At 68.3% G+C, this 165082-nt stretch carries 143 protein-coding genes, 2 rRNA genes and 1 riboswitch (2 of these 146 only partly in view); of the genes, 47 read left to right on the top strand and 98 right to left on the bottom strand.

Features of this window, described 5'->3' with window-relative positions:
- A protein-coding gene (locus C4F17_RS17400; protein WP_106936071.1) for a tripartite tricarboxylate transporter substrate binding protein crosses the window boundary here: on the top strand, positions 1–750 show its 3' portion. It extends 216 nt beyond the left edge of the window; only the last 750 of its 966 coding nucleotides appear in the window; its start codon lies off the left edge, out of view; its stop codon occupies positions 748–750.
- Between the two features lie 16 nt (positions 751–766).
- On the opposite strand, the gene C4F17_RS17405 is transcribed toward C4F17_RS17400, so the two are convergent.
- From C4F17_RS17405 to C4F17_RS17480, 16 genes are all read right to left on the bottom strand, one after another.
- A complete protein-coding gene (locus C4F17_RS17405) occupies positions 767–1501 on the bottom strand; it encodes a GntR family transcriptional regulator (RefSeq protein WP_199851863.1) in 735 nt (244 codons plus the stop codon).
- Between the two features lie 29 nt (positions 1502–1530).
- Positions 1531–2202 (bottom strand): cysteine hydrolase family protein, encoded by a 672-nt coding sequence (locus tag C4F17_RS17410; RefSeq protein WP_106936073.1) that lies wholly within the window; start codon positions 2200–2202, stop codon positions 1531–1533.
- A 19-nt stretch (positions 2203–2221) separates the two neighbouring features.
- On the bottom strand, positions 2222–3808 hold the full coding sequence (locus C4F17_RS17415; RefSeq protein ID WP_106936074.1) for an ABC transporter ATP-binding protein: 1587 nt from the start codon (positions 3806–3808) through the stop codon (positions 2222–2224).
- A gap of 295 nt (positions 3809–4103) precedes the next feature.
- Positions 4104–4814 carry a biuret amidohydrolase gene (gene biuH / locus C4F17_RS17420; RefSeq protein ID WP_106937600.1) on the bottom strand — a complete coding sequence of 237 codons (711 nt, stop codon included), beginning with the start codon at positions 4812–4814 and terminating at the stop codon, positions 4104–4106.
- A gap of 5 nt (positions 4815–4819) precedes the next feature.
- Entirely contained in the window at positions 4820–5812 is a 993-nt protein-coding gene (locus tag C4F17_RS17425) for a formamidase (protein ID WP_106936075.1), read from the bottom strand.
- Positions 5813–5817: 5 nt separating this feature from the next.
- On the bottom strand, positions 5818–6741 hold the full coding sequence (locus tag C4F17_RS17430) for an ABC transporter permease (RefSeq protein ID WP_106936076.1): 924 nt from the start codon (positions 6739–6741) through the stop codon (positions 5818–5820).
- Complete coding sequence (locus tag C4F17_RS17435; RefSeq protein ID WP_106936077.1) at positions 6738–7814, bottom strand: ABC transporter permease; 1077 nt, start codon at positions 7812–7814, stop codon at positions 6738–6740. The genes C4F17_RS17430 and C4F17_RS17435 overlap by 4 nt, the downstream gene beginning before the upstream one ends.
- A 118-nt stretch (positions 7815–7932) precedes the next feature.
- Positions 7933–9054, bottom strand: a complete 1122-nt coding sequence (locus C4F17_RS17440; protein ID WP_106936078.1) for a BMP family ABC transporter substrate-binding protein — start codon at positions 9052–9054, stop codon at positions 7933–7935.
- A 63-nt stretch (positions 9055–9117) separates the two neighbouring features.
- Entirely contained in the window at positions 9118–9501 is a 384-nt protein-coding gene (gene hpxZ, locus C4F17_RS17445) for an oxalurate catabolism protein HpxZ (RefSeq protein ID WP_106936079.1), read from the bottom strand.
- Entirely contained in the window at positions 9498–10973 is a 1476-nt protein-coding gene (locus C4F17_RS17450; protein WP_106936080.1) for an AtzE family amidohydrolase, read from the bottom strand. Before C4F17_RS17450 ends, hpxZ begins: the two co-directional genes overlap by 4 nt.
- Complete coding sequence (locus C4F17_RS17455; protein ID WP_106936081.1) at positions 10970–11176, bottom strand: AtzG-like protein; 207 nt, start codon at positions 11174–11176, stop codon at positions 10970–10972. The genes C4F17_RS17450 and C4F17_RS17455 overlap by 4 nt, the downstream gene beginning before the upstream one ends.
- Positions 11177–11199: 23 nt before the next feature.
- Positions 11200–12033, bottom strand: coding sequence for an ABC transporter ATP-binding protein (locus C4F17_RS17460; protein ID WP_106936082.1), 834 nt, complete (start codon positions 12031–12033; stop codon positions 11200–11202).
- Positions 12030–12857, bottom strand: coding sequence for an ABC transporter permease (locus C4F17_RS17465; RefSeq protein WP_106936083.1), 828 nt, complete (start codon positions 12855–12857; stop codon positions 12030–12032). The genes C4F17_RS17460 and C4F17_RS17465 overlap by 4 nt, the downstream gene beginning before the upstream one ends.
- Before the next feature lie 129 nt (positions 12858–12986).
- Entirely contained in the window at positions 12987–13997 is a 1011-nt protein-coding gene (locus C4F17_RS17470) for an ABC transporter substrate-binding protein (protein ID WP_106936084.1), read from the bottom strand.
- A 12-nt stretch (positions 13998–14009) separates the two neighbouring features.
- Positions 14010–15746 carry an allophanate hydrolase gene (gene atzF, locus C4F17_RS17475; protein WP_106936085.1) on the bottom strand — a complete coding sequence of 579 codons (1737 nt, stop codon included), beginning with the start codon at positions 15744–15746 and terminating at the stop codon, positions 14010–14012.
- A 201-nt stretch (positions 15747–15947) separates the two neighbouring features.
- Positions 15948–16820: a M48 family metallopeptidase gene (locus C4F17_RS17480; protein ID WP_106936086.1), complete on the bottom strand. Its 873-nt coding sequence runs from the start codon at positions 16818–16820 to the stop codon at positions 15948–15950.
- A 77-nt stretch (positions 16821–16897) separates the two neighbouring features.
- On the opposite strand from C4F17_RS17480, the gene C4F17_RS17485 reads away from it, so the two are divergent.
- The 7 genes from C4F17_RS17485 (at position 16898) to C4F17_RS17515 (ending at position 25393) form a co-directional block, all read left to right on the top strand.
- Entirely contained in the window at positions 16898–18265 is a 1368-nt protein-coding gene (locus tag C4F17_RS17485) for an AmpG family muropeptide MFS transporter (protein WP_081268405.1), read from the top strand.
- A 120-nt stretch (positions 18266–18385) separates the two neighbouring features.
- Positions 18386–19594 carry a beta-ketoacyl-[acyl-carrier-protein] synthase family protein gene (locus tag C4F17_RS17490; protein WP_172839858.1) on the top strand — a complete coding sequence of 403 codons (1209 nt, stop codon included), beginning with the start codon at positions 18386–18388 and terminating at the stop codon, positions 19592–19594.
- On the top strand, positions 19591–20433 hold the full coding sequence (locus tag C4F17_RS17495) for a beta-ketoacyl synthase chain length factor (RefSeq protein ID WP_106936087.1): 843 nt from the start codon (positions 19591–19593) through the stop codon (positions 20431–20433). The genes C4F17_RS17490 and C4F17_RS17495 overlap by 4 nt, the downstream gene beginning before the upstream one ends.
- A 2-nt stretch (positions 20434–20435) precedes the next feature.
- Complete coding sequence (locus C4F17_RS17500) at positions 20436–22088, top strand: NAD(P)/FAD-dependent oxidoreductase (protein WP_106936088.1); 1653 nt, start codon at positions 20436–20438, stop codon at positions 22086–22088.
- Between the two features lie 53 nt (positions 22089–22141).
- Positions 22142–22864 (top strand): response regulator transcription factor, encoded by a 723-nt coding sequence (locus C4F17_RS17505; protein ID WP_081270008.1) that lies wholly within the window; start codon positions 22142–22144, stop codon positions 22862–22864.
- Positions 22865–22874: 10 nt separating this feature from the next.
- Positions 22875–24074 (top strand): ATP-binding protein, encoded by a 1200-nt coding sequence (locus tag C4F17_RS17510; RefSeq protein WP_106936089.1) that lies wholly within the window; start codon positions 22875–22877, stop codon positions 24072–24074.
- Between the two features lie 71 nt (positions 24075–24145).
- Complete coding sequence (locus C4F17_RS17515) at positions 24146–25393, top strand: O-antigen ligase family protein (RefSeq protein ID WP_106936090.1); 1248 nt, start codon at positions 24146–24148, stop codon at positions 25391–25393.
- Positions 25394–25456: 63 nt separating this feature from the next.
- Here the strand turns inward: C4F17_RS17515 and C4F17_RS17520 are convergent, their stop codons facing one another.
- The 3 genes from C4F17_RS17520 to C4F17_RS17530 all read right to left on the bottom strand — a co-directional run bounded on the left by C4F17_RS17520 (position 25457) and on the right by C4F17_RS17530 (position 28288).
- Positions 25457–26944 carry a hypothetical protein gene (locus tag C4F17_RS17520; RefSeq protein ID WP_159053674.1) on the bottom strand — a complete coding sequence of 496 codons (1488 nt, stop codon included), beginning with the start codon at positions 26942–26944 and terminating at the stop codon, positions 25457–25459.
- Between the two features lie 172 nt (positions 26945–27116).
- On the bottom strand, positions 27117–27326 hold the full coding sequence (locus C4F17_RS17525; protein ID WP_081270012.1) for a zinc-finger domain-containing protein: 210 nt from the start codon (positions 27324–27326) through the stop codon (positions 27117–27119).
- An 8-nt stretch (positions 27327–27334) separates the two neighbouring features.
- Positions 27335–28288: a branched-chain amino acid transaminase gene (locus C4F17_RS17530; protein ID WP_081270013.1), complete on the bottom strand. Its 954-nt coding sequence runs from the start codon at positions 28286–28288 to the stop codon at positions 27335–27337.
- 118 nt (positions 28289–28406) lie between these two features.
- Here C4F17_RS17530 and C4F17_RS17535 point away from each other — a divergent pair, with 118 nt between their 5' ends.
- Entirely contained in the window at positions 28407–29423 is a 1017-nt protein-coding gene (locus C4F17_RS17535; RefSeq protein ID WP_106936092.1) for a recombination-associated protein RdgC, read from the top strand.
- A gap of 15 nt (positions 29424–29438) precedes the next feature.
- Here C4F17_RS17535 and C4F17_RS17540 read toward each other — a convergent pair whose 3' ends face one another.
- A complete protein-coding gene (locus C4F17_RS17540) occupies positions 29439–30650 on the bottom strand; it encodes a M20 aminoacylase family protein (protein WP_081270015.1) in 1212 nt (403 codons plus the stop codon).
- 29 nt (positions 30651–30679) lie between these two features.
- On the bottom strand, positions 30680–31996 hold the full coding sequence (locus tag C4F17_RS17545; protein WP_106936093.1) for an MFS transporter: 1317 nt from the start codon (positions 31994–31996) through the stop codon (positions 30680–30682).
- A 192-nt stretch (positions 31997–32188) separates the two neighbouring features.
- On the opposite strand from C4F17_RS17545, the gene C4F17_RS17550 reads away from it, so the two are divergent.
- Positions 32189–33136 (top strand): LysR family transcriptional regulator, encoded by a 948-nt coding sequence (locus C4F17_RS17550; RefSeq protein WP_081270017.1) that lies wholly within the window; start codon positions 32189–32191, stop codon positions 33134–33136.
- Between the two features lie 6 nt (positions 33137–33142).
- On the opposite strand, the gene C4F17_RS17555 is transcribed toward C4F17_RS17550, so the two are convergent.
- Positions 33143–33580, bottom strand: a complete 438-nt coding sequence (locus C4F17_RS17555) for a glycerate kinase (RefSeq protein ID WP_106936094.1) — start codon at positions 33578–33580, stop codon at positions 33143–33145.
- 184 nt (positions 33581–33764) lie between these two features.
- On the opposite strand from C4F17_RS17555, the gene C4F17_RS17560 reads away from it, so the two are divergent.
- A complete protein-coding gene (locus C4F17_RS17560; protein WP_081270019.1) occupies positions 33765–34220 on the top strand; it encodes a hypothetical protein in 456 nt (151 codons plus the stop codon).
- A gap of 62 nt (positions 34221–34282) precedes the next feature.
- Here the strand turns inward: C4F17_RS17560 and C4F17_RS17565 are convergent, their stop codons facing one another.
- From C4F17_RS17565 to C4F17_RS17575, 3 genes are read right to left on the bottom strand one after another with little or no spacing between them, the layout of a single operon-like run.
- A complete protein-coding gene (locus C4F17_RS17565) occupies positions 34283–35797 on the bottom strand; it encodes a BCCT family transporter (RefSeq protein WP_106936095.1) in 1515 nt (504 codons plus the stop codon).
- 36 nt (positions 35798–35833) lie between these two features.
- Positions 35834–37228 (bottom strand): DNA repair protein RadA, encoded by a 1395-nt coding sequence (gene radA, locus C4F17_RS17570; protein WP_081270021.1) that lies wholly within the window; start codon positions 37226–37228, stop codon positions 35834–35836.
- 32 nt (positions 37229–37260) lie between these two features.
- Positions 37261–38289 carry a Bug family tripartite tricarboxylate transporter substrate binding protein gene (locus tag C4F17_RS17575; RefSeq protein WP_106936096.1) on the bottom strand — a complete coding sequence of 343 codons (1029 nt, stop codon included), beginning with the start codon at positions 38287–38289 and terminating at the stop codon, positions 37261–37263.
- Positions 38290–38396: 107 nt separating this feature from the next.
- Here C4F17_RS17575 and C4F17_RS17580 point away from each other — a divergent pair, with 107 nt between their 5' ends.
- The 17 genes from C4F17_RS17580 (at position 38397) to C4F17_RS17660 (ending at position 53023) form a co-directional block, all read left to right on the top strand.
- On the top strand, positions 38397–38903 hold the full coding sequence (locus C4F17_RS17580) for a MarR family winged helix-turn-helix transcriptional regulator (RefSeq protein WP_106936097.1): 507 nt from the start codon (positions 38397–38399) through the stop codon (positions 38901–38903).
- 148 nt (positions 38904–39051) lie between these two features.
- Positions 39052–39489, top strand: a complete 438-nt coding sequence (gene hpaR, locus C4F17_RS17585; RefSeq protein WP_081270024.1) for a homoprotocatechuate degradation operon regulator HpaR — start codon at positions 39052–39054, stop codon at positions 39487–39489.
- On the top strand, positions 39486–40118 hold the full coding sequence (locus tag C4F17_RS17590) for a fumarylacetoacetate hydrolase family protein (RefSeq protein WP_106936098.1): 633 nt from the start codon (positions 39486–39488) through the stop codon (positions 40116–40118). The genes hpaR and C4F17_RS17590 overlap by 4 nt, the downstream gene beginning before the upstream one ends.
- Positions 40115–40897 carry a fumarylacetoacetate hydrolase family protein gene (locus C4F17_RS17595; RefSeq protein WP_106936099.1) on the top strand — a complete coding sequence of 261 codons (783 nt, stop codon included), beginning with the start codon at positions 40115–40117 and terminating at the stop codon, positions 40895–40897. The genes C4F17_RS17590 and C4F17_RS17595 overlap by 4 nt, the downstream gene beginning before the upstream one ends.
- Positions 40894–42357, top strand: a complete 1464-nt coding sequence (hpaE, locus tag C4F17_RS17600) for a 5-carboxymethyl-2-hydroxymuconate semialdehyde dehydrogenase (RefSeq protein WP_106936100.1) — start codon at positions 40894–40896, stop codon at positions 42355–42357. The genes C4F17_RS17595 and hpaE overlap by 4 nt, the downstream gene beginning before the upstream one ends.
- 2 nt (positions 42358–42359) lie before the next feature.
- A complete protein-coding gene (locus tag C4F17_RS17605; protein WP_106936101.1) occupies positions 42360–43328 on the top strand; it encodes a tripartite tricarboxylate transporter substrate binding protein in 969 nt (322 codons plus the stop codon).
- 3 nt (positions 43329–43331) lie between these two features.
- Positions 43332–43667: an aromatic ring-opening dioxygenase subunit LigA gene (locus tag C4F17_RS17610; RefSeq protein ID WP_106936102.1), complete on the top strand. Its 336-nt coding sequence runs from the start codon at positions 43332–43334 to the stop codon at positions 43665–43667.
- An 85-nt stretch (positions 43668–43752) separates the two neighbouring features.
- Positions 43753–44580, top strand: coding sequence for an extradiol ring-cleavage dioxygenase (locus C4F17_RS17615; protein WP_106936103.1), 828 nt, complete (start codon positions 43753–43755; stop codon positions 44578–44580).
- A gap of 25 nt (positions 44581–44605) precedes the next feature.
- Positions 44606–45013: a 5-carboxymethyl-2-hydroxymuconate Delta-isomerase gene (locus C4F17_RS17620; protein ID WP_106936104.1), complete on the top strand. Its 408-nt coding sequence runs from the start codon at positions 44606–44608 to the stop codon at positions 45011–45013.
- A 13-nt stretch (positions 45014–45026) separates the two neighbouring features.
- The gene (hpaH, locus tag C4F17_RS17625; RefSeq protein ID WP_106936105.1) at positions 45027–45830 is read left to right on the top strand and encodes a 2-oxo-hept-4-ene-1,7-dioate hydratase; all 804 of its coding nucleotides are present in this window, start codon (positions 45027–45029) and stop codon (positions 45828–45830) included.
- A gap of 11 nt (positions 45831–45841) precedes the next feature.
- The gene (gene hpaI / locus C4F17_RS17630) at positions 45842–46663 is read left to right on the top strand and encodes a 4-hydroxy-2-oxoheptanedioate aldolase (protein WP_106936106.1); all 822 of its coding nucleotides are present in this window, start codon (positions 45842–45844) and stop codon (positions 46661–46663) included.
- A gap of 27 nt (positions 46664–46690) precedes the next feature.
- Positions 46691–47161 (top strand): nuclear transport factor 2 family protein, encoded by a 471-nt coding sequence (locus C4F17_RS17635; protein ID WP_106936107.1) that lies wholly within the window; start codon positions 46691–46693, stop codon positions 47159–47161.
- Between the two features lie 36 nt (positions 47162–47197).
- Complete coding sequence (gene ilvD, locus C4F17_RS17640) at positions 47198–48931, top strand: dihydroxy-acid dehydratase (RefSeq protein WP_081270037.1); 1734 nt, start codon at positions 47198–47200, stop codon at positions 48929–48931.
- A 36-nt stretch (positions 48932–48967) separates the two neighbouring features.
- A complete protein-coding gene (locus tag C4F17_RS17645; RefSeq protein ID WP_081270038.1) occupies positions 48968–49963 on the top strand; it encodes a Bug family tripartite tricarboxylate transporter substrate binding protein in 996 nt (331 codons plus the stop codon).
- A 141-nt stretch (positions 49964–50104) separates the two neighbouring features.
- Complete coding sequence (locus tag C4F17_RS17650) at positions 50105–50896, top strand: class II aldolase/adducin family protein (protein WP_081270039.1); 792 nt, start codon at positions 50105–50107, stop codon at positions 50894–50896.
- An 18-nt stretch (positions 50897–50914) separates the two neighbouring features.
- Positions 50915–51904, top strand: coding sequence for a 2-dehydropantoate 2-reductase (locus tag C4F17_RS17655; protein ID WP_106936108.1), 990 nt, complete (start codon positions 50915–50917; stop codon positions 51902–51904).
- Positions 51905–51997: 93 nt separating this feature from the next.
- Entirely contained in the window at positions 51998–53023 is a 1026-nt protein-coding gene (locus C4F17_RS17660; RefSeq protein WP_106936109.1) for a MerR family transcriptional regulator, read from the top strand.
- Between the two features lies 1 nt (position 53024).
- Here the strand turns inward: C4F17_RS17660 and C4F17_RS17665 are convergent, their stop codons facing one another.
- Positions 53025–53939 carry a DMT family transporter gene (locus C4F17_RS17665; RefSeq protein WP_106936110.1) on the bottom strand — a complete coding sequence of 305 codons (915 nt, stop codon included), beginning with the start codon at positions 53937–53939 and terminating at the stop codon, positions 53025–53027.
- Positions 53940–54033: 94 nt separating this feature from the next.
- Between C4F17_RS17665 and C4F17_RS17670 the strand changes: the two genes are divergently transcribed.
- Entirely contained in the window at positions 54034–54981 is a 948-nt protein-coding gene (locus C4F17_RS17670; RefSeq protein ID WP_106936111.1) for a LysR family transcriptional regulator, read from the top strand.
- Here C4F17_RS17670 and C4F17_RS17675 read toward each other — a convergent pair.
- Both C4F17_RS17675 and alr read right to left on the bottom strand, forming a co-directional pair.
- Positions 54935–55708, bottom strand: coding sequence for a hypothetical protein (locus C4F17_RS17675; RefSeq protein WP_106936112.1), 774 nt, complete (start codon positions 55706–55708; stop codon positions 54935–54937). The two genes, C4F17_RS17670 and C4F17_RS17675, sit on opposite strands and share 47 nt — an antisense overlap.
- Positions 55705–56808, bottom strand: coding sequence for an alanine racemase (alr, locus tag C4F17_RS17680; protein WP_106936113.1), 1104 nt, complete (start codon positions 56806–56808; stop codon positions 55705–55707). The genes C4F17_RS17675 and alr overlap by 4 nt, the downstream gene beginning before the upstream one ends.
- Before the next feature lie 178 nt (positions 56809–56986).
- Here alr and lplT point away from each other — a divergent pair, with 178 nt between their 5' ends.
- From lplT to C4F17_RS17695, 3 genes are all read left to right on the top strand, one after another.
- Complete coding sequence (gene lplT / locus C4F17_RS17685) at positions 56987–58291, top strand: lysophospholipid transporter LplT (protein ID WP_081270045.1); 1305 nt, start codon at positions 56987–56989, stop codon at positions 58289–58291.
- 112 nt (positions 58292–58403) lie between these two features.
- Positions 58404–59294 (top strand): DMT family transporter, encoded by an 891-nt coding sequence (locus tag C4F17_RS17690; protein ID WP_106936114.1) that lies wholly within the window; start codon positions 58404–58406, stop codon positions 59292–59294.
- A 12-nt stretch (positions 59295–59306) separates the two neighbouring features.
- Positions 59307–59798 (top strand): glutathione peroxidase, encoded by a 492-nt coding sequence (locus C4F17_RS17695; protein ID WP_106936115.1) that lies wholly within the window; start codon positions 59307–59309, stop codon positions 59796–59798.
- A gap of 15 nt (positions 59799–59813) precedes the next feature.
- On the opposite strand, the gene C4F17_RS17700 is transcribed toward C4F17_RS17695, so the two are convergent.
- The 9 genes from C4F17_RS17700 to C4F17_RS17740 form a co-directional block, all read right to left on the bottom strand.
- Positions 59814–60260 (bottom strand): carboxypeptidase-like regulatory domain-containing protein, encoded by a 447-nt coding sequence (locus tag C4F17_RS17700; RefSeq protein WP_106936116.1) that lies wholly within the window; start codon positions 60258–60260, stop codon positions 59814–59816.
- An 89-nt stretch (positions 60261–60349) separates the two neighbouring features.
- The gene (glcF, locus tag C4F17_RS17705) at positions 60350–61582 is read right to left on the bottom strand and encodes a glycolate oxidase subunit GlcF (RefSeq protein WP_106936117.1); all 1233 of its coding nucleotides are present in this window, start codon (positions 61580–61582) and stop codon (positions 60350–60352) included.
- Positions 61583–61599: 17 nt separating this feature from the next.
- A complete protein-coding gene (gene glcE, locus C4F17_RS17710; protein WP_199851864.1) occupies positions 61600–62712 on the bottom strand; it encodes a glycolate oxidase subunit GlcE in 1113 nt (370 codons plus the stop codon).
- 313 nt (positions 62713–63025) lie between these two features.
- Complete coding sequence (locus tag C4F17_RS17715; RefSeq protein WP_106936118.1) at positions 63026–64528, bottom strand: FAD-linked oxidase C-terminal domain-containing protein; 1503 nt, start codon at positions 64526–64528, stop codon at positions 63026–63028.
- 119 nt (positions 64529–64647) lie between these two features.
- On the bottom strand, positions 64648–65532 hold the full coding sequence (locus tag C4F17_RS17720; protein ID WP_106936119.1) for a LysR substrate-binding domain-containing protein: 885 nt from the start codon (positions 65530–65532) through the stop codon (positions 64648–64650).
- Positions 65533–65558: 26 nt separating this feature from the next.
- Complete coding sequence (locus C4F17_RS17725; RefSeq protein ID WP_106936120.1) at positions 65559–66491, bottom strand: SMP-30/gluconolactonase/LRE family protein; 933 nt, start codon at positions 66489–66491, stop codon at positions 65559–65561.
- Positions 66492–66675: 184 nt separating this feature from the next.
- Complete coding sequence (locus tag C4F17_RS17730; protein ID WP_106936121.1) at positions 66676–68112, bottom strand: ammonium transporter; 1437 nt, start codon at positions 68110–68112, stop codon at positions 66676–66678.
- A gap of 29 nt (positions 68113–68141) precedes the next feature.
- Positions 68142–68480 carry a P-II family nitrogen regulator gene (gene glnK, locus C4F17_RS17735; protein ID WP_007833403.1) on the bottom strand — a complete coding sequence of 113 codons (339 nt, stop codon included), beginning with the start codon at positions 68478–68480 and terminating at the stop codon, positions 68142–68144.
- A gap of 67 nt (positions 68481–68547) precedes the next feature.
- Positions 68548–69414, bottom strand: a complete 867-nt coding sequence (locus C4F17_RS17740) for a TorF family putative porin (protein WP_081268199.1) — start codon at positions 69412–69414, stop codon at positions 68548–68550.
- 216 nt (positions 69415–69630) lie between these two features.
- On the opposite strand from C4F17_RS17740, the gene C4F17_RS17745 reads away from it, so the two are divergent.
- Positions 69631–71175 carry a YifB family Mg chelatase-like AAA ATPase gene (locus C4F17_RS17745; RefSeq protein WP_106936122.1) on the top strand — a complete coding sequence of 515 codons (1545 nt, stop codon included), beginning with the start codon at positions 69631–69633 and terminating at the stop codon, positions 71173–71175.
- A 25-nt stretch (positions 71176–71200) separates the two neighbouring features.
- Here the strand turns inward: C4F17_RS17745 and C4F17_RS17750 are convergent, their stop codons facing one another.
- The 6 genes from C4F17_RS17750 to tssJ all read right to left on the bottom strand — a co-directional run bounded on the left by C4F17_RS17750 (position 71201) and on the right by tssJ (position 81185).
- Positions 71201–73153: a serine/threonine protein kinase gene (locus C4F17_RS17750; RefSeq protein ID WP_106936123.1), complete on the bottom strand. Its 1953-nt coding sequence runs from the start codon at positions 73151–73153 to the stop codon at positions 71201–71203.
- Positions 73154–73184: 31 nt separating this feature from the next.
- Positions 73185–73898 carry a type VI secretion system-associated protein TagF gene (gene tagF / locus C4F17_RS17755; RefSeq protein WP_081268130.1) on the bottom strand — a complete coding sequence of 238 codons (714 nt, stop codon included), beginning with the start codon at positions 73896–73898 and terminating at the stop codon, positions 73185–73187.
- Positions 73899–74028: 130 nt separating this feature from the next.
- On the bottom strand, positions 74029–77697 hold the full coding sequence (gene tssM / locus C4F17_RS17760; protein WP_106936124.1) for a type VI secretion system membrane subunit TssM: 3669 nt from the start codon (positions 77695–77697) through the stop codon (positions 74029–74031).
- On the bottom strand, positions 77697–79064 hold the full coding sequence (locus C4F17_RS17765; RefSeq protein ID WP_106936125.1) for a DotU family type VI secretion system protein: 1368 nt from the start codon (positions 79062–79064) through the stop codon (positions 77697–77699). The genes tssM and C4F17_RS17765 overlap by 1 nt, the downstream gene beginning before the upstream one ends.
- An 8-nt stretch (positions 79065–79072) precedes the next feature.
- Positions 79073–80368 carry a type VI secretion system baseplate subunit TssK gene (gene tssK / locus C4F17_RS17770; RefSeq protein WP_234382947.1) on the bottom strand — a complete coding sequence of 432 codons (1296 nt, stop codon included), beginning with the start codon at positions 80366–80368 and terminating at the stop codon, positions 79073–79075.
- Between the two features lie 244 nt (positions 80369–80612).
- Positions 80613–81185, bottom strand: coding sequence for a type VI secretion system lipoprotein TssJ (gene tssJ, locus C4F17_RS17775; RefSeq protein WP_325002768.1), 573 nt, complete (start codon positions 81183–81185; stop codon positions 80613–80615).
- 73 nt (positions 81186–81258) lie between these two features.
- Here tssJ and C4F17_RS17780 point away from each other — a divergent pair, with 73 nt between their 5' ends.
- The 3 genes from C4F17_RS17780 (at position 81259) to C4F17_RS17790 (ending at position 84437) form a co-directional block, all read left to right on the top strand.
- A complete protein-coding gene (locus C4F17_RS17780; RefSeq protein WP_106936126.1) occupies positions 81259–81666 on the top strand; it encodes a TssQ family T6SS-associated lipoprotein in 408 nt (135 codons plus the stop codon).
- Between the two features lie 64 nt (positions 81667–81730).
- On the top strand, positions 81731–83641 hold the full coding sequence (gene tagH, locus C4F17_RS17785) for a type VI secretion system-associated FHA domain protein TagH (RefSeq protein ID WP_106936127.1): 1911 nt from the start codon (positions 81731–81733) through the stop codon (positions 83639–83641).
- Complete coding sequence (locus tag C4F17_RS17790) at positions 83634–84437, top strand: PP2C family protein-serine/threonine phosphatase (RefSeq protein ID WP_106936128.1); 804 nt, start codon at positions 83634–83636, stop codon at positions 84435–84437. Before tagH ends, C4F17_RS17790 begins: the two co-directional genes overlap by 8 nt.
- Positions 84438–84449: 12 nt before the next feature.
- On the opposite strand, the gene C4F17_RS17795 is transcribed toward C4F17_RS17790, so the two are convergent.
- The 28 genes from C4F17_RS17795 to C4F17_RS17935 form a co-directional block, all read right to left on the bottom strand.
- Positions 84450–84830: a DUF4150 domain-containing protein gene (locus C4F17_RS17795; RefSeq protein ID WP_106936129.1), complete on the bottom strand. Its 381-nt coding sequence runs from the start codon at positions 84828–84830 to the stop codon at positions 84450–84452.
- Between the two features lie 15 nt (positions 84831–84845).
- Entirely contained in the window at positions 84846–85490 is a 645-nt protein-coding gene (locus tag C4F17_RS17800) for a DUF3540 domain-containing protein (RefSeq protein WP_106936130.1), read from the bottom strand.
- A gap of 52 nt (positions 85491–85542) precedes the next feature.
- Positions 85543–86592: a pentapeptide repeat-containing protein gene (locus C4F17_RS17805; protein WP_106936131.1), complete on the bottom strand. Its 1050-nt coding sequence runs from the start codon at positions 86590–86592 to the stop codon at positions 85543–85545.
- Positions 86589–89300 (bottom strand): DUF2169 family type VI secretion system accessory protein, encoded by a 2712-nt coding sequence (locus C4F17_RS17810; protein ID WP_106936132.1) that lies wholly within the window; start codon positions 89298–89300, stop codon positions 86589–86591. The genes C4F17_RS17805 and C4F17_RS17810 overlap by 4 nt, the downstream gene beginning before the upstream one ends.
- A gap of 18 nt (positions 89301–89318) precedes the next feature.
- A complete protein-coding gene (locus C4F17_RS17815; protein WP_159053675.1) occupies positions 89319–89750 on the bottom strand; it encodes a hypothetical protein in 432 nt (143 codons plus the stop codon).
- 11 nt (positions 89751–89761) lie between these two features.
- Positions 89762–92131, bottom strand: a complete 2370-nt coding sequence (locus C4F17_RS17820; RefSeq protein WP_106936134.1) for a type VI secretion system Vgr family protein — start codon at positions 92129–92131, stop codon at positions 89762–89764.
- Between the two features lie 20 nt (positions 92132–92151).
- A complete protein-coding gene (gene tssH, locus C4F17_RS17825; RefSeq protein WP_106936135.1) occupies positions 92152–94869 on the bottom strand; it encodes a type VI secretion system ATPase TssH in 2718 nt (905 codons plus the stop codon).
- Positions 94866–96038 carry a type VI secretion system baseplate subunit TssG gene (tssG, locus tag C4F17_RS17830; RefSeq protein WP_106936136.1) on the bottom strand — a complete coding sequence of 391 codons (1173 nt, stop codon included), beginning with the start codon at positions 96036–96038 and terminating at the stop codon, positions 94866–94868. Before tssG ends, tssH begins: the two co-directional genes overlap by 4 nt.
- On the bottom strand, positions 96035–97906 hold the full coding sequence (gene tssF / locus C4F17_RS17835) for a type VI secretion system baseplate subunit TssF (protein ID WP_081268114.1): 1872 nt from the start codon (positions 97904–97906) through the stop codon (positions 96035–96037). Before tssF ends, tssG begins: the two co-directional genes overlap by 4 nt.
- A 127-nt stretch (positions 97907–98033) precedes the next feature.
- Positions 98034–98579, bottom strand: a complete 546-nt coding sequence (gene tssE / locus C4F17_RS17845) for a type VI secretion system baseplate subunit TssE (protein ID WP_106936137.1) — start codon at positions 98577–98579, stop codon at positions 98034–98036.
- Complete coding sequence (locus tag C4F17_RS17850) at positions 98576–99439, bottom strand: type VI secretion system accessory protein TagJ (protein ID WP_106936138.1); 864 nt, start codon at positions 99437–99439, stop codon at positions 98576–98578. The genes tssE and C4F17_RS17850 overlap by 4 nt, the downstream gene beginning before the upstream one ends.
- 98 nt (positions 99440–99537) lie before the next feature.
- Positions 99538–100020 (bottom strand): Hcp family type VI secretion system effector, encoded by a 483-nt coding sequence (locus tag C4F17_RS17855; RefSeq protein ID WP_081268111.1) that lies wholly within the window; start codon positions 100018–100020, stop codon positions 99538–99540.
- 47 nt (positions 100021–100067) lie between these two features.
- On the bottom strand, positions 100068–101576 hold the full coding sequence (gene tssC, locus C4F17_RS17860; protein WP_081268110.1) for a type VI secretion system contractile sheath large subunit: 1509 nt from the start codon (positions 101574–101576) through the stop codon (positions 100068–100070).
- Positions 101577–101602: 26 nt separating this feature from the next.
- A complete protein-coding gene (gene tssB, locus C4F17_RS17865; RefSeq protein ID WP_081268109.1) occupies positions 101603–102178 on the bottom strand; it encodes a type VI secretion system contractile sheath small subunit in 576 nt (191 codons plus the stop codon).
- Between the two features lie 87 nt (positions 102179–102265).
- Positions 102266–103357, bottom strand: a complete 1092-nt coding sequence (tssA, locus tag C4F17_RS17870; RefSeq protein WP_106936139.1) for a type VI secretion system protein TssA — start codon at positions 103355–103357, stop codon at positions 102266–102268.
- 132 nt (positions 103358–103489) lie between these two features.
- Entirely contained in the window at positions 103490–104683 is a 1194-nt protein-coding gene (locus tag C4F17_RS17875; protein WP_106936140.1) for a fumarylacetoacetate hydrolase family protein, read from the bottom strand.
- 74 nt (positions 104684–104757) lie between these two features.
- Positions 104758–108528 (bottom strand): molybdopterin cofactor-binding domain-containing protein, encoded by a 3771-nt coding sequence (locus tag C4F17_RS17880; protein WP_106936141.1) that lies wholly within the window; start codon positions 108526–108528, stop codon positions 104758–104760.
- Positions 108525–109025, bottom strand: a complete 501-nt coding sequence (locus tag C4F17_RS17885) for a (2Fe-2S)-binding protein (RefSeq protein WP_106936142.1) — start codon at positions 109023–109025, stop codon at positions 108525–108527. The genes C4F17_RS17880 and C4F17_RS17885 overlap by 4 nt, the downstream gene beginning before the upstream one ends.
- Positions 109003–110172: an ABC transporter substrate-binding protein gene (locus tag C4F17_RS17890; protein ID WP_234382151.1), complete on the bottom strand. Its 1170-nt coding sequence runs from the start codon at positions 110170–110172 to the stop codon at positions 109003–109005. The genes C4F17_RS17885 and C4F17_RS17890 overlap by 23 nt, the downstream gene beginning before the upstream one ends.
- 43 nt (positions 110173–110215) lie before the next feature.
- A complete protein-coding gene (gene pncA / locus C4F17_RS17895; protein WP_106936144.1) occupies positions 110216–110941 on the bottom strand; it encodes a bifunctional nicotinamidase/pyrazinamidase in 726 nt (241 codons plus the stop codon).
- Between the two features lie 28 nt (positions 110942–110969).
- Positions 110970–111704, bottom strand: a complete 735-nt coding sequence (locus tag C4F17_RS17900) for an ABC transporter ATP-binding protein (protein WP_081268102.1) — start codon at positions 111702–111704, stop codon at positions 110970–110972.
- Positions 111701–112483, bottom strand: a complete 783-nt coding sequence (locus C4F17_RS17905; RefSeq protein WP_106936145.1) for an ABC transporter ATP-binding protein — start codon at positions 112481–112483, stop codon at positions 111701–111703. Before C4F17_RS17905 ends, C4F17_RS17900 begins: the two co-directional genes overlap by 4 nt.
- A complete protein-coding gene (locus tag C4F17_RS17910; protein WP_106936146.1) occupies positions 112480–114411 on the bottom strand; it encodes an ABC transporter permease in 1932 nt (643 codons plus the stop codon). The genes C4F17_RS17905 and C4F17_RS17910 overlap by 4 nt, the downstream gene beginning before the upstream one ends.
- A gap of 131 nt (positions 114412–114542) precedes the next feature.
- A complete protein-coding gene (locus tag C4F17_RS17915; RefSeq protein WP_081268099.1) occupies positions 114543–115748 on the bottom strand; it encodes an ABC transporter substrate-binding protein in 1206 nt (401 codons plus the stop codon).
- 139 nt (positions 115749–115887) lie between these two features.
- Positions 115888–116472 (bottom strand): amino acid synthesis family protein, encoded by a 585-nt coding sequence (locus C4F17_RS17920; RefSeq protein WP_081268098.1) that lies wholly within the window; start codon positions 116470–116472, stop codon positions 115888–115890.
- A gap of 41 nt (positions 116473–116513) precedes the next feature.
- Entirely contained in the window at positions 116514–117155 is a 642-nt protein-coding gene (locus tag C4F17_RS17925; RefSeq protein ID WP_081268097.1) for an amino acid synthesis family protein, read from the bottom strand.
- 21 nt (positions 117156–117176) lie between these two features.
- On the bottom strand, positions 117177–118094 hold the full coding sequence (locus C4F17_RS17930) for a UPF0280 family protein (RefSeq protein WP_106936147.1): 918 nt from the start codon (positions 118092–118094) through the stop codon (positions 117177–117179).
- Positions 118095–118102: 8 nt separating this feature from the next.
- Positions 118103–119722 (bottom strand): 6-hydroxynicotinate reductase, encoded by a 1620-nt coding sequence (locus C4F17_RS17935; RefSeq protein WP_106936148.1) that lies wholly within the window; start codon positions 119720–119722, stop codon positions 118103–118105.
- A 323-nt stretch (positions 119723–120045) separates the two neighbouring features.
- Here C4F17_RS17935 and C4F17_RS17940 point away from each other — a divergent pair, with 323 nt between their 5' ends.
- The 3 genes from C4F17_RS17940 to C4F17_RS17950 are packed head-to-tail and all read left to right on the top strand — an operon-like array spanning position 120046 to position 122748.
- The gene (locus C4F17_RS17940) at positions 120046–120819 is read left to right on the top strand and encodes a ferredoxin--NADP reductase (protein ID WP_081268094.1); all 774 of its coding nucleotides are present in this window, start codon (positions 120046–120048) and stop codon (positions 120817–120819) included.
- Between the two features lie 19 nt (positions 120820–120838).
- Entirely contained in the window at positions 120839–121594 is a 756-nt protein-coding gene (locus C4F17_RS17945) for a TetR family transcriptional regulator (protein WP_081268093.1), read from the top strand.
- Positions 121549–122748, top strand: coding sequence for an amidohydrolase family protein (locus tag C4F17_RS17950; RefSeq protein WP_106936149.1), 1200 nt, complete (start codon positions 121549–121551; stop codon positions 122746–122748). Before C4F17_RS17945 ends, C4F17_RS17950 begins: the two co-directional genes overlap by 46 nt.
- 9 nt (positions 122749–122757) lie before the next feature.
- Here C4F17_RS17950 and C4F17_RS17955 read toward each other — a convergent pair whose 3' ends face one another.
- The 4 genes from C4F17_RS17955 to metH are packed head-to-tail and all read right to left on the bottom strand — an operon-like array spanning position 122758 to position 128725.
- Positions 122758–123159 carry a GtrA family protein gene (locus tag C4F17_RS17955; protein ID WP_081268091.1) on the bottom strand — a complete coding sequence of 134 codons (402 nt, stop codon included), beginning with the start codon at positions 123157–123159 and terminating at the stop codon, positions 122758–122760.
- Positions 123156–124130 (bottom strand): glycosyltransferase, encoded by a 975-nt coding sequence (locus C4F17_RS17960; RefSeq protein WP_106936150.1) that lies wholly within the window; start codon positions 124128–124130, stop codon positions 123156–123158. The genes C4F17_RS17955 and C4F17_RS17960 overlap by 4 nt, the downstream gene beginning before the upstream one ends.
- Positions 124127–125956, bottom strand: coding sequence for an ArnT family glycosyltransferase (locus C4F17_RS17965; RefSeq protein WP_106937602.1), 1830 nt, complete (start codon positions 125954–125956; stop codon positions 124127–124129). The genes C4F17_RS17960 and C4F17_RS17965 overlap by 4 nt, the downstream gene beginning before the upstream one ends.
- A 54-nt stretch (positions 125957–126010) precedes the next feature.
- On the bottom strand, positions 126011–128725 hold the full coding sequence (metH, locus tag C4F17_RS17970) for a methionine synthase (RefSeq protein WP_234382162.1): 2715 nt from the start codon (positions 128723–128725) through the stop codon (positions 126011–126013).
- A gap of 79 nt (positions 128726–128804) precedes the next feature.
- Positions 128805–128880: riboswitch (S-adenosyl-L-homocysteine riboswitch) on the bottom strand.
- 187 nt (positions 128881–129067) lie between these two features.
- Between metH and C4F17_RS17975 the strand changes: the two genes are divergently transcribed.
- Together C4F17_RS17975 and C4F17_RS17980 are read left to right on the top strand one after the other, a co-directional pair.
- On the top strand, positions 129068–130024 hold the full coding sequence (locus C4F17_RS17975; RefSeq protein ID WP_275892588.1) for an esterase/lipase family protein: 957 nt from the start codon (positions 129068–129070) through the stop codon (positions 130022–130024).
- A 16-nt stretch (positions 130025–130040) separates the two neighbouring features.
- Entirely contained in the window at positions 130041–130976 is a 936-nt protein-coding gene (locus C4F17_RS17980) for a lipase secretion chaperone (RefSeq protein WP_106936153.1), read from the top strand.
- Between the two features lie 12 nt (positions 130977–130988).
- On the opposite strand, the gene C4F17_RS17985 is transcribed toward C4F17_RS17980, so the two are convergent.
- Positions 130989–131426 carry a PACE efflux transporter gene (locus C4F17_RS17985; protein ID WP_081268086.1) on the bottom strand — a complete coding sequence of 146 codons (438 nt, stop codon included), beginning with the start codon at positions 131424–131426 and terminating at the stop codon, positions 130989–130991.
- Positions 131427–131548: 122 nt separating this feature from the next.
- On the opposite strand from C4F17_RS17985, the gene C4F17_RS17990 reads away from it, so the two are divergent.
- Positions 131549–132478, top strand: coding sequence for a LysR family transcriptional regulator (locus tag C4F17_RS17990; RefSeq protein WP_106936154.1), 930 nt, complete (start codon positions 131549–131551; stop codon positions 132476–132478).
- 7 nt (positions 132479–132485) lie between these two features.
- On the opposite strand, the gene C4F17_RS17995 is transcribed toward C4F17_RS17990, so the two are convergent.
- The 15 genes from C4F17_RS17995 to C4F17_RS18065 all read right to left on the bottom strand — a co-directional run bounded on the left by C4F17_RS17995 (position 132486) and on the right by C4F17_RS18065 (position 147896).
- Positions 132486–133166, bottom strand: a complete 681-nt coding sequence (locus C4F17_RS17995) for an SH3 domain-containing protein (RefSeq protein WP_106936155.1) — start codon at positions 133164–133166, stop codon at positions 132486–132488.
- A gap of 167 nt (positions 133167–133333) precedes the next feature.
- Positions 133334–134386 carry a homocysteine S-methyltransferase family protein gene (locus C4F17_RS18000; RefSeq protein ID WP_081271405.1) on the bottom strand — a complete coding sequence of 351 codons (1053 nt, stop codon included), beginning with the start codon at positions 134384–134386 and terminating at the stop codon, positions 133334–133336.
- A 40-nt stretch (positions 134387–134426) separates the two neighbouring features.
- Positions 134427–135251: an N-formylglutamate deformylase gene (gene hutG / locus C4F17_RS18005; RefSeq protein WP_106936156.1), complete on the bottom strand. Its 825-nt coding sequence runs from the start codon at positions 135249–135251 to the stop codon at positions 134427–134429.
- A 7-nt stretch (positions 135252–135258) separates the two neighbouring features.
- Positions 135259–136641 (bottom strand): formimidoylglutamate deiminase, encoded by a 1383-nt coding sequence (locus tag C4F17_RS18010; RefSeq protein ID WP_106936157.1) that lies wholly within the window; start codon positions 136639–136641, stop codon positions 135259–135261.
- Positions 136638–137864 carry an imidazolonepropionase gene (gene hutI, locus C4F17_RS18015; protein ID WP_106936158.1) on the bottom strand — a complete coding sequence of 409 codons (1227 nt, stop codon included), beginning with the start codon at positions 137862–137864 and terminating at the stop codon, positions 136638–136640. The genes C4F17_RS18010 and hutI overlap by 4 nt, the downstream gene beginning before the upstream one ends.
- Positions 137865–137891: 27 nt before the next feature.
- Positions 137892–138464 carry a HutD/Ves family protein gene (locus C4F17_RS18020; RefSeq protein ID WP_106936159.1) on the bottom strand — a complete coding sequence of 191 codons (573 nt, stop codon included), beginning with the start codon at positions 138462–138464 and terminating at the stop codon, positions 137892–137894.
- Positions 138465–138612: 148 nt separating this feature from the next.
- Positions 138613–139281 (bottom strand): amino acid ABC transporter permease, encoded by a 669-nt coding sequence (locus C4F17_RS18025; RefSeq protein ID WP_081271409.1) that lies wholly within the window; start codon positions 139279–139281, stop codon positions 138613–138615.
- 7 nt (positions 139282–139288) lie between these two features.
- Positions 139289–140050 carry a transporter substrate-binding domain-containing protein gene (locus C4F17_RS18030; RefSeq protein ID WP_106936160.1) on the bottom strand — a complete coding sequence of 254 codons (762 nt, stop codon included), beginning with the start codon at positions 140048–140050 and terminating at the stop codon, positions 139289–139291.
- A gap of 45 nt (positions 140051–140095) precedes the next feature.
- Positions 140096–140830, bottom strand: coding sequence for an IclR family transcriptional regulator (locus C4F17_RS18035; RefSeq protein ID WP_106936161.1), 735 nt, complete (start codon positions 140828–140830; stop codon positions 140096–140098).
- 131 nt (positions 140831–140961) lie between these two features.
- The gene (gene hutU, locus C4F17_RS18040) at positions 140962–142689 is read right to left on the bottom strand and encodes a urocanate hydratase (protein ID WP_106936162.1); all 1728 of its coding nucleotides are present in this window, start codon (positions 142687–142689) and stop codon (positions 140962–140964) included.
- 30 nt (positions 142690–142719) lie between these two features.
- Positions 142720–144279 carry a histidine ammonia-lyase gene (gene hutH / locus C4F17_RS18045; RefSeq protein WP_106936163.1) on the bottom strand — a complete coding sequence of 520 codons (1560 nt, stop codon included), beginning with the start codon at positions 144277–144279 and terminating at the stop codon, positions 142720–142722.
- A 61-nt stretch (positions 144280–144340) separates the two neighbouring features.
- Entirely contained in the window at positions 144341–145078 is a 738-nt protein-coding gene (hutC, locus tag C4F17_RS18050) for a histidine utilization repressor (protein WP_106936164.1), read from the bottom strand.
- 229 nt (positions 145079–145307) lie between these two features.
- Entirely contained in the window at positions 145308–146102 is a 795-nt protein-coding gene (locus tag C4F17_RS18055; protein WP_106936165.1) for an ABC transporter ATP-binding protein, read from the bottom strand.
- Positions 146087–146944: an ABC transporter permease gene (locus C4F17_RS18060; RefSeq protein ID WP_172839971.1), complete on the bottom strand. Its 858-nt coding sequence runs from the start codon at positions 146942–146944 to the stop codon at positions 146087–146089. Before C4F17_RS18060 ends, C4F17_RS18055 begins: the two co-directional genes overlap by 16 nt.
- Positions 146925–147896, bottom strand: a complete 972-nt coding sequence (locus C4F17_RS18065) for an ABC transporter substrate-binding protein (RefSeq protein ID WP_081271417.1) — start codon at positions 147894–147896, stop codon at positions 146925–146927. Before C4F17_RS18065 ends, C4F17_RS18060 begins: the two co-directional genes overlap by 20 nt.
- 290 nt (positions 147897–148186) lie before the next feature.
- Here C4F17_RS18065 and recQ point away from each other — a divergent pair, with 290 nt between their 5' ends.
- Both recQ and C4F17_RS18075 read left to right on the top strand, forming a co-directional pair.
- A complete protein-coding gene (gene recQ, locus C4F17_RS18070; RefSeq protein WP_081271418.1) occupies positions 148187–150079 on the top strand; it encodes a DNA helicase RecQ in 1893 nt (630 codons plus the stop codon).
- 20 nt (positions 150080–150099) lie between these two features.
- Complete coding sequence (locus tag C4F17_RS18075; RefSeq protein WP_081271419.1) at positions 150100–150981, top strand: LysR family transcriptional regulator; 882 nt, start codon at positions 150100–150102, stop codon at positions 150979–150981.
- A 2-nt stretch (positions 150982–150983) separates the two neighbouring features.
- Here the strand turns inward: C4F17_RS18075 and C4F17_RS18080 are convergent, their stop codons facing one another.
- From C4F17_RS18080 to C4F17_RS18100, 5 genes are all read right to left on the bottom strand, one after another.
- Positions 150984–151976 (bottom strand): tripartite tricarboxylate transporter substrate binding protein, encoded by a 993-nt coding sequence (locus C4F17_RS18080; RefSeq protein ID WP_106936166.1) that lies wholly within the window; start codon positions 151974–151976, stop codon positions 150984–150986.
- Positions 151973–152812 carry an amidohydrolase family protein gene (locus C4F17_RS18085; protein ID WP_106936167.1) on the bottom strand — a complete coding sequence of 280 codons (840 nt, stop codon included), beginning with the start codon at positions 152810–152812 and terminating at the stop codon, positions 151973–151975. The genes C4F17_RS18080 and C4F17_RS18085 overlap by 4 nt, the downstream gene beginning before the upstream one ends.
- 127 nt (positions 152813–152939) lie before the next feature.
- Positions 152940–154124 (bottom strand): nucleoside hydrolase, encoded by a 1185-nt coding sequence (locus C4F17_RS18090; protein WP_106936168.1) that lies wholly within the window; start codon positions 154122–154124, stop codon positions 152940–152942.
- Between the two features lie 153 nt (positions 154125–154277).
- Complete coding sequence (locus C4F17_RS18095; protein WP_106936169.1) at positions 154278–155900, bottom strand: S41 family peptidase; 1623 nt, start codon at positions 155898–155900, stop codon at positions 154278–154280.
- 120 nt (positions 155901–156020) lie between these two features.
- Positions 156021–158345 (bottom strand): ATP-binding protein, encoded by a 2325-nt coding sequence (locus tag C4F17_RS18100; protein WP_081271423.1) that lies wholly within the window; start codon positions 158343–158345, stop codon positions 156021–156023.
- A 115-nt stretch (positions 158346–158460) separates the two neighbouring features.
- On the opposite strand from C4F17_RS18100, the gene C4F17_RS18105 reads away from it, so the two are divergent.
- The 3 genes from C4F17_RS18105 (at position 158461) to C4F17_RS18110 (ending at position 161952) form a co-directional block, all read left to right on the top strand.
- Positions 158461–159660, top strand: coding sequence for a threonine ammonia-lyase (locus C4F17_RS18105; protein WP_199851866.1), 1200 nt, complete (start codon positions 158461–158463; stop codon positions 159658–159660).
- A gap of 114 nt (positions 159661–159774) precedes the next feature.
- Positions 159775–159927, top strand: a complete 153-nt coding sequence (locus C4F17_RS33145; protein ID WP_172839973.1) for a hypothetical protein — start codon at positions 159775–159777, stop codon at positions 159925–159927.
- 153 nt (positions 159928–160080) lie between these two features.
- Positions 160081–161952 (top strand): phosphoenolpyruvate carboxykinase (GTP), encoded by a 1872-nt coding sequence (locus tag C4F17_RS18110; protein WP_106936171.1) that lies wholly within the window; start codon positions 160081–160083, stop codon positions 161950–161952.
- 139 nt (positions 161953–162091) lie between these two features.
- Here the strand turns inward: C4F17_RS18110 and rrf are convergent.
- Positions 162092–162204 (bottom strand): 5S ribosomal RNA (rrf, locus tag C4F17_RS18115).
- 131 nt (positions 162205–162335) lie between these two features.
- A 23S ribosomal RNA gene (locus C4F17_RS18120) occupies positions 162336–165082 on the bottom strand; it runs 124 nt beyond the window's last position.

Consider the following 165082-nt stretch of genomic DNA (forward strand, 5'->3'; position numbering starts at 1 on the left):
GGCAGCGAGCGCGTGGCGCGCGCCAAGCCCGACGGCTACACGCTGATGGTGCAGGTCAACACGCTGGTCATGAACCGCAGCCTCTACCGCTCGCTGAGCTACGACCCGGTGGCCGACTTCGCGCCGGTGTCGCTCACTTCGTGGGGCACGCTGCTGCTGGTGACGAACCCGAACGTGCAGAAGGCGACGACCGTGTCGCAGATGGTGAGCGCGGCCAAGGCGGCGCCCGGCAAGCTGACGTACGCCACGCCGGGCGTGGGCACGCCGCACCACCTGTCGATGGCGCTGTTCATGCAGGGCACGGGCACCGAGATGCTGCACGTGCCGTACAAGGGCACGGCCGGCGCGGTGACCGACCTGCTGGGCGGGCGCATCGACTACATGTTCCTGCCGGTGCACGTGGCGCTGCAGCACATCCAGGTCGGCAAGCTCAAGGCCATCGCCACCGGCAGCAGCAAGCGCCTGCCGCAGCTGCCCGACGTGCCGACGCTGGCCGAGGCCGGCGTGACGGCCGACAACGTCGACATGTGGTACGGCGTGCTCGCGCCCAAGGGCACGCCGCCTGACGTGGTCGCGCGGCTCAACAAGGAAATTGCTGCAGTGCTCAAGCAGCCCGAGGTGGCGACGTCCTTCGAGTCGCAGGGCATGGTGCCCGCAAGCTCGACGCCGGCGGAGTTCGGCGCGTTGATCAGGAAAGACGCGGACCGCTGGGCCGCGGTGGTGAAGCGCGGCAACATCACTGCCGACTGAGGCCGCAGCAGCAGGCTCAGCGCGGCGCCGAGGCCTTCCCCGCGTGCCGCGCCAGGTGCACCTGGTGCAGCGTGATCTTGCGCACCTCGGCCTGGCTGGTCTCGATGTGCGCGCGCAGCAGCATCGCGGCCTGGTCGCCGCGGTTCGCGCGCACGGCCTTCAATATCTTCGCGTGCTCGTCGTAGGTGGCGTCGATGCGCGGCTGCTTGGTGAAGTCGAGCCGGCGGATGATGCGGATGCGGTCGGTCACGTCGCCGTGCACGCGGGCCATCTCGGCATTGCCTGCGGCTGCCACCAGCGAGCAATGGAAGGCCTCGTCCCACTGCGCCACCTGCGCCATGTCGGCGCTGCGCTGCGCCGCCGGCACGAGCCAGATGCCGGCCAGCGTTTCCAGCAGGCCGCGGTCGATGTGGCGGTCGGTCTCGCACAGCCGGTGCACGGCGGTGGTCTCCAGCACCATGCGCAGGTCGTAGAGCTGCTCGAACTGGTCGAAGTCGAACGGCAGCACGCGCCAGCCGCTGCGGAACAGCACTTCGACGAATCCCTCCTGCTGCAGCCGGAACAGCGCTTGGCGGATCGGCGTGCGCGACACGCCCAGGCGTTCGCTGATCTCGTTCTCGGTGAAGCGGTCGCCGGGCACGAGGATGAAGTCGGCCACGTCGCGCTTGAGCTGCGCGTAGACCTCGTCGGCGCGCGTGCGGAAAACGGTGGGGTCGGCGGGAGCGGCGGGGCTGGGTCGAACGGTAGACACGGAGGGGATGTTAGTCGCAGGAAGGCACGTCACGACGGGCTGTGCAGCACCGCGAGCAAGGCGGCGCTCGGCGCGGTCCAGCCGACGATGCCGCCCTGGGCGCGCACCATGTCGAGCGTGGCCGCCTTGAACGCCGGAAAATAGCTTTCGGTGCAGTCTTCCAGCAGCAGGCTGTCGTAGCCGCGGTCGTTGGCTTCGCGCATGCTGGTCTGCACGCAGACCTCGGTCGTGACGCCGCCGAACAGCAGGTGGGTGATGCCGCGCTGCTGCAGCAGTTCATGCAGGCCGGTGGCATAGAACGCGCCCTTGCCGGGCTTGTCGATGACGATCTCGCCGTCGATGGGGGCAAGTGCTTCGATGATCTGGTTGCCGGGCTCGCCGGCCACGAGGATGCGGCCCATGGGGCCCTGGTCGCCGATGCGCAGCGTGGGGTTGCCGCGGTTGCGCTTGGCGGGAGGACAGTCGCTGAGGTCCGCTGCGTGCGCTTCCCGTGTGTGCACCACGAGGCCACCGGCTTGCCTCCACGCCCGCAGTGCTTCCTTGGTTGCGGGGACGATGGCTTCGAGCAGCGAGACATCGTTGCCCAGCGTTTCGCCGAAGCCGCCGGGCTCGATGAAGTCGCGCTGCATGTCGATCAACACCAGTGCGGTGCGGGCCACTTCGAACCCGTAGGGGAAAGGGTTTGCCTGTTCTATGCGCATGTGCTTGCTCGCTGTTTATTCATGCCGCTGTCTTCAACGGCTCGTGGTGCCCGCCGCCCATGTGCGCCCCGATCACATGCCGTTCGGCTCCGGCAGCCGGCGTCTCGAACACGATCTGGCCTTCGCTCATCACGACGATGCGGTCCGCCAGTTCGAGCAGTTCGTCGAGGTCTTCGCTGATCAGCAGCACCGCTCCGCCCTTCTCGCGCACCTGCACGATGCGCGAGTGGATTTCGGCGACGGCCGCGAAGTCGAGGCCGAACACGGGGTTCGCGGCGATCAGCACGTTGATGTCGCCGGCCAGCTCCCGCGCCAGCACCGCGCGCTGCACGTTGCCGCCCGAGAGGCTGCGAATCGGCGCGCCCTCGCCCTGGGTCTTCACGCCGTACTCGGCGATCCATTCGCGTGCCCGGCTGCGCCAGTACGGAAAGCTCAGCACGCCGCCGCGCGACAAAGGCGGTTGGTCGAAATCACGCAGCGCCATGTTCTCGGCAACGCTGAGGTCGCCGACACAGGCGTTGCGCAGCGGCTCTTCCGGGAGGCTGCGGACCTTGAGCTTGCGGTTCTCGGCGCGGTGCGCACCGTAGGGCTGCCCCATCACCGTGACCTTGCCCGCAAGGCGCGGACGCTGGCCGACGAGGGCCTCCACAAGTTCGCGCTGCCCGTTGCCGGACACACCGGCCACGCCAAGGATCTCTCCCGCGCGCACGGACAGGCTCAGGTCGTGCAGCGCCAGCGTGCCGCGATCACCTTGCGCCTTGAGTCCTTCGACCTTCAATGCAACCGGCGCATTGGCGGGCACGGGCTTCCTCGCGATCGGCGTCGATGCCGTTGCCTGCTCGCCACCCATCATGGCCTGCGCCAGCTGCGCCGGGCTGGTGTCGGCCACGCGGCAGTGATGCACCGCCTTGCCCCGCCGCAGCACGGTGACGCTGTCGGCATACGCCATCACCTCGCGGAACTTGTGCGTGATGATGAGCACCGTGCACAGCCCGCTGCGCGCGAACTCGCGTACGTGGCCCAGCACCTCGTCGGCCTCCTGCGGCGTGAGCACCGAGGTCGGCTCGTCGAGGATCAGCAGGCGCGGCTTCAGGTACAGCTGCTTGAGCAGTTCGAGCTTCTGCTTCTCGCCGGCCGCAAGCTCGGACGGACGCACATCGAGGTCGAGGCTGAACGGCGTGGTCGCAAGAAATTCCTTCAGCTCCGCGCGCTTCGTCTTCCAGTCGATCAGCGCCGGCGTCTTGCCACCCGCGAGCAGCAGGTTTTCCGCCACCGTCATGCCCGGCGCCAGCGTGAAATGCTGGTACACCATGCCGATGCCCAGCGCGCGCGCCACGATGGGGTTGGCGATGTCCTGCTCGCGTCCGTCGATCAGGATGCTGCCCTCCTCCGCGCGCTGGAAGCCGGCCACGCACTTCACCAGGGTGCTCTTTCCCGCGCCGTTCTCGCCGAGCAGCGCGTGCACGGTGCCGGGCTCGACGCGCATGGTCACGCGGTCCATGGCGGTGAAGGCGCCGAAGCGTTTGGTGAGCTCGTAGGTGTCCAGCGCGAGCGCGCCTTTGCCTGCGGGGAGGCCACCGATTGCGTTAGGTGATGTGGCGCTCATGTGTTTTTTCCTTCGCGTCTTTGCATGTTCGGGGTGCGTGCACAGGCCACCGGGTACTCCCCTCCGCGAATGTCCCCCGCCCTTCGGGCTCCTCCTTTATTTCGCTGCGGGGAGCACCCGGCACCCTGTGCACATCGAGCGCGGCTCTCGTGTTGGCCGATCAACGACGGCTCTGAATGCTCACGCTGGCGGGGTGCCTTGCGCAGCGAAATAAAGGAGGAGGGGCGAAGCCCCGGGGGACGTTCGCGGAGCAAGGCACCCCGTCGGCGTGAGCAGCGCCCTGAACAAAGGCAACTCATACAACCGCCAGCAAAGCCTGCGAAGTCGCATGCGCCCCGAACACGCCACCCTGCATCGTGATCATCTTCAGCGCCGCAAGATGATTTCCGTAGTCCGTCGCAGCCGTGCAGTCCGACAACAGCAGGCACTCGAACCCTCGGTCGTTGGCGTCACGCATCGTCGTGTGCACGCACACGTCGGTGGTGATGCCCGCAAGGATGATGTTCTCGATGCCGCGCGTACGCAGGATCAGTTCGAGGTCCGTCGCATAGAACGATCCCTTGCCCGGCTTGTCGATCACCACCTCGCCCGGCAGCGGCGCCAGCTCAGGAATGATCTCCCAGCCCGGCTCGCCGCGCACCAGGATGCGCCCGCACGGCCCGTCGTCGCCGATGCCCACGCCGTTCGCGCCGATCTGCCGCGAACGCCAGCGCTTGTTGGCCGGCAGGTCGCCGAGGTCGGGCCGGTGCCCTTCGCGCGTGTGGATGATGTGATAGCCCAGCGGCCGCAGCGCCGCCAGCGTGCGCGCGATCGGCTTGATCGGCGCCTGCACCAGCGACAGGTCGTAGCCCATCACGTCGACATACCCGCCCTTGCCGCAGAAGTCGGTCTGCATGTCGATGACGATGAGCGCGGTGTTGTCGGGCCGCAGCGCGCGGTTGTAGGGCCAGGCATAAGGCTCGGCGGCCACGTGGCGTTCGGTGGTGTTGGCGATGGTGGCGGTCATGGTCGTCATCCTGCGTAGTTGCGCTGCGGCGGCGCGAAGCCGCAACTCGTGCCGTCGGTCACCTTCACCTCGGCGCTCCACGGCAGCCTGTAGGTGCCGGCGGCCATGTCGTGCATGTAGGTGTAGGGGCAGTCCTGCGCGCCGCCCTTCACCGCCACGTACCCGCGGTGATAGAGCTGGTAGATGTTGTTCTCCACGCCCCAGCCGGTGCGGGCCTCGCGCACGAGGTCGGGGCGCAGCTCGGCGGTGATGATCTCGTCCGCGCGGCCGCCGCCCTCTACCAGCACCGTGCCGTCGAAGTTGCAGAACATGCCCTCGCCCATCGAGTCGAAGCTGCCGTCGCTGCCGCACAGGCACACGCTCGCGGTGTAGGCGAGGTTGCAGAAAGCGTTGGCCTGGTTGGTGATCTTCCACGCATGGCGGATGGGCGCGGTGTAGCCGGCCGTGCGCAGGATGATGTCCGCGCCCTTGTATGCGGCCTCGCGCGCCATCTCGGGGAACATGCCGTCGTGGCAGATGATGAGCGACAGCTTGCTGCCGTTGGGTCCGTCGCACACCGGAATGCCCAGGTTGCCGGGCTCCCAGGGTTCGACCGGCACCCACGGGTGCAGCTTGCGGTAGTAGAGCCTGATCTCGCCGTGGTCGTCGATGATGAGCCCGCTGTTGTACGGGTTGCCGCCGGGGTTGGCCTCCATGATGGAGAAGCAGCCCCAGATGCGGTGTTCGACGCAGGCCTGTTTGAAGGCCGCCACCTCGGGACCGTCGAGCGTGCACATGATCTCGGGGTTGGTGTCCATCGAGAGCCCGTGCAGCGCGTATTCCGGGAACACCACGAGGTCCATGGTCGACTGGTTGCGGCGGGCCTTGCCCACCATCTCGCAGATGCGCTGCGTTTGTGCGGCGAGTTCGGCCGGCGTCTTCACGCTCGGCAGTTGCAGCTGCACCAGACCGACGACGACGCCGTGCGCCGATTTGTTGAGGCCTCCGAGACCGCTCATGACATTCAGCTCCTTGTGGAAGAGAGTTCGCCGGGGCTGCCGACGGCCGCGCTGCCCGGCTTGCAGGTGAACACCAGGATCACCAGCGTGAGCACATAGGGCACGGTGTTGAAGAGGTGGTAGCCCCAGCCGATGCCGATGGATTGAAGCGCCGGCCCGATGGCGCCCGCGCCGCCGAAGAGCAGCGCCGCGCCCACGCAGCGCAGCGGGCTCCAGCGCGCGAAGATCACGAGCGCCACCGCGATCAGGCCCTGCCCGCTGGAGATGCCTTCGTTCCAGCTGCCCGGATAGAAAAGCGTGAGCGACGCACCGCCGAGCCCCGCGATGAAGCCGCCCGCCGTGGTGGCCGCGATGCGCAGGCCCGAGACCGAGTAGCCGAGCGCGCGCGTGGCCTGTGCCGAATCGCCCGCCATGCGCACCAGCAGGCCGGCACGCGTGCGCGCGAAGCCCCACCACAGCAGCACCGCGAGCGCCACGCCGATGGGCACCAGCGCATTGAGCTGCAGCGCCGAGCGCACCACCGTGTTGTCGCTCCAGAAGCCCAGCGGAATCGCGGGAATCTGCGGTGCCTGCGGCTGGATGAGCGGCTTGCCCAGATAGAACGCGAGGCCGGTGCCGAGCAGCATCAGCGCGATGCCGGTGGCCACGTCGTTCACGCGGTCGAGCGAGCACAGCAGGCCGTGCAGCAGCGCGAGCGCCGCGCCGGCCACCGCGCCGACCAGCACGCCGAGCCAGGCCGAATCGGTGAGGTACGCGCCGCCGAAGGCCGCCATGGCCGACAGCACCAGCACGCCTTCGAGCCCGAGGTTGATGCGGCCGGATTTTTCGGTGAGGCACTCGCCCAGGCTCACGAACAGAAACGGTGCACCCACGCGCAGCGCGCCGCCGACGATGCCGGCCACCAGCGCGATCCATTGGTCGGCAGTCATGCGATGTGGCTCCTGTCGTAGTGCTTGGCCTCGGGCAGCATGCGGTCGCCGAACTTCTTCCAGTTGACCGTGCGCAGTCCCTCGCTCGCGAGGATCAGCACGAAGGCGATGCCCTGCAGCACCAGCACCGATGCATCGGGCAGGCCGAGGCGCCGCTGCAGCAGGCTGCCCGCCGCGCCGAAGCCGCCGAACAGGATCGCCACCGGCACGATGGCCACCGGGTTGTGCCGCGCGATGAACGACACCAGGATGCCTGCGTAGCCATAACCGGCGATCAGCGAGGCGTTGGCGTTGGTGTGCACCGCCGCCACCTCGACCGCGCCCGCGAGCCCCGCGCAAGCGCCGCCGAGGCCGCAGGCCGAAAGAATGAGCCGCGTGGCCGGCAGCCCCACCAGTTGCGCGGTGCGCGGGTTGCCGCCCACCACGCGCACCGAGAAGCCCGAGGCCGTGGCGCGCAGCCACCAGCCGAGCCCCAGGCAGGCCACGACGCCGATCACCAGGCCCCAGTGCACGTCGGAACCGCCGATGCCGCCTATCAGCAGCCCGTCGTTCAATGCATGGGTCGAAGGCTTGTTCAGGCTCGCCGGGTCGCGCAGCGGCCCTTCGACCAGGTGCTTGAAGATGCCGATGGCGATGTAGGCCAGCAGCAGGCTGCTGATGGTTTCGTTGATGCCGCGAAACTGCCGCAGCCAGCCCGCGAGAACGATCCACACCGCGCCGGCGATGGCGCCCGCGATGCACACGATCACCGTGCCGGCGGCATTGGCGGGCAGCGGCACCGCATGCGCCAGCGCCGCGCAGGCCAGCCCGCCCAGCACCAGCGCGCCTTCGCCGCCGATGATGATGAGCCCCGCGCGCGCGGGCAACGCCACGCACAGCGCGGTGAGCATCAGCGGCGCGGCGCGCTGCAGCGTGTTCTGCCACGAGAACCAGTCGCCGAACGCGCCCTTGAACAGCGTGGCCCAGACCTCCACCGGGTCGACGCCCGCGAAGGCCACCAGCAGGCCGAACACCAGCAGCGCCGCCGCGATGGCGAACACCGGCAGGGAAAACTCCTTGAGGACACTGCGCATGATGAAGTCTGCTTTCAGGTCAGGGCCGTCGCGCAACCGGCTTCGCCGGGCCGCTGACGGCGCCCCCTTGCCAAGGCGGTGGGCGAAGCGGCATGCAGTGCGCGAAGCCTGGGGAATGTCATCCGATGCTTCCGACGACGCCTTCGACGAGGTAGTTCATCTTCTCGAGCTCCAGGTCGGTCTGCTTGAGCACCTTGCCGGCCGGCACCACCACCGCGCCCTTGTTGTCCTTGATGCCGTCCTTGAAGATGTCGAAAGTGCCCGCGATCATCTTCGCCTTGATGTCGTCGGCCTGCTTCTTCGCGGCGTCGGGCACCATGGGGCCGTAGGCGGACATCTTCACGTAGCCCTCCTTCAGGCCGCCGCGCAGGAAGTTCGGATGCGGCTTGCCGGCCTGGGCGGCGTCGATGATGGTCTTGTAGGCGGTGAGCCAGTTCCACTCGGCGCCGGTGAGGTACGCGTTGGGCGCCAGCTTGGCCTGGCTCGCGTGGTAGCCGCAGACCATCTTGCCGCGCTTGGCCGCCGTCTCGACCACCACCTTGGGGCCGTCCACATGCATCGTGAACACGTCGCAGCCCTGGTCGGCCAGGCTGTTGGTGGCTTCGGCTTCCTTCACGGCCATCGACCAGTCGCCCGTGAAGATCACGCTGCAGGTGATGTTCGGCTTGACCGAGCGCGCGCCCAGCGTGAAGGCGTTGATGTTGCGCAGCACCTGCGGAATGGGCTTGGCCGCGACGAAGGCGATCTTGTTGCTCTTGGTCATGTGCGCGGCGATCACGCCGTTCAGGAACTGGCACTCGTCGATGTAGCCGAAGAAGCTGCCCACGTTCTTCGGGTGCTTGCCTTCGGTCCAGAGGCCGCCGCAGTGCGAGAAGCGCACGTCGGGGTTCTTGGGCGCCACCGCGAGGATGTGCGGGTCGAAGTAGCCGAACGACGTGGGGAACAGCAGCTTGGCGCCGTCCTGAGAAATCATGCCGGCCATGGTCTTCTGCACGGCGGCGGTCTCGGGCACGTTCTCTTCTTCCACCACCTTGATGCCGGTCATCTTCTTGACTTCGGCGGCCGCCTGCGCGTGCGCCTGGTTGTAGCCGTAGTCGTCGCGCGCGCCGACGTAGATCACGCCGACGGTGAGCGGCTTGGCCTGTGCGCCGGCAAGGGCGCTCCAGCTTCCGAGCGATCCGGCGGCGCCCAGCGCGGCCAGGGTCTTGAGGGAATCGCGGCGATTGAGAGGGCTGGTCATGACGTACTCCGTTGCTGGAAAACAGGTTGAAGGATCGAAGGAAAAAAGAAGTGCCTGGGGGTCTCAGCCCAGCAGGCTGACGTGGGCCGAAACCACGCGCCAGCCCTCGGGCGTGCGCATCCAGGTCTGGCTCTGGCGGCCGGTGCGCTCGGCGCCTTCGCGGCGGAACTCGCAGTTCGCGGTGGCGAAGTCGCGCCCGTAGGTGGTGATGACGGTGACGAGCAGTTCGCGCGCAAGGCCCTGCGAGGGGCGCGACGCGCGAAAAGCCCGGATCTCGTCGTAGCCGTAGAGGTTTTCGGTGGCGCCGTAGCGCAGCGTGGTCGGGCTGTTCCAGAACAGTTCGTCGAGCACCTCGACCTTGTTGTTCACCAGCGCGTCCTCGTAGCGGGCGAAGGCGGCCTGCACCTCGGCGAGCACGTCGGGCAGGTTGATGTCGCTTGCGTTCATGCGGGTGTCTTCTCCACATTCAGTGCGGCGACGGGCGCATGCGCCACGCCTGCGGCTTCGAGTGCCGCGGCCACGCGCAGCACGAGGTCTTCGCGCCAGGGCGCGGCGATCACCTGCACGCCGATCGGCAGGTCGGGAAGATCCGGCAGGTTGGCGTGCGCGCTCCATACCGGCACCGCGCACACCGGCAGGCCGATGCATGAGAAGGGCTGGGTCAGCAGCCCCATGTTGGGCCGCACCGGCAGCACCTGGCCGTTGACCTCGAAGGTCTCCGCGCCGATCGGCGTGGCCGCGCTGGGCGTGGCCGGTGCCAGCAGGATGTCGTAGCGGGCGAACAGGCGCGCCACCGCCTCGGCATACACCCGGCGCACGCGCTGCGCGCGCGCCACCCAGGCGGCAGGCAGCAGCGCACCGGCCAGGAAGCGGTCGCGCGACAGCGGCTCGAAGTCGTGCGCGCGGCGGCGCAGGTCGTCCAGGTGCAGCGCGGCGCCTTCGGCGTTGGTGATGAGGAAGGCGGCGGCGCGCCCGGCCTCCACCAGCGGCAGTTCGACGCTGGCCCGCGAGACGCCCGAGCCCAGCGCATCGGCGACCAGATCGACGGCGGCCAGCGCCTGGGCGCCGGCGCGCTGGTGAAAGTAGCCGCCGAGCACGCCGATGCGCAGGCCCCGCGCGCCCTGCGCCAGCACGCCAGACACCGGTTCGACGGCCCGCTGGGCGCAGCCGGGGTCGTGCGGGTGGCCCGCGTCCTCGGGTCCCTGCAGCGCGTCGTAGACCAGCGCCAAATCGCGCGCCGAACGGGCGAAGGGGCCGAGATGGTCCAGGCTGGACACGAACGGAAAGCTCCCGGTGCGCGGCAGCCGCCCGAAGGTGGGCTTCAGGCCGAACACGCCGCACAGCGACGCGGGCACGCGGATCGAGCCGTTGGTGTCGGAGCCCAGCGTGAGCGGCACCTGTCCCGCGGCCACCGCGGCGCCCGAGCCGCCCGACGAACCGCCCGCGATGCGCGTGAGGTCGTGCGGATTGCGCGTGGGGCCTTCATGGCTGTTCTCGGTGGTGAAGCCGTAGGCGTACTCGTCCATGTTGAGCGCGCCCACCAGCACGGCGCCCGCGCGCTCCAGCCGCCGCACCAGCGCTGCGTCTGCGCGTGCGGGCGCGGTCTGGTGCTCGATCTTCGAGCCAGCGAGCGTGGGCAGGCCGGCGATGTCGAACAGGTTCTTCACCGCGAAGGGCACGCCGAGCAGCGGCAGTTCGCGGGTGCGCGCGCCGTTCGACGACGCCAGCGAGGCATCGACCTGCGCCGCGCGGCGCAACGCGCGCTCGGCCAGCACGGCGGTGAAGGCGTTGACCCGGCCATCGGTGGCGTCCACGCGCTCGAGGCTGGCCTGCACCAGCGCAGTGGCGCTCGCGGCGCCGGAGCGCACCGCTTCGGCCATGGCCGTCGCGTCGCGCCCGAGCAGATCCGCCGCGCTCATGCTTCCTTCTCCTCGGGCTCCACCGGCGAGAAATGCACCGCCGGCTCGGCCGACATGGGCAGCGGCACCGACTCCACCACCGCGGCGAACTCGGCCGCGAGCGCGAAGTAACGCAGCACGCCGGGGCGGTGCGCGGGCGACAGGGGCAAGGCGAGCGCCGCGGCGGCGGCGTCGACGTAGCTTTCGGTCTGCGTGGGTGTCATGGTCGGCTCCTTGTGTCGATGCCCTAGCGGCGGACTTCGCGCTGGAAGATGTCGAGGCTGAGCTTCTTCATGGCCACGAAGCTCTCGGTGCTCAGCGTTTCCACGGTGCGCGGGCGGGCATCGCCATAACGCAAGATCTCGGCCACCCGGGTGGGCCGCTTGGTCAGCAGCAGCACTTCGTCGGCCAGGTACACCGCCTCTTCGAGGTCGTGCGACACCAGCAGCATGGTGGTGCCGGTCTGCATGAACACCTCCTGAAGCTTCTCGCGGATGAAAAGCGTCATCTCGAAGTCCAGCGCCGAGAAAGGCTCGTCAAGGAACAGCACCTCCGGGTTGGGCGCGAGCGCACGCATGATCGACGCGGTCTGCTGCTGGCCGCCCGAGAGTTCGTACGGAAAGCGCTTGAGGTCGAACTTCACGTCGAAGGACGCCACCAGCTCCTCCATGCGCCGGTCGACCTCGGCCTTGCTGCGCCCTTCGAGCTTCAGCGGGTAGGCGATGTTGTCGATGGTGCGCATCCACGGGAACATCGCTTCGCGGTAGTTCTGGAACACGTAGCCGATCTTGGTGTCCTTGCGTTGCTTCCCGTCGAACAGGATCTCGCCCGAATCGATGGGAATGAGCCCCGCGATCATGTTGATGAGCGTGGACTTGCCGCAGCCGTTGGGCCCGAACACCGACACGATGGCGTGCTTGGGAATGTCGAGGTCGAAGTTCTCGTACAGCGGCCAGCCCGCGAAGTACTTGGTGAGGCCGCGGATGGTGATGTGCGTGCCGGCCGGGCCGGGCCTGAAGGCCGGCCTGGGCACGTCGGCATACACCGGGCCGTTGATGACGATGTCCTGCGTGACTTTCATCTTCCGCTCCAGTGCACGATGCGGCGTTCTGCGATGAGGAAGAGGATGTTGAGCGCGTAACCCAGCGCACCCGCCGCAAGAATCGCCGCGTACATGCTCTTCACGTTGAGCACCTGCTGCGCGTCGATGATGCGGTGGCCCAGCCCCGTGTCGGAGCCGATGAACATCTCGGCCACGATGACGATCACCAGCGCCATCGACACCGCCGAGCGCAGGCCCACGAAGCTGGGCTGCAGGCTTTCCCACACCAGCACGTCCTTGAAGATCTGCCAGCGCGAGGCGCCCATGACGCGCGCCGCCATCACGCGCTGCTTGCGTGCGTTGATGACGCCGTAGGCGCTGTTGAACACCACGATGAGCAGCGCGCCGAAGGCCGCGATGGCCACCTTGTTGACGTCGCTCACGCCGAAGATCAGCAGGAACAGCGGAATCAGCGCGGACGACGGCGTGGAGCGGAAGAAGTCGATCAGGAACTCCACGCTGCGGTACGCCTTCTCGTTGCTGCCCAGCAGCACGCCCAGCGGCACCCCGATGGCCGCCGCGATGACGAAGGCCTGCACGGTGCGCCACACGGTCATGGCGAAGTCGGTGAGCAGCGGACCGCCGGCCAGGCCGGTGATGAGCGCGGCGATGGTGTCGGCGGGCGTGGGCAGCAATATCGGCTTGATGAAGCCCAGGCGCACCACCAGGTCCCACGCGATGAACAGCACCACCGGGCCGATGAAGGGCAGCATGCGGTCGCGCAGCGGCGGCCTGGGCGCGGCAGTAGCGGCACTGGCCGGCGGGGTCCACGGCGCGGCCGTGGTGACGTTGGCTTCACCCATTGGGAACTCCTTCAGGATTGCTTTTTCGGGAACACCGAGGAACCGGCTTTGCCGGGCCTCAGGTGTTGCCCCCGGTAGGGGGTTGACGAAGCGACACGAAGTGCGCGAAGGCTGGGGGCGAGCCTCATGTCAGGCCTTGTAGAGCAGCGCGTCCACCGGCACCTTCTTCTCGAAGATGCCTTTCTCGGTGAACAGGTCGTAGAACTTCTGGAAGTACGCGACGTCGCTGGGCTTGAACTCGTTGTAGAGCATGTAAGACGCGAGCGGCACCTCGGCCGTGAGCTTGCCTTCGATGGCGGTGTAGCCCTTCATGAACTGGCGTGCCTCGTCGGGCTTGGTGCGCACCAGCTCCACGCCGCGCGCATAGGCGGCGATGTACTTCTTAGCGATCTCCGGGTTCTTCTTGATGAACTCGGTGGTCAGGCTGGCTGCACCGCCGTGCCAGGGCGCCATCGGGTCGCCGAGGATGTACCTGGCAACCACGCCGGCCTCGATGACGCGCGTGGTGCCGTTCATGCGGCCCACGGTGCCGGTGGGCTCCAGCGTGTAGCAGGCGTCGACCTGGCCCGCGACCAGCGCTGCCACGTGCTGGCCGATGGGCAGCTCGCTCACGGTCGCGCCCTTGGCGCCCGCGCGCTCCAGCATGGTCTTGCACAGCGTGACGTTCTGGATGCCGGGGCCCGAGGCGACCTTCTTGCCGGCCAGCTCGGCCATGGTCTTGATGGGGCTGTCCTTGGCGACGATGAATTCGTCGAGCACGTATTTCGCGTTGCTCGGGTTGGTGCAGAAGATCTTGAACAGGCCCGGCTGCGCGATCTCGCCGATGGCGAGGTTGGCCGAGCCGGTGCCGTTGGCGCTGCCGTCGCAGCGGCCGGCGAGCATGCCTTCCATCACCTGCTGCGCGCCGGCGAACTTGAGCGGCTCGACGTCGAGGCCGGCTTCCTTGAAGTAGCCCTTGTCGACCGCCGCGAAGAACGGCAGGCCGGCGGCCACGGGCCAGAAGCCGATGCGCAGCTTTGCCGCACCCTGCGCACGCACGATGGCGGGCGCGGCCAGCACGGCCAGCCCGGCGGCGCCGGCCTGCAGCAACTGGCGGCGGCTGCCGCGGTTCGACGCGGGAGGTTTTTCTTGGTTGCTCATCGGAACTCCTGATCAGTTGGAACTCGGGGTGGCGCGGCTCGCGACGTATGCGCGCCAGCCGCCATGGAGGGTCACGTCCTGCGCGCCGGCCAGGGCATGGCCCTCGCAGATGAAGCCTTTGACCCAGCTGCCGTCGGACAGCTGGACGCTGCCCAGGCCCAGGGGCGGCGGAATGAGGGCGAGAAAGCTGCCGACCTGCGCCAGGGGCACGGCCCACACTTCGAGCGCGATGGCGGCGCCGCCCGCATCGCCTTCGGCCACGCGCTGCAGGCCGGGCTTGGGCGGCACGGTGCCCGGCAGCGCGTAGAGGCGGTAGAAGGGCGAGGTCGTCGTGGCACGCAGCAGCGTGGCTCCACGTTCAGCGAGCTGGCTGTTGAGCGGCATGCCCGAGAGATGCGCGCCGACCACGGCGATGGACAGGGTGTCCGCGCCTGGCGCGGCAAGGCCGGGAATGGCGCGCGGCGCGGGCAGCGGCTCGCCGGTCGCGCCTTGCGCGAGCCCGGTGGCGTGGTGGTAGCGCTGGCCCAGGTCGGCCAGGGCGAGGTCGCTGCCGCAGGGGCCGATCAGCGTGATGCCGAAGGGCAGGCCGTCCGCGCGCAGGCTGCTGGGCACGGAGAGCGCGGCGTAGTCGAGCAGGTTGACGAAGTTGGTGTACGCGCCGAGGTTGCGGTTGAGCGCCACCGGGTCGGCGCGCATCTGCTCGCGGGTGTAGTGCGTGGGCGCGGTGGGCACGAGCAGCACGTCGATGTCGCGCCACATCGGCTCGACCTGCTGCGCGATGGCGCGCAGCCGTGCCTGGGCCTCGAACACGTCGGCGGCGCCGTAGTTGCGCCCGCTCGCGAGGATGCCGCGCACGGGCTCGATGACCTCGTCGCCGTGCGCATCGAAGAACTCGCGCACCGCGGCGTAGCGCTCGGCGACCAGCGCGCTTTCATAGAGCAGCGCGGCGGCCTCGGCGAGCGGGGCATAGGAAATAGTGACGGGCGAGCCGCCCATGGCCAGCAGCCGCGCGGTCGCGTCGTTGAACGCCCGTTCGGCGGCGGTGTCGCCGAAGAAGCTCAGCCTGTCGGGCACGCCGAAGCGGAAATGCGCGGGCAGCGGCTTGCGGCTCAGGGGAATGTCGCGGGAGTAAGGGTCGCGCGCGTCATGGCCCGCGGCGGCCAGCAGCACGTCGACCGCCGTGGCGACGGTGCGCGCGAAGATGGAGACGCAGTCGGCGCTCTGCGCCGCGGGCACCACGCCGAAGGTGCTCAGCAGGCCGCGCGAAGGCTTGAGGCCGACGATGTTGTTGAGCCCGGCCGGCACGCGGCCCGAGCCCGCGGTGTCGGTGCCCAGCGCGAAGTCGACCTCGCCGGTTGCCACCACATAGGCCGAACCCGAGCTGGAGCCGCCCGAAACGTACCGTGCGTCGAAGGCGTTGGGCACCTCGCCGTACGGCGAGCGCGTGCCGTTCAGGCCGCAGGCGAACTGGTCGAGGTTGGTCTTGCCGGCCAGCGATGCACCGGCTTCGAGCAGGCGCTGCACCACGGCCGCGTGGACCGTGGGGAGCCGGTCGAAGGCCGGGCAGGCCGCCGTGGTGGGCACGGCGGCCACGTCGATGTTGTCCTTGACCGCGAAGCGCAGTCCGGCGAGCGGCAGGGCGAAGTCCAGGGCCTTGCCGGCCGCCGCATCCGCCAAGGGCGCGGCGAATTTCGCGATCCAGGCGGCGTCGGGCGACCCGCTTTCCCGGTTTTCTTCATGCACCATCATTAGGCATCCAAACATGTGTACAAGTTGAGATGCAAACGGCGTGCCAGCGGCTGCCGAGGTCGCGCAGCCCGCTCGATAGGTATCAGCCGTTGGGTGTCATGTCGTGAAACACCGCGGAACCGGCTTCGCCGGGCCGCAGGTGTTGCCCCCCTGCAAGGGGGTTGGCGCAGCGACACGAAGTGCGCGAAGCCTGGGGGTGAGCTATTTCCTTGCGTCGCGGTAGAGCTTCTCGACCTTGGGCAGGTTGGCTTCCAGCTTCGTGATGCGGTCCGGCCCGCTCGGGTGCGTGGAAAGGAAGTTCAGGCTCCCCTGGTTCTTCGACGCCGCGGCCATCTTCTGCCACAGCGACACCGAAGCCTTCGGGTCGTAGCCCGCGCGCGCCGCGAGTTCCAGCCCCACGAGGTCGGCCTCGGTCTCGTCGCTGCGGCTGAACTTGAGGGTGATGAGCTGCGTGCCCGCGCGCGCCGCCAGGTCGCCCACCTGGCCCCAGCCGAGCATCTGCGCACCCAGCGAGAGCACCGCGCCGGTGCCCGCGCTCTTGGCCATGCGGGCGCGCGCGTGTTCGCGCAGCGCGTGAGCCATTTCGTGGCCCATGACCATCGCGACCTCGTCGTCCGTGAGCTTGAGCTGGTCGAGGATGCCGGTGAAGAAGGCGATCTTGCCGCCGGGCATGCAGAAGGCGTTGATCTGCTTGCTGCCGATCAGGCTGACCTCCCACTTCCAGCTGCGGGCGCGCGAGTTCCACGGCGTGGCAAACGGAATGAGGCGGGTCGCGATGGCGCGCAGGCGCTGCAGCTGCGGGTCGTTGTCGCCGGCGAGCGCGCCCTTGGCGCGGGCCTGTTCGAGCAGCTGGCCGTATTGCTGCACCCCGGCCGCCTCGATCTTGTCGGCGGGCACGAGGTTGCGCGCCACCGATGCCTTGCCCACGTCGACCTGCGCCAGCGCCGGGCCGCCCAGCGCCGCGCCGGCGGCGGCCAGCAGGAAGGCGCGCCGGGGATTCCAGGGCGACGCCGCGGAAGGAAGGGCGGAGACGGCGGCGGTGCCGGAGGAAGAGCGCTCGCATCGTATGCACATAGGGGCCGGATCATAGGAACAAATGAAGACAAAGGGGCCGCCCGAGGGCCTGCGCCGCTCATGGACAATCCGGGCACATGTCCGCCTCGCCTGCCGAAACCCCCACCCCCCCTTCCCCGCCCTGGCGCGACGCCCTCAAGGTCTACCTGGAGCCCGCCACGCTGCGCATGCTGGCGCTGGGCTTCTCGGCCGGGCTGCCGCTGCTGCTGGTGCTGGGCACGCTGAGCTTTCGCCTGCGCGAGGCCGGCATCGACCGCACCACCATCGGCTACCTGAGCTGGGTCGGGCTGGCCTACGGCTTCAAGTGGGTCTGGGCGCCGCTGGTCGACCGGCTGCCGCTGCCGCCGCTGACCACGCTGCTGGGGCGCCGGCGCGGCTGGCTGCTGCTGGCGCAGGGGCTGGTCATCACGGGGCTGGTCGGCATGGCAATGAACGACCCGCGCCTGGGCCTCACGCCGCTGATCTGGTGCGCGCTGCTGGTGGCCTTCGGCTCGGCCACGCAGGACATCGCGCTCGACGCCTTCCGCATCGAATCGGCCGAGCCGCGCAAGCAGGCCGCGATGGCCGCCGCCTACCAGACGGGCTACCGCCTGGCGATGATTTGGGCCGGTGCCGGCGTGCTGTGGGTCGCGGCCTGGGCCGAGGTGGCGCCCGCCGTGGCCGCCACCGGCGCGGCCGCCTACCAGGACGGCGCCTGGAAGACCGCCTACCTGGTGATGGCGGCTTCGATGGCGATCGGCGTGTTCACGGTGCTGCTGTCGCCCGAGCCGGTGCCGCGCCTGCTGCCCAAGGCCCGCAACGCGGCCGAGTGGCTGCGCAGCGCGCTGATCGAGCCCTTTGCCGATTTCATCGGCCGCTACAAATGGCACGCGGTGCTGATCCTTTCGCTGATCGCCGTCTACCGCATCAGCGACGTGGTGATGGGCATCATGGCCAACCCGTTCTACGTGGACATGGGCTTCACCAAGGACGAAGTGGCCACGGTCAGCAAGATCTACGGCGTGGTCATGACGCTGGCGGGCGCCTTCGTGGGCGGCGTGCTGTCGATGCGCCTGGGCGTGATGCGGGTGCTGATGATGGGCGCCGTGCTCAGCGCCGCGAGCAACCTGCTCTACGCCTGGCTGGCGACGCGCGGGCACGACACCACGGCGCTGATCGCGGTGGTGTCGGCCGACAACCTGGCCGGCGGCATCGCATCGGCGGCCTTCATCGCCTATCTGTCGAGTCTCACCAACATCAGCTATTCGGCCACCCAATACGCGCTGTTCAGCTCTCTCATGCTGCTGCTGCCGAAATTCATCGCCGGCTATTCGGGTGCCTTCGTCGACGCCTACGGCTACAGCAACTTCTTCGTCGCCACAGCGCTGCTGGGCGTGCCGGTGCTGGTGCTGGTGGCGCTGGCCTCGCGGCTCACGATCATCACGAGCCCCACGGAGCGTCAATAGGGCCCGGGCCTTATAGGAATCCGCCGACGCGCCACGGCGCCTGCTACTGTTAGGCTGTTCCACGTTTACATTCGCTTTTTCCTTGGTTGTTTCCAGTTGTCAGCAAGCCCGCAAAAGATCGTGCCGTCCCGAATCCCCCCTCTTCAAATCAGCGCCTACACGGCGACCTCGGCCGTCGGCGTCGGCAAGGAAGCGCTCGCTGACGCGCTGGCGCAGTCGCGCAGCGGCCTGCGCGCCAACGATTTCGGCGACGACCCGCTGCCCACGTGGATCGGCCGCGTCGACGGCCTGGAAGAAGTCCGCCTGCCCGAATCGCTCGCCCACTGGGACTGCCGCAACAACCGGCTCGCCTGGCTGGGCCTGCATGCCGACGGCTTCATCGAGGCGGTGGCGGCTGCGCGCGAAAAGTACGGCGCGTCGCGCGTCGCGCTGATCCTGGGCACCTCGACCGCGAGCATCGGCGAGACCGAGCTGGCCTACACCCAGCTCGACGCCGAAGGCATGTTCCCGCCCGACCAGCGCCGCAGCGCGGTGCACACGCCGCATTCGATGGCCCTGTTCGTGCAAGAGGTGCTGGGCATCAGCGGCCCGAGCGAGACCATTTCCACCGCCTGCTCTTCGAGCGCCAAGGTGTTCGCCTCGGCCGAGCGGATGATCCGCCTGGGCCTGGCCGACGCGGCCGTGGTCGGCGGCGCGGACACGCTGTGCGGCAGCGTGCTGTTCGGCTTCAATTCGCTCGAACTGGTGTCGAGCGAACCATGCCGGCCCTTCGACGCCGGCCGCAAGGGCATCAGCCTGGGCGAGGCCGCGGGCTTCGCGCTGGTGGAGCGCGTGCAGGCGGGCGCCGATGCGTCCCCGCTGCACCTGCTGGGCTACGGCGAGGCGAGCGACGCGCACCACATGTCCACCCCCCACCCCGAGGGCCTGGGCGCCGAGCGCGCGCTCGACGAGGCGCTGGCGCGCGCCGGCCTCGCGCCCGAGGCCATCGACTACATCAACATGCACGGCACCGCGAGCCAGAAGAACGACGAGGTCGAGGGCGCGCTGGTGGCGCGCCGCTTCCCGGCCGGCACGCACGCCAGCTCGACCAAGGGCTTCATGGGCCACACGCTGGGCGCGGCGGGCATCGTCGAGGCCGTCATCAGCCTGCTGGCGATCGAGCGCGGCCTGAAGCCGGGCACGGTCAACACGCGCACGCTGGACGAGGGCTTCGGTCCGCAGATCAAGCTCGAGCCGGCGCACGGCGAGGTGCGCTACGCGCTGTCCAACTCCTTCGGCTTCGGCGGCAACAACTGCTCGCTGGTGTTCGGCAAGGCGGCGGCAGCATGAGCACGAGCACGACCGCCACCATGCCGCCGACCCTGTACATCGAAGGCCCCGCCTTCTGGACCCCCACCCTGCCCGGCTGGGATGCCGCGCGCGCCGCTTTCCGCGGCGAAGGCGCGCTGGCCGACCCGCCCGCCAAGCGCCCCGCGCCGCAGGTGCTGGCGCCGGCCGAACGGCGCCGCGCGCCCGACACGGTGGCGCTGGCCCTCGAAGTGGCCGCCGCCGCCATGGCCGGCGCGGGCCGAAACGCGGCCGACGTGCCCTGCGTGTTCACCTCGGCGCACGGCGACCTGTCGATCAACGACTACATGTGCGGCACGCTGGCCTCCGACCCCAAGATGCTGTCGCCCACCAAGTTCCACAACTCGGTGCACAACGCGGCCGTGGGCTACTGGACCATCGGCACCGGCTGCATGGCGGCGAGCAACGCGGTGTCGGCCTTCGAACACAGCTTCGCCTCGGGCCTGCTCGAGGCGGCGGTGCAATGCGCGGCCGACCAGGAGCCGGTGCTGCTGGTGGGCTACGACACACCCACCGTCGGCGCGCTCACCTCGGTGACCGACAGCCGCGGCCTGCTGGCGGTGGCGCTGGTGCTGGCGCCCGCGCCCAGCGAACGCACGGTGGCGGTGCTGCAGTGGTCGCTGGACGGCAGCGCCACGCAGGCCACACCGCCGCAGTCGGACGCGGCGAAATCGCTGGCCGGCATCAACCCGATGGCCGACGCGCTGACCCTCTTCGAATCGCTGGCACGGCTGGACGCGGGCACGCCCGCGCCGGTGGCGCTGCCGTTGTCCCCCACCCTTTCACTTCGGCTGCAGCTGCAGCCCATCGACCGGAGCTGACCATGACCGACACTGCGCCCGACACTTTTGACGCAGTGATCATGGGGGGCGGGCTCGCGGGCCTCACGCTGGCGCTGCAGCTGCGCCAGCGCTTTGCCGACCTGCGCGTGCTGGTGCTGGAGCGCCGCGCGCACCCGGTGCCGCACGCGGCGCACAAGGTGGGCGAGTCGTCGGTGGAGATCGGCGCGCACTACTTCGACACGGTGCTGGGCCTGAAGGCCCACATGGACGCCGAGCAGCTGCGCAAGTTCGGCTTTCGCTTCTTCTTCAGCGAGGGCCGCAGCGACATCGACAAGGTGACCGAGATCGGCGCGAGCCGCTACCTGTCGGTGCCCAGCTACCAGATCGACCGCGGCATCTTCGAGAACTTCCTGGCCGAGGAGGCCGTGCGGCGCGGGGTGCAATTCGTGGACGGCGCGCTGGTGCGGCGCATCACGCTGGCCGACGACCCGGCCACGCCGCACAGCATCGAATGGACCCGCGGCGAGCACACGCACCACGCGCAGGCCCGCTGGGTGATCGACGCCTGCGGGCGCGCCGGCATGCTCAAGCGCAAGCTGGGCCTGGCCGAGTCGAACGCGCACGACGTCAACGCGGTGTGGTTTCGCATCGGCGAGCGCATCGCCATCGACGAATGGAGCGGCGACGAAGCCTGGCGCACGCGCTGCGACCCGCAGGCGCGCTGGCTGTCGACCAACCACCTGGTGGGCGCGGGCTACTGGGCCTGGCTGATCCCGCTGGCCTCGGGCTCGCACTCGGTGGGCATCGTGGCCGACCCGAAGCTGCACCCGCTGGACACCATCGACACCTTCGACAAGGCGATGGCGTGGTTCGCCACCTACCAGCCGCGGCTGTTCGAGGCGCTGGACGGCAAGCGCCACCTGCTGCAGGACTTCGCCTTCCTCAAGCACTTCTCGCACGGCTGCAAGCAGGTGTTCTCGGGGCGCCAGCGCTGGGCGATGACCGGCGAGGCGGGGCTGTTCCTCGACCCGTTCTATTCGCCGGGCAGCGACTTCATCGCCATCGGCAACACCTACATCACCGACCTGATCGCGCAGGACCGCGCGGGCCGCCCGATCGACAAGCGCGCGCAGCTGTACGACCAGCTCTACCACTCGTTCTACGAAAGCACGCTGGCGCTCTACCAGGACCAGTACCCGCTGTTCGGCGACCCCGAAGTGCTGCCGGTGAAGGTGATCTGGGACTACGCCTACTACTGGGGCGTGCTGTCGCAGATCTTCTTCCAGCACCGCCTGACCGACCTGCACGCGCTGGGCAGCCTGAAAGCCGAGCTGCAGCATTGCCAGCGGCTGAACCTCGAGGTGCAGGCGCTGATGCGCCGCTGGTCGGCCAGCAGCCGGCGCGCCAACCCGGCCGTGATGCTCGACCAGGCCGCGATGCCGTGGTTCGCCGAGCTCAACCGCAGCCTGCGCGACACGCTGGACGACGCGGCCTTCCGCGCGCGCATCCGCGCCTCGACCGCGCAGCTGCGGCAGCTGGCCGGCGAGGTGCTGGCGCGCGCGCGCGCCGCCGACCCCGGCGTGGACGCCGGCGCCCTGCCCGCGCTGCTGGAGGAGAACCTCGGCCTCCCTCCCGTGAGCGCCGAAGCCGGCGCCATGCTTTTCGAAGCCGATACGGTTGACGCCGCCGGCTGAGGTTTACCCAACTTTACGGAGCGTTCAAGCCTGCTTGCCGCCCGTGGACGACCATGAAGCGCATGAGCACCCCCCAACTCCTGATGATCGAAGACGACACCCGCCTGGCACACATGGTGGGCGAATACCTGACGCAGTCGGGTTTCGGCTTCAACCACGCAGGCGACGGCGCCACGGGCCTGGAGCAGTTGCAGCAGCACGCGCCCGACCTCGTGATCCTCGACCTGATGCTGCCCGACACCGACGGCCTGGAGGTCTGCCGCCGCATCCGCGCGCTGCCCGGGCCCATCTCCAAGGTGTCGGTGCTGATGCTGACGGCCAAGGGCGACCCCATGGACCGCATCATCGGCCTGGAGATCGGCGCCGACGACTACCTGCCCAAGCCCTTCGAGCCGCGCGAGCTGCTGGCGCGCATCCGCGCGGTGCTGCGCCGGCGCAGCGAGAACGCCACCGAGGCCGAGGTGTCCACCGTGATGCGCTTCGGCACGCTGGAAATCGACCGCAACGCGCGCACCGTGTCGGTGGCCGGCGCGCTGGCCGACCTCACCTCGTACCAGTTCGACCTGCTGGTGGCCATGGCCGAGCGCGCGGGCCGCGTGCTCACGCGCGACCAGATCATGGAAGCCGTGCGCGGCCGCGAGCTGGAAGCCTTCGACCGCTCCATCGACGTGCACATGGGCCGCATCCGCGCGGCCATCGAGGTCGATGCCAAGAACCCGAAGCGCATCCTCACTGTGCGCGGCGTGGGCTACGTATTCGCCAAGCAGCAAGATTGAGCGGCAATAGATGCTGCGCAGCCTTTATTCCCGCCACCTCTACGTGCGCATATGGCTCGCGGTGGTGGGCGGCGTCGTCATCCTCACGCTGATGGCCAACTGGATCGTGCGCGAAGCGGCACAGGCCGAGCGCGAACGGCTGGCACCCGTGCCGCGCGAGGTGATCGTGCTCGACGCGCAGGACCGGAAGATCGGCACCGGCACCGCGCTGCGCGTGCCGGGCCAGGGGCTGGAGTTCGACGTGACGCTCAGCGACGGCAAGGACATCACGCTGCGCGTGGCGCCGCGCGAGCGGCCGACGGGCGCATCCGGCTTCGCGCCGTGGCGCACGCCGTTCGGGCTGGGCTGGATGATCGCGCTGGTGGGGGTGGCGGTGGCGCTGGGCGTCTACCCGATCGTGCGGCGCATCACGCAGCGGCTGGAATCGCTGCAGCGCGGCGTGCAGCGGTGGGGCGAGGGCGATCTCTCGGTGCGTGTGACCGAAGAAGGGCAGGACGAAGTGGCTGATCTCTCCAAACGATTCAACGCGTCGGCCGAGCGCATCGAACAGCTGGTGCGTTCGCACAAGTCGCTGCTGGCCAACGCCTCGCACGAGCTGCGTTCGCCGCTCACCCGCATCCGCATGGGCCTGGAGCTGATGGGCGAGCGCCCGAGCGCCACGGCGCGCGAGGAAATCTCGCGCAACATCGGCGAGCTCGACCAGCTCATCGACGAGATCCTGCTGGCCAGCCGGCTCGACGCCAGCGAAGCCGACATGGGCACCATCGAGCCGGTGGACCTGACCGGCCTGGCGGCCGAGGAATGCGCGCAGGTGAGTGCCGAGCTCGACCTGGCCGAAGGCACCGACAACGCGAACCTCACGGTGCCGGGCGTGTCGCGCCTGCTGCGCCGTGCCATCCGCAACCTGCTGGAAAACGCCCGCCGCTACGGCGCGGGCGAAATCGCGGTGGAACTGGGCAGCGCCGACGGCTTTGCCACGGTGCGCGTCAACGACCGCGGCCCGGGCGTGCCGGCCGCGCTGCGCGAACGCATCTTCGAGCCCTTCTACCGGCTGCCCGGCGCCAGCGAGCGCAACGGCGGCGTCGGGCTGGGGCTGTCGCTGGTGAAGTCGATTGCCGAGCGGCACGGCGGCACGGTGCGCTGCGAAGACCGCCCGGGCGGCGGCGCGAGCTTCGTCATCCGCCTGCCCACCACAGCGCGCGGGCACTGAATCCATTGAGCCCGGCACGGCCGGGGCGAAGTCAGGCTCGGCTGGCGGGGGCCACCTAAAATCCCGCCCCTATGCAGAGATCGCACATCGTTCGGCCCGCGGCCATGTTCTGGGGGCTGGTGGTGTTCATGCCGGTCGGCGTCACCTATCTATCGGCCTTGCTGCTGCTCGCCACCATGCTGGTGGCCGGCGGAGGGCGGGAGCGCCTGGCGCGGCTTCGCGCCAATCCGCTGTGGTGGCCGGTCATGGCCTACCTGGCCTGGATGCTGATCGTGCTGGCCATCAGGCCGCACTACCCTGAAACCCCCTCCAACCTGTTCCACGGGCTGCGCATCGGCGTGACGATGCTGATGGCCATGGCGCTCACGCGCGAGGAAGCCCTCTGGGCGCTGCGCGGCTTCCTGCTGATCGCGGCGCTCAACGTGCTGCTGGTCATCTTCTTCTATGCGGTGGGCGGCTTCCACATCTGGTTGCCGCTGCGCGCGGTGGTCATGGAAGTGGGCAACAAGTCGATCAGCAACGCGCTGCTGTTCAGCGTGGTGGCCTCCACGGCGGCGGTCTGGGGCATCGCGCAGATCGCGGCGCACCGGCCGCTGCGCGCCATTCCCGCGTTCGTGCTGGTGCTCGGGCTGGGGCTGGTGGTGGCCTTGCCGCTGACCTCGCGCACCTCGGTGCTCGCGCTGCTGCTGGTGATTCCGGCGGTGTGCGTCCACCAGTGGCGCAACCACCTGAAGATGCTGGTGGGCGCGCTGGTGCTCGGCACCGTGGTGCTCGGCGCCGGGCTCTACCAGCTGCCGCAGCTGCAGAAGAAGGTCGAGACCGGCGTGCAGGAACTCGAAGAGGCGCAGGCCGGCGCCGTCTTCAAGGGCAGCTGGGTCATCCGCTACTACATGTACCGCGACACCGGCCTCATGATCGCCGACCGCCCGCTCGCGGGCTGGGGCATCGGCGGCTGGACCGAGCAGTGGCACAAGCGCGGCCCCGCGCTCTTCGCCGACTCGAACATGCCGCACAACGACTTCCTCTGGGTGGGCGCGCAAGGCGGCGTGCCCGCGCTGCTGAGCCTGCTGGTCATCATGATGGCGGCCGTGTGGCAGGCGTGGAAACGGCCGGACATGGCCGGCCGCTACGCGCTGGGCGCCACGCTCATCGCGCTGATCGCGTCGAGCGTCAACTCGGCGCTGCGCGACGCGCAGATCGGCCTGGCGCTGCTGTGGATCGCGATGGTCTACCTGCGGCTCGCGCAGGAAAGGCAGGACCCGGATCCGTGGCGCGGCCTGTGGCCGCGGCGGCTGCCGAACCCGAGCGAAACACCGTAACCCATCCGAGTGCTCCCGCCGCCCTCCCGCGGCAAGCACGGGATTCGGCCGGCCGGCAGTTCGCTACCCAAAGCGGAAGGTCTGCTTGCGCGTCGCCTCCACCTTCACGCGCTTGAAGCTCCATAGCGACGCGGTGGTGCTACTGCTGTCGCCCAGGACCAGGATCGGCCCCGTGTAAGCCGCGCCGCACACCGCAGGCGCCGACCCCGGCAGTGCCGCGTTGGTGGCGCAGCTGGCGTCCGCCGAGGCGTTGCGCGGCATGCCGCCATCCCCCGTGATGCCGTCGACGATGCAGGCGTCCGGGTAGGCCGTGTAGTCGAAGCCTTCGAGCGTCTCGCTGCCGTTGTAGGCAGGGTTGACCGCCACCGTGCCCACCGGCGTGCCGCCGGAGATGCGCCAGCCCGGCGTGGCCGGCGTGATGGCGATCGAACTGAACTCGCTGGTCGAGATCGCGTTCGTCGCCTGCATGAAGTGGTAGTACGTGTCGAAGATCAGGATGCGGCGGCGCGCGCGAACGTCCGCCAGCGTGGCGTTGGCCGGCAGGGGCGTGGCGTCGCAGTGCAGGTCGACCGTGAAGTTGAGGTATGCATACGGCAGCCCCTGCCCGATGCCGCCGGCATCGCCCTTGAGCTCGAGCTCGATGCGCTTCAGATCGCTCACTTTCGTGCCCGCCAGGCCCGGCAGTTGCAGCACGGCCTTGTTGCCCGCGCCGCCGCCTACAAAGGCACCGACCGCGTTGGAACCCGCGTCCAGCCTCATCGACAGCACGCCCGCGGCGCTGGCCAGGTGCGCCTTGTTGAGCTGCGGCTGCGCCGCGAGCTCGGCCGGCTTGAAGGTGTGCGTGAGCGGCAGGTCGAAGCCGTCGTCTTCGGCTGCGGCGATCAGCGCGGCGACGAGGCCGTCGAGCGTGGTGTCGCCGTCGGCCAGCGATTGCGCCAGGTGCTCGAGCAGGTCATCGTAGGCGTCGCCCGCAACGGCCTTGAATTCGCCCGTGAAGGGGTTCGGCGCGAATGCGCCGTAGCCCGACTCGTTCAGCAGCGCGACGATATCGGCCTGGGCCGCGTCGAGCTTGCCCGCCAGCGCTGCCAGCGCGGCGAGCCCGGCCTGTTCGATGCCGCCGGGCGCCATGCCGGCCGCGCGCGCCAGGATCAGCTCGGTCAGCGGCGTGATGTTGACGTAGCCCGCCGCGCGCAGCATGGAGTGCAGCTTCTGCCCGGCGGCCAGCGAACCGCCCGAGGCCGTGGCCAGGCAGGGGAACTCGGGTGCATCGAGCTTGGCGGACCACTTGCCGTCGGCGGCCGTGTTGGCCGTGCCGGAGGTGCCGTTCGCGCAGCGCAGCGCCACGTTGCTGCCGGATGCCGGCGCGCCCGTGGCCACGGTGCCGGAGACGGCGACGCTGGTGTCGGCCGCAGGCGGCGTGGTGGGGGAGCCACCACCGGAAGGAAGCAGGCTGAAGCCGCTGCTGCCGCCGCCGCCACCGCCTCCGCAGGCCGAAAGGCCCAACGCGAGCACGAGCGTGCCAGTGGCAAAACTGAAAGATCTGATCCCCACAATCGACTCCTCACCTGGTCTGAACGCCAGTGGGTCGATGCTAGAAACGGGCCCCGCAGGGCACCATCACCGGGATCCGTAGTTCGAAGGCGGGAACACCCGCGGTTCAAACCGGAGAGTCACCAGGCCGGAGCCGGCGCGCCGTGCGGCGGCTCCGCGCGAGCGTCAGGCGTCAGTGCCGCGCCGACACCGTTTCGCCGGCCTTCAGGCGATACACCGTGCCGCAGTACGGGCACTTGGCTTCGCCGGTGCGCGCCACGTCGAGGTAGACCTTCGGGTGGCTGTTCCAGAGCTTCATGTCGGCCTTGGGGCTGGGGCAGAAAACACCGCCCTGATGATTGAGCTCCTTGGCCAGGAGTTCGACAACTGCATTGGTGGACATGGTTTCTTTCAGACTTTCGTGAGCCAGTGGGCGTACTTGGGGTTCTTGCCGTTCACGATGTCGAAGAAGGCAGACTGGATTTTCTCGGTGATCGGGCCACGGGCGCCGCCGTCGCCGCGGTTGCCGATCTCGACGCGGTCGAGTTCGCGGATGGGCGTGACCTCAGCGGCCGTGCCTGTGAAGAAGGCCTCGTCGGCGATGTAGACCTCGTCGCGCGTGATGCGCTTTTGCACCAGCTCGAGGCCCAGGTCCTTGCACACGTGCAGGATGGTGTTGCGGGTGATGCCGTTGAGCGCGCCGGCCGACAGGTCGGGCGTGTACACCACGCCGCCCTTGACCACGAAGATGTTCTCGCCCGCGCCTTCCGACACGAAGCCGCTCGCGTCGAGCAGCAGCGCTTCGTCGTAGCCGTCGTCCAGGGCTTCCATGTTGGCCAGGATCGAGTTGGTGTAGTTGCTCACCGTCTTGGCCTGCGTCATCGTGATGTTGACGTGGTGGCGGGTGTAGCTGGAGGTCTTCACGCGGATGCCGCGCTTCATGCCTTCTTCGCCCAGGTAGGCGCCCCAGGACCAGGCCGCGACCATGGCGTGGATCTTGTTGCCCTTGGGGCTCACGCCCAGCTTCTCGGAGCCGATCCAGATGAGGGGGCGCAGGTAGCAGCTCTCGAGCTTGTTCTCGCGAACCACCTGTTTCTGGGCCTCGTTGAGCTGTTCCTGCGTGAACGGGATCTTCATGCGCAGGATCTTGGCGCTGTTGAACAGCCGCTCGGTGTGCTCGGCCAGGCGGAAGATGGCCGTGCCGCCGTCCGCCGTCTTGTAGGCGCGCACGCCCTCGAAGGCGCCGCAACCGTAGTGCAGCGTGTGGCTCAGCACGTGGATCTTGGCGTCGCGCCAGTCCACGAGTTCGCCGTCCATCCAGATCTTGCCGTCACGGTCGTCCAGCGAGGGGGGGATCGAGCTCATTTCCTGATTCCTTTGGGAGCGATGGGGGAAGTCGCAAAAGCTTTCGATTTTACGGCCGGCCCCGGAACGGGGTGCCCGACAATGGTTGGTTGTCCAAACCAGTGGAAAAAGGGTTTCCGTGTCCGTATTCAAGAACGTCATCGTCTATCGCATCGAACCTGCCTGGTCCCAAACACTGGCCGAGGCGGAAGAAGGGCTAGGAAAGCAGCGCTTCGTGCCCTGCGGCCCCTCGCAGGAAAAGTCCGCCGGCTGGGTCGAGCCCCGCGGCGAGGCCAACGGCCCGCTGGTCGAATCCATCGACGGCCAGTGGCTGGTCGAATACATGATCGAGAGCAAGCAGGTGCCCGGCTCCGTGGTGCGCCGCAAGCTCGACGAGCGCTGCGCCCACATCGAGGCCACCACCGGCCGCAAGCCCGGCAAGAAGGAAAAGAAAGAGCTGAAGGAAGACATCACGCTCGAGCTGCTGCCGATGGCCTTCACCCGCAGCGCGCGCGTGACGGTGTGGATCGACAAGGCGGAGAACCGCCTGGTCATCAACAGCGGCAATGCATCGCGCGCCGACGAGGTCGTCACCAGCCTCGTGAAGTCGCTCGACGGCTTCGCGGTGGCCCTCATCAACACGCAGATCGAGCCGGCTGCGGCCATGGCCAACTGGCTGCTGACGCAGGAGCCGCCGGCCGGCTTCACCATCGACCGCGAGTGCGAGCTCAAGGCCTCCGACGACTCCAAGGCCGTGGTGCGCTACGCCAAGCATCCGCTGGACATCGACGAAGTCAAGCAGCACATCACCGACGGCAAGCGCCCCACGCGGCTCGCGCTGACCTGGGACGACCGCGTGTCCTTTGAGCTCACGCACGGGCTGCTGATCCGCAAGATCACCTTCCTCGAAGGCACGGGCGACGGCGCCGCCGGCGGCAAGAAGGAAGACAACTTCGACGCCGACGTGGCCATCGCCACGGGCGAGCTGGGCCAGCTGGTGCCGGCGCTGCTCGATGCGCTGGGCGGCGAGGCCGCGTTCTCGGCCGCGCCGCCGGACGACACGGTGAAGCCTGCAACCGCGCCTGCAGCAGCGCCCGCCACGACGGCACCGGCAGACGCAGCAGACTCCGCAGAGGAAGAAGACGCGCCCTTCTGACGCGGCGCGGAAAGCTCAGGCGACCAGGTAAGTCTGCGCGAGGCGCACCCAGCAGGCGGCTCCCAGCGGCAGCACCTGGTCGTTGAAGTCGTAGCCGGGGTTGTGCACCATGCAGCCCCCGAACTCGCCCTCCCCGTTGCCGAGCATGAAGTAGCAGCCCGGCAGCGCGGCGAGCATCCAGGCGAAGTCCTCGCTGCCCGCGAAGCCGCGGGGCACCTGCGTGAGCACGTTCGCCTCGCCCACGATCTCGGTGCACACCTGCGCCATCAGCCGCGTCTCGGCCGCGGTGTTGACCACCGGCGGCACCAGCTGGCGGTAGTCGATCTCGGCCTCCACGCCGTGCGCCTGCGCGGTGAGGCTCACGATCTCGCGGATGCGCTGCTCGACCAGCGCGCGCGTCTCGGGCCGCGCCGCGCGCACGTTCAGGCCCAGCGATACGGATTGCGGGATCACGTTGTGCGTGGCGCCTCCGCGGATGAAGCCGACCGAGACCACCGCCGTGTCGTCGGGCGCCACGTTGCGCGCCACCACCGTCTGCAGCGCCGTCACCACCGCCGCGGCGGCGGCGACCGGGTCGCGCGCGCGATGCGGCATGGCACCGTGCCCGCCCACGCCCTTGATGGTGACGTCGGCCACGTCGGACGACAGCGTGACCGGGCCTTCCACCGCCAGCACCGTGCCCACCGGCACGCCGGGCGCGTTGTGCAGTGCGTACACCGCATCGCAGGGGAAGCGCTCGAACAGGCCGTCCTCGATCATCGCGCGCGCGCCGCAGAGGTTTTCCTCGTCGGGCTGGAAGATCAGGTTCAGCGTGCCGTCGAAGCTGCGCGCCGCCGCCAGCGCCTTGGCCGCGGCCAGCAGGATGGCCGTGTGGCCGTCGTGCCCGCAGGCGTGCATGCGGCCGGGGTTGCGGCTCGCATACGGCAGGCCCGTGGCCTCGACGATGGGCAGTGCGTCCATGTCGGCGCGGATGCCCAGCCGGCGCGTGCCGCTGCCGAGCTTGAGCTGCGCCACGATGCCGGTCTTGCCGATGCCCGTGTGCACCTCGTAGCCCCAGCTGCGCAGCAGGTTGGCCACCAGTTCGCTGGTGGCGCTCACCTCGAAGCCGAGCTCCGGGTTGGCGTGGATCCGGCGGCGGATGTCGACGAAGGCCTGCGTGTCGACATCGGCCTGCGGCAGCAGCCGGGACAGCAGCCTGGTGGTCTGGGGGCTGAGTTCGCGTGTCATGTGATGGAAGTCGTTGTTCGTGGGGAGGGTCAATCGGCCTTGTGCTCGCGCAGGCTCAGCAGCGCGCCGAGGCTCAGTAGCCCGCAGGCCATCATGTAGAAGGCCGGCGCCATCGGGCTGCCGGTGCTGGCGAGCAGCCAGGTCACGATGAACTGCGACGAGCCGCCGAACACCGTCACGCCGATGCTGTAGACCACCGAGATGCCGCTGGCGCGCACGCCGGCCGGCAGCATCTCCAGCAGCATGAGGAACATGGGCGTGGTGCCGATGTTCACGCTCGCGGTCAGCAGCGCCGACAGGCACAGCACCAGCGGCACGCTCGGGTAGTGGCTGATCAGCCAGAACGCGGGGTACACCGCGACCACGCTGAACAGCAGCGAGCCGACGACCAGCGGCTTGCGCGCCGGCAGCCGGTCGGCCAGCCGCCCCGCCACCAGCGACACCAGGAACAGCGTGATGCCGGTGACGCAGCCCGACAGCAGCGACAGCGACGGCGGCATGTGCAGCACGCGGATCATGTAGGTGGGCATGAAGAACACCACCAGGTACATCGTCGCCGTGCCCGCCGTGGTGGCCAGGATGCCCTTGAGCACCAGGCCGCCGTGGTTGCGCAGCAGCCGCCCGATGGGGCTGGACTCGTGGCTTTCGGCAACGTGCGTTTCCTCCAGCTGCGAGCGGATGTACAGCCCCACCGGCGCGATCAGCAGGCCGAGCAGGAACGGCAGGCGCCAGCCCCAGCTCTCGAGCGAAGCCTGCGGCAGCGCCGCATACAGCGCCGCGCCGGTGAGCGCGCCCAGCAGCGCCGACACGCCCTGGCTCGCGAGCTGCCAGCTGACGCGGAAGCCCCGGCCCTTCACGCCGCCGGCCTCCATCAGCATCGAGGTGGCCGCGCCCACTTCGCCGCCAAGCGAAAAGCCCTGCAGCAGGCGGCCCGCCACGATCATCAGCGAGCCGAACACGCCGGCCGAGGCATAGCTGGGCGCCAGCGCGATGCACAGCGTGCCGATCACCATGAGGCCGATGGTCAGCGTCATCGCTGCCTTGCGGCCCTTGCGGTCGGCGTAGTTGCCGATGATCACGCCGCCCAGCGGGCGCATCACGAAGCCGATGCCGAAGGTGGCCACGGCCAGCAGCAGCGAGCCGTAAGGGCTGTCGGAGGGGAAGAACAATTTGCCGATCAGCAGCGCGAAGAAGCTGTAGACGGTGAAGTCGTACATCTCCAGCGCGTTGCCCAGCGAGCAGGCGGCGATCAGGCGGAACTGGCTCTGCTTTTTTCCCGTGCCTTGCGCAGCGGTGGCCGGTGAATGGGCCCGGATCGGGCTTGCGGGCAATGCGGCTTCGCTCATCTAATGTCACTCCACGAACAGGTTGCTGGGGGTCGGACCGGCCCCTTGGCGGCGGAGTATTCAGGCAAAGCGCCCTGGCAAAGAATCACAAATTTTCATGCTGATAACCAAATGGCATCCCCGTCATAAACAGGCACGAGAAGCCATCGGGACAACCACCAAGACGCACTTTTCCATGAGACCGGCACCACGATGAAGCTGCAACAGTTGCGCGTTTTGCTGGCGGTGGCGCAGCACGGCAGCATCCACGAGGCGTCGCGCAGCCTGCACACCACGCAGCCGGCGCTGTCGAAGGCCATCTCCGAGCTGGAGCGCGAACTGGGCGTGACGCTGATGTCGCGCTCCACGCGCGGCGTGAGCCTCACGCCCTACGGCGTGGCGCTGGTCAAGCGCGCGAGCCTGGTCGAGCAGGAGCTGCGGCATGCGCTGGAAGACATCGAGGCGATCCGCGGCCATGACGAGGGACAGCTGCACATCGGCTTCACCGCGGTGGCGTCGAGCGGGCCGCTGCCCGACGCGATGGCGTCGTTCCGTCAGCGCTTTCCCAACGTGACGATGCGCGGCTTCGAGCTGCGCCCGCAGCAGATCTTCGAGGGCCTGCGCGAGGGCCGGCTCGACCTGGGGCTGATTTCCACGTGCAACGGGCCAGGCACCGGCGCCTTCCAGTGGGAGCCGCTGTTCTCGGTGGCGATGCACCTGTCGGTGCGCGCCGGCCACCCGCTGCGGCGCGTGCGCCGGCTGCAGCCGCTGGTGGACGCCGACTGGCTGGTGCTGGACCCGATCGACGACGCCGGCAGTCCGCTGGTGAGCATGATGAACATGCACGGGCTGCAGATGCCCCGGCGCATGGTGCACAGCGCGTCGAACCTACTGGGGCTGCAGCTGGCCACGCAGACCGACCTGATCAGCATGTGGTCGGACTTCGTGTTCCACGGCGCCGGGCCGCTGCGGCTGCAGCCCGGCCTGCTCGAGAAGCTGCCGATCACCGACGAGGTGCCGGACTTCGAGGTGTTCCTGGTCTACCGATCGGCAGACCTCATGACGCACGTGTGCGCCGAATTCGTGAAGGAAGCGCGCCACCACGCCAAGGCCAATCCCCCGTGGCGGCAGCCCAGTCGCAAGGGCGGCGCGGGTGCTTAGGCGTGGTCAGGCCGCGGGAGTGGCGCCGTCTTCCCCGTCGACCGGGTTCTCGGGCCGCGTCATGGCCCAGCTCTGCAGCTTGCCGCCGTTGAACACGGCATCCACGTACGAGCCGCCGCCGTCGGTCCAGCGGTACACCTCGGGCTGCGTGTCCTTGGGCGAGCGCAGTTCGCCGAGGGCGCGGGTCATGGCAATGACGTGCATCAGCGTCACGTTCGGCTTGAGCTTGGCATTGAGCATCACCGCGCTGCCGACGTAACCCACCGGCCGTTCGGCCGCACGCTTGAGCACCTGCATCGCGCGGTTGAAGTGCAGCAGCAGGAACATCACGATCGCGCCGCCGGCCAGGGCGACACCGCCCCAGCCACCGCTGCGCCAGGCCAGCCCGAGAACGACGATGGCGCCCACGGGCACCAGAAATTTCTTGAAATTCATGGCGCGCATTGTCGCCGCCCGGCCGGGGGTGTCGGGCAAAAGGCCTCAGCCCGCGCCGCACGGCCCGATGCGGTAGCCGCCCTGGCTACCGCCAGGCGCGCAAGGCGGTACTCGCCGCGAAAAGCGCGCGCGGCGATGGCCGGCGCCGGCACATTTCACCGCACGGGCATCTGCCCGGGCCGCTGAAAAGCATATGAACATTCCGCGCTCCGTCACTTTCGTTCGTCTCTCGCTCGTCACCGCGCTCGCGGGCACCGCGCTCAGCGGCTGCTACGTGGTACCGCTCGGCCAGCCCGCACCGGTGGCGCCGCCCTCGCAGGCGTATGCCGTGCCGCCGGGCCCGGTCGCGCAGACCTTCAGCGCGCGGCTGTATCCGTCGAATGCCGAAGCCGCGCGCTACGGGACCATCGCCGGCACCGTGACCAACGACATGAACGGCCGCGGCCATTTCAGCGCGCAGATCGGCAATGAACAGTTTCAGGGAGAGGCAACACGGGTCGCGGGCTCACGGGGAGCAGGCCTGGCGAACGCCGCCGGCAGCCGCGGCGGCAACCTGAGTTGCCAGTACACGATGAACTCGGCCACCTTGGGCAGCGGCCAATGCGTGCTCAACGGCGGACCGGCGTTCACGATGCACATCGGGGGTTAGGGAGGGTAGGCCCGGCGCGCCTCGCTGGCGCGCCGGGCGTTTTTTCCGGCCGCAGGGCCGGGTCACGACACGAGCTGCCGCATCTTGCGCCTCAGCTCGCGTTCGCGTTTCTGCTCGGCGTTCCAGTCGTCGCGGATGGCCAGCGTGACCGACAGCGCCATCAGCAGGATCACGAACGCGAACGGCAGGGCGAACACGATGGTCGCCGTCTGTATGGCCTTGAGGCCGCCCGCGAACAGCAGGCTCAGCGCGATGGCCGCCACCAGCACGCCCCAGGTGATCTTGACGCGGGCCGGCGGGTTCGGGTTGCCGCCGGTGCTCATGGTGCCCAGCACCAGCGTGGCGGAGTCGCCCGAGGTCACGAAGAACACGAACACCAGCAGCGTCGCGACCATCGACAGCAGCGCCCCCATGGGCATGGCCTTGAACATCACGAACATGGTGGTCGACACGTCGGCCTTCACCGCCTCGACCAGCGGCACGCCCTGGAAGATCTGGAAGTTGAGCGCCGCGCCGCCGAACACCGAGAACCATGCGAAGCCCACCAGCGTGGGCGCGATCACGGTGCCGAGGATGAACTGGCGGATCGTGCGGCCGCGCGACACGCGCGCGATGAACAGGCCCACGAACGGCGACCACGCCAGCCACCAGGCCCAGTAGAAGAGCGTCCAGTCGCCGACCCACGAGCTGTTGCGGAACGGGTTCATGCGCAGGCTCATGCGGACGAACTCGGCGATGTAGGCGCCCAGCGTGTTGGTGAAGGTCTCGACGATGGCCACCGTCGGCCCCAGAACCAGCACCACGAGCGCCAGCAGCGCCGCCAGCACCAGGTTGCCCATCGACAGCCACTTCACGCCGCGCTCGACGCCGGAGACCGCCGAGGTGACGAACAGCACCGTGGTCACCACGATGATCGCCGCCTGCGTTCCCCGCCCGATCGCCGTGCCGAAGGCCGCGTGCAGGCCGCTGTTGATCTGCGTGGCGCCCATGCCCAGCGAGGCGGCCACGCCGAAGGCCGTGGCCACCACCGCCAGCACGTTGAAGGCCGGCGAAAGCCGCCGCACGAAGCGCCAGGGCAATGCCTCGGTGGCCGAACTCACCAGCGCCAGCGTCTTGCGGCGGAAAGTGAAGAAGGCGATCGACAGCCCCACGATGCCGTAGATCGCCCAGGGATGCAGCCCCCAGTGGAAGAAGGCATAGCGCATGGCCACGCCGGCGGCATCGGGCGTGCCGGCGACCACGCCCGGCGGTGGATTCGCATAGTGCGAGATCGGCTCGGCCACGCCCCAGAACACCAGCCCGATGCCCATGCCGGCCGCGAAGAGCATCGAGAACCAGGCGCCGAGAGAAAACTCGGGCTCGTCGTCTTCCTCGCCCAGCTTCAGGTCGCCGAAGCGGCTGAACGCCAGGAAGAAAGCCAGCATCACCAGCCCCAGCACCACCCACAGGTAGAACCAGCCGAAGTTGCGTGTGATGCCCGACAGCGCGGTGCTGAACACGCTGTCCAGCGAAGCCGGCGAGAGCAGCCCCCACAGGACCACCGCGGCGATCAGGCCGGCGGAAACGACGAGTTGCATGACGTTTTCTCCTCTCAGGGTTGGCCGGCGGATGAATCAGTCGAGGCGGCGGACCACGTCCATGGCCTCTTCGATGCGCTCGACGGCGTGGATCGTCAGCCCTTCGATTTCCTTGGTGCCTTTGCGCGGCGCATTCGCCTTGGGCACCACGGCCACGCTGAAGCCCAGCTTGGCCGCTTCGCGCAGGCGCTCCTGCCCGCGCGGCGCCGGACGCACTTCGCCGGCCAGGCCCACTTCTCCGAATGCGATGAAGCCCTTGGGCATCGGCTTGCCGCGCAGGCTGGAGGTGATGGCCAGCATCACCGCCAGGTCGGCCGCCGGCTCGCTGATGCGCACGCCGCCCACCGCGTTGACGAACACGTCCTGGTCCATGCAGGCCACGCCGGCATGGCGGTGCAGCACCGCCAGCAGCATGGCCAGGCGGTCGCGGTCCAGGCCCACCGACAGGCGGCGCGGGCTCGGGCCGCCGTTGTCGACCAGCGCCTGGATCTCGACCAGCATCGGCCGCGTGCCTTCGAGCGTGACCAGCACCACGCTGCCGGGCACCGGCTCGGCATGCTGGCTCAGGAAGATGGCGCTGGGGTTGGTCACGCCCTTCAGGCCGCGCTCGGTCATGGCGAACACGCCGATCTCGTTGACCGCGCCGAAGCGGTTCTTGATGGCGCGCACCAGGCGGAAGCTCGAATGCGTGTCGCCCTCGAAGTACAGCACCGTGTCGACCATGTGCTCCAGCACGCGCGGGCCGGCCAGCGCGCCTTCTTTCGTGACGTGGCCCACCAGCACCACGGCCGTGCCGCTGGTCTTGGCAAAGCGCGTGAGGTGGGCCGCGCATTCGCGGACCTGCGCCACCGACCCCGGGGCCGAGGTGAGCTGGTCGGAGTACACCGTCTGGATGGAGTCGATCACCGCGATGGCCGGGCGCGTGGCGTCGAGCGTGGCGATGATTTTCTCGAGCTGGATCTCGGCCAGCACCTGCACCTGCGAGTGGTCGAGGCCCAGCCGCCTGGAGCGCAGCGCGACCTGCGAGCCGCTTTCCTCGCCCGTCACGTAGAGCGCGTTCTGCCCCGCCCGCTGCAGCGCATCGACCGCCTGCAGCAGCAGCGTCGACTTGCCGATGCCCGGGTCGCCGCCGATCAGCGTGACGCCGCCCGAGACGATGCCGCCGCCCAGCACGCGGTCGAGTTCGTCGAGCCCGGTGGGCGTGCGCGCGACATCGGTCGCCTCGATTTCAGACAGCGTGGCGAGCTCCGATGCGCCCGCGAGCGACGCGAACTGCGTGCCGAAGCGGTTGTTGGCCGTGCCGCCGCCGGCGGGGCCCGCGACCTGTTCAATGAGTGTGTTCCACGCGCCGCAGCTCGGGCATTTGCCGAGCCACTTGGGGCTGGTGCCGCCGCATTCGCTGCAGACGAAAGTTGTTTTGTCCTTGGCCATCCTTCGAGTTTAGGTGGCCGGACAGTCGCGGCTCAGTCGTTCGCCTGGAAGTTCACCGCCTTCATGATCGCCGCCCAGCGCGCCGTGTCCTCGCGCATCGTCTTCAGCAGTGCCTCCGGCCCGTCGCCCACCGGGTACATGCCGTTCTGAAGCAGTTGCTGGCGCACCTCGCGGGAGTTCACGGCGCGCATGAATTCGGCGCGCAGCTGGTCGACCACCGGCTTGGGCGTCTTCGCCGGCGCGTAGTAGGCGAACCATGCGGTCGCGACCACGTCCTTCAGGTCGGCCTCGACGAAAGTGGGCACGGCGGGCATCAGCGGCGAGCGCTTCTCGCCGCTGGTGGCGATCACCTTGACGCGGCCGCTCGGCAACATCTGCAGCGCACCGCCCACGGTGTCGAAGTAGGCGGGAACGGTGCCTCCCATCACGTCCTGGCGTGCCGGCGTGGAGCCGCGATAGGGCACGTGCACCATCGACAACCCGGTCGCGCGGTTGAGCATCTCGCCGAGGAAATGCGAAGGCGTGCCCGCGCCGTACGACGCGAAACTCGCTCCTCCCGGCTGCTTCCTGGCCCAGGCGACGAACTCGGACAGCGTGCTGGCCGGCACGTCCTTGTGCACCACCAGCGCGAGCTCGAAGCGCGCCGCATTGACGATGGGCTGGAAATCCTTGATCGGGTCGTACGACAGGCTTTTGTAGGCGCTCGGGAACATGGTCATCATGCTGGCCGTGCCCAGGAGCAGCGTGCGGCCGTCGGGCGCCGAGGTCTTCACGGCTTCGACGGCAATGCGCCCGGCGGCGCCGGAGCGGTTGTCGACGATGAGCGGGCCGAGCGACTCGCGCACTTCCTGCGCGATGGCCCGCGTCAGCACGTCCTGCGTGCCGCCGGCGGGCACGCCTATCAGCACGCGGATGGGGGTTCCCGGCGCGATCGCCAGTTGCGCCGGTTGCGTCTGCTGCGCCCATGCCGCGGGGGCAAGCGGCGCGAGCGCCACGCCGCCGAGCGTGGCGAGCACGCTGCGGCGACTCGGGTGATACAGGGGCTGTGGGGTTGCTCTCATCCGTCTTGTCTCCGTTGTCGTCGGCAGTAGGTCTGCTGCAGTGGGCGCGGCCACTTTAGAGCGCCGACAATTGATTCATCAAATCAATCATCGCCGGGACAAACCCTATGCACGCACCGCCGCGCACACTCGACGACCTGCTGCTCTACCGCACCAGCCGGCTGCTTTCGGTAGCGGGCAGCCTGGTCATCCGGCTGTGCGAAGGGCGCTTCGGCATCACGCGGCGCGAATGGCGGCTCATTGCCACGCTCGCGGGCCACGGTTCGCTGGGCTCGTCGCAACTGGCGGAGCAAGCGCAGCTCGACCGGGCACGCACATCGCGCGCGGTGACTTCGCTGGTCGGCAAGGGGCTCGTTTCGCGCGAGCAGCCCGCGGGCGACCGGCGGCACGTGCTTCTCAGCCTCACCGCGCCGGGCAGGAAGCTCCACGCGCAGCTCTATCCGCTGGTGTCGTCAATCAACGCAGAACTGCTGGGCGCGCTGAAGGCCGACGAGGTGGCGCTGCTCGACGACATGCTGCAGCGCCTGCACGCGCGCGGCGAGGCGATGGTCGCAGCCGCGGCCGACCTGCCCAGGGCCGACCGGCGCCGCCGCGAGGCATCCGCCCCGCGCTGAAATGCCGCGCGATGCACGGCGCCGGCGGGCGTGCAATCTGCACGCCTCATCCGTGCATACCCTAGGTTCTTCGAATCGACGGAACCAGCCACTAGGAAAGCGCCGACCAATCATTTAACATGTTAAGTAATTTCGGAAGAGACAAGCCTTGAGCACGACTTTCACGCACCGCAATTTGCCGCGCCTGCTGCTGCAGGCCCGCGAAGCCGTGATGGCCCACACCCGGCCCAGCCTGCGCGAGCACGCCCTGTCCGACCAGCAATGGCGCGTGCTGCGCGTGCTGGGCGAGCACGGCGCGGTCGACACCGGCCGCGTGGCGCGCGAGGCCTTCATCCTCGGCCCCAGCCTCACCGGCGTGCTCGCGCGCATGGAGCGCGACAACCTCATCACCCGCGCCCGCGACCCGGCCGACCAGCGCCGCACCGTGGTCGAGGCCACGCCGCACGGCATGAAGCTGGTGAAGCGGCTGTCCACCAGCATCGAGGCGCACTACGAGTGGATGGAAACATCGCTCGGCAAGGCCAAGCTCACGCAGCTCTACGGGCTGCTCGACGAACTGATCGCACTGGAGCAACCCTCGCCATGAGCACCCCTCATTTCCTGCCCGCGGGCACGGTGTACGGCACGCTGCTGAACTTCCGCGCCGAAGCCGAGGCGCTCGCGCCGCAGATGACCCAGCCGCCCTACAAGGCACCGCCCAAGGCACCCGTGCTCTATGTGAAGACGGCCAACACCTGGAGCCCGCACGGCAGCGCCATCACGGTGCCCGCCGGCGTGCCCGAGGTGGAGATCGGCGCCAGCATCGGCATGGCGATCGGTGCCGAGGGCGACGTCGAAGGCTTCGTGCTGCTGAACGACCTGTCGATTCCGCATGCCAGCTTCTTCCGCCCGCCGGTGAAGTTCAAGTGCGTCGACGGCTTCCTCGGCATCGGGCCGGCACTGCGCGACGCGCAAGAGGTGGCGGACCCCGCCAACTTCCGCGTCGAGGTCCGCATCAACGGCGAGCTGAAGCAGTCGGTCGACTTCTCTCGACTCGTGCGCCCTGCCCGGCAGCTGCTGGCCGACGTCGGCAACTTCATGACGCTCGCGCACGGCGACGTGCTGATGCTGGGCTGCGGCCCGGGCCGCCCGCTGGCGCGCCCCGGCGACCGCATCGACATTTCCGCGCCGGGCTTCGAGACCCTGAGCAACACGCTGGTGAAGGAAGCCGCATGAAGCACGCACGCGTCATCTTCGAGGGCCGAGAACACACCGGCACCGCCCACGAACTGAACGGCCAGCAGGACGCCGCCGTGCGCCTGGAAGACGGCCGCATCGTGCCGCAGGAGCAGCTCACCTGGCTGCCGCCGCTCGCGCCCACGGCGCGCCCGCGCACCATCCTCGCGCTGGGCCTGAACTACGCCGACCACGCCAGGGAACTCGAGTTCAAGGCGCCCGAGGAACCGCTGGTGTTCGTCAAGGGCCAGAGCGCGCTCATCGGCCACCGCCAGCACACGCATCGTCCGGCCGACGTGCAGTTCATGCACTACGAATGCGAGCTGGCCATCGTGGTCGGCAAGACCGCGAAGAACGTGAAGCGCGACGACGCCTACGACTTCATCGGCGGCTACACCGTGGCCAACGACTACGCCATTCGCGACTACCTCGAGAACTGGTACCGCCCCAACCTGCGCGTGAAGAACCGCGACACCTGCACGCCGCTGGGCCCGTGGTTCGTCGATGCGGCCGACGTGCCCGACCCCATGGCGCTCGCGCTGCGCACCACCGTCAACGGCACGGTCACGCAGCAGGGCAACACGCGCGACATGATCTTCGACGCGCCCTTCCTCATCGAGTACTTCAGCCGCTTCATGACGCTCTCGCCGGGCGACCTGATCCTCACGGGCACGCCCGACGGCGTGGTCGACTGCAAGCCGGGCGACGTCGTCGTCACCGAGATCGAGCGCATCGGCGCGCTCATGAACACCATCGAGACAATCCAAGGAAAAACATGAGAGTCGATCACCTGATCAACGGCAAGAGCGTCGCCGGCACCGACTACTTCGAGACCGTCAACCCCGCCACGCAGGAAGTGCTGGCCGAGGTCGCCTCCGGCGGCGAAGCCGAGGTGAACGCGGCCGTGGCCGCCGCCAAGGAAGCATTCCCCAAGTGGGCCGGGATGCCCGCGCCCGAGCGCGCCAAGCTCATCCGCAAGCTCGGCGACCTGATCGCCAAGAACGTGCCCGAGATCGCGCAGACCGAGACCAACGACTGCGGCCAGGTCATCGCGCAAACGGGCAAGCAGCTCATTCCACGCGCGGCCGACAACTTCTACTACTTCGCCGAGATGTGCACGCGCGTCGACGGCCACACCTACCCCACGCCCACGCACCTGAACTACACGCTGTTCCATCCGGTGGGCGTGTGCGCGCTCATCAGCCCGTGGAACGTGCCCTTCATGACGGCCACCTGGAAGGTTGCGCCCTGCCTGGCCTTCGGCAACACGGCCGTGCTGAAGATGAGCGAGCTGTCGCCGCTCACGGCCGCGCGGCTGGGCGAACTGGCGCTGGAGGCCGGCATTCCGCCCGGCGTGCTGAACCTGGTGCACGGCTACGGCAAGGAAGCCGGCGAGCCACTGGTGGCCCACCCCGACGTGCGCGCCATTTCCTTCACCGGCTCCACGGCCACCGGCAACCGCATCGTGAAGAGCGCAGGCCTGAAGAAGTTCAGCATGGAACTCGGCGGCAAGAGCCCCTTCGTGATCTTCGACGACGCCGACCTCGACCGCGCGCTCGATGCCGCGGTCTTCATGATCTTCAGCAACAACGGCGAGCGCTGCACGGCCGGCTCGCGCATCCTGGTGCAGCAGTCGATCTACGCCGACTTCGCCGCCAGGTTCGCCGAGCGCGCCAGGCGCATCACCGTGGGCGACCCGCTGGACGAGAAGACGATCGTCGGCCCGATGATTTCGCAGGCCCACCTGGCCAAGGTGCGCAGCTACATCGAGCTGGGCCCGAAGGAAGGCGCGACGCTGCTGTGCGGCGGCCTCGATGCGCCGTCGAACCTGCCCGAGCGCGTGAAGAAGGGCAACTACGTGGTGCCCACGGTGTTCGCCGACGTGGACAACCGCATGAAGATCGCGCAGGACGAGATCTTCGGCCCCGTGGCCTGCCTGATTCCGTTCAAGGACGAGGCCGATGCCATTCGCCTGGCCAACGACATCCAGTACGGCCTGAGCAGCTACGTGTGGACCGAGAACATCGGCAAGGCGCACCGCGTGGCCGCAGCCGTGGAAGCCGGCATGTGCTTCGTCAACAGCCAGAACGTGCGAGACCTGCGCCAGCCCTTCGGCGGCACCAAGGCCTCGGGCACGGGCCGCGAAGGCGGCACCTGGAGCTACGAGGTGTTCTGCGAGCCGAAGAACGTTGCGGTGTCGATGGGCTCGCACCACATCCCGCACTGGGGCGTGGCGTGAGCATGCAACGTCGCACGCTGCTGCAAGGCGCGGCGGCACTCGCGGCCCTGCCCTCGCTGGCGCGCGCGCAGGCGTCTTGGCCCGCCAAGCCGATCCGCGTGATCGTGCCCTTCACGCCCGGCGGCACCACCGACTTCGTGGCGCGCCTGGTGGGCACGGAACTGTCGAAGACCCTCGGCCAGCCGGTGATCGTCGACAACAAGCCCGGCGCGGGCACGGTGATCGGCGTCGATGCCGCGGCCAAGGCCGCGCCCGACGGCTACACCTTCGTCTGCGTGGCCAACAGCTTCACGGCCAACCAGACGCTGATCCGCAAGCTGCCGTACGACACGCAGAAAGACCTGCGCCCGGTCGCGCTCATGGGCATGTCGGAGCACGTGCTCGCCACGCATCCGAACAGCGGCCTGAAGACCCTGGCCGATATGCGCAACGCCGCCAAGGCCAAGCCGGGTACGCTGAGCTTCGCCTCCTTCGGCAACGGCACCTCGGCGCACCTGTCGGGCGAAATGCTCAAGCAGCAGATGGGCCTGGACATCGTGCACGTGCCCTACAAGGGCCAGGGCCCGGCGCTCACCGACCTGCTCGGCGGCCAGGTGACGATGATGTTCGGCAACTGGCCCGAGTTCCGCAGCCACGTGCAGAACGGCAAGCTCATCGCGCTGGGCATGGCGACCGCGCAGCGCTCGCAGTACGCGCCCGCCATACCCACACTGGCGGAACAGGGCGTGGCCATCGAGTCCAATTCATGGAACGGCCTGCTGGCGCCCGCCGGCACGCCCGATGCCATCGTGCAGCGCATGAACGCCGAGGTGAACCGCGCGCTCGCGGGGCAGGTGGTGACGGAGGCCTTCCACAAGGGCGGCATCGCGTCGCTGTCGGGCACGCCGGAGCGCTTTGCGGCTTTCATCCAGAGCGAGATCGCGAAGTACGGCGACGTGATCCGCAAGGCCAACATCCAGATCGAGGGCTGAACCATGAGCCTCTATGCGATGCAGAAATTCCTGTTCGCGCTCAACCGCGACCAGGACGTGCAGCGGCGCTATGCCGAAGGCGGCGACGCGCGCACCGCGCTGCTCGCCGGCTACGAGCTCGACGGCGAGGAGCGCGAAGCCATCGACACCGGCGACATCGGCAAGCTCTACGTGCTCGGATGCAACGGCCAGCTGCTGATGCACTTCGCGCCGCTGCTGGGCATTGCATGGGCCGACTACCTCGAAGCCATGCGCGAAGGCGTGCGCAAGTACGGGCCGGTGCGCGCCGGCATCTACGCAATGACGACAGGAACCGACGAGAAGGTGGCAGGAATATGAAGACCCCCACGCTCCCCACCTTGTGTGGTTCGCTGCCCCCCGAGGGGGCGCTCGATGCCCTCCGGGCGGCCGGGCGGGCATCGAGATGAGCCTGGTTTTCGCAGGCGTGTGCAGCCACGCCCCCGGCATCACGGGCCGCGCCCATCTGGCCGACCCTGCCGTGAAGGACGAGTTCCACGCGCAGTTCCACCGCTTCGGCGAGGCGATGCGCGCCACCAGGCCCGACGCGGTGATCGTCATCGCCGCCGAGCACTTCGCGAACTTCTTCATGAACAACATGCCGGCCTATGCCATCGGCATGGCCGACAGCTACGAAGGCCCGATCGAGGACCCGAAGTGGCTGGGCATCGAGAAGACGAAGGTGCCCGGTGACGCCGCCCTCTCGCAGCGCCTGATCCGCGAAGTGATGCAGACGGTGGACGTGGCCTACGCGGAAGAATGGAAGTTCGACCACGGCATCATGGTGCCGCTGAACTTCCTCACGCCGAAGTTCGACACCAAGGTCATCCCCGTGAACATCAACTGCCAGGGCCCGCCGCTCACGCCGCTGCACCGCGCGTGGGCCTTCGGCGAGGCATTGCGCCGCGCCTGCGACAAGGCGCCGGAACGCATCGCGCTGGTGGGCACGGGCGGCATCTCGCACTGGCCGGCCACGCCCGATTCGGGCAAGGTGAATGCCGCGTGGGACGCCGAGTTCATGCGCCGCTGGTGCGCCAACGACCGCGAGGCGCTGCTTTCGCAGGCCGACTACAACGACGAGGCCACCTACCGCGAAGCGGGCCAGGGCGGCTTCGAGATCCGCACCTTCCTGAGCGTGGCCGCCGCCGCGCGCGGCAAGGGCGAGATCTTCCACATGAAGGCCATCCCGATCTTCGCGGTGACCTGCACGGCCGCCGTGATGTCGGTGGAATGAACAACAAGAACAACGGAGCCACGACATGCCGCACCTGGTGATCCTGTACACCCCCAACATCGAGGCCGAGACCGACATGTCGGCGCTGTGCCGCACGCTGGCCGACACCATGCTCGAGCAGCGCGACGAGGCCGGCAAGCCGGTGTTTCCCGTCGGCGGCACGCGCGTGCTGGCCTACCCCGCCGCGCACTACGCCGTGGCCGACGGCAAGGCCGACTACGCCTTCGTGTACCTGAACATCCGCATGGCCGCGGGACGCTCCGAAGCGGTGAAGAAGAAAGCCGGCGACGCGCTCCTGGCCGACGTGCGCGCGCATTTCGCGCCCATCTTCGACAAGCGGCACCTCGGCATCACGCTGCAGATCGACGAAAGCCCCGGGCAGGTGTACGACGGCAAGCACAGCAACCTGCATCCCCTGTTCAACAAGTCATAAGTAGCGAGCCGACATGCTGTCCAAAGCCACCATCGCCCAACTGGCCGCCGAACTGCACGAGAGCGAGAAGTCGCGCGTGCAGGTCGAGCATTTCTCCAAGCGCTTTCCCGAGATGACGATCGAGGACGGCTACGCCATCTCGCGCGAATGGGTGAAGAACAAGATCGCCGAAGGCCGCGTCGTGCGCGGCCACAAGATCGGCCTCACGTCGCGCGCCATGCAGCAGGCCAGCCAGATCACCGAACCCGACTACGGCACGCTGCTGGACGACATGTTCTTCGAGCAGGGCGGCGACATCCCGTTCAAGCGCTTCATCGCGCCGCGCATCGAGGTGGAGCTGGCCTTCATCCTCGGCAAGCGGCTGCAGGGGCCGAACGTGACCATCTTCGACGTGCTGGCCGCCACCGACTACGTGGTGCCCGCCATCGAGATCATCGACGCGCGCATCGAGCAGTTCGACCGCCACACCAAGGCCATGCGCAAGGTGTTCGACACCATCGCCGACAACGCGGCCAATGCGGGCATCGTGATGGGCGGACGGCCGGTGAAGCCCGATGCGGTCGACCTGCGCTGGGTGAGCGCGCTGCTCTACAAGAACGGCGTGATCGAGGAATCGGGCGTGGCCGCGGCCGTGCTGAACCACCCGGCCACCGGCGTGGCCTGGCTCGCCAACAAGCTCGCGCCCTGGGACGAGTGCCTGGAAGCCGGCGAGGTAGTGCTGGGCGGCTCGTTCACGCGTCCCACCAACGCGGTACCGGGCGACACCTTCCATGCCGACTACGGCCCGCTGGGCTCCATCGCCTTCCGCTTCGTCTGAAAGCCATCTTCATGCAAACACCCACCAACACCTTCAAGCAGGCCCTGCAGGCCGGCAAGCCCCAGATCGGCCTGTGGGTCGGCCTGGCCGACGGCTATGCGGCCGAGATCCTGGCCGGCACCGGCTACGACTGGCTGCTGGTCGACGGCGAGCACGCGCCCAACGACGTGCGCTCGGTGCTGCAGCAGCTGCAGGGCATCTCGAGCGCATGGTCGGCGCAGGCCGAGTCGGAGCGCTCGCACCCCGTCGTGCGCATTCCGGTGGGCGACACCACGCTGATCAAGCAGTACCTGGACATCGGCGCGCAGACGCTGCTGGTGCCGATGGTCGACACGGTCGAGCAGGCGGCGCGGCTGGTGCAGGGCATGCGCTATCCGCCCGAGGGCATCCGCGGCATGGGCAGCGCGCTGGCCCGCGCCTCGCGCTGGCAGGCCTACCCCGACTACCTGCACGAGGCCAACGCACAGACCTGCCTGCTGGTGCAGGCCGAGACGGTGGAGGCGATGAGGAACCTCGACGCCATCGCGGCCACGCCGGGCGTGAACGGCGTGTTCATCGGCCCGGCCGACCTGTCGGCCTCGATGGGCTTCGTGGGCCAGCCCAACCACCCCGAGGTGCAGGCCGTGATCGCCGACGCCATCGCGCGCATCCTCAAGGCCGGCAAGGCGCCGGGCATCCTGTCGACAACCGAGGAGCAGGCGCGCAAGTGGCTCGCGGCCGGCGCGCTGTTCGTGGCGGTGGGCGTGGACACCATCGTGCTGGCGGCTGCGGCGAAGCAGCTGCTGGCCAAGTACAAGACCGCGCCGGGCGCGGCCTCGCCCAACGGCTACTGATTTCCCTCACGCACAGGAGCACCCTCGATGCAACGCATGACCTTGGCGGCCGTGGCCGCGGCAGCCACCCTGTTCCTCGCCGCCTGCGCCCCGATGGGCGCCGGCAAGCCAGGCCCCACCGCCCAGCAGGAAGCCAACCGCCAGGCCGTGCTCGCCTTCTACGAGAAGGGCCTGAACCAGAAGGACGCCGACGCGGCGCTGCAGTACGTGGGCAACCGCTACGTGCAGCACAACCCCACCGCGGCCGACGGCCCCGAGGGGTTCCGCAAGTTCGTCGCCTTCCTGCGCGAGAAATTTCCTAAATCGCACAGCGACATCAAGCGCAGCTTCGTCGACGGCGACTACGTGATCCTGCATGTGAACGCGGTGCGCGAGCCCGGCACGCGCGGCAGTGCCATCGTCGACATCTTCAAGCTGGAGAACGGCAAGATCGTCGAGCACTGGGACGTGGTGCAGCCCGTACCCGAGACCGCCGCGAACAAGAACGGCATGTTCTGACCGCATCCTGCAACCCAGCCAGCCCACGCCAGCCGAATGACCACGCCCACCGACCCGACCAAGCGCTTTCGCTCCGCCACCATCCGCGAGGGCACGATCCGTGCGACCACGCGCAGCTTCCTGCATGCGCTGGGCCAGGACGACGAGGACATCGCGCGCCCGCACATCGGCGTGTTCCACACCGGCGGCGAGATGAGCCCGTGCAACCTCAACCTTCGCGAGCAGGCGCAGCACGCCAAGACCGGCATCTACGCCGGCGGCGGCACGCCGCACGAATGCCCGGTGGTGTCGATCAGCGACGGGCTGACGATGGCGCACTCGGGCATGCGCTTCTCGCTGGTCTCGCGCGAGCTGATCGCCGACAGCGTGGAGGCCTCCACGCGCGGCCACCAGTGGGACGGCATCTTCGCCATCGGCGCGTGCGACAAGAACCTGCCGGGGCTGATGATGGGCATGGTCCGCTGCAATGTGCCGAGCGTGTTCGTGCACGGCGGCTCCGCGCTGCCGGGGCAGATGCCCGGACCGGACGGGCGCGACCTGAACGTGGTCGACACCTACGAGACCATCGGCAAGGTGCTGGCCGGCACCGCCACGCACGACGAGCTCGACGCCATGAGCCGCGCCTGCCTGCCCACGGCCGGCGCCTGCGCCGGGCAGTTCACGGCCAACACCATGGGCATGGTGTCGGAGGCGCTGGGCCTGGCGCCCATCGGGTCGAGCATGGTGCCGGCGGTGTTCAGCGAACGCGCGCCGCTGATGCGCCGCGCCGCGAAGAACCTCATGAAGGCGGTGATGGGCGACAGCCCGCTGCCGCGCGACATCGTCACGCGCAAGGCGCTGGAAAACGCCTGCGCGGTGGTGTCGGCCACGGGCGGCTCGACCAATGCCGCGCTGCACCTGCCGGCGATCGCGCATGAGGCCGGCATCAAGTTCCACCTCGACGACGTGGCCGAGATCTTCGCCCGCACGCCGCTCATCGCCGACCTGCGCCCGGGCGGCCAGTACCTGGCGCGCGACGTGTTCTACATCGGCGGCGCGGGCGTCATCCTGCGCACGCTGCTGGAGCAGGGCTTCCTGCACGGCGACGTGCTCACCTTCACCGGCCGCACGATGGCCGAGGAACTGGCCGGCGCCCTGGCGCCCGACGGCCGCGTGGTGCGCGAGGCCGGCAACCCGATCACGCGCGACGGCGGGCTGGCGGTGCTCAAGGGCAACCTCTGCCCCGACGGCGCGCTGCTCAAGACGGCGGGGCTGAAGGGCCTGGTGTTCCGCGGCCCGGCGCGCGTCTTCAATTCGGAAGAAGAAGCCCAGACCGCCGTGCAGAACCGCCTGTACGAGGCCGGCGACGTGATCGTGATCCGCAACGAAGGCCCCAGGGGCAGCCCCGGCATGCGCGAGATGCTGGGCATCACCGCCCTGCTGTACGGCCAGGGCATGGGCGACAAGGTGGCGCTGCTGACCGACGGGCGCTTCTCGGGCGCCACGCGCGGGCTGTGCATCGGCTACGCGGGGCCCGAGGCGGCGGACGGCGGGCCGATCGCGGCGCTGCGCGACGGCGACGTGATCGCCATCGACGCGCGGGCCGAGGCACGCTCGATCTCGGTCGAACTGGGCGCGCAGGAAATCGCCGCCCGGCTCGCCGGACGTGAGGTAAACGCGGGGGTCGCGCGAGGCGGCGTACTGGAAAAATACGCACTCACCGTGCGTCCTGCCCATCAGGGCGCCGTGACCCACTCGGGCGCGGTCACCTGGCTGCGCGACGAGTCCTGACCGACCCTCCACAACCAACGTCCGGAGAGAGACACCATGAGCTTCACGCGCCGCCAGATCCTGCAGACCTCCAGTGCATCCGCCCTGATGGCCAGCCTTGGCCAGAACGTCTTCGCGCAGGCGACGACACACATAGAGACCGCGACCATCGTCACCGGCTTCGCGGCCGGCGGCACGTCGGACACCACCTGCCGTCGCCTGGCGACCAAGCTCAGCCCCGAGTACGCGAAGACCGCCGTGGTCGAGAACCGCACCGGCGCGGGCGGCCAGATCGCCGTGGGCTACGTGAAGGGCCGCCCGGCCGACGGCAGCACCATCCTGCAGACGCCGACCTCGATCCTCACGATCTACCCGCACATCTACAAGAAGCTGCCGTACGACCCGGTGACCGACATCACGCCGGTGAGCCTGGCCTGCGTGTTCGACTTCGGCTTCGCCGTGGGCCCGGCCGTGCCGGCCAGCGTGAAGACCGTGCCGGAGTTCCTGGCATGGGCCAAGGCCAACCCGGCCGGCGCCAACTACGGTTCGCCGGCATCCGGCTCCACGCCGCACTTCATCGGCGCGCTGCTGGGCAAGAAGGGCGGCGTCGAGCTCAAGCACGCGGCCTACCGCGGCACGCAGCCGGCCATGCTCGACCTGCTGGGCAGCAACATCTCCGCGGTGTCGGGCCCCATCGGCGACATCACGCAGCACCTGCCCACAGGCAAGGTGCGCATCCTGGGCGTATCGGGCGCCAAGCGCAGCCGCTTCGTGCCCGACGTGCCCACCTTCGGCGAACAGGGCCTGAAGGACATGGCGCACAGCGAGTGGTTCGCCTTCTTCCTGCCGGCCAAGGCCTCGCCCGAGCTGGTGGCGAAGCTGAACACGGCGATGAAGAACGCGCTCGCGCAGAAGGACGTGATCGACGGCCTCGGCACCTTCGGCCTGGAAGCGATGTCTTCCACGCCCGCCGAGCTGACGGAACTGTTGAAGAAGGACACCGCCAAGTGGGGCCCGATCGTGAAGGACGTCGGCTTTACAGCGGAGGGATAGGACCACCCCGTTTCTTGCTCACTTCGTGTAGCCGAATCCCCCTCAAGGGGCAACACCAGCGGCCCGGCAAAGCCGGTTCCGCGGTGTTCCCCGCGAAAGCCTCGGAAAGCACAACGAGCAAGCCATTTAAAAGGAACTGCCATGAACACTCTCGCCACCCCGGCCGCCTCGGCGCTGGTCCATCCCTCGATCCACCCCGACGAGCGCGCCGCGCGCGAGGAGCTCGCGGCCTGCTACCGCGTGTTCGCGATGCTGGGCTGGGTCGAGATGATCTACAACCACATCACGGTGCGGCTGCCCGACAGCGTGACGGGCGGCGAGAAGCAGTTCCTCATCAACCCCTTCGGCCTGCACTACAGCGAGGTCACGGCCAGCAACCTGGTGAAGATCGACCTGCGGGGCAGGGTGCTCGACGGTTCGTCTTACCCGGTGAACCCGGCCGGCTTCACGGTGCACGCGGCCATCCACGACGGCCTGCCCGGCGCGCACTGCGTGATGCACACGCACACCACCGCCGGCGTGGCCGTGGCCTGCCTGCAGGGCGGGCTGCAGCAGACCAACTTCTATACCGCCCAGCTGCACGGCATGGTGGCGTACCACGACTTCGAGGGCATCACCATCCATGCCGACGAAGGCCCGCGCCTGCTCAGGAGCATCGGCGACCGCAACGCGGTGATCCTGCGCAACCACGGCCTGCTGGCCTGGGGGCAGACGCTGCCGCAGACCTTCGCGATTTTGTGGACGCTGCAGCGCGCCTGCGAGATCCAGATGGCCACCTTCTCGATGGGCGCGGCCATTCCGGTGAGCGAGGAGATCGCGCAGCGCTGCACGCGCGACGCGCTGCAGTTCAGCCCCGAGCACGGCGCCGGGCAGGATGTGTTCAATGCGCTCGTGCGCCAGGTGGACCGCATCGACCCTTCGTACCGCAACTGAACTGAGGCGAGCTTTCCCATGAAGATTTGCATCTACGGCGCCGGTGCCATCGGCGGATGGATCGGCGCCGGCCTGGCGCAGGCGGGCCAGCGGCTGAACGTGGTGGCGCGCGGCGCGACGCTCGAGGCGCTGCGGCGCGACGGCCTGTCGCTGATGCGCGGCAGCACGGGTGGAGAGGTGCGCACGCGCGTGCCCGTCAACGCGGTGGCCGACCCTGCCGACCTCGGCGTGCAGGACCTGGTGGTCATCGCCGTGAAGGCGCCCGCGCTGGCCGGCGTGGCCGAGCGCATCGGGCCGCTGATCGGCGCCGACACCATCGTGCTGGTGGCGATGAACGGCGTGCCGTGGTGGTTCCTGGAAGGCGGCTTCGGCGGCGAGATCACCGGCCACCGGCTCGCGGCGGTCGACCCCGAAGGCGCCATCGCCAAGGCCATTCCGTCGCGCAACGTGATCGGCTGCGTGGTGCACGCGAGCTGCTCGCTCGACGGGCCGGGCGTGGTGCGGCATCACTTCGGCAACGGGCTGATCGTGGGCGAGCCTTCGGGCGAGGCCACGCCGCGCGTGCGGAAGCTGGTGGAGCTGCTCAGCGCCGCGGGCATCGACACCACGCTGTCGCCGCAGATCCAGAAGGACGTGTGGTTCAAGCTGTGGGGCAACATGACGGTGAACCCGATCAGCGCGCTGACGGGCTGCACCACCGACCTCATCATGGGCGACGACTATGTGCGCGGCTTCATCTCGGCGGTGATGCTGGAGGCCAAGGAAATCGGCCGCCGCATCGGCATCGAGATCACGCAGAGCCCGGAAGACCGGCACGCCGTCACCATGAAGCTCGGCGCGTTCAAGACGTCGATGCTGCAGGACGTGGAAGCCGGCCGCTCGGTGGAACTGGACGCGCTGGTGACCGTGGTTCGCGAGCTGGGTGAACTGACCGGCGTGGCGACGCCGTTCACCGACGCGCTGCTGGGGCTGGCGCGCCTGAGGACGCGGCAGCTCGGCCTGTACTGAGCCGATCCGGGCCCCCGTCGCAAGATCGCTTGACCCGGCCCCTGCGGCCGCCTCGATAAAGGCGCTGTCCGTTCCAAGCCAAGAGGTGATCTCGTGAATTCTCCAGCCGCCCGATTCCTGAACCCTGCCGAGGCCGCCCGGCGGCTCGGTGTTTCCGCCAAGGCGCTGCGCCTGTACGAGCAGCGCGGGCTGTTGAGGCCGGCCCGCACCGAGGCCGGCTGGCGCTCCTACGGACCCGGCGAAATGGCCCGGGGCGCGGAGATCGCCGCGCTGCGCAAGCTCGGCCTGAGCCTCGCGCAGGTGGCGCGCGTGCTGCAAGGCGACGCCGCGGGGCTGGAGCCGGCGCTGGCGGCGCACCAGGCGATGCTCGAGGGGCGCGTTCGCCAGCTCGGCGACACCATGGAGAAAGTGCGCGGCCTGCGTGCCGGCCTCGCGCGCGGGCAGGCGCCGGCAGCCGGCGAGCTGGCGCGCCTGCTGAAGCCGGCCGAGGGGCTTTGCATCGCCTTCGAACTGCCGTGGCCCTGGGGCGGCGAGCGCTTCGAGCTGCGCGGCATACGGCCGCTGAACTACATCGTCGGCCCGCTGGGCAGCGGCAAGACACGGCTGGCGATGCGCCTGGCCGAGACCATTCCGGGCGCCGCGTTCCTCGGGCTGGACCGGACGGCGAGCCCCGGCGCAGCCCTCGCACCGGCTGTCGCACCGGCCGTCGCCGAAGCCCTGGCGTGGCTGGTGGAGGACGGCGCCACGGCCTCCGACGCGCTGGCCGCCCTGCTGGCCGGGCTGGCGGCAGAAGGGCCTTCGGCGCTGGTGGTCGACCTGGTGGAACAGGGGCTGGACCCTGCGACCCAGCAGGCGCTCATCGCGCACCTGCGCCGGCGCGGCCCAGGCGGCAGGCCGCTCTTCATGCTCACGCGCTCCTGCGTGATCCTCGAGCTGGCCGCGGTGGGCGACGACGAATCGATCATCCTCTGCCCCGCCAACCACAGCCCGCCGACGCTCGTCGCGCCGTACCCTGGCGCCGCCGGCTACGAAGCCGTTGCCAGCTGCCTCGCCACGCCGGAAGTGCGGGCGCGCACGGAAGGCGTCATCGCCTGGCGGCCGGAAAGGGAAGCGGCCTGAATCAACGGCGATCGGGTTGGGGCAGCGTCACCCACCATGCCGCCGCCACGATCAGCAAGCCACCGGCCCATCCCCACGGCCCGATGCGCTCGCCGAACCCGTGCACCGCGATCAGCGCGCCGAACACCGGCTCGCTGCCCATCAGCAGCGACACCCGGCTCGGGCTGGAGCGCGAGGCCGCATGGTTCTGCGCGAAGAATGCGAACACGCTGCACAGCAGCACCAGGTACGCCATGCCCCACCAGAACGCCGCGGTGGCCGGCGGCATGTGCCACGCGCCGTTGGCTGGCGAAGCGACCAGCGCGATCGCCGCCGCGCCGAGCGCCATCACGCCGGCCTGCACCGCCGTCAGCGTCAGCGCCGGCAGCGCGTGGCGGCCGGCCAGCCGGCGCGTCAGGCACACCATCACCGCGCGCAGGAAGGCGGCGGCCACCATGAGCCCGTCGCCCCAGCCGAGCGACAGGTCGGCGGGCGAAGTAGCCGACAACATCGCCGCGCCGAGCGCCGACAGGCCCGCCGCCCAGAACACGCGCCGCGCCGGCCGCCGGCCCAGCAGCCACCATTCGACGAAGGGCGTGATCGCCACGCACAGGCTGACGAGGAAGGCCGCGTTGCTCGCGCTGGTCAGCGACACGCCGAAGGTCTCGCACACGAAGATCGCCAGCAGGTTGGCGCCGAGCAGCCCGCCCACCGCCAGACCCTGGCGCCATTGCGCCCCGAACAGCGGCCCGAGCGCCGGCAGCAGCACCACGAAGGTCAGCCCGAAGCGCAGCGCGATGAACTCCAGCACCGGCAACTGCTGCGTCGCCTGCTTGGCCACCGCGTAGCTGCCGCCCCAAACGGCCGCCACGAGAAGCAGCATGATTTCGGCCGAGCCGATGCCCGCTCCGAAGCCCGCCCGCGTCTTTGAATCCATACTGTCGGCCCGCCATCGATGAACAACACAGGGGGAATTGTTCCGGGCATCAACCGGGCCGCACAGCCATCGGCCGGAACAGGACTATTGCGTCGTGGGAACGAATTCATTTCTCAAAGTGCTGCCGGAGATGGTGACCTTCCTGCGGGTCGCCGAGCTGGGCAGCTTCTCCGCGGCAGCCGACCTGCTGGGCATGACGCCGTCGGCCGCGAGCCGGCAGGTGAAGCGTCTGGAAAAGGAGATCGGCGTGCAGCTGCTGCAGCGCACCACGCGCCAGCTGAGGCTGACCGAGCCTGGCGCCGAGGCCTTCGCGCGCTGCCGAGAACTGGTGCTGGCGGCGCAGGGCACGATGGACATCGCGCAGCGCTTTTCGAAGACGCCGGCCGGGCTGGTTCGCATCAGCGCGCCGAAGGCCTTCGCGCGGCGCGTGCTGCATCCGCACATCCTCGACTTTCTCGGGCGCTACCCCGAGGTCGACGTGCAGCTCGTGGTGGCCGACCGCGACGTCGATCCGATCCGCGAGGGCGTGGACCTGGTGGTACGGCTGACCACCGAGCCGCCCGAGGGGCTGGTGGCACGCCGGCTGATGGCGGTCGAGCACATCCTGTGCGCGGCGCCGGCCTATCTGGTGCGGCATGGCGCCATCGCGCACCCGCTCGATCTGCCGGCGCACAGCTGCCTGTCGCTGGGCGAGCACGAGCGCGACAACCACTGGCGCTTCAGGCAGGGCGACGAAGAGGCCGAGGTGGTGGTGCGCGGGCGCTATGTGTCGAACCACAGCGAGGTGCGGCTCGACGGCGCGCTCGCGGGGCTGGGCGTGGCCTGCCTGCCGGCGTTCATCGCCCGGCCGGCACTGGACGACGGCCACGTGGTGCGGGTGCTGGCCGATTGGGAGTTCCAGGGCAACTATCGCGGGCACGCCTACATCCTGCATCCGCCCGACCGCTTCATGGCGCCCAAGTGCCGGGTGCTGATCGAGCACCTGCTGGGCGCGCTCAGTGCGTCTTCGTCAGGACGCGAACGGCCTCGGGCAGCGAGTTGACCTGCGGCATGAAGCGGTCGAGCAGCGCGCCGAGCGCGACCGCGCAGATCACCGCGCCCAGCAGCGGCTTCCACGTCAGCCGCACGGCGGCCATGAGCCAGCCTTCGCGCGCCACGCGCACCGCGGCGCGCGCCGACACGTAGGAGAACGCGATCTCGATCGCCACCGCCAGCAGCGCGTCCCAGCTGAAGTACAGCAGCACCAGCGACCCCGCGCCGAGCACCACGGCCACGCAGATCAGGAAGACCGCGACGATCGGCACGACGATGATCGCGCCCTCGTCGGCACCGCCCGCGACTTCGAGCGCGCCGCCGGCCATGTCGGAAAGGCCGCCGTCACCGCCACCACCACCTCCTCCTCCTCCGTCCCCCAGGTTCACGTGGCCGTGCGAACCGCTGCCGCTGCCACCGCCGCGTCCGCCGCCGAACTCGACATCGGGCGCATCGAGGTCGACATCCAGCGCCCGCCCCTCGACCAGCCGCTTCGCCCACCAGCGCAGCACCAGCAGGTAGCCGAGGTATCCGATGCCCAGCGTGAGGAAGTAGCGCACCGCCAGCGAATCGACGTGCAGCAGGTGCATCTGCAGCGCCGACACGCACCACATGAGCAGCAGCGTGAAGCTGCCGATCAGGATGCCGTGCGTGCGCAGGCTGTAGTTGCGGTGCAGGTCGCGTTCGACCTGCGTTTCCCAAAGGCGCACGGAGCGCCAGTTGGAAAGAACCTTCATTCGCCTTCGGTGGCGGCGGCGAAGGGCACGCGCTGGGCCACGGCGCACATGAGCTCGTAGCCGACGGTGCCGGCGGCCCGCGCGACTTCGTCGATGGGCAGCACCGCGCCGGTCTTCGCCGAGTTGCCCCACAGCGTGACCTCGCTGCCGAACCCGGCGTCGGGCACCGGCGTGAGGTCGACGGTGATCATGTCCATGCTCACGCGCCCGACCATTCGGGTGCGCACGCCGTTCACCAGCACCGGCGTGCCGGTGGTGCAGTGGCGCGGATAGCCGTCGGCATAGCCGACCGCCGCGACGCCGATGGTGAGCGGCCCCTCGGCGGTGAAGCTGGAGCCGTAGCCGATGGTGTCGCCGGCCTTCAGCGTCTGCACCCCGATGAGCTGGGTCGACAGCGTCATGGTCGGCTGCAGCTGCCAGTGCGCGGCGTCGTGTTCGGGGTAGTCGGGGGCGCTGCCGTACAGCACGATGCCGGGGCGCACCCAGTCGCCGCGCGTCAGCCTGGCATGGCGCAGCGTGGCCGCGCTGTTGGCAATGGAGCGCTCGCCCGGCAGGTCGCGCGTGAAATGCTCGAACACCTCGAGCTGGTGGGCGATGCCGCGCGGGCCGTCGGCGTCGCTGAAGTGCGTCATGAGCGAAATCTCGTCGACCTGGGTCAGCGCATTGAGGCGGGTCCAGGCGGAGCCGAAGCGCTCGGGCGTGAAGCCCAGGCGGTTCATGCCCGAATTCATCTTCAGGAACACGCGCTGCGGCTTCAGGGTCTTGTGGGCGGCGAGCATGTCGATCTGCTCGTCGCAGTGCACCGCGTGCCACAGGTCCAGGCGCGAGCACAGCTCCAGGTCGCGCGCGTCGAACACGCCTTCGAGCAGCAGCACCGGGCCGCGCCAACCGAGCGCGCGCACGCGTTCGGCCTCGGCCAGGTCGAGCATCGCGAAGCCGTCGGCCCCGCGCAGGCCTTCATAGACCCGCTCTATGCCATGGCCATAGGCATTGGCCTTGACGACGGCCCATACCCGGGCTTCGAGGGCCGAGCGGCGTGCGCGCTCGAGGTTGTGACGCAGCGCGTCGGTGTGGACGGTGGCGAGAATGGGGCGCGGCATGGGGGCTCTGGCAAGTCGGAGAAAATGCAGACCACGTTTTAGCACCTTCGGGAATGGGGTCGAACACCGTGGGGATGCGCAATTGCGCGCCGCACCCCCGTGCTATAACCGCCCATTCGCCTCGGACGCGACACTTTTTCACTACCGCCAGCAGACCCTCTGGCCAGCCAGCCCATCGATGAAGCGCGGTTTCTACACGATCATGTCGGCCCAGTTCTTTTCGTCGCTGGCCGACCAAGCGCTCTTCGTTGTTGCGGTCGACCTGATGCGGACTTCGGGCGCGCCCGAATGGCAGCGGGCCGCACTGGTACCGATCTTCGCGGTCTTCTACGTGGTGCTCGCCCCGCTGGTGGGCGCCTTCGCCGACGCCTTGCCCAAGGGCAAGGTCATGTTCATCAGCAATGCGATCAAGGTGCTCGGCTGCCTGATGATGCTGTTCGGCTCGCACCCGCTGCTGTCCTACTCCATCGTCGGGCTGGGCGCGGCGGCGTATTCGCCGGCCAAGTACGGCATCCTGACCGAGCTGCTGCCGGCCTCCCAGCTGGTCAAGGCCAACGGCTGGATCGAGGGCCTGACCATCGCCTCGATCCTGCTGGGCATCGTGCTCGGCGGCGCGCTGGTGGGCCATGCGGTGTCCAGCAAGCTGCTGGCCTTCGACTTCCCGTTCATCGACACCGGCATCAACTCGCCGGCCGAGGCGGCGATCACGGTGCTGATCTTCGTCTACGCGCTGGCCGCGTGGTTCAACACGCGCATTCCGCACACCGGTGTCGAGATGCGCCCGCTGCGCTCGAACCCCGAGCACGGCCTGGCGCGCAACATCGCCGCGTTGCTGCCCGACTTCTGGCACTGCAACGCCCGCCTCTGGCGCGACCGCCTCGGCCAGATCTCGCTGGCCACCACCACGCTCTTCTGGGGCGCGGGCGGCAACCTCAAGTACATCGTGCTGGCCTGGGCCGCGCTGGCGCTGGACTACAACACCACCCAGGCCTCGGCGCTGACCGGCGTGGTGACCATCGGCACCGCCGTGGGCGCCATCGTGGCGTCGATGCGCATGCGGCTGGACATGGCCACCCGCGTGATCCCCATGGGCATCGCGATGGGGCTGATGGTGATCGCGATGAACTTCATCGGCAACGTCTGGCTGGCGGTGCCGTTCCTCATCATGCTGGGCGGCCTCGGCGGCTTCCTGGTGGTGCCGATGAACGCGCTGCTGCAGCACCGCGGCCACAACCTGATGGGCGCCGGCCGCTCCATCGCGGTGCAGAACTTCAACGAGCAGGCCTGCATCCTGCTGCTGGGCGCCTTCTACAGCGTGTGCACCGGCCTGGGCCTGTCGGCCTACGGCGCGATCAGCGCATTCGGCCTCGTGGTGGCCGGCTGCATGTGGATCATCAAGCGCTGGCACGAGAACAACCTGAAGAAGTACCCCGAGGAAGTCGAGCACCTGCTGGCCATCGCCCGCAGCGACAAGCATCATTGAACTCCCCCAGGCTGCGCGCACTTCGTGTCGCTTCGCCTACCCCCTCGCCGGGGGCAACACCGGCGGCCCGGCAAAGCCGGTTCCGCGGTGTTCCTGAAAAATACGCGCCGTCATGCCCGCCCTCGCACTGATGTTCAATGCCTTCGTCTGGGGCGTTGCCTGGTTTCCGTTCCGCCAGATGGCCGGCCATGGGCTGCATCCGCTGTGGACCACCTGCCTGATCTACCTGGCCATCGCGGTCGTGATGGGTCTCGTGCGGCGCCACGCCTGGCGGGGCTTCGCGGCTTTTCCGGGGCTGGTGCTGCTGGGGCTGGCGGCCGGGCTCACCAACGTGGGCTTCAACTGGGCGGTGACGCAGGGCGACGTGGTACGCGTGGTGCTGCTGTTCTACCTGATGCCGCTGTGGAGCGTGCTGCTGGGCTGGCTGCTGCTGGGCGAGCGGCCCACCGGCGGCGCGCTGGCGCGGGTGGCGCTGGCGCTCACCGGCGTGGTGGTGGTGCTGAAGGCGCCGGGCACCGACTGGCCGGTGCCGTCGAGCCTGCCCGACTGGCTGGGCGTGGGCGCCGGCTTCAGCTTCGCGGTGACCAACATCGTGCTGCGCCGCTTGCGCGCGGCGCCGGGCGAATCGCGCGCGCTCGCCATGTTCTGCGGCTGCTCCGCGGTGGCGGGCGTGGCCGCGCTGGCGGGCACGGCCTTCGGCGCCATCGATTCGCCGATGCTGGCGTCGCCCGGCTGGCTCGGCTGGGCCGCGCTGCTGGGCACGGGCTTCATCGTCGCCAACGTGTGCCTGCAATACGGCGCGTCGCGGCTGGCGGCCAGCGCCACCTCGGTGATCATGCTGTCGGAAGTGCTGTTCGCGAGCGTCTCGTCGGTGGCGCTGGGCGCGGCCACGCTGGACTCGCGCATCCTGATGGGCGGCGCGCTGATCGTGCTGGGCGCCCTCTGGTCGGCGTTTGCGCGAACGCCCGTGCCGCGCGATGATCGCGCTCCCGCTCCCACCTGAGGAAAAACCCGCATGACCAGCATCTACGACTTCGAGGCCAACCAGATCGACGGCAAGCCGGTGAAGCTCTCCGCCTTCAAGGGCAAGGTGCTGCTGATCGTGAACACGGCCAGCAAATGCGGCTTCACGCCGCAGTTCGCCGGCCTCGAGGCGCTGCACGAAAAATACGCGGACCAGGGGCTCACGGTGCTGGGCTTCCCGTCGAACCAGTTCGGCTCGCAGGACCCGGGCACCAATGAGGAAATCGGCGCCTTCTGCACCAAGAACTACGGCGTGAGCTTTCCGATGATGGAGAAGATCGACGTCAACGGCAGCAATGCCGCGCCGCTGTACCAGTGGCTCACCAAGGAAAAGCCGGGCCTGCTGGGCAGCACCGCCATCAAGTGGAACTTCACGAAGTTCCTGGTCGGGCGCGACGGCACCGTGCTCAAGCGCTATGCGCCGCTGGACACGCCGGCTTCGCTCACGCGCGACGTGGAAGCGGCATTGGCGGCGGCGGGCTGACCCCGCCGCAAGCCGTCAGAAGCGGAAGTCGGCGGTCTTGGAGCCGCCGCTGCCCACCGTCACCGTCTGGGACTTCGCGGCGCCACCGGCCGTGGACGCATCGATGACATAGCGCCCGGCGGGCACGTCGACCAGGCAGACCGGGCCGTTGGCGCGGAACGCCAGCGCCGCGGCGTTGCTGGCGTCGCCGCCCTTGATCGTGACGTCCACATTCGCCAGGTAGGCGCCGTCGGCACGTGCGAACAGCAGCGCCAGCGGATGTTCCTTCATGGCCGCGCGCATCGCCTGCGATTCGTCCGAGCCGATGCCGCCGCACACATAGCGTGCCGAGCCGGCGCCCTGCCACGCCGGCATGGCGCCCTGTGCCTGCGCCGCCACGGCGCCGGCTGCGCAGATGCCCGCGAGCAGCGCGCGCCGCAGCAGCCTGGAAGAAGAAACGAGGGGGGCGGAAACATGGGACATGGCACTGGCTCCTTGCGAAATCGGTGCCGCCATGATGCGCCGCCACGCGCCTTCGCGCGAGTCGGACCGCGCCCTCCCCTGCTGTGCGATCAGGCCGCGTCCAGCGCGGCGTCCAGCAGCTCGATCCAGTGCCGCACAGGCGTGTCGCCGCTGCCGCTTTGCAAGTGCGTGATGCAGCCGATGTTGGCCGAGGCGATGACCTTCGGCTGCAGCTGCTTCAGGTGCCCGAGCTTGCGGTCGCGCAGCGGGTAGGCCAGCTCGGGCTGCAGCACCGAGTAAGTGCCGGCCGAGCCGCAGCACAGGTGCGATTCGTTCATGGCCACGCGCATGTCGAAGCCCAGCGCGCGCAGCTGCGTCTCGACGCCGCCGCGCAGCTTCTGGCCGTGCTGCAGCGTGCAGGGCGGGTGATAGGCCACCACGCCCGCAGGCGCCTTCACGCGGGCCTTTAGCAAGGGCACGAGGTCGGGCAGCAGCTCGCTCAGGTCGCGCGTGAGTTCGCTGATGCGCGCGGCCTTCAGCGCGTAGGCCGTGTCGTGCTGGAGGATGTGGCCGTACTCGCGCACGGTGACGCCGCAGCCCGATGCGTTCATGACGATGGCCTCGACCTCGTTGCGCTCCACGAAGGGCCACCAGGCGTCGATGTTGGCGCGCATCTGCGCCTTGCCGCCGTCCTGGTCGTTCAGGTGGAACTTCACCGCGCCGCAGCAGCCCGCTTCGGGCGCAATCAGCGCCTGGATGCCGGCCGCGTCGAGCACGCGCGCGGTGGCGCTGTTGATGTTCGGCATCATCGACGGCTGCACGCAGCCCGCGAGCATGAGCACCTTGCGCGCATGCGTGGCGGTGGGCCAGGCACCGGCTTCCTGCTTCGCGGGCACCTTGGCCTTCAGGGCCTCGGGCAGCAGGCCGCGCACAGCCTGGCCGAGCTTCATCGCGGGGCCGAAGAGCGGCGACGGCAGGCCTTCCTTCAACAGCCAGCGCTTCGCAGATTCGGCCGCGGGGCGCGGCACTTTCTCGTCGACGATCTTGCGGCCGATGTCGACGAGGTGGCCGTACTGCACGCCGCTCGGGCAGGTGCTCTCGCAATTGCGGCAGGTGAGGCAGCGGTCGAGGTGCAGCTGCGTGCTGCGCGTCGGCGCCTTGCCTTCGAGCACCTGCTTGATGAGGTAGATGCGCCCGCGCGGTCCGTCGAGCTCGTCGCCGAGCAGCTGGTAGGTCGGGCAAGTGGCGGTGCAGAAGCCGCAGTGCACGCATTTGCGCAGGATGGCTTCGGCCTCGCGGCCCTCGTCGGTGCCGCGGAATTCGGGGGCGAGTTCGGTTTGCATGGTTGTTCTTGTCGTGCTCAGGAGGACGCGAGCAGGCGGCCGCGATGGAAGAGGCCGTGCGGATCGAACTCGCGCATCAGCGCGCGCTGGATGCGTTCGATGGGCGCGCTCATGCTGTCGAACCGCGGTACGTGGGTTTGCGCGGCAGCGGCAGGCAGGCGGAACAGCGTGGCATGGCCGCCCGCCGCGCGTGCGATCTCGCGGATGCGCACGGCCTGCCCGGGCGGCGCCTTGTACCAGCGCTGGCCGCCGTGCCATTCGATGAGCGGCGCGGCGGCGCCGTCGAGCGCCAGCACGGGCGCGGTCTGCGGCACGCTGAGGCGCCATAGCGCATCGCCGCCTTCGTCGGCGGAGAACCACGGCAGCTGCTGGTCGCGCAGCGACTGCCAGTCGGCGGCCGCGCGCAGGTCGTCCTTGCGCTCGCCGCCCAGATGCGCGCATGCGGCCTCCACGGCGGCGACGGCGCCGCGCAGCCGCAGGTACAGCGCGCCCGCGCCGGCGTATTCGAACCAGCAGCTCGCATTCAGCGGCAGCGGCCGGCCGCCCCACTCGTTGAGCAGCCGCAGCGCATCGGCCTGGCCGCAGGCGAATTCGAGCGTGGCTTCGGCCGGCGGGACAGGCAACACCTTGAGGCTCACCTCCGCGATCACGCCCAGCGTGCCGAGCGAGCCCGCGAGCACGCGCGACACGTCATAGCCCGCGACGTTCTTCATCACCTGGCCGCCGAAGCTCAGCACCTCGCCGCGTCCGTTGACGAGCGTGGCGCCGAGCACGTAGTCGCGCACTGCCCCGACGCTGGCTCGCGCAGGGCCACTGAGCCCCGCCGCGACCATGCCGCCGACGGTTCCGTCGTTGCCGAAGCGCGGCGGTTCGAAAGGCAGGCACTGGCCTTTGTCGGCGAGTGCCGCTTCGAGTTCGGCAAGCGGCGTTCCGGCCCGCACGGTGACGACCAGTTCGCTCGGTTCGTAGCTGGTGATGCCGGTGAGCGAGCGCGTGTCGAGCACCTCGCCTGGCGGCGTTTCGCCGTAGAAGTCTTTCGTGCCACCGCCGCGAATGGACAGGGGCGTGGCTTGTGTCGCGGCGGCACGGATGCGCTCGACTATCTGGTGGAGGGCGGTGTCGATGCTCATCGGGCTTGTTGTCTTTGATGTTGTTGTTCGGGGCGAGTGCACAGGCCACCGGGTACTCCCCTCCGCGAATGTCCCCCGCCTTCGGCTCCTCCTTTATTTCGCTGCGGGGAGCACCCGGCGCCCTGTGCACATCGGGCGCTCTCCCCGTGCTGTCGGATCAACCGCTGCGTCCATCGATCACGACGGCGGGGTACCTTGCGCAGCGAAATAAAGGAGGAGGCCGCAGGCCGGGGGACATTCGCGGAGCAAGGTACCCCGTCGGCGTGAGCGCGCCCCGAACGAGCCCGACAAGAAAAAACAAGACAACCCTTCATCAGAACCTCGGCAGATCCGGATGCGACAACTTCCCCCCTCGCACCACCTGCTTGCCGTACTCGGCACAGCGCTGCAGCGTGGGGATCACCTTGCCGGGGTTCAGCATCCCTTCGGGATCGAACGCGCGCTTCACCCCGAACATCTGCTCGTTCTCCGCCGCAGTGAACTGCACGCACATGCTGTTGAGCTTCTCCACGCCCACGCCATGCTCGCCCGACACCGTGCCGCCCATGGCTACGCTGGTCTCCAGGATGTCCGCGCCGAAGAGCTCGCAGCGGTGCAGCTCGTCGGGGTCGTTGGCGTCGAACAGCACCAGCGGGTGCAGGTTGCCGTCGCCCGCGTGGAACACGTTGCAGCAGCGCAGGTTGTATTTTTTCTCCATCTCCTGGATGGCCAGAAGAATGTCGGCGAGCCGCTTGCGCGGAATCGTGGAGTCGAGGCACATGTAGTCCGGGCTGATGTGGCCCGATGCGGGAAACGCGTTCTTGCGCCCGCTCCAGAACTTCATGCGCTCTTCCTCGCTGGTGCTGCAGGCGATGGCGGTGGCGCCGCAGCCGCGCAGCACGGCGGTCATGCGGCCGATTTCTTCTTCCACCTCCTCGGGCGTGCCGTCCGATTCGCACAGCAGGATGGCGGCGGCGTCGAGGTCGTAGCCCGCGCGCACGAAGTCTTCGACCGCGGCGGTCATGGGCTTGTCCATCATTTCCAGCCCCGCCGGGATGATGCCCGCCGCAATCACCGCGGCCACCGCGTCGCCGGCCTTTCGCACGTCGTCGAAGCTGGCCATGATGCAGCGCGCGAGCTGCGGCTTGGGCACCAGCTTGACGGTGACCTCGGTGGTCACGGCCAGCATGCCCTCGCTGCCGATGACCAGCGCGAGCAGGTCGAGCCCCGGTGCGTCGAGCGCGTCGCCGCCGAACTCGATGGGCTCGCCCTCGGCCGTGAAGCCGCGCACGCGCAGCACGTTGTGCAGCGTCAGGCCGTACTTGAGGCAGTGCACGCCGCCCGAGTTCTCGGCCACGTTGCCGCCGATGGTGCAGGCGATCTGGCTGGACGGATCGGGCGCGTAATAGAGGTTGAAGGGCGCGGCAGCCTCGCTGATGGCCAGGTTGCGCACGCCGCACTGCACCACCGCCGTGCGGCTCACCGGGTCGATCTTCAGGATGCGGTTGAACTTGGCGAGCGACATCGTCACGCCCATGGTGTGCGGCATGGCGCCGCCCGACAGCCCGGTGCCCGCGCCGCGCGCCACCACGGGAACGCCGAGCTGGTGGCAGGTCTTGAGCACGGCGGCCACCTGCGCCTCGGTCTCGGGCAGGGCCACCACCAGCGGACGCGCCCGGTAGGCGGTGAGGCCGTCGCACTCGTAGGGCGTCGTGTCTTCGTCGTGCCAGATCAGCGCGTGGGCGGGCAGGTGCGCCTGCAGCGCGCGGACCACCTGGGACTGGCGCTCTGTTTTCTGTAGCGAATCGTGGTGCGTGGGGGTGAGCGGCGCGTTCATCGGCGGGCCTCTTTTCTTCTGTTCGCGGATGTCTCGGGTGTACCGCACTCTACGGACATTCCGGCAGCCCCGGGTTGATGGATTTTTGCCGGGTGCTTGAGAGAACTTTGCCGGCGGCGTCAGCGCAGGCTCTGTTCGAGCCAGTCGGCGAAGGCCGCGCACTCCCAGCGTTCCAGCGTGCCCGGCTGCCAGCAGATGTAGTGCCGGTGCGGCGACGCCACCGCCCGGTCGGACAGCGCCACCAGCCGCCCCGACTCGAACCACGCCGCGCCCATCTTCTGGCGCACCAGCGCCACGCCGAAGCCGCTGGCAGCGGCGTCGTACACCAGCCCCAGGTCGTTGAACTGCGAGCCGACGTGGGGCTCGGGCTGGTCGAGCCCGCAGCTCGCGAACCAGGTGCCCCAGGGCTCGAGCGGGCTGCGGATCAGCCGCGCGCTTGCGATCTCGGCCGCGCTGCGAAAGCCGTGGAACGGCCCGAACTCGTTGAGGTAGCTCGGGCTGCAGGAGGGCACCACCTGCTCCTCGAGCACGAGGCGGTGCTCGCAGTCGGCGTACCCGCCGGGGCCGTAGCGCACCTCCAGGTCGGCCTGCTCGGCCGTCACGTCGAGCAGCGGAATGGACACCTGCAGCACCAGTTCGATGTCGGGATAGATGTTGCGGAACAGCTCGAGCCGGGGCATGAGGAACTGCCGGCTGAAGGTCGGCGTGACGGCGATGCGAAGGCGCGTCGCGCGCTGAGCCGCGCCGCCGCCCAACGGCGTGGCCTGCAGTGCGGCAAGCCCGGTGCGCACGTTCGCAAGATAGGCCGCGCCGTCGGCCGTGAGGCTGAAGTCGCTGCGCCCGAACAGCTTGAAGCCCACGTGCGCCTCGAGCTGGCGGATGCGGTGGCTCACCGCGCTGGGCGTGACGCACAGCTCGTCGGCCGCGCGGCCCGCATGCCGCAGCCGCGCCACCGCCTCGAAGGTCAGCAGGCACTGGATCGGCGGAATGTGCTGCAGAGCCATGCGCGCCTGAGAACCCTCTTCGGCCTTCAGTCTTCGAAGAAGCTCACCGGCAGTCCCGGCGTGTCGACCCGCATCGCGATCACCATGCCCGAGGCCGGGCGCTGCGCGATCTCGTCAGCCGGGCGGCCCTTGCGGGCGCTGGTGACGAACAGCGTCTTCAGGTCGTCGCCGCCGAAGCAGGGCATGGTCGGGCACTGCACCGGTACTGCGACGGAGGCCACGCGCTCGCCCGAGGGCGAAAAACGCAGCAGCTGCGCGCCTTCGAACATGGCCACCCAGTAGTGGCCCTGCGCATCGATGGTGGCGCCGTCGGGGCGGCCGTCGTAGTGCAGCGGCGACGCGGGCGTCCAGCCTTCGGGCTTGGCGCCGAACTGCTGGAACACTCGCACATGCGAGAGCGAATTGGCCTCGGCGTCCCAGTCCCATGCATGCACCACGTGCGCCGCGGTGTCGGCCCAGTAGAGGGTGCGGGCGTCGGGCGAGAAGGCGAGGCCGTTGGCGGTGGTGGCCTGGTTGGCCATCTGCGTGATGGTGGGCGAGATGCCGGTGTCGCTGCGCGCGTCGAGGCAGTAGAGCGCGGCGTTGGGCCGGTCCTTGGCCTCGTTGAGCGAGCCGCCCCAGAAGCGGCCCAGCGCGTCGCACTTGCCGTCGTTGAAGCGCATGGTGCGCACGTCGTGCTCCACGCGCGCCATCGCGGCCAGCTCGCCGCCCCATTCGCGCGCACGGTAGATGCCGTCGCGCAGCGCAATGACGAGGCCGCCGCGCCGCGCCGGTGCCATGCAGCCGGGCTCGGTGGGCAGGGCCCAGCGCTCGACCGTGGCGCCCGGCGTGCCGATGTCGCCGCGCGTTCGCAGCACGGCGCGGCCGGGAATGTCGAGCCAGTAGAGCGATCGTTCCTGAGGGTGCCAGAACGGCGATTCGCCGAGCTCGCAGAGGCTGTCTTCGATGGAGGTCCACATGGTGGGCCGATTGTGCTCCCGCCCATTGCGCCTGCGGCCAAAAAAAAGCCCGCCGGCGCCGGAGCGCTTGCGGGCTGAACATCCAAAGGAGACCTCGCTTGAAAAACTTGTTCTTCAGTTCAGTAGCACCGCGGAACCGGCTCTGCCGGGCCGCAGGTGCTGCCCCCTGCAAGGGGGCTTCGGTTTACCTGTTGTATGCGGTTTCGCCGTGGGAAGAAATGTCGAGGCCTTCGCGCTCTTCTTCTTCCGACACACGCAGGCCGAGGGTCAGGTCGGCGATCTTGTAGGCGATGAAGGCCACCACGCCGGACCACACGACCGTGAGCGCCACGCTCTTGATCTGGATCCAGACTTGCGCGCCCATCGAGAAGGTGTCGGGCGTCGCGCCGCCGGTGCCGCCGAGGCCCTTGGCCGCGAACACGCCGGTCAGGATGGCACCCAGGATACCGCCCACGCCGTGCACGCCGAACACGTCGAACGCGTCGTCCGCACCCAGCATGCGCTTCAGGCCGCCGACACCCCACAGGCAGACCAGGCCGGCCAGCAGGCCCAGCACGATCGAACCCATCGGGCCGACGAAACCGGCGGCGGGCGTGACGGCCACGAGGCCGGCGACGGCACCGGATGCTGCACCCAGCATCGAGGCCTTGCCCTTGTGCAGGCTCTCGCCCAGGATCCACGACAGCGCGGCGGCAGCGGTGGCGAGCACCGTGTTGATGAAGGCCAGGCCGGCCAGGGCGTTGGCGGCACCAGCCGAGCCGGCGTTGAAGCCGAACCAGCCGACCCACAGCAGCGAAGCGCCGACCATGGTGAGCGTGAGCGAGTGAGGCGTGAACGCTTCCTTGCCGTAGCCGACGCGCTTGCCGACCATGTAGGCACCCACGAGACCGGCCACACCGGCGTTGATGTGCACCACGGTGCCGCCGGCGAAGTCCAGCGCGCCGTCCTTGCCCAGCAGGCCGCCGCCCCACACGATGTGGGCGATCGGCACGTAGCTGAAGGTGAACCACAGCACCGAGAACAGCAGCACGGCCGAGAACTTGGCGCGCTCCGCGAAGGCGCCGACGATCAGCGCCACGGTGATGGCCGCGAACGTGCCCTGGAAGGCGACGAACACGTATTCGGGAATGGTGGTCAGCGCACCGAAGGTTTCCTGCGTGATGCCCTTCATGAAGATCTTGTCGAATCCTCCGAAGAAGTTGCCGTCACCCGAGAAGGCCAGGCTGTAGCCGTAGACGGCCCACAGGATGCTGATGAGCGAGAAGATCACGAAGACCTGCATCAGCACCGACAGCATGTTCTTCGAACGGCCCAGGCCGCCGTAGAACAGCGCGAGGCCGGGGATGGTCATCAGGATCACGAGGAGGGTCGAAGTCAGCATCCAGGCGGTGTCGCCGGAGTCGATCTTCGGAGCCGGGGCAGCGGCGGGTGCGGCCGCGGGCGCCGCTGCGGCGGGTGCCGCGGCTGCATCGGCCGGAGCCGCCGCGGCGGGCGCTGCCGCTGCGGGAGCCGTTGCGGCCGGTGCCTCGGCAGCAGGCGCTGCCGGGGTCTGTGCGAAGCCGGAAGTACCGGCGGCAAGCACGCTCAAGCCGAGCGCAAGAGAGACAAGCAGTTTTTTCATAATCGTTGTTCTTTCGGGCCAGGACTCGATCAGAGGGCTTCGCGGCCCGTTTCGCCGGTGCGGATGCGAACGACCTGCTCGAGGTTGTAGACAAAAATCTTGCCGTCGCCGATCTTGCCGGTACGGGCGGCGCCTTCGACGGCTTCGATCACGCGATCCACGAGGTCGTCGGAGACGGCCGCCTCGATCTTCACCTTGGGCAGGAAGTCGACCACGTACTCCGCGCCGCGGTAGAGCTCGGTGTGGCCCTTCTGGCGTCCGAAGCCCTTCACCTCGGTGACGGTGATCCCCTGCACGCCGATGGCCGACAGTGCTTCGCGCACCTCGTCGAGCTTGAACGGTTTGATGATGGCTGTGACCAGCTTCATGAGTTTTCTCCTTTGGATGGAAATGAAACGATGCGGCAGCTTGGGCCGCATCTCGTTGTTCTGCTGCTTACAGCGTCTTCGTCAGCGTGAGGATGAAGCGCGCCTTGTTCGGCGAGTAGGTGGTCTGGCCGATGGGGCCGAAGCCGAGGTCGATGCCCGGGTTGGACACCGCGAGGTACGAGCTCTTCTTGTTGGCGCCCTGCACCGAGCCGGTCAGCGACAGGCCGTTGCCGAAGTCGTAGCTCGCGCCCACGTTGTAGTCCACGTAGCTCTTGTAGCCCAGGCTGCGGATGTCGCTGGACATGTTGGTGTAGCCCACGGCCGCCTTCAGCGTGACCTTGGGCACGATTTCCTTGCTGTACGACAGGTTCAGGTAGCCGGTGTTGGTGCCCTTCAGGCCCGAGCCGGCCTTGTTGCCGGCGTAGCCGAAGTAGTCCTTCGACACGGTGTGCGAGTACTTGGCGGTGAACGAACCGAAGGTTTCGTTGGCATAGGTCGCGCCGACGTACAGCTCGGTGGTGTTGCCCGCCGAGTTGCCCGGGTAGATGTAGGTGAGCGCACCCACGTCCATGTCGAGCGGGCCGGCCTTGAACTTGTAGCCGCCGTAGATGTCGCTCTCGATGCTGTTGCCCTTCTGCCAGTTGACGCTGGAGTTCCAGTTGCCCACGTAGAAGCCGCTGCTGCCGAAGGCGTAGTCGAAGCCGCCCTGGATCGCGGGCTTGAAGCCCTTGGTCTTGGCGTAGTCGTTCTTGCCGATCATGTCCTGGTCCTGGCCGCGGAACTTGTAGTTCGTGGTCAGCGAGACGTTGCCCGTGAAATCCGGGGCGGGCGCGGCGGCCGGGGCATCGGTCGTCGCCTGGGCCAGGGCTGCGCCCGAAGCGGTCAATGCAGCGGCCAGAACGATCATCGCCTTGGCGGCGGTACGGTGCGTCATCGGGAAACTCCTCGCAAGTGTGTTGTTGGACCTGAGAGGCTCAAAGCAGGGAGCGTGCCAAACTGCACAAATACCTGTGCCCCATGCGACTCGCCCGCGTCGTGTTGTGAGCGAAATCGTTACAACGCTTGTTTCGAGCGGTTGCGGCTTTCAACAGGTTCGCACCACCGCGGACACACCACAGATGGACGCACCATCTTGGGGACAGGGAGAGAAATGAGTTTGTCTTTGGTGCAGGGCCGAGCCTTGCTGGGGCTGGAAGCGGCCAGTGTCACGGTCGAGGTGCATCTGGCCAACGGCCTGCCCAGCTTCACGCTGGTCGGCCTGGCGGAAACCGAGGTCAAGGAAGCCCGCGAACGCGTGCGCTCGGCTATCCAGAACGCGGGGCTCGAATACCCCAACAACAAGAAGATAGTGGTGAACCTGGCCCCCGCGGACCTGCCCAAGGACTCCGGGCGCTTCGACCTGCCCATCGCGCTGGGCATCCTCGCGGCCAGCGGGCAGATCGACGGCGCCAGGCTGGCCGGACACGAGTTCGCGGGCGAACTGTCGCTCTCGGGCGAGCTGAGGCCGGTGCGCGGCGCCCTGGCCATGGCGCTGGCCCTGCACACGCGCGGCGTGGCGACGCGGCTGGTGCTGCCCCTGGACAGTGCGCACGAGGCCGCTCTGGTGCCCGACGGCGAGGTCTATGGCGCACGGCATCTGCTGGATGTGGTGCGGCAGTTCGTGGTCGACACCGAGGCAGCCTCGCAATGGCCCGATCCGCCGCCCGACGGCTGGGCGCGGATCCGTGCGGCGCCCGGCGCCAGCGCACCGCGCTACGCCGACCTGGCCGACGTCAAGGGGCACGCGGGCGCCAAACGCGCGCTGGAAATCGCCGCGGCCGGCGGCCACAGCCTGCTGATGATGGGCGAGCCGGGATCGGGCAAGTCGATGCTCGCGCAGCGCTTCGCGGGGCTGCTGCCGGCCATGAGCATCGAGGAGGCGCTCGAGAGCGCGGCGGTGGCCAGCCTGGGCGGCCGCTTCGCGACGGAGCGCTGGATGCTCCGGCCCACGTCTGCGCCGCATCACACGTCCAGCGCGGTGGCACTCGTAGGTGGCGGTTCTCCGCCCCGGCCCGGAGAGATCTCGCGCGCGCACCACGGCGTTCTCTTCTTGGACGAGTTTCCGGAATTCGCCCGCTCGGCGCTGGAGGCGCTGCGGGAGCCGCTGGAAACCGGCACCATCACCATTGCCCGCGCCGCCCGGAGTGCCGAATTCCCGGCCAGATTCCAGTTGATCGCCGCGATGAACCCCTGCCCTTGCGGCTACCTGGGTTCCGCTTCAAAAGCCTGCCGCTGCACGCCCGACCAGATCTCGCGCTACCAGGGCAAGCTCAGCGGCCCGCTGCTCGACCGCATCGACCTGCACATCGAGGTGCCCGCGGTGTCGGCGCAGCAACTGCTAGACGCGCCCCCCGGCGAATCGACGGAGAGCATCCGCGGCCGGGTGATCGCCGCGCGCGAACGTGCGATGCAGCGCCAGGGGTACGCCAACCAGTCGCTGCAGGGCAGCGCGATCGACCAGCACGCCGGCCTCGACGATGCGGCCCGCAAGTTCATGTTCAACGCGGCGGCCAAGCTGGGATGGTCCGCGCGCAGCACGCACCGCGCGCTGAAGGTGGCACGCACGATCGCGGACCTGGGGTCGGCGCAGGCGGTGCAGGTGGAGCATCTGGCGGAGGCGGTGCAGTACCGGCGGGCGCTGCGGGGCAGCGCCTGAAGAATCCGGAGGCAGCTGCAGCCCGCTACTTGAACTCGTGACTCACCACAGGCGCCGACTTGCTGTCCTGCACGGTCACCCGTTGCCGATACACCTCGAGGTCGCCGTTGCGCACCTCGATGTTGTAGATGCCGGGACGCAGCGGCAGCGACTTGAGCGGCGGGCTCACGCCGCGGTCGGCGCCGTCGACGAAGACCTGGCCCCAGGGGCGGATGTTGAGCACCACGCGGCCCATGCCCGGTGCGGCGGCGGTCGCGTCGGGCGCGGCCGGCACCGTGGGAGGAGACAGCCGGTTCAGCTCGGCAATGGCGTTGCGGGCGTCGCGGGCGTGCAGCCCTCGGCGGTAGCGGCGCAGGTAGGCCTCGTAGCCTTCGCGTGTGTTCTCGGCCTGGGCCAGGCTCCAGTCTTCCGCCTCGGCGGTCGCAAGCGCCGTATCGGCCGGTGTCGTGGCCGGCGGATTGACCGGCACGTTCTCGATCGGCGTCAGCGGTGCGCCGGCCGGCGTGGCAGGCGTTGCGGCCGGCGCACCGGCGACCGTGGTGCCGGCGCTGCCGCCAACAGCGGCCGGGGCCGTCGTCGGGCCTCCATCGGTGACAGGCGGAGTGGCTGCTGCCGGCGTGCCCGATGCGGCACCGGCATCGGTGGCCGGCGGAGGCATCACCGCGGGCGGCGACATGTTGCTCGACATCGGCGAAGCCGGCGGCGGCACCGGCACCATCGCGGTGGAGGTCTGCTGCGGCTTCATGCCGGAGGTCAGGCGCAGCCCGATCCAGCCACCCACGGCCACGAGCGCGAACACCAGCACACCCACCATGACCCAGGGCGGACGGCGCGACGACGCAGCTTTCTGCGTCCTGGTCTTCTTCACTGCCGGCGCCGGTGCCGGGGCCGGCGCCTCGACGGCAGCCACCGGCAAGGGTTCCAGCGGCACCGGCCCCGACATCGGCGAGAACTGCTGCGGCGCGAGCGGCGGAGGCGGAGGTGTCGACGACACGGGCGCCGCAGGAATGATCACCGCCGGCACGCCCATGCCGCTCACATAGATGTCGCCCAGCTTGACCAGCCCCAGTTCTGCGGCGAAGGCGGCCACGGTCTGCGTGCGGTCCTTGCTGTGCACGGCCAGGGTGTGGTCGACCGCGGCGCAGAAGCCCGGGCTCAGGTCGTCGCGGCCCATCGAAGACAGCGGCACGTAGGCGTCCTGCACGCTGCGCACCACGGCCGAGGGCGGCGGATGGCCGGTCACCGCACGGTAGAGCACGGCGCCCAGCGCGTACAGGTCGGTCCAGGGGCCCTGCAGCAGGGTGTTGTCGTCGGCGTACTGCTCGATGGGCGAGTAGCCCGACTTCACCATCACCGCCACCTCGTCGACCAGGTCGGCGATGGACTTTCGCGCCGCGCCGAAATCGAGCAGCACCGGCAGGTCGTCGGGCTGGATGAAGATGTTGTCGGGCGCGATGTCGCGGTGGAAGCACTGGCTGCGGTGCAGCGTCTCCAGTGCCCCCAGCAGCGGCCCCAGCATGCCGAGCAGCCAAGCCTCGTTAATGCGGCCGGGTTCGTCTTCGGCAAGGCGCCTCAGGGTGCGGCCCTTGTAGAGCTGGATCGCCATGTAGGCGGTCGAGTTGGCCTCCCAGAAACGATGCACGCGCACGAGCGCGGGATGGCTGAACTGCGCGAGTGTGCGCGCCTCGTTGATGAAACTGCGCAGCCCCGCCTGGAAGGTGGCCGCGAGGCGCTCGGAGCGCACGAGCACGCTGTCGTCGCCCACGCGGCGCGCGAGCATCGACGGCATGTATTCCTTGATGGCCACTTCGCGCTGCAGCGAGTGGTCGTACGCGCGGTAGACGATGCCGAAGCCGCCCTCGCCGATCACCTCGAGCAGTTCGAATTCATCGAGCCGGTGGCCCGGCTCCAGCGGATGCGGGCGTTCATCGGCTGGCGTATCGGCCGCCGCGCCTGCGCTGCCCTGCGTGGTGCTCATGCGTCTTCTCCTCCCTCGGGATGTCGGCTTTTCATGCCCATGGCACATGCCCCTGCGAAAACAACTTGGAAAACAGCGGTGTGTTGAGCCCGCCGCCATGGGCCGCGGTGCGCAACGGCGAACCGTCGGCCTGGTTGGTCCACCAGTAGCTGGTGCTGCCGAGCGGGTCGAAACACAGTGGAAGCTCCGGCCAGCCGAGCCGCTGCTGGGCGCTCGCGCCACCCGCTGTAGGCCCGAGGATCGAGAGAATGTCGTCCGAGCCGCCGCTGGCCGTGTGAAAGCCGGCGCGGCCCGCGGCCAGCACCTGGCCGTCGAACTGGTCCGGCGCCACGCCGTGGCGGATGGCCTGCAGCAGCGCGCTGCCGCATTGCCAGTACCACGCTGCCGAGCCCTCCAGCACCGACGGCCGGTAGTTGCGCGCGGCCACCTGCAGGGTGACGCACACCGGGTAGTAGCGGCCCACGCGGTCGCAGCTCGGCGCGAGGCAGCCGAACTGCACGGCATCGACGCCCTGCGTGGCGGGAATCGCGAAGTTCCACACCGGCGCCACGGCGTAGTGCCGCGTCATGGCGTCGGGCCAGCGCTTGAAGCTGCCCAGGCCGTTCTGCATCCAGCGGTCCCACCACGCCTGCAGTTCGCGCGGCATGCGGCGGTAGAGAAAGTCGCCGGCGGCGGGCAGCTTGCCGTACCAGCCGATCTGTTCGTCGACGGGCACCCAGGCCTGCGGGGGAATGCTGCTGTTCATTGCGTATGCCTCCCGACAACCTCGCGGCATATGCCAAGAGCACCGCGGAACCGGCTTTGCCGGGCCGCCGGTGTTGCCCCCTGCACGGAGGGCGGAGAAGCGGCACGAAGTGCGCGAAGCCTGGGGGTGCTCATGATTTCCCGGGGCACGAGAAGCTGTTCATCTGCGCAAGGCGAAGCGGGTTGTAGACGCTGTTGGCCGTTACCGCCAGCACCACCTTCTTGCCCTGCAGGTCGAAGGTCGCGGTGAAGGATTCGGGGGATCTGCCCGACGAAATGGAGGCCTTGTCGAACAGGCGGTGCAGCGCCCACGGCCCCTCGGTCACGATGCCGCCGGCGGGCGTGCCGTTGGCGGTTGTCACCTGCAGGCGCACCTGGTTGCTGTTGCGCGGCCCGGGCCACTTGACGGTGCTGGGCGCCTGCGGGCCATGCGCATAGCGCACTGTCTGGCCGTCGACGTCGAGCGTGAACTGCGTGAGCGCGGCGTCCATGTCCTCGGGACGGATGTCGAGCGTGAACGACGGCGTGCGCCCGCCCGCCATGCCCGAGAAGAACACGTCGCGGATCGCCTGCGCCTTCTGGAACGAATCGAGGTAGGCCGAGCGCCCCGCGGCGCTGCCGTCCACGCCGCGCTTGAAGGCCCACGGGTTGACCGAGGTGTCGACCTGGGTGATGAGGTTCTTCTGGAAGAAGTCGTCCATCATCCCGCCCGGCGCGAACAGCTGCGCGAAGTCGCCCGAGGCCACGTCGCGGCTGGAGCCGCGCGAGAACGGGTAGCGCCCCGCGATGGCCTGGTTGCAGAACGTGCCGATGCTGGCGGCCGCGCTCTGGCCGATGTTCTGCCGCGTCACCGCCGCCGCCTTCGACGACGCGGTGGCCGACAGGTCGTTGAGCATGCCCTGGAACGGCACCGGCAGGCGCCCCGCTTCCGCCTGCACCTTGGTGACGGCGTCGCTCGACGGCGGGATGTTGCCGCTGCGCAGCGCGGTGTCGGTGGCCGTGAGGAAGGTGTAGAGCTCGTTGATGAGCGCGGCGGTCGCGTCGATGGGCGCCTGCCCGCCCTGCTTGGGTGCCGTCACCATGCGGCGCAGCGGCTCGAAGTGGTTGTCGACCAGCGACTCGGGCCTGTCCACCTGCGCATTGCGGCGCTGGCTGCCATCGGGCTGGCCGATGAGCTGCTCGATGCGCTCGCGCGTGCTGGCCACGCGGTTCTGCGCCTGGTCGAGCAGGCTGCGCGCGGCCTCGTCGTGGTTGCGCAGCAGGTCGGTCTCGCGCGCGGCGCCGCGGATGATGCGCGACATCGGCGACTCCGAGGTCGAGAGCACGCGCGTCATCTGGATGCTCTGCAGCAGCGAGCGGCTGTCTGCCAGCCGGATGTCGGTGAGGTACTCGTCCCACACGCGGATGTAATCGGTCAGATAGAGCCTGCGCACTTCGCGCAGCAGCAGTTCGCGCGAGGTGATGTCGGCAATGCCCGGCGCGCGGATCTGCAGCACCCAGCGGTCTTCCTGCTCGAGCGACAGCGTGGTCTCGGCCATGCGCTTGTCGAAGATGTCCCAGTAGCCGCGGTAGGTGAAGAGCGTGGGAATGCCGTCGGTCAGCGGCTTGCCGCTCGCGCGGCGGATCACCAGCGCCGATTCGGCGCCGCCCGCCTCCGCGATGGTGAAGGCGTTGGGCGGGCTGGTCTGCAGCAGGATGCGCCGCAGCCGCGCATAGGAGCGCTGCGCCAGCGGCACGCCGGCCAGGCGCTCGCGCGTCTGGGTGATGAGGCGCTCGTCCTTCGCGAAGGGCGAAGTCAGCACGCGGCCCGCGAACAGCGCCTTCAGGTGCGACTCGAGGTTGGTGCGCTGTTCGCGCGTGAGCGACGCGCCGATCTTGCGGTCCACGTCGCTCAGCAGCCAGGCCTGCAGGAAATCGGCGTCGTAGCGCTCGGCGTCGAACAGCATCAGGTAGGCCTTGAGCGCCTCGTAGCTGTATTCGGCGTCGTTCTTCGAGGCCTCGCGCAGCGACTGCTCCACGCGCTGCGCGGCCTGCGGCAGCAGCACGGTTTCCAGGGCACGCTGGTAGACGCCGTCGGTGGCGGCCTGCAGCTTCTCGCCCTGGTAGAGGCCGAAGCGGTACGACAGCGGCGGATCGCCGACGTCGAAGTGGCTCGACTTCGGCAGGTCGCGCAGCCGGTCGAGGATCAGCAGCGAACTCGCGATGTCGCCGCCCGAATCGACCACCGTCGGCAGCTCGCCGCGCGCCGCCGCCTTGTTGAAGGCCTTGGCGTTGCCGTCGACCTCGGCCACGTAGTCCTTGTTGTTGCGCCAGCTGTTCACGCACGCGCCCAGCAGCACCACCAGCAGCACGCCGATCAGGCTGTAGCCCGCGATGTCGATGGCGCGCTTGCGCCGGTACCAGCGCAGGTTGGTGCCGGCCACGCCCGCGTCGCGGAAGATCACCTGCTGCAGCAGTTCCTTCAGGAAGTAGCTCTTGCCCGGGCCCGGCGGCGGCGCGGGCGGTGCGTTGACCTGCAGGTAGCGCTTGATGGCGCCCATCACGCGGTCGAAGGCCGTGCCTTCCTGCGTGCCGCTGGTGAAGTACACGCCGCGCAGCATCGACGCGGCCTCGAACTTCGACGGATTGAACACGTCGGCCAGGAAGGTGCCGAGGATGTCCTCGAAGCTCGCGAACTGCTGCGGCAGCAGGTAGGCCTGCGCGCGCCGCATCGGGTCGGGCTCGGCCGCCAGCAGCTCGGGCAGGCGTTCGTCCAGGCGCTGGTGCAGCAGCCTGTATTCCTGGTGGAAGCGCTCGCGCAGGTCGCCGCCCTTCAGCGGGGCCGCGCCCTTGCCGGCCTTCGCGTTCCTGTTGGCGGCATTGCCTTCGATGGGGAAGGTGAAGCCCCACACCTGCTGGCGCTCGGCGCGGCCCAGCGAGCCGAAGTATTCGTTGAAGCCCGCCAGCAGGTCGGTCTTGGTGACCAGCACGTACACCGGAAAGTCGATGCCCAGGTCGTTGCGCAGCTCCAGCAGCCGCTTGCGCAGCGCCATTGCGTGGCGCGCGCGCTGCGCGTCGTCGGCCAGCGGCAGGTCGGCGATGCTGATGGTGAGGATCGCACCGTTGATGGGCTGGCGCGGGCGGAACTTCTTGAGCAGTTCGAGGAAGCCCTTCCACTCGCTCTCGTCGGTCTCGCGGTTGCTCTCGTGCGTGGTGTAGCGCCCGGCGGTGTCGATGAGCACCGCCTCGTTGGTGAACCACCAGTCGCAGTTGCGCGTGCCGCCGATGCCGCGCACGGCCGCCTTGCCGAGTTGGTCGGCCAGCGGGAAGTCGAGGTCGGAGTTGACCAGCGCCGTGGTCTTGCCCGAGCCCGGCGCGCCGATGAAGATGTACCAGGGCAGCTGGTACAGGTACTGCCGGTCGAACACCGAGAAGCGGCTGGCGGGCTTGCCGTCCGCCCCCTGCCCGAAGCGCATGTTCTTGAGGATGGCCGTGGCGTCGGTGAAGCCGCTCTGCAGCTCCTTGATCTCGGGCGCGTCCTCGGGCTTGGCCTCTTTCTCCTTCTTGGAAGGCGTGCGCAGCTGGTTCAGCAGCTGCGCATTGAGGCGGTGCTCGCGCCACTTGCGGTAGACCAGCCGCGCGAGCCACACCACGAACATCAGCGCGATGACGGCGATGCGCACGATCTCGTCTTCGAGCGGGCGGTAGCGGCCCACCGCGATGGCTGGGCCGATGATCCAGATCAGGAACGCGAGCGCGACCAGCCCCAGGAACACCCAGAGGTCGCGGCTGATGAGAAAACGGAAGATGGCGCGCAGCATCAGCGGGCTCCTCCCGGCTGTTGTGCCGCAGGCGCGGGTACGCCTGCCACCGGCGCCACCAGCAGCGTGACCTCGACGCGACGGTTGCGCGCGCGGTTGGCCGGCGAGTCGTTGGGCGCGATGGGGTCGGCGTCGCCGCGGCCTTCGGCGCGCAGGCGCTCGGGCTTCGAAAGGCGCGTGGCGATCATCTTTTTCACCGCGTCGGCGCGGGCCTGCGAGAGTTGCCAGTTCGACGGAAAGCGCACGCTGCGGATCGGCTGGTCGTCGCTGAAGCCGCTGATGAGCACATTGCCTTCGACGGCGTTGAGCGCATCGGCCACGCGCGCGAGCACCGGCGCATAGCGGTCGAGCACGCGGTCGGAGCCCGATGCGAACAGGCCGTCGCCGCGCAGCACCACCACGCTGCGGTCGGCCTCGTCGCGCACCGTGAGCAGGCCGTCGCGGATTTCGGGCTCCAGGAAGCGCTGCAGGCGCGGCGTGGGCGCGGGCATGACCACGGCGCGCGCGGTCTGCGGCAGCCGCACTGCGTTGACGGCCGCGAAGGCGCCGTCGGACGTGCCCGCCAGGTTGAACGTGAGCAGCGCGAACGCCACCAGCAGCAGCACCGCCGCCACCGCGCCCACGGCCCACACCGGCAGCCAGTTGCGCGCGCGGCGCACCGGCGCGCTCGCGTCCTGCCAGTGCGGCGACAGCGGCACCGCGATCTCGCCGCGCGTCTGCCGGATGATCTGCAGCAGGCGCTGCTTGAGCGTTTCGAGCTGCGAGCGACCGTTGTCGATGACGCGGAAGCGCCCCTCGAAGCCCAGCACCAGGCAGAAGTAGATGAGCTCGATCAGGTGCAGGTGCTGCTGCGGGTTCTGCACCAGCCGCGACAGCAGCTGGAAGAATTTCTCGCCGCCCCAGGTTTCGTTGTGGAACATCACCAGCAGGCTCTGCGACGACCAGATGCTGCCGCCCCACGGTGTGAGCGCGGCGGCCTCGTCCACCGCCGTGCACAGGCAGTAGCGCGCGCCGATGATCACCTCGGGCGCGATGCCCGCCTGCTGCGCGCGCGTCTCGAAGCGGCGCACCTCGTCGACCAGGTGCTCGCGCAACTGCGCCGGCGCGGGGTGATGGCCGGTTGCGCGGATCTGCGGAATCAGGTCGAGCAATGGATTGGCGGCCGCCACCAGCGGGTTGTTGCCCGCGAGCGCCGTGTCGCCCGCATGCGGACGCCGCGCGTCGTGCCATGCGGTGAATGACTCGGGCTGCGCGCCCATGCCGCGTTGCGCCGCGGGCATGCCGCCCGGGTCCGCAGCGCCCCCACCCCCTGGATTCGGCGGCACGAAACCTCCCGCGCCGACGGCCATGTCGTTCACACCGTTCATAGAGTCCCTCACGGACGGATGGCCCAGAACTCCATGGCCAGCCCGGGAAAGTCACCGGCCAGGTGCATGGCCACGCCGCCCGACTTCTCGAGCTGGCGCCACATGTCGCCGCTCTTGTCGAGTTCGAAGTAGTGGTAGCCCGCGTTGTACGGAATCTGCCTGGGCGCCACCGGCAGCGGGCGCACGGTCACGCCCGGCAGCTGCAGCTGCACGAGGTCGCGGATGCGCTCGACAGAGCCGATCTTCACCTGCGTGGGGAAGCGCTGCTGGATGGCGTCGGCCGGCAGGTCGGCATGCACCGCAAGCACGAAGCCCGCGTTGCGCACCAGCACCGGGTCGGGCATGCGGCCCACGCGCACGCCGTGGCTGCGCTCCTCGAGCTCGATGGCGATCGCGCTCTGCTCGAGCACGGCCGACAGCGAACGCCGCAGCTCTTCCATCAGCGGACGAATGCTTTCGTTGAGGTTGTCGTGGTCGTACACCGGCCACAGCACCGGGCGCCGCGTTGGCGAAGTGTGCGTCGCCAGGTGGCAGGCCAGCTTGAGCCAGTCGATGAACAGCTGCTCGGGGTGCACCTGAACCGCCTGCTGTGCATGCCACGTGAGCGCGAGATAGCGATTGACCAGCTCCAGCAGCAGGAAGTCGGACACCTCGCTCACGCCGCCGCGCCCGGGCTGCGACAGCCGCGAGGCCAGTGCCTCGGACCGCTGCGTGAGCAGGCCGTGCAGCTCCGCGATCATGCTGCGCAGCATGGTGTGCGCGGAAGCATCGAGCACCGGCGGAATGTAGTTGGCGTCGACCACCAGCTTGTGGTCGGTGCGGCGTTCGATCACGCGCACCGCGCCGATGGCCTGCCATTCGGCAGTGAGCGATGACGCGCGCGCAAGGCGCAGGCGCGGCGCGGCAAGCTGCAGCACCGCCGGCCCCAGCGCGACCGCGTTGCCGTCGTTCACCTCGCGCTCGATCACGCCGAAGCGCGCGGCCGAACCTTCGTCCTCCGCGAAGATGATCTCTTCGCTGCCCGGCCTGCGCAGCGGCAGTGCGAGCACGATGAGCTCATCGGTCAGGTCGTTGGGCACTTCATAGGGCAGCGGTGCGTCTTCGGCACCGAAGGAGAACGGCGTGCCATCGGGCAGTACGCCCGCGCCGCCGAGCAGCGACACACGGCCCAGCGCATAGGCATCGCGATCTATCTCGAGATGCAGCCAACCCCAATAAGCGCCTTGCAGGCCGGCGGTGCGACGCGTCACGTATTGCTCGACGTAACGCTCGAGCTGCTGGAAATGCTGCGGCCGCAGGTACATGCCCTCGGACCACACCACCCTATTCGCCAACGCCTGCGGATGAACGCCGTTTCTTCCAGCGCCCTGATTGCGAACTGTCACCAAAGAACCTCCTGGGAGTGCTCACATGGAAGCGGAAGGCGCATGCACGGACGCCCTCCCATCGAACGATTTTTTTGCTCCGATGCTACACGGCGCGTCTTACGATTTGCACCGCTTTTCAAGCGCGGATTTCTCGCACTTTCGTACTAGGGAGCACAGAAAATTAACGACTTGGTAGCACCTCGATGCCACTCTTGCGCACCACGACCTGTACGGCCTGCTCGCTCGGCGAGAACTGCCAGACCTTGTACAGGTTCGTCTGCTTCGGCTCCTTGAGCGGCAGCACGATGCGCCAGCGCGCGGCTTCCAGCTTGCGATAGCCCGCGATGATGCCGATGGCGCGCGAATCGAGACCCGCCTCGCGCTTGAAGACGCGCTCCTCGCCGCTGCGCATGATGGCCTGGTCGGCGTTCACGAGTTCCGTTGCCAGCGTCTCGCGGTCGCGGTCCTGTAGTGCAAAGTAGTCTGCCGTCTCGAAGTTGCCGGAAGATTTCAGCTCGAACACCTTCACCAGGATGGGCGCTGCCTGGCCGCGTCCGTCGGGGTTCACGCCGTCGTCGATGCGCACGGTGACGGCATACGGTGTGGGCAATGACTTTGCCGTGGAAGCGCACCCACTGAGGCCCGCCAACAACGGTGTGGATGCAAGTGCGCCTTGCAGCAGGCTTCGTCGATGCATTGATATCTCCCTGGCTGGTTCGCGGCCTATATTATCGAAGTCATGCGCATTCACCATGCGCATCAGCGTCGCTGTCGCAACACTGCGGCACACTGCCTCGAACATTGCTTTCGCAAAGTAGGAGAGAAGATTGAAGTCATGTCTGCCTGCTCTGGCGTTCACTCTTTGCGTGATCACGGGTTGCACGACCCCGCCGCCGCCCGAGCCCGCACCGCAACCCGAGCGCCTGAGCCAGCAGGTTGCGCGCACCACCCTCGAGCGCGCGCAACAGGCCTATGACGAAGGCGACTACGCCAAGGCCATCAGCACGCTCAAGAGCGGAGGCGTGTCGGTGTTCGACGGCGCGGAGCCGGCCACGCGCCTCGACGCGATGAAGCTCGAGGCCTTCAGCTACTGCGTGGCCAACCAGGTGCCCGAGTGCCGCGCGCAGTTCCGCAAGATCCTCGACGCCTTCCCGAACTTCGACCTCAACGTGGCCGAGCGCAAGCACCCCGTGTGGGGCCCGGCCTTCGAAGCCGCGAAGCGAATGAAGCGTTGACCGGCCACGCCGGTCCCCGCGCCCTGCGCACCTTGCGCGGGCGCCACAAGAACATGGAGATGCCATGCGTTGGACGGTGATCGAACATGCCGGCAAGCCGGTGGCCTCGGGCCCCTCGGCGCTGCTGGCCGCACCCGGAGGAACGATCGGGCGCAGCCCCGACAACCACCTCGTGCTGCCCGACGAGCAGCGACAGATCTCTCGCCTGCAAGCCACGGTGCGCTTCGACGAAGACGGCTCGGCGGTGCTTCGCAACATGAGCGCGGTGCTGCCCATCAGCGTCAACGGGCAAACACTGGTGCACGAGCAGGAGGCCCGCGTGGCCGACGGCGACCGCGTGGCGATCGGCAGCTACGTCCTGGAGGCCGCGAGCGCGCAGCGCGCAGCGCCGGCCGTGGTGGCTGCGCCGCCGCCGCCGCCGCCATCGCCACCGCCCTCTCTCCCTCCTCCTGCTTCGATGCCGGCGCCACAGCCGTTCGCGCCGGCGCCGGCTTCGTCCGCGCCCATCGACGCCTTGCTGCCGGCTTCTTCAGGCTCCGACGTGTTCTCCGACCTGTTCGGCGAAGGCGCCCTGCCCATCGGCGAAACGCAGCCCACCGTGGCAATGCCGCCGCCCATGCCGATGCCGCGCGCGCCGGTGCCACCGCCTCCCTCGCCTGCCGTTCAGGTGCATGTGCCGGTACCGCCCCCGCCACCCATGCCCGCGCAGGTACCGCCGAAGTCGGCAGCCCCGGCCTCGTCGCAGATTCCTTCCGCCGAAGACTGGGACGCCATCCTCGCGAACGCGCCGCGCCGCATCGACACCACGCCCGCGCCCATGCCCGACCCGATGGCGCACGAGCCCTTCGAGCTGCCGTCGCAGGCGCGCCGCAACCCCATCGACCCGCTCGCGGAAATGAACCCGCAGGCGACCCAGGACATGTCCGACATCGCGCTCAGGCGCGGGGTCGACCCGCTCTCTTTCTTCGCGGCCGACGACAGCGCGCATTCGCCGCTGTCCGACCCGCGCCCGACCGCGCTGACGCAACACGACGCCGGGCTGCCCGGCGACGTGCACCCCGCGCTCGACCTGCTGCAGAACAACAAGCCGGCCGTGCCGGGGTACAGCCATTCGAACCATGCGCGAGAGGTGACGGCGCAGTTCCGTCCGCCGTTGCCGGTGGCGCCCGCGCCCGTGCCTGCACCCCCTCCCGCGCCTGCGCCGGCACCTGCCGTCGCCGTGGAGACGATCGAGCAGGCACCTCCTCCTCCACCGCCTCCTCCACCGCCTCCTCCACCGCCTCCCGCGCCACCGCCAGTGGTCGCCGCACCGGCCACGCCACCACCGCAGCCGCAACCCCCTGCACCCACTGCACCCACTGCCGACTCTTCGTCCGAAGCCCTCTTCAAGGCTTTCCTCGAAGGCGCGGGCGTGCCCGAGATCGCCGGCCAGCAGCCGCTCGACATCGAGGCCATGCAGCGCCTGGGCCGCATCATGCGGGCCTTCACCGACGGCACCATCGAGCTGCTGTCATCGCGCGCCATGCTCAAGCGCGAGGTCCGCGCCGAGATCACGATGATCGTGGACGAGGAGAACAACCCGTTCAAGATCCTGCCCAACGGCCGCGCGGTGCTGATGCAGATGTTCGGCGCGCGCATGCCCGGCTTCCTGCCGCCCGAGGCCGCCGTGCACGACGCGCTCGGCGACCTGCAGTCGCACCAGCTCGGCATGGTCGCCGGCATGCGTGCCGCGCTGCTCACGCTGCTGCAGCGCTTCGATCCCGCGGCGCTCAGCCGCGACACGCCGCACGACGGCGGCATCGGCGAGAAGTTGCTGCCCGGTGGCCGCGAGGCGCGCCTGTGGCGCCAGCTGCAGGCGCTGCATGCCGAGACCACGTCGGCCGTGGAGGACGATTTCCAGGCCGTGTTCGGCCGCGCCTTCCAGCAGGCCTACGACAAGGAGATGGAACGGCTGAAGGAGGCGCGCCGTGGTTGAAGCCGCCCGCTCTTCCTCGTCGTCCTTCGCCGTGCCGATCTCGACCTCGCAGTTCTCCTGCGTGGGCGAGCGCAGCGGCAACCAGGACGCCATCGGTTACCACCTCGACGAGCGCAACGGCTGCTTCGTGGTGAGCGACGGCGTGGGCGGCAACGCGGGCGGCGAGCTGGCCTCGCGCATCGCGGTCGACACCGCGCTCGACACCTTCGTCGACGACCCCTCTTTGGCCGCCGGCAACATCCAGCGCTGCGTGAAGGCGGCGAACGACGCCATCCTCGCGAAGCAGCGCGAACTCGCCGACCGCAGCCGCATGAGCGCGACCTTCGTTTCGCTGTTCGTCGACCGCGCGAGCAACCAGGCCTGCTGGGCCCACGTGGGCGATAGCCGCCTCTACTGGTTCCGCCGCGGCGCGCTGATGCAGCGCACCGAAGACCACAGCCTGTCGGAACGCTCGGGCGACGCCGCCGCGAGCCAGCACCACGGCGGCGAGCGACTGGTGAAGACCAATCTGCTGTACCGCGCGCTCGGCGCGCGCGCCGCGGCCGAGGCCACCATCACCGCGACGCAGCGCCTGGCCGACGGCGACGCGTTCCTGCTGTGCACCGACGGGCTCTGGCAGCTGATCTCCCAGCAGGTGATGGAGCGCTCGCTGCAACTGGCCGACAGCGCCGAAGAATGGCTCGCGCTGCTGCGCCGCGCGGCCGAGGCCAAGGCCGACGAGACGCAGGACAACTACTCCGCGCTGGCCGTGTGGGTGGGGTTTCCGCAGCAGGTGACGCTGGCGGGGCCGGTCTGAATCGATGCGCCTTCAGGGCGCCAGCATCAGCACCTTGAACTGGCTCGGCACGACGCGCATGCCGACGATGTTGCAACGGTTCTGCACCGTGATGCTGGTGACCCGCGTGGCCGGCGTACCCTTGAGAAGCACGGTGAATGCGCCCGTCACATGCCGCGATTGCTGCATGAACGTCTGGGACACGACCCCGCCCAGCACCCCGGGCTGGTCCCCCAGGGTGATCGGCGTGGTCGTCGCCATGTTGTGCGCCGGCATCGCCATGAAGAGGATGTTCCAGGCATTCGGAATGGCCATCGGCCCCAATGCCATGTTCGGGTATGGAATGGGCACCGGCGACTTGCAGACGTCGGGGAACGCCATGTCCATCCCCATGAGCTGACAGTTGGCAAACATCTGGTACCTCCTTGCCTAGCCCATGTGGATCTGGGCCGCGTCCACTTTCACCAGCTCCTGGCCGGTGACCACCGTGTGGTGGCCGTGGATGCGCACCGTCTCGCCGGCCTTGTAGTCCATGTGGCCGGCTCGCACCTGGTCGACTTCATCCGTCAGGCGCAGCGTCTGGCGCGCCATTTGCACGATGCGGTCGGCCACGGTCTCGAAGACCTTGCCGACCAGCCGGACGCTTCCGGCCGCCGCCTGCACAGAGCGCGTGACCAGCCGCAGTTCGCCGATTTCGCACTCGCCCTCCTCCGTCTTGAGCACGAAGCGTTTCTCCGCGCGAAGCCTGAGCTCCGAAGCGCTCGCGATGGTCACACGGCCGTTGCCGCTGGGCGCGAAGGTGACATCGCCCGCCGCCTCGATGCAGCTCGATGACGCGTCGGCCTGCTCGATCACGGCGATCAGGTAGGCGCGCGCGCTGTCGGGACCGGACACCAGCACGGTGTCGCCGCTGGCCGGCTTGAGCAGGCAGCTGGCCGCGCGACGGCAGATCCAGGCGGCACCGTCCTCGTCGTCGACGGTGACGCGCCCGTCCGGCAGCAATGCGGCGACCACCCCCTGGAAGTGGACCGGAGCCGTCAGCTTCGAGGCTTTGCGGAGTGAGACGACTGGCATGGAGATCTCCTTGTTTGATGGATGAACAGTGGAACGTGCAGGCCTGGCGACATCAGCCCGGATGCTTGATCTCCTGGGCCCTGAACAGCTCCGGATCGTTTTCGACGATGCCGCCGCTGCCCGAAAAACGCGCACCCGTGCGCTCTGCGCGATGAAAGCGGGTGCGCAGAAAGCGCGCATCGCGCAGATCCGCGCCGTGCAGATCGGCATACGAAAAATCGGCGTCGTGCAGGTCCGCCTCGCGGAAGCCGGCATTGCCTGCCTTTGCGCGATGGAACACGCTCAGCGGCAGGCGCGAGCGGCTGAAATCGGCTCCCTCGAGCTTGGCGTCGGCCCAGATCGACTGATCGAACACGGCGTCGCTGCAATTCGCTTCACGCAGATCGGCCTCGGGGAACATGGCCTGGGCGGCATCCGCGCCGCTGAAGTTCGCCCTGGTCAGCGTGGCGCCCTTGAAGTTGCTCTGCGTGAGCACGGCGCGGCTGAAATCGACGGCCGCCATCGCGCTGTCGGTGAACTGGCAGCGCAGGAAGGCCGTGTGCTGCAGGCGCTGACCTTCGAGATTGCACTCCATCAGGATCGAACCGTCGCATTGGGCCTGGGCGAACTGCACCGTGCGCAGATCCATGCGGAAGAACATCAGGTGCAACAGCCGTGCCCCACGGCAGTCGAGCTGGTCGACCGTTGATTCGGTGACGACGATCTGATCGCAGATGCTCGGCTTCAGCACAGCATGCCCGAGCTCGCACCGGGTGAAAGCCACGCGCTCCAGTTGCGCGTTCCCGAAATCCGCGCGGCCCAGCGAGGATTCGAAGAAGTTGGTGTCCTGCATGAACACGCGCCCGAGCTGCGCGGCCTCCAGCCGGCACCGGAACACGCGCGCGCCCTTCAGGCTGGCGGCCGACAGGTCGGCCTGGTCGAGATTGCATTGCGTCAGCGCACTGTCGTCGAGGCTGGCACCGCGCAGATTCGCGCGGCTCAGGTCGACACGCTCCAGCTGGGCGCCCGACAAGTCGATGCCGCCGAGATCCTGGCCCGCGAAACTCGCCCCCACCACCGGTTCGCCATGCCGGATCTTGTCCAGAAGTTCCTCGACTTTCATCGAACCGGCTCAGTCTTTCTCGCGGGCAAGGTCTTGGCGCCCTGGGTGTAGGCGCCGATGAAGGTGGTCGAGCCGTCGATGGCGGCCTGCGACACGTCGGCGCGGAACAGATTGGCGTCCTGCAGGCTGGCAAAGCGCAGATCGGCCTTCGAAAGATTGGCGTCGATGAGGCTGGCACCGCGCAGCGAAGCTTCGCGCAGGTCCGCGCGAATGAACAGGCTCTCGCCGGCATGCAATGCCTCCAGCCGCGCGCGCCGCAGGTCGCATTCGGAGAAGTCGCAGCCTTCGAGCCGCGCCCCCGCGAGATCGGCACCGACCAATATGGCGCCGCGCAGGCCGCACTGCCGCAGCGAAGCGGCGCGGAACACGGCCTGCACCAGGCTGCAGCCATGCACGAAGGAACAGGTGACGAAGCTGGCCTCGGTGAAGTCGACGCCCTCGTGCGCATCGACGGTGACGAAAGCACAGGCGTCCAGCGAGGCTCGCACGAAGGATGCCCCCTTGAAGCGACACTCGATCCAGCTCACCTGCTTGAACGCGGCGTCGTCGAAAGCGATGTCTTCCAGTGCCAGCTTGACCATCGCCATCTGCTCCCACCGGGAGCCGCGCGCATCGCAGCGCGCCCATTCGCTTTCGAACAGGTCGGCCTGGTCGAACGCGGCACGCGCGAGCAGGCAGGAATGAAAAACGGTCTTGTTGCATCGCGTGTTCACGAAGCTCGCACCCGTGAAGTTCACGCCTTCGCATTGCGCCCCACCCAGGTTGGCCTCGTCCAGCCGCGCATCGGTGAGCGACGCCCGGACCAGCCGCGCGCGGGCGAGCACCGCGCGCGTGAAGTTGCAGCCATCGAGCCGCGCGTCGCTGAAGTCGACGTCTTCGAGGTTCGCTCCGGTGAAGTCGGCGCCTCGCAGATCCATGCCCGATAGATTGGCGCCGACGAAGTTCATGCCCGCGAAACGACGCTCGCCGCTGGCCGCGGCCTCGAGGCGCCGCCGCAGCCGCCTGGAGCGCAAGCTGCTGGCCGGCGGCGCCGGCTCGAGCAGGTGCGCGCCATGGAGGTGGCCCAGGCGCACACTGCGCCCGGCCTGTTCGCGCAGACGCGCGCTTTCGGCGGCTTCCTCGGCGGTACGGGGTGTCGGGCGCTCGCGCGCCGCGTCTTCCTCCATGCGCGCGAGGTCGCGCAGCAGGCTGTCCGGGTCGAATCGGCGCTGCACGGGCTTGCCGGTCCGCGAAGCCACCTCGGCCATGGCCTTGTCGATGCTCGCCTTGATCTCGCCGGACAGCTCGCGCGGATCCATCTGCGACAGCGGCGGGATGTCGACATCGGGATGAGCGGCAGCCGGCATGCCCTGCGCGACGGCCTGGGCGCGGCCCTCGGCGCCGCGGGCGAGCGCCGTCTGGCGCATCTGCTCGAAGGCTCGATCGGCCTTCTCGGCGAAATCGGGCAGATCGTCGATGGAGGCCGGTGGCTGCAGGTCCGGCTCGGCCAGGGGCGGCAGATAGCGTTCGGGATCCAGGCCCTGTTCCATCAGACGGGCGCGCAGGCGTTCGCGCTCGCGCTGACGGCCCGCGCGCAGGTTGCGCACCATCGGGAGCGAGGCGATATCGGGCATCTGCTCGCCTGCCCACGGCCCCATGACCTCCTTGGGCACCAGGTCGCTGTCGCGCAGGACCAGCACCGCCTTGGCTGGGTCGATGCGCTGCTGCAGCACCTGCTGGTAGTGGGCGATCGGCCGCGGCTGTCCGCGCAATTCGAGCGCGGGCATGATGTGCTTGACGTCGGCCGCGTCGTCTTCCGCGATGGGCGATGCACCGTGCCAGACCAGGATGACCCGCTCGGCGTGCGGAAAAAACCAGGCCGTGCTCAGGCGCAGCGCGATCTCCGACAGCGCACCGCCGTCTTTCTGGAGGCTGGCGAAACAGCGCGCCTGCCAATCGGGCAGCTGGCCGCGCATCACCGGCTGCCGCGGGTGCATGTTCCACAGTTCGTAGGCGGCGCCCGGCGGCAGTTCGCTCTGGCCGGGCAGGCGCTGGTCGGCGGGCGCGGCATTGAAGTAGCGCCAGTCCATGTCATCGGCGAAACCGGGGTAGTCGTGCTGCAGCCACTGCTGGTCGTAGGCGCGCCCCATCAGCCCGAGCCGCTGCGGCCGATCGGGGGGCACCGCGCCAAAGCCCGCGGCCACTACGCGCCGCCCGGGTGTGTCCTGGCGCGCGCCGGGCAACTCGACATTGGGAAGCCGGCGCGTACGGACGCCGTTGATCACTTCATCGAAGCTGCCGATGCCTTCCGGGTTTTCGGCCTCGCCCGGTCCGCCATAGGCGTGCGCCCAATCCAGCCTCAGGCGCTCGAACGGCTGTGCGGCCGTCGCCCGGCCGTCGAGCCAGTAGCGGTCACCGCTCACCAGCAGCGACTTGGCCTGGCCATGGAAGACGGCCTGGGCCGCGCACAGCGTCTTGTCGTCCTGGTGCGCCGTGTACGCATAGCCGCTGACCAGCCACTCGGGCTCGATCTTCGGCACGCCCATGTCCAGCACGTTGCCCGGCCCGATCTCGTCGGCCGCCAGCTTCCAGAGATCCTGGTCGGGCATCAGCAAAGGCTCGGGCGCCAGGCTGGCCATGGCGAAGACCGACACGCCCAGGAAGTCGCGCCGCTGCCGTCGGAAGGGCCGCGTGATGATGCTCAGTCGGAAGGGCTTGATGGTCTTCATGGCGGCGGCGCACCCGCTTCAGCGCACCGGCTGGTCGATGGCGATCTCTCGCGAGACCGGGTCGAAGCGCAGCTTCACGGAGCGCCCCGGCGCGAAGTCGGCAATCTTTACCGGGCTGATCGGGGCGACCAGTTCGGTCTCGTAGGCGGGCGATCCATCCCCGGGCTGCACCTGCAGCTTGAGCCGCACGAGGATGTAGATGCGCTCGACCCGCGTGGCGGTGTCATGGCTCTCGAGCACCACGCCCACGGCCGGCTGGCCGGTACGAAGCACCCGCTCGGCGCGATCGGTGCCCATCACCTGGCGGTTGACCGTGCTCTGCGTGCCCATCACGCGAAAGACCTGGCGCTTGGCCACCGTGGTCAGCACGAACACGATCAGCGCGATGACGGCGATGGGAACGATCAGGTACCAGTACTTGGTGAACCACACGGCGAGAAGATCCAACACGTGCCCCGGTTTCAGAGATAGACGGTGATTCCCCTGGGGTTCACCTTGATCTGCGACAAGTCGATCTTCATCGCCCTGTTGTCCGCCGTGAAAACCGTCTGGGTGGTGGTGAACAGGCCCATCGCACCACTGGAGGAATACACGTCGAACTTGTTGATGGCGCCCGTGAGCGAGTAGGCATTGAACCCCAGGTTCAGCCCGGCAATGCTGGTCACCAGGCCGTTCACGAACAGCGAAGTGCCGTTGAGGCTCACGTTGATCCCGTTGATCCCCATGTTGAAGCCCTTGAAGGCAATGCCCCAGTCCGTGAAGGTCACCTTCTTGGCGGACTTGTCCTCGACATGGGGCGCATCCAGCACGATCTTGGTCGGCGACTTGACCGTGATGTCCGCCGCGGTGCTCTCCAGGTTCATGGGGCCATCGGTCGTCGCTTTCAGCGAGGTGGTCGCATGCACCTTCTGCGCGCCCTTGACGAGATAGTCCTCGTCGCCGTCGACCGTCACCTTCTTGCCCTTGGTTTCTTCGGTGTACAGGCCGACCACCTTGGTGGTCTGGGGACCGGCGATGTCTTCCTTGAGCGAGGTACCGATGATCCGCTCTTCACCGCTGTCGACCGTGTCCTTGCGCTTTCCGGTGACATGGATGGTCTGGTTGCCGATGACGTCGACCTGCTGGTCGCCGCCATCCACCTTGATGAACTGGTTGCCGCCGTTGACGGTGATCGTCTGCGGCCCGCCCTTGTTCACCGTCAGCGTGTGCGGCCCGTTGACCGTCTCGTCGAGCGAGGTGTTGGTCGTGTAGGTGTCCGCGCCTTCGATCAGCGTGTCGCGCGTGCCGTCCACGGTGTGGGTTTCGTTGTTCTCCACGCTGAGGCTGAAGTCCTTCTGCGCGTGCATCTTGATCGACTCGCTGCCGGGGTCGTCGTCGATCACGAAATGGTTGGCCAGCTCGCCGTCGCCCTTGATGGTGCGGCTGATGAAGCCGCTGACCGTCGCCTTGGCCGGCAGTTCGAGCGGCGGCATCTGGTCGGCGTTGTAGACACGGCCGATGATGATCGGCCGGTCGGGGCAACCGGCGATGAAGTCGACGATCACTTCCTGCCCCACGCGCGGGTGGTTCACCGCGCCGAAGTTCGAACCGGCCCAGGCGCTGGACACGCGCACCCAGCATGAGCTGTCCTCGTTGCGCTGGCCGTAGCGGTCCCAGCGGAACTGCACCTTCACGCGGCCGTACTTGTCGATCCAGATGTCTTCACCGGGCGGGCCCACGACCGTGGCGGTCTGCGGGCCATGCGTGGTCGGCATCCGCGTGACGCGCGGCGCGCGGAACGGAAACGACGTGGGCTGCACGTCGAAGTCGAAGCTGTAGAAACCGTCGGGACTGCCCGTCGCATAGCCGCCCTCGCGCAGGTTGTACGTGACCGAGACGATCAGGTATTCCTTGTTGTCCTCGTCACGCGGCGCGTTCTGCATGTCGAAGCGGTAGCCGGGCGCCATGCCGCGCACGTTGCAGTGGCCGGTGTCGACTTCGGCCTGCGCCTGCGCTTCCTCGAGCCGGATGCGCGCGTAGTGCTCGCCCTGCCCCGCGTCGCTGTAGCCGCCGAGCCACTCGTACATCTCGTAGCGGCCGTGGTCGTTCTCGCGCGGCTGGCTGCGCGTGTTGAGCAGGTCGGCCTTGGGCTTCTTGAAGTCGAAGTCGTCGACCACGTAGGTGCCCGGGCGAATCTCCTCGGTCACCTCCCACTGGTCGATGACTTCGCGGCCCGTCTCGCCCGCGCGATCGCTGGCGAGGTAGCCGATGCGCGGATAGCCCGGCAGCGTGTCGTGCGCACCCATGTCGTCGGCCAGCACCAGCGTGTGCTGGTTCTCGTCGTGCCTGAAGTAGTAGTAGATGCCTTCGTGTTCCATCAGCCGGCTCACGAAGGCGAAGTCGGTCTCCTGGTACTGCACCGAATAGTCGCGCTGGCGGTAGGTGGCGCTGAGCTTCTTCTCGAACGCGAACCCGTACTCGCCGAGCACTTCGTCCAGGATGTCGACCACCGACTTGTTCTGGAAGATCTTGCAGTCGCTGGTGCGCGTGAGGTACCAGAGCCACGGCCGCACGAGCGCCCGGTACACCACATAGCGCGACGAACTCTCTTCGCGCCCGATCATCGTGAAGCGCGTGATCTGCCCGTTGAGATAGCGCGGCGTCCCGTCGATGGTGACGATCTCGAGCGTGAGCGGCTTGCCGAGCACCGCCTTCATGTCGACGGAGGTGTTGGGGCTCAGCAGGTCGACTTCGAACTCGAAGAGCTCCGACAGCGCTTCCTTGCCGTGCATCGAACGGAACAGCAGCTGGTCCGGTGGAAGCGGCGTGTGTGCGGTGACGACTCTGGCCATGCGGTGCTCCCTTTCTTCGCTCAGTGTTCGGAAAATTCGTAGTGGAAGTCGTCTCCCGCCGCGCCCAGCCGCACGGCGGCGAGCTTGCGCGCACTGACCGTGGCGCCGATGACTTCCTCGCTCAGCCGCGGGAGGATCGTGTGCGTGAGGATCGCGTCGATCATCCGGCCACCCGACTCAATGGCCGTGCAGCGCCTTGCGACCAGTTCGACCGCGCTGTCGTCGTAGGCCAATGCAATGCCGTGGTTCGCCTGCAGGCGCGCAGCGATTCGATCGAGCTGAAGGCGGATGATGCGATGCAATGCTTCCGCGTGCAACGGGTAATAAGGCACTACAACCAGGCGGCCGAGCAGCGCGGGCGCGAACACCTTCAGCAGCGGCTCGCGCAGCGCGGCGGCCAGCGGCTCGGGGTCGGGCCGCAGGGTGGGGTCTTCGCACAATTGCATGACCAGGTCGGTGCCGACGTTGGAGGTCATGATGATCACGGTGTTGCGAAAGTCGATGTGCCGGCCTTCGCCGTCTTCCATCCATCCCTTGTCGAAGACCTGGAAGAAGATCTCGTGCACGTCGGTGTGCGCCTTCTCGATCTCGTCGAGCAGCACCACGCTGTAGGGCCTGCGCCGCACGGCCTCGGTGAGCACGCCGCCTTCGCCGTAGCCCACGTAGCCCGGAGGCGCGCCCTTGAGCGTGGAGACGGTGTGCGACTCCTGGAACTCGCTCATGTTGATGGTGACGAGGTTCTGCTCGCCGCCGTAGAGCGCCTCCGACAATGCCAACGCGGTCTCGGTCTTGCCCACGCCCGAGGGGCCGCACAGCAGGAACACGCCGACGGGCTTGTTGGGGTTGTCCAGCCGCGCGCGCGCCGTGCGGATGCGCCGCGAGATGGTCTCCAGCGCATCGGGCTGCGCGACCACGCGGGCCGAGAGAATCTCGCCGAGCTTGAGCACCGACTGCGCGTCGTCGCGCACCATGCGGCCGATGGGAATGCCGGTCCAGTCGGCCACCACGGTGGCAATGGCCTGGGCATCGACCGCCGCAAGAATGAGCGGCGACTCGCCCTGCAGCTGCACGAGCCTGTCTTGCGCCTGGGCAAGTTCGGCGCGGATCTCCTGCGCGGTCATCGCGGGCTCGGCATCCGACGTCTGCGCATCTTCCTGGGCATCTCCCGGGGCGTCGTCGGCCTGCGCCGGCACCGCCGCGGGCGAGAGTTGCTTGCGCAGCGCCACGATGCGCTCGACCAACGCACTTTCTTCCACGCGCCGCGTCTCCAGCAGCGCAAGCTCGGCCTGTGCCGCCGCCACCTCCGCCGCGATGTCTTCCACGCGCTGGTGCTCGCCCACGCCGATGGCCGCCTCGCGCCCCGCAATGCCCGACTCGATGCCCAGCACCTCGATGCGGCGTTGCAGGTCTTCGATGGCGGCCGGCAGCGCATGCTGGCTCAGCGCCACCCGCGCGCATGCCGTGTCGAGCAGGCTCACCGCCTTGTCGGGCAGCTGGCGCGCCGGGATGTAGCGGTGCGACAGGCTCACGGCCGCCTCGAGCGCGGCGTCGAGGATGAGCACGCCGTGGTGCTTCTCGAGCTCGGCCGAGATGCCGCGCAGCATCACCACCGCCTTCGGCTCGGTCGGCTCGTGCACCTGGATGGTCTGGAAGCGCCGCGTGAGCGCCGGGTCTTTCTCGATGTATTTCTTGTACTCCGACCAGGTGGTCGCGCCGATGGTGCGCAGCCGCCCGCGCGCGAGCGCCGGCTTGAGCAGGTTGGCCGCGTCGCCGGTGCCGGCGGTGCCGCCCGCGCCCACCAGCGTGTGCACTTCGTCGACGAACAGCACGATGGGCTTCGGGCTCTTCTCGACCTCGTCGATCACCTGCCGCAGCCGCTGCTCGAACTCGCCCTTCACGCCCGCGCCCGCCTGCAGCAGCGTGGGGTCGAGCACCCACAGCGACACGTCCTTCAGCGAAGGCGGCACGTCGCCGGCCGCGAGGCGAGAGGCCAGTCCCTCGACCACCGCCGTCTTGCCGACGCCGGCCTCGCCGGTCAGCAGCGGATTGTTCTGGCGCCGACGCATGAGGATGTCGATGATCTGGCGGATCTCGTCGTCGCGGCCGTACACCGGATCTAGCTCGCCCGCGCGGGCCTTGGCCGTGAGGTCGCTCGCGTACTTGGCCAGCGCGGAGCCGCCGGCCTGCGCGCCATCGCCCTGGTGCGCATTCGCCGAAGCCACGGCCGGCACGCCTTGCGCGGCGGCCGCGTCGTAGTCGTCTTCGGGCGAACCTTCGGTCCACGCCGCGAGTTGCGCCACCAGCACGTCGGGCACGATCTTGTCGAATTCGCGCGAAATGCCCGAGAGCACCTGCCGCAGCCCCGGCGTCTTGATGATGCCCGCGAGCAGGTAGGCGCCGCGGATGGATGTGGCCTCGAAGCGCAGGCTCGCATACACCCACGCGCGCTCGACCGCGTTGTCGACGTGCTCCGAGATGTCGCTGATCGAGGTGGCGCCGTGCGGCAGCCGGTCGAGCGCGCGCACCAGGTCGTTCTCGACCGCGTCGAGGTTCAGGCCCGCGCGCTTGATGATGCGCAGCATGTCGCTGTCCTGCAGCTGCAGTATCTGGTGCAGCCAGTGCACCAGCTCGACATAGGCGTTGCCGCGCAGCTTGGCGAAGGCGGTGGCGGTTTCCAATGCCTTGTAGAGCATCGGGTTGAGCTTGGAGAAAAGCGAGACGCGTCGGATATCTGTCATGAACTTGAGTCGGAGGGAGCCGCCGATGCGGAACGGGAAAACAATGCCTCGGGCTGGAACACCATGTCGCCCGCGTCGGTGTCCTGGAGGCGCGTGCCGAGCCAGCTGCCCCAGCCGAGTTGCTGCCCGCCGCCGAGCTGCATGCCGCGGGCGTCCTGCTTGCGCAGCAGGAGCCGAAGCTCCCACGCGAATTCGATGCCCACGTACTGGCGTACCCAGTCGACCACCTGCTGCAGGCGCCTGGTGCCGGGCAGAAGCTCCTGGAACTCCTGGTGCGACAGCGGGCCGAGCTCGACGCGGAACTTGCTCTGCGCATCGCGCACCGCGATGCCGACAGTGGCGCCGCCGCCCAGCCTGTGGTTGCGGCCCGAGTGGCCGAGCGTGCTGAGCTGGCGCTCGTCGATGCGCACCCAGTCGCTCACGAATTCCTCGATGCGCACGGGCACGTCGAAGTACAGCCGCAGGATCTGGATCAGGCCCTCGGGGTTGCGCGTCTGGCGCACGAGGTGGCCGGCCATGAACGTGCGCGCATGGTCGGCGATGCGGTCACGCCCCTTGAGGCCCGGCTGCCCCATGTTCATGAGGCTGGCGACGTAGTCGACGAAGCGGTGGCCGTCGGGGCGGTCGAGGCTGTTGACCGACTGCGCGTCGGCCCAGGCCCGGTAGAACAGCAGGATGAGCCGGTGATGGAACAGGTCGGCGAACGCGCTCAGCGTGTCGTCGGCATGGTGGCGCTTGCGCTCGCGCGCGTACTCGGTCATGTGCAGCGGCAGCGGGCCGTTGGGACCGAACAGGCCGAAGCCGTAGATCGAGATGCGCGGCGGACCGTCCTGCGATGCATCGACGCCCGCCACGTTCGACGGCGCGAAAGCCATCGAGGGTTCCTGCCCCAGGCGCAGCGGCTCGTCGATGGGGCGCGGCGCGCGGCCAAGCAGCGGATGGTCGCTGCGCGCATCGAGCCGGCGCAGCAGCATGAACAGGTCGTGCCCGAAAGGCTGGTCTACCAGCTGCGCCCAGAGCTCGGGGTCGGCCTCGGGCAGGCCGCGCGACACCGGCGTGGCTTGCAGGGGCTGCGGGACGCTGTAGCAGACATCGGTCGAGTCCTGCCCGGCCTCGCCGTCCCGCACCGGCAAGGCCCCCACGTCGTCGGTGAAGCCCTCTTCGCTCATACGGCGGGGCGGCGTCCGATGCGCGGGGTCCAGCGCGCGATTTCTCCGCGCTGCAGGCTGGACAGCGCGAACTCGGTGAATGCATTGAGCGACACGTGGCGGCTGAAGAACTGCTCCAGCACCGCGCCGAACAGGTACGGGCTCGCGCCGGAGAACGCGACCTCGTCGATCTTCAGCGCGATCTCCACGCCGCGCCCGAACACGATCGGCCCCGGTTCGGGCAGGCGGCGGAAGACCGGCGCCAGCGCCATCGAACGCACGCCCTGGATCTGCCGGCGCACGGCCGGATCGGCCAGGTTGCCATAAAGGTCGAGCATCTCGCGCAGCGCGGCTGCACCCTGCGTCGCGTCGACGTCGGTCAGGCTCAGGTAGTTGAGGCCGAGATGGCTGATGAGCCGCCAGGTGAGCGCGCCCTCGGCCAACGCCGGATAGGGTCGCGACGGCCCGCGCAGGATGCGTATCGAGCGCACCGGCGCCGACACGCGCAGCGTGAAATCGGACTCCAGCCCGGTCGGCAGCAGCAGCGGCAGGTCGCGGTTGGTGCACAGCGCGTCGAGCGTGATGTGGCGCAGGCTGTGCGGGAACGGCGCGTCATGCTGGTCGACCAGCGACACGTACACCTCGCTGCCGGTGTAGCTGGTGCGCGTGCCCTGTGCGCGGGCGCGGTCCGACACCAGGCGCGGCTCGCGGCGCAGCGAGAAGTAGGCGCCGAAGTCGCCGTCGTCCGCCGCGAACGAACCCAGGAAGGGCCGGAACTCGCGCTCTTCCGATCCGTTGGCCATGTGGCCGGTCACGCGCTCGACGGTGAAGATCTCGAAGTCGCGCGGCCGCGTGCGGTCGATGACCGCATGGTGCTCGTGCTGGCCAGGCCCGACCGGAATGCGGTCGCTGCGGCGCGGCACGAGGTTGATGATCGGCGTGCAGAACAGCGAGAAGTGCCTGGCATCGACCAGCCGCTCGAGGTCGGCATCGGCGCGGTCGAGCAGGATCACGATTTCCATCGTGTTGCCGCCCATGGCCTGTGCCGCCGCGCGCAGCTTGTTGACGCTGAAGAACAGGTAGCGGTCGGGGAAGGCGAAGTACTCGTGCAGCAGGCGGTAGCCCTGGAACGAGCGCGCGTCGTAGGGCAGCAGCGCCTGGTCGGGCGCGAAGCCTTCGTGGCGGATGGCATCGTCGCCGAGCGGCACGATGCGCGCGGTGCTGCCCGGGCCGCTGCGGCATACGGTGCCCACGGCATGGTGCGCCACGAGTTCGAGCACGCGCAGCGCATGCAGCTCGGCGCCCGACAGGAAGAACTCGAGCCGCTCCAGCGGCATCTCGGAGAAGCGCGCGCCGCCCACCGCTTCGAGCCGGATGGTGAGCGCGCTCTTCGCCTGGCGCGCAACCGCCGGCATGGCATGAGCGATTTCCGCCGGCACCGGGCCGATGCCGGCCTCGGCCACGCGCACGGGCCACAGCGTGACGGCGTGGCCGGTGCGGAACTCGCAAGCCGTCTGCTCGCCCTTGATCATGCGCCCGCGCAGGATGGTGTGGCGCGGCAGCTCGTAGCCGGCCTTCAGCGAGCCTTCGTTGAGGTTGCCGTCGATCTGCACCACGGCCATCGCGGGCAGCGGCGCGAGGAAGTTGGGGTACACCACCTCCAGCAGCCGCTGCGAGAAGCGCGGAAATTCCGCGTCCATCTTGAGCTGGATGCGCGCGGTGAGAAAGCTGAAGCCTTCGAGCAGGCGCTCGACGTACGGATCGCTGACCTCGATGCCGCGCATGCCCAGGCGGCCCGCGATCTTGGGATAGCGCTGCGCGAACTCGGCCCCGAGCTCGTGCATGTAGGTGAGCTCGCGGTTGTAGTAATCCAGCAGCCGCGCATCCATCAGTAGCTCACCCCCAGGCTTCGCGCACTTCGTGTCGCTACGCCTCCCCCCTCACCGGGGGCAACACCAGTGGCCCGGCAAAGCCGGTTCCACGGTGTTTCTTGAACAGAAGGCAAGAGCCACTGCATCACAACCCTCCCGTGGGCCGCAGCACCATGTGGCCGCTCTCCAGGTCCAGTTCGGAACGCAGGATGAATTCGATCGGATAGGGCACCGACCACAGCGTGCCGCGGATCTCCAGCGCAAGCAGGTTGTGGTGCTCGAGGTCGGTCGCGTCGGTCACGCAGCGTACGTCGATGCTGTCCTTCATGATGCGCGGCTCGAAGTCGATGATGGCGGCGCGGATGGCGGCCTCGACATCGGCGAAGTCGACCTCCGACATGCGCCCGCCGGCCCAGCCGCGCACGCCGTAGTTCACCACCGAGCGGCGCGCGCGCGGCATGGCGTTGATGTCGTGGTCGGCACCGAAGTTGGTGGTGTTGAGCAGCCACTGCAGGTCGCGCAGAACCGAGTCGCGCAGCAGCTTGCCGCTCATGAGGAACGCGCCGGCGCGCTCCTGCCGGCTCTGCGGCGCCTTGTCGGTCAGGCGGTCCAGCAGCACGGGCTGGAGACGGTCGCGCGCAACGCTTTCCTGCGACTCGCCGTCGATGCTGTTGTCCATCAATGCGCTCATGCGGTGGCGTCCTCGCGCGTGATCTCGATCAGCCGCAGGTCGAGCAGCGAATGGTCGCCGGCCTCGCTGATCAGCGTGCGCTGGCCGACGCCCGCGTATTGTTCTTCGCCGGCCAGCGGCAGCCAGTCGGTGCGGCGGCCCAGCGTGGTCTCGTCGTCGAGCCCTTCGAGGCTGCCCGGGTAGCGCACGGGCACCAGCCCGTTGAGCGCGCGGCCGTCCTGCAGTTCGATCTCGGCCGGCGCCCACAGCAGGTCGACCAGGTGCTGGGGACGCGAGAACTTGATGCGGCGTACCTCGGGAAGCGGCAGCCATGCGTAGCCCGAAGGCGTGAGCAGTTCCAGCACGGGGCCGATGCGGACGTCGCCGTCGCACAGCCATTCGAAATCGCTGCGCTGCACGGGCTCGCCGTCGAGCGCCTGTACGGCGCGGGCGTCGGAGCGGTCGACGCCGGTCAGGGCGCCGCGCAATGCGGGTGCGTCCTGGCGCGCGCTCTCGCGCAGGGCCGCGGCCTCCTCGGCGCGCTCGGCCGGCAGGGCGGCGGCGGCAACGAGCTGCTCCACCCATTCCGCGTTGCCGCCGACGATGGCCGGCGCGCGTCCGCCGGCCCAGAATTCGGCGCGATGCCGTTCCCCCGCGAGCGCCATCGAACATGTGACGCTGGCGGGCGTGAACGTGGGATCGAGCTTGGTGGCGAGCTTGAGCTGGTCTTCGGCCCGCTGCCACTCACCGCGCAGCGCAAGGAAGTGGCACAGGGCGAGCCGCAGGCTGGCGTTCTGGGGATCGGCGCGGATCTGCCGCTGTACCCATTCGGTGTGCTCGGCCACGGAACGTTCGCCAAGCACTGCAAACCCATCGCCCATGAAGTGTCCTCATTGACTGACCGGCACCACGGCGCAGGGCCGTGGCGCGAGAAAGAGGGAAAGGGAAAAAAGGCGGCCGCGCGGGCCGCCGAAGGAAATCAGGCTTCCTTGTTTTCCTTGATGTTCCAGCCCAGCACCGTCTCGGCGCCCTTGCCGCCCTTGTCGGTCTGTTCCCAGTACTGCTGCTTCACCTTCGCGGCCTGGAAGGCGTACTGCACGAACACCGCGTCGGAGCCCTGCTCGGCCGTGTACTGCACCGAGGTGACGAGCACTTCTTCGAGCGTGACGCGCGTGTATTCGATCTGCGAGCCGCCGGCCTTGCAGACCGACACCTCGACCTTGCTCAGGTGCTTGCCGCTGGCGCAGTTCTTCATGACCGAAGGCGCCGCCTTGTCGATGCGCGCGAGCACCTGCAGGTCGTTGAAGCTCGCCTTGCCCACGCCACCGCCACCGCCGCTGACCATGTTTCCAGGCTGCGTCGCTCCCCATGCAAACGACTTGATGTCGGTCCAGTCCTTATGGTTCGAATCCTTCGATTCGCCGTTTGCACCTTCGACGCGCATGAACATGTCTACTGCCATGATTAACCCCCAAAGTTATTTGCGCCCGGATTCGGGACGCTGTTGAATTAGCTGCTGTCCTTCTTGTTGGATGGCAGCTTCGAAACCAGCCGCAACGACACCGTCAGCCCTTCGAGCTGATAGTGCGGCCGGAGAAAAAACTTGGCAGCGTAGTAGCCGGGGTTGTCCTCGATGGCTTCCACCTGGACCTCGGCCGCCGCCAGCGGCTTCATTGCCTTCGTGTCCTGCGACGAGGTGCCGGGGCTGCCGTCGACGTAGTTCATGATCCAGTCGTTGAGCCAGCGCTCCATGTCCTCGCGCTCGCGGAACGAACCGATCTTGTCGCGCACGATGCACTTCAGGTAGTGCGCGAAGCGGCAGCAAGCGAACAGGTACGGCAGGCGCGCCGCAAGGTTGGCATTGGCCGTGGCGTCGGCGTCGTAGTACTCGGCCGGCAGCTGCAATGACTGCGCGCCGATGAAGGCCGCGAAGTCGGAGTTCTTGCGGTGCACAAGCGGCATGAAGCCGTTCTTGGCCAGCTCGGCTTCGCGACGGTCGCTGATGGCGATCTCGGTCGGGCACTTCATGTCCACGCCGCCGTCGTCGGTCGGGAAGGTGTGGGTGGGAAGGTTCTCGACCGCGCCACCCGATTCGACGCCGCGGATGGACGTGCACCAGCCGTACTGCTTGAACGAGCGGTTGATGTTCACGCCCATCGCATAGGCCGAGTTGGCCCAGGTGTAGCGGTTGTGCGCGGCGGAGTCGGTCTCTTCCTCGAACTCGAATTCATCGACCGGGTTGGTGCGCGCACCGTACGGCAGGCGCGCCAGGAAGCGCGGCATGGCCAGGCCGATGTAGCGCGCGTCTTCCGAATCGCGCAGCGAGCGCCAGGCCGTGTGCTCGGTGTTCTGGAAGATCTTGGTCAGGTCGCGCGGGTTGGAAAGCTCCTGCCAGGAATCCATCTGCATCACCGTGGGCGACGCGCCCGCGATGAACGGGCAATGCGCGGCGGCGGCGATCTTGGCCATTTCGCCGAGCATCTCTACGTCGGGCGGGCTGTGGTCGAAGTGGAAGTCGCCGATCAGCGCGCCGAAGGGCTCGCCGCCGAACTGGCCGTACTCGGCCTCGTAGATCTTCTTGAACAGCGGGCTCTGGTCCCAGCCGATGCCCTTGTGGCGCTTGAGCGAGCGCGCGACTTCCCGCTTGGAGGCGCACATCACGCGGATCTTCAGCTGCTCGTCGGTCTCGGTGTTGTTGACGAGGTAGTGCAGCCCGCGCCATGCGCCTTCGAGCTGCTGGAAGTCTTCGTGGTGCAGGATCTGGTTGATCTGCTCGGACAGCTTGCGGTCGATCTCGGTGATGATGGCCTGCACCGAACGGTAGGCGTCGTTGGAGATGGTGACCGTGTTCTCCAGCGCCTGCACGGCGAGCGTCTTGACGGCGTTTTCCACCGCCTCGCGGGCCTGGTCGGTCTTGGGCTTGAACTCGCGCTGCAGCAGGTCGGAGAACTCGTTCGGCTCGAGCGCCTCGACGGTGGCCTGTGCGCGGGCGGCGCCTTGCTTGGGTGCGGTACTCATGGTGGCGATGTCCTTGCTGCGAGCGCTTATTCGGAAGAGTTGCCGGGCGTGGCGGTGCCGACCTTTTCATTGGCAGCTTCCACGGCCTTGGCCACCGCGGGGTTGGGCGCGGAAGCCAGCGACTTCAGCAGCGCCGGGTTCTGCAGCGCCTGCGCGATGAGCTGCTCGGCACCGTTCTTGCCGTCCATGTACGACAGCAGGTTGGACAGCTCCGTGCGTGCTTCGAGCAGTTGCTGCAGCGCGTCCACCTGCCGCGCGATGCGCGCGGGCGAGAAGTCGTCCATGCTGTCGAAGGTGATGTCGACGTTCATCTGGCCCTCGCCGGTGAGCGTGTTGGGCACCTGGAAGGCGACGCGCGGCTTGATGGACTTCATGCGGTCGTCGAAGTTGTCGATGTCCACCGGCATGAACTCGCGCTCGGCGAGATCGGGCATCGGGTCGATCTGCTTGCCCGCGAGATCGGCGATGACGCCCATCACGAACGGCAGCTGGATCTTGCGCTCGCTGCCATAGATCTCGACGTCGTACTCGATCTGCACACGCGGCGCGCGATTGCGCGCGATGAACTTCTGACCACTGTTCCTGACACGGTTGTCTGCCATAAGCGTCCTCTTGAATCTGAAATGCGTGCGGATCTCACCCTGCCGCGCGCCGGCACACAGCCGCGCGGCACCCTTGCCTTTTTCCTCTTACTGCGTGCCGCTCCCGCCGTTGAGCGGACGCCCCGCGAGGCTTTCTATTTTTTGCAATCCCTCGGGCACGAGTTCTTCGATGATCTGGAAGAAGTTGAGCTCCAGCAGCCGCTGTGCGCGACGTATCAGCATGGGCGACGGATGGCTTGGCTCCGTTCGCTCCAGGTACTGGCAGGCTTTCTCCAACAGCACTTGCACATCATCACGACTGGATATTTCAATATCTTTAATGCGGACGGCGCGTAGTCCTATGCCGACATTTTCGGCAGTACCGTTCGGCATCGGCTGCAACTGCTCATTCGCCTGCGTACCCGCTGTGGAGTGGGACGCAATGGGGTCGGCCTGGTCTGGCTGCGACTGTTCGGGCAACAGCTGGACCACGGTACGCAGCGATCGTTCGAGCCGCGAGAAGTCGGGCGCCCAGCTCTGGCCGAGCGCACGTTCGGAGGTCTCTCGAATGCGCTGCAGCAGTTCGAGCGCCTCGCGCAATGCCACCACGGGCGGCGCCGCCTTCTCGTGCGCGCGGCGTGCGGCGTCGCGCAGGCGGCCGATGCCGCCGGGGTAGTCGATCTGATCGGTCTTGCTCGAATCGAGCAGCGCTTCGACCTGCCGCAAGGTCATGGATGCGCCACCGTCGTCGAGCAGCCGTGCATCGCGCACGCTACGCCCGAGCCCTTCGGCCTCGGTCAGCGCGGCCAATGCGTTCATGCGCGGCAGAGGATCTTCGAAGCCGTCGTCGATCACGCGCGGATGCACGTCGTCCCAGAATTTCTGCAGTACCGCATCGACGAGCTGCAGGCCTTCGACATAGCCGGGCAGGCCGCGGCTCTCGGTCCAAGCCAGCGTGAGCGGCACCAGCACGCGAAGGTCTCGCGTCCGCGTGCACAGCTGCCTGGCGATGCGCTCCACGCGCGCCCAGTCGGGCGGCTCGGCGGGAATGATGGTCGTGCCGAACTGCTGCTCGCGCTTGCCTGTCGTTGCCTGTTGCAACGCCATGAAGTCGGGGTCGTACTCCAGGTCTTCACCGCACGGATGCGGGCCTTCCACAGGCGACTGCAATAGTTCGATCTCGCTTTGCGACAACCTCAACTCCCTGTTCAACCATTCTTAAGGCTCGGTATCTTGAGGGGAAGCCAACGCGTGGTCAACAACAACGGAGTGCAACGTACTGTCTCTGAATCACAAAGGAGTACAACTTCTCGAAAACATCAAACAGAACGCCTACAACTCCGAAGACAGCAACCCACGCGCACCCAAATTGCGCATCAACGCACTGATACCGAAAGTCCACATCGGCGCCTGGTCCGCATGAACCACGCGATTGACCAGTGCACCCAGCTCCGGCGCGGCAATGCGCACACGGTCGCCTACGACATGGGTGAATCCTTGCCCGGGCCCGTGACGATCTTGTGTCGGAGCGAACATGGTTCCCAGAAACAACATGAATCCGTCGGGGTAACCGTGATTTTTTCCCACTGTTTGCGAAACAAGATCCAGCGGGTCTCGGCTGATCTTCGACAACGAACTCGATCCCTGGAGCGTGAAGCCTTCGGGGCCCGTCACTTCCAGCGCAACGGTGATGCGCCGCACGTCGTCGATGCCGAAGTGCGCATCGAACAGCCGGATGAAAGGACCGATGGCGCACGACGCGTTGTTGTCCTTCGCCTTGCCGAGCAGCAGCGCGCTGCGGCCTTCGAAGTCGCGCAGGTTGACGTCGTTGCCCAGTGCGGCACCGAGCGTTTCGCCGCGGCTGTTCACCGCGAGCACGACCTCGGGCTCGGGGTTGTTCCACACCGAGCCCGAATGGACGCCGACGTCGGCACCGGTGCCCACGGCCGCAAGCACCGGCGCCTTGGTGAAGATCTCCGCGTCGGGGCCGATACCGACCTCGAGGTACTGCGACCACACGCCCTGCGCGATCAGTACTTCCTTGACCTTCATCGCTTCGGGCGAACCGGGCACGATGTCGGCAAGGTTGTCGCCGAGCACGCCGCCGATGGCCGCGCGCGTGGCCTCGGCCTTCGATGCATCGCCGCGCGCCTGTTCCTCGATCACGCGCTCCAGAAGGCTTGCAACAAAGGTCACGCCGCTGGCCTTGATGGCCTGCAGGTCGCAGGGCGCGAGCAGCCAGGGCTTGGCCGCGTCGCGCACGCTCTCGTCGCTGTTGGCAATGGCTTCGTCGAGCGATGCGATGCGCGGCGCGCCCTGCAACGCACGGCGAACGGCCTCTGCAGGCGATCCCTTGGCTTCGAGCAGGTCGCTCATGGTCGGCGCGAGCTTCGACAGGTCGTACAGGCTGCCGTCGTGCACGCCCACGAGCACGGGGCCGACGCCCGGTTGCCAGAGGCGCCCGACGAGGGTGGCGCGCTCGGCGTCGCTGGGGAGGCTGGAAGAAGCGGAGAGGTTCAGTGGCATGGCGTGATGTCTCTTTGGATGGTGCTACGTGGCATCGTAGCGGCGCATCCGGGAAACGGCAGCCAAAGCCCCTGTCAGTGCCCCGCGCGGTGTGCCGGGGCGGCGCGCACGCGTGCCACCTGCGCTGGCAGGTCGGTCCACGCGGGCTCCTGCGGCGCGAAGCGCGCGCGCATGTAGCCGGCCAGCTCGGCGATCTGCCGATCGTCGAGCGCTTCGCGGAACGCCGGCATGAAGCCGATGTCGCGCGTGGCGGGCTCGCGCACGCCGTCGAGGATTGTGCGCAGCAGGTTGTCGGGCCGCGCGCTCGTGAGGTTGCTGTTGAGCGCGAGCGGCGTGTTCACGCCGAGCAGCGTGGGGCCGTTGCCGTCGTGGTGGCATGAAGCGCAGGCGCTGTCGAACATGCGCTGCGCGGGGCCGAGCAGCTGGCCCTGCGTGCGCGCCGCGTTCTCGACCGCCTGCCGTGCCACGGCCTCGGGCGCAACCGCAGGCTCCGGGTTGAAGGAGCCGAGGTAGGTGGCCATCGCGCGCACGTCTTCGTCGGGCAGCTGCTGCATCTCGCGCACCACGTCGGCCATCGGTCCGCCGGCAATGCCGTGGCGCTGTGTGTGGCCGTGACGCAGGTAGCGATAGAGCTCGTCGGCATCCCACGGCACGGCGGATTTCGACAGATGCGTGAGCGCCGGCGCTTCCCAGCCGTCGACCATCGCGCCCGAGAGGAATGCGCTGCCGCCCTGCTCCGCGCCCAGCGCGTTGCGCGGCGTGTGGCAGGCGCCGCAATGGCCCAGGCCGTTGACGAGATAGGCGCCGCGGTTCCACTCGGCGCTCTGCGTGGCCACGGGCTGCATCGGCGTGGGGTCGTGGAAGAGCGCGTTCCAGCCGGCCATCAGCGGCCGCATGCTGAACGGGAACCTGAGCTCGGACTTCGGCGTTTCCGCGCGCACCGCGGGCATGGACATGAAGTACGCATAGAGCGCCTGCAGGTCGTCGTCGCTGGTCTTGGCGAAGGCTGTGTAGGGGAAGGCGGGGTACAGGTAGTGCCCGTCGCGCGAGACGCCTTCGCGCATCGCGCGCTGGAAGGCGCTGAACGACCAGCGGCCCAGGCCGGTGTCGGCATCGGGCGTGAGGTTGGTGGTGTAGAGCGTGCCGAACGGTGTGTCCATGGCGCGGCCGCCCGCGTTGGGCACGCCGCCGGGCGCGGTGTGGCACACGGCGCAGTCGCCGGCTGCGGCGAGCACCCGGCCGCGCTCGATGGTGGCCTGGCTGTAGACCGGCGCGGTGAGCGACACGGGCGCGATGGCCGAACGCCAGCCGAGCAGGCCCGCAATGACGCCGATGCCGCCGACGACGAGGGCTGCGCCAGTCGCCCACACGCCCTTGCGGTGCGGCCAGGCTGCATTGCTCCTTGCCTCTCTGGGGGAAGGCCGGGATGGGGGTACGGCAGCGTCACCATCGGAGCGCCGCATGCCCCCACCCCCGCCCTCACCCGGAGGGGCAGCGAGCAGACCCCGGTTCAATTCAGCCAGCACCGTCTCCGGCGTGAACGGCGGCGAGCGGAACCGCACCCCCGTCGCATCGAAGATCGCATTCGCGATCGCCGCCGTGCCCGGCACCGACGACGACTCGCCCGCACCCAGCGAAGGCTCGCCCGGCCGCGGCATGTGCATCACCTCGATCACCGGCACTTCGCGGAAGTTGATGATCGGGTAGCTGCCCCACTCGCGGCTCGCGACCACGCCCGAAGGCAGCACGCCCGGCAGCTGCGCACCGGGCTGCCCTTGGTGGTGCTGCTGCTGTTGCTGCTGCGGCGCGAACTGCACCCGCTCCTTCAGCGCCCGGCTGGTGGTCTGGATCACGTTGCCGTGCACCTGGTGTTCCACGCCCGCCGGGTTGATCATCAAGCCCGCGTCATGCCCCACCACCACGCGGCGCACATGCACCTCGCCGGTCTTGCGGTTGACCTCCACGTCGGCCACCCATGCGGCCCACGCCGCGCCGAAGCCCGGCCACTTGCTGTGGATGTAGCGCGCATAGGCAAAGCCCTGGCCGAACAGGATGTCGCCGCCCTCGCCCAGCCCGCCGTCGGCGTTCTCCTGCGGGCCGGTGCGCATGCGCCAGCCGGCCTTCTGCGCGGTGGCCTGCGCCAGCTCGGCCGCGCGCGGGTCCTGCAGGTAGCGCAGGCGGAACTGCACGGGGTCGACACCCGCCGCCGTGGCAAGCTCGTCGATGTACGACTCGTGCGCGAACGAGCTCGGCAATGCCGACACGCCGCGCAGCCATGAGGCGCGCACGATCGGCGCCATGTCGTTCACCTTCACGCGCAGGTTGTCGTAGCTGTACGGCGGGCGCGCGGTGCGGTCGCCCATCTCGTAGGCCTGCGCCACCGGCTCGATGGTGCGCGTGAGCAGCAGCGCCAGCGTGGGCGCGCCGTTCGACGGATACGAGGTCTCGAAGTCGTAGGCGGCGACGCGCCCGTCGGCCATGAGGCCGCCGTCGATCTCCATCAGCTGCGCGGCGCCCTTGGGCTCCCACGCATGCTCCTGCTCGCGCGTGAGCTGCACCCGCACGGGCGCACCCACGGCGCGCGCGAGCAGCGCGGCATCGGCGGCCACGTCGTCGGCACCGTTGCGGCCATAGCAGCCGGCCGCCTCCATGCGGACCACGTCGACCTGGACGTCTTCCACGCCCATGAGCTTCGCGAGGTCGGCGCGCAGCACGTGCGGGTTCTGCGATCCGGCCCAGCAGCGCAGCTGCATGCCGCTGCCGTCGGCGGGCTGCCACTCGGCCAGCGCGCACGACGGGCCGATGGACGCGTGCATCTGGTACGGCCACACGTAGGTGCGGTGCATCGGCTGCGCGGCGGCGGCGATGGCGCCATCGACATCGCCTTCGTCGACCAGCAGCCGCTGCGTCGAGGGGTTGTCGCGCAGCGCCTGCGCCACGTCGCCCAGGTCCGGCATGCCGGGCCACGGCTTCCAGGTGACGCGCAGCTCGCGCAGTGCCTGTTCGGCATGCTCTTCGCGCTCGGCCACGATGCCGACGAAGTCGCGGATGACCACCACCGCGCGGATGCCGGGGATGTGCCCGATCGACGACTCGTCGACCGCCTCCAGCGTGTTGCCGATGAACTCGCCGTGGTCCGCGCCCGCGTAGGGCGGGCGCACCACGCGGCCGTGCAGCATGCCCGGCACGCGCATGTCGTGCACGAACACCAGCTCGCCGGCAAGCTTGGCCGGAATGTCGACGCGCGCCTGCCGGGTGCCGACCACGCGATAGTCGGCGGGGTCCTTGGGCTGTGCCTTGGCATCGAGCCGCAACACGGTGCGCTGGCCCGCGACGAGATCGGCGTAGCCGACGTGGCGGTCCGGCGCTTCGGCGACACGCACGATGCCGTTGCGCACCTGCAGCGCATCGGCAGGCACGCCGAGCCGTTCGGCGGCGCGCGCCAGCAGCCATGCGCGCGCCTGCGCGGCCGCAAGGCGCAACGGCTGCGCATGGATCTGGATCGACGCGCTGGCGATGGTCGCGCCCTGGTTGGGCGCGCGCGCGGTGTCGCCGAGCATCATGCGCACGCAGGGCATGCCGAGGTCGAGCTCCTCGGCCACGATCTGCGCGAGCGCGGTCTGGATGCCGGTGCCCAGGTCGACGTGGCCGTTGAGCGCCGAGGCGCTGCCGTCGTCCCACACGGCGAGCAGCACCTCGTCGCCTTCGACGGGGTTGCTGGCGATGAAGGCGGGCTGGCCCTTGGCCGGTGGCGGCGGTGGTGGCGTCTCGCGCAGCACCAGCAGCACGCCGCTGGCAGCGAGGAACTCGGCGCGCGTCCGAGGCAGGTCGGCGCGGCGCGTCATGGCGCTTGCCCGATGCGCATGCGCAGCGCCGCGCGCTGCACGGCATCGAGGATCTCGATGTGCGTGCCGCAGCGGCACAGGTTGCCCGACAGCTCGCCGCGGATGCGCGCCTCGCTCGCGTGCGGATCGCGCGCCAGCAGCGCCGCGGCCTGCATGACCATGCCGTTGAGGCAGTAGCCGCACTGCGCGGCCTGCGCGTCTTCGAAAGCAGCCTGCACCGGGTGCCAGTCGCCGCGCGAGCCCAGCCCTTCGAGCGTGGTGACGGCGCGGCCCGCCACGCCGTGGGCGGGAATCACGCACGAACGCGCGGCCACGCCGTCGACGTGCACGGTGCAGGCACCGCACTGCCCCAGTCCGCAGCCGTACTTGGGGCCGTTCAGCCCCAGGTCGTTGCGCAGCAGGTGCAGCAGCGTCGCCTCGCGCGGCAAGCCTTCGATCGACTGCGCCTGGCCGTTGACCAGCAGGTGCAGCGGCTCAGCGCCGCAACTGGCCGTCACGGGTGTACATCTCCAGGTCCACGAAGGTCGAGCCGTTGTGGTTCTTCGCGCTGTATTCGACGGGGAAGTCGCCGAAGCGCGTGCTGCCGATGCTCTCGAGCCCCGCGATGAAGCCGTCGCGCGTGAGCGCCCTGCCCGCGCGGCGCAGGCCCTCGACCATCACGCGCGCGGCGATGTAGCCTTCCAGCGCGGTGTAGCTGTCGATCTTCTCGCCGAACTCGGCGCGGTCGTGCTGGTAATCGGCCACGATGGGCACGCGCAGCGCCTGCGGCGGCGGCACGATGCTGGCCGTGACCAGCCCCGCGAGCTTGCCGTCGAGCCGCTTGGCCGAGCCTGCCGCGTCGGTGATGCCGACCGACAGCGTGTACAGCGGAGCGCCCGCGCCGCTGGCACGGTAGTCGCGCATGAACACCTCGACCATGCGACCGGCCATGATCATCAGCACGGCGCCCGGCTTCGCATCCGCCAGGCCCGCGACGACCGGCTTCGCGTCTTCGGCGGCGATGGCCAGCGGGAAGGTCTTCACCACCTTCACCTTGTGGTCGGCCGCCAGCTCCTCGCAGGTAGCGAGGTTCGACTTGCCGAAGGCGCTGTCCTGGTAGACCACGGCGATCGACTGGATGCCGATGGTCGACAGGTGGCTGATGATCTTGCGCAGCTCGAGGTCGTAGCCCGCGCGCACATGGAACAGGTAGCGGTTGGTCTTGGTGCGGAACGACGTGGTGCCCACCAGCGGCGCGAACATCGGCACGCCGGCCTTCTCGGCGAGCGGCATCGCCGCGGCCAGGTTGCCGGTGGCCACGTAGCCGGCGAGCGCGAAGACCTTGTCCTCGTCGATCAGCTTCGCGGTGTTGACGGCGGTCTTCGCGGGGTCGTATGCGTCGTCGTAGGTGACGAGTTCGATCTTGCGGCCGTTCACGCCGCCCGACTTGTTGACGCGATCGAAGTACAGCTTGATGCCCGCGCGGTAGTCGACGCCGAAGTCTTTGGCCGGCCCGCTGAACACGGCCGACTGGCCGATGCGGATGGCGGTGTCGCTCACACCGTTCGTGCCGTTTTCCGCGCGTGCCGGCCGCAACAGGCCGGGGCCGAGGGCCATGGCAGCGCCGCCCGCCACCATGGCGCGCCTTGAAATGGAAAGCTTCATGCGTCGTGGGTCTCGTGCTTTTGTTGTTGTTCCCGGTGCGGGCTCAGGCGGCCTGGATGTCCGCGGACTGGATTCGCTTCACGCCCTTGGCCGTCATCTGCTTCCACGCGGCGGCCAGCGAGCCGTTGAGGTCGATGCCGCGCGTGGCGTCCTCGATCACGTAGGCCTCGAAGCCGGCCTTGCGCGCGTCCATGGCGGTCCAGGCCACGCAGAAGTCGGTGGCCAGGCCGGTGACGAACACGGTCTTGATGCCGCGCGCCTTCAGGTAGCCGGCCAGGCCGGTGGCCGTCTTGTGGTCGGCTTCCTCGAAGGCGGAGTAGCTGTCCATGCCCTTGTGGAAGCCCTTGCGGATGATGAGCTGCGCGGTGGGCACCTTCAGGTCCTTGCCGAGCGCGGCGTCGTCGGTGCCCTGCACGCAGTGGTCGGGCCACAGCACCTGCGTGCCGTAGCTGAGCTTGGTGGTCTCGAAGGGCTTCTTGCCGCTGTAGGTGCTGGCGAAGGAGGCATGGCCCGCCGTGTGCCAGTCCTGCGTGACGACGATGTTCTGGAACGCGGGCGCCAGCGCGTTGATGACCGGAATGACTTCGTTGCCGCCCTTCACCGCCAGCGTGCCGCCGTCGAGGAAGCAGTTCTGCACGTCCACCACGATCAGCGCGGCCTTGTCGCCGGGCTTGATCTTGCCCGCCGCGAAGGCGTTGAAACCGACACTGCCGAGGCCGCCTGCCAGCCCGAGGGCGGCGGCGGATTTCACGAGGGTTCTGCGATGCATGGCGTGGACTCCGGGGGTTGAAGAAAAATCAGACGCTCAGGTAGGCACGGCGGACTTCGTCGTTCGCCGCCAGCTCGGCCATCGTGGCGTGATAGCGGATCTGGCCCTTCTCGAGCACATAGGCGCGGTCGGACACCAGTTCGGCGAAGTGCATGTTCTGCTCCGACAGCAGGATGCTCACGCCCTGCGCCTTGAGCTCCAGGATCATGTTGGCCATCTGCTCGACGATCACCGGCGCCACGCCTTCGGAGGGCTCGTCCAGCAGCACGAGGTAAGGGTTGCCCATGAGCGTGCGCGCCACGGTGAGCATCTGCTGCTCGCCGCCGCTCATGCGCCCGCCGGGGCGGTTGGGCATCTCGCCGAGATTGGGGAACAGCTTGAACAGGCGCTCGGGCGTCCACAGCGGCGCGTCGGTGCCGTCGGCCCAGCGGCGCGCGGGCTGCTTGCCGACCTCGAGGTTCTCCATCACCGTGAGGTCGGTGAACACGCGCCGGTCTTCGGGCACGAAGCCCAGGCCCAGGCGCGCCGCGTGGTGCGGCTCGCTCTTCGAGATGTCGTGGCCCAGGAAGCGCACCGCGCCGCGGCGCTTGGCGAGCATGCCGATCAGCGCCTTCAGCGTGGTCGACTTGCCAGCGCCGTTGCGGCCCATGAGCGCGACCACTTCGCCGCGCCGCACTTCGAGGTCCACGTCATAAAGAATCTGCGCGGCCCCGTACCAGGCGCAGAGGGCCTTGGCCTGCAGGAGGGGTTCACGGTCGCTCATGCAGCTTCTCCAACGGCCGCAGCCTTCTTCTCGAATGTCTTGCCCGTGCCGAAGTACACCTCCTGCACCTTGGGATGGTCGCGGATCTCCAGCGGCTTGCCCTGCGCGATGAGCCGGCCGCGCGCCAGCACGATCATGCGGTCGGCGTACGCGAACACCACGTCCATGCTGTGCTCGGTGAAGAGCACGGCCATGCCGCGCTGGATGACCAGCTCCTTGGTCAGCGCCATGAGCGAGTTGCGCTCCTTGGGCGCCATGCCGGCGGTGGGCTCGTCCATCAGCAGCAGCTTGGGGCTGTTGGCCATGGCAATGGCGAGCTCGACGCGCTTCACGTCGCCGTACGCCAGCACGCTGCAGGGCCGGTCGGCCTGCGACTTCATGCCGACCTGGTCGAGCAGCGCCAATGCCTCGTCGCGCTTGTGGTCGGCCGCGCGGCGCCACATCGAGAACAGCTTGCGGTCATGCGAGAGCAGCGCCATCTGCACGTTCTCGACCACGGTGAGCGAAGCGAAGGTCTCGGCGATCTGGAAGGTGCGGCCCACGCCCATGCGCCAGATCTCGCGCGGCTTGCGCCCCACGAGTTCCTGGCCGTCGAGCGTGATGGAGCCCTGGTCGGCCTTGAGCTGGCCGTTCACCATGTTGAAGGTGGTGGACTTGCCCGCGCCGTTGGGGCCGATGAGCGCGAGCAGTTCTCCCGGCGGCAGCTCGAAGCTGATGCCGTCCACGGCCTTGACGCCGCCGAAAGACTTGCCGAGATTGTTGACTTTGAGGAGGCTCATGCCTTCACCTCCTCGAGCTTGGCTTTGTCGGCATCCGCGTCGTGCCGGGGTGAGCGCCAGCGTTCGGCCAGCTGCTTGATGGAGCCCGCGATGCCCTGCGGGAACAGCAGCACCAGGATGAGGATGATGGCGCCGAGCATCGCGCGCCAGTAGTCGGTGTTGCGCGCCACGGTGTCGTGCAGCCAGGTGAAGGTGACGGCGCCGACCACCGGGCCCGCCAGCGTCTGGATGCCGCCCAGCAGCACCATCACGAGGCCGTCGACCGACTTGCCGACCGACAGGCTCTCGGGCGAGATGCTGCCCTTGGAGAACGCATACAGCGCGCCGGCCAGGCCCGCCACCGTGCCCGCGATGACGAACGCCGCCCACTGCATGCGCTTGACGTCGATGCCGATGGCGTCGGCGCGCAGCACCGAGTCGCGGCCCGCGCGCAGCGCATAGCCGAAGGGCGAGAACAGCACACGCCGCAGCCACCACACGCCGGTGCCCACGAGCACCAGCGTGAGCCAGTAGTAGGCCTGCTTGTTCGACAGCCATTCCGAGGGCCACACGCCCGTGAGGCCATTGCTGCCGCCGGTGAAGCTGTCCCACTGGTAGGTGATGGCCCAGGTGATCTGCGCGAAGGCCAGCGTGAGCATGGCCAGGTACACGCCCGACAGCCGCACCGCGAACCAGCCGTAGACCAGCGCGCCGAGCGCCGCGACGACCGGCGCAACCAGCAGCGCCACTTCCATCGGCAGGTGCAGCGAACGCACCAGCAGCGCCGCGCCGTAGGCGCCGAGGCCGAAGTACGCGGCATGGCCGAACGAGTGCATGCCCGCCGGCCCCATGATGAAGTGCAGGCTGGTGGCGAACAGCGCGGCGATCAGCAGGTCGATCATCAGCACCATCGTGTAGGGCGAGTTGACGGTGAGCAGCGGCAGCGCGGCGAGCATCAGCGCGAGCACCGCCGCGGCCACGAGGTAGGCATTGCCGGGCCGGCGCAGCGGCTCTTCCTGCATGCCCACGTAGCGGCTCGGCGCCTGCGGCCGGCCGAACAGGCCCCAGGGGCGCCACACCAGCACGATGGCCATGACGAGGAAGTCGACCATCAGCGTGAGCTTGGAGAACGACACGTCGATGCCGAAGATCTGCACCACGCCGAGCCAGATGCACACCGCCTTGATCTCGGCAATGAGCAGCGCGGCCACGTAGGCGCCGGGCAGCGAGCCCATGCCGCCGACCACCACCACCACGAAGGCGGCGCCGATGGTGTTCAGGTCCATTTCGAGCGTGGCGGGTTCGCGCGGCAGCTGCAGCGCGCCGCCCAGGCCCGCGAGCAAGGCGCCGAGCGCGAACACGGCGGTGAAAAGCCATGCCTGGTTGACGCCCAGCGCGCTGACCATCTCGCGGTCTTGCGTGGCGGCGCGCACCAGCGTGCCGAAGCGCGTGCGGGTGAGCAGCAGCCACACCAGCCCCAGCACCAGCGGGCCGACGACGATCAGGAACAAGTCATAGGAAGGAAACTGCCGCCCGAGGATTTCGACCGAGCCCTTGAGGCCGGGCGCGCGCGGGCCGAGCAATTCGTCGGGCCCCCAGAGCCACAGCACCGCGTCCTTGATGACGAGCACCAGCGCGAAGGTCGCGAGCAGCTGGAACAGCTCGGGCGCCTTGTAGATGCGGCGCAGCAGCACCACCTCGATCAGCGCGCCGAGCACGCCCACCGCCACCGCCGCGATCAGCAGCGCGGGCCAGAAGCCCAGGCTCGAACCCAGCTTGTCGACGAGCGTGTACGCGACATAGATGCCCACCATGAAGAACGAACCATGGGCGAAGTTGACGATGCGCGTCACGCCGAAGATCAACGAGAGACCGGCCGCCACGAAGAAGAGCGAGGACGCGCCGGCCAACCCGTTGAGCAACTGAACAACAAAACCTGAAAAACTCATCAAGAATCCTTGGGGACGCGGTATTCAAGCGCGAGGGCCGCCGCGCACGGCCGCCCGAAGCGGCCGGCCCGCCCCCGGCAGGGGGTTGGCGAAGCGACACGAAGTGCGCGGAGCCTGGGGGCGAGCAACAATCAGTCCGCAGGGCGCATCTTTTTCACTTCTTCGTCCGAAGGCTGGAACTTGGCGCCGTCGAGGTAGACATAGTCGACCATCACGCCCTTGCCGCCGTCGTTCTTGGTCTTGCCCACGTACGCGCCCATGGTGGACTGGTTGTCCTGCGCGCGGTAGTTGATCTTGCCGAAGGGCGTGTCGACCTGCAGGCCCTTGAAGGCGGCCACCAGCTTCTCGGTGTCGGTGCCGCCGGCCTTCTGGATGCCGGCCACGATCGAGTGGATGGCGCTGTAGCCCACCACCGAGCCCAGGCGCGGGTAGTCCTTGAACTTGGCCTGGTAGGCGTCGAGGAAGGCCTTGTGCTCGGGCGTCTTCACGCCGTTCCACGGGTAGCCGGTCACGATCCAGCCGTTGGGCGCCTCGTCCTTCAGCGGGTCGAGGTACTCGGGCTCGCCGGTCAGCACGCTGACGACTTCACGGTCCTTGAACAGGCCGCGCGTGTTGCCTTCGCGAACGAACTTGGAGAGGTCGGCGCCGAACAGCACGTTGAAGATGGCGTCGGGCTTGGCGTCGGCCAGCGCCTGCACCACGCTGCCGGAGTCGACCTTGCCCAGCGGAGGCGCCTGCTCGGCGACGAACTCGACGTCGGGCTGCGCGGCCTTCAGCAGCGTCTTGAAAGTGGCGACCGACGACTGGCCGTATTCGTAGTTGGGGTACACGACGGCCCAGCGCTTCTTCTTGAGCTTGGCGGCCTCGGGCACCAGCATCGCGACCTGCATGTACGTGGAGGGGCGCAGCCGGTAGGTGTACTTGTTGCCGTTGCTCCAGACGATCTTGTCGGTCAGCGGTTCGGCCGCCAGGTAGAAGAACTTCTTCTGCTTGGCGAAGTCGGCCAGCGCCAGGCCGGTGTTCGACAGGAAGGCGCCAGCCAGCACGTCGATCTTCTCGCGCGAGATGAGTTCTTCGGCCACGCGCACGGCGTCGCCGGGGTTGGCGTTGTCGTCGCGGCTGATGAGCTCGATCTTCCTGCCGTTGATGCCGCCCTTGGCGTTGACCTCGTCGACCGCGAGCTCCATGCCCTTCTTGTAGGGCTCCAGGAAGGCGGGCTGCGCCTTGTAGCTGTTGATTTCACCGATCTTGATCACGCCCTGCGCGTGCGCGGGGACGAGGGCCGTGGCCAGCGTGACGACGGAGGCGGCGCAGAAAACATGGCGCAATGGATTCATCGAGAAGCTCCTGGAAGGGACAAGAAAAACGGGGTCTTTGCGGGAAACACCGCGGAACCGGCTTTGCCGGGCCGCTGGTGTTGGCCCCGGCGAGGGGGTTGGCGAAGCGACGCGCAGTGCGCGAAGACTGGGGGTGTACTCATCTGAGGCCGTCTTCGCCCTTGATCTCGCTGGCCTGCAGGCCGCCGATGCGCGGCAGCGGTCGGCCGCTGTCGGTGACGGCAACCGCCACCACGATCTCGTTGGCGCGCGGCGCGTCGCTCACGCGGGCTTCCACCGCGTCGAAATGACTGCGCACGAAGGCCGCGTCCTTGTGGCCCAGCGGCACGTCGATGGCGGTGCCCAGCGAGCCGCGCTTCTTGGCCGAAGGCACAAGCGCCGCGCCTTTCTCGACCGCCACGCGCAGCGGCGCGCCGAGCTTGGGATGCAGGATGGCGGCGGCATGCTCGAGCTCGCCGTTCTCGCCGACGATCGCGGCCTTGCCGTAGCTCTGTGCCTGGCCGGGCTCGATGCCCAGCGCCTTCACGGCCTTCTGGCCCAGCAGCGCGCCAAGCTCCTCGCCGATGGCGATCAGGTCGTCGAGGTTCTCGCTGTAGCGGCCGGCGTAGGGGTTCTCGATCACGGCGATGGCAACGGCGCGGCGCGTGGGTGGCGTGATGTCCTTGCCCATTTCGCGTCGGGTTTCATCGACCTGGACGACGAGCTTGCGGATGTTGGCAGTCATGTTCTGTGTTCCTTGTCTTGTCTCTGTATGGATGCCGCGGCTCAGCGCAGGCCGTCCCACTTGCTGATGTCCTTGGCGAGCAGGCCACCGACGCGTGCGTGGATGCGATACCCGGTGCTCATCGCGAGGATGAAGACGATCTCGTCGGCCGCCGGCGCGCCGGGCACGCGCACCTCGATGGCGTCGAACTGGCCGCGCACGTAGCTGGCGTTGATGTTGGTGAGCGGCACGTCGAGCGCGGCGCCGGGCGGGCCGACCTTCTTGGTCGAGGGCACGATCGACAGCGCGTTGCCGGGCTGGCCCGTCTTTTCCTCGGGCTTGCCCGCGGTGTAGGCCGCGCGGTCGCCCTTCCAGCCGAGCAGTTCGCGCATGGCATAGCCGCCGGGCACATGCCACAGCGCGCCGTGCTCCAGCTCGCCGTCGGCGCCGACGATGGCGCCCTTGCCGTAGGTGGCGATCTGCTCGAGCGGCACGTCCATGGCGTCGTGCAGGCGGTGCGCCATGTCGACGCCCACGGGGTCGAGCAGCGCCATCATCGGCAGGATGTCGGGCTCGTAGCGGCCCGCGAAGGGATTGGCCAGCACCGCGCCGATGGCACCGCGCACCAGCGGGGTGTCGGCGCGCGGTCCGAACTCGTGGTGGATGTGCTCGACATGGGTGAAGACGCGGCGGATTTCGATCATGAAAAAGAACCTTGCTTTTCGTTAAGCAAATACTGAACCAACTGTTCTCGGCAGCTCTGTCTCGAGCGCCTTCGAGCATAAGGGTTCGACAAGACGCCACTGCCCCTGGCAAACGAGTAGAGCGGCCCATACGAGCCCGCCTTTTTGCAGGACTTTGGCGCACACCGCGCCCGTATCGAGTGCGCTGCGCACCTGCGCGGGGGGCAGCGCGGGCACGTCGACGGTGACGAGGGTGTCGCCTAGGTCGCTGTCGTCCTTGCATTGGCTGGCGGGGCGGCGCGCGATGGCGGCGTCGTCGACATCGACCGCGTTGGCGATCACCGTGGCGGCGGCATCGGCCTGCGCCGCGGTGGCGGCCAGCACCGTCACGCTGTCGGCGATACCCAGCGAGAAGCTGCGCCCGCGCCAGCCGCTGGTGGCGACGCCGCGCACCGGCTGCTCGGCGCGCAGCTCGAACCGGCCGTCGGTGGTGAGCAGGCCGCCCTCGCCGGCCATGTGACTGCGCAAGTCGAAGCGCGCGAGGTCGGCGTACACGCCCACGCGCGCCGACTGTCCGGGCGCGAGATGCAGCGCGATGTCGCCGCCGTTGTTGATCCATGCGCGCTCGATGCCGGGGCGCTCGTAGAACGCGATGAGCTCCTGCGCAACGGAGCCGGCCACGGCCGCCATCGGCGTGATGAACATCGGCGAGAAGGCGGCGCACGCGTCCCACATGCGGCGCGCGACCACGTTGCGCGGCCGCATCCTGTCGGTCACGGGCAGGCGCAGCAGCGGCAGTTCGCGCACCAGTTCGTCGAGCACGTGGACGAAGCGCGCCCAGGCCGCGTCGTGCGCGGTGGCCACGGCGTACGGGTCGCCATGCGCCTCGGCCACGATGTCGATCGGGCCGTGGTTGAAGTGCCAGCGCCCTTCGCCGAGCGCGCTGCGTTGGGCGGTCATGGCTGGCCTCAGCCGAGCATCGGTGCGTGGCCCAGGGGCCACGGGTTGGCGTCGTCCATGGCGAGCCATTGGCGCGCGAGCGGCGCGCCGTCTTCCTGCCAAGCACCGCGCGCGAGCGCCTGCTCGAGCGAGAAGATGTGTTCCATGTGGCCGCCAAGCGCCTCGTAGTCGTCGCGCCGCATGCTGAATTCGATGGGCGCGACGATGGCCGGCGTGGGCACGGTGCCAAAGCTGTTGTCGGGCATGCGCATGACGTCGGCCATCACGGTGATGCCGCCGCCGGGCCACACATAGGCCGGCGCGCCGCCGCAGGTGACGTTGACCAGCGCGCGCTTGATGGCGCGCGTGAGCAGCACCGGGTTCTCGGTGACGCCGGCGCGCAGGCTGCCGCCCGCACCGCCGAGGAACAGCACGGTGCACAGGGAAGGCTCGCAGTTCTCGCCGATGCGCTCGACGATGCGGCGCACCTCGGGCGGCATCGGCTGCTCGACGGGCTGGAGCGCGTCGTCGAGCACGTACCACTGCGCGTGCTCGCCGGTGGTCGAGGTCATGAGCAGGCGCAGGCCGGGCCGGGCCACGCCCTCTTCCCAGCCTTCGATGATGGCGAGCGGATCGGCGATGTCGGTGCCGCCCCAGCCGTTGCCCGGGTTCGCCACCTGGAAGTAGCGCCCCGGCGTCGACTTGCGCCCCAGCATCTGGATGCCCGAAGGCGCCATGTCGAGGCAGCGGCCGGCCTGGTGCTCGGTGAGCACGCCGGTGATGTGGTCGTCGACCACCACCACCTCGTCGGCCACGCCGGCGAACTGCCGCGCGAAGATGCCCACCGCCGCGGAGCCGCAGCCCACGCGCATGCGCTGCTCTTCCACACCGTTGACGATGGGCGCCTTGCCGGCCTGGATGACGAGCGTGGAGCCGCCGTCGATGGTGCACTCCACCGCCTTCTTGTTGCCCAGCAGCTGCATCAGCTCGGCCGTCATGCGGCCTTCCTTCTTGCTGCCGCCGGTGAGGTGGTGCACGCCGCCTAGCGACAGCATCTGCGAGCCGTACTCGGCCGTGGTGACGTGGCCGACCACCTCGCCGCGGTAGCGCACGTTGGCCTGCTCCGAGCCGAGGAAGCGGTCGGTGTCGATCTTCACCTTGAAGCTGCAGTAGCTGAAGATGCCTTCGGTGACGACGGTGACCATGTCGACGCCCTTGGCCTTGGAAGCCACGATGAAGGGCGCGGGCTTGTAGTCGGGGTAGGTGGTGGAGGAACCCACGCCGGTGACGAAGACTTCGTCGGCGTGCAGCAGGTCGCCGTTCCAGTCGGGCTCGGCCGGGGCCTCGGCGGGCGTTGCCCCGGGGCGGTCGAAGGGCACCAGCACCGGAGCCTCGCTTTCGACCGCGCGGCGCAGCAGCACCACGGGGTCGACGCGCACCAGCACGCCTTCGCGGTTGGCGTAGCGGTCGCAGGCGCCGGTGCGACCGTCGGAAATCTGGCACAGCACGGGGCAGGCGTTGCACTCGACCTTGGCCGTGCTCATGCGTTCGTTGCGCGGAGGCGCCTTGCCGAAGGCGCAGCTGCCGGCGTCGGCCACCACGGGCATGTCGATGCCGGGCAGTCCGTCTGTCTTGGTGTGTTCCGTCATCGGGGCGATCTCGTGGGCGTGTCGGTCGTGTGCGAAGGTGCAACCAGGAAGCCGGTCTTTGCAACAAACGTGCCGTCCGCCCGCTTGTGCGCCGAGTTCCGTTTGTGTAGCATTCCCTACACTTTCATGTTGCGTTCACTACATTCGAGGGCAATGTAGCAAACAGGCCCGATGCTTGCAATGGTGTTTTCTCGCGATGTTCATCGGGGTTTTTCCGACCAACGACAATGGAGGGTTCGAAGCCGGCCGACGGCCGCATGCCCCACAGGCGTGCATTTCGGCTCAGCCACCTTCCTCCGTCCCAACCAACTCTTGAGTTTCGTATGAGTGCATTCAGCGAAGAACGCGTCCTGAGCGTCCACCACTGGACCGACCGCCTGTTCACCTTCACCACCACGCGCGACCCGTCGCTGCGCTTCTCGAACGGTCATTTCACGATGATCGGCCTGAAGGTCAACAACAAGCCCCTGCTGCGTGCCTACAGCATCGTGAGCGCGAACTACGAGGAGCATCTCGAGTTCCTGAGCATCAAGGTGGAAGACGGCCCGCTCACCTCGAAGCTGCAGCACATCCAGGTGGGCGACACCATCATCGTGGGCCGCAAGCCCACCGGCACGCTGCTGATCGACTACACGCTGCCGGGCAAGCGCCTGTACCTGTTCGGCACCGGCACCGGCCTCGCACCGTTCATGAGCATCATCCGCGACCCGGAGACCTACGAGAAGTTCGAGCAGGTCATTCTGGTGCACGGCGTGCGCCAGGTCGACGAACTGGCGTACCACGACCTGGTGACCGACCACCTGCCCAAGCACGAGATCCTGGGCGAGATGATCGCCAACCAGCTGCTGTACTACCCCACCGTCACGCGCGAGGAGTTCCGCAACCAGGGCCGCATCACCGACCTGATCGAAAGCAACAAGCTCACCGACGACCTCGGCCTGCCGCCGCTCAACGTCGAGGAAGACCGCGTCATGCTGTGCGGCAGCCCGGGCCTGCTGGTCGACCTGAAGCACATCCTGGAAAAGCGCGGCTTCAAGGAAGGCAACACCAGCACGCCGGGCGACTTCGTCGTCGAACGCGCCTTCGCCGAAAAGTAGGCAGGACGTCGCGCGCACGATGGCCGACAGCCGCTCCACCGCCAAGCCCAAGCCGCAGCGCCGCACGGGCGTGCGCGAGGCGGCCGCGCAGGCCACGCGCGACAGCATCCTGAAGTCGGCGACCAAGGTGTTCGCCAAGTACGGCTACGACGGCGGCAGCGTGGAGAAGATCTCCAAGGCCGCCAAGTCGTACGACCGCATGATCTATTACTACTTCGGCAGCAAGGAAGGCCTCTTCATCGCGGTGCTCGAAGGCATCTACCAGCGGATGGACGACGCCGAGGCCGCCATTGCGCTCGACGCTTCGCGGCCGGTGGAGGCGCTCACCGAAGTCATCCGCTTCGTGCTGGGCTACTACCGCAAGAACCCCGAGTTCGTCACGCTGCTGAACACCGAGAACCTGCACAAGGGCCGGCACATCTCCAAGTCGCTGCGCGCTCGCGAGTATTCGTCGCGCGCGGTGGCGATCATTGCGGAAATCCTGGCCAGCGGCGCCGCGCAGGGCCTGTTCCGCAAGGACCTTGTGGCGCGCGACATCTACCTGCTGATCGCGTCCACCGGCTATTTCTACACCTCCAACCGGCACACGCTCACCGCCTTCCTCGGCGAGCCGCTGGAGTCGCCGGAGGCGATCACGCACTGGGAAGACTTCGTGATCGAGACCGTGCTGCGCACCGTGCGCGCGGACGACGTACAAGACAACACCCCACCCCACGAGGAAAACACGAAATGGCAGAAATCGCAGCCGGCGGCAAGTCGGGCAAGGTCGTCATAAAGAACATCGGGCTGCTGCTCTCGGGCGACATCGACAAGCCCATCCTCGATGCCGACACCATCGTGGTGAACGACGGCCTGATCGTCGCGGTCGGCAAGGAGAAAGACTGCGACCTCGAAGGCGCGAAGACCGTCATCGACGCGAAGAAGACCTGCGTCGCGCCCGGCCTGATCGACAGCCACGTGCACCCGGTGTTCGGCGACTGGACGCCGCGCCAGGGCCAGCTCGGCTGGATCGACTCGACCATGCACGGTGGCGTGACGACCATGATTTCCGCCGGCGAAGTGCACCTGCCCGGCCGCCCGAAAGACATCGTCGGCCTGAAGGCCCTGGCCATCACGGCGCAGCGCGCGTTCGACAACTTCCGCCCCGGCGGCGTGAAGGTGCTGGCCGGCGCGCCGGTCATCGAGAAGGGCATGGTCGAGAGCGACTTCAAGGAACTCGCCGAAGCCGGCGTGGGCCTGCTCGGCGAAGTGGGCCTGGGCTCGGTCAAGGCCGGCTATGAAGCGAAGGAGATGGTGGCCTGGGCACGCAAGTACGGCATCCAGAGCACCATCCACACCGGCGGCCCGTCGATTCCCGGCTCGGGCCTGATCGACAAGGACGTGGTGCTCGAAGCCGACGCCGACATCATCGGCCACATCAACGGCGGCCACACCTCGCTGCCCGAGGCGCACGTGTGCGAGCTGTGCGAGAAGAGCTCGCGCGCCATCGAGATCGTGCACAACGGCAACGAGAAGGTGGCCATCGCCGCGGCCAAGGCAGCACTCGAGCTCAAGTGCCCGCACCGCGTGATCCTCGGCACCGACGGGCCCGCGGGCTCCGGCGTGCAGCCGCTGGGCATCCTGCGCATGGTGGCAATGCTGTCGTCCATCGCGAACATCCCGGCCGAACTGGTGTTCTGCTTCGCCACCGGCAACACCGCGAAGATCCGCAAGCTCAACTGCGGGCTGGTCGAGGTGGGCCGCGACGCCGACTTCGTCTTCATGGACCGCGCGCAGCATTCGCCCGCGCCGGGCCTGCTCGAAAGCGTGCAGCTCGGCGACATTCCGGGCGTGGGCATGGTGATGATCGACGGCATCGTGCGCTGCGGCCGCAGCCGCAACACGCCGCCTGCGACCGAGATCCCGGTGGTGGTTTCAGGCGCGCACTGACCGGCGGCCTCAGCCGCCGCGGTGCGAGCGAAACACCAGGTAGCGCGCCGACAGGAAATTGGCGCTCATCCCGGCAAGGCTGCCCATGGCCACGCCGAGCGCGGCGGCCCAGCGGCCTTCGACCCAGTGCAGGGTCAGCACGTAGGCGCCGTAGTTCAGCACCGCGCCGGCGGTCATGGTGGCGAGATAGCCGAAGTACTCACGCCAGATGGAACGGCTGGCCGCCGCGCCGGCCGCGAAGGTGTAGCGGCGGTTGAAGGCCCAGGTGGTGGTCGCCGCCGCCAGGAACGACACCACGCGCGCGACGTACCAGCCCAGCAGCGGCGCCAGCAGGTACAGCACCACCACGTCGACGACGAGCCCGATCACGCCGATCAAGGCGAACGACAGGAACTCCCGGCCGATCTTCATCGGTGGACAGCCGCGCGCACGCCCGGTATCGCTAGGTAGCGCAGCCGCTTGGCCTCCCGCCGCCCGAGCGTGATGGCGTGCATCACGATGCCGCAGACGAAGGACAGCATCGCGGCCAGCATGGCACCCGTCACCAGCACCGCCGTGGGAAGGCGCGGCACGAGGCCGGTGTGCATGTAGGTCATGAAGAGCGGCACCGCCAGCACGACCGACAGGGCCACCAGGAAGGCCCCGATGATCGAGAAGAACTGTAGCGGCCGTTCGCTCACGAACAGCTTGCAGATGGTCTTGAGGATGCGCCAGCCGTCGCGGTAGGTCGAGAGCTTGCTCTCGGAGCCTTCGGGCCGCGTGCTGTAGGCGGTGCTTTCCTCGGCGTAGGGCATGCGCAGCTCGAGCGCGTGCACGGTGAGTTCGGTCTCGATCTCGAAGCCGCGCGACAGCGCCGGGAACGACTTGGCGTAGCGCCGCGAGAACACGCGATAGCCCGAGAGCATGTCGGTCAGGCCGCCGCCGAAGAGCTGCACCACGGCGCCGGTCAGCAGCCGGTTGCCGAAGCGGTGGCCCGCACGGTAGGTGAGCGCGTTCCGGCCGTCGTCGACGCGGTTGCCGACCACCATGTCGAGGTTGCCCTCCACCAGCCGGTCGATCAGCCGGCGCGCGGCGGCGGCGTCGTAGGTGGCGTCGCCGTCGGCCATGACGTACACGTCGGCCTCGACGTCGGCGAACATGCGCCGCACCACGTTGCCCTTGCCGCGCGCGGCCACGTGCGTGACGACGGCGCCGGCCGCGCGCGCGACGGCGGCGGTGCCGTCGCTGGAGTTGTTGTCGAAGACGTGGACTTCGGCCTCGGGCAGCGCTGCGCGGAAGCCCTCGACCACCTGCGCGATGGCCAGCGCCTCGTTGTAGCAGGGGATGACGACTGCGATGCGCAAGGGATGGCGGGCGTGGGCGTGGGGGTCGGCGTCGGTCATGGTGCGACGGGGAGGATACGGTAGACGCGGCTGCCGTCCTGTTCGAACTGCACGGCGAAGTACTTGTCGAAGTCGACCCGGGCGCTGAACACGGGCACGACGGAGTCCGGCAGCACCACGGCGACGAAGCCCAGCCCCGTGAGCTTGCGCGCGAGGTCGCCGCCCGACAGCTTGCCGAAGTCGGTGTAGCGCCAAGGGCCGAGGGTGTCGCCCCAGATCGGGTTGGGGCCGTAGTAGATCGCCTCGTTCAGCGCGACCTGGTAGACCCGGCCGGTGGCGTTGCGGCGCAGGTAGTCCATGGCGGCATAGCCCGGCACGTGCTTGCGCAGGAAGGCTTCGCGCGTCTCGGGCGTGACGGAGATCATGCCGACCTTGACCGCGGTCTGGCGCACCGCCACGGCCGCCAGCACGGCCAGCAGCAGCACGGCCACCCAGTCGCCCATGCGGGCGCCGGCGCGGGCGGTGTCGCGGCTCATGGCGCCTGTCGCGACCGCAGCACCGGCCTCGCGCTCGTCCTTGCGGCCGAACAAGCGGCGCAGGCCCGACGAGATCCATCCGAACAGCACCTGCCAGCCGACGGCCGAGACCAGGGCCAGCAGCGGGAACGACGCCATCAGGTAGCGCGGGTAGCGCGAGGTCACGACCCACACGGCCACCGAGTAGAGGCAGAACCAGCCCGCCGCGCGCACGGCGGCAGAGCGCTTCCACAGCACGCCGAAGGGCGCGAGGAAGAACGACCAGATCAGCGCATTGGGCATCTCGGCGTGCACGCGCACGTCGGCCACCTGCTGCACGTAGTCGGCCGGCGTCCATTCGGTGAAACCGAACACACGCGCGCCGATGGGATTGAAGGGATCGCCCGTCATGACGAAGTTGCGCGCGTACCAGTAGATGCACGGCAGCAGGAAGCACACCAGCGCCAGCGCCCAGGCCTTGGGGCTGCGCTCCTGGCGCACCACGAACAGCGCCACCAGCGGCATGAAGACCAGCGCCTGGTACTTGGAGCCGGCGGCCACGCCGAGGAAGAAGGCCGCGAGCCCCAGCCAGCGCATGCCGCCGTGCACCGGCCTGCCGGGCTGCGACTCGCGCCACCACCACAGCGCCACGCACGCCGACAGCACGAACAGCGCGACGCCCATGTCGATGAGCGCGTTGGAGTAGTCGCCGAGCCCCAGCCAGATGGCCGCGCCGATGCAGGCGGTGAGCCGGTTGGCATGCTGCATGCCGAGGCGGTAGAGCATCACCACCGACAGCGCACCCGCCAGGGCGTTGAGGAAGTGCGGCAGCACGTCGTCGCCCAGCTGCAGCGCGGCGGCATACAGCAGGTTGTAGTTGTACGGGAACCAGGGGTAGCGCAGCCAGTCGTGGATGCCCAGCGTGCCCTGCTGCGCGACCTGCCGCGCATAGGGCAGGTGGTACATCAGCTCGTCGAAGGCGAAGGGCGGCGCGAGCGGCGCCACCAGGGCGGGCAGCGCGACCAGCGCCAGCGCGATGGCGGCGATGCGCTCATAACGGGTCCAGGGCGCCGCGGCCTCGCCGGAACGCATGGCACGCCGCTCGCGCAGCCAGCCGGGCAACTGGATCGCGGCGGCCGCCACGCCTGCCAGCACCAGTGCCAGCGTGGCCCCGGGCCGGAAGGCACCGAAGATGGCCAGCGCCTGGAACGCGCAGATGAAGAGCCCCATGCCCAGCGCCACGGCCATCGCGGCCTCCAGCCAGGCGTCACGCCGGGGCGGCGGAGCCAGGCGGCCGAGCAATGCGCGGCCGAAACCCCAGCTGCTGGTGATGAAGACCGCCAGTGCCGCGTAGTGCGCGGCCGCGAATATCAATTTCTGAATAGCAACTCCCGGTGCCGGTCGGCTGGGGACCGGCCGGCGGGTTCAAAGATTGGGTGCCAGCAGGCGCTCCAGGTCGGCCTCGCTCTCCTTGCGCCGCGCGGCCTGGTCCTGCAACTGGTCATGCCCGATCTTGCCGACGTTGAAGTAGGTGGAATCGGGGTGACTTAAGTAAAAACCACTCACGCTGGCGGCGGGCATCATAGCGAGGCTTTCCGTCAGGGTCATTCCAATGTCCGCGCAACCCAGAAGGTCGAACATCGGCCGCTTCACGCTGTGGTCGGGGCAGGCGGGATAGCCGGGCGCGGGGCGGATGCCGCGGTATTTCTCGGCAATCATGTCGTCGTTGCTCAGGCTTTCGTCGCTCGCGTAGCCCCAGAGGTCGGTGCGCGCGCGGTGGTGTAGCGACTCTGCGAAGGCCTCGGCCAACCGGTCGGCCAGGGCCTTGAGCATGATGGCGGAGTAGTCGTCGAGGTCGTCGATGAAGTACTTCTCTTTTTTCTCCACGCCCAGGCCGGCCGTCACGGCGAACACGCCCACGTAGTCCTTCAGGCCGCTCGCCTTGGGCGCGACGAAGTCGGCCAGGCAGCGGCTCGGGCGCATCACGCCGTCGATCACCTGCTTCTCGGTCTGCTGGCGCATGCCGTACCAGGTGAGCGCGACCTCGCTGCGCGTCTCGTCGGTGTAGAGCTCGATGTCGTCGTCGTTCACCGTGTTGGCGGGCCAGAAGCCGACGATGCCGCTCGCGCTGAGCCAGCGGCCTTCGATCAGGCGCTTGAGCATGCGCTGGCCGTCGGCGTACACGCGCACGGCCTCGGTACCGACGATCTCGTCCTTCAGGATGGCCGGGAACGGGCCGGCCAGGTCCCAGGTCTGGAAGAACGGCCCCCAGTCGATGTACTTGGCAAGCTCGGTCAGGTCGAAGTTCCTGAACACGCGCCGGCCGATGAACTTGGGGCAAGGCGGCGTGTAGCTCGACCAGTCGATCGGCGTCTTGTTGGCGCGCACCTTGGCCAGCGGCCACAGCGGCACCTGCTTCTTGTTGGCGTGCTGCTGGCGCACCTTCTCGTAGTCGGCGTTGATCTCGTCGATGTACGCGGTCGCCTGGTCGCTCAGCAGGCTTTGCGCCACGCTCACGCTGCGCGAGGCATCGGGCACGTAGACCACCGGGCCTTCGTAGTGCGGCGCGATCTTCACGGCCGTGTGCACGCGGCTGGTGGTGGCGCCGCCGATGAGCAGCGGGATCTTCCTGATGCGGAAGTGGTCGTCCTTCTGCATCTCGCCGGCCACGTACTGCATCTCTTCGAGGCTGGGCGTGATCAGGCCCGACAGGCCCACGATGTCCGCGCCCTCGACCTTCGCCTTGGCCAGGATCTCGTGGCACGGGACCATCACGCCCATGTTCACCACTTCGAAGTTGTTGCACTGGAGCACGACGGTGACGATGTTCTTGCCGATGTCGTGCACGTCGCCCTTCACGGTGGCGATGATGATCTTGCCCTTGGTGCGCACGTCGCGGCCTGCGGCCTCGTCCTGGCGCTTTTCTTCCTCGATGTAGGGAATGAGGTGGGCCACGGCCGACTTCATGACGCGCGCCGACTTCACCACCTGCGGCAGGAACATCTTGCCCTGGCCGAACAGGTCGCCCACGATGTTCATGCCGTCCATCAGCGGGCCTTCGATCACGTGCAGCGGACGGCCGCCCTTGGCGAGGATCTGCTGGTAGGCCTCTTCGGTGTCCTCGACGATGAAGTCGGTGATGCCGTGCACCATGGCATGCGACAGGCGCTGGTTGACGTGCACCGGGTTCTCGGGCGTGCCGCGCCATTCGAGTTTCTTGCTGTCGTCCTTGGCGCCGCTCTTGGCGGTTTCGGCCACCTCGACGAGGCGCTCGCCGGCGTCGGGGCGGCGGTTGAGCACCACGTCTTCCACGCGCTCGCGCAGGGTCGGCTCCAGGTCGTCGTACACGCCCACCATGCCGGCGTTGACGATGCCCATGTCCATGCCGGCCTTGATGGCGTGGTACAGGAACACGGTGTGGATCGCCTCGCGCACCGGGTCGTTGCCGCGGAAGCTGAAGCTCACGTTGCTGACGCCGCCCGACACCTTGGCGCCCGGCAGGTTCTCCTTGATCCAGCGCACGGCGTTGATGAAGTCGACCGCGTAGTTGTCGTGCTCCTCGATGCCGGTGGCAATGGCGAAGATGTTCGGGTCGAAGATGATGTCTTCGGGCGGGAAGCCCACCTCGTCGACCAGGATGCGGTAGGCGCGCTCGCAGATCTCGATCTTGCGCGCGTAGGTGTCGGCCTGGCCCTTCTCGTCGAAGGCCATGACCACGGCGGCGGCGCCGTAGCGCTTGACCAGCTTGGCCTCGTGCTTGAACTTGTCGACGCCCTCCTTCATGGAGATGGAGTTGACGATGCCCTTGCCCTGGATGCAGCGCAGGCCGGCCTCGATGACCTCCCACTTCGAGCTGTCGACCATCACCGGCACGCGCGCGATGTCGGGCTCGCTGGCAATGAGGTTCAGGAAGCGCACCATGGCGGCCTTGCTGTCGAGCATGGCCTCGTCCATGTTGATGTCGATCACCTGCGCGCCGTTCTCGACCTGCTGGCGCGCCACGGCCAGCGCCTCTTCGAACTGGCCGTTCAGGATCATCCGCGCGAAGGCCTTGGAGCCGGTGACGTTGGTGCGCTCGCCGATGTTGACGAACAGCGTGCCTTCGCCGATGGCGACCGGCTCGAGGCCGGACAGCTTCATGGGCGGGGGTGCCAGGGGGGCGGAATCGGGGGTAGCTGGAGCGGGAATCTGGGACATGGCCTCACCTGCGGAAGAGTCGAACAGGCGAGCGTCGTTGTCGCCCCAAGCCTGACGGCCGGCCGCTGTGGCCCGCCGCTGCAACGCTCCTTGGGAAGGCGAGCATTTTAGGGCGATTCAACCCGCCACGGGGAAAACCCCAGTTTCCATTCCCGCCCGCATCCACAGAATGCGGCCACCGTTTCCGAACGAACGTTCGTTTTTTCAACCGACGTCAGGGAGTGCCGGATGGCCATGAAGTGGAATGTGGTTCTTTGCTGCGGGCTTGCCGCGGCGACGATGGCGATGACCCCCATGGCCCGCGCGGCCGCCAGCGGCAGCTCGACGCTGGTGACGGCCCGGGCGGCCTCCGACGAGGCCAGGACCAGATACCCCATCGTGCTGGTCCACGGCCTTCTGGGCTTCGACAACCTGCTGGGCGTCGACTACTTCTACGGCATTCCCGACAAGCTGGCCGGCGCCGGCGCGCGGGTCTACGTGGCGCAGGTCTCGGGTACCAACACCTCGGAGATCCGCGGCGAGCAGCTGCTGCAGGAGCTCAAGACCATCCGCGCGCTGGAAAAGAACCCGACGCTCAAGTTCAACCTGATCGGCCATTCCCAAGGCGCGCCCACGGTGCGCTATGTGGCGGCGGTGGCGCCCGACATGGTGGCGTCGGTCACCTCGGTGGGCGGCGCGAACGGCGGCTCCAAGGTGGCCGACCTGCTCGCCAGGCTGCCCGAGGGCGGCATCGCGCAAGGCGTGGTCGTCAAGGCCGTGGGGCTGCTGACCAGCGTGATCGGCTTCCTCTCGGGCAAGGACCCGAGCCAGCTGCCGGAAGTCCCGCTGAACGCGCTGGCCTCGCTGACCACGGCCGGTGGCGCGGCCTTCGACGCAAAGTTCCCGCAGGGACGGCCCGCGCAGGGCTCGTCGTGCAGCGTGAAGAGCGGCGCGGCGGTGGTGAACGGCGTGCGCTACTACTCGTGGTCGGGCGTGTCGACCGGCTTCAGCCTGTTCGACCCGAGCGACGCGCCGCTGTCGGCGCTGGGCACCCTCGCCTTCTTCGGCGAAGACAACGACGGCCTGCTCGCGACCTGCACCACGCGGCTCGGCACCCACCTGGGCGACTACCGCCAGAACCACCTCGACGAGGTCAACCAGGTGCTGGGCAACACCTACGGCAGCCAGTTTCCGTACTACGAGAAGAAGGTGCCGGAGATCTTCAAGGACCAGGCCGCGCGGCTGAAGAGCGCGGGCCTCTGAGGCGCCGGCCGTGGGAATGCGGTGGGTGCCCTGGGCGGCGGGCGGCGCGGTGCTGATCGCGGTCGGCGGCGGCTGGTTCGCGAGCCTTCCCGACGAAGACGGCCCCTTCGCCGCAGAACGCGGGCCTGCCGCGGCGACCACCGCCACGGCAGGCCCCGAGCCACGACCCGCGCACACCGCAACGGCAGCCGCCGTGCCCGACGCCCTGCTGAACAGCTCGCTCATCTCCATCTTCGACCAGGTGCTGTCCGAGGCGCGGGCCGACAACAAGGCCGCCTTCATGGCCAAGGCCCCCGCCCTGCTGGCCAAGTACCTGCGCGAGGACTGGCGCGTGCGCGCGCTCGGACTGCTCGAACGCTATGTCGACATGCAGGAGGCCCTGACCTCCATGCCGCCGCCCGCGCCCGGCGACCCCGCGCAACTGCGCCGGGCCCTGCAGGCGCGCGAGGCGATGCGCCGGCGCTACTTCGCGCCCGAGGAAATCGAAGGCCTGTTCGGCGACCAGATCCGCCAGGACAACTTCATGGCCGACAAGCTGGAATTGCTCGCCAACACCGCCCTGACGCCCGAGCAGCGCACCGCTGCCTTGAAGCAAAGCGAGCAGGCATGGCTGTCGCCGGAACAGCGCGAAGCGCGCCGGGAAGCCGTCGCCCATGCCGACGTGATGCAGCAGACCGCCGCGCTCGAGGCGCGAGGCGCGAGCCCGCAGGAGCGCTTTGCCGCGCGCAGCGAAGCCTACGGCTACGAAGTGGCCCGCAACCTCGCGGCGCTCGACCAGGAAAACCAGGACTGGAATGCGCGCCTCGACCGCTACGCGGCGGCGTCCGAAGCCGAACAGGCCCGGTTGCGCGAAACGCTCTTCAACGAAACCGAGCGCCTGCGCCTGAGCGGCGCGCTGGCGATGCGCTCGGCCGCGGCGCGCAAACCCGTCGCGCCGCCGGGCGGGCAGTAGGCACCTGGCGCCTCAGGCCGGCTGCGCCTCGCCCATCGCCGAGGCCGGCAGGCCGAAGATGCGGTCGAAGGCCCAGTTGAAGACGAAGGTGTAGACCAGGAAGAACACCACCAGCCCCAGGTCCATCACCAGCGCCTGCCAGAGCGACACGCCCAGGCCCCAGGCGAACATCGGCACCAGGAACGCGACCAGCCCGCCCTCGAAGCCGATGGCATGGGCGATGCGGCGGCGCACGCTGCGCCCGCGCACCGCCTGGCGCGACTCCCAGCGCTCGAACAAGGCGTTGAAAGCCAGGTTCCAGAGCACCGCGATCACCGATGCAGCCACCGCCAGCGCGCCGGAATGGCCCAGGCCGGCGTCGGTCATCAATGCCAGGCCGGCGCTGGCGGCGACGATGGCGATCCCTTCGTAAAGGGAGATGTAGACAACACGACGGCGAAGCCCCTGCATGATTTTTCCTCTTGCGTTCTGGATGAATGAAATGCGATAGGTGGACTTTATGTGTCTCTTGCTGATATAAAAAGTTAACTTATTTCAGTTTTACTGATAGATCGACCCGAAAGCGCAAGCCAATGGCCTTCACCAGCGAGAACGTCGAAGTCTTCCTGGCCGTGATCGACCACGGCTCCTTTTCGGCGGCGGCCCGTGCGCTGCGCCGGGTGCCTTCGGCCGTGAGCATGGCCATCGCCAACCTCGAAGCCGAGCTCGATCTGCCGCTGTTCGACCGCAAGGGCCGCGAGCCCCAGCCCACCGCCGCCGCGCGCTCGCTGGAGCCGCAGGCGCGCATGCTGGCGACCCAGCTCAAGCAGTTGCAGGTGCAGGCCCTCGCGCTGACCCAGGGCCTGGAAGACCGGCTCACGCTGGCCATCGCACCCGAGCTGCTGGCCGCGCCGTGGAGCGGCCCGCTGGCCACGCTGGCGCAGGAATACCCGCTGCTGCAGGTCGAGGTGCTGGCCGCTCCGCAGGCCGATGCGCTCGAACTGCTGCACAGCGGCCGCGCGCAACTGGCGCTGGTGTTCGAGCGCCCCAGCCTCGACGGCCGGGAAGGCTTCCAGGAAGTCGGCAGCGACCTCATGGTGGCGGTGATGGCGCCCGACCACCCGGTGCTGCTCGCCGCCCCCGGCGGCAAGCTGCGCGAGGACCACCTGACGAACACACGGCAGATCGTCGTCGCCGGGCGCGACCTTGCCACCAGCGACCCACGCTTCGTGTTCGCCCGCCATGTCTGGCGCACCGACAACGCGCTGGCCGCGCTGAGCCTGATCACCGCCGGGCTGGGCTGGGGCTGGCTGCAGCGCAACTTCGCGCGGCCTCACGTGGCGGCAGGCGCGCTGGTGGAAATTCCGTTCGAAAACCTCAGCAACGGGCTCGACCTGTGGGTCGACGTGGTGTGGTCACGCGAGCGCCCGCTCGGCCTGGGGGCGCAGCGCTTCGTGTCGCTGATCGGGCGGGATCGCCGGCCCCCCGGCGAATGCGGGCCCAAGACCGGCGGCGAAGGATGACGGCCGGTCAGGGCCGGTGTCCACCGCCCCCGTGGTGTCCGCCACCGCCGTGGTGCCAACCGCCGCCACCGCCTGGATGCGGCATGCCGGGAGGCGGCCCGGGCCGGAACCCCGGATGCGGCCGCGGCGGCCGGAAGCCGGGGTCGACCGGAGGCCGGATGCCGGGCGGGGGCGGTGGACGCACGCCCGGCCCCGGCGGCCGGAAGCCCGGTCCCGGCCAGGGACGCGGCTGCCATCCCGGCCGGCTCGGCGGCGGTGGCTGCCAGCCGGCCACCGGCGGCGGCGGCCTGCCGCCCCACCAGCGCCGGTCGCCGTACCACGGCCGGTCGCGGTAATAGTTGCCCCAGTAGCTGCCGATCGCGAAGCCGACGATCGGCACGCCGATCACCGCGCCGTAGGTGGCCAGCGGCACGCGCTGCTCCTGGTAGGCGTAGTCGAGGTTGCGCGCCCAGACCCAGCCGCGCCCGCCGTCTGGCAGCAGCACGTCGCACCAGCCGTAGCCGCTGGTGCAGCCCACCACATCGAGCGGCTGACCGGGCGCCAGGCGCGCCACCAGCGGATAGTCGCCCGACGGGCCAGCCCGCAGGTTCACGGCGCCGCGCGTGAAGGCCTGCTGCGCCGCCGCCGAAAGCGGCAGCAGCAGGGCGACCGCGGCGATGCCGCCCCAGCGTCGTGGGAATGAGTTCATGGCAAGGCTCCTTGGGCCCAGCCTATGCCGGGACCCCCAGCCCGTCAATCAGCGCGGGGCCGATTCAGCGAACACCGAGGAACCGGCTCAGCCGGGCCTCAGGTGTTGCCCCCGGCACGGCGAAGGCGCAGCGACACGAAGTGCGCGAAGCCTGGGGGCGAGCCTCTTTATGCTGCTTCGCGGTAGAAGCCCGCGCTGTGGGCGCCCAGCGCACGCCCCGGCATCGGTGCCACGGCCTGGCCGATGGCGGCGATGTGGTCCGGCGTGGTGCCGCAGCAGCCGCCCACGATGTTCACCAGCCCCTCGGCCGCGAACTCGTGCAGCAGGCGCGATGTGACGTCCGGCGTCTCGTCGAAACCCGTGTCGCTCATCGGGTTGGGCAGGCCGGCGTTCGGGTAGCAGCTGATGAAGGTGTCGCCGGCCACGCGCGCCAGCTCCTGGATGTACGGGCGCATCAGCGCAGCGCCCAGCGCGCAGTTCAGGCCGATGGCCAGCGGCTGCGCATGGCGCACGCTGTGCCAGAAGGCGGTGACAGTCTGGCCGCTCAGGATGCGGCCCGAGGCGTCGGTCACCGTGCCGCTGATGATCAGCGGCAGGCGGTTGCCGCTGTTGTCGAAATACTCGTCCACCGCGAACAGCGCGGCCTTGGCGTTGAGCGTGTCGAAGATGGTCTCGACCAGGATCACGTCGGCGCCGCCCTCGACCAGCGCTTCGGTCTGCTCGTAGTAGGCCGCGCGCAGCTCCTCGAAATTGACGTTGCGCGCGCCCGGGTCGTTCACGTCGGGGCTGATGCTCGCCGTCTTGGGCGTCGGGCCGAGGGCGCCGGCCACGAAGCGCGGCTTGTCCGGCGTACTGAACTTGTCGCAGGCCGCGCGCGCCAGCCGGGCGGATTCCAGGTTCATCTCGCGCGCCAGGTGGGCCATCTTGTAGTCCTCCTGCGCGATGGTGGTCGCGCCGAAGGTGTTGGTCTCGATCAGGTCGGCGCCGGCCGCGAGGTAACCCTCGTGGATGTCACGGATCACGTCGGGCCGCGTGAGCGACAGCAGTTCGTTGTTGCCCTTGACGTCGCGATCGAAGTCCTTGAAGCGCTCGCCGCGGTACTGCTCCTCGGTGAGCTTGAAGCGCTGGATCATCGTGCCCATGGCACCGTCGAGGATGGCGATGCGCTTGGCGAGGATGCCGGGCAGGGCCTGGCCGTGGGTGTAGATGACGGGCTTCATAGCCTCCGATTGTAGAAAGCGGGCCCGCCCCTGGCGGGCGTCAGCCCTTTCGGCGGCTCTCCACGAAATCCAGCACCGCCTCGATCATGCGCCGCACATGCGGCTGCACGCCTGCCGCCACCTCGGGCAGGTAGTCGAACGGCAGCTTCTCCTGCATGTAGCTCGACTGCGTCATCTCCAGCTGCACCGCGTGCACGTTCTGCGCCGGGTTGCCGTAGTTGCGCGTGATGTAGCCGCCGGTGAAGCGGCCGTTGAGCACGCCCGTGTAGCCGGTGGCGCTTTCGGCGATGCCCAGCAGCGTCTGCGCCAGCGCCGGATCGCAGCTGACGCCCTTGCCGGTGCCCAGGTTCAGGTCGGGCAGCTTGCCTTCGAAGAAACGCGGCAGCACCGAGCGGATCGAGTGGGCGTCCCACAGCGCGGCCACGCCGTGCTGCGCGCGGATGCGGGCGAGTTCTTCGGCCAGCTTGGCGTGATAGGGCTGCCAGATGGCGTCGCGGCGCTCGGCGGTTTCCTCGTCGCCCGGCAGGTCGCGGGGGTCGGCATACACCGGCGTGTCGTCGAAGGTGTCGACCGGGCACAAGCCGGTGACGCTCTGGCCGGGATACAGGCTCGCGCCGTCCGGCGGACGGTTCAGGTCGATCACGTAGCGCGAGTGCGTGGCCACGAGCACCGAGGCGCCGAGTTCATCGGCAAAGTCGTAGAGCCGTTCGAGGTGCCAGTCGGTGTCGGGCACGTGGCGCGCTTCTTCCGTGAAGCGCTCGGCAAGCGCCGGCGGCACGTGCGTGCCGACGTGGGGCATCGAAATGAGCAGCGCTCGCGTGCCCTGGCGAAAACGGAATGGCGGTTCGGCGGTGGTGAAGGCCATGGTGGGGTCAATCCTTGAGTAGTTGGGTGCGCGCGGCCACGAAGGCGGCCGCGGCTTCGTCGTGCAGCGCGTGGCGGCCGGCCGACACGCGCGGGCGGCCCGCCACCCAGACGCTGTCGATGGCCGAGGTGCGGTGGCTCGCGAAGACGTGGGCCGAGAGCATATCGGGCGCCGGCAGTCCCTGCAGCGCGAGGTGCGACGCGTCGAGCACGGCGAAGTCGGCCTGCTGCCCCGCCGCAAGTCCGCCGACCGCGCGGCCCGCGGCCTGCGCGCCGCCCTCCACTGCCTCGATCGTGAGCGCGGTCGCGACATGCGGCTGCGCCGCGCTGGCGCCGACGTTGCGCTGGCGCCTGGCCAGGCGCTGGCTGTATTCGAGCATCAGCAGCTCTTCGGCCGCGTTCACGCTGGCGTGGCTGTCCGAGCCCACGCCCCATGCGCCGCCGTGGCTGCGCCACTTGGCGAAGTCGAAGATGCCGTCGCCCAAGTTGGCTTCGGTCGTCGGGCACAGGCCCGCGACCGCGCCGCTGCGGGCTGCGTATTCGTACTCCGCGTCGTTCATGTGCGTGGCGTGCACCAGGCACCAGCGCGCATCGACCGGCGCGTGGTCGAGCAGCCACTCGACCGGGCGCAGGCCGCTCCAGGCCACGCAGTCGTCCACTTCCTTCGTCTGCTCGGCGATGTGGATGTGGATGGGCGCGGTGCGGTCGATGGCTTCGAGCCCCGCGATCGCATCGCGCAGGCCTTCGGGCGGCACGGCGCGCAGCGAGTGCGGCGCGAGGCCGAGGCGCGCGCCCTGCGCGTCGCAAGCCGGCTTGAGCGCTTCGAGCAGGCGCAGCATCGAATCGGTCGAGCGGATGAAGCGGCGCTGCCCCTCGGTGGGCGGCAGGTCGCCGAAGCCGCCGGTCTGGTAGAGCACGGGCAGCAGCGTGAAGCCGATGCCGGCCTTCTTCGCCGCGCGCAGCAGGGCCAGGCTCAGCGTGGCGTCGCCGGCATACGGGCGGCCGTCCACGTCGTGGTGCACGTACTGGAACTCGCACACGCTGGTGTAGCCCGCTTCGAGCATCTCGGCGTAGAGCCAGGTGGCGATGGCTTCCATGTGCTGCGGGCCGAGGCGCGCGGCAAAGCGGTACATCAGCGTGCGCCAGCTCCAGAAGCTGTCCTGCTGCTCGGCGCGGTGCTCGGTGAGGCCGGCAAAGGCGCGCTGGAAGGCGTGCGAATGCAGGTTGGGCATGCCGGGGATCAGGGGGCCGGTGGCGGCTTGCGTGTCCGCCGGATGTTGCGCACCGGACTGAACCTGCGTGAGCTGGCCCGCATCGTTCCACGCCAGCAGGACGTTCCTGGCCCAGCCTTCGGGCAGCAGCGCGTCGGCCGCGAAAAGAGTGTGTGTCATGCGTTGGCTCCGATGGCGATGCGGCCCTGGCGCACCACGGTGCGCACGGGCCGCTGGCCGAACCAGTAGGCCAGTTCGGCCGCTTCGCGCACGTTCCACAGCACGAAGTTGGCAGGCATGCCGGGCGCGATGGCGCCGTGCGTGTCTTGCAGGCCGAGCGCGCGTGCCGCGTGCACGGTGACGCCGTCCAGCGCCTCGGGCACCGTCAGGCGGAACAGCGTGCAGGCCATGTTCACCATCAGCAGCAGGCTCAGCGCCGGCGAGGTGCCGGGGTTGTGATCTGTAGAAACCGCCATCGGCACGCCCGCGGCGCGCAGCGCGTCGATGGGCGGCAGGTGCGTGTCGCGCAGCGTGTAGTAGGCGCCGGGCAGCAGCACGGCCACGGTGCCTGATTGGCGCATCGCCTCGATGCCCTGGGCCGACAGGTGCTCGATGTGGTCGCACGAGAGCGCGCCGTAGCGCGCGGCCAGCGCGGCGCCGCCCATGTCCGACAGCTGCTCCGCATGCAGCTTGACCGGCAGGCCCAGCGCCTTGGCGGCCTTGAAGACCTGCTCGGTCTCCCCGAGCGTGAAGGCGATGCGCTCGCAGAACACGTCGACCGCGTCGACCAGCCCTTCGGCCGCCAGCGCGGGCAGCATTCCGTTGCAGACGAGGTCGATGTAGTCGCCGCTGCGGCCCGCGTATTCAGGAGGCAGCGCGTGCGCGCCGAGGAATGTGGTGCGCACCGTCACGCCATAGGCCTCGCCCAGGCGCCGCGCCACGCGCAGTTGCTTGCGCTCGTGTTCCAGCGAGAGGCCGTAGCCCGACTTGATCTCGATGGCGCACACGCCGTCTGCCAGCAGTTGTTCGAGCCGCTTCGCGGCCTGCGCGAACAGCGTGTCTTCGTCGGCCTCGCGCGTGGCGCGCACCGAAGACACGATGCCGCCGCCGGCCTTCGCCACTTCTTCGTAGCTCGCGCCGGCGAGGCGCATCGCGAATTCGTTGGCACGCTGGCCGCCGTAGACCAGGTGCGTGTGGCAATCGACCAGCCCCGGCGTGACCAGCGCGCCGCCGCCGTCTTGCTGCTTGAGCCCGGCGAATTCCGCCGGCAGTGCGCTGCGTGCGCCAACCCAGCGGACCGCGCCCTGCGCCACGACGATGGCGCCCTCCACCGCGGCATCGGTGGCGAGGCGAAGACCGGTCCAGAGGCCGTCGGCGGAAGGAAATTCGTTGGCGGGTTTCATCGTCTTTCTTCTCGTTGGCTTTGCGGGTCAGGCAGGCAGGATGCGCACCGCGAGCAGCCGTGCGTCGGCGGCCTCCGGCAGCGCCTGCCAGGCCTGCGTGGCGTCGGCCCACTGCAGGCCCTCGCCTTCGCGGCACGCTTCATCATTCAGGCGCCATGCCCCGCGCAGCGCGAGCAGCACGCCGTGCGGCGCGGCGTCGATGGCCGATGCGCTGTCGAGAACCCGCACCTCGGCGCGCCACTGTCCGCGTCGCGTCATCACGTTGAAGTCGTTGGACGCACCGCCGAGCAGCGTGCAGTCGATGGCCTCGTCGCCGCTGAAGGCGAAGGGCCGGTGCGGCACGTCGAGGCGATGGTCGATGCGCCCGTCGTGCGTGAAGAGGCGCACGCCGTCACCTTCCAGCAGCGTGATGCTGCGGTCGACGCCTGCGAATACCGAGAACGGCCCCGCCGCCGCGATGCTCGCGATGCTCACGCGCCAGCCGAAGCTGTCGAGCCCCGCGCCCTGCGGCCAGCTCATGATTTGCTGCGTGGTGCCGCCGCCGTTTTTCCAGGGCGTGACGGGAAGCGAGGTGCGCGAGAAGCGCTGCGGGCCGCTCATTGCCGAGCCTCTTGCTCCTTCCCCCTCTGGGGGAAGGCGGGGATGGGGGCGGCGCCCGATGAGCGTTGCGACTGGGTCGAGGCCGTCGTGCCCCCACCCCTGCCCTCCCCCAGCGGGGGAGGGAGAAATGCGCATACGGAAGCCACGCTCATCGCATCAACCCGCCCTGGCGCAGCTTCTGCTCGAAGTGCCTCAGGATCAGCGTCATGGTGCCCGTGAGCACGAAGTACACGACCGCGATCGCCAGGTACACCTCCAGCGAACGGTAAGACACGCTGATGATCTTCTGCCCCTCGTGCATCACGTCGTGGATGGTCAGCAGCGACACCAGCGCCGAGTTCTTGATGAGCGCGATGAACTCGTTGCCCAGCGGCGGGATCATGCGCACCACCGCCTGCGGCAGCACGATCTGGCGCATGGCCACCCCGGGCGTCATGCCCAGCGACTGCGCCGCCAGCGTCTGGCCCTTGTCGATCGACTGGATCGCGCCGCGCACGATCTCCGACACGTATGCGCCCGAATACACGCCGAGCCCCAGCACGCCGCACACGAAGGCCGGCAGCAGGATGCCGAAATGCGGCAGGCCGAAGAACAGGATGAACAGCTGCACCAGCAGCGGCGTGCCGCGGATGGCCGCCACGTAAGCGGTGCACGCGCCGTAGATCCAGCGCCGCTTCGGGTTCAGCCGGCCGATGCCGACCAGCAGGCCCAGCACGCAACCCAGGGCCAGCGCGCAGGCGGTGATCTCCACCGTGACCAGCGCGCCGCGCAGCAGGTCGGGCCAGCCCTGCCAGACCGGCGAGAAATCGAGATCCATGGCCTGCTTACTTGGCGTTGGCGCTGAACCACTTCTTCACGATCTGGTCGTAGGTGCCGTCCGCTTTCAGCTTCTCGATGGCGCCGTTCACCGCCTTGGTCAGCTCGGGCGTGTCCTTGCGGATCGCCATGCCGTACTCCTCGGTCGTGATCTGCTCGGGCAGCACCTTCAGGCCGCCGCGCGTGCGCACGTACTGGTAGGCGGCGGGCTTGCCGGTCACGGCGGCGTCGGCGCGGCCGATGTCGACGAGGTTGAACATCTCCTGGTTCTTCTCGACCTCCATCAGCTGCACCTGCGGGAATTTCTCCTTGGTGTAGCTCACCGACTTGGTGCCCACCTGCACGCTGACCTTCTTGCCGTTGATGTCGGCCGGCGTCTTGATGGCGGTGTTGCCGTCCTTCACCATCACCACCAGGCCGCCCGCGTAGTAGGGCACGGTGAAGTCGACGACCTTCTTGCGCTCGTCGGTGATGTAGATGCCCGAGACGGCCATGTCGAAGCGCTTGGAAATGAGGCCCGGCACGAGGCCCTTGAAGTCGATGTCGATCCACTCGATCTTGCGGCCCAGCGTCTTGCCGATGGCCTCGACCAGTTCCACGTCGAAGCCGGTGCGCTTGCCGTTCTCCACGAATTCCATCGGCGGGAAGGTGGCGTCGGTGGCCACGCGCAGCGGCTCGCCTTGCGCCTGGGCGGCGCCGGCGAAGCCGAAGAGAGCGAGGCCGGAGAGCGCGGCGGCGGCAACGGAAATGAGGGAGCGGCGGGTGTTCATGGTGAAAGGCTTCCGAGGGAATGAAAAAGAAAAAGCAGCGCGCGACTACTGCAGGGCGCGAGAGATGCGGGCCGCCGTGACGACGGTCATATGGAGCAATGCAGCTTCCATGCCCTCGACCCGCGTGAGCGGCGCCATGAGCGTGATCGCGCCGCGCAGCCGGCGGCCCGAGGCCAGCACCGGCGCGCTCGCGCCCCACACGCCGGCATCGACCTCGCCGTGGGTCACGGCATGGCCGGCTTCGCGGATGGCATCGAGTTCGGCGGCGCGCTCGGCGCGGCGTTCGGGGCTTTCGCCGAGCCCGTCGAGCAGGGCGTCGCGCTGGTCCGGCGGCATGTGGGCCAGCAGGCACTTGGCGCTGGCGCCGTCGCGCGCGGGCACGCTGCGGCCGCGGTCGAAGGAGCAGCGCAGCGACTGCTCGCTGTCGATCATCTCCAGGCACACCACGCGGTCGTTCACCGCCGTGACCAGCGCCACGCTTTCATGCGTCTGCCGGGCCAGCTCGCGCATGTCGGTGCGCGCCGCCATCACGAGGTCGGAGTTGCCGTCGAAGCCGGTGGCGAGCTGCACGCTCACCGGGCCCGGCGAGTAGCGGCCTTCCGACTCCATCACGAAGCCCCAGCGGCGCAACGTGGCGATCTGCCGGTACAGCGTGCTCTGCGACAGGCCGGTGGCCTGCACCAGCTCGGCCGCCGTCATCGCCGACTTGCTCTGCGCCAGCACCGACAGCACGAACAGGGCGCGGTCGTTGTGGGCGGGAGCGTCGGTCGGAGACGTCATCGGAGGCAGTCGCTGGCGGTCGAAAGTGGATGAAGCGGCGTGCAGTATCTTGCTCGCCGTTCTCACTTCCAAGCCTTGATTCCCATTCGATGGGAATGAGCGCGTTTTTTCTTTCTACCTTCGTCTTACCGTCACTTCACCATCGGCAGCTTCAGGCCCTGCTTCTTCGCGGTGGCCACGGCGATGTCGTAGCCGGCGTCGGCATGGCGCATGACGCCGGTGGCCGGGTCGTTCCACAGCACGCGCTCGATGCGCTTGGCCGCGGCGTCGGTGCCGTCGCACACGATCACCACGCCCGAGTGCTGCGAGTAGCCCATGCCCACGCCGCCGCCGTGGTGCAGGCTGACCCAGGTGGCGCCGCCTGCCGTGTTGAGCAGCGCGTTGAGCAGCGGCCAGTCGGACACGGCATCGGTGCCGTCCTTCATGGCCTCGGTCTCGCGGTTGGGGCTGGCGACCGAGCCGGTGTCCAGGTGGTCGCGGCCGATGACGATGGGCGCCTTCAGCTCGCCGTTCTTCACCATCTCGTTGAAGGCCAGGCCCGCGATGTGGCGCTCGCCCAGGCCGAGCCAGCAGATGCGCGCCGGCAGGCCCTGGAAGCTGATGCGCTCGCGCGCCATGTCGAGCCAGCGATGGGTGTGCTTGTTCTCGGGGAACAGCTCCTTGATCTTGGCGTCGGTCTTGTAGATGTCTTCCGGGTCGCCCGAAAGCGCCACCCAGCGGAACGGGCCCTTGCCTTCGCAGAACAGCGGGCGGATGTAGGCGGGCACGAAGCCGGGGAAGTCGAAGGCGTTCTTCACGCCTTCGTCGAAGGCCACCTGGCGGATGTTGTTGCCGTAGTCGACCGTGGGAATGCCCATGGCCTGGAAGTCGAGCATGGCCTGCACGTGCACGGCGCACGACCTGGCGGCGGCCTTCTTGAGCGCGTCGTGCTGCGAGGCGTCCTTCATGGCGGCCTGCCATTGCGGCACGCTCCAGCCCGAAGGCAGGTAGCCGTTGATCAGGTCGTGCGCGGAGGTCTGGTCGGTCACGAGGTCGGGCTTCAGTCCACCGGCCTTCGCGCGCTTGACCAGCTCGGGGAGGATGTCCGCCGCGTTGCCCAGCAGCGCGATCGACACGGCTTCCTTCGCGTCGCAGTGCTGCTTGATCAGCTCGAAGGCATGGTCGATGTCGCGCGCCTGCTTGTCGACGTAGCGCGTGCGCAGGCGGAAGTCGATGCTCGACTGCTGGCACTCGATGTTCAGCGACACCGCACCGGCCAGCGTGGCCGCCAGAGGCTGCGCGCCGCCCATGCCGCCCAGGCCGGCCGTGAGGATCCACTTGCCCGCGAGGCTGTTGTCGTAGTGCTGGCGGCCGGCTTCGACGAAGGTCTCGAAGGTGCCCTGCACGATGCCCTGGCTGCCGATGTAGATCCAGCTGCCGGCCGTCATCTGGCCGTACATGAAGAGGCCCTGGCGGTCGAGCTCGTTGAAGTGTTCCCAGTTGGCCCACTTCGGCACCAGGTTCGAATTGGCGAGCAGCACGCGCGGTGCGTTCTCGTGCGTCTTGAACACGCCTACGGGCTTGCCAGACTGGATGAGCAGCGTCTCGTCGTCGTTCAGTTCCTTCAGCGACGCGAGGATCTGGTCGTAGCAGGCCCAGTTGCGCGCGGCACGGCCGATGCCGCCGTACACCACCAGGTCTTGCGGGCGCTCGGCCACCTCGGCGTCGAGGTTGTTCTGCAGCATGCGGAACGGGGCTTCGGTGAGCCAGCTCTTGCAGTTGAGCTCGCTGCCGCGCGGGGCGCGGATCACGCGCGTCGGGTCATGGCGCGGGTCGGTTGCGTCGGGGTTGTTCAGGGCGAATTTCTCGGGAGCGTTCATGGCGTGGTTCTCCTATCTGTCGGATGTGTTTCAAGAGTGGCTGGGCAGGATGTCGAGCAGCGCGGCCGGCAGCTCGGCCTTCAGCGCCCACTGGCGCATGGCTTCGATGTCGGGGGCGAGGTAGCGGTCGCGTTCGAGGAAGGCGACCTTCTGGCGGATGGCAGCGAATTCGGCTTCCACCAGCGGCGAGCTCTTGAGCTTGCGCTTGAGCTCGATGCCTTGCGCGGCGGCCATGGCTTCGACGCCGACGACCACGGCCGTGTTGTCGACCATGTCGGCCAGGCGGCGGCCCGCGAAGGTGGCCATCGACACGTGGTCTTCCTGGTTGGCCGAGGTGGGCAGGCTGTCGACGCTGGCGGGGTGCGCGAGCGACTTGTTCTCCGAGGCCAGCGCCGCGGCCGTGACCTGCGCGATCATGAAACCCGAGTTGAGGCCGCCGTCGCGCACCAGGAACGGCGGCAGGCCCGACAAGCCGCTGTCGAGCAGCAGCGCAAGCCGGCGCTCGGCGATCGCGCCGACTTCGCTGACGGCCAGCGCAATGATGTCGGCCGCGAAGGCGACGGGCTCGGCGTGGAAGTTGCCGCCCGAGATGACCTCGCCCGTGTCGGTGAAGACCAGCGGGTTGTCCGATGCGGCGTTGGCTTCGATCACCAGCACGCGCGCGGCATGCGCGAGGTTGTCGAGGCACGCGCCCATGACCTGCGGAATGCAGCGCACGGAGTACGGGTCTTGCACGCGGCCGCAGTCGGCGTGCGACGGCACGATCTCGCTGCCCTCGAGCAGCGTGCGCACCGCAGCAGCTACAGCGATCTGGCCCGGCTGGCCGCGCGCGGCGTGGATGCGTGCATCGAAGGGCTTGATCGAACCCTGGATGGCCTCGAGCGACAGCGCGCCCGACATCAGCGCCGAGGCGAACACGTCTTCCGCGCCGAACAGGCCGGCCAGCGCCAGCGCGGTCGACACCTGCGTGCCGTTGAGCAGCGCCAGGCCTTCCTTGGGGCCGAGCACGAACGGTTCGAGGCCGATGCTGCGCATGGCTTCCGCGCCGCCGACCAGCTTGCCGTCGGCCAGCGTCGCCTGGCCTTCGCCGATCAGCACGCAGGCCATGTGCGCGAGCGGCGCGAGGTCGCCGGACGCACCGACCGAGCCCTTGCACGGAATGCTCGGCGTGACGCCCGCGTTGAACAGGGCCAGCAGCGCATCGACCAGCGCGGGCCGCACGCCCGAATGGCCGCGCGCCAGGCTCACCGCCTTGGTCGCAAGGATCATGCGCACGACGGGCGCAGCCAGCGGCTCGCCCGTGCCCACGCTGTGCGACAGCACCAGGTTGCGCTGCAGCTCGGCCAGGTGGTCGTTGCCGATGCGCGTGCTCGCGAGCTTGCCGAAGCCGGTGTTGATGCCGTAGACGACCTGGTCGTTCTCGACGATGTGGCGCACGGCGGCCTCTGCACGCAGCATGCCGTCGCGCACCGACGGGTCGAGCGCAAGCCGCACGCCGCCGGCCTGGATGCGACGCAGCGTCGCAAGGTCGACCTTGCCGGGCGTGAGGGTCAAGGTGGCATCTGGATGGGCGGTGTGTTTGCTTGGCATGTAAACCTGTCTATACAAGTGGTTGCGAGAGAAAACGTAGGTCTTCGAGGACGAAAAAAAACTAGCCGAAGCTCGGGTTGCCGTCGGCCTTGAAGCGGCTGCCCAGGCTGTAGCGCGAGGCGGGATGCAGGCAGCGCACCCAGGTCACGGGGGTGTTGCGTATCCAGGTGCGGCGCGTCAGCAGCAGGCAGGGGTCGGTGGGCGCCATCGCGAGCCGCTGCGCCTGCTCCAGGTTGGGCAGCACGGCGTCGACGACGTGTTCGATCTGGTCGAAGGGCACGTTGCGCACCAGGTACTCGCTGGGCGGGATGGCGCTGAAGTCCTGCTCGAGGTAGTCGGGCACGACCTGCGGATTGACGTAGCGCTCTTCGAGCTGCACCGGCGTTTCGTTCTCCAGGTGCAGGCAGGCGCTGTGGAACACCGAGTCCCCCGCGCGCAGGTCGAGCCATGCGGCCACGTCCGGAGAGGCGGCGATGCGTTCGACCTCGATCATTTCGCAGCGGTAGTCGTGCCCGCGCTGGCGGATTTCGCTGGCGATGTTGGCGATCTGCAGCAGCGTGGACTGCGGCTTGTTCTCGGCCACGAAGCTGCCGACGCCGGCCACGCGCACGATGCGGCCCTGCTCCACCAGCTCGCGCAGCGCGCGGTTCACCGTCATGCGCGCCATGCCGAACTGCGCGACCAGCTCATGCTCCGAAGGCAGGCGGTGGCCGGGCGGCCAGGTGCCGTCCTGGATCTTGCGGGAGATGTGATCCTTGACTTGCGCGTAGAGCGCGAGGGTTGGGAGGTCGCGCTTCATCTTTGCGCTTTCGGCTGCTGTTCGGGGCGTGTGCACAGGGCGCGGCTCTGTTGCCGGCCGATCAACGACGGCTCTGAACGATCACGACGATGGGGTGCCTTGCGCAGCGAAATAAAGGAGGAGCCCGAAGGGCGGGGGACATTCGCGGAGCAAGGTACCCCGTCGGCGTGAGCGCACCCCGAACGGCGCACCTCATGCACAACACGAAGAACAGAAGCGCAAGCGATCATCAATGCTCCGCCGCAGCCATCGACTCGGCGCGGATCTCTTCCGTCAGCCGCGCCTTGATTTCCATGAACTCCGGCGACGTCTTGATCGTGTAGCTGCGCGGATGCGGAAAGTCGACCGCGATCTCCGTCTTGATGCGCCCCGGCCGCGCGCTGAACACCGCCACGCGGTTGGCCATGAAGATGGCTTCGTCGATGTCGTGCGTGACGAACAGCACCGTCTTCTGCGCCGACTCCCAGATGCCCAGCAGCAACTCCTGCATCAGCACGCGCGTCTGGTTGTCGAGCGCGCCGAAAGGCTCGTCGAGCAGCAGCATCTTGGGGTCGTTGGCCAGCGCGCGCGCAATCGCCGTGCGCTGCTGCATGCCGCCCGAAAGCTGCTTCGGAAAATGGTGCTCGAAGCCGCGCAGCCCGACCTTGGCGATGAAGAACTCGCTGCGCTCCTTCTGCTCGGCCTCGCTCATGCCGCGCTCGCGCAGGCCGAAGCGGATGTTCTGCGCCACCGTGAGCCACGGGAACAGCGTGTAGCTCTGGAACACCACGCCGCGATCGGCGCCAGGGCCTTCGATGCGCTGGCCGTCGAGCAGCACCTGGCCGGTGGTCGGGAAGTCGAGCCCCGCCACAATGCGCAGCAGCGTCGACTTGCCGCAGCCCGAGGGGCCGAGGATGGTGACGAAGTCGTTCTCCTTCACCTCGAAGTCGATAGGCTGCAGCGCCTGCGTGCGCTGGCCCTTGCTGCCGGTGAAGACGCGCGAGACGCCCTGGATGAAAAGTTGGTTCTTCACAGTGCGGCCCATGCGAACAGACGGCGGTTCAATGCCTTGAAGGCGAAGTCGGACAACAGGCCGATGACGCCGATCACGATGATCCCGAAGATGATCTGGCCGGTGTTCAGCAGCGCCTGGCTGTCGGTGATCATGTGGCCGATGCCCGACGAGGAGCCGATCAGCTCCGCCACGATCACGTAGGTCCACGCCCAGCCCAGCACCAGGCGCAGCGTTTCCGCGATGCCCGGCGCGGCGCCCGGAATGAGCACGCGCGCCACGATGCCTCGGCTGTTGGCGCCCAGCGTGTAGGCCGCTTCGACGAGGTCGCGCCGCGCGCCACCCACGGTGACCGCCACCATCAGCACGATCTGGAAGAACGAGCCGATGAAGATCACCAGCAGCTTCTGCATTTCGCCCAGGCCCGCCCACAGGATGAGCAGCGGAATGAAGGCCGAGGCCGGCAGGTAGCGGCAGAACGAGACGAAGGGCTCGAAGAAGGCTTCCACCGTTTTCCATGTGCCCATGGCAATGCCCAGCGGCACCGCGAACACGGCCGCCAGCAGGAAGCCGCCGAACACGCGCCACACGGTCATGCCGATGTCGCCGATGAAGCCGTACTCGGTGAAGAGCAGCCAGCCTTCCTTGACCATGGTCGGCGGGCTCGCCAGGAAGGTCGGCGGCACGAAGCCGCCGAGCGTGGCCACGGCCCACACCAGCACGAAGACGACGAAGAACGCGAGCCCCAGCAGCACGCGCGCACGCGTGCCGATGGGTTCGAGCGGCGCGAGCGCGCGGCGGCGCGCGGGCACCGGCACGGCGGCGGACGGCGCCTGCGCCATCTGCGGCATGGCCTTACTTGACGAAGCTTGCATCGAAGGTCACGGAAAGATCTTCAGGCGCCTTGCGGATCACGCCGGCTTCCAGAAGGATGGGCGTGGCCTCCTTCATGAAGCTGGTGAGCTCGCCCGCAAAGAACTTCTGGTTGGCCGCCTTGTCCTGCCAGCGCAGGAAGGCCGACGACTTGGCGAATTGCTCGCCGCTCTGCTTCACGGCGGAGCCCATGAGTTCGTTCGACTTCTCGGGCTCTGCCTTGATCATGTCCAGCGCGTCGAAGTACGACTTGGTGAGCGCGGCGGCGGCCTTGGCATTGGCCTTGAGCCAGGTGGGCGCGCAGCCGACGGTGTCCATCACCATCGGGTAGTCGAGCGTGGTGGCCAGGATCTTGCCGGCGGCGGGGTTGGCGCGCACGGTCGAGAGGTACGGCTCGTAGGTCATGGCGGCGTCGTTCTGGCCGGCCACGAAGGCCTGGGCCGAAGCCTGCGGCGACAGCGTGGTGGTCTTCACGTCCTTCAGCGTCATGCCGTTCTTGCTGAGCATCCAGGCCAGGCCGAAGTAGGGCGCGGTGCCGGGCGCGTCCACGCCGATGGTCTTGCCCTTGAGGTCGGAGAACTTGCTGACGTCGCCGCGCACCGCGAGGCCGTCGGCGCCGTAGGACTTGTCCATCTGGAAGATCTGCACGATGGGCACGCCGTTGGCGTTCCAGGCCACGTGCGTCTCCACCGTGGTGGCCGCGCACTGGATGGCGCCGGAGGCCAGCGCCAGGTGGCGGTCCTTCTGCGGGATCATCTTGAGTTCGACGTCGAGCCCGTTCTTCTTGAAGATGCCGGCCTTGTCGGCCAGCGAGAGCGGCGCGAAGCCGGTCCAGCCCGACATGCCGAGCGCAATCTTCGTTTCCTGGGCGGCGGCCGTTCCGGCCATGCCCGCTGCACATGCACCTGCTGCCAGCAGCGAAGCGACTTTCACAACTACCGTCTTCTTGACCATGGGTACTCCTGGGTCTGTTCTTTGGAAAAAGGCTCGGCGGCGGGCCGGATGACCGGGCTGCGCGCGCCTCGCATTGTTGCCAAGCGCCCCAACTTGTATATACAGGATAACCCGGAAGGTCATTTTTGGTGCATTTCCTTGGGAAATGCACCGATTTGCTGTCTAGACAAGAAAGAGCGCGGGACGGGGGCGACCATTGCAAACCTCGTGCCACGGCCACTCGGGTGCCACTGGGGGACAATCGACGGCCCGCGCCCCTCAGCCACTTTCCGCCCCTCACTCCCCCGCCTGTGTCCTCTCTCGCTCCCCGCCCCATCGACGCCTCCGGCAGCAGCGCTCCCGCCGACATCCTCCACGAGGTCTTCGGCTATTCGCAGTTCCGGGGGGCCCAGCAGGACATCGTCGACCACGTGGTGGGCGGCGGCGACGCGCTGGTGCTGATGCCCACCGGCGGCGGCAAGTCGCTGTGCTACCAGATTCCCGCCATCGCCAGGCAGCGCGCGGGGCAAGGCGTGGCGATCGTGGTGTCGCCGCTGATCGCGCTGATGCACGACCAGGTGGGCGCGCTGCACGAGGCCGGCGTGAGCGCGGCCTTTCTCAATTCCACGCTCGACTGGGAAGAAACGCAGGACGTGGAGCGCCGCATGCTGCGCGGCGAGATCACGCTGCTGTACGCGGCACCCGAGCGGGTGAACACGCCGCGCTTCCTGTCGCAGCTCGATTCGCTCAAGGAGCGCGGCAAGCTGTCGCTCTTCGCCATCGACGAGGCGCATTGCGTGAGCCAGTGGGGCCACGACTTCCGCCCCGAGTACCGCGCGCTCACCGTGCTGCACGAGCGCTATGCGGGCGTGCCGCGCATCGCGCTCACGGCCACGGCCGACGCGCTCACGCGGGCCGACATCGTCGAGCGGCTGCAGCTGGAAGAGGCGCGCCAGTTCGTCTCCAGCTTCGACCGGCCGAACATCCGCTACACCATCGTCGAGAAGAAAGACGCCACCACGCAGCTGCTGCGCTTCATCGAGCGCGAGCACGAAGGCGACGCCGGCGTGGTCTATTGCCAGTCGCGCAAGCGGGTGGAAGACGTGGCGGTGACGCTGCGCGACGCAGGCATCAACGCCCTGCCCTATCACGCGGGCCTGGACGCGGCGGTGCGCCAGAAGCACCAGGACCGCTTCCTGCGCGAGGAAGGCATCGTGATGGTCGCGACCATCGCCTTCGGCATGGGCATCGACAAGCCCGACGTGCGCTTCGTCGGGCACCTCGACATGCCGAAGAACATCGAGGGCTACTACCAGGAAACCGGCCGCGCCGGCCGCGACGGCGGCCCGGCCGACGCCTGGATGGCCTACGGCCTGCAGGACGTGGTGAACCAGCGCCGCATGATCGACGAGAGCCCCGCCGGCGAAGAGTTCAAGCAGGTGATGCGCGGCAAGCTCGACGCGCTGCTCTCGCTGGCCGAGGCCAGCGACTGCCGCCGCGTGCGCCTGCTGGGCTACTTCGGCGAGAAGAGCACGCCCTGCGGCAACTGCGACAACTGCCTGAACCCGCCGCAGGTGTGGGACGGCACCGATGCCGCGCGCAAGCTGCTGAGCACCATCTACCGCGTGCAGCAGCTGAGCGGCATCAGCTTCGGCGCGGGGCACATCATGGACATCCTGCGCGGCAAGGCCACCGAGAAGGTCAAGCAGTTCGGGCACGAGCGGGTCAGCACCTTCGGCATCGGCGCGGAGTTCAGCGAGGTGCAGTTGCGCGGCGTGCTGCGCCAGCTGATCGCCACCGGCGCGCTGGCGGTGGACGCGGAAGCGTTCAACACGCTGAAGCTCACCGAAGGCTCGCGCGCCGTTCTCAAGGGCGAGGCGCAGGTGACGCTGCGCGAATCGGTGTCGTCGCCGGCGGAGCGCAAGTCCCGGCGCGAGAAGACCGTCAAGGGCGCGCCCTCGCCGGCCGCCGCCAAGCTCGACGACACCGGCAAGAAGCGCTTCGAGGCGCTCAAGGCCTGGCGTGCCGAGGTGGCGAAGGAACACAACCTGCCGGCCTACGTGATCTTCCACGACGCCACGCTGGCGGCCATTGCCGAGCGCGCGCCGGCGACGCTCGAAGACCTGCAGGGCATCAGCGGGATCGGCACCAAGAAGCTCGAGGCCTACGGGTCCGAAGTGCTGCGGGTCTGCGAAGCCTTCTGACGAAAAAAGAGAGCGCGGCCTTGGACACCCGGCAGATGCGCTGCGTCGTCGCGATTGCCGAGGCCGGCAGTCTCACCAAGGCCGCCGAGCGGCTGGGCCTGGCACAGCCGGCACTCACGCAGACGCTGAACCGGCTGGAGCAGGAACTCGGCACGCGGCTGTTCACGCGCTCGCGCCGCGGCGCCGCGCTGACCGATGCGGGCCTGGCCGTCATCGACGACATGCGCGCCAGCCTGGCCTACGGCGACACGGCCGCCGAGCGCGCCCGCGCAATGGGCGCCGGGCGCGCGGGCCGGCTCACGATCGGCTTCGTGACGCACGCCGTCTACGAGGTGCTGCCGAACGCGCTGCGCCGGCTGCGCGCCGGGCATCCGCAGCTCGACGTGGTGCTGCGCGAGATGAGCAATGCCGAGCAGGTGGCGGCGCTGGAGGGCGGGCGCATCGACATCGCGCTGCTGCATCCGCCGGTGTCGGTGTCGGCCCGGGTGCACGAGCTGCGACTGGGCGAGGAGTCGCTGATCGCCGCGCTGCCGGCCGCATGGCCGCTGGAGGCGGACGGCTGCGTGTCGCTCGCCGACATCGCGCGGCACGGGCTGGTGTGGTTCCCGGAGCAGCAGATCCCCGCCCTGCGCGCGCAGCTGCTGGGCGCGCTGCGCCGCGCCGGCCACGAGACGCGGGTGGTGCAGGACGCCAACCGCACGCTGACGGTGCTGTCATGCGTGGCGGCGGGCCTGGGCTGGTCGCTGCTGCCGCGCTCGGTGCGCGCGCTGCGGCACGAGGGCGTGCGCTATGCCGAGGTGCGCGATGGCGCGGGCTTGCCGCCCTTCGAACTGTCGGCGCTGTGGCTGGCGCGCTCGCGCCCGACCTTTGCCGATGCGTTCGCGGCGATGCTGCGCGGCTGACGTCAATCCATCTGGATCCTGTTGTCCTTCGCGAGCTTGGTCCACTTGGCGATCTCGGCGCGGCGGAAGCCGTCGAGTTCGGCGGGGCTGGAGCCGATCACCTCGGCACCCAGCGCTTCGAGCCGGCCGCGCACCTCGGGGTCCTTGAGCGTGGCCGCGAACTCCTTCGAGAGCCGTTCGGCCACAGGCGCGGGCGTGCCGGCCGGCACGAACACCGCGTTCCATTCGTAGACCTCGTAGCCGGGCAGGCCGGCCTCCGCCACGGTGGGCAGCTGCGGCAGGGCCGGCGCGCGCGCCTTGCCGGTCACGGCCAGCGGGCGCAGCTTGCCGTCCTTGATGAAGGGCAGGCTCGAAGCCAGGCTGGCGAAGAACACCGGCACATGCCCCGACATCACGTCGGTGAGCGCGGGACCGCCGCCCTTGTAGGCCACGTGCGTCATCTGCACGCCGGCCATCGAGGTGAACAGCTCGCCCGCCAGGTGCTGCGCCGAGCCGTTGCCCGACGAGGCGTAGTTGATGGCGCCCGGCTTCGCCCTGGCCTGCGCGATCAGGTCGGCCACGCTCTTGATCGGCGCCGACGGATTCACCACCAGCACGTTGGGCACCCTCACCAGCAGCGACACCGGCGCCAGTTCGCGCAGGGTGTCGAAGGGCATCTTGCGCAGCGCCGGGTTCTGCGCGTGGTTGGAGGCGTCGAGCAGCACGGTGTAGCCGTCGGGCGCGCTCTTGGCGACGAGGTCGCCGCCGATGGCGCCACCGGCGCCGCCGCGGTTGTCGATCACCACCGGCTGGCCCAGCTTCACCGACAGCTTGGGCGCGACGATGCGCGCCACCGCGTCGACCGTGCCGCCCGGCGGATAGCTGACGACCAGCCGCACCGGCTTGGAAGGCCATGTCTCGGCATGGGCGCAGAAACCGCTCAGCAGCAGGGCCGCGCCCGCGAGGGCGAGGGGAATGGCGCGCAGCAGTCGCGCGCGCGGAATTTCGTTGGTCATTTGTCGATGTCTCCTGTCTTGAACTTGAACAACCTGGCGGGCGTCTCGACCAGGATGCGGCGCCGCGCGGCGGCGTCGGGCACCCAGTCGGCCAGCGCCGCATGGGCGGCGGCATAGTCGGCAATCTCGCGGTGCTGGGTGTGCGGCCAGTCGCTGCCCCACACCAGGCGATCGGGGCCGAAGGCCTTCAGCAGCGCCTGGGCGGCGTCGCGCGCGGCGGCGGCTTCGGAGGCCACGGGCCAGTTGCGGTAGGCGGCCGAGAGCTTCACCCAGACGCGCCCGCAGGCCGCGGCATCGAGCAGCCAGGCAAAGCCTTCGTCGGAAGATGCAGGCGCCGATGCGGGCCGGCCGAAGTGGTCCACCACCAGCGCGCAGCCGGCGTCGAGCACGGCTTGCGCGGCCAGCGGAAGGTCGCGCGATTCGCGGTGCAGCTCCACATGCCAGTCCAATGCGCGCACGCGGGCGAAGAGCCGCCGCCAGCCGGGCTGCGAGAAATCGGGCAGCGGCATGCCCACGAGGTTGAGGCGGATGCCGCAGACACCGGCGGCGGCCATCGCCTGCAGCGTGGCGCCGTCAACGCCCGGGTCGACCACGGCAACGCCGCGCAGGCGTTCCGGGCACGCATGCAGCGCGTCGATCAGGAAGCGGTTGTCAGTGCCGAGAAAGCTGGGCTGCACCAGCACGCCGTGCGAGACGCCGTGCGCATCGAGAAGCCCGAGATATTCATCCAGCGTGGCGTCGTAGTCGGGCGCATGCCGGCGCGTCGCCGCCAGGGGCAGGCCGCGCACGAACACGTGGGCATGGCTGTCGACGGCGGTGATGGCGGCGGAGGGCACGGCGTTGTCTCTGGCGGAATCGTTGTGCGTCCGCGAGGTTGCGGACGTGGGCGAGTATCCGAAGGACGGCGCCTGCCTGGAACGTATCTCCCGGTTGTGTTTGGATAAGCGTGGCTTATGGAACCGTTCAGTTCGCAGCCGGCAGCGTGATGGGCACCGGCCGCGTCAGCAGGTCGACATAGAGCTCGAAGAAGCGCGCGTTGTCGAACTTCTTCACCACGGTCATCTTCTGCAGCGTGGGGCCGGAGGGCTGCGAGGAATAGCCGATGGAGCGCCCGTTGTCGGGCGCGCCGGGCCTGGCGATCACGTCGACGTAGCGGTCGACCGTCTGGGTGGCGTAGCTCGGGTCGATCAGGTAGGCCAGCGTGAGGGTGTCCCAGATGTTCTGGGTGTAGTTCGGGTTGGTCTCGAAGCCGTTCTTGCCGTCGAAGCCATAGCCGTTGAGCTTCTGGAACACGTCGGTCACGGCCGTGGGCTTGGCCGGGTGCGCGATGCGGTCGTAGATGGGCTTGGTGAGGAACACGGTGTCGGTCACGTCCAGCGGCACCACCACCTGCGGGATCGGCAGGCGCACCACGAACTGCGCGGCGTCGGGGTCGAACCACCAGTTGAATTCCGCCGCCTTGGTGGTGTTGCCCGGCACGTCGATGGCGCCGCCCATGTAGATGATCTGCTTGATGAGCGGCACGATCTCGGGGTTCTGCTTGACCGCGAGCGCGATGTTGGTGAGCGGGCCGATGGCCAGGATGGTGATCTCGCCGGGGTTGGCCTTCACCGTGTCGACGATGAAATCGACCGCGCCCTTGCGCTGCGCCACGGTGTGGGTGGCAAAGCCGTCGGGCGAGGGCTTGAGGTCGGCGTCGGTCCTGGGCTCCGGTCCGCCCCAGGCGCCCAGGTAGCCGTCGCCGCCGGCACCCGCGGCCAGCTCGGCCTGCACGTCGGCATAGGTGTGGTTGAGCGCGTAGTTGGCTCCCACGTAGACGCCGATGCGGTCGCCCACGCCGAGCCGCTCGACCGACTTCAGCGCATCGGCCACGCCCTGCCTGAGCCACTGGTTGCCCGAAACCACGCTGATGCCCATGACCTGCACCTTGCCCTGCGCCTGCAGCTGCGCGGCCATGACGCCGAGCTGCCCGTCGTCGCTCATGGTGTTGTAGTCGCTGTCGATGATGATCTTCTGCGCGGTGGGCGCGGGCGTGCCACCGAAGCCCGGGCCGAGGCCGATGCCTCCGCCTCCCCCGCCGCCACCACCACCGCAACCAGCCAGCACCGCGATGACGACGATGAACATCGTCCCGATCCATTTGCGCATCTGCTTCTCCTAAGCGTTTGGTTTTCAGTCGAGAAAATCTGAAATACAAACGTTTCGCAAAGGTTTGCGCAAACGTTTGCCAAACTTTAGGGCGCAAGCCGGCAGCCTGGCAAGCGCTCCGGCTCAGGGTTTTCCGCGGGGCGGGGTGGAGGGTCAGCCCGGGCTGGGCGCGAAGTCGAGCAGGCGGTTGCGGCGCAGCGGCGACTGGTCGATAAGGAAAGGCGTCTCGGCTTCGGCCGGCTCGGCCTTCTCCAGGCCGCGCGCCATGGCCTTGGCCATCGGCACCGGGCAGGAGCCTCCGCTGCGCAGCGCGAGGGCCGCGGCCAGCCGGGCTTCGTTCGGGTCGCCGAGCTGGTGGTCGTAGTCGTCGGCCACGGCGCAGTTGGGCGCGAAGCCGTCGCCGTAGTCGCCGAAGCCCTGCTGGTTCACGCCCTTCACCTGGATCGCGAAGTAGGTGGTGCCGCAGTTGTCCTGCGGGTAGAAGCCGTAGGGCTTGCCGCAGGTGGTGCCGCCGACGAGGTTGACCGTCACGCCCACGCCGCGCAGGCTGTTGATGACCGACTCGCTGGCCGAGCAGGTGTCGGGGCTGGTCAGCACGGTCACACGCGGCAGGCCGAGCGACGGCAGCGCCGCGCCGGTGCGGCTGGTGCTGTAGAACGGCATCAGGCTCTGCGCCACCGAGAGGCGGAACGGGTTCTTGTCGTTGAAGGTCAGCAGCTCGAAGGTCTTGCCCGCCGTGGCCGACGGCGCGGCGATCATGTAGGCCAGCCGGCTGGCAATGGCCAGCTGGCCGCCGCCGTTGTAGCGCATGTCGAGCACGAGGTCCTGGATGCCGCCGGGGCTGGCCTTGAAGGTGTTCACCGCATCGATGAGCTTCTGCTCGGAAGTCGTGATGTGGTCGTTGAACAGCAGGTAGCCCACCTTGGTGCCGCCACCCACGTCGAGGACCTTGACGTTCTGCACGGGCGTGCTCGTGACGTTGGCCGCCGCAAGGGGGAAGGACGTGGCCGGATCGTTGCCCAGCTTGAAGGTGAAGTTGTGCGACTCGCCCACGGTCTTCGGCGAGAGCGCGTTGTTGATCGTGGCGGCGTTGGCGGCTCCGGTCGCATTGACGAAATCGACGCCGTCCACGCTCAGCAGCCTGGCGCCGCGCTTGAGCCCGGCGAGGTCGGCAGGCGAGCCGGGCTCGACGAGGACCACGCGCAGTTCGCGCGGCGGGCTGGTGGCGATGGAAACGAACTCCGCGCCGTAGCTGACCGACACGCCGGCCTGCGAGAGCTGGCGGTATGCCTCGGTGTCGTACACGAAGTGGAAGCGGTCCTTGGGCCTGCCCGACGACGTGGTGAGCGGCGTCTTGAGCACGTTGAACCATGCGACGGGCGTGGCGTAGTCGGAAGCCTTGAGCGTGGCCGGCACCTCGCTGTACCAGAGGTAGGTCTCGTCGATCCAGGCGCGCACCCAGCTCTTCTCGTTGTCCAGGGAGCCGGCGCTGTCGGGATAGGCCCGGCCGGTCTCCGGATTGGTGCCGGTGCGCGGCGCGGCGCAGAGGCCGGCGACCGATGACGATGGCACGATGCCCGTGCTGTTGCTGGCGGGCGGCGTGGTGACGGGGGGCGTGGCAGCGGGCACGAGACCGATCGGCAAGCCGCCGCCGCCACCACCTCCTCCGCCTCCCCCGCCGCAGGCCGCCACGAGGCAAGCCGCTGCAAGCGCCGCACATGCCGCCCACGCCCCTGACCGCGGCGAGCGCCGCACGTCGACCTTGCGAAATTCCATCTGCTGCTCCTCCTCCTCGTGTCCGCGCCGGCGGACGGGTGTTCCGCTTGGAGGGAGAAGGCTCGCCTTCCAAGCGCTCCTGCGGGTTTCGAACCCGGTTCTTCTATCTGCCGTCCGCGGCTACTGCAGGAAGCCCATGCCGCGTGACTCGCGCACTTCGGGCTTGATGCGGTGCTCGGCCTCGAGCTGGTCGAGGAATTCGTCCGCCGAGAACTCGGTCGCGAGAATATCGGTCTGCCGTTTCACGGCCGCGAAATCCCCTGGGCACAGCTGTGTCAATTGCGCGAGCCGCGCCTGCATGGCACCCGTGATGCGCCCGGCATCGCCCGCCAGCGCCTCGGTCACGAACATGCGTTCGCGCTGCGCGGAGGTAAGCGGCATGAACTTGATCTTGAAGGTGAAGCGCCGCAGCGCCGCCTGGTCGAGCCGCTCGAGCAGGTTGGTGGTGCAGACGAAAACGCCGTTGAAGCGCTCCATGCCCTGCAGCATCTCGTTGACCTCGGTGACCTCGTAGGTGCGCTGCGCGCCTCGGCGGTCCTGCAGGAAGCTGTCGGCCTCGTCGAGCAGCAGCACGGCCTTTTCGTTCTCGGCCTCGCGGAACATGGCGGCCATGTTCTGCTCGGTCTCGCCGACGTACTTGCTCATGAGGTCGCTGGCCTGCTTGATGATGAGCGGGCGGGCCAGGGCCTTGGCGATGTGCTCGGCCAGCGCGGTCTTGCCGGTGCCGGGCGCGCCGTAGAAGCACAGCGTGCCGTGGCCGCGCGCCTTCAGCGCCTGGACGATGCGCGGTATCTCGAAGCGCGTTTCGACATTGAGCATGTCGAGGTCGTAGGTGGTGACGCTGCGGCGCTCGCCGCGGCCGGTGTCGAGCGTGCCCAGTGCGAGGTCGGCATTGCGCAGCTGGCGTTCGATGAGCGCCTCGACGGAGGCGTCGTCGGTCTTCGCGAGCCCTGCGAAGCGCACGGCGGTGCGGATCTGCGCGGGCGTGAGGCCCTTGCGCTCCGCCAGCTTGGCCGTGAAGGCCTCGGACACGACCACGCCTTCGAGCGTCTTCTTCACGAGCTGCTCGCGCGCGCCGGGCGGCGGCGACTTGAGTTCGAGGTGGTAGGCAAAGCGGCGGCGGAAGGCCGGATCGATCTGCTCGATGCGGTTGGTGACCCACAGCGTGGGCACGGGGTTGGCCTCGAGGATCTGGTTGACCCAGGCCTTGCCGCTGACGCTGCCGCTGGTGGGCGCGGGAATCTGCTCGGCGCGCGCCATGAACTGCGCAGCCTCCGTGCTGATGGGCGGGAAGACGTCCTCGACCTCGTCGAACAGCAAGGCGGCCTGCGCGCTGCCCTTGAGGAACACCTGCGCGATCTGCAGCGAGCGGTAGCGGTCGCGCCCGCTGAGCGAGTTGCCGTCGCGGTCCGCGTATTCGACTTCGAAGAGCTCCAGCCCCGCCGCTTGCGCGACGACCTTGGCCAGCTCGGTCTTGCCGGTGCCAGGCGGCCCGTAGAGCAGCACGTTGACGCCGGGCTCCTTGCGCGCGACGGCCGCGCGCAACAGGGTGACGAGCATCTGCGCGTCTTCCTGCACGAACGAGAAGTCGTGCGGCGTGAGCGCGCTCTTGGCCGAGGGCCGCGTGAACACGGCCATCAGCTCGTTGTGGTCGCGGTATTCGCGCATGAGCACCGGTGGCAGCTTCTCGCTGACCTTCATGAGGTCGGCGAGATCGGTGATGTTGTGCTCTGAGATGAGGTTCTCGACGAGGCCGATGCGTTCGAGCCGCGAACCCGCGCGCAGCGCCTCGCCGACTTCGCTCGCATTCACGCCCGCGATGTCGGCGATGGCGGCATAGGCCTCGGGTGCGTTGTTGACCTTGAACTCGACCAGCAGCGAACGCAGGTCGCGCTGGTAGCGCGCGAGCGTGCCGTACAGCAGCAGCGCGCGCTCTGCCTTGTTGAGCTGGAGCAGGCCCGCGAGCGCGTCGATGTTCTTCTCGACCAATGTCGACTGCTTGCGCAGTGCATGCGTGAGCCAGTCGCGCGTGACGGCCAGCACCGAGAGCAGGTCCTTGGGCTGGTCCTTGGCGTATTCGTCAAGGTAGAAGAACAACGTGCCCTCTTCGTACGGGCCGCGCCACACGCCGTGGCGTTCCAGCAGCGTGCGGCCGTCGAAGTCTTCGACGCCCTTCCATGCCTCGTTGCCGGCGCAGCGGCGCCCGAGGAATTCGCGCAGCCGCTGCAGCACTGCCGCGGGCCACACCAGGTGCCGGCCAGTGAGCGACAGCAGGCCGTTGATGTCGCGCCGCACGTTGAAGCGCGGCCCCTGCTTGGCAGCGAGCGTCAGCACGAAGTGCGAGCACATGAGCTCGAGCACCGGCGCCTCCTTGAGGCCGGGCGACGGCAATGCCTGCCCGCGCACCGCAGCAGCCACCACATCGACACCCGCACGCTTCGCCATCAGGCAACCTCCAACGAGGAAAATCTCGGAGAGACCATAACGCAGACTTTTGGCTTCGGGAAGACCAGCAAACGGTAAAAACCCTCATGGTGCGATTCCAGCCACAATGCGCGCCATGGTCGGAATCGAAGAAATCCAGCGCGCCGCGGCGCGCCTGCAAGGCCAGGTGCTCGATACGCCCTGCGTCGAATCGCGCACGCTGTCGGAGATCGTCGGCGCCCAGGTGTTCCTGAAGTTCGAGAACCTGCAGTTCACATCGTCGTTCAAGGAACGTGGTGCGTGCAACAAGCTGGTCGATCTTTCCGAGAACGGTACACGGGGAGTGATCGCCATGTCTGCCGGCAACCATGCGCAGGGTGTGGCCTATCACGCGCAGCGGCTCGGCCTGCGCGCGCTTATCGTGATGCCGCGCTTCACTCCCGGCGTGAAGATCGAGCGCACGCGCGGCTTCGGGGCGGAGGTGGTTCTTCACGGCGACACCCTCGATGCGGCCCGAGCCCATGCCCTGGAGCTTGCGGCGCGCGAAGGACTGACCTTCGTCCATCCCTACGACGACGAGGCGATCATCGCGGGCCAAGGCACCGTGGCGCTCGAGATGCTCGACGCGGTGCCCGATCTCGACACCCTGGTGGTGGCCGTCGGCGGCGGCGGGCTGATCGCCGGCATGGCGGTGGCGGCACGCGAGCGCAAGCCCGGCATCGAGATCGTCGGCGTGCAGACCACGCGTTTTCCGGCCATGGTCAACGCGGTCAAGGGTACGCATCATGCGCAGGGCAAGAGCACGATCGCCGAGGGCATCGCGGTCGGCACGCCGGGTGTGCTGACCCGGGAAATCATCGCAAGCAAGGTCGACGACCTGCTGCTGGTGGACGAGGGCGACATCGAGCAGGGCGTCCTGATGCTGCTGGAGATCGAAAAGACGCTGGTCGAGGGGGCCGGCGCGGCGGGGCTGGCGGCGCTGATCCGGCATCCGGAGCGCTTCAAGGGCAAGCGCGTGGGGCTGGTGCTGTCCGGCGGCAACATCGATCCGCTGCTGCTCGCAGCCATCATCGAACGAGGCATGGTCCGGGCCGGGCGGCTGGCGCGCGTGCGCGTGAGCGCGCGCGACGTGCCCGGCTCGCTGGCCCAGATCACGGCCACTGTGGCAGAAGCGGGCGCTAACGTCGACGAGGTTCATCACCAGCGCGCATTCACGATGCTGGCGGCCCAGAACGTCGACATCGAGCTGGTGCTGCAGACCCGTGGACGCGCGCACTTGGCAAGCGTGCTCACAGCGCTGAGGGATGCGGGCTTCGAGGCGGAGGAGCAGCATTGACCCTCGCCCGGCAAGAACAGCGGTGGGGGCTCGGAAGCCCCTAGAGCCGTTCAGGGCGACCCGCCGGTAAAATGCCCCTCAGTCTGTCAATTCGAGTCTTCGAGGTACTTCCCGATGTCCAACCCAACTCCCGTCGAGCCCAGCCACAGCGCTGCCGTCGAAAAGGACGCCGTCGAATCGGTCGTTCACCTGATGCCGCTGGTGCTTCCGCTGGCCGGCGGCGTGCTGATGCTGCTGCTGGCGTCTATCGCGGTGTACATGGCCTGACGCTGACAGTCATCGCCGCTTTTGTCCGCGGGCGGTGCGGCCCGCGTTGACGCAGTCTCCCGAAGCGAAACGTTTTCTCAAACGGACCTCCGTGCCTGAGCAGGTACGGCGCCCCGTTCGGAAAGACGATTTTTCAACTTAGGAGATTTTCCGATGAACGCACCCACGATGAAGGGCCTCACCATTCAGGCGCCCTCATACGTCAAGAACGCCAAGCTGATCGCCTGGGTGGCCGATATGGCCGCGCTTTGCAAACCCGAAGCCATCCATTGGTGCGACGGCAGCAAGGAAGAGTACGACCGCCTCTGCCAGCAGCTGGTCGATGCAGGCACGTTCAAGAAGCTCAATCCGGTCAAGCGCCCCAACTCGTTCCTCGCGATCTCGGATCCGAGCGACGTGGCGCGCGTCGAAGATCGGACCTACATCTGCTCCGCGCAGAAAGAGAATGCCGGCCCGACCAACAACTGGATGGCGCCCGCCGAGATGCGCGCGACTCTTCAACCGCTGTTCGACGGCTGCATGAAGGGCCGCACGATGTATGTCGTGCCGTTCAGCATGGGGCCGCTGGGCTCGCCCATTGCGCACATCGGCATCGAGCTGTCCGACTCGCCCTATGTGGCGGTCAACATGCGCATCATGACCCGCATGGGCAAGGCCGTTTACGACGTGCTGGGCACCGACGGTGAATTCGTGCCTTGCGTGCACACCGTCGGCGCACCGCTTGAAGCTGGCCAGAAGGATGTCTCCTGGCCCTGCAACAAGACCAAGTACATCGTCCACTACCCCGAGACGCGCGAGATCTGGAGCTACGGCTCCGGCTACGGCGGCAACGCACTTCTGGGCAAGAAGTGCTTCGCGCTGCGCATCGCCTCGAACATGGGCCGCGACGAGGGCTGGCTGGCCGAACACATGCTGATCCTTGGCGTGACCAATCCCGAGGGCAAGAAATACCACGTGGCGGCCGCGTTCCCGAGCGCGTGCGGCAAGACGAATTTCTCGATGCTCGTGCCCCCGGCCGGCTTCGAAGGCTGGAAGGTCACGACCATCGGCGACGACATCGCCTGGATCAAGCCGCAAGCCGATGGCTCGCTGCGTGCCATCAATCCGGAAGCTGGCTATTTCGGCGTTGCCCCCGGCACCAACATGCTGACGAACCCGAATTGCATGCGCAGCCTGGACGACGGCGTGATCTTCACCAACGTCGCGCTGACGGACGACGGCGACGTGTGGTGGGAAGGCATGGAGCAGGACGCACCGGGCAAGGCGCTGCCGGCGCACCTGATCGACTGGCAGGGCAAGGACTGGACGCCGCAGATCGCCAGGGAAACCGGCGCCAAGGCCGCTCATCCGAACGCTCGCTTCACCGTGGCGGCCACCAACAATCCCGCGCTCGACGAGGCCTGGGACGATCCGAAGGGCGTGACCATCGACGCCTTCATCTTCGGCGGCCGCCGCTCGACCACCGTGCCTCTGGTCACCGAGGCCCGCAACTGGGTCGAGGGCGTGTACATGGCAGCGACCATGGGCTCGGAAACGACCGCCGCCGCCGCCGGCCAGCAAGGCGTCGTGCGCCGCGACCCCTTCGCGATGCTGCCGTTCATGGGCTACAACATGAGCGACTACTTCCAGCACTGGCTCGACCTGGGCAAGAAGCTGGAAGCCTCTGGCGCAAAGTTGCCCAAGATCTACACGACCAACTGGTTCCGCAAGGGTGCGGACGGCAAGTTCGTGTGGCCCGGTTATGGCGAGAACATGCGCGTCCTGAAGTGGATGATCGATCGCGTCGAAGGCAACAAGCAGGACGGTGTCGAGCACATCACCGGCGTGAGCCCGCGCTATGAAGATCTGAACTGGACGGGACTGGACTTCAGTGCTGAGCAGTTTGCGACGGTGACCAGCATCGACAAGGCAGCTTGGGACGCCGAGTTGAAGTTGCATTCCGAGCTGTTCAAGCAGCTGGAACATCATCTGCCGAAGGAATTGCCGCAGACGAAGGCTGCGATCGAGCAGCGCCTGGCGGCCTGATTAGCATCAGCGCTTAAATAAGAAAGCCCGATGGATGCGAGTCCATCGGGCTTTTTTGTTTCTGCTTATTTTGCGGTTGCCGCTCGCATAAAGCAAAAAACCCCAGTCATGACTGACTGGGGTTTTCTGGGCTGTAAGAGCCTGACGATGACCTACTTTCACACGGGAACCCGCACTATCATCGGCGCTGAGTCGTTTCACTGTCCTGTTCGGGATGGGAAGGAGTGGTACCAACTCGCTATGGTCATCAGGCATAAAGGGTTGTCTGGTTGATCGGGAGATCAACCGGACGAATTCATAGAGTTTGGAATCAGCTTTTGGCGAATTGTTTTGAATGCGTCAACTTGGCATAACACCTTGATCTGTATTTTGATCAAAGTTATAGGGTCAAGCCGCACGAGCAATTAGTATCAGTTAGCTTAACGCATTACTGCGCTTCCACACCTGACCTATCAACGTCCTGGTCTTGAACGACTCTTCAGGGGGCTCAAGGCCCCGGCAGATCTCATCTTGAAACGAGTTTCCCGCTTAGATGCTTTCAGCGGTTATCTCTTCCACACTTAGCTACTCGGCAATGCCACTGGCGTGACAACCGATACACCAGAGGTGTGTCCACTCCGGTCCTCTCGTACTAGGAGCAGGCTTCCTCAAATCTGCAGCGCCCACGGAAGATAGGGACCAAACTGTCTCACGACGTTTTAAACCCAGCTCACGTACCTCTTTAAATGGCGAACAGCCATACCCTTGGGACCGGCTACAGCCCCAGGATGAGATGAGCCGACATCGAGGTGCCAAACACCGCCGTCGATATGAACTCTTGGGCGGTATCAGCCTGTTATCCCCAGAGTACCTTTTATCCGTTGAGCGATGGCCCTTCCATACAGAACCACCGGATCACTATGTCCTGCTTTCGCATCTGCTCGACTTGTCAGTCTCGCAGTTAAGCACGCTTATGCCATTGCACTATCGTCACGATGTCCGACCGTAACTAGCGTACCTTCGAACTCCTCCGTTACGCTTTGGGAGGAGACCGCCCCAGTCAAACTGCCTACCATGCACTGTCCCCGATCCAGATAATGGACCTAGGTTAGAACCTCAAACACACCAGGGTGGTATTTCAACGTTGGCTCCACAAGATCTAGCGACCCTGCTTCAAAGCCTCCCACCTATCCTACACAGATCTGTTCAAAGTCCAATACAAAGCTACAGTAAAGGTTCATGGGGTCTTTCCGTCTTTCCGCGGGGAGATTGCATCATCACAAACATTTCAACTTCGCTGAGTCTCAGGAGGAGACAGTGTGGCCATCGTTACGCCATTCGTGCAGGTCGGAACTTACCCGACAAGGAATTTCGCTACCTTAGGACCGTTATAGTTACGGCCGCCGTTTACTGGGACTTCAATCAAGAGCTTGCACCCCATCATTTAATCTTCCAGCACCGGGCAGGCGTCACACCCTATACGTCCACTTTCGTGTTTGCAGAGTGCTGTGTTTTTAATAAACAGTCGCAGCCACCGATTTTTTGCAACCCATTCATGCTCCGTTGTTCACTTCACACTAATAGGGCACACCTTCTTCCGAAGTTACGGTGTCAATTTGCCGAGTTCCTTCTCCTGAGTTCTCTCAAGCGCCTTAGAATACTCATCTCGCGCACCAGTGTCGGTTTGCGGTACGGTCGTATATAGCTGAAGCTTAGTGGCTTTTCCTGGAACCTCGTTCAGTCACTTCACCAGCAAGCTGGCTCGATCGTTGGCCTCGGTATATGTGCACCGGATTTGCCTAATGCACGCCTACATCCAACTAAACCGGGATATCCAACACCCGGATGACCTATTAAGATCCGTCCCCACATCGCACTATATATCGGTACAGGAATATTGACCTGTTTCCCATCAGCTACGCATCTCTGCCTCGCCTTAGGGGCCGACTCACTCTACGCCGATGAACGTTGCGTAGAAAACCTTGCGCTTACGGCGAGGGGGCTTTTCACCCCCTTTAACGCTACTCATGTCAGCATTCGCACTTCTGATACCTCCAGCACGCTTTACAACGCACCTTCACAGGCTTACAGAACGCTCTCCTACCACTTGCAATAAATTGCAAATCCGCAGCTTCGGTAACTGGCTTAGCCCCGTTACATCTTCCGCGCAGGACGACTCGATCAGTGAGCTATTACGCTTTCTTTAAATGATGGCTGCTTCTAAGCCAACATCCTGACTGTTTTAGCCTTCCCACTTCGTTTCCCACTTAGCCAATTTTAGGGACCTTAGCTGGCGGTCTGGGTTGTTTCCCTCTTGAGTCCGGACGTTAGCACCCGGTGCTCTGTCTCCCAAGCTGTACTCATCGGTATTCGGAGTTTGCCTTGGTTTGGTAAGTCGCCATGACCCCCTAGCCAAAACAGTGCTCTACCCCCGATGGTAATACTTGAGGCACTACCTAAATAGTTTTCGGAGAGAACCAGCTATTTCCAAGTTTGTTTAGCCTTTCACCCCTATCCACAGCTCATCCGCTAGTTTTGCAACACTAGTCGGTTCGGACCTCCAGTACCTGTTACGGCACCTTCATCCTGGCCATGGATAGATCACTTGGTTTCGGGTCTACACCCAGCGACTGATCGCCCTATTCGGACTCGATTTCTCTACGGCTTCCCTATTCGGTTAACCTTGCCACTGAATGTAAGTCGCTGACCCATTATACAAAAGGTACGCAGTCACCCTTGCGGGCTCCTACTTTTTGTAAGCACGCGGTTTCAGGATCTATTTCACTCCCCTCCCGGGGTTCTTTTCGCCTTTCCCTCACGGTACTAGTTCACTATCGGTCAATGATGAGTATTTAGCCTTGGAGGATGGTCCCCCCATATTCAGACAGGATTTCTCGTGTCCCGCCCTACTTGTCGTTAGCTCAGTACCACACAGGTCATTTCACGTACGGGGCTATCACCCGCTATGGCCAGCCTTTCCAAGCTGTTCCGTTATGTCTTGTGCTATCACTAACAGGCTTCTCCGATTTCGCTCGCCACTACTTTCGGAATCTCGGTTGATGTCTTTTCCTCGAGCTACTGAGATGTTTCAGTTCACCCGGTTCGCCTCGCATGACTATGTATTCATCATGCGATACCTTTCGGTGGGTTT

Source organism: Variovorax sp. PMC12, from assembly GCF_003019815.1.
Lineage (GTDB): Bacteria > Pseudomonadota > Gammaproteobacteria > Burkholderiales > Burkholderiaceae_C > Variovorax.

Coding starts and splice junctions, on each gene's coding strand:
- C4F17_RS17465 (WP_106936083.1), bottom strand. CDS start 12,857: ATGGGTGAAGCCAACGTCACCACGGCCGCGCCGTGGACCCCGCCGGCC.
- tagF (WP_081268130.1), bottom strand. CDS start 73,898: ATGAACAGCAGCATTCCCCCGCAGGCCTGGGTGCCCGTCGACGAACAG.
- lplT (WP_081270045.1), top strand. CDS start 56,987: ATGAAGCGCGGTTTCTACACGATCATGTCGGCCCAGTTCTTTTCGTCG.
- C4F17_RS17480 (WP_106936086.1), bottom strand. CDS start 16,820: ATGTGCATACGATGCGAGCGCTCTTCCTCCGGCACCGCCGCCGTCTCC.
- hpaE (WP_106936100.1), top strand. CDS start 40,894: ATGAGAGTCGATCACCTGATCAACGGCAAGAGCGTCGCCGGCACCGAC.
- C4F17_RS17575 (WP_106936096.1), bottom strand. CDS start 38,289: ATGAGAGCAACCCCACAGCCCCTGTATCACCCGAGTCGCCGCAGCGTG.
- metH (WP_234382162.1), bottom strand. CDS start 128,725: ATGAAGCTGTCCGGCCTCGAGCCGGTCGCCATCGGCGAAGGCACGCTG.
- C4F17_RS17990 (WP_106936154.1), top strand. CDS start 131,549: ATGGCCTTCACCAGCGAGAACGTCGAAGTCTTCCTGGCCGTGATCGAC.
- C4F17_RS17560 (WP_081270019.1), top strand. CDS start 33,765: ATGAACATTCCGCGCTCCGTCACTTTCGTTCGTCTCTCGCTCGTCACC.
- C4F17_RS17810 (WP_106936132.1), bottom strand. CDS start 89,300: ATGAAGACCATCAAGCCCTTCCGACTGAGCATCATCACGCGGCCCTTC.
- C4F17_RS17495 (WP_106936087.1), top strand. CDS start 19,591: ATGAGCACGAGCACGACCGCCACCATGCCGCCGACCCTGTACATCGAA.
- C4F17_RS17540 (WP_081270015.1), bottom strand. CDS start 30,650: ATGACACGCGAACTCAGCCCCCAGACCACCAGGCTGCTGTCCCGGCTG.
- C4F17_RS17740 (WP_081268199.1), bottom strand. CDS start 69,414: ATGACGCACCGTACCGCCGCCAAGGCGATGATCGTTCTGGCCGCTGCA.
- C4F17_RS18110 (WP_106936171.1), top strand. CDS start 160,081: ATGAACGCACCCACGATGAAGGGCCTCACCATTCAGGCGCCCTCATAC.
- C4F17_RS17940 (WP_081268094.1), top strand. CDS start 120,046: ATGAGTGCATTCAGCGAAGAACGCGTCCTGAGCGTCCACCACTGGACC.
- C4F17_RS17980 (WP_106936153.1), top strand. CDS start 130,041: ATGCGGTGGGTGCCCTGGGCGGCGGGCGGCGCGGTGCTGATCGCGGTC.
- C4F17_RS17905 (WP_106936145.1), bottom strand. CDS start 112,483: ATGAGCCTCCTCAAAGTCAACAATCTCGGCAAGTCTTTCGGCGGCGTC.
- tssF (WP_081268114.1), bottom strand. CDS start 97,906: ATGGATGCGCGGCTGCTGGATTACTACAACCGCGAGCTCACCTACATG.
- C4F17_RS17500 (WP_106936088.1), top strand. CDS start 20,436: ATGACCGACACTGCGCCCGACACTTTTGACGCAGTGATCATGGGGGGC.
- C4F17_RS17855 (WP_081268111.1), bottom strand. CDS start 100,020: ATGGCAGTAGACATGTTCATGCGCGTCGAAGGTGCAAACGGCGAATCG.
- C4F17_RS17690 (WP_106936114.1), top strand. CDS start 58,404: ATGCCCGCCCTCGCACTGATGTTCAATGCCTTCGTCTGGGGCGTTGCC.
- C4F17_RS17995 (WP_106936155.1), bottom strand. CDS start 133,166: ATGAACTCATTCCCACGACGCTGGGGCGGCATCGCCGCGGTCGCCCTG.
- C4F17_RS17910 (WP_106936146.1), bottom strand. CDS start 114,411: ATGAGTTTTTCAGGTTTTGTTGTTCAGTTGCTCAACGGGTTGGCCGGC.
- C4F17_RS18065 (WP_081271417.1), bottom strand. CDS start 147,896: ATGGTCAAGAAGACGGTAGTTGTGAAAGTCGCTTCGCTGCTGGCAGCA.
- C4F17_RS17430 (WP_106936076.1), bottom strand. CDS start 6,741: ATGACTGCCGACCAATGGATCGCGCTGGTGGCCGGCATCGTCGGCGGC.
- C4F17_RS17925 (WP_081268097.1), bottom strand. CDS start 117,155: ATGATCGAAATCCGCCGCGTCTTCACCCATGTCGAGCACATCCACCAC.
- C4F17_RS17700 (WP_106936116.1), bottom strand. CDS start 60,260: ATGTCCCATGTTTCCGCCCCCCTCGTTTCTTCTTCCAGGCTGCTGCGG.
- tssJ (WP_325002768.1), bottom strand. CDS start 81,185: ATGGTGAATGCGCATGACTTCGATAATATAGGCCGCGAACCAGCCAGG.
- C4F17_RS18095 (WP_106936169.1), bottom strand. CDS start 155,900: ATGGAATTTCGCAAGGTCGACGTGCGGCGCTCGCCGCGGTCAGGGGCG.
- C4F17_RS17745 (WP_106936122.1), top strand. CDS start 69,631: ATGAGTTTGTCTTTGGTGCAGGGCCGAGCCTTGCTGGGGCTGGAAGCG.
- C4F17_RS17605 (WP_106936101.1), top strand. CDS start 42,360: ATGCAACGTCGCACGCTGCTGCAAGGCGCGGCGGCACTCGCGGCCCTG.
- C4F17_RS17580 (WP_106936097.1), top strand. CDS start 38,397: ATGCACGCACCGCCGCGCACACTCGACGACCTGCTGCTCTACCGCACC.
- glnK (WP_007833403.1), bottom strand. CDS start 68,480: ATGAAGCTGGTCACAGCCATCATCAAACCGTTCAAGCTCGACGAGGTG.
- C4F17_RS17730 (WP_106936121.1), bottom strand. CDS start 68,112: ATGAAAAAACTGCTTGTCTCTCTTGCGCTCGGCTTGAGCGTGCTTGCC.
- C4F17_RS33145 (WP_172839973.1), top strand. CDS start 159,775: ATGTCCAACCCAACTCCCGTCGAGCCCAGCCACAGCGCTGCCGTCGAA.
- C4F17_RS17410 (WP_106936073.1), bottom strand. CDS start 2,202: ATGCGCATAGAACAGGCAAACCCTTTCCCCTACGGGTTCGAAGTGGCC.
- C4F17_RS17565 (WP_106936095.1), bottom strand. CDS start 35,797: ATGCAACTCGTCGTTTCCGCCGGCCTGATCGCCGCGGTGGTCCTGTGG.
- C4F17_RS18055 (WP_106936165.1), bottom strand. CDS start 146,102: ATGGGCCGCACTGTGAAGAACCAACTTTTCATCCAGGGCGTCTCGCGC.
- hutI (WP_106936158.1), bottom strand. CDS start 137,864: ATGAAACCCGCCAACGAATTTCCTTCCGCCGACGGCCTCTGGACCGGT.
- C4F17_RS17715 (WP_106936118.1), bottom strand. CDS start 64,528: ATGAACGCGCCGCTCACCCCCACGCACCACGATTCGCTACAGAAAACA.
- glcE (WP_199851864.1), bottom strand. CDS start 62,712: ATGAGCATCGACACCGCCCTCCACCAGATAGTCGAGCGCATCCGTGCC.
- tssB (WP_081268109.1), bottom strand. CDS start 102,178: ATGGCAGACAACCGTGTCAGGAACAGTGGTCAGAAGTTCATCGCGCGC.
- C4F17_RS17550 (WP_081270017.1), top strand. CDS start 32,189: ATGAAGCTGCAACAGTTGCGCGTTTTGCTGGCGGTGGCGCAGCACGGC.
- C4F17_RS17545 (WP_106936093.1), bottom strand. CDS start 31,996: ATGAGCGAAGCCGCATTGCCCGCAAGCCCGATCCGGGCCCATTCACCG.
- C4F17_RS17750 (WP_106936123.1), bottom strand. CDS start 73,153: ATGAGCACCACGCAGGGCAGCGCAGGCGCGGCGGCCGATACGCCAGCC.
- hutG (WP_106936156.1), bottom strand. CDS start 135,251: ATGGCCTTCACCACCGCCGAACCGCCATTCCGTTTTCGCCAGGGCACG.
- C4F17_RS17590 (WP_106936098.1), top strand. CDS start 39,486: ATGAGCACCCCTCATTTCCTGCCCGCGGGCACGGTGTACGGCACGCTG.
- C4F17_RS18105 (WP_199851866.1), top strand. CDS start 158,461: ATGGTCGGAATCGAAGAAATCCAGCGCGCCGCGGCGCGCCTGCAAGGC.
- C4F17_RS17665 (WP_106936110.1), bottom strand. CDS start 53,939: ATGGATTCAAAGACGCGGGCGGGCTTCGGAGCGGGCATCGGCTCGGCC.
- C4F17_RS18080 (WP_106936166.1), bottom strand. CDS start 151,976: ATGACCAACGAAATTCCGCGCGCGCGACTGCTGCGCGCCATTCCCCTC.
- C4F17_RS17975 (WP_275892588.1), top strand. CDS start 129,068: ATGACCCCCATGGCCCGCGCGGCCGCCAGCGGCAGCTCGACGCTGGTG.
- C4F17_RS17425 (WP_106936075.1), bottom strand. CDS start 5,812: ATGAGCGGTCTCGGAGGCCTCAACAAATCGGCGCACGGCGTCGTCGTC.
- C4F17_RS18020 (WP_106936159.1), bottom strand. CDS start 138,464: ATGAGCGGCCCGCAGCGCTTCTCGCGCACCTCGCTTCCCGTCACGCCC.
- C4F17_RS17510 (WP_106936089.1), top strand. CDS start 22,875: ATGCTGCGCAGCCTTTATTCCCGCCACCTCTACGTGCGCATATGGCTC.
- biuH (WP_106937600.1), bottom strand. CDS start 4,814: ATGACCGCCACCATCGCCAACACCACCGAACGCCACGTGGCCGCCGAG.
- C4F17_RS17765 (WP_106936125.1), bottom strand. CDS start 79,064: ATGAACGGTGTGAACGACATGGCCGTCGGCGCGGGAGGTTTCGTGCCG.
- C4F17_RS17960 (WP_106936150.1), bottom strand. CDS start 124,130: ATGACCGACGCCGACCCCCACGCCCACGCCCGCCATCCCTTGCGCATC.
- C4F17_RS17525 (WP_081270012.1), bottom strand. CDS start 27,326: ATGTCCACCAATGCAGTTGTCGAACTCCTGGCCAAGGAGCTCAATCAT.
- C4F17_RS17450 (WP_106936080.1), bottom strand. CDS start 10,973: ATGAGCGCGGCGGATCTGCTCGGGCGCGACGCGACGGCCATGGCCGAA.
- C4F17_RS17595 (WP_106936099.1), top strand. CDS start 40,115: ATGAAGCACGCACGCGTCATCTTCGAGGGCCGAGAACACACCGGCACC.
- tssH (WP_106936135.1), bottom strand. CDS start 94,869: ATGACAGATATCCGACGCGTCTCGCTTTTCTCCAAGCTCAACCCGATG.
- C4F17_RS17435 (WP_106936077.1), bottom strand. CDS start 7,814: ATGCGCAGTGTCCTCAAGGAGTTTTCCCTGCCGGTGTTCGCCATCGCG.
- C4F17_RS17485 (WP_081268405.1), top strand. CDS start 16,898: ATGTCCGCCTCGCCTGCCGAAACCCCCACCCCCCCTTCCCCGCCCTGG.
- C4F17_RS18100 (WP_081271423.1), bottom strand. CDS start 158,345: ATGGCGAAGCGTGCGGGTGTCGATGTGGTGGCTGCTGCGGTGCGCGGG.
- C4F17_RS17875 (WP_106936140.1), bottom strand. CDS start 104,683: ATGCCACTGAACCTCTCCGCTTCTTCCAGCCTCCCCAGCGACGCCGAG.
- radA (WP_081270021.1), bottom strand. CDS start 37,228: ATGGCCAAGGACAAAACAACTTTCGTCTGCAGCGAATGCGGCGGCACC.
- C4F17_RS17720 (WP_106936119.1), bottom strand. CDS start 65,532: ATGGCTCTGCAGCACATTCCGCCGATCCAGTGCCTGCTGACCTTCGAG.
- C4F17_RS17515 (WP_106936090.1), top strand. CDS start 24,146: ATGCAGAGATCGCACATCGTTCGGCCCGCGGCCATGTTCTGGGGGCTG.
- C4F17_RS17805 (WP_106936131.1), bottom strand. CDS start 86,592: ATGAAAGTCGAGGAACTTCTGGACAAGATCCGGCATGGCGAACCGGTG.
- C4F17_RS17955 (WP_081268091.1), bottom strand. CDS start 123,159: ATGAAGATCGGCCGGGAGTTCCTGTCGTTCGCCTTGATCGGCGTGATC.
- C4F17_RS17795 (WP_106936129.1), bottom strand. CDS start 84,830: ATGTTTGCCAACTGTCAGCTCATGGGGATGGACATGGCGTTCCCCGAC.
- ilvD (WP_081270037.1), top strand. CDS start 47,198: ATGACCACGCCCACCGACCCGACCAAGCGCTTTCGCTCCGCCACCATC.
- C4F17_RS17655 (WP_106936108.1), top strand. CDS start 50,915: ATGAAGATTTGCATCTACGGCGCCGGTGCCATCGGCGGATGGATCGGC.
- hpxZ (WP_106936079.1), bottom strand. CDS start 9,501: ATGAACGCAAGCGACATCAACCTGCCCGACGTGCTCGCCGAGGTGCAG.
- tssE (WP_106936137.1), bottom strand. CDS start 98,579: ATGAGCGCATTGATGGACAACAGCATCGACGGCGAGTCGCAGGAAAGC.
- C4F17_RS17620 (WP_106936104.1), top strand. CDS start 44,606: ATGCCGCACCTGGTGATCCTGTACACCCCCAACATCGAGGCCGAGACC.
- hpaI (WP_106936106.1), top strand. CDS start 45,842: ATGCAAACACCCACCAACACCTTCAAGCAGGCCCTGCAGGCCGGCAAG.
- C4F17_RS18025 (WP_081271409.1), bottom strand. CDS start 139,281: ATGGATCTCGATTTCTCGCCGGTCTGGCAGGGCTGGCCCGACCTGCTG.
- tssC (WP_081268110.1), bottom strand. CDS start 101,576: ATGAGTACCGCACCCAAGCAAGGCGCCGCCCGCGCACAGGCCACCGTC.
- C4F17_RS17650 (WP_081270039.1), top strand. CDS start 50,105: ATGAACACTCTCGCCACCCCGGCCGCCTCGGCGCTGGTCCATCCCTCG.
- C4F17_RS17915 (WP_081268099.1), bottom strand. CDS start 115,748: ATGAATCCATTGCGCCATGTTTTCTGCGCCGCCTCCGTCGTCACGCTG.
- C4F17_RS18035 (WP_106936161.1), bottom strand. CDS start 140,830: ATGACGTCTCCGACCGACGCTCCCGCCCACAACGACCGCGCCCTGTTC.
- hutH (WP_106936163.1), bottom strand. CDS start 144,279: ATGCCAAGCAAACACACCGCCCATCCAGATGCCACCTTGACCCTCACG.
- hpaH (WP_106936105.1), top strand. CDS start 45,027: ATGCTGTCCAAAGCCACCATCGCCCAACTGGCCGCCGAACTGCACGAG.
- tssG (WP_106936136.1), bottom strand. CDS start 96,038: ATGAGCGAAGAGGGCTTCACCGACGACGTGGGGGCCTTGCCGGTGCGG.
- C4F17_RS17880 (WP_106936141.1), bottom strand. CDS start 108,528: ATGACGCGCCGCGCCGACCTGCCTCGGACGCGCGCCGAGTTCCTCGCT.
- C4F17_RS18090 (WP_106936168.1), bottom strand. CDS start 154,124: ATGCGCAAATGGATCGGGACGATGTTCATCGTCGTCATCGCGGTGCTG.
- C4F17_RS17695 (WP_106936115.1), top strand. CDS start 59,307: ATGACCAGCATCTACGACTTCGAGGCCAACCAGATCGACGGCAAGCCG.
- C4F17_RS17675 (WP_106936112.1), bottom strand. CDS start 55,708: ATGAAGGTTCTTTCCAACTGGCGCTCCGTGCGCCTTTGGGAAACGCAG.
- C4F17_RS17935 (WP_106936148.1), bottom strand. CDS start 119,722: ATGACGGAACACACCAAGACAGACGGACTGCCCGGCATCGACATGCCC.
- glcF (WP_106936117.1), bottom strand. CDS start 61,582: ATGCAAACCGAACTCGCCCCCGAATTCCGCGGCACCGACGAGGGCCGC.
- tssK (WP_234382947.1), bottom strand. CDS start 80,368: ATGTACCTGCGGCCGCAGCATTTCCAGCAGCTCGAGCGTTACGTCGAG.
- C4F17_RS17530 (WP_081270013.1), bottom strand. CDS start 28,288: ATGAGCTCGATCCCCCCCTCGCTGGACGACCGTGACGGCAAGATCTGG.
- C4F17_RS17945 (WP_081268093.1), top strand. CDS start 120,839: ATGGCCGACAGCCGCTCCACCGCCAAGCCCAAGCCGCAGCGCCGCACG.
- atzF (WP_106936085.1), bottom strand. CDS start 15,746: ATGATGGTGCATGAAGAAAACCGGGAAAGCGGGTCGCCCGACGCCGCC.
- C4F17_RS17900 (WP_081268102.1), bottom strand. CDS start 111,704: ATGAGCGACCGTGAACCCCTCCTGCAGGCCAAGGCCCTCTGCGCCTGG.
- C4F17_RS18010 (WP_106936157.1), bottom strand. CDS start 136,641: ATGACACACACTCTTTTCGCGGCCGACGCGCTGCTGCCCGAAGGCTGG.
- C4F17_RS17455 (WP_106936081.1), bottom strand. CDS start 11,176: ATGACACCCACGCAGACCGAAAGCTACGTCGACGCCGCCGCCGCGGCG.
- C4F17_RS17635 (WP_106936107.1), top strand. CDS start 46,691: ATGCAACGCATGACCTTGGCGGCCGTGGCCGCGGCAGCCACCCTGTTC.
- C4F17_RS17505 (WP_081270008.1), top strand. CDS start 22,142: ATGAAGCGCATGAGCACCCCCCAACTCCTGATGATCGAAGACGACACC.
- hutC (WP_106936164.1), bottom strand. CDS start 145,078: ATGAAGCGCGACCTCCCAACCCTCGCGCTCTACGCGCAAGTCAAGGAT.
- C4F17_RS17920 (WP_081268098.1), bottom strand. CDS start 116,472: ATGACTGCCAACATCCGCAAGCTCGTCGTCCAGGTCGATGAAACCCGA.
- C4F17_RS17610 (WP_106936102.1), top strand. CDS start 43,332: ATGAGCCTCTATGCGATGCAGAAATTCCTGTTCGCGCTCAACCGCGAC.
- C4F17_RS17615 (WP_106936103.1), top strand. CDS start 43,753: ATGAGCCTGGTTTTCGCAGGCGTGTGCAGCCACGCCCCCGGCATCACG.
- C4F17_RS17725 (WP_106936120.1), bottom strand. CDS start 66,491: ATGTGGACCTCCATCGAAGACAGCCTCTGCGAGCTCGGCGAATCGCCG.
- C4F17_RS17440 (WP_106936078.1), bottom strand. CDS start 9,054: ATGACCAGCCCTCTCAATCGCCGCGATTCCCTCAAGACCCTGGCCGCG.
- tagH (WP_106936127.1), top strand. CDS start 81,731: ATGCGTTGGACGGTGATCGAACATGCCGGCAAGCCGGTGGCCTCGGGC.
- C4F17_RS17470 (WP_106936084.1), bottom strand. CDS start 13,997: ATGAGCAACCAAGAAAAACCTCCCGCGTCGAACCGCGGCAGCCGCCGC.
- C4F17_RS18060 (WP_172839971.1), bottom strand. CDS start 146,944: ATGCAAGCTTCGTCAAGTAAGGCCATGCCGCAGATGGCGCAGGCGCCG.
- C4F17_RS18000 (WP_081271405.1), bottom strand. CDS start 134,386: ATGAAGCCCGTCATCTACACCCACGGCCAGGCCCTGCCCGGCATCCTC.
- pncA (WP_106936144.1), bottom strand. CDS start 110,941: ATGCATCGCAGAACCCTCGTGAAATCCGCCGCCGCCCTCGGGCTGGCA.
- C4F17_RS18030 (WP_106936160.1), bottom strand. CDS start 140,050: ATGAACACCCGCCGCTCCCTCATTTCCGTTGCCGCCGCCGCGCTCTCC.
- C4F17_RS17645 (WP_081270038.1), top strand. CDS start 48,968: ATGAGCTTCACGCGCCGCCAGATCCTGCAGACCTCCAGTGCATCCGCC.
- C4F17_RS17985 (WP_081268086.1), bottom strand. CDS start 131,426: ATGCAGGGGCTTCGCCGTCGTGTTGTCTACATCTCCCTTTACGAAGGG.
- C4F17_RS17800 (WP_106936130.1), bottom strand. CDS start 85,490: ATGCCAGTCGTCTCACTCCGCAAAGCCTCGAAGCTGACGGCTCCGGTC.
- C4F17_RS17850 (WP_106936138.1), bottom strand. CDS start 99,439: ATGGGCGATGGGTTTGCAGTGCTTGGCGAACGTTCCGTGGCCGAGCAC.
- C4F17_RS17460 (WP_106936082.1), bottom strand. CDS start 12,033: ATGAAAGTCACGCAGGACATCGTCATCAACGGCCCGGTGTATGCCGAC.
- C4F17_RS17555 (WP_106936094.1), bottom strand. CDS start 33,580: ATGCGCGCCATGAATTTCAAGAAATTTCTGGTGCCCGTGGGCGCCATC.
- C4F17_RS17930 (WP_106936147.1), bottom strand. CDS start 118,094: ATGACCGCCCAACGCAGCGCGCTCGGCGAAGGGCGCTGGCACTTCAAC.
- C4F17_RS17950 (WP_106936149.1), top strand. CDS start 121,549: ATGGCAGAAATCGCAGCCGGCGGCAAGTCGGGCAAGGTCGTCATAAAG.
- C4F17_RS17890 (WP_234382151.1), bottom strand. CDS start 110,172: ATGAAGCTTTCCATTTCAAGGCGCGCCATGGTGGCGGGCGGCGCTGCC.
- C4F17_RS17415 (WP_106936074.1), bottom strand. CDS start 3,808: ATGAGCGCCACATCACCTAACGCAATCGGTGGCCTCCCCGCAGGCAAA.
- hutU (WP_106936162.1), bottom strand. CDS start 142,689: ATGAACGCTCCCGAGAAATTCGCCCTGAACAACCCCGACGCAACCGAC.
- alr (WP_106936113.1), bottom strand. CDS start 56,808: ATGCCGCGCCCCATTCTCGCCACCGTCCACACCGACGCGCTGCGTCAC.
- C4F17_RS17820 (WP_106936134.1), bottom strand. CDS start 92,131: ATGGCCAGAGTCGTCACCGCACACACGCCGCTTCCACCGGACCAGCTG.
- tssM (WP_106936124.1), bottom strand. CDS start 77,697: ATGCTGCGCGCCATCTTCCGTTTTCTCATCAGCCGCGACCTCTGGGTG.